This is a genomic window from Bacillus sp. SIMBA_074, assembly GCF_046534555.1.
In the GTDB taxonomy this organism is placed as follows: Bacteria; Bacillota; Bacilli; order Bacillales; family Bacillaceae_G; genus Bacillus_A; species Bacillus_A mycoides.
Map to the genome: position 1 here is coordinate 57,672 of NZ_JAWRYM010000004.1, position 230,686 is coordinate 288,357.

Annotated in this window: 239 protein-coding genes, 15 pseudogenes and 2 riboswitches (2 of these 256 only partly in view); of the genes and pseudogenes, 170 read left to right on the plus strand and 84 right to left on the minus strand. The window is 35.3% G+C overall.

What is annotated here, in order from left to right:
• Positions 1 to 903, minus strand: the 5' portion of a protein-coding gene (gene blaIII, locus SB773_RS06890; RefSeq protein ID WP_002016516.1) for a class A beta-lactamase BlaIII. The gene continues 45 nt to the left of window position 1, outside the view; the window shows 903 of its 948 coding nt (coding positions 1-903); its start codon is at positions 901 to 903; its stop codon lies off the left edge, out of view.
• A gap of 539 nt (positions 904 to 1,442) precedes the next feature.
• On the opposite strand from blaIII, the pseudogene SB773_RS06895 reads away from it, so the two are divergent.
• The 4 genes and pseudogenes from SB773_RS06895 to SB773_RS06910 form a co-directional block, all read left to right on the plus strand.
• Positions 1,443 to 1,670 (plus strand): annotated as a pseudogene (locus SB773_RS06895) (hypothetical protein); the annotation flags it as partial.
• 199 nt (positions 1,671 to 1,869) lie between these two features.
• Positions 1,870 to 2,064: a hypothetical protein gene (locus tag SB773_RS06900; RefSeq protein WP_002125620.1), complete on the plus strand. Its 195-nt coding sequence runs from the start codon at positions 1,870 to 1,872 to the stop codon at positions 2,062 to 2,064.
• 28 nt (positions 2,065 to 2,092) lie between these two features.
• Positions 2,093 to 2,377, plus strand: coding sequence for a DUF4176 domain-containing protein (locus SB773_RS06905; protein WP_002125622.1), 285 nt, complete (start codon positions 2,093 to 2,095; stop codon positions 2,375 to 2,377).
• Between the two features lie 21 nt (positions 2,378 to 2,398).
• Complete coding sequence (locus SB773_RS06910) at positions 2,399 to 2,680, plus strand: hypothetical protein (RefSeq protein ID WP_002125625.1); 282 nt, start codon at positions 2,399 to 2,401, stop codon at positions 2,678 to 2,680.
• Positions 2,681 to 2,782: 102 nt separating this feature from the next.
• Here the strand turns inward: SB773_RS06910 and SB773_RS06915 are convergent.
• Positions 2,783 to 3,046 (minus strand): annotated as a pseudogene (locus SB773_RS06915) (tyrosine-type recombinase/integrase); the annotation flags it as partial.
• A gap of 127 nt (positions 3,047 to 3,173) precedes the next feature.
• Here SB773_RS06915 and SB773_RS06920 point away from each other — a divergent pair.
• The 8 genes and pseudogenes from SB773_RS06920 to SB773_RS06955 all read left to right on the plus strand — a co-directional run bounded on the left by SB773_RS06920 (position 3,174) and on the right by SB773_RS06955 (position 8,107).
• Entirely contained in the window at positions 3,174 to 3,842 is a 669-nt protein-coding gene (locus tag SB773_RS06920; protein ID WP_410589161.1) for a hypothetical protein, read from the plus strand.
• Positions 3,843 to 3,855: 13 nt separating this feature from the next.
• Positions 3,856 to 3,948: pseudogene (locus SB773_RS06925) on the plus strand (DUF4176 domain-containing protein); the annotation flags it as partial.
• 11 nt (positions 3,949 to 3,959) lie between these two features.
• Positions 3,960 to 4,151 carry a hypothetical protein gene (locus tag SB773_RS06930; RefSeq protein ID WP_002125631.1) on the plus strand — a complete coding sequence of 64 codons (192 nt, stop codon included), beginning with the start codon at positions 3,960 to 3,962 and terminating at the stop codon, positions 4,149 to 4,151.
• A 109-nt stretch (positions 4,152 to 4,260) separates the two neighbouring features.
• Positions 4,261 to 4,401 (plus strand): annotated as a pseudogene (locus SB773_RS06935) (hypothetical protein); the annotation flags it as partial.
• A gap of 29 nt (positions 4,402 to 4,430) precedes the next feature.
• On the plus strand, positions 4,431 to 4,952 hold the full coding sequence (locus SB773_RS06940) for a SecY-interacting protein Syd (protein WP_410589163.1): 522 nt from the start codon (positions 4,431 to 4,433) through the stop codon (positions 4,950 to 4,952).
• A 537-nt stretch (positions 4,953 to 5,489) separates the two neighbouring features.
• On the plus strand, positions 5,490 to 6,161 hold the full coding sequence (locus SB773_RS06945; protein ID WP_063226589.1) for a hypothetical protein: 672 nt from the start codon (positions 5,490 to 5,492) through the stop codon (positions 6,159 to 6,161).
• A 412-nt stretch (positions 6,162 to 6,573) separates the two neighbouring features.
• Positions 6,574 to 7,224, plus strand: coding sequence for a Yip1 family protein (locus tag SB773_RS06950; protein WP_002010942.1), 651 nt, complete (start codon positions 6,574 to 6,576; stop codon positions 7,222 to 7,224).
• 406 nt (positions 7,225 to 7,630) lie between these two features.
• Positions 7,631 to 8,107 (plus strand): DUF6985 domain-containing protein, encoded by a 477-nt coding sequence (locus tag SB773_RS06955; RefSeq protein ID WP_002125637.1) that lies wholly within the window; start codon positions 7,631 to 7,633, stop codon positions 8,105 to 8,107.
• A gap of 193 nt (positions 8,108 to 8,300) precedes the next feature.
• Here SB773_RS06955 and SB773_RS06960 read toward each other — a convergent pair whose 3' ends face one another.
• Positions 8,301 to 9,623 carry an MFS transporter gene (locus tag SB773_RS06960; protein ID WP_410589166.1) on the minus strand — a complete coding sequence of 441 codons (1,323 nt, stop codon included), beginning with the start codon at positions 9,621 to 9,623 and terminating at the stop codon, positions 8,301 to 8,303.
• A gap of 225 nt (positions 9,624 to 9,848) precedes the next feature.
• On the opposite strand from SB773_RS06960, the gene SB773_RS06965 reads away from it, so the two are divergent.
• From SB773_RS06965 to SB773_RS06975, 3 genes are read left to right on the plus strand one after another with little or no spacing between them, the layout of a single operon-like run.
• A complete protein-coding gene (locus tag SB773_RS06965; protein WP_410589168.1) occupies positions 9,849 to 11,438 on the plus strand; it encodes an ATP-binding protein in 1,590 nt (529 codons plus the stop codon).
• A 19-nt stretch (positions 11,439 to 11,457) separates the two neighbouring features.
• A complete protein-coding gene (locus tag SB773_RS06970; RefSeq protein WP_410589170.1) occupies positions 11,458 to 12,135 on the plus strand; it encodes a response regulator in 678 nt (225 codons plus the stop codon).
• Positions 12,132 to 13,112, plus strand: coding sequence for a tripartite tricarboxylate transporter substrate binding protein (locus SB773_RS06975; RefSeq protein WP_410589172.1), 981 nt, complete (start codon positions 12,132 to 12,134; stop codon positions 13,110 to 13,112). The genes SB773_RS06970 and SB773_RS06975 overlap by 4 nt, the downstream gene beginning before the upstream one ends.
• A gap of 256 nt (positions 13,113 to 13,368) precedes the next feature.
• Here the strand turns inward: SB773_RS06975 and dcm are convergent, their stop codons facing one another.
• Both dcm and SB773_RS06985 read right to left on the minus strand, forming a co-directional pair.
• Positions 13,369 to 14,763 (minus strand): DNA (cytosine-5-)-methyltransferase, encoded by a 1,395-nt coding sequence (gene dcm / locus SB773_RS06980; RefSeq protein ID WP_262449598.1) that lies wholly within the window; start codon positions 14,761 to 14,763, stop codon positions 13,369 to 13,371.
• Positions 14,756 to 14,974 (minus strand): helix-turn-helix domain-containing protein, encoded by a 219-nt coding sequence (locus tag SB773_RS06985; protein ID WP_101642052.1) that lies wholly within the window; start codon positions 14,972 to 14,974, stop codon positions 14,756 to 14,758. The genes dcm and SB773_RS06985 overlap by 8 nt, the downstream gene beginning before the upstream one ends.
• Positions 14,975 to 15,104: 130 nt before the next feature.
• On the opposite strand from SB773_RS06985, the gene SB773_RS06990 reads away from it, so the two are divergent.
• Positions 15,105 to 16,724, plus strand: a complete 1,620-nt coding sequence (locus SB773_RS06990) for a MutH/Sau3AI family endonuclease (RefSeq protein WP_410589175.1) — start codon at positions 15,105 to 15,107, stop codon at positions 16,722 to 16,724.
• A 456-nt stretch (positions 16,725 to 17,180) separates the two neighbouring features.
• Here SB773_RS06990 and SB773_RS06995 read toward each other — a convergent pair whose 3' ends face one another.
• Both SB773_RS06995 and SB773_RS07000 read right to left on the minus strand, forming a co-directional pair.
• Complete coding sequence (locus tag SB773_RS06995; RefSeq protein WP_392388000.1) at positions 17,181 to 17,522, minus strand: IS3 family transposase; 342 nt, start codon at positions 17,520 to 17,522, stop codon at positions 17,181 to 17,183.
• Complete coding sequence (locus SB773_RS07000; protein ID WP_262449594.1) at positions 17,497 to 17,838, minus strand: hypothetical protein; 342 nt, start codon at positions 17,836 to 17,838, stop codon at positions 17,497 to 17,499. Before SB773_RS07000 ends, SB773_RS06995 begins: the two co-directional genes overlap by 26 nt.
• 522 nt (positions 17,839 to 18,360) lie before the next feature.
• Between SB773_RS07000 and SB773_RS07005 the strand changes: the two genes are divergently transcribed.
• The 7 genes from SB773_RS07005 (at position 18,361) to SB773_RS07035 (ending at position 25,281) form a co-directional block, all read left to right on the plus strand.
• Positions 18,361 to 18,594: a hypothetical protein gene (locus tag SB773_RS07005; RefSeq protein WP_215587358.1), complete on the plus strand. Its 234-nt coding sequence runs from the start codon at positions 18,361 to 18,363 to the stop codon at positions 18,592 to 18,594.
• 35 nt (positions 18,595 to 18,629) lie between these two features.
• Positions 18,630 to 20,588, plus strand: a complete 1,959-nt coding sequence (locus tag SB773_RS07010) for a hypothetical protein (protein WP_262449593.1) — start codon at positions 18,630 to 18,632, stop codon at positions 20,586 to 20,588.
• Entirely contained in the window at positions 20,572 to 21,435 is an 864-nt protein-coding gene (locus SB773_RS07015) for a hypothetical protein (protein ID WP_410589178.1), read from the plus strand. Before SB773_RS07010 ends, SB773_RS07015 begins: the two co-directional genes overlap by 17 nt.
• On the plus strand, positions 21,428 to 22,201 hold the full coding sequence (locus tag SB773_RS07020; RefSeq protein ID WP_262449591.1) for a DUF6339 family protein: 774 nt from the start codon (positions 21,428 to 21,430) through the stop codon (positions 22,199 to 22,201). The genes SB773_RS07015 and SB773_RS07020 overlap by 8 nt, the downstream gene beginning before the upstream one ends.
• A gap of 712 nt (positions 22,202 to 22,913) precedes the next feature.
• Entirely contained in the window at positions 22,914 to 23,786 is an 873-nt protein-coding gene (locus SB773_RS07025) for a DnaD domain-containing protein (RefSeq protein ID WP_410589180.1), read from the plus strand.
• A complete protein-coding gene (gene dnaB / locus SB773_RS07030) occupies positions 23,783 to 25,069 on the plus strand; it encodes a replicative DNA helicase (protein ID WP_410589182.1) in 1,287 nt (428 codons plus the stop codon). Before SB773_RS07025 ends, dnaB begins: the two co-directional genes overlap by 4 nt.
• A 44-nt stretch (positions 25,070 to 25,113) precedes the next feature.
• Positions 25,114 to 25,281 carry a hypothetical protein gene (locus SB773_RS07035; protein ID WP_000169779.1) on the plus strand — a complete coding sequence of 56 codons (168 nt, stop codon included), beginning with the start codon at positions 25,114 to 25,116 and terminating at the stop codon, positions 25,279 to 25,281.
• A gap of 163 nt (positions 25,282 to 25,444) precedes the next feature.
• On the opposite strand, the gene SB773_RS07040 is transcribed toward SB773_RS07035, so the two are convergent.
• The gene (locus tag SB773_RS07040; protein ID WP_410589185.1) at positions 25,445 to 26,230 is read right to left on the minus strand and encodes a TrmB family transcriptional regulator; all 786 of its coding nucleotides are present in this window, start codon (positions 26,228 to 26,230) and stop codon (positions 25,445 to 25,447) included.
• A 110-nt stretch (positions 26,231 to 26,340) separates the two neighbouring features.
• Here SB773_RS07040 and SB773_RS07045 point away from each other — a divergent pair, with 110 nt between their 5' ends.
• Positions 26,341 to 27,108 carry a TSUP family transporter gene (locus SB773_RS07045; RefSeq protein ID WP_328057181.1) on the plus strand — a complete coding sequence of 256 codons (768 nt, stop codon included), beginning with the start codon at positions 26,341 to 26,343 and terminating at the stop codon, positions 27,106 to 27,108.
• A gap of 231 nt (positions 27,109 to 27,339) precedes the next feature.
• On the opposite strand, the gene SB773_RS07050 is transcribed toward SB773_RS07045, so the two are convergent.
• On the minus strand, positions 27,340 to 28,227 hold the full coding sequence (locus SB773_RS07050) for a DMT family transporter (protein ID WP_410589187.1): 888 nt from the start codon (positions 28,225 to 28,227) through the stop codon (positions 27,340 to 27,342).
• A 169-nt stretch (positions 28,228 to 28,396) separates the two neighbouring features.
• Between SB773_RS07050 and SB773_RS07055 the strand changes: the two genes are divergently transcribed.
• Positions 28,397 to 28,741, plus strand: a complete 345-nt coding sequence (locus SB773_RS07055) for a Rossmann-fold NAD(P)-binding domain-containing protein (protein WP_410589189.1) — start codon at positions 28,397 to 28,399, stop codon at positions 28,739 to 28,741.
• A gap of 49 nt (positions 28,742 to 28,790) precedes the next feature.
• Here the strand turns inward: SB773_RS07055 and SB773_RS07060 are convergent, their stop codons facing one another.
• Positions 28,791 to 29,366: a TetR/AcrR family transcriptional regulator gene (locus SB773_RS07060; protein WP_256491779.1), complete on the minus strand. Its 576-nt coding sequence runs from the start codon at positions 29,364 to 29,366 to the stop codon at positions 28,791 to 28,793.
• A gap of 141 nt (positions 29,367 to 29,507) precedes the next feature.
• Between SB773_RS07060 and SB773_RS07065 the strand changes: the two genes are divergently transcribed.
• Positions 29,508 to 30,983, plus strand: a complete 1,476-nt coding sequence (locus SB773_RS07065; RefSeq protein ID WP_410589192.1) for an MDR family MFS transporter — start codon at positions 29,508 to 29,510, stop codon at positions 30,981 to 30,983.
• A gap of 42 nt (positions 30,984 to 31,025) precedes the next feature.
• On the opposite strand, the gene SB773_RS07070 is transcribed toward SB773_RS07065, so the two are convergent.
• The 4 genes from SB773_RS07070 to SB773_RS07085 form a co-directional block, all read right to left on the minus strand.
• The gene (locus SB773_RS07070; RefSeq protein ID WP_410589194.1) at positions 31,026 to 31,553 is read right to left on the minus strand and encodes a permease; all 528 of its coding nucleotides are present in this window, start codon (positions 31,551 to 31,553) and stop codon (positions 31,026 to 31,028) included.
• Positions 31,550 to 32,032, minus strand: a complete 483-nt coding sequence (locus tag SB773_RS07075; protein ID WP_410589196.1) for a hypothetical protein — start codon at positions 32,030 to 32,032, stop codon at positions 31,550 to 31,552. Before SB773_RS07075 ends, SB773_RS07070 begins: the two co-directional genes overlap by 4 nt.
• Positions 32,025 to 32,366 (minus strand): PadR family transcriptional regulator, encoded by a 342-nt coding sequence (locus SB773_RS07080; protein ID WP_201032578.1) that lies wholly within the window; start codon positions 32,364 to 32,366, stop codon positions 32,025 to 32,027. Before SB773_RS07080 ends, SB773_RS07075 begins: the two co-directional genes overlap by 8 nt.
• A gap of 288 nt (positions 32,367 to 32,654) precedes the next feature.
• Positions 32,655 to 32,780, minus strand: a complete 126-nt coding sequence (locus tag SB773_RS07085; protein WP_000540377.1) for a YjcZ family sporulation protein — start codon at positions 32,778 to 32,780, stop codon at positions 32,655 to 32,657.
• Between the two features lie 200 nt (positions 32,781 to 32,980).
• On the opposite strand from SB773_RS07085, the gene SB773_RS07090 reads away from it, so the two are divergent.
• The gene (locus SB773_RS07090) at positions 32,981 to 33,217 is read left to right on the plus strand and encodes a hypothetical protein (RefSeq protein ID WP_002140614.1); all 237 of its coding nucleotides are present in this window, start codon (positions 32,981 to 32,983) and stop codon (positions 33,215 to 33,217) included.
• A 127-nt stretch (positions 33,218 to 33,344) separates the two neighbouring features.
• Here SB773_RS07090 and SB773_RS07095 read toward each other — a convergent pair whose 3' ends face one another.
• Both SB773_RS07095 and SB773_RS07100 read right to left on the minus strand, forming a co-directional pair.
• Positions 33,345 to 33,893 (minus strand): DUF4352 domain-containing protein, encoded by a 549-nt coding sequence (locus SB773_RS07095; protein WP_410589199.1) that lies wholly within the window; start codon positions 33,891 to 33,893, stop codon positions 33,345 to 33,347.
• A gap of 549 nt (positions 33,894 to 34,442) precedes the next feature.
• The gene (locus SB773_RS07100; protein ID WP_000505688.1) at positions 34,443 to 34,544 is read right to left on the minus strand and encodes a YjcZ family sporulation protein; all 102 of its coding nucleotides are present in this window, start codon (positions 34,542 to 34,544) and stop codon (positions 34,443 to 34,445) included.
• Between the two features lie 286 nt (positions 34,545 to 34,830).
• On the opposite strand from SB773_RS07100, the gene SB773_RS07105 reads away from it, so the two are divergent.
• Positions 34,831 to 35,031 carry a hypothetical protein gene (locus SB773_RS07105; protein WP_410589202.1) on the plus strand — a complete coding sequence of 67 codons (201 nt, stop codon included), beginning with the start codon at positions 34,831 to 34,833 and terminating at the stop codon, positions 35,029 to 35,031.
• 261 nt (positions 35,032 to 35,292) lie between these two features.
• Positions 35,293 to 35,751 (plus strand): putative iron-sulfur cluster-binding metallochaperone, encoded by a 459-nt coding sequence (locus SB773_RS07110; RefSeq protein WP_410589204.1) that lies wholly within the window; start codon positions 35,293 to 35,295, stop codon positions 35,749 to 35,751.
• A gap of 119 nt (positions 35,752 to 35,870) precedes the next feature.
• Here SB773_RS07110 and SB773_RS07115 read toward each other — a convergent pair whose 3' ends face one another.
• Positions 35,871 to 36,194: a hypothetical protein gene (locus SB773_RS07115; protein WP_002064068.1), complete on the minus strand. Its 324-nt coding sequence runs from the start codon at positions 36,192 to 36,194 to the stop codon at positions 35,871 to 35,873.
• A gap of 998 nt (positions 36,195 to 37,192) precedes the next feature.
• On the opposite strand from SB773_RS07115, the gene SB773_RS07120 reads away from it, so the two are divergent.
• Positions 37,193 to 37,498 (plus strand): hypothetical protein, encoded by a 306-nt coding sequence (locus tag SB773_RS07120; RefSeq protein ID WP_012260458.1) that lies wholly within the window; start codon positions 37,193 to 37,195, stop codon positions 37,496 to 37,498.
• A gap of 61 nt (positions 37,499 to 37,559) precedes the next feature.
• Here the strand turns inward: SB773_RS07120 and SB773_RS07125 are convergent, their stop codons facing one another.
• Positions 37,560 to 37,781, minus strand: coding sequence for a hypothetical protein (locus SB773_RS07125; protein WP_002125677.1), 222 nt, complete (start codon positions 37,779 to 37,781; stop codon positions 37,560 to 37,562).
• Between the two features lie 12 nt (positions 37,782 to 37,793).
• Positions 37,794 to 37,997: a hypothetical protein gene (locus tag SB773_RS07130; RefSeq protein WP_078176431.1), complete on the minus strand. Its 204-nt coding sequence runs from the start codon at positions 37,995 to 37,997 to the stop codon at positions 37,794 to 37,796.
• Between the two features lie 98 nt (positions 37,998 to 38,095).
• On the opposite strand from SB773_RS07130, the pseudogene SB773_RS07135 reads away from it, so the two are divergent.
• Positions 38,096 to 38,340 (plus strand): annotated as a pseudogene (locus tag SB773_RS07135) (N-acetylmuramoyl-L-alanine amidase C-terminal domain-containing protein); the annotation flags it as partial.
• 294 nt (positions 38,341 to 38,634) lie between these two features.
• On the opposite strand, the gene SB773_RS07140 reads toward SB773_RS07135, so the two are convergent.
• Positions 38,635 to 38,976, minus strand: a complete 342-nt coding sequence (locus tag SB773_RS07140) for a YolD-like family protein (protein ID WP_002035052.1) — start codon at positions 38,974 to 38,976, stop codon at positions 38,635 to 38,637.
• A gap of 157 nt (positions 38,977 to 39,133) precedes the next feature.
• Here SB773_RS07140 and SB773_RS07145 point away from each other — a divergent pair, with 157 nt between their 5' ends.
• Positions 39,134 to 39,415 carry a barstar family protein gene (locus SB773_RS07145; RefSeq protein ID WP_061690015.1) on the plus strand — a complete coding sequence of 94 codons (282 nt, stop codon included), beginning with the start codon at positions 39,134 to 39,136 and terminating at the stop codon, positions 39,413 to 39,415.
• Positions 39,416 to 40,032: 617 nt separating this feature from the next.
• Here SB773_RS07145 and SB773_RS07150 read toward each other — a convergent pair.
• Both SB773_RS07150 and SB773_RS07155 read right to left on the minus strand, forming a co-directional pair.
• The gene (locus tag SB773_RS07150) at positions 40,033 to 41,208 is read right to left on the minus strand and encodes an MFS transporter (RefSeq protein ID WP_002140622.1); all 1,176 of its coding nucleotides are present in this window, start codon (positions 41,206 to 41,208) and stop codon (positions 40,033 to 40,035) included.
• 288 nt (positions 41,209 to 41,496) lie between these two features.
• Entirely contained in the window at positions 41,497 to 41,808 is a 312-nt protein-coding gene (locus tag SB773_RS07155) for an ArsR/SmtB family transcription factor (RefSeq protein WP_061676001.1), read from the minus strand.
• 194 nt (positions 41,809 to 42,002) lie between these two features.
• On the opposite strand from SB773_RS07155, the gene SB773_RS07160 reads away from it, so the two are divergent.
• The 10 genes from SB773_RS07160 to SB773_RS07205 all read left to right on the plus strand — a co-directional run bounded on the left by SB773_RS07160 (position 42,003) and on the right by SB773_RS07205 (position 51,701).
• A complete protein-coding gene (locus tag SB773_RS07160) occupies positions 42,003 to 42,578 on the plus strand; it encodes a CGNR zinc finger domain-containing protein (protein ID WP_002140624.1) in 576 nt (191 codons plus the stop codon).
• A gap of 166 nt (positions 42,579 to 42,744) precedes the next feature.
• Entirely contained in the window at positions 42,745 to 43,299 is a 555-nt protein-coding gene (locus tag SB773_RS07165; protein WP_033709658.1) for an HPP family protein, read from the plus strand.
• A gap of 514 nt (positions 43,300 to 43,813) precedes the next feature.
• Positions 43,814 to 44,662 carry a BglG family transcription antiterminator LicT gene (gene licT / locus SB773_RS07170; RefSeq protein ID WP_088031145.1) on the plus strand — a complete coding sequence of 283 codons (849 nt, stop codon included), beginning with the start codon at positions 43,814 to 43,816 and terminating at the stop codon, positions 44,660 to 44,662.
• 145 nt (positions 44,663 to 44,807) lie between these two features.
• Complete coding sequence (locus tag SB773_RS07175) at positions 44,808 to 46,700, plus strand: beta-glucoside-specific PTS transporter subunit IIABC (protein WP_088031146.1); 1,893 nt, start codon at positions 44,808 to 44,810, stop codon at positions 46,698 to 46,700.
• Positions 46,701 to 46,795: 95 nt separating this feature from the next.
• A complete protein-coding gene (locus SB773_RS07180) occupies positions 46,796 to 48,235 on the plus strand; it encodes a 6-phospho-beta-glucosidase (RefSeq protein WP_410589210.1) in 1,440 nt (479 codons plus the stop codon).
• Between the two features lie 164 nt (positions 48,236 to 48,399).
• Positions 48,400 to 48,858 carry a MarR family winged helix-turn-helix transcriptional regulator gene (locus SB773_RS07185; RefSeq protein WP_060750941.1) on the plus strand — a complete coding sequence of 153 codons (459 nt, stop codon included), beginning with the start codon at positions 48,400 to 48,402 and terminating at the stop codon, positions 48,856 to 48,858.
• Positions 48,851 to 49,435: a CDP-diacylglycerol--serine O-phosphatidyltransferase gene (pssA, locus tag SB773_RS07190; protein ID WP_060750942.1), complete on the plus strand. Its 585-nt coding sequence runs from the start codon at positions 48,851 to 48,853 to the stop codon at positions 49,433 to 49,435. The genes SB773_RS07185 and pssA overlap by 8 nt, the downstream gene beginning before the upstream one ends.
• 38 nt (positions 49,436 to 49,473) lie before the next feature.
• Positions 49,474 to 49,845, plus strand: a complete 372-nt coding sequence (locus tag SB773_RS07195; RefSeq protein WP_033708849.1) for an ATP synthase subunit I — start codon at positions 49,474 to 49,476, stop codon at positions 49,843 to 49,845.
• Positions 49,846 to 50,294: 449 nt separating this feature from the next.
• On the plus strand, positions 50,295 to 50,933 hold the full coding sequence (locus SB773_RS07200) for a VanZ family protein (RefSeq protein WP_410589213.1): 639 nt from the start codon (positions 50,295 to 50,297) through the stop codon (positions 50,931 to 50,933).
• A gap of 132 nt (positions 50,934 to 51,065) precedes the next feature.
• A complete protein-coding gene (locus SB773_RS07205; RefSeq protein WP_410589215.1) occupies positions 51,066 to 51,701 on the plus strand; it encodes a hypothetical protein in 636 nt (211 codons plus the stop codon).
• 244 nt (positions 51,702 to 51,945) lie between these two features.
• On the opposite strand, the gene SB773_RS07210 is transcribed toward SB773_RS07205, so the two are convergent.
• The 3 genes from SB773_RS07210 to dhaS form a co-directional block, all read right to left on the minus strand.
• Positions 51,946 to 52,053 (minus strand): YjcZ family sporulation protein, encoded by a 108-nt coding sequence (locus tag SB773_RS07210; RefSeq protein ID WP_000505673.1) that lies wholly within the window; start codon positions 52,051 to 52,053, stop codon positions 51,946 to 51,948.
• Between the two features lie 294 nt (positions 52,054 to 52,347).
• On the minus strand, positions 52,348 to 53,346 hold the full coding sequence (gene dhaQ / locus SB773_RS07215) for a DhaKLM operon coactivator DhaQ (RefSeq protein ID WP_410589217.1): 999 nt from the start codon (positions 53,344 to 53,346) through the stop codon (positions 52,348 to 52,350).
• A gap of 19 nt (positions 53,347 to 53,365) precedes the next feature.
• Entirely contained in the window at positions 53,366 to 53,932 is a 567-nt protein-coding gene (gene dhaS / locus SB773_RS07220) for a dihydroxyacetone kinase transcriptional activator DhaS (RefSeq protein ID WP_000204220.1), read from the minus strand.
• 178 nt (positions 53,933 to 54,110) lie between these two features.
• Between dhaS and dhaK the strand changes: the two genes are divergently transcribed.
• Both dhaK and SB773_RS07230 read left to right on the plus strand, forming a co-directional pair.
• Complete coding sequence (dhaK, locus tag SB773_RS07225) at positions 54,111 to 55,862, plus strand: dihydroxyacetone kinase subunit DhaK (protein WP_410589219.1); 1,752 nt, start codon at positions 54,111 to 54,113, stop codon at positions 55,860 to 55,862.
• A 665-nt stretch (positions 55,863 to 56,527) separates the two neighbouring features.
• Entirely contained in the window at positions 56,528 to 56,842 is a 315-nt protein-coding gene (locus SB773_RS07230) for a hypothetical protein (protein WP_410589221.1), read from the plus strand.
• Between the two features lie 88 nt (positions 56,843 to 56,930).
• On the opposite strand, the gene SB773_RS07235 is transcribed toward SB773_RS07230, so the two are convergent.
• A complete protein-coding gene (locus tag SB773_RS07235) occupies positions 56,931 to 57,527 on the minus strand; it encodes a hypothetical protein (RefSeq protein WP_410589223.1) in 597 nt (198 codons plus the stop codon).
• Positions 57,528 to 57,724: 197 nt separating this feature from the next.
• Between SB773_RS07235 and SB773_RS07240 the strand changes: the two are divergent.
• A pseudogene (locus SB773_RS07240) lies at positions 57,725 to 57,865 on the plus strand (DAK2 domain-containing protein); the annotation flags it as partial.
• 98 nt (positions 57,866 to 57,963) lie between these two features.
• Here SB773_RS07240 and SB773_RS07245 read toward each other — a convergent pair.
• Positions 57,964 to 58,515 (minus strand): DUF4352 domain-containing protein, encoded by a 552-nt coding sequence (locus tag SB773_RS07245; RefSeq protein WP_410589225.1) that lies wholly within the window; start codon positions 58,513 to 58,515, stop codon positions 57,964 to 57,966.
• 309 nt (positions 58,516 to 58,824) lie between these two features.
• On the opposite strand from SB773_RS07245, the gene SB773_RS07250 reads away from it, so the two are divergent.
• Positions 58,825 to 59,214 (plus strand): hypothetical protein, encoded by a 390-nt coding sequence (locus SB773_RS07250; RefSeq protein ID WP_289403218.1) that lies wholly within the window; start codon positions 58,825 to 58,827, stop codon positions 59,212 to 59,214.
• 137 nt (positions 59,215 to 59,351) lie between these two features.
• Here the strand turns inward: SB773_RS07250 and SB773_RS07255 are convergent.
• Both SB773_RS07255 and SB773_RS07260 read right to left on the minus strand, forming a co-directional pair.
• Positions 59,352 to 59,582: pseudogene (locus tag SB773_RS07255) on the minus strand (hypothetical protein); the annotation flags it as partial.
• Between the two features lie 35 nt (positions 59,583 to 59,617).
• The gene (locus SB773_RS07260; RefSeq protein ID WP_088031155.1) at positions 59,618 to 59,824 is read right to left on the minus strand and encodes a hypothetical protein; all 207 of its coding nucleotides are present in this window, start codon (positions 59,822 to 59,824) and stop codon (positions 59,618 to 59,620) included.
• Between the two features lie 251 nt (positions 59,825 to 60,075).
• Positions 60,076 to 60,183, plus strand: a riboswitch (SAM riboswitch).
• 82 nt (positions 60,184 to 60,265) lie between these two features.
• Here SB773_RS07260 and SB773_RS07265 point away from each other — a divergent pair.
• Both SB773_RS07265 and SB773_RS07270 read left to right on the plus strand, forming a co-directional pair.
• On the plus strand, positions 60,266 to 61,324 hold the full coding sequence (locus tag SB773_RS07265) for an LLM class flavin-dependent oxidoreductase (RefSeq protein ID WP_088031156.1): 1,059 nt from the start codon (positions 60,266 to 60,268) through the stop codon (positions 61,322 to 61,324).
• Positions 61,317 to 62,273 (plus strand): ATP-grasp domain-containing protein, encoded by a 957-nt coding sequence (locus SB773_RS07270; RefSeq protein ID WP_410589228.1) that lies wholly within the window; start codon positions 61,317 to 61,319, stop codon positions 62,271 to 62,273. Before SB773_RS07265 ends, SB773_RS07270 begins: the two co-directional genes overlap by 8 nt.
• A 381-nt stretch (positions 62,274 to 62,654) precedes the next feature.
• Here the strand turns inward: SB773_RS07270 and SB773_RS07275 are convergent, their stop codons facing one another.
• Together SB773_RS07275 and SB773_RS07280 are read right to left on the minus strand one after the other, a co-directional pair.
• Positions 62,655 to 62,813: a hypothetical protein gene (locus SB773_RS07275; protein WP_002087237.1), complete on the minus strand. Its 159-nt coding sequence runs from the start codon at positions 62,811 to 62,813 to the stop codon at positions 62,655 to 62,657.
• Positions 62,813 to 63,907, minus strand: a complete 1,095-nt coding sequence (locus SB773_RS07280) for a response regulator aspartate phosphatase (protein ID WP_410589230.1) — start codon at positions 63,905 to 63,907, stop codon at positions 62,813 to 62,815. Before SB773_RS07280 ends, SB773_RS07275 begins: the two co-directional genes overlap by 1 nt.
• Positions 63,908 to 64,519: 612 nt before the next feature.
• On the opposite strand from SB773_RS07280, the gene SB773_RS07285 reads away from it, so the two are divergent.
• On the plus strand, positions 64,520 to 66,904 hold the full coding sequence (locus SB773_RS07285) for an immune inhibitor A domain-containing protein (RefSeq protein WP_410589232.1): 2,385 nt from the start codon (positions 64,520 to 64,522) through the stop codon (positions 66,902 to 66,904).
• A gap of 589 nt (positions 66,905 to 67,493) precedes the next feature.
• Here the strand turns inward: SB773_RS07285 and SB773_RS07290 are convergent.
• Entirely contained in the window at positions 67,494 to 68,324 is an 831-nt protein-coding gene (locus tag SB773_RS07290) for a VanW family protein (RefSeq protein WP_410589234.1), read from the minus strand.
• 1 nt (position 68,325) lies between these two features.
• A complete protein-coding gene (locus SB773_RS07295) occupies positions 68,326 to 68,532 on the minus strand; it encodes a hypothetical protein (RefSeq protein ID WP_254904995.1) in 207 nt (68 codons plus the stop codon).
• Positions 68,533 to 69,306: 774 nt separating this feature from the next.
• Between SB773_RS07295 and SB773_RS07300 the strand changes: the two genes are divergently transcribed.
• The 4 genes from SB773_RS07300 (at position 69,307) to SB773_RS07315 (ending at position 72,935) form a co-directional block, all read left to right on the plus strand.
• Complete coding sequence (locus tag SB773_RS07300) at positions 69,307 to 71,046, plus strand: S-layer homology domain-containing protein (RefSeq protein ID WP_410589236.1); 1,740 nt, start codon at positions 69,307 to 69,309, stop codon at positions 71,044 to 71,046.
• A gap of 123 nt (positions 71,047 to 71,169) precedes the next feature.
• Positions 71,170 to 71,820: a hypothetical protein gene (locus tag SB773_RS07305; protein ID WP_410589237.1), complete on the plus strand. Its 651-nt coding sequence runs from the start codon at positions 71,170 to 71,172 to the stop codon at positions 71,818 to 71,820.
• A 171-nt stretch (positions 71,821 to 71,991) separates the two neighbouring features.
• A complete protein-coding gene (locus tag SB773_RS07310) occupies positions 71,992 to 72,306 on the plus strand; it encodes a PadR family transcriptional regulator (RefSeq protein WP_060750959.1) in 315 nt (104 codons plus the stop codon).
• A gap of 17 nt (positions 72,307 to 72,323) precedes the next feature.
• A complete protein-coding gene (locus SB773_RS07315) occupies positions 72,324 to 72,935 on the plus strand; it encodes a DUF2812 domain-containing protein (protein ID WP_410589239.1) in 612 nt (203 codons plus the stop codon).
• Positions 72,936 to 73,323: 388 nt separating this feature from the next.
• Here the strand turns inward: SB773_RS07315 and SB773_RS07320 are convergent, their stop codons facing one another.
• Positions 73,324 to 73,440, minus strand: a complete 117-nt coding sequence (locus SB773_RS07320) for a YjcZ family sporulation protein (RefSeq protein ID WP_002069235.1) — start codon at positions 73,438 to 73,440, stop codon at positions 73,324 to 73,326.
• Between the two features lie 547 nt (positions 73,441 to 73,987).
• A pseudogene (locus tag SB773_RS07325) lies at positions 73,988 to 74,302 on the minus strand (Tn3 family transposase); the annotation flags it as partial.
• Positions 74,303 to 74,407: 105 nt separating this feature from the next.
• Between SB773_RS07325 and gad the strand changes: the two are divergent.
• Entirely contained in the window at positions 74,408 to 75,877 is a 1,470-nt protein-coding gene (gad, locus tag SB773_RS07330; RefSeq protein WP_410589241.1) for a glutamate decarboxylase, read from the plus strand.
• Positions 75,878 to 75,941: 64 nt separating this feature from the next.
• Here the strand turns inward: gad and SB773_RS07335 are convergent.
• The 5 genes and pseudogenes from SB773_RS07335 to SB773_RS07355 form a co-directional block, all read right to left on the minus strand.
• Positions 75,942 to 76,217 (minus strand): annotated as a pseudogene (locus SB773_RS07335) (DUF2306 domain-containing protein); the annotation flags it as partial.
• A 390-nt stretch (positions 76,218 to 76,607) separates the two neighbouring features.
• Positions 76,608 to 76,790 (minus strand): hypothetical protein, encoded by a 183-nt coding sequence (locus SB773_RS07340; RefSeq protein WP_033714597.1) that lies wholly within the window; start codon positions 76,788 to 76,790, stop codon positions 76,608 to 76,610.
• A 100-nt stretch (positions 76,791 to 76,890) separates the two neighbouring features.
• Positions 76,891 to 77,091, minus strand: a complete 201-nt coding sequence (locus SB773_RS07345) for a cold-shock protein (protein ID WP_131246843.1) — start codon at positions 77,089 to 77,091, stop codon at positions 76,891 to 76,893.
• 410 nt (positions 77,092 to 77,501) lie between these two features.
• Positions 77,502 to 77,609, minus strand: coding sequence for a YjcZ family sporulation protein (locus SB773_RS07350; protein WP_000505671.1), 108 nt, complete (start codon positions 77,607 to 77,609; stop codon positions 77,502 to 77,504).
• Positions 77,610 to 77,874: 265 nt separating this feature from the next.
• Positions 77,875 to 78,345, minus strand: a complete 471-nt coding sequence (locus SB773_RS07355) for a hypothetical protein (protein ID WP_410589244.1) — start codon at positions 78,343 to 78,345, stop codon at positions 77,875 to 77,877.
• Between the two features lie 273 nt (positions 78,346 to 78,618).
• Between SB773_RS07355 and SB773_RS07360 the strand changes: the two genes are divergently transcribed.
• From SB773_RS07360 to SB773_RS07370, 3 genes are all read left to right on the plus strand, one after another.
• A complete protein-coding gene (locus SB773_RS07360; RefSeq protein WP_000448809.1) occupies positions 78,619 to 79,008 on the plus strand; it encodes a YflT domain-containing protein in 390 nt (129 codons plus the stop codon).
• 50 nt (positions 79,009 to 79,058) lie between these two features.
• Positions 79,059 to 79,259, plus strand: coding sequence for a CsbD family protein (locus tag SB773_RS07365; protein ID WP_000004264.1), 201 nt, complete (start codon positions 79,059 to 79,061; stop codon positions 79,257 to 79,259).
• Positions 79,260 to 79,333: 74 nt separating this feature from the next.
• Entirely contained in the window at positions 79,334 to 79,585 is a 252-nt protein-coding gene (locus SB773_RS07370; RefSeq protein ID WP_410589247.1) for a GlsB/YeaQ/YmgE family stress response membrane protein, read from the plus strand.
• Positions 79,586 to 79,748: 163 nt separating this feature from the next.
• Here the strand turns inward: SB773_RS07370 and SB773_RS07375 are convergent, their stop codons facing one another.
• Entirely contained in the window at positions 79,749 to 79,949 is a 201-nt protein-coding gene (locus SB773_RS07375; protein WP_410589249.1) for a methyltransferase, read from the minus strand.
• A gap of 197 nt (positions 79,950 to 80,146) precedes the next feature.
• Between SB773_RS07375 and rsbV the strand changes: the two genes are divergently transcribed.
• From rsbV to SB773_RS07400, 5 genes are all read left to right on the plus strand, one after another.
• A complete protein-coding gene (gene rsbV / locus SB773_RS07380; protein WP_044444094.1) occupies positions 80,147 to 80,485 on the plus strand; it encodes an anti sigma b factor antagonist RsbV in 339 nt (112 codons plus the stop codon).
• A gap of 6 nt (positions 80,486 to 80,491) precedes the next feature.
• Positions 80,492 to 80,974, plus strand: coding sequence for an anti-sigma B factor RsbW (gene rsbW / locus SB773_RS07385; protein ID WP_044444093.1), 483 nt, complete (start codon positions 80,492 to 80,494; stop codon positions 80,972 to 80,974).
• On the plus strand, positions 80,937 to 81,713 hold the full coding sequence (gene sigB / locus SB773_RS07390) for an RNA polymerase sigma factor SigB (protein ID WP_410589251.1): 777 nt from the start codon (positions 80,937 to 80,939) through the stop codon (positions 81,711 to 81,713). The genes rsbW and sigB overlap by 38 nt, the downstream gene beginning before the upstream one ends.
• A 70-nt stretch (positions 81,714 to 81,783) precedes the next feature.
• The gene (locus SB773_RS07395; protein ID WP_060750199.1) at positions 81,784 to 82,224 is read left to right on the plus strand and encodes a ferritin-like domain-containing protein; all 441 of its coding nucleotides are present in this window, start codon (positions 81,784 to 81,786) and stop codon (positions 82,222 to 82,224) included.
• Positions 82,225 to 82,549: 325 nt separating this feature from the next.
• Positions 82,550 to 83,692 (plus strand): SpoIIE family protein phosphatase, encoded by a 1,143-nt coding sequence (locus SB773_RS07400; protein ID WP_410589253.1) that lies wholly within the window; start codon positions 82,550 to 82,552, stop codon positions 83,690 to 83,692.
• A 39-nt stretch (positions 83,693 to 83,731) separates the two neighbouring features.
• Here SB773_RS07400 and SB773_RS07405 read toward each other — a convergent pair whose 3' ends face one another.
• The 3 genes from SB773_RS07405 to SB773_RS07415 form a co-directional block, all read right to left on the minus strand.
• Positions 83,732 to 84,589, minus strand: coding sequence for a CheR family methyltransferase (locus SB773_RS07405; protein WP_241875470.1), 858 nt, complete (start codon positions 84,587 to 84,589; stop codon positions 83,732 to 83,734).
• Positions 84,590 to 84,605: 16 nt separating this feature from the next.
• Positions 84,606 to 87,296 carry a response regulator gene (locus tag SB773_RS07410; RefSeq protein WP_410589256.1) on the minus strand — a complete coding sequence of 897 codons (2,691 nt, stop codon included), beginning with the start codon at positions 87,294 to 87,296 and terminating at the stop codon, positions 84,606 to 84,608.
• A 206-nt stretch (positions 87,297 to 87,502) separates the two neighbouring features.
• Entirely contained in the window at positions 87,503 to 87,754 is a 252-nt protein-coding gene (locus SB773_RS07415; RefSeq protein WP_002168986.1) for a hypothetical protein, read from the minus strand.
• A gap of 222 nt (positions 87,755 to 87,976) precedes the next feature.
• Between SB773_RS07415 and SB773_RS07420 the strand changes: the two genes are divergently transcribed.
• The 4 genes from SB773_RS07420 (at position 87,977) to SB773_RS07435 (ending at position 89,483) form a co-directional block, all read left to right on the plus strand.
• The gene (locus SB773_RS07420) at positions 87,977 to 88,117 is read left to right on the plus strand and encodes a hypothetical protein (RefSeq protein WP_201025615.1); all 141 of its coding nucleotides are present in this window, start codon (positions 87,977 to 87,979) and stop codon (positions 88,115 to 88,117) included.
• 36 nt (positions 88,118 to 88,153) lie between these two features.
• Complete coding sequence (locus tag SB773_RS07425) at positions 88,154 to 88,684, plus strand: general stress protein (RefSeq protein WP_410589258.1); 531 nt, start codon at positions 88,154 to 88,156, stop codon at positions 88,682 to 88,684.
• 166 nt (positions 88,685 to 88,850) lie between these two features.
• Positions 88,851 to 89,078: a DUF4028 family protein gene (locus tag SB773_RS07430; RefSeq protein ID WP_410589260.1), complete on the plus strand. Its 228-nt coding sequence runs from the start codon at positions 88,851 to 88,853 to the stop codon at positions 89,076 to 89,078.
• 93 nt (positions 89,079 to 89,171) lie between these two features.
• Entirely contained in the window at positions 89,172 to 89,483 is a 312-nt protein-coding gene (locus SB773_RS07435) for a YbjQ family protein (RefSeq protein WP_000637510.1), read from the plus strand.
• 560 nt (positions 89,484 to 90,043) lie between these two features.
• Here the strand turns inward: SB773_RS07435 and SB773_RS07440 are convergent.
• From SB773_RS07440 to SB773_RS07455, 4 genes are all read right to left on the minus strand, one after another.
• The gene (locus SB773_RS07440; protein ID WP_002188590.1) at positions 90,044 to 90,349 is read right to left on the minus strand and encodes a hypothetical protein; all 306 of its coding nucleotides are present in this window, start codon (positions 90,347 to 90,349) and stop codon (positions 90,044 to 90,046) included.
• Positions 90,350 to 90,404: 55 nt separating this feature from the next.
• A complete protein-coding gene (locus tag SB773_RS07445; RefSeq protein ID WP_410589263.1) occupies positions 90,405 to 91,589 on the minus strand; it encodes an MFS transporter in 1,185 nt (394 codons plus the stop codon).
• Positions 91,590 to 91,665: 76 nt separating this feature from the next.
• The gene (locus SB773_RS07450; protein ID WP_016093163.1) at positions 91,666 to 92,346 is read right to left on the minus strand and encodes a FadR/GntR family transcriptional regulator; all 681 of its coding nucleotides are present in this window, start codon (positions 92,344 to 92,346) and stop codon (positions 91,666 to 91,668) included.
• 164 nt (positions 92,347 to 92,510) lie between these two features.
• Positions 92,511 to 93,500, minus strand: a complete 990-nt coding sequence (locus SB773_RS07455; RefSeq protein WP_410589266.1) for a zinc-dependent alcohol dehydrogenase family protein — start codon at positions 93,498 to 93,500, stop codon at positions 92,511 to 92,513.
• A gap of 366 nt (positions 93,501 to 93,866) precedes the next feature.
• Here SB773_RS07455 and SB773_RS07460 point away from each other — a divergent pair.
• From SB773_RS07460 to SB773_RS07475, 4 genes and pseudogenes are all read left to right on the plus strand, one after another.
• Positions 93,867 to 95,084, plus strand: a pseudogene (locus SB773_RS07460) (sensor histidine kinase).
• Positions 95,074 to 95,718 carry a response regulator gene (locus SB773_RS07465; protein WP_060750209.1) on the plus strand — a complete coding sequence of 215 codons (645 nt, stop codon included), beginning with the start codon at positions 95,074 to 95,076 and terminating at the stop codon, positions 95,716 to 95,718. The pseudogene SB773_RS07460 and the gene SB773_RS07465 overlap by 11 nt, the downstream one beginning before the upstream one ends.
• 152 nt (positions 95,719 to 95,870) lie before the next feature.
• Positions 95,871 to 96,305: a hypothetical protein gene (locus tag SB773_RS07470; protein ID WP_060750210.1), complete on the plus strand. Its 435-nt coding sequence runs from the start codon at positions 95,871 to 95,873 to the stop codon at positions 96,303 to 96,305.
• 100 nt (positions 96,306 to 96,405) lie between these two features.
• Complete coding sequence (locus SB773_RS07475; RefSeq protein ID WP_060750211.1) at positions 96,406 to 96,804, plus strand: Ig-like domain-containing protein; 399 nt, start codon at positions 96,406 to 96,408, stop codon at positions 96,802 to 96,804.
• A 66-nt stretch (positions 96,805 to 96,870) separates the two neighbouring features.
• Here SB773_RS07475 and SB773_RS07480 read toward each other — a convergent pair whose 3' ends face one another.
• Positions 96,871 to 97,011 carry a YflJ family protein gene (locus tag SB773_RS07480; protein ID WP_000273535.1) on the minus strand — a complete coding sequence of 47 codons (141 nt, stop codon included), beginning with the start codon at positions 97,009 to 97,011 and terminating at the stop codon, positions 96,871 to 96,873.
• A gap of 152 nt (positions 97,012 to 97,163) precedes the next feature.
• Here SB773_RS07480 and SB773_RS07485 point away from each other — a divergent pair, with 152 nt between their 5' ends.
• Positions 97,164 to 97,526: a hypothetical protein gene (locus SB773_RS07485; protein ID WP_002064091.1), complete on the plus strand. Its 363-nt coding sequence runs from the start codon at positions 97,164 to 97,166 to the stop codon at positions 97,524 to 97,526.
• 26 nt (positions 97,527 to 97,552) lie between these two features.
• Here the strand turns inward: SB773_RS07485 and SB773_RS07490 are convergent, their stop codons facing one another.
• Positions 97,553 to 97,738: a YhzD family protein gene (locus SB773_RS07490; protein ID WP_000539551.1), complete on the minus strand. Its 186-nt coding sequence runs from the start codon at positions 97,736 to 97,738 to the stop codon at positions 97,553 to 97,555.
• A gap of 168 nt (positions 97,739 to 97,906) precedes the next feature.
• On the opposite strand from SB773_RS07490, the gene SB773_RS07495 reads away from it, so the two are divergent.
• Genes SB773_RS07495 through yhaM form a run of 3 tightly spaced genes read left to right on the plus strand, consistent with a single transcriptional unit; the run spans position 97,907 to position 103,055 of the window.
• Complete coding sequence (locus SB773_RS07495; protein WP_410589407.1) at positions 97,907 to 99,148, plus strand: metallophosphoesterase family protein; 1,242 nt, start codon at positions 97,907 to 97,909, stop codon at positions 99,146 to 99,148.
• Complete coding sequence (locus SB773_RS07500) at positions 99,145 to 102,069, plus strand: ATP-binding protein (protein WP_410589270.1); 2,925 nt, start codon at positions 99,145 to 99,147, stop codon at positions 102,067 to 102,069. The genes SB773_RS07495 and SB773_RS07500 overlap by 4 nt, the downstream gene beginning before the upstream one ends.
• 41 nt (positions 102,070 to 102,110) lie before the next feature.
• Positions 102,111 to 103,055 carry a 3'-5' exoribonuclease YhaM gene (gene yhaM, locus SB773_RS07505; protein ID WP_002150118.1) on the plus strand — a complete coding sequence of 315 codons (945 nt, stop codon included), beginning with the start codon at positions 102,111 to 102,113 and terminating at the stop codon, positions 103,053 to 103,055.
• Between the two features lie 353 nt (positions 103,056 to 103,408).
• Here the strand turns inward: yhaM and SB773_RS07510 are convergent, their stop codons facing one another.
• Positions 103,409 to 103,588 (minus strand): DUF4177 domain-containing protein, encoded by a 180-nt coding sequence (locus tag SB773_RS07510; RefSeq protein WP_000272495.1) that lies wholly within the window; start codon positions 103,586 to 103,588, stop codon positions 103,409 to 103,411.
• Between the two features lie 643 nt (positions 103,589 to 104,231).
• Here SB773_RS07510 and SB773_RS07515 point away from each other — a divergent pair.
• From SB773_RS07515 to SB773_RS07595, 17 genes are all read left to right on the plus strand, one after another.
• On the plus strand, positions 104,232 to 105,176 hold the full coding sequence (locus SB773_RS07515) for a ring-cleaving dioxygenase (protein WP_002064094.1): 945 nt from the start codon (positions 104,232 to 104,234) through the stop codon (positions 105,174 to 105,176).
• 44 nt (positions 105,177 to 105,220) lie between these two features.
• Positions 105,221 to 106,198 carry a ring-cleaving dioxygenase gene (locus tag SB773_RS07520; RefSeq protein ID WP_060750217.1) on the plus strand — a complete coding sequence of 326 codons (978 nt, stop codon included), beginning with the start codon at positions 105,221 to 105,223 and terminating at the stop codon, positions 106,196 to 106,198.
• Between the two features lie 256 nt (positions 106,199 to 106,454).
• Positions 106,455 to 107,549, plus strand: a complete 1,095-nt coding sequence (locus tag SB773_RS07525) for a response regulator aspartate phosphatase (protein WP_241875478.1) — start codon at positions 106,455 to 106,457, stop codon at positions 107,547 to 107,549.
• Positions 107,549 to 107,755: a Phr family secreted Rap phosphatase inhibitor gene (locus SB773_RS07530; protein WP_241875479.1), complete on the plus strand. Its 207-nt coding sequence runs from the start codon at positions 107,549 to 107,551 to the stop codon at positions 107,753 to 107,755. Before SB773_RS07525 ends, SB773_RS07530 begins: the two co-directional genes overlap by 1 nt.
• 240 nt (positions 107,756 to 107,995) lie before the next feature.
• Positions 107,996 to 108,868 carry an alpha/beta fold hydrolase gene (locus SB773_RS07535; RefSeq protein WP_131246040.1) on the plus strand — a complete coding sequence of 291 codons (873 nt, stop codon included), beginning with the start codon at positions 107,996 to 107,998 and terminating at the stop codon, positions 108,866 to 108,868.
• Positions 108,869 to 108,945: 77 nt separating this feature from the next.
• Positions 108,946 to 109,146, plus strand: coding sequence for a sporulation YhaL family protein (locus tag SB773_RS07540; protein WP_044444077.1), 201 nt, complete (start codon positions 108,946 to 108,948; stop codon positions 109,144 to 109,146).
• A gap of 194 nt (positions 109,147 to 109,340) precedes the next feature.
• Positions 109,341 to 110,192: a DUF2935 domain-containing protein gene (locus SB773_RS07545; protein ID WP_044444076.1), complete on the plus strand. Its 852-nt coding sequence runs from the start codon at positions 109,341 to 109,343 to the stop codon at positions 110,190 to 110,192.
• 292 nt (positions 110,193 to 110,484) lie between these two features.
• Positions 110,485 to 111,111, plus strand: coding sequence for a DUF7018 domain-containing (lipo)protein (locus SB773_RS07550; RefSeq protein ID WP_410589276.1), 627 nt, complete (start codon positions 110,485 to 110,487; stop codon positions 111,109 to 111,111).
• Positions 111,112 to 111,139: 28 nt separating this feature from the next.
• Positions 111,140 to 112,213 carry a DUF3994 domain-containing protein gene (locus tag SB773_RS07555; protein ID WP_289403257.1) on the plus strand — a complete coding sequence of 358 codons (1,074 nt, stop codon included), beginning with the start codon at positions 111,140 to 111,142 and terminating at the stop codon, positions 112,211 to 112,213.
• A 400-nt stretch (positions 112,214 to 112,613) separates the two neighbouring features.
• Entirely contained in the window at positions 112,614 to 113,063 is a 450-nt protein-coding gene (locus SB773_RS07560; RefSeq protein ID WP_410589278.1) for a helix-turn-helix domain-containing protein, read from the plus strand.
• 90 nt (positions 113,064 to 113,153) lie between these two features.
• Positions 113,154 to 113,714 carry a glycerol uptake operon antiterminator GlpP gene (gene glpP, locus SB773_RS07565; protein ID WP_000394293.1) on the plus strand — a complete coding sequence of 187 codons (561 nt, stop codon included), beginning with the start codon at positions 113,154 to 113,156 and terminating at the stop codon, positions 113,712 to 113,714.
• Positions 113,715 to 113,942: 228 nt separating this feature from the next.
• Positions 113,943 to 114,764 (plus strand): glycerol uptake facilitator protein GlpF, encoded by an 822-nt coding sequence (gene glpF / locus SB773_RS07570; RefSeq protein WP_002030197.1) that lies wholly within the window; start codon positions 113,943 to 113,945, stop codon positions 114,762 to 114,764.
• A 12-nt stretch (positions 114,765 to 114,776) separates the two neighbouring features.
• Positions 114,777 to 116,267 carry a glycerol kinase GlpK gene (gene glpK / locus SB773_RS07575; RefSeq protein WP_410589281.1) on the plus strand — a complete coding sequence of 497 codons (1,491 nt, stop codon included), beginning with the start codon at positions 114,777 to 114,779 and terminating at the stop codon, positions 116,265 to 116,267.
• 133 nt (positions 116,268 to 116,400) lie between these two features.
• The gene (gene glpD / locus SB773_RS07580; protein WP_002030199.1) at positions 116,401 to 118,083 is read left to right on the plus strand and encodes an aerobic glycerol-3-phosphate dehydrogenase; all 1,683 of its coding nucleotides are present in this window, start codon (positions 116,401 to 116,403) and stop codon (positions 118,081 to 118,083) included.
• A 235-nt stretch (positions 118,084 to 118,318) separates the two neighbouring features.
• The gene (locus tag SB773_RS07585) at positions 118,319 to 118,852 is read left to right on the plus strand and encodes a sigma-70 family RNA polymerase sigma factor (RefSeq protein ID WP_002011110.1); all 534 of its coding nucleotides are present in this window, start codon (positions 118,319 to 118,321) and stop codon (positions 118,850 to 118,852) included.
• A gap of 4 nt (positions 118,853 to 118,856) precedes the next feature.
• The gene (locus SB773_RS07590) at positions 118,857 to 119,264 is read left to right on the plus strand and encodes a PadR family transcriptional regulator (protein ID WP_002011111.1); all 408 of its coding nucleotides are present in this window, start codon (positions 118,857 to 118,859) and stop codon (positions 119,262 to 119,264) included.
• Positions 119,265 to 119,271: 7 nt separating this feature from the next.
• Entirely contained in the window at positions 119,272 to 120,543 is a 1,272-nt protein-coding gene (locus SB773_RS07595; protein ID WP_410589284.1) for an FtsW/RodA/SpoVE family cell cycle protein, read from the plus strand.
• A 6-nt stretch (positions 120,544 to 120,549) separates the two neighbouring features.
• Here SB773_RS07595 and helD read toward each other — a convergent pair whose 3' ends face one another.
• The 3 genes from helD to SB773_RS07610 form a co-directional block, all read right to left on the minus strand.
• Entirely contained in the window at positions 120,550 to 122,886 is a 2,337-nt protein-coding gene (gene helD / locus SB773_RS07600; protein ID WP_410589286.1) for an RNA polymerase recycling motor HelD, read from the minus strand.
• Between the two features lie 293 nt (positions 122,887 to 123,179).
• Positions 123,180 to 124,043, minus strand: a complete 864-nt coding sequence (gene prsA / locus SB773_RS07605; RefSeq protein ID WP_193663914.1) for a peptidylprolyl isomerase PrsA — start codon at positions 124,041 to 124,043, stop codon at positions 123,180 to 123,182.
• 570 nt (positions 124,044 to 124,613) lie between these two features.
• Complete coding sequence (locus tag SB773_RS07610) at positions 124,614 to 124,808, minus strand: hypothetical protein (protein ID WP_000172693.1); 195 nt, start codon at positions 124,806 to 124,808, stop codon at positions 124,614 to 124,616.
• 118 nt (positions 124,809 to 124,926) lie between these two features.
• On the opposite strand from SB773_RS07610, the gene SB773_RS07615 reads away from it, so the two are divergent.
• Positions 124,927 to 125,262 (plus strand): DUF1878 family protein, encoded by a 336-nt coding sequence (locus SB773_RS07615; protein WP_410589289.1) that lies wholly within the window; start codon positions 124,927 to 124,929, stop codon positions 125,260 to 125,262.
• A gap of 5 nt (positions 125,263 to 125,267) precedes the next feature.
• On the opposite strand, the gene SB773_RS07620 is transcribed toward SB773_RS07615, so the two are convergent.
• From SB773_RS07620 to SB773_RS07630, 3 genes are all read right to left on the minus strand, one after another.
• Positions 125,268 to 125,825, minus strand: a complete 558-nt coding sequence (locus tag SB773_RS07620; protein ID WP_002134805.1) for an HTH-type transcriptional regulator Hpr — start codon at positions 125,823 to 125,825, stop codon at positions 125,268 to 125,270.
• Between the two features lie 299 nt (positions 125,826 to 126,124).
• A complete protein-coding gene (locus tag SB773_RS07625; RefSeq protein WP_002011120.1) occupies positions 126,125 to 126,487 on the minus strand; it encodes a YtxH domain-containing protein in 363 nt (120 codons plus the stop codon).
• 208 nt (positions 126,488 to 126,695) lie between these two features.
• Entirely contained in the window at positions 126,696 to 127,130 is a 435-nt protein-coding gene (locus SB773_RS07630; protein WP_001016832.1) for an HIT family protein, read from the minus strand.
• Positions 127,131 to 127,692: 562 nt separating this feature from the next.
• Between SB773_RS07630 and ecsA the strand changes: the two genes are divergently transcribed.
• From ecsA to SB773_RS07660, 6 genes are all read left to right on the plus strand, one after another.
• On the plus strand, positions 127,693 to 128,436 hold the full coding sequence (ecsA, locus tag SB773_RS07635; protein ID WP_001292616.1) for an ABC transporter ATP-binding protein EcsA: 744 nt from the start codon (positions 127,693 to 127,695) through the stop codon (positions 128,434 to 128,436).
• A complete protein-coding gene (locus SB773_RS07640; protein WP_410589292.1) occupies positions 128,429 to 129,640 on the plus strand; it encodes an ABC transporter permease in 1,212 nt (403 codons plus the stop codon). Before ecsA ends, SB773_RS07640 begins: the two co-directional genes overlap by 8 nt.
• Before the next feature lie 13 nt (positions 129,641 to 129,653).
• Positions 129,654 to 130,361, plus strand: a complete 708-nt coding sequence (ecsC, locus tag SB773_RS07645) for an ecs operon protein EcsC (protein ID WP_002011122.1) — start codon at positions 129,654 to 129,656, stop codon at positions 130,359 to 130,361.
• A gap of 137 nt (positions 130,362 to 130,498) precedes the next feature.
• A complete protein-coding gene (locus SB773_RS07650; RefSeq protein ID WP_410589294.1) occupies positions 130,499 to 131,236 on the plus strand; it encodes a (Fe-S)-binding protein in 738 nt (245 codons plus the stop codon).
• 2 nt (positions 131,237 to 131,238) lie between these two features.
• Positions 131,239 to 132,669, plus strand: coding sequence for a LutB/LldF family L-lactate oxidation iron-sulfur protein (locus tag SB773_RS07655; protein ID WP_410589296.1), 1,431 nt, complete (start codon positions 131,239 to 131,241; stop codon positions 132,667 to 132,669).
• Positions 132,650 to 133,351, plus strand: a complete 702-nt coding sequence (locus tag SB773_RS07660; RefSeq protein WP_410589298.1) for a LutC/YkgG family protein — start codon at positions 132,650 to 132,652, stop codon at positions 133,349 to 133,351. The genes SB773_RS07655 and SB773_RS07660 overlap by 20 nt, the downstream gene beginning before the upstream one ends.
• Before the next feature lie 197 nt (positions 133,352 to 133,548).
• Here the strand turns inward: SB773_RS07660 and SB773_RS07665 are convergent, their stop codons facing one another.
• Positions 133,549 to 133,692, minus strand: coding sequence for a sporulation protein YjcZ (locus tag SB773_RS07665; protein ID WP_100248471.1), 144 nt, complete (start codon positions 133,690 to 133,692; stop codon positions 133,549 to 133,551).
• Between the two features lie 156 nt (positions 133,693 to 133,848).
• Between SB773_RS07665 and SB773_RS07670 the strand changes: the two genes are divergently transcribed.
• The 11 genes from SB773_RS07670 (at position 133,849) to SB773_RS07725 (ending at position 148,355) form a co-directional block, all read left to right on the plus strand.
• The gene (locus tag SB773_RS07670; RefSeq protein ID WP_002140728.1) at positions 133,849 to 134,433 is read left to right on the plus strand and encodes a TetR/AcrR family transcriptional regulator; all 585 of its coding nucleotides are present in this window, start codon (positions 133,849 to 133,851) and stop codon (positions 134,431 to 134,433) included.
• Between the two features lie 2 nt (positions 134,434 to 134,435).
• On the plus strand, positions 134,436 to 134,606 hold the full coding sequence (locus SB773_RS07675; RefSeq protein ID WP_002011131.1) for a hypothetical protein: 171 nt from the start codon (positions 134,436 to 134,438) through the stop codon (positions 134,604 to 134,606).
• Positions 134,607 to 134,689: 83 nt separating this feature from the next.
• The gene (locus tag SB773_RS07680; protein ID WP_002087158.1) at positions 134,690 to 135,166 is read left to right on the plus strand and encodes a PH domain-containing protein; all 477 of its coding nucleotides are present in this window, start codon (positions 134,690 to 134,692) and stop codon (positions 135,164 to 135,166) included.
• Entirely contained in the window at positions 135,159 to 136,598 is a 1,440-nt protein-coding gene (locus SB773_RS07685) for a PH domain-containing protein (RefSeq protein WP_410589302.1), read from the plus strand. The genes SB773_RS07680 and SB773_RS07685 overlap by 8 nt, the downstream gene beginning before the upstream one ends.
• A gap of 205 nt (positions 136,599 to 136,803) precedes the next feature.
• Positions 136,804 to 137,457, plus strand: coding sequence for a DUF975 family protein (locus SB773_RS07690; protein ID WP_215576848.1), 654 nt, complete (start codon positions 136,804 to 136,806; stop codon positions 137,455 to 137,457).
• A 504-nt stretch (positions 137,458 to 137,961) separates the two neighbouring features.
• A complete protein-coding gene (locus SB773_RS07695; protein ID WP_131246049.1) occupies positions 137,962 to 138,498 on the plus strand; it encodes a TetR/AcrR family transcriptional regulator in 537 nt (178 codons plus the stop codon).
• Positions 138,499 to 138,669: 171 nt separating this feature from the next.
• A riboswitch (cyclic di-GMP riboswitch) is annotated at positions 138,670 to 138,762 on the plus strand.
• A 57-nt stretch (positions 138,763 to 138,819) separates the two neighbouring features.
• Positions 138,820 to 144,045 (plus strand): SpaA isopeptide-forming pilin-related protein, encoded by a 5,226-nt coding sequence (locus SB773_RS07700; protein ID WP_486304292.1) that lies wholly within the window; start codon positions 138,820 to 138,822, stop codon positions 144,043 to 144,045.
• Positions 144,046 to 144,842: 797 nt separating this feature from the next.
• The gene (locus tag SB773_RS07710) at positions 144,843 to 145,838 is read left to right on the plus strand and encodes a hypothetical protein (RefSeq protein WP_410589305.1); all 996 of its coding nucleotides are present in this window, start codon (positions 144,843 to 144,845) and stop codon (positions 145,836 to 145,838) included.
• 248 nt (positions 145,839 to 146,086) lie between these two features.
• Positions 146,087 to 146,383 (plus strand): protoporphyrinogen oxidase, encoded by a 297-nt coding sequence (locus SB773_RS07715; RefSeq protein WP_131246052.1) that lies wholly within the window; start codon positions 146,087 to 146,089, stop codon positions 146,381 to 146,383.
• A gap of 84 nt (positions 146,384 to 146,467) precedes the next feature.
• Positions 146,468 to 146,944 (plus strand): PH domain-containing protein, encoded by a 477-nt coding sequence (locus tag SB773_RS07720; protein ID WP_044444056.1) that lies wholly within the window; start codon positions 146,468 to 146,470, stop codon positions 146,942 to 146,944.
• Positions 146,937 to 148,355 (plus strand): PH domain-containing protein, encoded by a 1,419-nt coding sequence (locus tag SB773_RS07725; protein WP_410589308.1) that lies wholly within the window; start codon positions 146,937 to 146,939, stop codon positions 148,353 to 148,355. Before SB773_RS07720 ends, SB773_RS07725 begins: the two co-directional genes overlap by 8 nt.
• 169 nt (positions 148,356 to 148,524) lie before the next feature.
• On the opposite strand, the gene hmoB is transcribed toward SB773_RS07725, so the two are convergent.
• Positions 148,525 to 149,028, minus strand: coding sequence for a heme-degrading monooxygenase HmoB (gene hmoB / locus SB773_RS07730; RefSeq protein ID WP_088292324.1), 504 nt, complete (start codon positions 149,026 to 149,028; stop codon positions 148,525 to 148,527).
• A gap of 127 nt (positions 149,029 to 149,155) precedes the next feature.
• Between hmoB and SB773_RS07735 the strand changes: the two genes are divergently transcribed.
• The 6 genes from SB773_RS07735 (at position 149,156) to SB773_RS07760 (ending at position 157,902) form a co-directional block, all read left to right on the plus strand.
• Positions 149,156 to 151,273, plus strand: a complete 2,118-nt coding sequence (locus tag SB773_RS07735; protein WP_410589310.1) for a transglycosylase domain-containing protein — start codon at positions 149,156 to 149,158, stop codon at positions 151,271 to 151,273.
• 189 nt (positions 151,274 to 151,462) lie between these two features.
• Positions 151,463 to 152,509 carry a uroporphyrinogen decarboxylase gene (gene hemE, locus SB773_RS07740; RefSeq protein ID WP_078202947.1) on the plus strand — a complete coding sequence of 349 codons (1,047 nt, stop codon included), beginning with the start codon at positions 151,463 to 151,465 and terminating at the stop codon, positions 152,507 to 152,509.
• Positions 152,510 to 152,523: 14 nt separating this feature from the next.
• Positions 152,524 to 153,459 carry a ferrochelatase gene (hemH, locus tag SB773_RS07745; protein ID WP_410589313.1) on the plus strand — a complete coding sequence of 312 codons (936 nt, stop codon included), beginning with the start codon at positions 152,524 to 152,526 and terminating at the stop codon, positions 153,457 to 153,459.
• Positions 153,460 to 153,484: 25 nt separating this feature from the next.
• A complete protein-coding gene (gene hemY / locus SB773_RS07750; protein WP_131246058.1) occupies positions 153,485 to 154,906 on the plus strand; it encodes a protoporphyrinogen oxidase in 1,422 nt (473 codons plus the stop codon).
• A 217-nt stretch (positions 154,907 to 155,123) separates the two neighbouring features.
• A complete protein-coding gene (locus tag SB773_RS07755) occupies positions 155,124 to 157,490 on the plus strand; it encodes a DUF6359 domain-containing protein (RefSeq protein ID WP_410589315.1) in 2,367 nt (788 codons plus the stop codon).
• Between the two features lie 112 nt (positions 157,491 to 157,602).
• Positions 157,603 to 157,902 carry a hypothetical protein gene (locus SB773_RS07760; protein ID WP_002087130.1) on the plus strand — a complete coding sequence of 100 codons (300 nt, stop codon included), beginning with the start codon at positions 157,603 to 157,605 and terminating at the stop codon, positions 157,900 to 157,902.
• A gap of 113 nt (positions 157,903 to 158,015) precedes the next feature.
• On the opposite strand, the gene SB773_RS07765 is transcribed toward SB773_RS07760, so the two are convergent.
• Complete coding sequence (locus SB773_RS07765; protein WP_410589317.1) at positions 158,016 to 158,870, minus strand: hypothetical protein; 855 nt, start codon at positions 158,868 to 158,870, stop codon at positions 158,016 to 158,018.
• 229 nt (positions 158,871 to 159,099) lie between these two features.
• Between SB773_RS07765 and SB773_RS07770 the strand changes: the two genes are divergently transcribed.
• The 4 genes from SB773_RS07770 (at position 159,100) to SB773_RS07785 (ending at position 164,873) form a co-directional block, all read left to right on the plus strand.
• A complete protein-coding gene (locus SB773_RS07770; protein ID WP_088031246.1) occupies positions 159,100 to 159,501 on the plus strand; it encodes a BlaI/MecI/CopY family transcriptional regulator in 402 nt (133 codons plus the stop codon).
• Positions 159,502 to 159,503: 2 nt separating this feature from the next.
• On the plus strand, positions 159,504 to 161,402 hold the full coding sequence (locus SB773_RS07775) for a M56 family metallopeptidase (RefSeq protein ID WP_410589320.1): 1,899 nt from the start codon (positions 159,504 to 159,506) through the stop codon (positions 161,400 to 161,402).
• 214 nt (positions 161,403 to 161,616) lie between these two features.
• Entirely contained in the window at positions 161,617 to 162,189 is a 573-nt protein-coding gene (locus SB773_RS07780) for a TetR/AcrR family transcriptional regulator (protein ID WP_000963368.1), read from the plus strand.
• Between the two features lie 206 nt (positions 162,190 to 162,395).
• Positions 162,396 to 164,873 carry a YhgE/Pip family protein gene (locus tag SB773_RS07785; protein WP_410589322.1) on the plus strand — a complete coding sequence of 826 codons (2,478 nt, stop codon included), beginning with the start codon at positions 162,396 to 162,398 and terminating at the stop codon, positions 164,871 to 164,873.
• 40 nt (positions 164,874 to 164,913) lie between these two features.
• On the opposite strand, the gene SB773_RS07790 is transcribed toward SB773_RS07785, so the two are convergent.
• Positions 164,914 to 165,636, minus strand: coding sequence for a hypothetical protein (locus tag SB773_RS07790; protein WP_410589324.1), 723 nt, complete (start codon positions 165,634 to 165,636; stop codon positions 164,914 to 164,916).
• Positions 165,637 to 165,821: 185 nt separating this feature from the next.
• Between SB773_RS07790 and SB773_RS07795 the strand changes: the two genes are divergently transcribed.
• Genes SB773_RS07795 through yknW form a run of 3 tightly spaced genes read left to right on the plus strand, consistent with a single transcriptional unit; the run spans position 165,822 to position 167,075 of the window.
• On the plus strand, positions 165,822 to 166,034 hold the full coding sequence (locus tag SB773_RS07795; RefSeq protein ID WP_410589326.1) for a hypothetical protein: 213 nt from the start codon (positions 165,822 to 165,824) through the stop codon (positions 166,032 to 166,034).
• Between the two features lie 36 nt (positions 166,035 to 166,070).
• Positions 166,071 to 166,373, plus strand: coding sequence for a DUF2087 domain-containing protein (locus SB773_RS07800; RefSeq protein WP_140152299.1), 303 nt, complete (start codon positions 166,071 to 166,073; stop codon positions 166,371 to 166,373).
• A 24-nt stretch (positions 166,374 to 166,397) separates the two neighbouring features.
• Positions 166,398 to 167,075 (plus strand): YknW family membrane protein, encoded by a 678-nt coding sequence (gene yknW, locus SB773_RS07805; protein ID WP_410589328.1) that lies wholly within the window; start codon positions 166,398 to 166,400, stop codon positions 167,073 to 167,075.
• Positions 167,076 to 167,289: 214 nt separating this feature from the next.
• On the opposite strand, the gene SB773_RS07810 is transcribed toward yknW, so the two are convergent.
• The gene (locus SB773_RS07810) at positions 167,290 to 167,811 is read right to left on the minus strand and encodes a DinB family protein (RefSeq protein WP_410589330.1); all 522 of its coding nucleotides are present in this window, start codon (positions 167,809 to 167,811) and stop codon (positions 167,290 to 167,292) included.
• A 92-nt stretch (positions 167,812 to 167,903) separates the two neighbouring features.
• Positions 167,904 to 168,845, minus strand: a complete 942-nt coding sequence (locus tag SB773_RS07815; protein ID WP_410589332.1) for a helix-turn-helix transcriptional regulator — start codon at positions 168,843 to 168,845, stop codon at positions 167,904 to 167,906.
• Between the two features lie 194 nt (positions 168,846 to 169,039).
• On the opposite strand from SB773_RS07815, the gene SB773_RS07820 reads away from it, so the two are divergent.
• A complete protein-coding gene (locus SB773_RS07820; RefSeq protein WP_002087115.1) occupies positions 169,040 to 170,053 on the plus strand; it encodes a LacI family DNA-binding transcriptional regulator in 1,014 nt (337 codons plus the stop codon).
• 39 nt (positions 170,054 to 170,092) lie between these two features.
• Here SB773_RS07820 and yhfH read toward each other — a convergent pair whose 3' ends face one another.
• Entirely contained in the window at positions 170,093 to 170,221 is a 129-nt protein-coding gene (gene yhfH / locus SB773_RS07825; RefSeq protein ID WP_000567010.1) for a protein YhfH, read from the minus strand.
• A gap of 203 nt (positions 170,222 to 170,424) precedes the next feature.
• Between yhfH and SB773_RS07830 the strand changes: the two genes are divergently transcribed.
• The 15 genes and pseudogenes from SB773_RS07830 to SB773_RS07900 all read left to right on the plus strand — a co-directional run bounded on the left by SB773_RS07830 (position 170,425) and on the right by SB773_RS07900 (position 183,303).
• Positions 170,425 to 171,159: an MBL fold metallo-hydrolase gene (locus SB773_RS07830; protein WP_002125830.1), complete on the plus strand. Its 735-nt coding sequence runs from the start codon at positions 170,425 to 170,427 to the stop codon at positions 171,157 to 171,159.
• A 9-nt stretch (positions 171,160 to 171,168) separates the two neighbouring features.
• Positions 171,169 to 172,158: a lipoate--protein ligase gene (lplA, locus tag SB773_RS07835; RefSeq protein ID WP_002030357.1), complete on the plus strand. Its 990-nt coding sequence runs from the start codon at positions 171,169 to 171,171 to the stop codon at positions 172,156 to 172,158.
• A 170-nt stretch (positions 172,159 to 172,328) separates the two neighbouring features.
• Positions 172,329 to 172,772 carry a hypothetical protein gene (locus tag SB773_RS07840; protein ID WP_016101568.1) on the plus strand — a complete coding sequence of 148 codons (444 nt, stop codon included), beginning with the start codon at positions 172,329 to 172,331 and terminating at the stop codon, positions 172,770 to 172,772.
• Between the two features lie 146 nt (positions 172,773 to 172,918).
• Positions 172,919 to 174,451, plus strand: coding sequence for a fatty acid--CoA ligase family protein (locus SB773_RS07845; protein ID WP_410589336.1), 1,533 nt, complete (start codon positions 172,919 to 172,921; stop codon positions 174,449 to 174,451).
• 185 nt (positions 174,452 to 174,636) lie between these two features.
• Positions 174,637 to 174,888 (plus strand): hypothetical protein, encoded by a 252-nt coding sequence (locus SB773_RS07850; RefSeq protein ID WP_410589338.1) that lies wholly within the window; start codon positions 174,637 to 174,639, stop codon positions 174,886 to 174,888.
• A gap of 347 nt (positions 174,889 to 175,235) precedes the next feature.
• Positions 175,236 to 176,291 (plus strand): sulfate ABC transporter substrate-binding protein, encoded by a 1,056-nt coding sequence (locus tag SB773_RS07855; RefSeq protein ID WP_410589340.1) that lies wholly within the window; start codon positions 175,236 to 175,238, stop codon positions 176,289 to 176,291.
• Positions 176,292 to 176,312: 21 nt separating this feature from the next.
• Complete coding sequence (cysT, locus tag SB773_RS07860) at positions 176,313 to 177,140, plus strand: sulfate ABC transporter permease subunit CysT (protein WP_002168928.1); 828 nt, start codon at positions 176,313 to 176,315, stop codon at positions 177,138 to 177,140.
• Between the two features lie 11 nt (positions 177,141 to 177,151).
• Positions 177,152 to 178,009 (plus strand): sulfate ABC transporter permease subunit CysW, encoded by an 858-nt coding sequence (gene cysW / locus SB773_RS07865; RefSeq protein ID WP_087995495.1) that lies wholly within the window; start codon positions 177,152 to 177,154, stop codon positions 178,007 to 178,009.
• Between the two features lie 12 nt (positions 178,010 to 178,021).
• A complete protein-coding gene (locus SB773_RS07870) occupies positions 178,022 to 179,095 on the plus strand; it encodes a sulfate/molybdate ABC transporter ATP-binding protein (protein ID WP_410589343.1) in 1,074 nt (357 codons plus the stop codon).
• Positions 179,096 to 179,596: 501 nt separating this feature from the next.
• Positions 179,597 to 180,499: pseudogene (locus tag SB773_RS07875) on the plus strand (hypothetical protein).
• Positions 180,500 to 180,719: 220 nt separating this feature from the next.
• Positions 180,720 to 181,586 (plus strand): hypothetical protein, encoded by an 867-nt coding sequence (locus tag SB773_RS07880; protein WP_410589345.1) that lies wholly within the window; start codon positions 180,720 to 180,722, stop codon positions 181,584 to 181,586.
• A complete protein-coding gene (locus SB773_RS07885; RefSeq protein WP_165497890.1) occupies positions 181,579 to 181,740 on the plus strand; it encodes a hypothetical protein in 162 nt (53 codons plus the stop codon). The genes SB773_RS07880 and SB773_RS07885 overlap by 8 nt, the downstream gene beginning before the upstream one ends.
• Positions 181,730 to 182,188, plus strand: coding sequence for a DUF6882 domain-containing protein (locus SB773_RS07890; protein WP_320617434.1), 459 nt, complete (start codon positions 181,730 to 181,732; stop codon positions 182,186 to 182,188). The genes SB773_RS07885 and SB773_RS07890 overlap by 11 nt, the downstream gene beginning before the upstream one ends.
• 108 nt (positions 182,189 to 182,296) lie before the next feature.
• Entirely contained in the window at positions 182,297 to 182,971 is a 675-nt protein-coding gene (locus tag SB773_RS07895; RefSeq protein WP_131246079.1) for a hypothetical protein, read from the plus strand.
• Between the two features lie 188 nt (positions 182,972 to 183,159).
• A complete protein-coding gene (locus tag SB773_RS07900) occupies positions 183,160 to 183,303 on the plus strand; it encodes a hypothetical protein (protein WP_410589347.1) in 144 nt (47 codons plus the stop codon).
• A 720-nt stretch (positions 183,304 to 184,023) separates the two neighbouring features.
• Here SB773_RS07900 and SB773_RS07905 read toward each other — a convergent pair.
• Positions 184,024 to 184,215, minus strand: a complete 192-nt coding sequence (locus tag SB773_RS07905) for a TetR family transcriptional regulator (protein WP_131246081.1) — start codon at positions 184,213 to 184,215, stop codon at positions 184,024 to 184,026.
• Between the two features lie 34 nt (positions 184,216 to 184,249).
• Between SB773_RS07905 and SB773_RS07910 the strand changes: the two genes are divergently transcribed.
• Positions 184,250 to 185,356, plus strand: a complete 1,107-nt coding sequence (locus SB773_RS07910) for a metallophosphoesterase (protein ID WP_410589349.1) — start codon at positions 184,250 to 184,252, stop codon at positions 185,354 to 185,356.
• A gap of 133 nt (positions 185,357 to 185,489) precedes the next feature.
• The gene (locus tag SB773_RS07915; protein ID WP_410589351.1) at positions 185,490 to 186,467 is read left to right on the plus strand and encodes an HD domain-containing protein; all 978 of its coding nucleotides are present in this window, start codon (positions 185,490 to 185,492) and stop codon (positions 186,465 to 186,467) included.
• A gap of 358 nt (positions 186,468 to 186,825) precedes the next feature.
• Here the strand turns inward: SB773_RS07915 and SB773_RS07920 are convergent, their stop codons facing one another.
• Genes SB773_RS07920 through SB773_RS07930 form a run of 3 tightly spaced genes read right to left on the minus strand, consistent with a single transcriptional unit; the run spans position 186,826 to position 189,599 of the window.
• Positions 186,826 to 188,292, minus strand: coding sequence for an ABC transporter ATP-binding protein (locus SB773_RS07920; protein ID WP_410589353.1), 1,467 nt, complete (start codon positions 188,290 to 188,292; stop codon positions 186,826 to 186,828).
• A gap of 11 nt (positions 188,293 to 188,303) precedes the next feature.
• Entirely contained in the window at positions 188,304 to 188,975 is a 672-nt protein-coding gene (locus SB773_RS07925; protein ID WP_410589355.1) for an energy-coupling factor transporter transmembrane component T, read from the minus strand.
• A gap of 15 nt (positions 188,976 to 188,990) precedes the next feature.
• Positions 188,991 to 189,599: an MptD family putative ECF transporter S component gene (locus SB773_RS07930; protein ID WP_410589357.1), complete on the minus strand. Its 609-nt coding sequence runs from the start codon at positions 189,597 to 189,599 to the stop codon at positions 188,991 to 188,993.
• A 106-nt stretch (positions 189,600 to 189,705) separates the two neighbouring features.
• Between SB773_RS07930 and SB773_RS07935 the strand changes: the two genes are divergently transcribed.
• Complete coding sequence (locus SB773_RS07935) at positions 189,706 to 190,641, plus strand: helix-turn-helix domain-containing protein (RefSeq protein WP_410589359.1); 936 nt, start codon at positions 189,706 to 189,708, stop codon at positions 190,639 to 190,641.
• Positions 190,642 to 190,716: 75 nt separating this feature from the next.
• Here SB773_RS07935 and SB773_RS07940 read toward each other — a convergent pair whose 3' ends face one another.
• Positions 190,717 to 191,841, minus strand: coding sequence for an anti-sigma factor (locus tag SB773_RS07940; protein WP_410589361.1), 1,125 nt, complete (start codon positions 191,839 to 191,841; stop codon positions 190,717 to 190,719).
• Between the two features lie 5 nt (positions 191,842 to 191,846).
• Positions 191,847 to 192,332, minus strand: coding sequence for an RNA polymerase sigma factor (locus SB773_RS07945; protein ID WP_131246087.1), 486 nt, complete (start codon positions 192,330 to 192,332; stop codon positions 191,847 to 191,849).
• A gap of 137 nt (positions 192,333 to 192,469) precedes the next feature.
• Between SB773_RS07945 and SB773_RS07950 the strand changes: the two genes are divergently transcribed.
• The gene (locus SB773_RS07950; RefSeq protein ID WP_131246088.1) at positions 192,470 to 193,372 is read left to right on the plus strand and encodes an AraC family transcriptional regulator; all 903 of its coding nucleotides are present in this window, start codon (positions 192,470 to 192,472) and stop codon (positions 193,370 to 193,372) included.
• Between the two features lie 149 nt (positions 193,373 to 193,521).
• On the opposite strand, the gene SB773_RS07955 is transcribed toward SB773_RS07950, so the two are convergent.
• Complete coding sequence (locus tag SB773_RS07955) at positions 193,522 to 195,264, minus strand: ATP-binding response regulator (RefSeq protein ID WP_410589364.1); 1,743 nt, start codon at positions 195,262 to 195,264, stop codon at positions 193,522 to 193,524.
• Between the two features lie 9 nt (positions 195,265 to 195,273).
• Positions 195,274 to 195,978, minus strand: a complete 705-nt coding sequence (locus SB773_RS07960; RefSeq protein ID WP_410589366.1) for a response regulator transcription factor — start codon at positions 195,976 to 195,978, stop codon at positions 195,274 to 195,276.
• A gap of 140 nt (positions 195,979 to 196,118) precedes the next feature.
• Here SB773_RS07960 and SB773_RS07965 point away from each other — a divergent pair, with 140 nt between their 5' ends.
• From SB773_RS07965 to aceA, 11 genes are all read left to right on the plus strand, one after another.
• Positions 196,119 to 196,967: a CPBP family intramembrane glutamic endopeptidase gene (locus SB773_RS07965; protein WP_078179683.1), complete on the plus strand. Its 849-nt coding sequence runs from the start codon at positions 196,119 to 196,121 to the stop codon at positions 196,965 to 196,967.
• A 1-nt stretch (position 196,968) separates the two neighbouring features.
• On the plus strand, positions 196,969 to 197,325 hold the full coding sequence (locus SB773_RS07970) for a hypothetical protein (protein ID WP_410589369.1): 357 nt from the start codon (positions 196,969 to 196,971) through the stop codon (positions 197,323 to 197,325).
• Positions 197,326 to 197,356: 31 nt separating this feature from the next.
• Positions 197,357 to 197,656 carry a hypothetical protein gene (locus SB773_RS07975; RefSeq protein ID WP_131246093.1) on the plus strand — a complete coding sequence of 100 codons (300 nt, stop codon included), beginning with the start codon at positions 197,357 to 197,359 and terminating at the stop codon, positions 197,654 to 197,656.
• Positions 197,657 to 197,878: 222 nt separating this feature from the next.
• On the plus strand, positions 197,879 to 199,144 hold the full coding sequence (locus tag SB773_RS07980; protein WP_131246094.1) for a M48 family metallopeptidase: 1,266 nt from the start codon (positions 197,879 to 197,881) through the stop codon (positions 199,142 to 199,144).
• Between the two features lie 96 nt (positions 199,145 to 199,240).
• Positions 199,241 to 200,149, plus strand: a complete 909-nt coding sequence (locus tag SB773_RS07985) for a DMT family transporter (RefSeq protein ID WP_131246095.1) — start codon at positions 199,241 to 199,243, stop codon at positions 200,147 to 200,149.
• 77 nt (positions 200,150 to 200,226) lie between these two features.
• Positions 200,227 to 200,904 (plus strand): S-layer homology domain-containing protein, encoded by a 678-nt coding sequence (locus SB773_RS07990; protein WP_410589372.1) that lies wholly within the window; start codon positions 200,227 to 200,229, stop codon positions 200,902 to 200,904.
• Positions 200,905 to 200,979: 75 nt separating this feature from the next.
• Entirely contained in the window at positions 200,980 to 201,144 is a 165-nt protein-coding gene (locus tag SB773_RS07995) for an S-layer homology domain-containing protein (protein WP_080784638.1), read from the plus strand.
• Between the two features lie 388 nt (positions 201,145 to 201,532).
• Entirely contained in the window at positions 201,533 to 202,183 is a 651-nt protein-coding gene (locus tag SB773_RS08000; RefSeq protein ID WP_131246097.1) for an S-layer homology domain-containing protein, read from the plus strand.
• A 363-nt stretch (positions 202,184 to 202,546) separates the two neighbouring features.
• Positions 202,547 to 203,221, plus strand: a complete 675-nt coding sequence (locus SB773_RS08005) for an S-layer homology domain-containing protein (protein WP_410589375.1) — start codon at positions 202,547 to 202,549, stop codon at positions 203,219 to 203,221.
• Positions 203,222 to 203,562: 341 nt separating this feature from the next.
• A complete protein-coding gene (aceB, locus tag SB773_RS08010; RefSeq protein WP_131246098.1) occupies positions 203,563 to 205,152 on the plus strand; it encodes a malate synthase A in 1,590 nt (529 codons plus the stop codon).
• Positions 205,153 to 205,177: 25 nt separating this feature from the next.
• Positions 205,178 to 206,455, plus strand: coding sequence for an isocitrate lyase (aceA, locus tag SB773_RS08015; protein WP_002125874.1), 1,278 nt, complete (start codon positions 205,178 to 205,180; stop codon positions 206,453 to 206,455).
• A 39-nt stretch (positions 206,456 to 206,494) separates the two neighbouring features.
• Here aceA and SB773_RS08020 read toward each other — a convergent pair whose 3' ends face one another.
• Entirely contained in the window at positions 206,495 to 206,989 is a 495-nt protein-coding gene (locus SB773_RS08020) for a DUF6584 family protein (protein ID WP_410589377.1), read from the minus strand.
• Between the two features lie 276 nt (positions 206,990 to 207,265).
• On the opposite strand from SB773_RS08020, the gene cspA reads away from it, so the two are divergent.
• The gene (cspA, locus tag SB773_RS08025; RefSeq protein ID WP_002011282.1) at positions 207,266 to 207,469 is read left to right on the plus strand and encodes an RNA chaperone/antiterminator CspA; all 204 of its coding nucleotides are present in this window, start codon (positions 207,266 to 207,268) and stop codon (positions 207,467 to 207,469) included.
• Positions 207,470 to 207,495: 26 nt separating this feature from the next.
• Positions 207,496 to 207,757 (plus strand): annotated as a pseudogene (locus SB773_RS08030) (hypothetical protein).
• Between the two features lie 50 nt (positions 207,758 to 207,807).
• On the opposite strand, the gene SB773_RS08035 reads toward SB773_RS08030, so the two are convergent.
• The gene (locus SB773_RS08035; protein WP_002011281.1) at positions 207,808 to 207,993 is read right to left on the minus strand and encodes a hypothetical protein; all 186 of its coding nucleotides are present in this window, start codon (positions 207,991 to 207,993) and stop codon (positions 207,808 to 207,810) included.
• 293 nt (positions 207,994 to 208,286) lie between these two features.
• Between SB773_RS08035 and SB773_RS08040 the strand changes: the two are divergent.
• The 8 genes and pseudogenes from SB773_RS08040 to SB773_RS08075 form a co-directional block, all read left to right on the plus strand.
• Positions 208,287 to 208,373, plus strand: a pseudogene (locus tag SB773_RS08040) (RNA-guided endonuclease InsQ/TnpB family protein); the annotation flags it as partial.
• Positions 208,374 to 208,422: 49 nt separating this feature from the next.
• The gene (locus tag SB773_RS08045; protein ID WP_002011279.1) at positions 208,423 to 209,004 is read left to right on the plus strand and encodes a competence protein ComK; all 582 of its coding nucleotides are present in this window, start codon (positions 208,423 to 208,425) and stop codon (positions 209,002 to 209,004) included.
• Between the two features lie 335 nt (positions 209,005 to 209,339).
• A complete protein-coding gene (locus SB773_RS08050) occupies positions 209,340 to 209,933 on the plus strand; it encodes a TVP38/TMEM64 family protein (RefSeq protein ID WP_002011278.1) in 594 nt (197 codons plus the stop codon).
• Positions 209,934 to 210,143: 210 nt separating this feature from the next.
• Positions 210,144 to 210,707: a signal peptidase I gene (gene lepB / locus SB773_RS08055; protein ID WP_002011277.1), complete on the plus strand. Its 564-nt coding sequence runs from the start codon at positions 210,144 to 210,146 to the stop codon at positions 210,705 to 210,707.
• 117 nt (positions 210,708 to 210,824) lie between these two features.
• A complete protein-coding gene (gene addB / locus SB773_RS08060; protein WP_410589381.1) occupies positions 210,825 to 214,340 on the plus strand; it encodes a helicase-exonuclease AddAB subunit AddB in 3,516 nt (1,171 codons plus the stop codon).
• Positions 214,337 to 218,062: a helicase-exonuclease AddAB subunit AddA gene (gene addA, locus SB773_RS08065; RefSeq protein ID WP_410589383.1), complete on the plus strand. Its 3,726-nt coding sequence runs from the start codon at positions 214,337 to 214,339 to the stop codon at positions 218,060 to 218,062. Before addB ends, addA begins: the two co-directional genes overlap by 4 nt.
• Before the next feature lie 23 nt (positions 218,063 to 218,085).
• The gene (locus SB773_RS08070) at positions 218,086 to 218,364 is read left to right on the plus strand and encodes an RNA polymerase alpha subunit C-terminal domain-containing protein (protein WP_328019664.1); all 279 of its coding nucleotides are present in this window, start codon (positions 218,086 to 218,088) and stop codon (positions 218,362 to 218,364) included.
• A gap of 192 nt (positions 218,365 to 218,556) precedes the next feature.
• Positions 218,557 to 219,264, plus strand: a complete 708-nt coding sequence (locus tag SB773_RS08075) for a DNA alkylation repair protein (RefSeq protein ID WP_410589385.1) — start codon at positions 218,557 to 218,559, stop codon at positions 219,262 to 219,264.
• A 55-nt stretch (positions 219,265 to 219,319) separates the two neighbouring features.
• Here the strand turns inward: SB773_RS08075 and gerPF are convergent, their stop codons facing one another.
• The 7 genes from gerPF to SB773_RS08110 form a co-directional block, all read right to left on the minus strand.
• Positions 219,320 to 219,535 (minus strand): spore germination protein GerPF, encoded by a 216-nt coding sequence (gerPF, locus tag SB773_RS08080; protein ID WP_098385040.1) that lies wholly within the window; start codon positions 219,533 to 219,535, stop codon positions 219,320 to 219,322.
• A gap of 42 nt (positions 219,536 to 219,577) precedes the next feature.
• The gene (locus SB773_RS08085) at positions 219,578 to 219,964 is read right to left on the minus strand and encodes a spore germination protein GerPE (protein WP_193652768.1); all 387 of its coding nucleotides are present in this window, start codon (positions 219,962 to 219,964) and stop codon (positions 219,578 to 219,580) included.
• Positions 219,965 to 219,978: 14 nt separating this feature from the next.
• On the minus strand, positions 219,979 to 220,173 hold the full coding sequence (gerPD, locus tag SB773_RS08090; protein WP_193652769.1) for a spore germination protein GerPD: 195 nt from the start codon (positions 220,171 to 220,173) through the stop codon (positions 219,979 to 219,981).
• 6 nt (positions 220,174 to 220,179) lie between these two features.
• On the minus strand, positions 220,180 to 220,794 hold the full coding sequence (gerPC, locus tag SB773_RS08095; RefSeq protein WP_410589388.1) for a spore germination protein GerPC: 615 nt from the start codon (positions 220,792 to 220,794) through the stop codon (positions 220,180 to 220,182).
• Positions 220,795 to 220,858: 64 nt separating this feature from the next.
• Positions 220,859 to 221,065: a spore germination protein GerPB gene (gene gerPB, locus SB773_RS08100; RefSeq protein WP_002116962.1), complete on the minus strand. Its 207-nt coding sequence runs from the start codon at positions 221,063 to 221,065 to the stop codon at positions 220,859 to 220,861.
• Positions 221,066 to 221,079: 14 nt separating this feature from the next.
• Positions 221,080 to 221,301 carry a spore germination protein GerPA gene (gene gerPA / locus SB773_RS08105; RefSeq protein ID WP_410589390.1) on the minus strand — a complete coding sequence of 74 codons (222 nt, stop codon included), beginning with the start codon at positions 221,299 to 221,301 and terminating at the stop codon, positions 221,080 to 221,082.
• 96 nt (positions 221,302 to 221,397) lie between these two features.
• On the minus strand, positions 221,398 to 221,577 hold the full coding sequence (locus tag SB773_RS08110; RefSeq protein ID WP_088045458.1) for an aspartyl-phosphate phosphatase Spo0E family protein: 180 nt from the start codon (positions 221,575 to 221,577) through the stop codon (positions 221,398 to 221,400).
• A 426-nt stretch (positions 221,578 to 222,003) separates the two neighbouring features.
• Between SB773_RS08110 and SB773_RS08115 the strand changes: the two genes are divergently transcribed.
• Positions 222,004 to 223,134, plus strand: a complete 1,131-nt coding sequence (locus tag SB773_RS08115) for an RNA-guided endonuclease InsQ/TnpB family protein (protein ID WP_410589393.1) — start codon at positions 222,004 to 222,006, stop codon at positions 223,132 to 223,134.
• Positions 223,135 to 223,306: 172 nt separating this feature from the next.
• Complete coding sequence (locus SB773_RS08120) at positions 223,307 to 224,206, plus strand: fumarylacetoacetate hydrolase family protein (RefSeq protein ID WP_410589395.1); 900 nt, start codon at positions 223,307 to 223,309, stop codon at positions 224,204 to 224,206.
• A 34-nt stretch (positions 224,207 to 224,240) separates the two neighbouring features.
• Here the strand turns inward: SB773_RS08120 and SB773_RS08125 are convergent, their stop codons facing one another.
• Together SB773_RS08125 and rocD are read right to left on the minus strand one after the other, a co-directional pair.
• Complete coding sequence (locus SB773_RS08125; RefSeq protein WP_000925332.1) at positions 224,241 to 224,525, minus strand: hypothetical protein; 285 nt, start codon at positions 224,523 to 224,525, stop codon at positions 224,241 to 224,243.
• Between the two features lie 106 nt (positions 224,526 to 224,631).
• Positions 224,632 to 225,822, minus strand: coding sequence for an ornithine aminotransferase (gene rocD / locus SB773_RS08130; RefSeq protein ID WP_000616665.1), 1,191 nt, complete (start codon positions 225,820 to 225,822; stop codon positions 224,632 to 224,634).
• 150 nt (positions 225,823 to 225,972) lie between these two features.
• On the opposite strand from rocD, the gene SB773_RS08135 reads away from it, so the two are divergent.
• Entirely contained in the window at positions 225,973 to 226,338 is a 366-nt protein-coding gene (locus SB773_RS08135; RefSeq protein WP_002087025.1) for a YisL family protein, read from the plus strand.
• Between the two features lie 57 nt (positions 226,339 to 226,395).
• Here SB773_RS08135 and SB773_RS08140 read toward each other — a convergent pair whose 3' ends face one another.
• Positions 226,396 to 226,950: a DUF2777 domain-containing protein gene (locus tag SB773_RS08140; protein WP_002140810.1), complete on the minus strand. Its 555-nt coding sequence runs from the start codon at positions 226,948 to 226,950 to the stop codon at positions 226,396 to 226,398.
• Positions 226,951 to 227,192: 242 nt separating this feature from the next.
• Here SB773_RS08140 and asnB point away from each other — a divergent pair, with 242 nt between their 5' ends.
• The 4 genes and pseudogenes from asnB to katB all read left to right on the plus strand — a co-directional run.
• On the plus strand, positions 227,193 to 229,040 hold the full coding sequence (asnB, locus tag SB773_RS08145) for an asparagine synthase (glutamine-hydrolyzing) (protein ID WP_410589399.1): 1,848 nt from the start codon (positions 227,193 to 227,195) through the stop codon (positions 229,038 to 229,040).
• A gap of 189 nt (positions 229,041 to 229,229) precedes the next feature.
• A pseudogene (locus tag SB773_RS08150) lies at positions 229,230 to 229,505 on the plus strand (ferrochelatase); the annotation flags it as partial.
• 160 nt (positions 229,506 to 229,665) lie between these two features.
• A pseudogene (locus tag SB773_RS08155) lies at positions 229,666 to 229,836 on the plus strand (ferrochelatase); the annotation flags it as partial.
• Positions 229,837 to 229,895: 59 nt separating this feature from the next.
• Positions 229,896 to 230,686 carry the 5' portion of a catalase KatB gene (gene katB, locus SB773_RS08160; RefSeq protein WP_410589401.1) on the plus strand. Its footprint extends 676 nt past the window's final position, so the window shows 791 of its 1,467 coding nt (coding positions 1-791); its start codon is at positions 229,896 to 229,898; its stop codon lies beyond the right edge, outside the window.

Consider the following 230,686-nt stretch of genomic DNA (forward strand, 5'->3'; position numbering starts at 1 on the left):
TGCAATAAGTTTATCATCGTATTTAGCATCTTCTTTATCATGATTAGAAAGTATAGCAAGAACAATCGGCTTTTTATTTGGTGGCCAAATAATTGCGATATCATTTCTTGTTCCGTAAGATCCCGCGCCTGTTTTATCAGCTACTTCCCATCCTTTTGGTACGCCCGCACGAATCAATTTATCTCCAGTTGTATTTCTCTTCATCCAATCTACTAATAGTTCACGTTTTTCTATTGGAAGTGCAGTTCCTAATGTAAATGATTGAAGTGTCTTAGCTATCGCTTCTGGTGTACTGGTATCATGTGTTTCTCCTGGATGCACTTCATTTAATTCAGGTTCAAATCGTTCTGAAGTAGTAACAGTATCTCCCATTTCTCTCAAGATTTTTTCAAATTCAGAGGGCCCCCCTAACTGTTTAAGAATCAAATTATGTGCTGTGCTGTCACTATATCGAACAGAAGCATCTGCAAGTTCTTTTAACGTCATTCCTGTATCAACATGCTTTTCAGTAATTGGATTATAATTAGAAAGATCTTCATGAGTATACGTAATCCTTTGATCAAGAGCTTCTAATGAGTTCTTGCGTAAAAGAGCGCCCACAGCTAATGATTTAGATGTAGATGCAAATGCAAAACGATCATCTGAATGATAAGCAACAGTTTGATTTGTACCTGTGTCCAGTGCATAAATACCAAGCTTAGCATCATATTCTTTTTCAAGTTTAGCGAAAGATTGATTACCTGTATTTTCTTGTTTAATTTGATTAGCTTGATTCGTTTGTTTAGGTGGTTCAGATTGAGTGTTACTATTGGAACAGCCTATAAGTGATACACATGAAAGTAATACTACAGGCACAATCTTTTTGTAATGTAAAATGTTAAAGAACTTGTTTAAAACGAACATAAATTTTCAACCTCTTTCAAGAATATATGGATTTTGTCTAGGTATTCTAAATACCAATGCAATTAAAGATGGCATAGGGTAACAATACTACTGCAGCTAAAATTTCACAGGTTAAAGGACATCCAAAACGTTTATATGATTGATAAATCACGGTTTGGGGTGTTTCTTTTTTGTTGCTACTTGTAATGCTTCACCTGTAAAAGTATTAAACTTGTAATACTTAACCGTAGTATTAAAATACATATTTTTTACTTTTGGGAATAATAAGTCCTTTCTTTTTTTTGTAATACATAAAAATAGATGTCAAACGGGATATGTTGTATCCAATCTGGACAACTAATATTAGAAATACACTTATTAGACACTCTAAGTAATAAATTTGTTCCACTTTAAGATGAGGAAGAATTTGGGGTTTGTAAAATAACAATGGAACTACGTGTTTTTTCGTCATACAAAAACCTCTACATATAAGTAGAGGTTTTTAAATTGTATATTAATGAATTATGCTTTTTTAGATAAAGCAAATCGAGTTCAGGTAAACGAAGAACATAGAAGAAACGTTGTTTGATAAACTTAAAGATACTGTTGAAAATAACGTAGAAGCGATGGATCAGTTGTACGAAAAATTTATTCGCCAGATAGAAAATACTCCTATTATCGGGCAATATCATAACTACAAAAAAGGGCAAAATGAAGCGGTGTTAGATGAACCTAAAGGAATATTAAACACAATTTTACATCCAATAGATAGTGTTGAGGGAGAAGTTAAAATACCGTTACCTTTTATTGATGATTGGAAACTAGTTGTTGGCGGAGATGTAGCTTATGGTAGTATAGGTGGAGAGGCAAAAGTTGGATTGAAAAATGAATTAAGTGTTGGTCTTGGACCTGTTGGTTTAGGAATAAAATTTGGAGTAGAAAAGTAGAAAAGAGTTAGAATGTTATATTTATGAGGGGGAAGTTTTTTTGTTTTCATTGCAAGTGTTTAAAAAGATTTTAATTATTTTTGTTTTTATTGCTGTTCCTTCTAGTTTATTAGCCGTTTGGCTTGGAGCAGATGCTACTTTTAAAGAGAAAATGATATTATCTCTAATTTTTGGCATAGTGATGCCGCTAGCTTTTTTTATTTTTTATAAAATCACATCTTTATTTTTAAAGTAGTAATTAGTTTATTTAGGAGGAGTTTTGTATGGAAAATATAAATATACCAAAATTACCAATAGGAAGCGAATTATTACCAATTGGTTCTGTAGTTCTTGTAGAAGAAATTAATCAACTCCTTATGATTTATGGTAGAAAGCAACAACAAGATGATAATAAATTATGGGATTATGTTTCTTGTCCATATCCTCATGGTAATTTATCAAAAGAATATAATGTATTTTTTAATCATAATCAAATTGCTCATTTATTATTTAAGGGTTTTGAAACAGAGGGTGAATTAGAATTAAGAAGTAAATTATCTGAGTTTTAGTGGAAATGGAGAAAATATAATATGATTTTAGGAATTTCATATTTTGATATTTTTTGTATCATAATTATTGCTTTGTTTTTTTTCACTTTCTGGAGACTGAATGCTCGGTATAATAAGAAACATAATGTTCCTAAGGTTTTTCAATGGTTTCCTAGAAGATGGGGGAAAAGAAAAATTTCAGAGCATTTATCTCAACTAAATAAAAAGTTAGAAGCTGAAGGGAAAGGTATTTGGGTTACAATCTATGCTATAGATTTGTACATCGTAACTATCCCTTGTACAGTAAAAAAATATAAATCTTAATATATATGTTTGTAGAAGAGACCTTTTAATTTAAAATAAAAGGTCTTTCTTTATAAATTTCCACTATTTTTTATGACAGTTGAAATAGTAATTTTAAGTAAATTAAATTTGAAATGTATCAAGAATATTATCTTTTTCTTCTTTATTGATTCCAATATATTTGAGTGTAATCTTTGGTGTGCTGTGGTTTAATATATCTTGCAACATAGCAACATCTTTAGTTTGTTTATAGAACCAATAGCCGAAGGTTTTGCGCATAGTGTGAGTCCCAATAGATTCGATACCAGCAAAATCTTTGGCTTTTTGAAATTTTTGATAAGCCTAGATCTTATTAATGGGTTGATCTTCTTTTCGAGAAGGGAATAATATTTCACAGAAGGTGTAAAATGGGATGTTGATTTAGATGGTGATGGTGAAGATGATAGTATTAAGGATATGGTGAAAACGGTTGCGAAAAAAGCTTGGTCAACAGTAGCGGGGTGGTTTAATTAACATGAAAAAAAATACAGATTTTAATAAGAAAGCTTTTGAATATTATATGGCTCTTTACGCTGTAAATGATATAAGATCGACTATAATTACTCTTGTGATTGGGATAACAGATATATTTGTGCTTTTGCCTGCTTTTGCGAATCCTGTTCAACCGATATATATGTACATAATAGTTCCACCAGTTGCTTTTTTAAATGTATGGGCAATATGGATTGTTATAAATCCTAGGAAGCGGCAATTACAATACACTCTATTTCGTGGGGTATTTGGCATCGTATGTTCAGTAGGATTATTAGTTATAACCCAAAAGTTTGCATATGGAATGTTAGGATTACAAACTTCAATCTATTTTATTTTTTCAGTGGGTTTGTATATTTTTGCTTTGAATTATTATTATAAAAATCATATAAAAAAACTTCAGGAACCAATCAAAAAATCAAAATCATCGAAAAAAAACTCTGGTTTCGGAGTAGTGGCTTTTATAGGATTGGGTCAACTCGTTGCTAATATCAGTCTTGGTTTTGCAACACAAAAGATGGTAGCAATTGTATTAATGTGTGTATATTCAATGCTTTCGTTTATGTTGTTTCATTTCATTATGGAACTCCATAGGTATTATTATTTAAGGAAGCATATAGAAGGTGGAGGTAGAACACATGAAACCTTTTAAAGAGGTTTATTGAATTTTAAGTATTGTGATTTATGGAAGGAAATAAAAACTTATGGTTAAAGAATCTGTGATGTATGACTATATTGGCTGTTTTTATCCAGAAGGAGGAAAGCTGATATGCAAGCATTTAAAGTTGGGAAATTAGTCACATTCGTTGCAATTATAATACTTCTTGTAGTTGCTATTTTATCTCCTTACAACTTATTTAAAAAGATTTATTTTATTATGGGTGTTCTTATTATTGGCGCAATTTCACTTGGTGCAAATAAATTCTTTGAACTGGTGCACAGTAAATTTAATAAGAAATGATATTACTTATGTGATAGGGGAATTCAAAATATGAATAAATCATTAAGGATTTAAAGGGAAATTTCCACAATATAATTTTACAGGATTACGTGGAACTAAATTAGTTCATCACCATATTGGTGGTGGTCAAGCTGTTGGTGTTCCGATGCCACTACATCCTGGTTTTGGAGGGGTTCATAACGTAGAAAAAGTGATTGGAGCATGGGGGGAAAGATGCAGAATATGTAGAAATGCTTCAGAAATTTATTGAACATCATACATTAGGCGGTAAATAAAAAAATGAAAAATGAAATGGAAAATTGTTTTGATAAAATAATTAGAGAGTGGCAAGAGTGTAATAATTCATTGCCAAAATCTTTATGGCTAGTAGAAGCAGATACTTTTATCTATGAAGGAGAACCAGATACAGAGGGATACGTATTCTGGAAACCTTTAGAGAAAAATATAATTCATGATTTTTCTGATATAGAAAAAGATTTGGGAATACAATTATATAATTCAATTAAAGAATATTATAATTCTTATTGGTTTTTAGACTTAGGAGGTAATTATTTAGGTTATGATTTTGATTTAAATCCTGTTATACCAGGAATTGAACTGCATGATTTTTATGTATCTTTACAAGGATACCAAGGCGCACATGATAATCAACTGAATAATATCCCTATTGGTATGGAGTTTAACGGTCTCTTGGTAGTTGTAGATAATCAAAATGGACAAGTAAAGTTAGAAGATTATGAAAGCGAAAGCTTCGAAGTTATTTGTGATAGTTTAGCAGAATTAATTTTAAATCTTTCATAAGATATATTAAAAAATAAAAAGTAAAAGTTGACTCTATGAGTCCGCTTTTATTTTTTTAAATATATAGTTTGGATTTATTTTTAAAAATTAGATAAGGAATGTATAAAGGACATTTGAAACGTTGATAGTATTGCAAACATATGAAGCGGAAATTATTAAAATTAAGATACCTGATTATATACCTGTATTAGGTGATTATGATAGAAGTGTCAAAGGTGAGATTATAATAGGTGGGTATGATTATAGATTCCGCAGGAGTTTCATTTAAGTTTGAGAAGGAAGCGAGATAATAGAATGCGAAAATTTTCAAAAATAGTTATATGTGTTGGTGCGTTAATAATGATTATACTGGGCATGATTGTACATGATACATGGAAGGATAGGATTTATTTTTCTTTAGCTGTACTTTTTGTTACCGTACTTTCTTTACTATGGAATATAGTTGCTCATAATATTATGGATAAATTTAGAAAAAAGGAGAATAAATAGCTATGAAACTTTTACCGATTGGAACAGTAGCGGGGTGGTTTAATTAACATGAAAAAAAGTATAGATTTTAATAAGAAAGCTTTTGCACATTATATGGCCCTTTATCCTGTAAATGAAATAAGAGTCCACGTAATTGGCCTTGTCCTTTTGGGGGCAGACGTGTTTGTTCTTTTGCCTGCGTTCGCGAATCCTTTTCGATTACTCTATGTATATATAGTAACTCCGCCAGTTATTTTTTTAAATTTGTGGGCGATATGGATTGCTATCAATCCTCGGAAACGACAATTACAATACACTCTATTTCGAGGAGTATATGGCACCATATGTTCAGTCGGATTATTGGTTATAGCTCAAAAATATGCCTATGAAGTGTTACAATTACAAACTCCCATCTATTTTATTCTTTCATTTGGTTTGTATGGTTTTGCTTTGTATCATTTTTATAAAAATCATATTGAAAAACTTCAGGAACCAAGAAAAAAATCAAAATCATCGAAAGGAACTGGTGGTGTAAAAGTAGCAGCTATTGCAGCGGGATTGGGGCAGTTAATTGCTAATATAATTCTTAGCATTGCAACACAACAGATGGGGGCAATTGTATTTATGTCTGCATGCACAGTGATTTTGTTTGTTTTGTTTTATATGATTATAGAACTCCATAAGTACTATTATTTACGGAAGCATATAGAAGATGGAGGGAAAATACGTATAGGCTTTTAAAGAGAATTTGTTGCATTTCAAGTATATAAGCGCATTCTTCTTATGGAAGCCATTCACGAGGCTTATAGCAATAAAAGATGTATAAGTGGAAGATTATATTCTGGTAAAACATCTGAAGGAATGGAAATTAGGTTTGTTCTTATTAATGATAAGATTATAACTGTTTATCCAATGTATTAAAGAATGTGAGGTACTCAAAAATGAAAGTAACTACTCAGCCCATAGTTAAAAATGCAAGACAATATAGAGGTAATTGCTAAGAAGCACTCCCCCTAAGTTTCAGATGAAATTAAATGATTGAATATTTATATTTAAATAACCGACTATTTATGCTTTAATATTTCTATGTACATAACTGGGATGATTAGGAAATTATATTTAATATGTTTTAAGAAAGGGGAATGTTTTTTATATGGAAACTCCAGAAAATCAATTTAAACGTGCACTTAATCCTTGGTTCTCCATTTGGACAAAACCACGTGATACAATGAAAGAAATTTTTATATCCAAACCTAAGAATGTGTTTTTACTCATTTTATTAGGCTCATTCGTACAGACTTTAGATCGAGCATCTTCTAAAAATATGGCGGATTCAATAAGTAGTCCATTTTCAATAATCTCAATAGTTATATTCGGTACCTTCGTTGCTTTCTTAATTTATTATTTTTTGCTACCAGCGTTATTCAATTGGGTGGCAAAAAAACTTGGTGGACAAGGTACCTTTGAAAAAACACGTTACTCAGTTGCCTATTCTTATATCCCTTACGTTTACTCTCTTATATTAGTTTGGGTGCCTTCATTTTTCTTGTTTGGGATAGAAAACTTTACGAGTGAGACACCGGAAATGGATAGTAGCATAACTTTAACGATTTTGTTTCTTATTTTTGCCATAATTGATATAGTTATTGGAATTTGGACAATCATTATTTCCTTAAAATGTTTAGGAGAAGCACACCAATTTTCAGCATGGAAAGCATTATTAACAATAATAGTGTCCTTTATGATTATCATTCTTCCTTTGGTAATAATAGTATTTCTTATAGTAGGGGTTACAACCCTTTAATAATTTATTTGCTTCGTATGAACTTAGAAATTTAATTGAGGTTTGGGGACAAGCACAAAAAATGTATAAAAATAATAACTAAAAAATTAACTTTTATAAAAACATTTAAACTAAAATGCTTCTTAAGCGTGGGTCCAATAGCTCACGCTTTTTATTTTGGGTGACTATAACATTTATTTTTAAAATTTATAATCATACTATTTGTTACGAACAAACTTTCAAAGAATCTATTGGTGCTACAGCTAATTGAAGGCGTATTAACAATTTGAGAGTAGTTATTGATAAGAATGGAAATGTAATAACTGTGTTTCTAAAGAATAAGAAAAGTTTAACATGAGTTTATGTTTTTTATTCGGGGAAATATGGCGTAATTGGTTATCAAGAAAAAATTTAGGAGAATAAAATTATGAAAAAAATAAACCATGAATTATTTGGTGAAATTGTTCACGATTTATATTGGAGCGGACAACAAAAGATAACTATTTTTGGGCAGGAAAAAATAGTTTCTTTAACTATTGATGGAGAAGAAGATGATTTAATTCCTAAAGTTCAAGAAGAAGCATATAGGAAGTTCATTACTGATATGAACAAACTTACAAAAGAAGCTGAACAAGCAATATTCGAGTATTATAAAGAAGAATATATGGAATATAGAGATATGGTAGGTGATGAATCTGCTGATAAAATAGCGCCGATTATAACAACTATTCAAGAACTAGGAAAATTGGTGGAACCTGTTGGGTTAAGTATATTACCAGATTTTGAAGATGGAATTAGAAGAGTTGGATTAATATTCAATTGTACCTGGGAAGAGGACGGTGTCGGGGTGAAATTTGAAAATGAGCAAGTTGTAGAAGTTGGTTATCAAGACATCGTTATTTAAACTTCAAATTATGTGCTGTCACTATATCGAACAGAAGCTGTGTTTGTAAAATAACAATAGAACTATGTGTTTTTTCGTCATACAAAAACCTCTACATATAAGTAGAGGTTTTTAAATTGTATATTAATGGATTATGCTTTTTTAAATAAAGCAAATCGAGTTCAGGTAAACGAAGAACATAGAATACGTAATTTTAACTAGATTTATTATTAGCTAGTTTATCTCCACCACCAAGCTCCGCCTCAATCTGCGAAGTCTTCGATGACTCATCCATACGCCAATACGTAATAAAGCTTATCGCGATACATCCAGCTACGTAGAAGTAGAATAGTGATTCCATTCCGATACTCTTTAGCCATAATGCGATGAACTCTGCTGTTCCGCCGAATATCGCAACGGTTAGTGCATATGGTAAACCTACGCCTAGTGCGCGAATTTCAGTTGGGAATAGTTCTGCTTTTACAATTGCGTTAATGGAAGTGTAGCCAGTAACGATAATGAGGCCGACCATCATGAGTAAGAATGCTACGATTGGTTCTGTCGTTTTTTCCATAAAGAAGAAGATCGGTGCTGTTAGTAACGTTCCGAGAATACCGAAAGCCATTAAGAGTGGGCGGCGTCCGATTTTATCGGATAATAGTCCAGCAATTGGTTGAAGTACGACGAAAATAAGTAGTGCGACAAAGTTAATCCAGCTTACAATTTCTTTTGGGAGACCGACTGTGTTTACCATGAACTTTTGTAAATATGTTGTGTACGTATAGAATGCGACAGTGCCTCCTAGTGTTAGGCCGACTACTGTTAATACTGCTTTCGGGTGTTTCATAAGAGCGCGAACGGTTCCTGCGCTTTCGCGATTTTTCGATTCCATATTTGAGAACTGCTCTGATTCATCCATTGTACGTCGAAGCCATAATACAGCTACTGCTCCCATTGCTCCAATAATGAATGGAATACGCCATCCCCAAGCTTTCATATCTGGTTCGCTTAGTAATTGCTGAAGAACAATTTGAACGCCTAACGCAACCATCTGTCCAGCAACGAGCGTTACATATTGAAAACTTGAATAAAAACCACGGCGTCCACTACTAGCCATCTCAGATAAATATGTTGCGGAAGTTCCATACTCTCCGCCAAGTGATAACCCTTGAAGTAAACGAGCAAGAACTAAAATAATTGGCGCCATAATACCGATGCTTTCGTAACTAGGTGTACAGGCGATAATTAAAGAACCACCGGCCATAACCGTAATAGAAAGAGTTAATGCTGCCCGGCGTCCGTGCCGATCTGCATAACGTCCCATTAGCAAACTTCCGATAGGGCGCATTAAAAATCCAACTGCGAAAATAGCGGCTGTGTTCAGTAATTGGCTTGTTGGATCTCCTTTAGGAAAGAACTCTGCTGAGAAGTAAACAGCGAAAGCAGAGTAAACGTACCAGTCGTACCATTCAATTAAATTGCCGACGGAACCTTTAAAGATATTGCCGGCGACTCGGTTAGATTTTGCTTGAGCCATAATAATTCCTCCTCTTGCTTATAAATAAAATGATAATTATGAAAGCGTGTTCAATGTAGTTGAATTGTACTGTTCTTTAATTGAAATCTCAATATTATGACAATTTTATTCTTTTTGTACTTTATGTACATGGATAGTTTTAATAGTTGCTTCATTATTAGTTTTGTCATAATAATAGAAAAAGGAGATTGATAGTTTTGAATATTTTATTAAAGGATATGGAGTATGAAGAAATCACGCAAGGTGTCATTACAAACGAAAATAGTAAGCTTAATTATTACGTTAATTTTATTTGTTGTTCTTCTATTAGCGGGAATATTTGTTTACATTCAGTCCGTTGATACGAAGCGCCAAGTAGAGCAGCTAGCACTGCAAACAGCTAAATCTCTTTCTTTTATGCCAGCTATAAAAGATGCTTTTCAATATAACGAGCATAAAAGTACTATTCAATCCATTGCGGAACAAGTTCGTGAGCAAGCTGGTGCAGATTATGTCATTATAGAAGATCGTTATGGGGTTATGTATTCACATTCTAATTCTGAGTTGATTGGAACAAAGAGTAACAATTTATATAACTATGAAGCACTTACTTTTGGTGGCTATTATACACTCGAAGGAAATGGTGAAAGTGGTCCAGCTTTAATGGCGAAAGCACCCATTATTGTTCATAACGGAGACTACGATCAAGTTGTAGGCGTTGTGACAGTAGAGTTTTTAATAAAGGGTATTGAATCTAACATACTGAGCAGAACGAAAGAAATTATACTCTTTTCTTTAGCGGTGTTACTAGTTGGAATTGTTGGCGGCATTCTTTTAGCACGTAGTATCAGGAAAGATACACTCGGTTTAGAACCGAATGAAATTGCAGCGTTATACCGGGAACGAAGTGCGATACTACTATCCATAAAAGAAGGGATTATCGCTATTGATCAAAATGGTTTTATTACAATGATGAACACGTCGGCAGAAGAAATGTTGCATGTAAGTGATGACTATATGCAGCAGCACATTTCAAAAGTTTTACCGGAATTTAATATGAAAAGAGTGTTAGAAAACGATCAAGAAATCGGGTTTCAAGATAAAGTGTTTATTTTAAACATGACACCAATACTCGAAAATAACAGTACGGTAGGCGTTGTATGTAGTTTTAGAGATAAAACAGAACTGCAAAATCTAGTGAATACAATATCTGAAGTAAGAAAGTATTCCGAGGATTTACGCGCTCAAACGCATGAATTTACAAATAAGCTGTTCGTCTTATCAGGATTACTTCAGTTAGGACATTACAAAGAAGCAATTGAATTTATACAGCAAGAATCCAATATTCATCAAAGCCAAAACCATATTTTATTCCATCAAATTCATGATGCAAAAGTACAAGCTATTTTATTAGGGAAAATTGGAACAGCGTCTGAGAAGAAAATTGATTTTCATATTGAAGGAGATAGTGCGCTTCAACCGTTACCAGACCATATAAAAGTTTCGCATCTTATTACGATCCTTGGAAACATAATCGACAATGCATTTGATGCGGTGAGTGTGCAAGAGGAAAAGAATGTTTCCTTCTTCGTTACGGATATTGGACATGACATTGTGTTTGAAGTGATAGATAGTGGTGCAGGGATACCGGTAGAAAAAATCACGACCATTTTTCAAAAAGGGTTTTCAACGAAAGGAAATGATCGTGGTTACGGACTAGCAAACGTGAAAGAAATGGTAGATCTACTAGGGGGAACAATTGAAATTCAAAACGAGAAAAATGGGGGAGCTATTTTTACAATTTACCTTCCAAAAACATTGAGAGAAAGTACATGACAAACAGGGGGATGGGCATATGTTGAAGGTTGCAATTGCAGAAGATGATTTCCGCGTAGCGCAAATTCAAGAGGAGTTTTTATCAAAAATAAAGGACGTAAAAGTGATCGGAAAAGCATTGAACGCAAAAGAAACGATGGAACTACTACAAAAGGAAGAAATCGATTTACTTCTATTAGATAACTATTTACCAGACGGAATCGGAACAGACTTATTGCCGAAAATTCATGCTGACTTTCCAGACGTTGACATCATTATGGTTACTGCGGCAAATGAAAACCATATGTTAGAAAAAGCAATTCGAAACGGCGTAAGCAACTATCTTATAAAACCGGTCACGTTAGAAAAATTCGTTCGCACAATTGAAGACTATAAAAGAAAGAAGCAACTATTACATAGTAACAATGAAGTAAATCAAGCACTAATCGATAATTTTTTCGGCACTTCGCAAATACAAGACATGAAAAACTTACCGACAGGTGTTGATCCACTAACACTTCAAAAGGTGAAAGGGATTATAAAAGGATTCGAAGAGGGAATTACAATAGAAGAAATGGGAGAACAAATGGGTGCCTCCAGAACAACCGCAAGAAGATATTTAGAATACTTAGTAGCGACAAACGAATGTACAGTAGAGTACACATACGGCATTATCGGACGACCAGAACGAAAATATCGAATAGGGCGAGGACTATGAAAAAACGATTATTACTATGTATATGGATCATGACAGGAGTAATAGCTGGTTGTTCTTCAGAAAAATCTCAAACGAATACAGTAAACATAGACAAAGTAGAAATCGTTGCGCCAAACGTTCAAGGAGCGGGATGGGACTTAACAGCACGGGCGATGCAAAAAACACTGACAGAAGAAAAAATCTTCACAAAACCAATCACTGTCACCAACAAAGTAGGTGGCAGCGGTGATGTCGGATGGAAATATACGAAACAAAAAGGTGGTCACGTACTGGCGATTAACTCAAGCTTACTGATAACGAACAACCTACTAGGCCACAGTAAACTAACATATAAAGACTTCACACCGCTCGCACTACTTGCATCTGACTGGGAAGTCGTTGTCGTATCAAAAGACTCAAATATAGATAACGCAAACGAACTAATGGAACAACTAAAACAAGACCAGAAAAACTTCAAAATCGGCGTTGCCCCCGGCCTAGGAAACGACGATCACCTATCCTTCGTACAAGTAAGCAAAGAGTTCGGCATAAATCCTGCCGAACTACAATTTTTCGTCTACGAAAACAAAGAAAAAATCATAAACGCCCTAACGAACAAACAAATAGGCGCCGCAACCATGACCCTATCTGAAGCCGAAAAACAATACAAAGCCGGCAAAATAAAAATACTAGCCGTATCAGCACCAAAACGGCTAGACCGACTACCAGAAATCCCAACGTGGAAAGAACAAGGAATCGACGTTGTCTTCCAGCACTGGAAAGGGATTATGGGACCTAAAGATATGACTGAGGAAGAGGTGGCTTATTGGGATGGTGTGATTAAGAGGATGGTTGAGAGTGATAGTTGGAAGGCGATTTTGAGGGAGAGGGGTTGGGAGAGTTTTTATAAGGGTAGTGGGGAGAGTAGGGGGTTTTTGGAGGAGAGTTATGGGTGGTATGGGGGATGGTGGGGAAGAAGTAAAGAAGTAAAGAAGTAAAGAAGTAAAGAAGTAAAGAAGTAAAGAAGTAAGTATTTAGGTGATAAAGAAAAGATTTAACGTTTCATGTATAATATGAAGAGTAAGCCACCAACAACTATTGAGTTGGAATAATATTGTTACACAACTTAAATTGTAAATGCTTATTTATTAACATTTTTATAAGTAAAATTTTTTAATAACAAAAAGGACTCGATTATGAGTCCTTTTGCTTGTTGTATTTGTGTATTGATTACTTAAAAAAAATAGTATTGACTTAAACTTCTACTGTATTGTACTCACGTACGATTTCTCCTAACTCAATTCCTATACGTTCAACGATTCCTGTAACTAAGGCATTCCCCATGAAGAATAAACGCATACGGTCTGAAACCTCACGGACATTTTCAAGATTATCTTTTTTGAATTTGGTCCAGTCTGGAGGGAAATCTTGTAATAATTCGGCTTCAATCGGTGTAAGCAGTCGGTATTTCCCATCGATTTTAAGCAAATGTGTTGAACGGTTTACAGAACCTTCACTTGTAAGCATTGTGCGTCCCGGCATATCGAGAGAATCATACGGACTCATTCCACCTTCACTAAAGGTATATTTATGACCGTTATCAGCTACTCGCTCAATTTTTTTAGGACCACGTAAGTATTCAAATTTTTTAAGCTTTGGATTGTCATCGTCTAACTGATAATTTAAGATATATTGGTTATACTCTTCTTCACCATGTTTACGCACATAATATTCTTTCGCTTCTCGAACAATTTCACCCAAAGTCTTTGGTTCTTCCTTAACCGGTAATGTATCAATCGTGAAGTATTGACCATAACGCATAATACCAGTATTCCAAATAGTACCTGTGAAATTGTCAGAAATGTCTACGATATACTCTTCGTTGAGGATGTCTTTATCGGATAATGTATCTGAGTAGTGACGTTTTTTGTATGCTTCTTGTTCAATTGGAAATTGACGAGCGAACAATCCATCTTGAAAGATGTAGTTATCGAAAGTACCTTCATCACATGTCATAATATTTTTCTCTTTCTTAGGCTTTCCATATTTTTCATCCATCGCCAAGGCAAATGGTGTGTCATTTCGATATACATAAAAGAACACACGGCGACGACGTTGAGCGCGCCCATATTCTGCAGCGTTAATTACACGCCATTCAACAGAGTAGCCAAGTTGAGCAAATGCACCAAGCATAATCGCGAAGTCTCGTCCACGTTGTGAAGATGGTGATTTTAATAAACGATCAACATTTTCTAGAATCAAATATTCGGGTTTGATATGGTTAACCGCACGAATGATTTCCCAAAAGAGAACACCTTTCTTCCCTTCGATACCCAATTCATGTTTTTTAGAACGGGCAACAGAATAATCTTGGCAAGGGAACCCACCAACTATCATGTTTACACCATGAGCTTTCATTTCCTCGAGGTATTTATTTGAGACCTGCATGATATCTTCATTACTGTGTTGAATATGTGGATAATTATAGACACCTACTTCAAATGCATCTTGTGATTTACGAGATGGTTCAAATTGATTAGTGTTTGTTGTTTCAAAGAATGGTTCTTTGAGTGTTAAGTTGGCGTTATCAAGACCTACTACAAAGCCTCCGACCCCGTCAAACATTGAAAATACTTTATACTTAGACATTCACTTTTTCCTCAACTTTCTCAAAGATTTCGTTGTAATCGGTAATTTCCAAGCAGTCCATCACCTTTTCGAGTTGTTCTAAGTTCACCGTAGAACGGATGCCTCGAACCATATCACTAATAGAACTTTCACGAAGCCCACTAGCTTTTGCTAAGTCCTTTTGGCGCATTTCTCTCTCCTTGAGAATTTCATTCAAGCGTAGCTTAATCATACCTTTTGCTCCCCTCAAAAAATACGGGATATTGTATATTGAATTATTATAACCTATGCAGACAAAAAGTTGAAGGTAATTTATAATAAAATTGCACTGAAGATTAAGATTTTCTATTAAGGAGATGGCGATGGATAGAGAATATAAAACAATTCGAGAAATAAAAGAACGTGGTGAAGCTGCTGTTGGAAAAATGATAAAGGAGCTTGTCACACAGGAGAATATCGATAAGTGGTACGCTAGCCCAAGAAATAAAGGTTGGCTTGGGAATGCAGTTGAAAAAGATTGGTTCGGGCTAGCGAATAACAGTCGACCTGAAGCTGATTTCAATAATCTAGGGGTAGAACTCAAATGTGCTGGGCTTAAATTTTTCAAAAAAGAAAATTCCTGGGGTGCCAAAGAAAGACTAGTTCTTAACATTTTTGATTTTAATGAAGAATATAAGAGAGATTTTCAAAATTCTTCTTTTTTAAAAAAGTCAAAGCTTGTAGAACTCATGTTGTATAAATATAATCCAGATGATGTTTTTCAATTCGAAGAAAAGGAATACCCAATCTATCCAGATTTCTTAATGTCCCATTCTATTCTTTTTAATTTGAACGATTTATTAGACGATGATTGGGCAATCATTGAAAATGATTGGAACATTATAATGGATATGATTCGTCAGGGAAGGGCTGAGGACATTTCCGAAGGTATGACACAATACCTTGGAGCAGTGACAAAAGGAAGTAAAACTGCAGAGAACCAAACAACACAACCATTCAGTGATAAGAAAGCACATAGACGAGCTTTTTCTTTAAGACCAACGTACATGAAGGAAATTACGAAGCGAATTGTACAGGGCGAATTAAAGAGTTCAATTACTTACGATTCTTATCAAAGTGACTATCCTGAATTACATAAAAAAATCGATGTTCAACAGGTTGGTACTCAAGAGCATATCATAAAAGATTTATCTGAATTAAAACATAAAACGTTTGAACAAATCATTATCGATCAGTTTAAACCGTTCTGCAATAGGGATAAAAAAGTCTTAGCAGAAAAATTTGGTGTTAGAATCCAAGAAAAGAATGACAAAGCAAGTTCACGGCTAATTGCGCAGAAGATGTTTAATCTAGAAGGTGATTTAGAAGAAACAGATGAGTTTAAGAAGGCTGGAATTGCTGTAAAAACAGTTACCGTAAAATCTAATCAGAGAAAAAAAGCATCTGAAAAAAGAATCACAACTGAAGGATTTAAACTTGAATCGGATGTTAGCTTCATTAAAGATATTAGTAACCTTGATTGGGAAGATACTCGAGTATATGACTATCTTTCCACAACAAAATTCTTATTAGTCGTTTACGAGGAAACACCAGAAGGTGATATATTTAAGGGTGCAAAATTTTGGTATATGCCAGAAGACGAACTCATGGGTACAGTCAAAAAAACATGGGAAACAATTAAACAAACCCTCATTAATGGTGTTGAGTTAACGTTTAAACGTGTTTCTAATAAGAAGGGTTATAAAATAGAAAACAATCTGCCGAGCCAAGTGAGTGGTCCTCAAATTCTTCACATTCGCCCTTCAGCTGCCCAGTCAGATTATTATGAAAGTAAAAATTCAGATTGGCTCCCCCGTTCTGCAATTTGGAAGAATAGACCTGAGGATATGAAAGATATTTTGACAGATAATTATATGGTTAAGCAAGCCCTGTGGTTAAATAAAGATTATATGTACCAACAAGTAAAAGAATTTTTTGAATGAGATTACTTGATCTGTACTAATATACTGATTTCAGAAACCAATAAAGAATCAAAAAGGTGCTTTGGAACAGACTAAGGGTTGGAGTGCCAAAAAGTACATAGTAGAGAAACGGTGTGGCGATAAATACATTAAGTGGTTGTTAGCTAATAGTTGACAACTTAAACTTATGAAACTTGCAAAAGGTATAAAAGATGTGATACTTAAAAAGGTTAGTAGATATGCCGAAATATCTTAAAAGATAAGCTGGGATTGCAGCCCAGCTTATCTTTTTTTCGTGAAAAGAAATATAAGAAGATTTTAATTGATTAAAATCTTTAAGAGTCTAACATATGACTGAGGTGATTTAGAGGGGAAATTATTTTTAACATTTAGTGATGAAGGAAATTTTTTTTAGCTACTAAAAGTCATATCGTTTCTCTATCTATAAATACTAGAAGCTGGTATGTCAACACAAAACTAGACAGTTTTTTTAAGGTGTTCCTGTCTGTACTGAACAGAGCTCAAATTGCCTAGTGTGCCATGGATTTTAATCTTGTTAAACCAGTTTACGTAGTCGTTTAATTCTAAGGTCAATTCTTCTAAACTTGCGAAGTGACGATAGTGAACGAACTCTGTTTTAAAGATTTTGTAGGTTGCTTCTGCTACCGTATTATCGTAGGGGCAGCCTTTCGTATTTAATGAAAGCTTGTTTTTGAAGGTCTCTAACGTGTCCTGAATTAGCTTGTTTTTGAACTCGTTTCCTCGATTTGTATGAAATAAGGTAAGTTTGTTTTCACCGTTGCGAAACAAAATCGGCATCTTTCTTTTGACCCGCACTATGCCCTATAATTTCTCGATTAAAGAAATCAACTAATAAACATACGTAATTCCACTTTTTATTCACGCGGACGTATGTAAAATCACTTATGACTACAGCTAGCTCTTCTTGGTGGTTGAACTCACGATTGAGTTCGTTTAAAATATTTTCTTCATTACAGCTAACTCTCTTCGGTTTACATTGTGCAATCGTATAGTTTGATACTAAAACTTGGTTCTTCATCATTCGTCCAAGACGGCGACGTGAAACCACATACCCTAACTTTTTTAGTTCTACTTTTATATTTCGTCCTAGCATCAGCGCTGCTTACTTTAAAATATCATTTTCCATACGATACTATTTCATCCATGTCTTAATTTGAGAAACATTTTTGATTCCAAGCTTCTCCATAATAATCCGATTTGAATACCCATCCTTTTTCATTTCAATGACTTTCTACTTTGTTTCTTCTGAGTAATGAGCTCTTGTTTTTTCATCTACCACTATTTGGGTTCACTTCACAAATTCAGGTGGCTTTTTATATGGAGGTATTTAAGGACTAATTTTGCAACTCGAAAGTTAGAATTATTAGCAGTTGTGTTTGATTTTATTGATTTGATGCAAAATGAAGTTCGGATTATCATAATTTTTTTGAATAAATGGTGCTATGTTCATTTCATTTTTATAAAAATAACAGTTTATAAATCACTAAATAAATAAAATGTAGTTAATATATATAAAATGTATTCCGTGAAATAAGATTTTTATGTTATTATATTTTTAAATTAATAACATTATATTTTATATTATATGTGAATTGAAAAGGAGATCGATATATTCGTGGGATATAATAGTAAAAAAGCTGAGAAATTTAAAGAATTAGCAGAGAAACGTGTTTCAGATACGCTTAAAAAGTTACAGTTGATTGGTAATTTAGCGAATAAAAATAACTATGAGTATACAGATGAACAAGTAAAGCAGATTATTGACACGCTAGATTCAGAGATTAAAAGTTTGAAAAATAAATTTATAGAAGAAAGTAAACAACGTTCTACGGAGTTTAAATTCAAATAGACAAACAACTATTTAAAGATACAGGAGGGGAAGATATGCCTAAGTGGAAATTTCCTAATGGACAAGGGTTAACTCCAAAGGGGGTAAATAATCCATCAATTGAAATATTCTTAGATAATGTTGCGGAGTCTTTGACGCGTGAGGTACTGCAAAACTCATTGGATGCAAAAGATAAAAGCAAGGAGGAAGCAGTTGAAATTAGGTTTGACTTTTTTGAAATGCCAACAGAAAACATCTCCAATATTAAATCTATTAGAGATGAGGCATTGCCGAAAGCACTTGAATTATGGACGGAAAAAAATAATAAAGACACTCTCGATTTTTTAAAGCGTTTTAGTGATGTGCTTCATGCACCTAAAGTACCTGTCTTAAAAATTAGTGACTACAATACAACAGGGTTAAATAAAAAGAAATATGAGTCATTAGTTTTGGGAGACGGTTATTCAGAAAAGGATGATACTGATTCAGCGGGAAGTAAAGGAATTGGTAAAGCAGCACCGTTTGCAGCCTCAGATCTACGGATGGTGTTTTATAATACACTAGCAAATGAAGGAACTGAAAAGTCAGTAGGTGTAATGAATTTTGTTTCATTCAAAATCAAAGAAGAAAACTTCATTACCCAAGAGCGTGCGACGTGTGTGGACGCTGAAACAGACTATATTGCTGAACAGCAAACATTTGGTTACCCTGAAAGAGAAAATGACGAATTTGGGACAGATATTTTTATAATCGGTCTGAAAAATTACGATGAGTGGACGCAAAATATTGTTCTTTCAACGTTAAATAATTTTTTACTTGCGATTATTCAAGGAAAGCTTGTTGTAAAAGTTGGTAAAACAGAAATTATTAACGATGTAACTGTACATTCTTTAATGAAGCGTATATATGAAGAAAATACACTTAGTGGGGATACAAAAGCGCAGTTTTTAAAAACGTATCGTTTTTATGAAGTACTAACAAGCAAGCAAACGCTATATTTTGATTTGGATGAACGTTTTATAAAATATCCATTTGTTAAAGATGTAGCGGATGCTAAACTATATTTGTTGCAGCATGAGCCAGCTAATCGTACAGTATTGCAAACCCGTGCAGCTGGTATGAAAATTTATGAGCGTAATCGTGTTAGTGGTAATATCAATTTCTCAGGCGTATTTCAAGCGTTAGGGAAAGGATTGAATGAGTATTTAAAAGATTTAGAGAATGCTAATCATGATACATGGAGTATTGATCGTAAGCAGGGGGTAGCACATCAAGAAGCAGCAGATTTTTTAAAGGATTTATTACAATGGTATAAGGCTAAAGTACAAGAGGCATTTGCAGATATCAGTACGGATGTTATTGATGCATTCGGAGTGAATGATTTATTGCCTTTAAATGAGCAACAAACGGAAGGGGAGAAAAAACAGAAAGACTCGGGTATAAAAAATAATTTCGAGGATTTTAAGTTATCGCGAAAAAATAATACGAATCAAACGTTAGATGGCAATAAAGAAGAAGATTTGTTAAAAAATGTACTAGAAGCTGTTGGAATCGGAGATGGTGATACTTCTGGTAGCGGCGGTAAACGTGAGGGCCGTGGTGATGGAGATTCACCTCACACAAACTATGGGGCAGGTAAAGAACCTGGCGATAAAGGTCCAAATAGTGAAGATGAGGAAGTTATCGCGAATAAGGAAAAACGAGTAGGTCCGTCTACTTCTATTAAGCTGAAAATTATTGAGCTTAATGCAGCTGAAGGGAAGTACCGAATTGTCGGGAAAGTATTGAAGAAATCAAAAGCAATTGAAGTTGAATTGAAGTCAATAGGTGCAAATGGTGTGACATATCCATTGAAAGTAGTGGATGTTGCAAGTCAATCGAATGAAATTTCGATTAAACGAAACGCAGTTCGATTAGAGAGTCTATCGAAAAACGTTGTATTCAGTGCAGATATTTCAATTGATAGTAAATTACGGTTAAAAATGGAGGGCACGGTATATGAAATTAAAAGCTGATTTATTTCCGTATCCGGTTTTAAGTAGTGAAATGAATGACTATGAAAATAGCGAATTTAGTAGCGACATTCATTTTGAAAAAGTATCACCATCTAAAATGAATGTTATGGTGAAATTTAAATTAAACGATGCGATGTTAGAGCGATTCATTGCTGAGGGAAAGGCTGTGTATGCCGTTCATTTAGAAGGGGTTTCTTCAAGTTATCGTAAGTTATTTACAGCGTCCAAGTTACAAAATGAGCTTACGGTTTCGTTAAATGCTAACGAGATCAGTGGCAAAATTGAAGTGAATACGATGATTTTAGCTAATGAAGTGATTGAAAATTATAGTAATCCCAATTTCAATAATGAATACTACGGTGATAACTTTAATGTACTTAAGCTAATCAAAGGGGATATTTTAGCGTTTGATACGATGGCGGAGCTAAATATTAAATTTGCTAATAAAGAAAATCCAAATGCTAAGTCGATGATTCGTGTTGCAGCGATTAATGATGTGTTTATGGATGTTAATATTGATGGCGATATTATTTTAGTCAACTTACCAAAAAATGCGCACGAAGCTTATCAAGTTATGAGTCGCTCGGATCAAGTTAAACAAAGCATGTTGTTAGTAACGATTGTTGTGCCCGCATTAACATATGTAATTGAGCGCGTGAAAAATGGTGATTTCAACAGAGATAGTTTATGGGTGCCGGCGTTATTTGATTTACTAAACAAAGAGGGCTATGACGAACAAACGATTTTAACTGCTGATGCCATGAAAGTTGCACAGCAGCTATTAGATGCACCTGTAGAAGATGCATTATATAACTTCTATAAAGGAGCGGAGCTTACGCATGACTAACGTTATTACATATGTAACAGATGAATTTCTAGAAAATTTTAAAGTTAATTTTAAAACGGATTATTTACCGTTGTATAAAACAAATAATACAGTAGAAATTACGAAACTCTTTTCGAATCCTGGAAATGTTCATGAAAGCTCGACAGTGTTCGATTATGTACCATTGAAGTTAGAAATAGTTGATGGTGAAGCTGCAAAAGAAAATATTCGAACGCTATGGAGTAGTTTGAAGCATATTTCAATTTCAGAAGCTGAAAGTGAGAAAATGTGGGTAGCTTTAGCCAACACGTACTACATAGATTATCATTTAAATCAGTTGAATTTAATTTCATCTCAAGATAAGGACCGTAGTATTGAAAGTAGGACAATTTTTAACCAAGGCCATAAGCGCTCGCTGATGATTAATAATTTATCGTTACTATGGTGGATAGCTTATTACACTGTAGATGTGGAACATCCAAGTAACCCATTCCACTTAACAGACTTTTTTGTAGACGGTGCATTCCGTGGTAACGCAGTTGCTTGGTTCTCGAGTAATATTATTTCTAACAAAGCTATTTCATTAGGGATTTTAGAGGCCATTAAAGAGCTAGCTGAGCAAGATAAGATGATTGTGAATCGCTATTCTTACTCAAATGCAAATAAAATCTTAAATCAAATTGGTGGTGTTAGAATATTAGACATGCTAACACGCGAGGAAGTAAAAGAAATTATTTGTGCGAATCTTTTAGATACAGAAAAGATAAGAGTGCCGCAAATGCAATAATTAAACATCACCCTATTTTATAAAACAGGATGAATAAACGCGGTTTAAAAGATAGGGTGATGAACTTATCTATTCGAGTTAGACAAAATAAAAAAACATCCTCAATTGAAATAAGGATTGGACTAACATAATTTCATAGGATAACGTAAAACACCTCTGAGATGTAAAAATGATACCAAGCTTATTGGATTTTAGTTTTGTTTAATAAAGTAATTATATATAAAGATCTTATTTAAAAGTAATTCTTGTTATAATAGAATTAAACTTTTATTGAGTCGGAATAATTAAAAGAAGCTTAGAATCCTTGATTTATAAGGGTTCTAAGCTCTTTTTTGTATATTACAAACAATAACTTCATTCTGCTATTCTAATTTCATAAAAATCTTTACTTGAAAGCTTCTTTTCCAATAAAGCACCTTCAAATTGTACTTTGATAAAATAGTTTTGAAGATCAAAGTCACCTTCGAAAACAAAACATCCCTAATCAAAGTACCCAACAACTAGCCCCTACCATGCCCCTACCATACCCCTACAAAGCCCCTCCCAAGTAATAAATCACTAAGAAAAAACACAACAAAACAAAAACAACAACAAACACCGTAGTAGTAGTCAAAAAAAAATTTGAAATAACACGCCAAAAACCCACCCCTCCTTCCTATATATAGTACAAAGAAGAATTTTTTACTTTTGAATCGGGACAGGAGGAATTGGGATGGCGGTGTATCGTAATGTGCAGGTGAATTTTTGGCAGGATGATTTTGTTTTGGATTTGACGCCGGAGGAGCGGTATTTTTATGTGTATTTGTTAACTTGTTCGAAGACGACGCAGTGTGGGATTTTTCCGTTTCCGAAGCGGTTAGCTGAGATGGAGACGGGTTATAACAGGGGGACTGTTGATAAGTTAGTGCAGCGCTTCATCGATTATGGAAAGATTCTGTATGATGCGGAGACGAGGGAGTTATTTATTTTAAATTGGCTTCGTTATAATCCTGTGACGAATACGAATGTGGAGAAGTGTGTGCTTCGTGAGCTGAAGGGTGTGAAAAATAAGGAGTTTGTACATATGTTTCTTCAGAAGTGCGTAGAGGAGGAGCTGAATGTTCCGATGCTTTTAGCACATTTCGGTATGCCGAGTGATTTGGCTGTTGATGTGGATGTGGATGTGGATCCAGATCCGGTTTGTGAAGAGGCGGAAGAAGAGGTTATAGAGGAAGAGACGGGAAGTCGCGTGTTTTCTTTTTATGAACAAAATTTCGGTAGTTTGTCTCCGTTTACGGTAGAGGAACTGAGTGCGTGGATGGTTGATTTATCAGAGGAGCTTGTGCTGAAGGCTCTTCAAATTGCGTGTGAGAATAATAAGCGGACGGTTGCTTATGTGAAGGGGATTTTGAGAGGTTGGCACGGGAAAGGATTTACGAAAGTGTCTGAGGTTGAGGCAGATACGGCTCAGTTTAGGAAGAAAGAGTCGTCTGTTAGTAGCGGGGAGACGGAGGAGTTTTTGACGAGGTGCGAGGAGTGGGAGAAGAATGCGCTGTCAGAGGAAGAGTTGCAGCGATTCTTAACTGAACGTGGGTGGCGTCCATGAGTATTCAAAATGTGGAGGCAGAAAAGACGGTGTTAGGTTCTCTTTTAATTGATGGAGAGCTTATTAAGGAGTGCCGTTTGACGGAGCATTATTTTTCTATGCCAGTGCATAAGTCTATATTTCGGTTAATGCGGAAAATTGAAGAAGAGGGGCAACCAATTGATCTTGTGACGCTCGTTTCTAGGATGAATCCAAATTTTTTGGAGAATATCGGGGGGATGGAGTATTTTATAGCGTTAATAGAGGGTGTGCCTACAACTGCCAACTTCTCTTATTATGAGGGGCTTGTTCGAGGTGCATGGAAAATGTATCAGGCCGGTGTTCTCGGGCACAAGATGGGAGAGCGTCTTATTGCGGAGAAGAATGAGAAAATTATTGGTGAGACGATTACGGAGCTTTGTGAGTTAGAGGAAAAGGACTGTGTATGTGAGTTTGATTTGAAGGATGCGTTAGTTGGTTTGTATGAGGAGCTTCATCAAGATACGAAAGAGAATACTGGTATTGAGACTGGTTATACATCGTTAAATAAGATGACGTGCGGATTGCAGGAAGGTGATTTTGTCGTTCTTGGAGCGCGTCCTTCTATGGGAAAAACGGCATTTGCGTTAAATATTGCACTGCATGCGGCGAAGTCTGGAGCGGCGGTTGGGTTGTTTTCGTTAGAGATGAGTAGTAAACAATTGTTAAAAAGGCTGGCGTCTTGCGCGGGTGAAGTGTCAGGAGGTAGGCTGAAAAATCCGAAGCATCGTTTTACGATAGAGGACTGGGAAAAGGTGAGTAAGGCGTTTGCGGAGATTGGTGAGTTGCCACTTGAGATTTACGATAATGCAGGCGTTACGGTGCAAGATATTTGGATGCAAACTCGTAAGTTAAAGAGGAAGCGCAGTGATAAAAAGCTTTTAGTCATTGTGGATTATTTGCAGCTTATTACGGGCGATCCGAAGCATAAGGGCAATCGATTTCAGGAGATTAGTGAGATTTCTCGTAAGCTTAAGTTATTAGCGCGTGATTTAAATGTTTGTATAGTAGCGTTGTCGCAATTGTCTCGTTCCGTAGAGTCACGGCAAGATAAGCGTCCTCTTTTATCTGATTTAAGAGAGACAGGACAAATTGAGCAAGATGCGGATGTCATTATGCTTATGTACCGAGAGGATTATTATGATAAGGAAACGATGCAGAAAGAGATGACGGAGATCCATGTGGCGAAGCATCGGAATGGGCCTGTAGGTAGTTTTAAGCTGAGATTTTTGAAGGAGTTTGGGCGGTTTGTGGAGATTGGATGATAAAATAGAAGAAGGCATATAAAAAGGTAAAGGAGTGGTTACGGTTGACAAAAGTAGGTCGTTTATATGAGCAAGAGAAGCAAGAAGAAATAGATAAAGCTCTTTCTGCAGCTGGAATGCTCTTTAAGGGAATGAGTATAGAAGAAGTAGCTAAGAAATTAGATGTAACAATTGAAAAGGTGAAAGAGTGGGAGAAGCGTTTATCTCATTAATCGCTGGGTTAATGGGAATATTCTGCAAAGGGAAAATGGCAGCGTCTGTATAAATTCATATAAAAATAGCCGACTATTTACTATATAATAGTCGGCTATTTTTGTACGGAGAAGTTGTTAGGTTTAATACGAAAATTTTTTGATTTTCTCTTGAATATATTTCTTATTTTTCCATAAAGAAGGATTTTCTCTCTGTAGTAATCCATTGCTCCAAATCATCTTGGCTACGTTGTACAAGTCGATTCACTAAAACATCATGCCATACATAATCCTCTAATAGGTATATATGAACGGGGTCATCTGTATAAAAAGCAATATTACGCTCTTCAAGTGATGGTCCATAAATCAACTCTTTAGAATCTATCGATAAAATAAACCAATGTTCTGTAGACAAGGTTTCTGTATAAGGTGTTATACGATGGGCTTCTAGATTTTTAATGGGATTTTCAACATGCAGGGTAATACCTTGTACTGTAACTTTATCAGCTACTTCAGATAGATCTTCTTTTAACGCTTCATACATCTCATCCCACATCGAAATGACAATACGTTGTTCTGCTTTTTTTATTAATGCCTGACAGTAGCTAATTATTGTTTTATTGTCTTTTAAAGTAATCACTCGATTATCTGTTTTTTCCTCGAAAGTTTCTAGTTTTTTTAATGAATCACTGATTACTTCATAAGTAGACTGCCATTCTGATTGCGCCTTTTGTAAAAAGATTTCAACAGGTAGAGGTGAATAGCGAGTGGTGTCATTTATTTCTTCCTTCATGACAATTCCTTTTTCTACAAGGTTACCCAAAATCTCATAAATTCGCGCTCTTGGGATACCCGAATTCTTACTCACTTGGTAGGCAGTGACAGGTCCCTGTTTAACAAGAGATACATAAGATTTAGCTTCATATTCATTAAAACCAATTTTTTTAAGCTGTTGCACTATGTAGTCCACTTTTTTCGTCCTCCGATGTTTGCTTTTATATTTCAACGTTACAATAACTGTTTACATTTAGCAAATTATTAGTTACTATTCTGATAGTGACTAAAGGGGAGGTTAATAGTATGGATTTTTATTTAGACCCATCAGTATTAATTATTTTGATTGCTTTTGGATTTTTAGCTGCATTTATTGATTCAGTTGTAGGTGGTGGAGGACTCATTGCCTTACCCGCTTTATTATTTACAGGACTGAATCCAGCAAGTGCAGTAGCAACGAATAAACTAGCATCGACAATGGGAAGTGCAACTAGTAATATTGTGTTTTATCGTTCTGGTAACCTTGATTTGAAATCAGCGTTTAAATTATTTCCACTCACGTTCATAGGTTCCATAATAGGTGCATGGACCGTTCATTTAATGAACCCAGAAGTATTGAAGCCATTGATGCTAATAATGCTCGGTGTGGTTGCTATTTATACGATTTTCAAAAAGGATTGGGGTAGTGTTTCCACTCATAAGAAATTGTCCGGTCGACACTTCATTATTTTTACTTTTTTTATTTTTATTATTGGTTTTTATGATGGGTTTTTAGGCCCTGGCACAGGTTCATTTTTAATGTTTTCTCTTTTATTTATTGGGTATGATTTTTTAAAAGCAGCAGGTAATGCGAAGCTTCTTAATTTAGGAAGTAATGTTGGTGCATTGTTGATGTTTATGTATGTAGGGCAAGTAAACTATGTGTATGGTTTTATAATGGGGATTGCTCAAATTGCTGGAGGGATTGTTGGCTCCAAATTTGCTATAAAAAAAGGAAGCGGGTATGTTCGTGCTCTTTTCATTACAGTAACTTGTTTATTGTTAGCGAAAAATCTGTATGACTATATTCGGTAAGTAATTTTGAACATCTTCACTTCAAAGAACGTAGAAAAGGTCAAATATGAAGGCTACATAAAATATAAGAAGATACTAGGGGCAAATTTCTTTTAACATTTTTTAGATGCTACCTTATTCGAAGATAGCATCTAAAAAAATCTCATTTAAAAGAAAATCTAAGTGAAGAGAATGAAAATAATATAAACTCATATTTTTTCTGGGGTATGTTTATTGATCATAGTGAAATGTTTACTCTATATTCTTCTTATAATTAACCCGCAACAATCCCTTAAAATCTACCTCAGCAATCAACACACTTAACAATATAAGCGTCGCCCCTAAGTAGCCTTTCCCTGTGAGCGTTTCGCCTGTGAAAACAAAGGCAAAGCCTGCTGAAAAGACAGGTTCTAATGAAAAGATAAGACCTGTATGTGTGGGCGTAGTGTATTGCTGGGCGATAACTTGCACGATGAAAGCGACTGCGGTACAAAATATGCTTAAGGCTAATATGATTAGCCATGAGTTGATCGTGCTAGGAAGTTTTGGGGTTTCCATCACTAATGAAAAAATAAGACTAAATAGGCCGACGAAACCGAGTTGTATGACCCCGAGCGCAATCGAGTTCACATGTTTTGTTACGTTTCCAGTAATGATGACATGAATGGCATAAAATAAAGCAGATAATATGCAAAATATATCGCCATTACCGATCTTGAATTCACTAGTTAATGTTAATAAGCCAATTCCTATTATCGTTAATACAATTCCTAATATAACTTTCTTTTCAGGAATGTGTTTTAAAAATATAGCTGATAATATTGGAATGAAAATGACTGTGAGACATAGTAAGAAACCAGCATTAGAGACACTAGTATACTTTGTACCGAATGTCGCAAAAATGTAAACGATAAATAAAACGGAAGCTAGTATAAAGGCATATTTTACAGTTTTAAAATCGACTTTGAATAAGTGTTTGTAAAATATTAAACCTGATAAAAGAAGGGCAATAATAAATCGTAATGCGATTAAATTATATTCTTCTATGCCATCAAGTCCAAGCTTTGTAAGTAGGATGGATGCACCCCAAAAAAATGTAACTAGTAGTAGCATTAAATCAGCTTTTAATTGAATTTTCATTTCTATTCCCTCGTTATGTATAATTTATGATTCCATACCCCTATCCCTATCGCTTATTTTAATATCAATTCTGAATATTTGGAACAAAATTTTATCGACGTTTTATTCTATAGTTACGTACGACTTAACGTTATCTACCGCAAAAACATTAGCTAAGTTAAATCCAGACATGACATTCATTTACGTATCCGGTAGCGGAACAGATAGTACAGAATCAGGACGTACGATGTGGGCGAGAGTGAAGGGGAGAACGGAAAGTGAGTTATTACGTTTACCTTTCAAATCTGCGTATATGTTTAGACCAGGATTAATCATTCCGGCAAATGGTGTGAAATCCAAAACGAAATTGTACCAATTAATGTATGATGTGATGAAGCCCTTTAATCCTCTGTTGAAGCGATTCGGCAGTGTGATAACTTCTGAGCAGTTGGGAAGAGCTATGGTGCGAGTTGGGAAAGATGGATATTCTCGTTCAATTATAGAAAGTTCGGATTTGAAGAAAATCGGTAAGTAATAGTATGTAAAAAACGCCTATTTCATATAGGCGTTTTTTTGATGGGGAATTATTTCTTTTCAAACTGAAAAATATCCCGGTTAATAAGTTGATGGAGATACCTATCCATTTCAGCAGCAGAAACGCTTCTTTCATTTTTAAACCACCATGTGCTTAATGAGGTGATTGCCCCTGAATAAAATTCAATGATTAAATCATTGGACATCGTATGATTTTTACACAGTTGATTTAACGCTTCTATTTCTTGTTTTCTCGTTTCATGACTTAAATACTGTGTCCGGTTAATAAATTGTTCATCAGACATTTGCGTTTCTAATATTTTACCGATTTCTTCATGATGTAGAAATTGTTCCATTACTTGAAATGGTTTACTTAATCGATCTGAAACCGGTATTCCCGCAATCATCTTGCTGTATCGTTTAAATCCAAATGCTAATAAAGCATCTTTATCTTCGAAGTGTTTATAAAAGGTTGTTCGGTGTACCATCGCACGGTCACATATTTGGTTAATCGTGATAGTACTATATTTCTGTTTTGATTGCGTCATTAATTCAAATAAGGAATCCCATAGTAATTTATGTGTACGTCTAATACGTAAATCAAGTTGTTTTTCATTATCATTCATCTACAATTCTCCTTTTTTGTAGATTAAATATACAATGGCTGAAAATTGATTCTCCCTTTTTAATCTACATATGTATATTATATTACATGTGTTCCGGTGTATTTAAATTTTTTTAGTAAGAAACAGGAGGAGAATCTGTAAATGAATATGACAACAAAGAGCCCTACAAGTGGCAAAGTTGATACTTCTAATATGAAACATACCCCGATTTTAATCGCATTACTTTTAGGGACAATGGTTGCATTATTAAACGAAACGTTACTTGGTAATGCGTTAACTGTATTAATGAAAGAATTTGACGTAACAGCTTCAACAATCCAATGGCTTTCTACAGCATACATGTTAGTAGTTGGTGTTTTAGTCCCGATTACAGCGTTACTTCAGCAATGGATCACAACGAGACAAATGTTTTTGATCGCTATGGTAACATTTTTAGTCGGTACATTAATTGCGGGATTCGCACCGACATTTTCCGTTTTATTAATCGGCCGTATCGTCCAAGCTGTAGCGACGGGGTTAATTTCACCGTTATTAATGAATACGATTTTACTTATTTGTCCACCTGAAAAACGTGGTGCCACAATGGGATTAATCGCACTTGTGATGATGGCAGCTCCAGCAATTGGTCCTACATTATCTGGAGTAATTGTGGATTCATTAAATTGGCGCTGGTTATTCTATATTGTTATTCCTATCGTGATCATTTCAATTATGATTGGGATGAAATACATTCAAAATGTTTCAGAGTTAACAAGGCCAAAAGTAGATTATCCATCTATCCTTTTATCGACATTAGGATTTGGCGGGCTTGTGTATAGCTTTAGTGCATCGGGTGATTTAGGATGGTCTGATGCGAAAGTGTATGGCGCCTTAATTGTTGGGCTTATATCACTATGTATTTTTGTAGTGCGACAATTAAAAATCGAGAATCCAATTTTAGAATTACGTGCATTTAAAGTTCCGATGTTTACAATATCAGTTGGATTAATCGTCATTGTTATGATGTCGTTATTTTCAACGATGACTTTATTACCGATGTTCCTGCAAACAGTTTTACTCGTTACAGCATTTAAATCAGGACTAATAATGCTTCCAGGAAGTATTATTAGCGCCATAATGGGACCAATCGCAGGTAAACTATTTGATAAATTTAGCCCGAAAGTTGTTATCGTTCCCGGTATTGTGTTAGTGGGTATTGCAATGTTCTTATTTAAAGGCATTACTCCTGATACATCAATGGTACAAATTATTGTCATGCATAGCGTATTAATGGTCGGGCTCATGTTTGTCATGACAGCACAAACATATGGATTAAATCAATTAACACCAGATTTATATCCGCACGGAACAGCACTGTTTAATACGTTACAGCAAGTAGCTGGCGCAATTGGTACAGCTATCTTTATTTCGAAAATGTCTTCAGGAACAACTAAGTATATGGAAAGCTCAGCAAATCCAATGGATCCAGTAGAGAAGTTAAACGGTTTAACATCGGGATTCCAAGGTGCATTTACACTAGGTTTAATCTTTATCGTTATTGCTTTTATCGTATCGTTGTTCTTAAAAGAAGAGAAAAAGGAAGTAAAGGCAGCGAGGGTTTTACAGAACGAGAATTAAGATTCATATTAAAAAGACATCTTTACGATTAAAGATGTCTTTTTACATTTCTTTCGTAATGTCATACTGCAGCAACTGCCGTTGATCATAAAACTTCTCAAAAACGATGCCCATTAAGTAGAAGAACAACAGACCGAAGCAAATGTGAATGAGCGTAAAGGTAGCTCCAAATGAAGAAAATTCATAGACCATAATCGGTAATTTCGCAGTTGTCCAAACACCTAAGAAAAATACGATGTACCTAATGCTGGCGCCTTTTTTTAATAGTAGTGCTGCAATCGGAAAGGCAACATAGAGGGGACCAGCTGCAATTCCGCCTAATAATAGAGAGAATAATATTCCATATATGCCGGACTTTTCGCCCATGTATTTCATTAGTGTTTCTTTCTTCACCCACTGATCAAGTAACCCTACAAATATTAGGACAGGGGGGAGTAGAAACAACATATCTAAAATGCTATTCCCCGTTAATTGTAATGCGCTCCATCCTAAAGATTGGTTTATAAAAGTTAGAATGATAAGTCCAATCAGCAAAATGAAAAAGAAGCGATATCTTTTTAGTTCCTTCATACCATCACCACCCAAATGATATATGAGAATAGGAGTGACATGAGTAATGCAGATGCATTACGAGCGTAAGCAAATTTTCGTCCGAATATCTTTTGTTCCATCGGCAAGGTTGTAATTCCTACTGACATTAGTGTAGACATAAGTGCCGCAACTTGAGGAAGGCCTGCGCCGTGCTGTACTAACGTATTACCAAGAGGAAAGACGACAAAGCTTGGGATAAGTGCCACAGATCCGAGTAGTGCTGAATAAATAATACCTAAAAATCCAGACTGTTCTCCAATGATGGAAGAGATGAAGGACGGCGTTAAGATAGAAAGTGATAGTCCAACGAAAAGCATAATGGAGAGCATGGCAGGGAAAAGATTTTGAAATATTTTCCATGATTTTAATAGGGCAGCTTTCGTTTTATTCCGATCCTTCATAAAAGAAATCCCTGTAAGAATAATGGCCAAAGTGTAAAGGATAGCGCCATTAATCATGATTAGATTCCTTTAAGTCTTTATATTTGTCTAAGAAAAATGATAAGTTTTTCATTTTTTCCTCAATATCCATTTGAAAATCCGCTAATTGTTCTTTTCCGGCTGTAGTAATTTTGTACATCTTTCTCGGCTTATCTGGAACTGATGTACTTACATAAGATTCAATAGCACCTTCATTTTCTAATTTCTTCAGCGTGCGGTAAAGGATGGCACTATCAATTGGATTGACCGGAAGTTCTTCCACACATTTCTGAAGTAGCTGCCCGCCATAGTTATCGCCTTCTGCTAAAAATAACAAAAGAAATGCACCTGTATGTCTTCCTGTATGCTTCATGAATATACCTCCTAGAATATATACTGTTAATGACAGTATACTGTTGTTAACAGTATATGGTGCATGAAGTGCTATGTCAATTTGAAAATGGTACTGAGGGGAAATGGCAATTCATGTTTTAATCTTGTTAAATAACAAAATAAAAGCCTACTGTTTTCTTGTGACAGTGGCTTTCATAGTTGGTAAACTACTATATTACGCTTAGGGAATCTCACCTTTTGATAGTAACACATATATGTTAGCCCTATATTGAGAAATAAAAAAAGACACTCTCAAGAGTGCCTCTTATTAGCAGCCGAATCCGCCGCCCCAACAGCTAGCTCCAACGATGATTAATAAGATAAAGAGCACAACAAGTAAGGCGAATCCACCGCCAAAACCACAGCCTCCACCACAACTACCACCATAGCCCATATTAACTCCTCCTTCCATAAAGTCCATATATTAATGGATTTATATCACTTTATGTTTTTACGGATAAACTTGAGCAGGTCCTTTTGAAAAAATAAAAGTACTCGGTATTTTAAAAGAGTTGACGAGCGTATTTTTGTCACGAGTATTCCGCTTATTACATATGGTATTTTATTCTGTGCATTGGGGGAAAGGAGATCGTTATGGCTAATTCTGAGATGATATTACGTTTACTTACGGATTTAAAGATTGAGCAGCAAGCTTTAAAAGAACAGCTGGAGAAAATGCAAACAGCTTTGAGTATTCTTGAAGAAAAACCAACTATTCCTGAAGAGAAATCAACTACTCTTCAAGAGAAACCAGTTGTTACAAAGCAACGTGGACATTCTGGGTTTCCAACATCTTTTCGTGATTGGAGAGCATCTTCTCAAAAGAACTAAGGAATCCTGTTATAGTGAGTTATACAAAATCACAAATGAAAAAGTACAGTCTACTGTAGTTAATACAGAGGCTGTACTTTTTGTTATGTTAGTATAAGTTGTGATAGGTGGTTTGTATTTTCTTTGACTATTCCACCTTTAACTCGATCCCTTCATCCAGCATATCTCCATTAATTTTCAAAGTTAATCCTTGCGTATTTTTCGGAACATCGAATACAATGTTCCCTTCCGAATTTTCATTAGGATTAAGAACACCAAATTTAAATGTAGCAGTATTTGCAGCTTTAAGTACTAATTGAGATTCATTAGAAATGTGATATTCTCTTCCGGCTCCGTCAATTAATTTTAAGTTATTGCTATTTAGTGTAATGGGTTCCTCTTGACGATTATAAACTGCGACGTCTAATACTTTAAATACACCTTGTGCTTTAACTTCTCCATTACCTATAACATCTAATGAATCGGCAGAGCGTATTGATATGTATACATCAGAAGAATCTCCATGGGTGGGAAGTTCTTTTTGAGGATCCTTGTTGCTAAGTTCATCATTTTTTGTTTCTTTAGAAGTCTCCTGTTCGTTTTTCGTGTTACTGCTAGATGTATCATGTGAACTGCAAGCTGATAATCCAAATAAGAATGTGCTACATAATAATGATGTTAATAACTTATTGTTCATAGTTTGTTCCTCCAAAATAAAAGTACTTTCATGGGTGCCATAATGATTTAATAAATCTATATTTTTCTTTATATGTATTAAATGTAGCATTTGATTATATTGGTTTTGGGATAAAAAGGAAACTTGATGCAAATAAACAAGACACTTTGCAGTGTCTTGTTTATTTAAGTTATGCGCATTACTTAATAAGACGTTAGTTTCTCATCCTGAACATGAGTAACTATGTAGGATGGTTTAATTATAACATTTTAACCAGTAATGGGTCTATATGGAATTCTCAATAGTTGTTTTTAATTATTCAGAATGATACATGTGGTGAAAGGTATATATTATCTATAATAATTGTATATATAACTAGCCTTGTAATGAGTTTCTACTATATTTGAAATTGAAATATAAATGAAAAGAAAAGCACAAAGAAGGGGCTGTGGAATATGGGCGCTTGGGGAACTGGATTATTTGTATGTCACACTAAAGACCGAAAGTGATGAAGAGCTTTTTATTACAAAGAAAAGACACCCATATAAGAGTGTCTTTTCCAATAGTTTTTTAGCAGAAGCAAGAAGCTCCAACAATGATCAATAAAATAAACAATACAACTAATAAAGCAAAGCCGCCGCCACAACTACTACAACTACCACCAAATCCCATAATAGTTCCTCCTTTAATAAGAGGGGAAAACAAGGGGTCACTCATGTATTTTAACGGATTCAATTTACTTTATGTTTTTTACGCAATAATTGAGCAGGTCCTTTTGAAAATAAAGAAAAGACACCCTAAGGTGCCTTTCTCCGACTTGAACCATCTTAATTTTAATAATATTGGTCATTGAGAAAAAAGAAAAAGCCCTATATAGGGGTATCACCACACGACTAGCCAGCACTCACACCTAAAAACAGGAGGGAATGATAAAATGCAAGTTTAAGGAGGGGGATGAATGAAAAATGTACATAGATGGTTAAATTATTTTGGTTTTATATGTGTGTGCATGTCTAGCTTCGGTTTTGTTTCTCGTTGGATTTTTCGTGATGTGATTGCACTCGATCAATTACTTGTTTTGAGTATAGGAAATATTATTTTAATAACAGCGTTTTTTGTAAAATGTTGTAGTAAAGAGTTACGAGGTGATAAAGGTTAATCGCCCTAAATGTAGTTTTAGAATTTCGCAATCGGAGTATATTGTTGAAAAAGACTTATTGAATAATGACAGTTTATTTTAAGAAAGTAAATCGATAATATAGTAAATAATACTTTCCTTGACCCTGTACTATGGCACAGGGTTTATACTTTATATGAGGTGAGACAGATGCAATATCTTATTATCGAAACTTTAATAGATTCAGAAAAGAAAGTAGAAGAATATTTATAAAAAATAATAAATTGTAAAGGTGGGAGAATAATGGAAGATTGTTGTAGTAACCTTAAAGGAATAAAAATTGAAAATAATGGTCATTGTCCATCATGTAAAAATAAAGCTAAGAATGTAAAGTTGATTACACTAAAATCATTGCTTAAACCATCGGCATTAGAAACATTAAATGCTAAAGAAAATCACTATTTTTGTTCAAACGAAGATTGTGATGCAGTCTATTTTGATACGAATAATAAAAAATACTTTGTATCTGACATAAAGGTAGCTGTAAATCAAAAAGATGACTCAGCAACTACACCAATTTGCTATTGTTTTGATTGGACAAAAGAAAAAATCAAACAATATGTAGAAAATGGACTTACTCCTAATCCAGTAGAGCATATTCGCGAAAACATAAGAGAAAATCGATGTGGTTGTGAAGTAAACAATCCACAAGGTAGTTGTTGTTTAGGCAATGTTACAACTTATATTAGAAAAATGTCATAAGGAACTTAAATGTTGCTTTTTTTCACCAAAATACTTTGGGGTATTTCAAAATCTCAAGTCGATGGGCATGTGACGTTGCCTCATGCTCACCAAGCTAGTTAGGGTATGTTAAGTAAACCTTATGGATTTGTATATCTCATCCATCCACTTTCAGATTGTTTCGCTTTATACTTCCCATAAGACAGAAGCTTCATTGCCGAGCGATTGGCCGCATGAAAAACCAAGTTTAGCTTCAATTCTTCTTCCATTTCACTGGGATAGGTGGTAGATTCATAAACATAATAACCCGCCATGATACAGGGGATTACTTGCTCCGGTTCAAATCCATAAGCAGTTGCATCATCCACAACCAAATCAATGATGCATCGGTTTCCATCTTTAACTTTTTTCTGGAGTAATTTTTTTACCGATCCTGGTACTAATTCTAATATTTTATCCTTCATGTCAGTCACCTCATCTTTTATCATGTCCAGATAGCCTGGGGATATGTGTCAAACAGAATGAAGTTCCAACCGTAATTACACTGGTTTAACAAGATCTTAAGGACTATATCACCCTAAAAGAAAAAATGGCTTTAAATAAAAGAAACCCCGATTGTCTGCGGGGCTCCTAAGAGTAATCGTCAAGTAATGACGTACTCGACTAATTAACGATATCATGAATTTTTTGGTAAAAATAATGGTAAATGTGTCCGAATTAATGAGGGCATCATTTGGAACAAAACGCTATTTTAATTTCAAACAAAAGAACAGTCAGCAAAAGCTAACTGCTCGGTTCTCCAAGGGGGAACAAGGAGAAAGTAACTTAATCGGTTGTCTTCAGTATTGACGGAATATTGAATTTTATTCAGAGGACTATGTTATATGATTGATAAAAAATTCCTTTATTAGCAGTAAAACTCCGAGGAGAGACAAGACTTCAATTGAGAACCAAAACATGCTTTTTTGAGGTTTTTTAAACTCCATTATTATGGAAGAAAATAAAAAGGTTGCAATCATCATGATAATTAAGAGACGGATTATATCAGACATTAATAGCACTCCGAATATTTAATCAGTTTCATTATATAGTTATTTCCAATGAGATGGAATTTAAGAATTGTTTTATTGAAATTCGAACAAAAAAGGTCCTGTTGTCTCCAACAGAACCTTTTCTAAAATGGCAAAGAGTAACTCTTACCTTACTCTTCTGCTATATAATACACAAAATACGTATAGATGTGTAGAACAAGAAATTCCAATATAATTATTTGAATAAAGTGTTTAAAAGTATCTTGTCGGGGTTTAATATAAGGGATTAAATTACAAACGTTGATTTATCAATGGATATTAATGATGAACTAGAAAATGATAGTTAATAAAGAAATATTACAATAATAAAATATGAAATATTGCATATTCAATTGAAATAGAAGTTTACAAGTAGAAAGCGAGGAATAACAATGGGGCTAGGAAACCATAGAACAGAAAATAGTTTGAGTGTAAATGACAGGTGTTCCGGGTTCTACTATTTATGCGAAGAATGTCATTGGGAATTCCATAGACACTTCGAAACAGTTAAATCACACGAGTATGTTACGGAGACACCTAAATATACAGAATTGATAGGATTATGGGAAGTATTGAATGATCCATTATCTATGAAAGAGTTCAAGGAACTTGTTTATAAAGGATTGTATTTAAAAAGAAATGTACAAAAATCATTTAATGAAGAAGAAATAGAAGCAAACAACAAACAATTAAAGTAGCGAATTCGATGCTTTTTTATTTTACATAGAAAAAAGGAAACCGCAAAGGATCCTTTTTATATTAAGCTGCTTTATAATTTTTATTTTTAATCCTATTTCTAGTATCCATAAATGCGGCGAATGTCGCTATAGCACCACCTAAATCATAAACTTGGAATTTGTGGACAAAAGCAAGTCCTACAATGAAATTGTAGCTGTATATAAAGCATGTAATACCGAACAGCCATAACATGAACTTTAAATCTTTTAAGCTCAATCTATAATTCTTAATTTTTTTCCACATATGTATCAACTCCTATTGTTCTGAGGTTCTATAGTTTTTCTTGCAGATCTCTCGCATGTTTACGATAAAGAATAGAAAGAAGATAACAGCTGCGATGCCATTAACCCAGTAATACGTATGTCCCATCGTGAATCCATCATAGAAGGAATAGGCATTCCAAATTATAAGGATTATTGAGCAGATAGTAGAGATCATTAATGAGCCAAAACTTCTCATGCTTTTCACCTCAATTCAAAGTTTTAGAACTTTTCATACAATTATACATTTAAATAAAAAGATTTACAAAAGGAATTACCATAAGGAGGGGGGTATGACTATACGCTCTAACGGGACAAACTGTTGGGAATTGTGAAGGAAACGGCGGTTCTAATGTGGATATCAATATGTTAAGTCAGGTGGATTCGATACTAACTCCTTAGATGAAGCTATTCAAGCTATGGCAGAACGAGGAATAAAAGGTAGCGTTAATGTTGATTCACTTTCTGGACTGTGTTATATCCAAACCGATGTCCTACCTAATACAGAGTTAGATAAGATTACTTGGTGGGTGGATACTTGATCAGGTGGTAAATGGTGGTATGAATATATCAAAGTTAGATAATAGTTGAAGCCGTCCTTAATCGGGCGTTTTCAACTATTATCTAAATGCTTCTTTAGTTTTCTCTATTGTGTTCTGTTCCTCTTTTGTATTTGTAAATTCGATAACCATAACAGACAGTCCAAAACCTAAACAAACAGCCTTTATCTTGCTAATTCTCACAAGAACTTACACTTTTTCTCTATCTGTATTTAACCTAGAATACAAGATTCTTTCATTTTTATTCCTGGATATATTTGAAAAACTGTATGTTTTTTATCTCAAATCAATTACATCTATAAATTTAAGGAAAACTCTGTTATAAGATGCATCAGTGCAAGTTATTAAATTCTTTATCGGATTTATGTCAGTTACAGTCACATATCTAGTAAGTAAATGACCATCTCTATAATAAGTAATCAATACCTTCTCTTCAGAAAGAAATGAACATAGTAACTTGTTTTCAATAATTTCTTGTTTGTCTTGAGTTAATGTAGGGCGCTCCACTTTTGTTTGTTTTTTAACAATCTTACCAATACCGATGAATTTCTTCGGTATTGAAGCGAATGGAGTCCGCTTAATCATTCCTATTTCTTTTGGCATATGTGTATAGTTCATGCTGTATATCTCCCTGATTGCTATTAATAACTGTATCATTATATCAATTTTTGGAGATGTTAGGATTATTTATATAATTATAAAATAAACATTTAGAGGTTTTTGACTCCTTATAAAATCAACCCAATTTAACTAAGCATGATTTATATATATATAATTGAGTAATGCACATGAATCAATTATTACCATAGATGTAAGCAATATTTATAATGCAAAAGAATTGCATTTACTTCTTAAAGAGAAGCTTGAGTTTCCTAATTTGTACGGGGAAAACTGGGATGCTTTTTGGGATTGTATTACAGGATTTGTGTGTCCTTTGCCAAACAAAATGATCTTCGACGGATGGTCAAAGTTTGAAAAAAGGTTACCGAGAGATACGAAAATAATGAAAGAGTGTCTTCTTGATTATAATGAAGAGGATAGAAAGGATCCTGCATGAGCGTCTTTTTTATTAAAATTTATATTTTAAAGAGTTACCTAGAAGAGAACAAGCTATTAATTAACAAAAAAGAAAAGACACCCTAAGGTGCCTTTCTCCGACTTGAACCATCTTAATTTTAATAATATTGGACTCCCGTCCAAATATTATTTTACCATGTTAAGTTGTTTTTGGAAATATGCCATATCGATAATTACAATACACGTTTTAGTTTTTAAATTATTCATCTTTCTAAAGGTTGAAATTAATAAGAACCCCATAAATGATAAACCATTCCACTAACAAAAAACACTAATCCTAAAAACAAAACAATTAAAGCAAGTACTCCATTTTGATTATGTTCCATAAAATTAGCTCCTTTTAGATTTATTTTTATCCCGCTATTTGTGGGCAGTAAAACTCCCACCTCAAAATTCAGCTGGAGCAAAGAAGTTAGGTGGGAGCCCTGCTGCCCGTAAACACCCGATTGGTGAAGGCTAATACTCAGTGGGGGGATGAACAAAACCCCCACTGAGTAAAGTTTCACTTTATATACAAAAAAGCCTTTAGTCGTAATTATGGCTAAAGGCTTTGATCATTATACTTTTTAGTTTATAAAATTTGAAACTGAAAATGTACTAGCTTGATAATGAAGCTTGGCTATTAGAATTGAAAAATTTTAGTTTTATTATAATTAACAGAAATGAGAGTAGTGTGAAAATGAATCCGCTCCAAATAAGCTGGTGAATACCTAAGTTTGAAATGAACCAGCCTCCAATAGTTGTTCCTAAAGTAATTCCGAGATTTGAGAATGAAACGAATAGGCTATTACCAAATTCAGGCGCTTCTTTTGCTTCGCTTATTAACCATGTTTGACCAACAATTAATCCACCAGCATGTACGATTCCCCAAATGAATACGATAAAAATCATTGGAACAAGGTAGGAACCTAAATAATAAACCAATATGTAAACAATAGAATATAGGATAGGGAATAATATTACTGTATTTACTATACTTTTTTGTAGGAGACTACCAAATAAATGATTGCCTAAAATCATAACTATGCCGAATATGAATAGCATGATACTGATGAGAGATCCATTCATGGAAGTTACTTTGGCAAGGTACTCAGCGAAGTAGCTGTATACGGAAAACATGGCTGCAAAAAGGAATGTGACGGTTAAAATATTCAACCATAATCCTGGTTTGCCGAGTATACGAATTTGTTTGCCGAAAGACATTTTTTCTTTAACAGGCATAGAAGGAAGTAGGATTAGTATTCCAATGAATGCAAGAGTGTTAACAAGCGCTCCGAATAAGAAAGCAATTTCGAGTGAAAATTGGTCTGCAAGGTAAGAGGTTAGTGGTACACCTAAAGCAAAGCCAACAGTAATTCCCATGAAAACTTTTGTAACCGCTTGACCGCTCTTTTCTGGAGGGACAAGTTTAGCAGCTGTTACAAGAGCAATTGAAAAGAAGAGTGGGTGAAGTGCTGCCGGTAAAATACGAAAAATAAGCATGATTTCAAATTGTGTTGTATAAGCGTAGATTATATTTGAAATAACAAATGCAAAAATTGCTGTTAATAAAATTATTTTGCGATTAATACTAGAGACGAGCAGAATTAAAAACGGACCAGAAATAGCAACAACTAGTGCAAATATACTTACTAAAAATCCAGCTTGTGTAGTTGAAATTCCAAATTTTTGAGTGATTTGCGGTAATACGCCGACAATACCCATCTCGGTAGTAATAATTCCGAACACACCTATTGCGAGCGTCAGAATAAGTAAAGGATTTACTTTTTTCATTTATAAAACTCTCCATTCGTATCAGTATTTTGAAAGTGAATTCATTAACAAAGAAGCATTATTACAAGGATGATTGGATGTCAATATTATCTGGATTATGTAATTTGAAATACAATAACAGATATCTAAATAACTAGATATGATATATTAAAAAATTTTCTCCTTTCTATGTTTCTTGCTTTTATAGGTAGTGCAATCTTATAAAAAAGTAATTGGATACCTGTAAAAAAGCAGAATGTGTGAAAGCTAATAATCAATTGATATGTAGATTGATTATTAGCTTTCATTTTATAATTCGTTTTGAACGTATTCAGAAAACTCTCGTATTGTTTTTTCATTTCGGCGATAGTATGTCCATTTTCCAATTCGGTCAGAGTCTAGTAGTCCTGCTTTTTTCATAGTTAATAAATAACTAGAAATAACCGATTGGGCTAAGCCAGTTTTAAGCTGGATATCTCCTACGCACACTCCAACTTGAAAGCTAAGGCCTTGCTCTAAATAAGGTTTTTCATCGAAATAGTTTTCTGGATTTTTCAACCATGATAAAATTTGACATCTTGTTTCATTTGACAATGCTTTATAAATTAATAAAGGTTCCATAAGGATATTATATCTACTTTTATAGATTTGTAAATGGGTTTTGGTGATTTTAAGGGGAGAAGGTATACGTGATCCTTTTAAATGTGAATGGGGTGCTTTAGCCATGGGGCTTTCTTTCTGGATGTGAATTTATAAAAAGTTGCACCGTCATATTGCTTTAGAATATGATTGGTTAAAGAGTAGGTGATGAGTACATGCAGGAAACAAAACAATTCCCGCTTATATCTGGAAATCTCTCATTAGATTTAGTGAATACAGAGTTAGTTAGGCGTGGACAACGTTATGATTTATTAATAACAGATGAAGATGTATTAGAATGGCTACATGTAGTAAAGGAGAATATTCCTTTTGACAATGAAAAGGTGCTCCAAGAGCGCATGAATCAAGTTACATCTAGCATATTAGAAATAAGAGAGGTACTAAGAAAACAGTTCGAAGCAATTGCTGATCAGCACGAAATTTCTAATGATTTTATTGTGTATTTAGAAAAACAAATTGAGAAGGCGCCATTTACATATAAAGTCATTGAACAGCGTCTCGTACCCATCCCAGTTGGAGAAATTGAGGATGTTCTCGTATCGTTAATTGCATTTGATACTTTAACGTTAATAGCAGAGAATAAGCTTATTTCTCTTAAAAGATGTTCAAACCCTGATTGTGTTTTATTATTTATAGATAAAAGTGGAAAACGAAAATGGTGTTCTATGAAAATATGTGGAAACCGGAAAAAGGTGGCAAAATTTCAGGATCGAAAATCTGAAGAGGTTTAGGGAATCAACTTATAACAGTTGATTCTTTTTTTTTTGACTTTTAAACTAACCCCTAAAATTGATATTTACAGGTTAGTTAATTCGGGTTATAATTGTAGGTAAATAAAGTGAAACTTTAATTAGTGGGGTGTCCATCCCCGCGAATAGCGGGATAAAGGAGGAAACGATGGATAATATAACAGCAGCTAAGCAGAAAGAGGCTCAGCCAATAAGTGTACGATATTTTTCAAAAATGAAAGGGAAAGGGAGAAGTCCATTACAAGTAAATATAAAGGATTCTTTAACGGGACTACTGGGGGGATTTTTAACAATTCTCACCTTAACATATTTAACGAGTATAACCTCTACAGAATTGCTAATGGCTCCATTTGGAGCGAGTTGTGTATTAGCGTTTGGAGTTTGGAATGCACCGCTATCTCAGCCGCGTAATATTATTGGAGGACATTTAATTTCAACTTTCATTGGTCTATCAATATATCATTTGTTTGGGAATGAATATTGGACAATTGCTTTAGCAGTGGGGATGGCAATAGCCGTTATGATGTTAACGAGAACAACGCATCCTCCGGCAGGGGCCGATCCAATTATCGTTATTTTAGGGGCAAACAGTTGGAGTTATTTAGTAACACCAGTTTTAGTTGGTTCCGTGGTTATTGTGGTTATTGCTTTATTCATTAATAATATGAGTAGTAAAAGAAGCTATCCAACTTTTTGGATATAATTTGTAAAGTGAAAGACAATTTAAGTGAGTATTCTATTTTTACTATGTTTTATTTTTTATATAGAAAAAGCCTTAGTTGTAATTATGGCTAAAGGCTTGGGTTCGCATCCTTTTTAATTGATAAAGAAAAGACACCCATATAAGAGTGTCTTTTTTATTTGAGTTATGCGCATTGCTTAATAAGACGCTAGTTTCTCAGTCTGACTATGAGTAACTATGTAGGGTAATTTAATTACAACATTTTAACTAATAATGGGTCTATATGAAATTTGAAAAAACTGAAAGATTATTATGCCTTTGTTTTTCCTTGTAAAAAAATGTTCAATAATTCGTTGTTGCAAACGCTTACTGCTTGTGTATAATAAAGGTAAGTTAATAATTAAAAGGATTGTTACTGTTCGACAGGCAAAACCTAAATTGATCTAGAGGCTACGGGTGTAGTGTGGCTTTTGGAATCAGTTTAGGTTTTTTTATTACCCTTTGTGACTTTAGTAGAAAAAGAAGGCGGAACAATATGAGAATCCATAAAATCTTAAATAATAATGTTGTTTGTACGATGAAGGATAATGAGACAGAAGTTGTACTTATGGGCAGAGGTTTAGGATTTCAGAAAAAAGTAGGCGATACTATTGATGAATCTAAGATAGAAAAGACCTTTGTGCTAGAAACAAAAGAATTATCAGAGAAACTTGCTAGATTGTTAACTGAAATTCCTGTGCAGAATTTAGAAATTACAGAGAGAATTATTCGATTCGCTAAGACAGTTTTGCCGGGGGAGTTAAGTGATTATATTTATCTTACATTAACAGATCACTTAAGTTTCGCCTTAACTAGGCATAAAGAAGGAATGGATCTCAAAAATACTTTGCTTTGGGAAGTTAAGAGATTCTATCAGAAAGAGTTTGAAATCGGTCTACAAGCTTTACATATTATTGAAGAAGAGACTGGGTTTAGACTTTCTGAAGATGAAGCAGGGTCAATTGCACTACATTTCGTTAATGCGCAGCAAGGAGAGCCGGCGATGCAGCAAACGGTGGCGATGACGAAAATCGTCCAAGATATTTTAAATGTTGTTAAGTACCACTATAAGATGAACTTAGATGAAAATTCATTTAATTATAGTCGGTTTGTAACGCATTTACGATATTTTGCTCAACGTTTAATGCAGAAGGAATTAAATTCGGCAGATGATGATTTTTTATATGAGCAAGTGAAAAGTAAGTATCATGAAGCATATTGTTGTACAGAAAAAATTGAAGCATACTTACGAAAAGCGCATAATAGTCATCTTTCAAAAGATGAAAAAGTGTATGTAACGTTGCACATTCATCGTGTAACGAAGCGTAATGAGTTATCTAATTGAATAAATCGGGATTGTTACTGGCTGGCAGGCAAAACCTAAATTGACTTTTAATGGAGTGATTCGTATGTATCACGTCATTAGAGTTAGTTTAGGTTTTTTCTTTTATAAATGATAAATGGGATGATTATAAGGAGGGGAACCTATTATGAAATATGAAAAATTAGCAAAGGATATTTTGAAAAACGTAGGTGGAAAAGAAAATGTACATAGTGTTGTTCACTGTGTGACTCGCTTAAGATTTCAATTAAAGGATGAGGGGAAAGCAAATACGGAAATACTGAAAAGTATGGAAGATATTGTGACTGTTATGAAAAGCGGTGGACAGTATCAAGTTGTTATTGGTAACCATGTATCCGACGTGTATAAAGCGGTTATTGTTGCCGGAGGATTTCAAGAAACAGAAGAGGAAGCTACGAGTGAGAAGAAAAAGAGTAGTCTTATAGATATTCTTTCTAGCATTTTTACTCCTATTTTAGGGGTGTTAGCTGCAACAGGGATGATTAAAGGATTTAATGCACTATTTGTAGCGTTAGGTTGGTTAAGTACTCAGTCAGGGACGTATCAAATATTAAACGCGGTTGGGGATTCGTTATTTTATTTCTTCCCAATCTTCCTAGGATATACAGCAAGTAAGAAATTTGGAGGATCACCATTCATTGGTATGGCAATTGGGGGAGCTTTAGTTTATCCGGCTTTATCAGGTTTAAAAGCAAGCGAGCCATTATATACGCTATTTGCGGGAACGATGTTTGAATCACCAATTCATATTACGTTTTTAGGAATACCAGTTATTTTAATGAATTATGCGTCATCAGTTATTCCAATTATTCTCGCTACTTATTTTGGATCGAAAGTAGAAAGAAATTTAAAGAAAGTAATTCCAGATGTTGTTAAAACATTTGTAGTACCATTTTTCACATTACTTATCGTTGTACCAGTTACATTTCTTGTGATTGGCCCGATTGCGACGTGGGCAGGTCAATTTTTAGGACAGGCTACACTTTGGGTTTATAATTTAAGTCCATTAGTAGCAGGGATAGTACTTGGTGCTTTCTGGCAAGTGCTCGTTATTTTCGGACTTCATTGGGGAATTGTCCCGATTGGCTATAATAATTTAGCAGTGCACGGTATTGATCCTATATTAGCGCTCATATTCGCTACTTCATTTGCTCAAATTGGGGCTGTTCTTGGAGTTTGGATGAAAACGAAAGACCAGAAATTAAAAACACTTAGTATTCCAGCTTTTATTTCGGGTATTTTCGGGGTTACAGAACCAGCGATTTATGGTATTACACTTCCTCTTAAAAAGCCGTTTATTATGAGCTGTATTGCGGGAGGAATTGGCGGCGGAATACTTGGCGTATTCGGTACGCAAGCTTATATGACAGGTGGTCTTGGGATATTTGCGATTCCAACATTTATTAGTCCGAAAGAAGGCATCACGGCTGGATTTTGGGGCGCAATTATTGCGATGGTTGTCTCCTTAATATTAGGTTTTGTTCTTACTTACTTATTTGGTTTTACTAAAAAGAAAGCTTCTACAGAAACAGTTGAAACAATTAATAAAATTGCTGCATCAAACGATGATGAAGTAATCTTTAGTCCTTTTCATGGTGTAGTTAAGCCTCTCGAACATATTGATGATGCTGCATTTGCATCAGGTGCGTTAGGTGAAGGAGTTGCGATTGAGCCTTCAGAAGGAAAGTTGTTTTCACCAGTATCAGGTACGATTTCTGCGCTTTTCCCGACGAATCATGCAGTAGGAATTACGGCGGATTCAGGCGCTGAAATTTTAATCCATATTGGGATGGATACTGTGAAACTAAATGGCGAATTTTTCTCTTCTCATATTGAACAAGGAGCGAGAGTAGAAAAAGGGCAATTACTTATTGAGTTTAATATATTTGAAATTCAAAAGGCGGGTTATATTGTGACAACACCAGTTGTTGTTACAAATTATGATAAATATAGCATTAAAAAAACGGAAGTAGAAAAGATTCAAGCAGGAGATTCATTACTAGAGTTAGCAGTTAAATAGTAGTTACATTTCATACAGGTTCAAACGAAGAAAGGTATTCTTTAAAAATTGTAATGCCTTTCCTCGTTAATTCTTATATAAAGGAGTTTTTCTATATGTCTAAAGTTATTTTTCCTAAAGGATTTTTATGGGGCGGCGCGATTGCTGCCAATCAAGCTGAAGGAGCATATTTAGAAGATGGAAAAGGATTGACGATAGTTGATCTATTGCCAACTGGTGAAAAGCGTTGGGATATTATGAAGGGGAATATTCATTCCTTTACACCGGTAGAAGGGGAGTTTTATCCATCACACGAAGCAATTGATTTTTACCATAGTTATAAAGAGGATATTGCTCTTTTTGCAGAAATGGGATTTAAAGCGTTACGCGTATCTATTGCTTGGACACGTATTTTCCCAAATGGTGATGATGAAAAGGCGAATGAAGCAGGGTTACAGTTTTATGATAATTTATTTGATGAACTGTTGAAGCATGGCATTGAACCGGTAGTTACGATGGCTCATTTTGATGTTCCTGTTCATTTAGTTGAAAAGTACGGAAGCTGGAGAAGTAGAAAGCTTGTCAATTTCTTTGAGACGTATGCAAAAACGATTTTTAATAGATATAAAGATAAAGTGAAATATTGGATGACATTTAATGAAATTAATATGCTTTTACATTTATCTTTCATGGGTGCAGGGTTAGCATTTAAAGAAGGTGAGAATAAAAAACAAATTCAGTATCAAGCAGCGCATCACCAGCTTGTCGCAAGTGCGTTAGCTGTGAAAGCGTGTCATGAAATTATTCCAGATGCAAAAATCGGTTGTATGCTTGCTGCTGGTGCAACGTATCCATATACATGCAATCCGGATGATGTTTTACGCGCGATGGAACAAGACCGTGAATCATTCTTCTTCATTGATGTGCAAGCAAGAGGAGCATATCCTGGGTATGCGAAACGTTTCTTTAAAGACAACAATTTGACGATTGAAATGGAAAAAGACGATGAGTCAATCTTGAGAGATAATACAGTTGATTATATCGGATTTAGCTACTATTCAAGCCGAGCAACAAGTACAGATTCGGAAGTATTAAAAAGCATAACGAGCGGGAATGTATTCGGTTCTGTTGAAAATCCATATCTGGAAAAATCAGAGTGGGGATGGACGATTGATCCGAAAGGCTTCCGTATTACAGCGAACCAACTTTACGATCGTTACCAAAAACCTTTATTTGTTGTTGAAAATGGTCTCGGTGCAATCGATCAATTAAATGGTGAAGACGAAGTGAATGATGAATACCGTATTGATTATTTGCAAAAGCATATGATTGAAATGTCCGAAGCAATCCAAGATGGAGTAGATATTATCGGATATACAAGCTGGGGCCCAATTGACCTTGTAAGTGCCTCTACTGGAGAAATGAAAAAACGCTACGGATATATATACGTTGATAAAGATAATGAAGGAAAAGGCTCATTAAAAAGATCGAAGAAGAACAGTTTCAATTGGTATAAAGAAGTAATTGAGACGAATGGTGAGAGTTTGAAATCTTAAGTAAAAAAAGAAGACATCAATTAAGATGTCTTCTTTTTTTCATTGTGAATAAAGTATGGAGCTATATTTTCCTTTACACGAACATAACAGTATAATATAGTTAAGTTAAGTAAACTTAACTATTTAACGAAACGAAATAACAGCATAACTGGAGGAAGAATACTATGACTAGATCATATAAAGAAGTAATTAATGAAATGAACCGAGCCTATAATGAATTCTACATTTTACTATTTCAGGAGTTGAAAGATGAGTACGGCCTTACAGGACAGCAAGAGAGCATGCTATTTCATATTAATTTAAATGAAAATACGACAGCAAATCACATTGCGACTACTTTTAATATATCGAAAAGTGCTGTGAGCCAAGTTTTATCGAAATTGGAAAAACAGAAGATGATTTCGAAACAAGTAAACCCTAATAATAAACGGGAGTATTTCCTTACACTTGGTCCAAACGGTAGTAAGTATATAGAGCGGTTGTCTGAGTTAGATGATGTATTAATTGAGAAATACTTTTCTAAAATCGACATAAATGCTTTAGAGCAAATGACCGATACGCTAACGAAAATAAATAAAGTGATATTGGAAGAAAAACAGAAGGATCTTGATTGTAATGAGTAAGAACCTTGATGAAGCAATTAGTAGAAAGGAGGAGAAGCCTGTTATGAGTTACATACCAAATATGATTACGATAGCAAATTTTGTATGTGGGCTTTTGGCTATTTACGCTGTCCTCGTTCACGATATGTATTTGGGGGCAGTTTTTATTATTACAGGTATGTTATTTGATTTTTTTGATGGCATGGTCGCTCGGAAACTTGATTCTGTTTCGGAAATGGGTGGAGAGCTAGATTCATTTGCGGATTTAGTTACCTTTGGTGTGGCACCTTCTATTCTTGCATATAGTATCGTGTTAAAAGATTTGCAGTCTATCGGGATGATATGTGCGCTTGCTTACAGTGTTTGTGGAATGCTGCGGCTTGCGAGATTTAACACGCAGCAAAGCAAACTCCCGACATTTATAGGCATGCCAATTCCATTCGCGGCAATGTGCCTCCTCATTTTATGCCTCATGAATAATCCAGTTTCCGTGGCGTTTGGCACATGCGTACTTGCTTATTTAATGGTGAGCAAAATCAAATTCCCCCATTTTAAAAAAGATATATCGGAAAGTTTGAAGTCCGAAAGATGGGATTGATGATACGGAAATATATCGAGAAAGATAAGGAGCATAACATGATTCGTATGGCATTAAGATCATTTAACATACAAATATATTGTTTGCTAGGCGTGATGTTATTAGGGTGGTTGCTGACACCTTTTTCAGCCCAGTTTGTAGGGATAAGCATTGGCCTTTTAGTGAGTATGTACTGCGCCTGGATTTTAGGAAGGCGTATTGAAAAGTTTGGAGATAGCATTGTAAAAAAAGAAAAAGCACCGATGCTTGGAATGATGAATCGGTTTGCAGCTGCAATACTCGGCGCGATTATTATGTATGAAATTGAACACCATGAATTCATGTGGACATTTGCTGCTGGAATTATGGGTGGGTATTTCTTGATTATTATTAATTTAGGGTATTACAGTATGAGAGATGGGAAGGAATAAAGTGAAACTTTAATCAGCGCACATCAATCGGCGTTTTTAAAAGCGAGGAAAGTAGCTATTTTGATAGCTTTTGTGTTGTATGAAAAAAATTAAGGGATTGCCATATGGCAATCCCTTAATTAATATAATTCATTAATCGTTTCTTTCGCGATTTTATTAGAAGCATCTAATTTCATCAAGTACCTTTTCATTCATGCTTACTGCTTTCCTCTGGTCAGAATAAGTATATCTGATTGAGTCAGACTTTAACTGAACAAACGATTCACATGATTATATATACTGTATTGATGAAAATACTACAAGAGTTGCATGTGAAGATTTAAGAAAAATTTAATGTTTACCCCGCTCTTTATTTTAAAAGTTTTTCCTATCCTATAAATGAGTTACATCAAGAAGAAGACTAAAAACGAAAAAGTCATAGATGAAAATGTAAAGTTAGGGGATTCTACATGCATACAGGAGTTTGGATTAGTTATTTGTATACTTATTTTTTTACTATTATTTTTTGTATTGTGTTTCAAATTGGATTTTATTTTAAAGCGAAAAGAACTATATCTATTCGGCATTTTCTATGGGTATATGTTTTTCTGTTCTACCTTTCGCTAGTGTATAAGGTGACGCAAATCGCGACTGTATGGGATATAAGTAGATATGAAACGTGGATTCGTGTAAGTCAAATCAACTTGACTCTATTTGATACTGCAGGTAGTACTACGTATCTTTTGAACATTTTACTGTTTATGCCGTTAGGTTTTTTATTACCGACTATTTGGCCGCATTTTAGAAAACTGAAAAACACCGTATGTGCGGGATTCTTTTTTTCATTGGCAATTGAGTTAAATCAATTACTAAATAATAGAATTACAGATATTGATGATTTATTTACGAACACCCTCGGGGCGATTGTTGGGTATTTATTATATAGAGCTTTATTTAAAATGATATTTAAAAGAGAGGAAGAAAAGCTTGATAACAATTCTTCTCTAGTCATAAAATACGAGGCTATTTTTTGTTTAGTGTGTTCATTTGTAGGTGCGATGTTAATTTATTATCCAGCTTTATTTGGAAGACCTGTAATCCTTCAGTGAGGTGATTATGTCCTTGTATGATAAAATGATTCTAGTTCTCCAAGCTCAAACACGGTAAAATGTGAATGGCGCATCCTCCTTTTCTAACTTAATAGAAACAGTTTATGTATTAAATGATAGGTAGGTGTAAATGTGTTAAGTGTTCAATTATCTCAATACTTACTAAAAGAGTCTCAACCTGCTCTTCATATAGATGGAAAGCGAGTGTATATGTTAAATGATGAAGGATTATCACCTTATCCTATCTATTTAAATCACCGTATTATGATGGGTGTGGGAACGAATTGGAATCAACATAAAGGATTTGAAAAAATCATTAAAGGATTTATAGGTGCAATTAACAAACTTCCTATGTATATGGTATTTGAAACTTATTTGTGTAGGGACTTTATTGAAGGGTTTTTAGAAGAGAGTAAATTCCATTTTGAGCTGGTTTTTACTAATAAGAAAAGGGATACGAACTTTTTTAACGTGTTAATTACTAATAGTGCTGATATAACTACACTTATGAAGTATTTCTTCCAATCAGCACAAGATTCTCTCTATACGTTATTAAGCTATTCAGCAGACTGTAAGATTATCAGTAATAGTACTTGTGAGATTGAAATAAAGGCTGACAGTTTCTATCCAAGCTTTTCATTTATGTATGATGCGCAAGAATTATTTATTATTAGTGGGGAAGAAAAATGGTCAGATATCCATTATATAAAAAGATTTTTCCATCTTGAGCAGATTACAGATGAGCTAACTATTGATGTAAGAAAATGAATTTAATGATGATGAGTGTTTTAATTATATAAGTTTTGGATCTAAGGAATTAAAGTTAGTTGAGCAACTTTGTGTAGGGGAAGGATTATTTGTATGTCACACTAAAGACCGAAAGTGATAAGGTGCTGTATAAATAACTAATTTGGATGACTTGAATGTATAAACCTAAAAACTTTCCTTTATGGAGAGTTTTTTATTACAAAGAAAAGACACCCATATAAGAGTGTCTTTTCCGATAGTTTGTTTAGCAGAAGCAAGAAGCTCCAACTATGATTAATAAAATAAACAATACTACTAATAAAGCAAAGCCGCCAGAAAATCCACAGCCGCCACAACTACCACCAAATCCCATAATAGTTCCTCCTTTAATAAGAGGGGAAAACAAGGGGTCACTCATGTATTTTAACGGATTCAATTTACTTTATGTTTTTTACGCAATAATTGAGCAGGTCCTTTTGAAAATAAAAAAAAGACACATTAAGGTGCCTTTCTCCGACTGGATAACCGCATTTCGAAACTGGTGGATAACTTGCAAATAGTATGTATGCTTCTATTTATTTACAGATACCTAAGATTTATACATTCTTCATATAAGTCAGTACTTTTGATTACTAAACGTTCAATCATCATAATGTTTAGTTTATTGTTACCAACCACTCGCTCTAACATCCGCCTTCAACCACTTCACCCAATCCGAATCTTCTATTTTAAGCAAACTGAGCGAAACACCTTTCATATCTAAAGAAGTGAGAAGGGTACCAACCTTTACGAACTTCACATGTAAGCCTTCCAGCTCACATAAACGGCGAATATCGTTTGCGAAAATGTATTGTTCCATTAATGGTGTCGCACCGAGTCCGTTAATGAGGATGGCGAAGTTGTCACCTTTTCTCCAGCGATAAATGCTTTTTAGTTTGTTCATAAGTTCGATCGCTAATATTTCAGAAGAGGATAGTGCTTCTTTGCGGTAACCTTTTTCGCCATGGATACCAACGCCGTAAAAGACTTCATCGTCGTTTAATGTGAAGGAAGCTTTTCCTTGTACTGGATCATTTGCAGGTGAAAGGGCGACTCCTAATGTGTGTAAGTTTTGGATGACAGAATGGCCGAGTGTTGTTAGTTCTTCTAAAGAATGGCCTTCAAGAGCGGCCGCGCCTACTATTTTTTGAATGAAAACAGTACCAGCGACGCCGCGTCTTCTTTTATTAAACGAAGCATCATCTTCAATTGAAACGTCGTCATTTACGATGATGTGGTCAATTTGTCTTCCTTCTTCTTTGGCGATTTGCTCTGCAGCTAGAAAGTTTTCTACGTCATCTTTAAAGTTTTTAATGATGAATAAAATACTTTTATCTTTTGGCATTAAGCGAGTTGCCGCCACAATTTGTTCCACTGTAGGCGGAGTGAAGATACTGCCGTTTACTGCCGCCGTAAGCATTCCGTTTCCTACATAGCCAATATCAGCTGGTTCGTGTCCGCTACCACCGCCGCTTATAATGACAACGTTTTGTTCCATTTCTGCGATATCTTTTACATAAATGATGTTATTTGTTTCGTCGTAATTTACTTTGTCGTTATGTTCAAAATAAAAGCCATGCATCATATCTTGAACAATATTTTCTACATCATTCATAATCTTTTTCATTGCTTTTGCCACCCTTTAATTACTTTGCTGATTGCTCCAGTAATAGTAGTAATTGATTGTTTATCATATTTTTCATGAGAGAAGACATAATGGACGGATCTACTTCGCATTTGCTTTCAATCCAATCTTTTATCGTTCCAACGAAGCCGTGACTATAAAAGGAGGCAATCGTATTTTTTGTCTCATCAGAAAGGCTGAATCCACAGCTCACAGATAGTTCATCAATAATTTTCATATATAAGTTTTTCGTATGCTCAAATAAATAGTGATTAAACGAGTTTTGTTCAATGACTTTAAAAGCATTTCGGTAAAATTTTTGATTTTCGTAAAAGTAATCAAATAATAAATCAAAAATATTTTCCCATGTTTCATAGTCGAGAAAGTCGATAATGTTTTCTTTCGTTTCTTCTCTATAAATCCAGCTTAATAGTTCAAATTTATCTTTAAAATGATAATAAAAAGTTTGCCTACGCATTTGACAGTGTAACATGATATCGCTCACTGATATTTTATGAAACGACTCTGTTTCCATTAAATACTTCAATGAATTCGCGATTATCTTTTTAGAAATTATAGAAGAGGTCATCTGAATCATCCCTAGAATGTTAGTAATATGAAAATCCTACCTACAAATGAGAGCGGTGTCTTTAGACAGATTGTCCATTTTGTCCGTTTACTATAAAACGCTTTCATTTTAACATGAGTAGTAAGAAGAAGATTTCAAATATATCACAATATATTAAAGGAATTGAGGGAGAAGCACAATGAAAAAGATTATAAATAAACCAGAAACATTAGTAATGGAAATGTGCAACGGAATGGTTATGGCTCATCCAGAGCTGGAGCTTTTGAAAAAATATAAAGTCATTAAGAAGAAAGAAATGAATGAAAATAAAGTAACGTTAATTAGTGGCGGCGGTAGTGGTCACGAGCCAGCACATGCAGGTCTAGTCGGAAAAGGAATGTTAGATGCGGCAGTATGCGGAGATGTGTTTGCTTCGCCTTCACAAATTCAGGTATACCAAGCGATTAAAGAGACAGCTAGTAAAAAAGGTACGTTGTTAATTATTAAAAATTATAGCGGCGATATTATGAATTTCAAAAACGGTGCGCATTTAGCGACGGAAGATGGAATTGAAGTTGACTACGTAAAAGTGGACGATGATATTGCGGTAGAGGATAGTCTATATACAGTAGGACGCCGCGGCGTTGCGGGCGTTATTCTCGTTCATAAAATTGCCGGCGCAGCAGCGGAAGCAGGAATGGATTTAGGAGCGGTGAAAGCTGTAGCGGAAAAAGCAGCGGCTAACGTGCGTACAATCGGTTTAGCATTAACTTCTTGTACAGTTCCAGCGAGCGGATCACCTACTTTTACACTTGCGGAAGATGAAATGGAATACGGCGTAGGTATTCACGGTGAACCAGGTATTAAACGTGAAAAAACGATGTCAGCAGATGAATTAGCTAACCGTATGACAAATGATTTAATAAAAGATTTAGGAGTAAAAGATGGTGAGGAAATCGCGCTTCTAGTAAATGGTTTTGGCGGAACACCACTGCAAGAACTATATCTATTTAATAATGCAGTTACGAGAGAATTAGCTGCTAGAAATATTAAGATTAATAGAGTATTCGTCGGTAACTATATGACGAGTATTGATATGGCAGGTATGTCTTTAACAGTGATGAAGTTAGATGACGAGTTAAAAACGTTGTTATCGAAAGAGTGTAATACACCAGCGTTTAAAGTAGATGGACCAGTTGAAAGTGTAGAGTACGTGAATGTGCTTGAAGATGTAGAAGAGAAGGAAGTTTCCTTTGAAATAGAAACAGCGGAAGAGCACGCTGTTATTAAAGATAATGTCATTACATTAAATAACATGATTTATCTCGTTGATAAAATGAGTGACATTATTATTAAAAATGAAGTACCGTTCTGTGAGTTAGATACACATGCAGGTGACGGAGACTTCGGAATGAGTGTTGCAAAAGGATTTAAGCAATTAAAGCGTGAGTGGCATTCTATTGTAGATCAAGAGAATGTAACGATCGGATCATTCCTTGACGGTTGTTCAATGATTATTATGGAACATTGCGGCGGCGCTTCTGGTCCAATTTGGGGCGGTGCATTCCGCGCAGCTAGTAAAGCAGCAGGCGAAAAACGTGAGTTAACAGCCAAAGAGTTCGCTGAAATATTGCAAGCGGCACTTCAAGGCATACAATCTATCGGTGAAAGATCGTTCGGTAGAGGAGCGGTAGTTGGTGATAAAACACTTGTTGATGCACTTGCTCCATGTGTAGATTCTTGGTTAGCTAGCGCTTCAAACGAAGTAGACGTGAAAACTGCCTTTGAAAAAGGAGCAGAAGCAGCGGTTAAAGGAGCAGAGTATACGAAAGAAATCGTAGCTCGTATGGGCCGCGCTGGTACAGTTGGTGAAAGAAGCTTAGGCTATCCAGATGCAGGTGCACATGCGCTTGGGGTTATCTTTACGGAGATTGCGGGTAGTTTGAAATAGGAATTAGAAGATCCCCTCTACCTTGTGGTGGAGGGTTTTTTTTATAGTTGAATGATATTATATAACTTCTCTAGGTACTCTTTCTATAAAGATATGAATTTTAAAAGAAGCAACGTGAGTTCACATAAGCATGGAATTCAGGTTGTTTAATTGTATTTTAGGAAGAACTAATCTTTAGTTACTTCTTCAGCTGATAACCAGTCTTTTTGTCGCACTGTTCAAATCACGATCCGTCTAAACATCTGAACTAAACAATTCTGTAACTGACAAGGGTTTTCTTGTTTTTTGTTCATATGATTGTTATACATAACTAGTTTAATACTTAAACATCTAAGCAGTCCGCTTTTTCTATATTTAGTTACGTTAAGTTCGTGGCATTTAGCACCCACATCCAAAATACTAGGGGAATTCTTTATACAACTGCCTATACATTTGTTTATTTTAATAAGATATACAGAAAGTATTGTATTTTGATAGGAGATGATTTTATGTCAAGTTATAGGTCAAGTAGCAGTTCAAGCGACAGCTCAAAATGTCATCATAAAAAGTATACGATTACTACGTGACCGTTTCTCGTTCCTCTTAATGCTGCCGTTGGACAACCGAATAATCGACTTGTAATTATTATCAAGAATGCTACAAACAAACCACTAGAGGCTGATGTTGTGATTGAATATTGTAATGCACTTGGACTCTCAACGGAGGGTATCACACTCCCGTTTATAATCACTGAGGTTGAACACCCATTCCTTGAAGGTCTTGGTCTAACTGTTATACCTCAAATGAGTTGTACTCGGTTAGAATTTGATATTAGTTCTGTTGTAAATGGAATCCTTCATGTTAAATCTGCAGGCGATTATGTAGTAGGGGAACGCCCGTTACGTGGAATTGGTGGATCTGGTTTTTCTAATCCTATGAATCCTGGCCTTTTTGTTGCAGATCCCTCCATGGTATTTCATTATGGTGATTTTGTAGTTTAAAAAAGGAAAATGAGAAATAAAAATATAGATTTAGAACGATAAAAGGAAACGAGAAAGACATTTTCTTTTAAGAAAATGTCTTTCTTAATTAATAAAACAACTTTGGATCTGTATCTTTATTTTGAACTGCGTTTTCACTAATTTCAGTACTTGTAGTACAACTTGTCGAAAATAAAATTGGTATAACACATATAGTATCATTCATTACATCACGAAAAACTTTTGCAGCGACTTCTGTGAAAGTTTGACATAGGTTGGAAATATCATCATTAAAAAACTGAATTACTTTTGCAGAAAAAACTGGAAAAATAACATTTTCTCCACCTGGTAAACGTGGTTGTACAACAACTCGCTCAAAATACAAGTTGTTTTCTAACGCTACTTGAAACAAATGTGCAATTTCAAAAGCGTCTAAAGGACAAGGAATTGGATTTACAATTCCACCTCCACTAACACTAACAACAATAGTTACATTTACATTACCAAATTGTACTGTAGGTTTAAGAAGTGTAGCTAACGCAATCGCTTTTTCAACATCCGCAGTTTGTACTAAAATAATAAAATTTCCATCAGTCGGTATTAGCGGACCTACTGTTACAGTTGGATCAGCTCCTATTGAATTTCTGAGTTCATTAAAATATGTGATCCATGGCGGCGAAAGTTGAGGTTGTACATGCTCGTCCATTCTTTTTCCACCCCCTTATGAAATTCTTAATACTATAATATGAAAAAAAACGAATAAAGTATTAGACATATTTATTATTTTTTATAATGGGGTACCGCCACATCGCTATCAACCTAAGAAAAGCAATCACCCCATGCCCATCAAGCTAATGTTTTTAATTCCTCCTATAACAAAAACTATCACCTCTCAGAAATAAAAGAGGAGCAGAGTATACGAAAGAAATCGTAGCTCGTATGGGCCGCGCTGGTACAGTTGGTGAAAGAAGCTTAGGCTATCCAGATGCAGGTGCGCATGCGCTTGGGGTTATCTTTACGGAGATTTCGGGTAGTTTGAAATAGGAATTAGAAAGTCCCTCTGCCTTAAGGCGGAGGGACTTTTATATATTCTTCATTTGTATCTATATCAAATTTTTCATTGCTTTTTGCTTATTTGAGACTTAGTTTTTTTGTGATTGCAGCTTATCAATTTTCCAGTGTGCTCCTAGAGGATCTAAAGAGCTTTCAATATAAAACATATATTCATCTGCGGTACTTGTTACTTCAAAAGCTATTTTTAATTCTACCGTTTCATTTGGTTTAACTTGTATATCAGAAAGGTTTTGATCAAGCACCTTTCCTTCATATGCCTTTCCGTCTTTTTCATCTTTTAAGTTATATTTTAATTCTGATAGTCCAATCGTTTGACCTCGTACATTTTTTACAGAGACATTAACAACGACGGAATCGTTGTTAGCATTTAAATATGCACTTTGAACGGTGGCCAAGTAATAGCCTCCCTTAACACTCTCACCAACTAATAAAATACCTTGTTCCAAGCGGCTCATATCTTCTTTTTCTTCAAAATTTATTAATTCTTCATTTTCATTTTTTGCGGTTGGTTCTTCTATTGGACCATTTTCAACGGCACTATCTTTTTTATCTTGTGTGCAAGCAGCCGTAACACTGACTAATACTAGAATTAAAGTAAGTAATATGAATGATTTTCTCATAAAATTGATCTGTCTCCTTAAGTTTCTCAATTTTGTGCAACTATACATATTATAAAGCGATTCTATTAAGATTAACATAATGTCTCATTATTGGCTCAAAATAGGAAATCTTTTAGACACCTTATTCTTTTTCCTTTTAATATACATTCGATTGGTTCTCACGATATTTTTTAATCTTTTAAATCATTGTCTTAGTAATACCAAGGGTTATTATAGATATATTAATCATATAATTTGTCCATATCAAAATGAACGTTTCTTGCATCTAATATATTGTAAATATATTTTATTTTGAAAGGATGTGATTATATGGCTCATAAATCTACTGGAGTGTTTCGAGTTCCAGTTTCTGAAAATGGGATTATTCCAACTGCTCTCAACATTATGTTAAACAATGATTCACGCTGCCATACTAGTAATGTAACGGTAACTGTTAAGAGAAGTCGAAACACTTTTTTCCCAACTCAAAATGAATTAGTTGAAATCTCTCGTACGTTTGTTTCTTTAGAACCAAACAGAACAACTAAGATTGTGTTGTTTACGCCAGAATTCGAAATAGAAGATTTTCTTGATGTCATCGTTAGTGGAAATAAAGATGATGTTAAGGATGTTCTTGTATATTCTTTCTTAGCAGATTCAGCAGGTCACAATCTGCCATCTACTGTTTTCAGAAATGCAGAATACACTTTTGCTTGCTGACACCGTGATGATGTATTCTTTACTGTCATATATCTGAAGGGAAATGTTAAATAGGAGTTGATTTAACTTTTATTTGGGTTCTCCAAAGAAGTCTGCTTTAGCTAAATAAACAAGGAACCAACTAATAGGTTCCTTGTTTATTTGTATTTAACATGAAATTTAGTGTTTATTATTCCGGAAACAACTTTACAGAGGAACGGATTTTTCCTAGTGAAGCAGCACCTATAGATGAAAGTACCCAATATTCCAATTCTAAAGGTAGGCGAAATGCTTGAATGCTACCATCATTGTTTTTTTATTAATATGATTGGTGTATTTACTCTAGTTGTAGTGAAATCGTCCGTTGTTATCATTCCTACTGTATCATTAATAAACATCTGCATAATATGTAATTAGTACTATTTTATTCTTTAAATAGTTCCGGCTTCTCCACTCTAAATGATTGCACCTCACCGCACTCTAAACAAAATGTGGTTAATAGTTTGGAACGCTTCCCTCCTGAAAAGAATCTACTAGATTCATCCTCACAAACATATGCATGATAAGCAGATCCAACTCTGCCTTCTTTAAATGTAGTAGAACCACAATTCTCGCATCGTTTATTTTTCATGCTATTAACACCTCATTTGATTGGTATTTATTTTGCTGTGTTTTTAAGATAGAAGTAAAGTAACTTAGTTATAAATGATGTTTTCGACATGATACAACATACCCCTTTATATATCCGCAAGTAAAACAACACCCTATAAATCTCTATAATAATATGATGTTTCATATATCATTTAATGTTTATCGGAAAAATAAGTATTAAAGTATTGAGTTTTATTATTCTGATGATTATAATAAATGAAAAACAAACAATTCTTATGTTGAGAAGTGGAGGGACGGGCCCTATGAAACTTCGGCAACCTCGTTTTAGACGAAAGGTGCCAAATCCTGCAGGTGAAAAAAACACCTGAAAGATAAGAGCGGTTCACTTAGTCAAGAAGGCTACTCTTATTTCGATAAGAGTAGCTTTTTTTATGGCTAAAAGATAAAGGGGGAATATGTAGTGGAGTATGGTTTTTGGTTACCGATTTTTGGGGGATGGCTTCGAAATGTAGATGATGAATCTATGCCACCTACGTTTGAGTATGCAAAACAAACAGCGCAAGCGGCAGAACAATTAGGTTTTTCAACAACACTTATTGCGGAATTAAACTTAAATGATATAAAAGGTGTTTCAGCACCAAGTTTGGAAGCATGGACAACTGCGGCAGCACTTGCTGCGGTAACGGATAGATTAGAGATTATGACAGCTGTAAGACCTGGTTTTCACAATCCAGCAGTTACAGCGAAAATGGCAGCAAATATAGATCAATTAAGTAATGGTCGTTTTACATTGAATGTAGTTTCAGCATGGTGGGAAGAAGAAGCGAGGCAGTACGGCGGGGTATTTACCGCACATGATGAACGGTATGATCGCACAGAGGAATTTGTAACAGTTTTAAAAGAGCTTTGGAAAGAAGAAGAGTTTTCTTATAAAGGGAACTTTTATGAGCTTCATAATACACATTTAAGTCCAAAACCTGTGCAGAAACAAGGCATTAAGATCTATGCAGGTGGTGAGAGTGAGCGAGGAAAAGAAGTAATTGTAAATCACGCGGATGCATATGTAATGCATGGCGGAACAGTGGAAGAAGTATTTGTGAAAATAGAAGATATGAAGAATCGTAGAAAAAAAGTCACAGAGGAGCCATTGCATTCATTCGGGCTCGCGGCTTACGTCATTTGTCGTGATACAGAAGAAGAGGCATTAGAAGAATGGAGACGCATAACGGATGTGAAAGACGATGCTTTAGGTTACGCGGGTTACCAAGACTTTATTAGTAAATCGCATTTGGAACAGCAAGTGAAGCTCAATGATTATTCCGTATCTAATCGCGGGTTACGTCCTAATTTAATCGGAACACCAGAACAAATTGCAGAAAGGATACTTGCTTTTGAAAAAGTGGGTGTTACGTTATTACTTTTACAATTTTCGCCACAGCTTGAAGAGATGAAACGATTTTCTGAAAAAGTGATGCCATTAGTTGAAGCAAAAAGAAAGGAATTGATTACAAATGAGTAAAATTTACATATTACATGAAAATAAGGAATGGACGGATCATTTGGTGAAAAGGCTGGAAGAGCTGGAGTTATCGTATGAGGAATGGCTTTTAAATGAGGGAACACTTTCATTAGAACAAGAACCTCCCCAAGGTGTTTTTTATAGCCGCATGAGTGCTTCTTCACATACGAGAGGGCATCGATATGCACCTGAGTTGACTGAAGGAGTTCTTGCTTGGTTAGAGGGATACGGGCGAACAGTATTTAATGGATCTCGAGCATTGCATCTTGAAGTAAGTAAATTGAATCAATATGTAGCATTAAGAAAATTTGGGATACAAGTGCCGAAAACAATTGGTGCTGTTGGCCGTGATCATATAGTAAAAGCAGCAAGGGAGTTAGGGGAGGTACCGTTTATTACAAAGCATAACCGTGCAGGTAAAGGCCTTGGTGTTCAACTTTTTCATTCCATTGATGCTTTAGAGCAATATTTGGATGGTCCGACGTTTGAAGAACCTATTGATGGAATTACTTTAATCCAGCAGTATATTGAAGCGCCAGAACCATATATTACACGTTGTGAGTTTGTAGGCGGTCAGTTTGTATATGCAGTTAAAGTAGATACATCAGAAGGATTTGAGCTTTGCCCGGCAGATGCATGCTCGATTCAAGATGCTTTTTGCCCAGTAGGAGAAGAGAGTAAGAAAGAGTCGTCAACAAAATTTGAAATTATATCGGACTTCCAAGAGCCAATTATTGAACAGTACAAAGAGTTTTTGAAAGAAAATAAAATTACCGTTGCTGGTATTGAATTTATTCGTAGTGCGGATGGAACAATTTATACGTATGATATTAATACAAATACAAACTATAATTCTGACGCAGAGTCTGTAGCGAATCAATTTGGTATGCTTGAGCTTGCTAAATTCCTTGGAATAGAATTAGAGAAACAAGTAGAGTCAGTTAAATAATGTTGATTAAAAAATAAGGTTCTGGTGCAAATATAAGAAAAAAGAAGAGATAGCACATTTTATCGGTGAAAGATCGTTCGTTAGAGGAGCTGTAGTTGGTGGGAAAAGTTTAGAATACCCTGATGCAGGTTGGGGTTATCTTTACGGAGATTTCGGGTAGTTTGAGATAGAAATTAGAAGAACCGCTCTACCTTAAGGTGGAGCGGTTTTTAAATTTAGTGAAATGGTATATTAATGTGGCTTAGAAGCAAATGATTTCAGTGCGGAGTTCAAGGTTAAATGAGCTGAAGTTAATAAATAGTCTGCTATATGATGTTTAAGAAAGGGCGCTCCATTGAGGGAGTGCCCTTTTCGTAATTCATGATATAGAATCTCTTTATATTACCAGGAGTCACCGTGGCTGGATTGCATGTACATAATTGTACTAGATTTAGTCGAATTAACCTGTTCTTTAGAATCTGATTGTGAAGGGAATGCTAACCCTATAGATAAAGCAGCTGAAAGTGCTAAGCCTAAAATCGTTCCAAAAAGTTTTTTCATTATTTTAACGCTCCTTTTTCGAAAGTTTTTTCTTTAGCTTGATGACTAATATAAAAGTATTTACTAGCTTTTACAGTGTCGTTTTCTTCGTAAAACTTGATTGCTAATTTTTCAGTGTATTCTTGTGTGTAATTAAATAGTTGTTGCTTATCAAAAAATGAGATAGCTTCCCAAGATAATTCTTCGAGAATAGCAGCTGGAACACCTTTATTCATACAATCTAAAATTTTGAAATGATATAGGTATTCTTTATTGTCTAATTGCTCACAAATCGCCAACCCTCGTTCGATCAACTCGGCCGATTGATTAACTTCACCGAGTTTGAAATGTTCTCTAGCTTGAAGGAAAAGGGCTTTAAAATGCTCCGGAGTTTTAGTTGTTACTTCTGATAAGTGTCGAATTGCTAAAGTGGATAAGTTTTGGTTACTATATAAAAAACCTAAATTATTGCGGACTCTTAATATTAGGGAATCCTCATTATTTTTACGTAAAATATCTATTGCAGAATTAAATTTTTCTTCTGCTACAGGGAATTGTTTTACATCAATACATGCTAAACCGTATAAGTTCTCACAAGCGGCAACATTATTTTCATAACCATTATGTTTGGAGAAAATCTCTTTAGCTTTAGTCACATGTTGAATTGCTAATAGAGGTTGATAGGTATGAAGATAGAAGTTAGCAAAACGATAGCTAAACTCGCCTATTTCAAGATCGTCATGAACATGTTGTAATAGCGTTTCGGCTTTTTCGTAGTATTCCCAGGCTTCATTGTTGTTTGAAATTAGTGTGGCGTGAATCCCTTTGAAAAAGTGATAATAATAAGACAACGATTCATTTTTTGGTATATTCAGTGAATCAATTGTCTGGAAGCTTGTTGGTGTAATGCTTAAATGATCAAGCAGAACTTTAAAGCGAAAAGTAAGAAGTGAGTAATGGAATAGTAAATTTGAATCTTCATTAATGCTATTTATGTATTTATCAATTTCGTCTTTTAAGTGTGTTGCTTCTTTTAGGTGCTGGGCACGTATCTCTTGATACCAATTATTTAAAAGTTGTGTGATCATATCTTTTGTTTTTAGGTGACTTACCATAATTCTCCCCGCTTTCTACTATATTTATTTGTATATTGGTATGTATATACTAGCAAGAAATTAAGTATGATAGAGTGATATATTGAAAGAAAAAAACTTTTTCAATAATTTTCTGATAATTCAAAAGGTAATTAGAATATAAATAGAAAAAGAATTCAATCGGATTCCTTAGGTGGTGATCATTTACTTATTGCAAAAAATAAGTGAATCGAGCGAATATGACTATTGTACTTGAAATAAATAACAGCCTTTTTGTAAAGTGAATCTACATAAACTGATTCGAAATTTTATAAGAATCCATATGGAAAGTATTCATTCAAATAACAAACAGTCCAAGTTGCAATGAGAAACTTGGACTGTTTGTTATTTCCTTTTCTAGCGCTACTCCATCGCATCAAAACAAAAGAACGAGTGATCCCACTTTATGGTTATGTACAAAACATAAACTAGTAGAAGTTTTGTATTTTTTTTATCCTACGTATCCCACCCTGCACAAAAAATATTTCTCAACATTTTATTTGTTGAAAAAGATTGAATATTCTCTATAAAGAGAATATTATGTTTCTATCGGCAAAAAAAACGATAATTCGCAGACACTGGGGAGGAAATGCATTGAAAAAGAATAAGAAGTTAAAACCATTATCAGTTTTAGCAACAGCGGCAGTACTAAGTAGTAGTTTTGCTTTTGGAAGTCATGCGGCGTATGCTGATTCGCCATCATCTCTACCAATAGATGAGCATTTAATACCGGAGGAGCGTTTGGCAGAAGCGCTAAAACAACGGGGCGTAATTGATCAATCTGCATCACAAGCTGAGACGTCAAAGGCTGTCGAGAAATATGTTGAGAAAAAGAAAGGGGAAAACCCTGGTAAAGAAATCTTGACAGGAGATAGTCTTACGCAAGAAGCTTCTGATTTTATGAAAAAAGTAAAAGATGCAAAAATGAAGGAAAATGAACAGGCGCAGCAGCCAACAGCAGGGCCAGTAGCTGGACAAGGTGCAGGATTGAATTCTAGTAAATTAAATGGAAAAGTACCTACTGCACCAGCGAAGCAAGAAGAGTACAACGGTGCTGTTCGAAAAGATAAAGTACTTGTTTTACTTGTAGAATTTAGCGATTTTAAGCATAACAATATTGATCAAGAGCCAGGATACATGTATTCTAAGGATTTCAATCGTGAACATTATCAAAAAATGTTATTTGGTAATGAACCATTTACGTTATTTGATGGATCGAAGATTAATACATTTAAACAATATTATGAAGAACAATCTGGCGGCAGCTACACAGTTGATGGAACTGTAACGGAATGGCTTACTGTTCCAGGGAAAGCTTCGGATTATGGTGCGGATGCGGGTACTGGCCATGATAACAAAGGTCCTTTAGGGCCGCGTGATCTTGTGAAAGAAGCATTAAAAGCAGCGGTAGCAAAAGGAATTAACTTAGCTGATTATGACCAATTTGATCAATACGATCAAAATGGTGATGGAAATAAAAACGAGCCAGATGGCATTATTGATCATTTAATGGTTGTACATGCTGGCGTTGGTCAAGAAGCTGGCGGGGGTAAATTGAAAGATGATGCGATTTGGTCTCATCGTTCAAAACTTGGATCAAAACCATATGCGATTGATGGCACAAAATCTTCTGTTTCGAATTGGGGCGGAAAGATGGCTGCATACGATTATACAATCGAGCCTGAAGATGGAGCAGTTGGTGTGTTTGCGCATGAGTATGGTCATGATTTAGGATTACCAGATGAATACGATACGAAGTACTCAGGACAAGGTGAACCTGTTGAGTCATGGTCTATTATGAGTGGCGGCAGCTGGGCTGGAAAAATTGCAGGAACAGAGCCAACAAGTTTCTCACCACAAAATAAAGAGTTTTTCCAAAAGAATATGAATGGCAACTGGGCGAATATCGTTGAGGTAGATTATGATAAACTTCGCACAGGAGTCGGTGTTGCAACATATTTAGATCAAAGTGTTACAAAATCAAAACGACCAGGAATCGTTCGTGTTAACTTGCCAGACAAAGATATTAAAAATATCGAGTCAGCATTTGGTAAGAAGTTTTATTACAGCACAAAAGGAAATGATATTCATACAACACTTGAGACACCAGTATTTGACTTAACAAATGCCAAGGATGCTAAGTTTGATTATAAGGCATTCTACGAACTGGAAGCGAAGTATGATTTCCTTGACGTATATGCGATTGCAGAAGATGGAACGAAGACACGCATTGATAGAATGGGCGAAAAAGATGTAAAAGGCGGCGCGGATACAACTGATGGTAAGTGGGTTGATAAATCATACGATTTAAGCCAATTCAAAGGGAAAAAAGTAAAACTGCAATTTGAGTATTTAACAGATATTGCAGTAGCTTATAAAGGATTTGCATTAGATAATGCAGCATTAACTGTAGATGGAAAAGTTGTTTTCTCAGATGATGCAGAAGGCCAGCCAGCAATGACATTAAAAGGATTTACTGTATCTAACGGATTGGAACAGAAAAAACATAACTACTATGTAGAGTGGAGAAATTACGCTGGTTCTGACACGGCGTTGCAACATGCGCGTGGCCCAGTGTTTAATACAGGAATGGTTGTATGGTATGCGGATCAAAGCTTTACAGATAACTGGGTAGGCGTTCATCCAGGTGAAGGATTCTTAGGAGTAGTAGATTCTCATCCAGAGGCAATTGTAGGTACATTAAACGGACAACCGACTGTGAAGAGCAGTACGCGTTATCAAATTGCCGATGCGGCATTCTCATTTGATCAAACGCCAGCATGGAGAGTAGATTCGCCAACTCGCGGTATCTTTGACTATAAAGGATTACCAGGCGTTGCAAAATTTGATGATTCTAAGCAGTACATCAACAGCGCTATTCCAGATGCAGGACGTAAGTTGCCGAAACTAGGATTGAAGTTTGAAGTAGTAGGTCAAGCTGAAGACAAGTCTGCAGGTGCAGTTTGGATTCATCGATAGAATAAGGTGAAACTATGAGAGCTGTCCATAAGTTGGTGAAACTGACTTATGGACAGCTCTTTTCTTATTCTAGAAACGTGGCAGTTTAGTTTAGGAACCAGTTCATTGGAAAGGAAGATATAAAATTTATTTTCAATAAAAACGAGAAATGATATCTCTAGAAAATTTCCTTTTCCTTCCACATGTGAGGTATAAAACAAAGGGAGAAAGTCAGTAGCGGTCCTGTTATATTCTGCATAGCAGCGATTTATATGTCGAGAAATCAAAATAGATTTATGTAGCATGTCGCTTTAGTTTTAAAAGTAGAAATAAATCAGTAAATTACAATGTAGCATGATTCAAATTAATTGAAATGCATGAGCAAAAATACATTCTCATACGAAATTTTTATTAAATTACAAAATACTTATCAGATTTGATTGTAAGAAATGATAAGTATAATTGATTTTTTATGATGTACAGAAAAAATTAATTATCACATCCCTTTATTTTCACACTAGAACCTAAAAAGAGTTGTGCCTATTAATTATATGAAGAGAGGCATGTAGTGTGTTACTAGGCAAAAATACTTGATACACCAATGTTACCTTCACTCACCCTCCTCATTATTATAAGCTAATAGTGGTTCGTACATCATTATAGCGTGATTCTCCGTTACATATTGGTCTTCTATAAACTGTTTCTGTTGAGTATATACTTTACGTTGAATAACATTATGTCGTATATAACCACCCCAGTATACAGATTGGATTGAGTGTTCTTTTTCATATACTTCATATTGATAAAGCTGCGGATGGGCAATTCTCCACTCACCGACTAAATGCTTATCTGTAATATAAAGGTGAAGTTGATACGATTGGTCCGTTTCATTTTTGATTTGTAAATCCAAATAATTATAAGAACAAGTCGCTCCACTTCCAAATGGTTGGGTCCGCTTGGAATCAGGAAAGACATCAAAACTATGACGATATCGCTCTGTTACTGTCAATGGTGTATGTAAGGTCATCCAATATATTAAATTTGAAAGCTGACAAAGCCCTCCTCCAATGCCTGCTTGAAAAGATCCATAGTGTAGTATCATGCCCTCTACATACCCTTTTCTCCTCGTAGGCTTACCTATTAAACGCCAGTAAGAGAATGTTTCTCCCGGTCTAATGACGATACCATTTAGTTGTTTAATAGCAATCTTCAAATTAACAACTTTATTCTGTTGATACCACATATCTACATCTTTGAGCTTACGAAGTAGTATCGTTCGGTGCTGAATCGCTGTATAGGGTAACTTTTCTTGTTGAAACGTTTTTGCATATGTTTTTCCATCTGCTAACCACTGAATGTACCTCTTTGTAGAGTAATACCATGTCCCTAGTAGAATGCGATACTTAGACCGCTGTTTAGGACGTAAGTTCACTAAATTCATTTTATTTCCTCTCTCCATCGTTTTCATATGTTACCATTTCCGTAATTACGATCCCAATCAATTGTCGTATTAATGCCTTTGAATTTACCCAAGTTTTCCCGTACAGAACTGTAATATTAATTGTCGCATTCTCTCGTTTTTTAACTACATTCTTATATGTATATCCATCAATAAAATGTACTTTTCTTAGCTGCATAGTAATTAACATAAATAGATAAAAGACGCAAAAAAAAAGTATAATTAATCGAATGGATACCTTGTTTTTTCCATTTTTCGAATTGCTTATAGTCATGTGAAACTCTGCCTCAATATGATAAATTCAAATAAACACATTATAAATATAAAGGATAACCTTAAACAAAGAATAATGAAAATTAAAGGAATTCTAAATAATTAATATATTTTTACTAAATATTGATTGATAATAAGTTGTTTTTTGAGACTTTACTAGGTTCTGTTGCAAAGTTTCTTAGCAAATAAAAAGTTAAGTTAATTACAATGAATCATGTTAAAAGGTATGTTCTCAGGATTATATTGTGATTTTAATGGAGATAGCATTGTTTTTTAGGCTACATTTTAGCGAAATAAAAGCTCAAAAAGCGATATGTATATTTACAATGTTACATTAGTGTTTTTCTTTTTATTTATCCCGCATTAACGGGCAGTAAAACTCCCACCTTAAAATGCGGCTGGAGCAAAGAAGTTAGGTGGGAGATCAACTGCCCGTAAACGCCCGATTGGTTCAACTAATAATCAGTGGGGGATGAACAAAACCCCCACTGATTAAAGTTTCACTTTATATATTCGCAAGTAAAATAGCATAATATCAGTATGAATCCCTATAGTGATATGAATTTTTGCATATTTTGAAATTCAGTATATCCTCCGAAAAGTTTTGATTGTATAATGTGTTTTGTCATATTATTTTAGATTTTTCAACAAAAAACAACAAAAAATAGAAGACGTATTGGGAGAAGGCATTATGTACACAAAACTATTAAAATCAATTACATCATTATCACTTATTGGTGGTGCGTTATTATATACAAATGGCAGTGATGTGAAAGCTGCGGAAGCGGGCGTTTTTTCTGATGTACCAACATCGCACTGGTCATATCCTGCGATTAAAGACTTAGCGAGTAAAAATATTATTTCAGGTTATGGAAATGGGATGTTTGGTTTTGGTGATGTTGCGACGAGGGAGCAAGTTGCAGCTTTAATTTATCGTGTGTTAGTACCGAATAAGCAAGGCGGTACGTTTAGTAATGATGGTGCTCGTTATGTATTACAAGATGGGTCTACTTTAAATAATCCGTATGGAGATATTCGCTCAGGTTCTACAATGTTTCCGGAAGAGGTTTTAACGTTAACGAAATTGGGGATTTTTAAAGGTGATGGAAATGGCGGTTTTAGACCGAAAGATTCTGTTAGCCGCGCAGAAATGGCGCAAATTATTAAAAATGCGTTCCAAGTTTCAGCTAAACAAAAACATACATTTAATGATGTTCCAAATGGATTTTGGGCAGAAAATGCGATTAGTGCGGTGCAGTCAAACGGGATTGCATCTGGTACAGGAGACGGGAAATTTGAACCAGCTAAAACGGTAACGCGTGAACAGTATGCACAGTTTTTATATAATGCATTGAAATATAAAAAGCCTGAGGTTGCGGTGCAAGATACAGGAGATGCGGCATTATTAGCAGCATTTAAAGATGAAGTGCAAAAGCGTATTAATGCGTACGAAACGAATATTACACTTCCATATAAAACGAAAAATAGTAATCAGGAAGAAGTGATGAAGACACTTTTTAACGCCTATAAAGAAGTTGCAAGTAAAAATGAGTATACAAATTATAATAGATCGAATGTTTCATATGGAATTTCTGGATCATCTGGAAATTATACATTTACGTTAAAGATTACATATCGCGAAACGAAAGAACAAACAGAGTATGTGATGAAACAAGCGAAAGCGATTGTTTCTTCTATTATTCAAGTCGGGATGGATGATCATGAAAAAGTGAAGGCGATTCATGATTATGTTGTAAAACATGTTTCTTACGATACGTCTTATAAAGCGTATACAGCATATGAGGCACTCGCGAATCGTTCTGCCGTTTGCCAAGGTTACACACTATTAACCTATCAATTATTAAAAGAAGCTGGAATTGAGAATCATTTTGTAGTAGGAACTGGAGACGGTCAGCCTCATGCTTGGAATTTAGTTAAAATCGATAGCAAGTGGTACCATCTTGATACAACATTCGATGATCCAATACCTGATGAACAAGGCCGAGTAACGTATTCATATTTCAATTTATCAGATGAGCAAATTGCAAGAAATCATGAGTGGAACCGCGGGGAATATCCACAGGCTACAACAAATTATTATGATACACTTACAAATAAAATTGCAGCAGGCGGTTCTAAAGCACCTGCATACGGGCAAATATTAAAAGATACAAAACTAAATTATTTAGCAAGTGAGTATGTTGCGAATAACTATAACGAATTGAAAAATAAAATGCAGCAACGTTATAGCACAAATTCAGCAAAGATTGAAATCCTTTATAAACAATCAATGGATGGCGCACTGCAAGATGTGAAAAAAGCAATTGGAGAAATCGGTTTTCCAAAAGGGGCGAACCGTGTTTCTTATAAAGCGGAGCCGTATAATGCAAAAGAAGGATATTCTTTGGTGACGATTACGTTTATGTATTGATAATGAAAAAAGCATCTGTTTCAGGTGCTTTTTTTATTATTTCGGTTCGACATAATGTGACAAAGGAACATAACAGCATCTGGTATGATAACTTTGGAAATTTTACATTTTGGAGGATTAGTAATGAACAAAAAGAAGATCTTTGCTGCGTTAATAGGGATCGCAGTTTTAATTGTAATTATTAATGTAGTTGTTACGAAAGGGAAGACGGCATCAACTAGTGAAAGAATGTACACTGAGAAAGAATATAATAAATTAGTAGATGAGCATTTTGAAGAAACGCAAAAGTTAAAAGGTGATAAGAGTGCATTAGAAACTGAAAATAAATCTCTTGATGCACAAGTTAAGAAGTTAAAAGATGAATTAGCGAAAAAAGAGCAACAAGTAGCGCAGCAGCCAGTTCAACAAGAACAGCCGAAACAACAACCGCAACAACCAACACCAGCACCAACTCCACAGCCGGAAACGAAAGAAGAGCCTAAAACAGAACAGCCTACGGGTGCATTCGCAAATCCTGTAAAAAGTATAAATAAAACAGAGGCAATGAATAAAGTGAAAGAAAAGGCGAAGCAAGACTTCCAAGATGACTATATGACGCAAAACTTTGTTGCTGAAGAGCAATCGAAAGCATTTGACTTCTTAAATGGGATTGAAATTAAATCACAAGAAGAATTGAATGTTATGAAGAAAGCGCTCGGAGATTTCTCTAACGACTTTATGACAGTGAAATTTGTTTATGAAGAGCAAATGAAAGCGAAGAATAAGCAGGGATAAATAACAGAATGAATAAAAACGCTATCTTTTAGAAAGATAGCGTTTTTTGATTTGTTATGGATAATAAAAGATTTCCTGCATTTGACATATACAGTCTAGCTGTATAAAATAAAACTATATAGTTGAACTGTATAGTTTGACTATATACTTATCGTTACATTGGAGGTCTTTATGAATAGGGATAAAAATTTACCATTAACGGAAACAACGTATTACGTTCTTCTAGCTTTATTAGAGCCAGCGCATGGGTATTTAATTATGCAAAAGGTGGAGGAACTTAGTAATCATCAAGTGAAAATCGCGGCGGGTACATTGTATGGTGCGGTTGAAAATTTATTAAAGCAACAATTAATAGAATCGGTAAAAAGTGAAGATAAACGAAGAAAAGTGTATGTAATTACTGAACGCGGGAAAGAAGTATTACATTTAGACTTTATGAGGATGCAGCACATTGTTGGAGTTACAAAAAGCTTATTACATGTATAGTGAGGGGGGAAGCGAAGATGTGGAGATTGAAATTCTTTTTGGACTTTGAGAAAGAGGAGAAATGGTTAGAAGAGATGGCTTGGAAAGGCTATCAACTAAAAAGTAATACATTCGGTTATAAATTTAGAATCGCAGAACCTGAGGATGCGACAATTAAAATAGATTATAGAATATTTTATAGACGAAGTGATTTTATTAATTACTGTACGTTATTTGAAGATAGCGGCTGGAAGCATATAGCCGGTAAGTGGTGGGCAGGTACGCAATATTTTAAAAAGGTAAATGAGGAAAGCGAAGATGACATTTTTTCAGATCAAATGTCACGAGCAGGGAAGTATAAACGATTATCTAAGACATGTTTAGAATTAGCAATATGTTATTTACCGCTATTAATCCTATTTATGTTTAATAACATGGTTAATTTAGGAGCGTTTGTAAATCCGAAAGACCTATACTATACGCCAGGATTATGGGATATGCACGGCGCAGCATTTGTAGGATCATTATTATTTGAAACACCATTTGCATTAATGAGGGGCATTTCATGGTTGTTTATCCCAGCTGTGATTGGTATGTTTTTCTTTTTCTCATATAAAGCAAATCGCTTGTATGAAGAGAGAAAATACTAAGAGGACCTCCTTAAAGCTGATGCTTTGAGGGGGATTCTTTTGAATTGGTAAATGTATCTTCTTAAAATAGATTAATGAAAAGGATGCGGATTGGAAACAAATTATCAGGATGTTAAAGGCATTTAATTAAGTAGGAGTCTCGACACATTTCCTATAATGATTGATATGTTACGTCTTTCAAAAGAATCTACTTTATAGAGCATGTCTACAATTTATATTTTACTATTTGTATTTTCATGAATATGTATAATTACATAAAATTTAAGGGGAAAAGAGAGTATACTTTGGTATTGTGTAATAAAGATAGGGCCCGCCTACGGAAATAGGTGGGCTTTTTTAACGTATAAAGAAAAGACACTCATATAAGAGTGCCTTTTCCGATAGTTTTTTAGCAGAAGCAGCTAGCTCCAACTATGATTAATAAAATAAATAATACAACTAATAAAGCAAATCCTCCAGCGAAGCCGCCGCCGCCGCAACTACCACAACTACCACCAAATCCCATAATAGTTCCTCCTTTAGATAAGAGGAGAAAACAAGGGGTCACTCATGTATTTTAACGGGTTCACTTTACTTTATGTTTTTAAGCATGAATTGAGCAAGTCCTTTTGAAAATAAAGAAAAGACACCCTAAGGTGCCTTCCTCCGACTTGAACCACTTTACTTTTAATAATATGTATTGGACATTAAGTAAACACGTCCTATAAAACAGAATCATTTATTTTCACCAGATTGTTAGTGTACAAATACAAGAGAATCGAGATCGTTTGTTTGGCTAGATTAAAGCAACGCCACATCTATATGGTTGAGATGTGTTACGCCTTCTAATCGGAGAATCTGCTTTATAGAACGTGTCCACAAGTTATATTTTACTACATGTAATATTTATTTGGTGTAATTTTAACGAATATGTATAATTGCATTAAGTTTACGAGAAAAAGAGAGTATACTTTGGTATTGTGTAATAAAGATAAAGCCCACCTACGGAAATAGGTGGGCTTTTCTGATAGTTTTTTAGCAGAAGCAAGCAACTCCAACTATTTTTAACAGCGCTAAGAAAATTTCAATGGTCTTAGAGAATCTAATGAGACCACTTTCTCTGAATTAAAATGGTATTCTCCTAGTAAATTGATATGTTCCCAACCTAAAGGTGACATATGATGCAATAAGTTCTCATTAAAACTACCTATCCGTTTTTGATATTTAACTGCTTTTGTTAGATGTAAAGTATTCCAGATACTGATGGCATTGATAATTATGTTTAAGGCACTGGCCCTTTGCAATTGGTACTGTATGGTTCGTTCCCTAAGCTCACCTTGTTTTCCGAAGAACATAGCTCTTGCAAGTCCATTCATGGCTTCTCCTTTAATTCGAATGGTAGCAGCACCTTTTAATAGAATTGTCCCCTTGGTTTAACAAATGCTTTTTTGTAAATAATATGTTTGTTAAATAATTAATTAAGGGGGACTTGTATGCCACAGGATCGAAAAGCAGAAGTTCAAAACGATGCATACGAAGGAAAAGAGATCATGCCAGATAATCCACAATATCTACCGCGTCACGTGCAAATGGAGCTGCCTCACGAATTTTCTGTAAATCCTCTGTTTGCCCGCGAAGGAGAATCAGTCGTTCCGCGCTTTCACATGCCTGATGAAGGCATGTTACCAGAAACAGCGTATCAAATCGTCCATGATGAAATTGCTCTTGATGGCAATGCCCGCTTGAATCTTGCAACATTCGTTAGCACATGGATGGAGCCTGCCGCAGAGCACTTATATGCCAAATCATTCGACAAGAACATGATTGACAAGGATGAATATCCACAGACAGCCGAAATTGAGGAGCGGTGTGTCCGCATTTTAGCCAACCTCTGGCATTCGCCCACCCCCCTTACGACTATGGGCGTTTCAACAACTGGATCGTCGGAAGCATGTATGCTCGGGGGGCTTGCGTTAAAGAGACGCTGGCAAAATGCACGCAAAAGCGAAGGGAAGTCGGTGGATCGGCCCAATATTGTGTTTAGTTCTGCTGTTCAAGTCGTTTGGGAAAAATTCGCGAACTATTGGGAGGTTGAACCACGCTATGTGAAGGTTAGCCCAGAGCATCCCCGATTGGATCCTCAGGGAGTCCTCGCTGCCGTGGATGAAAATACGATTGGTGTGGTACCGATTCTCGGTGAGACTTATACCGGGCTTTACGAACCGGTTGCCGCCATTGCGAAAGCGTTGGACGATTTACAGGAGAGGACGGGCCTCGATATTCCCATGCATGTGGATGCGGCTTCGGGGGGATTTATAGCACCGTTTCTTCAACCAGATTTAGTCTGGGATTTTCAATTACCGAGGGTGAAGTCCATCAATGTATCCGGACATAAATATGGATTAGTCTACCCTGGGTTGGGTTGGATAATTTGGCGGGAAGCTGAAGATCTCCCTGAGGATCTAATCTTCCGCGTCTCCTATTTGGGCGGGAACATGCCGACTTTTGCCCTGAATTTCTCTCGTCCTGGCGCACAAGTGCTCCTGCAATATTACAATTACCTGCGTTTGGGGAAAAGTGGGTACTATGATGTCCAAAGGGCTTCTCAGAAAGTCGCTCTTTTTCTTAGCAAGGCGATTCAGAAGATGGAACCGTTCGAACTTTTGTCCGATGGTTCGGATATTCCGGTTTTCGCTTGGCGACTGAAAGATGGTTACACATTAAACTGGAATCTTTATGATTTATCTCGACAATTGCGTGTGTTCGGCTGGCAAGTACCCGCCTATCCATTGCCTCCAGATATGGAAGCGGTGACGATTATGCGCGTTGTGGTTCGAAATGGATTTTCCATGGATCTCGCGCATTTATTTTTGAGGAACCTCAAACAGACCGTTGCCTTTCTGGATTCCCTGGACGGGCCTATGCCACATGATACGAAATGTGATAATGGGTTTCATCACTAAATGAAAAAAGCCTAATTTCTTCATATTTAATTGAGAAATTAGGCTTTTTAATATTGAAATTTCCTTAACGTTGTAAATCAGCATTTTTCTGTTGTTGTCCTTTATTAAGACTTTGTCTTATAAATAATTCTGCAATGATTAAATTTGGCACCCACGCTAACCAAGCAATAACAGCATAACTAAGTTCGAAATGCTTCAGTCCAAATAGCAATACAAATAAAGGTAGCCAAATTCTTAATGTAACTGCCGCAAAGGTTAAGGAATAATTTCTGATCATCCAATTCCGATGGTCTTGAATTTTTTTATTCTTAACTCTGTTTAATGCTTGATATGCCGATGTGGTACTACCCCATGGCTATCAACCTAAAATTTTATAGTATCCCCAAAACGAGAAAATTGGCATCTCCAGGTGAAAATATACATTTTTTGTTTTGGGGCAACTAGTTTCATTAGCTTGATGGGCATAGGGTGACTTGTTTTCTTAACTTGATGGCGATGTGGCGGTACCCCGCTAAGAGCATGCAAGATTTTATACAGTTTTTCGGCTAATCCAATAACAAACGAGAACCCTAAAACCGTGCTAGGATAGGAATGTATAAAAAAATGCATAGAATTATAGAAAAAGAAAAAGGCGAATTCCTTGTGAGAATAAGATTTCGCCTTTTTCCTTGCTACCAATAATAGGACGTTATGTTAACTAGATGTGTATGAGATATACAATCAAACAAAGTTATTTTCCATTTTCATTCTTATTTTGAAATAGATGCACAATCAAAAGTCCACCAACAAATAAGATTGGAAATCCTACGACTATATATAATCCGTTTTTTGGTATTCCTAATATAATTGCAAGATAACTAAAAGAAAAAGCCCATAATGCTAAAATTATGATTTCTAACATCTTCTTTTTCATTAAAAGTTAAGCACCCCAAATCCCCTTAAAAAAGTTGTATTCGGAATATTGTAACAAAATAAAAAAAAGACCCTACAAGAGGGTCTTTCATCAGCTAATATTAAGCTTTTTGAACATTAGTAGCTTGTGGGCCACGTTGTCCTTTTTCTACTTCAAACGTTACACTTTGTCCTTCGTCTAAAGATTTGTAACCGTCGATTTGGATAGCTGAGAAATGTACGAATACGTCTTCTCCACCTTGACGCTCGATGAATCCAAAACCTTTGTCTGCATTAAACCATTTTACTTTACCTTGTTCCATAATTGTTGCCTCCTAGTGTGGATACCCACACATATGTTACTACCCTTGCTCAAATACCTTAGACGAAAAACAAAATTTATTCTTAATCTCAAACCGAACAAAAATAGGTCTTTATTAAATTAACATATTTTCTAAAAAATAGCAAGTTTCAAAAACAAGTCCTTATGGTAATTAGCCACTAATAGTGGTTACTGGAGAAAAAGTCACTATGATAGTCATCACAGCAAGAAGTTGCCAAAGGATCTCGACAATATCATTGATTTGATTTTTTTCAGACATTCAACAACTGATAAAATTAGCTATTTTCGAGTTAAATTTTACTTCTGATAACGATAATTATATAAATAAGCTGTCCATATGGGCAGCTTATTGTATTTTTTGTTTAGCACGGGGATTTTTCCAATAGTTTTTTAGCAGAAGCAGCTAGCTCCAACTATGATTAATAAAATAAATAATACAACTAATAAAGCAAATCCTCCAGCGAAGCCACAGCCGCCACAACTACCACCAAATCCCATAACAGTTCCTCCTTTAGATAGGAGGGGGAAAACAAAGGTTCACTCATGTGTTTTAACGGATTCAATTTACTTTATGCATTTATGAATGGAGCAGGTCCTTTTGAAAATAAAGAAAAGACACCTTATAAGGTGTCTTCCTTCGATTTGAAACATTTTAAGTTTAATAATATACGGTCTCGCCACTGACCCATTAGGCTGGAATTTTATAGTGTTTCTGAACAAAATTTTGTGCTAATTTTGAATCCTTAAGTTGATGGGGATTCTTTTACCTTTTGTCATTTTTAAAGAAATCCTTCATCATTTTAGCGCCTTCAATGTTCAATGTCACACCTTCTACTTTATCTTTCTTCTCATCTTTAGCAATCGTAATTTGTTCCTTAGTATCAACCCACATAAGAAACTCTTCTTTTGCGTCATCTTTATATGTAACGGTTATCGTAGAATGCGCAGATTGTTTCTTTTTTTGATCTAGTGTGATTGTTTTCGGTATTCCGTTTTGGACTGCTGAAGCGATTGATTGTATCATTTCCTCGTTATCTGTTTGAGATTTGGAACTAGTATTACTTGTTGTTCTAAGCATCTCAATGTTGGTAATGTCTGCAGAGTTTAATTGAATGGCATTTTTCGTATTTTCTTGCTTAGTTGTTGGAGTATTATTTGTAGTAGAAGTGCTTGTACAACCTATTAAAGTGAAAGATAGAGCGGTTAGAGCGCATATAGATATGATTTTTTTCATAGTATCCCTCCTTATGTTTAATTATAACAATTTTCTGTTATTTTAGGTAGTTATTGTAAGGAGATAATTTTGTAAATCATAGGGAGACATGTTTACTAGTTTTAATGATGTTCGTATGAATAATATGAAGCGTATATATGAAAAATATGCGGTTCATTCTCTATCAAAATCAAAATTCACATAATTTTTTTCATATTTTATGTTTAACATTTCGAAAATGGGTGTATTACATATAATATAACAAATAATTCATTCTAGAGGAGGAAGTTAAAGATGGAAACGAAGTATAGTAAACCTTTTGTATATGAATTTATTACGGAGAAAGAGGTCATGAATGCGGCGAATGATCTAGTGAAGAAAGGAATCGACCAAAAAGATATTTACGTATTAACACATGAGAAAGAAAGGACAGATAGAATCGCAGACAATGCAGACGTGAATACAATTGGAATAAAAGAAGAGGGACTTGGGACAAGTATTATTAATGTCTTTCAAAAAACGGGAGATCAGTTAAGAAATAAGATGCAAGAGTTAGGACTTAATGAGGAAGAAGCTAACTTTTATGAAGAAAAACTGGATGAAGGGAAAATCTTGTTATTCGTTAAGGATTTAGAAAGAGTCGGTGAATGGTTACAAGAAAGAAGATGCACGTATTCTATTTAAATTCATACTCTTTAAATCTACAAATCTATTACGAAAAGGAGATTGGAAATATGAGTGAGAGCGGGCTAAAAGAACAAATTACTGGTAAAGTTGAAAAGAAAAAGGGACAAGTAAAAGAAGGAATTGGTGAAGTTACAGAAGATAGAGAGTTGAAAAATGAAGGGAAGTGGGAGAAGACGAAGGGAACTGTAAAAGAAAAAGTCGGAAAAGTGAAACAAAAGATAAGTGATGGATTGGATAACAAAGAATAATACATGTTTATCAAGCTTTGGTTAAACACCAAAGCTTGATAAATCCATTATAAAAATATATAGGAGGTCTAATTGTGGAACTTATTATTACGTGTATTGTAGGTGGACTTATTGGTATGTTAGCTGGAATGATTACAGAAAAAGACTTTCCTTTAGGTATAGTTGGTAATGGTATTGCGGGATTAATCGGATCTTGGGTAGGTAGTGCCTTATTTGGTCACTGGGGTCCTGAATGGGGAGGCATTTTTATTCTTCCAGCGTTATTAGGTGCAATCGTCTTTATTTTAATCGTTACATTCTTTTCTAAAATGCTGCGGAAAGCGTAAGTATTATAATGAATAGTAATCTTAAGTTTATTATATGTAGCTATAAAGTTAATAAACTGATAAAAATACATAAAAAAGCATCCAATTAAAATAATTTGGATGCTTTTTTAATGTATTTTACATAGGAATCAGTGAGGATGGCCCCACTGATTGAGATTACATATTAAGCCATCGTTACCTTTTTACAATTATTTATTCTTACGACCTGCCTTGGTTCTATATGAGATAAGTCCTCGCTATTACCTATATCAACTACAATTGTATTCGTTAGTATGTTAATAATGGAACCAATTAATTTTGTAGCATGATCGTGTCGATAAGAAAATTGAACAAAATCTCCCTTTTTAAAATTGTGCTCTTCCATAGATAGATCCCCCTAAAAATAATGTTTATACATTATACATACACAAATTTATAAAGTTTAAACATTTGGTAGTATTTTTTTTAGTGTTAAGCTGAGAAAGGTGTAGAAAATTTATTTATAATTAAAATGAAAAAATATGTTTAAAACTAATTTTTATGGGTAATTAAATAGTAGTAGTTTGAGATAAGGGGGCGGAAATGATGAATTTGGCAATAAATATTTTGCAAAATGATTTAGGTTATACAGTACAACTTAATGGTGAGATTGATGCGTATACGGCATCAGATTTGAAAAATAAGATCATGCCTATTGCAAGTGAGAAAGAGGTTTATATAGTAGTAGATTTTAATAAGGTAGATTATATGGATAGTACAGGTTTAGGCGTGTTTATAGCCCTATTAAAAGCAATTAAGAAAAATGATGGAAAACTAGAGTTTATTGGTGTATCTAAAAGACTAAAAAGATTATTCGATATTACAGGATTAACGGAAATATTGAATTTGAATTCCGATTTTGAAAAAGTAGAAAGAAGGTGACTAGGGATGATGGAGAAATTTGAAAAGATAGAAATGAAAATTCCTGCAAAAGCAGAATATGTGGCTATTATTCGTTTAACAATGGCTGGTGTTGCGAATCGATTGGGCTTTGCTTATGACGATATAGAAGATATGAAAATTGCTATTAGTGAAGCATGTACAAACATTGTACAACATGCATATAAAGAAGACGTTGGAGAAATTACAATTGTCTTTGGTCTATATGAAGATCGATTAGAAATTATGGTTGCGGATAATGGAGTTAGCTTTAATTTTAGTACCTTAAAAAGTAAAGTTGGTCCGTATGATATTAATAAACCAGTAGAACATTTGCCGGAAAATGGTTTAGGTTTATATTTAATAAATACGTTAATGGATGATATACAAATTATGCATGATGAGGGCATGACAGTTTTAATGACAAAATATATACAAAGAGAGCAGGTGGAGAATGATGGAAATCCAATCTCAACCTACAAATCTTACTAAAGAAGATGTTATTAAACTAATTGCAGAATTCCAACAAAACCAATGTGATGAAGCGCAGGAAAGGTTGGTTAATCACTATAAAAATCTCGTATATTCCATTGCATACCGCTATTCAAAAGGTGGGCCGATGCATGAGGATATTATACAAGTAGGGATGTTAGGGCTCTTAGGCGCAATAAGAAGGTATGATTATTCGATAGGGAATGCTTTTGAACCGTTTGCAATACCTACGATAGTAGGGGAAATAAAGAAGTATTTACGTGATAAAACTTGGGGCGTTCATGTTCCAAGGCGAATTAAAGATTTAGGCGGGAAAATTAAGCTTGCGATAGAGGAGCTAACAGATCATTTGCAACGTTCACCGAAGATTATAGAGATAGCAGATCATTTAGGACTATCCGAAGAGGAAGTTCTAGAAATTATGGATGCTAAAAATAATTATCAAGTATCTTCCTTAGATGATGTAGTTGAAAATTCATCTGATGGAAGTTCGGTAGCGAGAATTGAATCTGTAGGTGAAGTAGAGCAAGGATATGAACAGACAGAAAGACGTCTCGTTTTAGATGATATTTTTAACGTATTAAATGATACGGAAAAGAGTGTTATTCATTATATATTTGTAGAAAATTTAAATCAAAAGGATACAGGAGAGCGGTTAGGTATTTCACAAATGCACGTTTCTCGTATTAAAAGACAAGCGATAAGTAAATTGAAGCAAGCGGCGTTTTTAGATACATAAAAAATTTAAAATAATTATGTTTAAAACATGAGAAAAGGGGTAGTTATTAAGTATAGGAGGAGATATTAAAATGTCACACGATGTGAAAGAACTAATCGAAGGATTGAATGAAGATTTAGCAGGAGAATACTCGGCAATTATTATGTATAACCATAATGCAGCTACGGTTTCTGGTATATATAGACAAGTGTTAAAACCTTTCTTTGAATCTGAAATTAGTGATGAACAAGGACATGCCCTATATTTAGCGGAGAAAATTAAGACGCTAGGTGGTACACCTACTACGATCCCTTTACCAGTGAAACAAGTAGAAGATGTTAGAGAAATGTTAGAATACGCTAGACAATCAGAATATGCAACAATTAAGCGTTATGAAACGAGAAAAGAACAGGCAGCGAAATTAAATATGACAGAGTTAGTTGTAAAGTTAGAAGATATGATTGCAGATGAAACAAATCATATGGAAGAATTAGATCGCCTTTTAAATGACAAAGCAATGGTGTTAAATTAAAAGTGGAAATTTACCCCACTTTAATGGGCAGTAAGACCCCCACCTCAAAATGCAGCGAAAGCAAAGAAGTTAGGTGGGGGATCAACTGCCCATAAAAGTCCGATTGGTTCAACTAATAATCAGTGGGGGATGAAGAAAACCCCCACTGATTAAAGTTTCACTTTATAGAGTGAAAGAACAAACTCTCATTTCTAGGGGGTTTGTTCTTTTGCTGTATAAATACGTATGAGTAGGAAATTTTTATTTTATAACTGAGTATGCAATACTAGAAAAATAGAAAATGATAATAGATTTACATTTTAAATAAGAAAAGGGGAAATAACTTGTGTCCATTTTAATTGTCGATGATAATCCGGTTAACATCTTTGTAATTGAAAAAATTTTAAAACAAGCCGGATATCAGGATCTTGTATCGCTTAATTCTGCACAAGAGCTTTTCGAATACATCCATTTTGGAAAAGATTCTTCCAGGCATAATGAAATTGATTTAATACTATTAGATATTATGATGCCTGAGATTGATGGACTTGAAGTTTGTAGGCGATTACAAAACGAGGAGAAGTTTAAAGATATTCCTATTATTTTTGTAACAGCTTTAGAAGATGCGAATAAATTAGCTGAAGCGCTTGATATAGGCGCAATGGATTATATTACGAAACCTATAAATAAAGTTGAATTGTTAGCTCGTATGCGTGTGGCATTACGCTTGAAATCGGAATTAAATTGGCATAAAGAACAAGAGGAAAATCTTCGTAATGAATTAGATTTAGCTACACAAGTACAAAGAAACTTATTAAGTAGCCCATTAAGAGAAGATCATATAAAAATTGAAGCAAGTTACTTACCTTCATTCAAACTAGCTGGAGATATGTATTATTGGTATAAAATCGATGAAAACCGCTACGGTATTATATTATTAGATGTGATGGGACATGGTATATCTGCTTCATTAGTTTGTATGTTTATTTCTTCTGTATTACGTGAAACAATTAAATGTTTAATTGATCCAGAATTGGTCATTAAAGACTTAAATAAATATATGACTCTTTTACATAATGACAATGATAATATTCCATATTATTTTACAGCAATATACTTAGTAGTGAATACAAAAAATAGAACAATTGAATATGTAAATGCAGGACATCCTTCTGGATACGTTTTAGTTGATGAAGAGAATGTAGTGGAACTAAATCGCGGGAGTTGTGCGGTAGGATTTTTTGATGAAATAAAAGTTGAGAAGACAGTCATACCTTTTGAGAAAAACGCTCAAATATTATTGTTTACAGATGGTGTTCTTGAATCAATTGCAAATGATGAATTTGAGTCTGAAGAAAAGTTGCGTACTTTTACAGAAAGAAAATGGGGAAATTTAGAAGGGGAAATGGAAGGGTTTTATACGGAAGAACAGAAAAAAACACAATCAGATGATATGTGTGTAATCATGATACAAACTACTGCGAAATAAAAAGGGTATGAAATCCAAACATAGGATTTCATACCCTTTTTAATGTATTTTTTGATAGATTTGTTCGTTAGGATTAAATTGGATATAATGCGGCATTATATCTGAGAAACGGAGAGTTTCCTTATTACCTAAAGATAGGAATCCGTTGTTACTTAAACTTTCATAAAATAGTTGTTGTACTTGGTTTTGAAGTTTACTTGTAAAGTAAATTAAAACGTTACGACAAAGTATAATATGAAATTCGTTAAAAGATTGATCGGTTACTAAATTATGCTGTGCAAAAATAATGTTTTGTAAAAGTGATGGATTAAAATAAGCAAAACGATTATCCGTTGAATAATAGTTAGAAAATGCTTGTGTACCGCCAGCTTGTAAATAGTTTTTCGTATAAGTTTGCATTTTATTTAACGGAAGGATGCCTTGTTTTGCTTTTTCTAAAACATTTGTATTCATATCTGTTGCGTAAATAACAGCTTTTTCACTTAATCCTTCTTCGTGAAGTAAGATGGACATTGATAATACTTCTTCACCGGTTGCGCATCCAGCATGCCAAATTCTAATTTCAGGATACTTTTTTAATTCAGGAATAACATGCTCTCTTAACGCTTTAAAAAAAGTAGGGTTACGGAACATTTCAGTTACATTAATGGAGAAATCATTTAATAACTGTTCTAAAAACCCTTCCTCATGAATTACTTTTTCAATTACTTTTGAAATGGTTGGGATATTAGAGAGCTGCATTCGATTACAAATTCTTCTATAAATAGATGTGCGAGCATATTGGCGAAAATCGAAGCCAGATAGTTTAAATACCGCTTCCAATAGTAATTCAATTTCTAAGTTCGTGCGCTTATCCATATCTACGGATGGATCAAAATTATAATACTTATTTTCCACTTAAATTAAACCTCACTTATTTTATTAACCATACACTCATTACCGAATAGAGTTGATGTAAATTTAATGGTTTACTTATATAATCTGAAGCGCCAGCAGATAAACATTTTTCCTTATCATTTGGCATTGCTTTAGCAGTTAATGCGATAATAGGTATTTCATGTAACCCTAAATTCATTCGGATATGTTCCATCGTTTCATAACCGTCCATATTCGGCATCATAATATCCATTAAGATAAGGTCAATATTTGTATTGCTTTTTAGTATTTCTAAACACTCTATGCCGTTTTGTGCAGTAATAATGTTGGCATGTTGTTTTTCTAATGCATTTTGTAATGCAAATATATTTCGATGATCATCATCGACAATTAAAATAGTTTTCTCTTGGAAGACGTTATTTGTTTCTGGAGTAACTATAGTTTCCTCCATAACTTGAGCAGGAATAATGTCATCTATCGTTGCTGCGACTTCTAAATTGGATAACTGTATATCATTTAACCCATTTGGAAGGTTAGGGATATATACGGTGAAAGTACTGCCTTCTCCTACATTACTCTCTAACGTAATCCAACCACCTAATAATCTAGCAAACTCTTTACAAATAGATAATCCTAAGCCTGTACCACCATATTTCCGAATCGTTGCTCCATCTGCCTGTTGAAAAGCTTCGAAAATAAGTTGATGCTGTTCTGTAGCGATACCAATACCAGTATCTTTTACTGAAATTGTCATCCAATCATTACTTATAGACTGCATTTCATTACTCAAATTGGTTGTTTCTATCGGATTGAAATGTAAAGAGACGGATCCTTTTTCCGTGAATTTAAATGCATTGGATAATAAATTTTTAATAATTTGCTCAATCCGCTTTGCATCTGTATAAAATAAATCAGGAATAATATCACTGTCTTCAATAGTAAATTCGACATTTTTTTGTGCAGCTATATGTAAAAAGTTTTGATGCATATTTGCTGCCATGTCACTTATGTTCGTTGCTTCAAAAATAACATCTAGTTTCCCAGCTTCTACTTTAGATAAATCTAGTATGTCATTAATTAGAGCCAGTAAATCTTTCCCCGATGAATGAATTACGGTTGCTAGTTCAATTTCATCGTCCGATAAATGGTTATCATGATTTTCTCTTAACATTTCAGATAATAGTAAAATACTATTTAATGGTGTGCGTAATTCATGTGACATATTTGCTAGGAATTCTGATTTGTATTTTGAGCTACGTAATATTTCACTTGCTTTTTCTTCTAATTCTGATTTAGTAATTTGTAAGTCAGCTGTCTTTTGCTCGGCCTCTTCAGTTCTAGACTCTAGTCGTTCATTCGTTGTTCTTAATTCTTCGGCTTGCATTTGTAGTTCTTCAGCTTGCGTTTGCAATTCTTCTGATTGAACTTGCAACTCTTCTGTCATTGCTTGTGATTCATGTAAAAGAGTTTGAATTCGCATACGTCCCATAATACTATGGATGGTTAGACCTAGGTTATCAACGGTTTGTTGAATTAAATCTTGATGTAAGTCTGAAATCTCAGTTACACTTACTAACTCCATTACTGCAATCACTTCATCTTCAAATAAGATTGGGACGACTAGTAGGTTTTGAGGGCGTATTTCTAATAAGCCGCTAGTGACATAACGAAATTCTTCTGGTATTTCTCGAAGAATAAAGCTTTGTTTTTCTAAAGCACATTGCCCAATTAAACCTTCACCAACTTCAATGGATTGTTTTCCAATATTAGCACCTTGATCGGCGAAAGAAGCTTTCTTCACATAGTAGACAGTTTCTTCAATTTCTTCACGTACATAGAATGCACCGCAAGAGGTTTGCGTTTTTTGTATAACTCCACTAAGAATTTTTTTACCTAACATCTCAATAGAAGGTATACCTTGATACATTAAAATTAATTCTGCAAGCTCGGTTTGTAACCACTCTCTGTTAGATATTTCGTCTAGTAGGTGGTTCGTTGTATGAGCAAGCTCTTTTATTTCATCCCGCGTGTTTACATGAATTCTTTCAGTAATTTTTTCTTTAGAAGAAATGGATTTAATAGCTTGAATTACGTTTTTAATCGTTTTTGTAATGGAATTCGAAATATAGAGTGAAATGATAATAGAAATACAAGAAAGTAAGAACAATAAACTGTATAACCAAATCTCTAATTTATTATTTTCAGTATCTAATTGTGCAGCTCTTTTTTTCGTTAGTTGCTCCTCTACACCACGGAAGTTAGTTAGCTGCGATTGTAATGACTGAATTTGAGTCGTGTCGATTGCTTGTATGTTATTACTATTATGATTTGTAATTAATGGATGAATCTCTTTATTAATCCAACGATTAATATTTTCGTTAATCTGTTTTAATTTTTCTTGCTGAGAGGGGTTATCCTCTAATAGAGCCAAAAGATCTTGATAATGTTTTTCGTAATCCTTTTCCGCAGTGTTCAGGGATTGCACGTAATTTGCGTTATTAGAAGTAATAAATCCTTTCGCTTTATTTTCAATTGTTAGCAATTCTTTCTCCACTTGATTCGTTAAATTAAGAACTTTAAAATCGTGATCAATAATAAAATTACGAGATTTTTGTAAATTGGAAATCTCATTGTTTAACATAATGAAAGAAATAAGTAAGAACAAAATCATAACTAAATAACCAGCCATAATTTTGTAGCGAATACTAAATTTTGCTTTCGATTTCATTAAAAATTCCTACCTTCAAGGTTATTCAAAGTTTTCAATTGTAAAGAATGAAAAACGTAATATATATTATATCAGTTTTCATAAGGCCAAACTAGAAATCCCCCTATTGTATTAGGGGGTCTCGTTTTGAATAGAGGAAATCATTTTGAAATATAAAAACATATATGAAAAGTAACGATCGAGGGAATAGGGGGATAATAAAACTTTTAAGAAGGAAAGAGTGTTCTTAAAGCTTTTTTTGCATCTATTCCTTCAAAGATAAATAATACAAGCTCTCTCTTTTTTACAGTAAGGAAAAAGGATATTAATGTGCTTAAGCTTTTAATAGAAGTAAGTGTTCCGTGTTTACTTATAAATAAATTAGTTTGAAATGTTGTCATTAAAGCATAAAAATGATGAATCTGCTTTATTGTAGGTGTTTCATTATAAAGAATAGTAGTAGATTGGATTGCATTCATCGAAATATTCCTTTCTGTATAGTAAGCATAACAATATAAACATACCCGTTTTAAAAAATGTTAAACATATAAATAAGAAAAAATATAATTATAGTTTTTTACGTTTAGAAAGGGTTACGAAGGGTATACATATACTACAAAGAGATTGACTGAAGATGAATTGTAAGATTTCTAGTCTATAAAAATATACTTTTACTTTAAATAAAAAGGAGTCTGGTATACATGAATGAAATGATGATTGATATGACATTTGATTTAATTTACTTGTTAAGTAGTTCGCTTGTAATGCTTTTACTATTCGCTTTTTTCGTAAATGGTTATGTTAATAAGAAGATTAGTGTATACAGAAATGAAGAAAGATAAAGATACATTATATAAAACTTTAGGAGGTTAATAGTTATGAATATAGATAGAAAAATAGTAGGTATTTTTAGAACAATTGATGATGCGGCATTCGTTATTAATGAATTAAAAGATAAAGGATACTCGGCGGGTAACATTTCAGCTATTGCGAAGGATCAAAAGGAAATTGAACATCTGGAAGAAAAATCGGGTGAAAAAGTGAATAGTGAAACGGCACATAAAGCGGATATCTTTTCAGCGACAGGGCTTGTGGCAGGAGGAGTAGCAGGCGGACTCGGTGGTTTATTAACAGGTCTTGGTATACTTGCCGTTTCTGGAATGGGTCCAATCGTAGCAGCGGGACCTATCGCAGCAGCTATTGGAGGAGCCGGTATTGGCGGAGGAGCTGGAAGTTTAATAGGAGCATTTATCGGATTAGGAATTCCTGAAGAACATGCTAAGAAATATGAAGAATACATTTACGATGGAAATATATTAATTTTAGTAGATGCAAAATTAGATGATAAGTTAGAAATCTATAAAATATTTGATAAGTATAATGCCTATAACTCTGATTTCTTTAAATAATATGTACTTCACATATCAATTATGCAAAATGTAAACATAGTGAATATCGTTTTTTGATCTTACAACTTTGGCGCGGCCGAGGAGTCGTATGACTATAAGAGAGGAAGGGCTTATAGTAAAAGATCAAGTTCTATTCTGTTATTTAAAAGGGAAGAGGTGTCTTTTCGTGATTGTAAAAATATTAAAGGATAGTAGTAATAGTTTCCTTTGTACAGTTCAAAATCAAAATGGAGAGAAGTATGTGAAGAAATGGTTTAGTAAACATGAAAACAAGGAAGAGTTAGGGCGACCAACTTTTAAAGAAGTAGAAAAGGATTGGAGAGAAAATAGAGAATCATTTGTGTATCCCGAGATTAAAGCGCTTCATTCTTACAAAACTGTCACATTCATGTAAGGTAATTGAATAGATTCGTTACTTTTTTCATGTCATAATAAAGACATAAGAAAGTTAATCAAAAAACTATAAGTTATTAGGAGAGTGTCAGTCATGATTGTAACAACAACGTCTGGAATCCAAGGTAAAGAAATTATTGAGTATATTGATATTGTAAATGGTGAAGCTATTATGGGTGCAAATATTGTTCGTGATTTATTTGCTTCAGTTCGTGATGTTGTCGGTGGCCGTGCTGGTTCTTATGAAAGCAAGCTAAAAGAAGCTCGTGATATCGCGATGGATGAAATGAAAGAACTTGCAAAACAAAAAGGTGCGAACGCTATCGTTGGTATTGACGTAGATTATGAAGTTGTTCGTGATGGAATGTTAATGGTTGCTGTAAGTGGTACAGCTGTACGTATATAAGTAAGTAAAAATACAGGCTCACCCCTTGAAGCTTATGCTTTGAGGGGATTTTTTTGTTTCGTGATTAAAGTTAAAATGAAGAAGAGTGGACGGATTTTTATAAGTGGAAAAAATAAGATGAGGGCGGATGTACTAGCTCACTCAAATGATATAACGGTTTAAGTGATAAAGTTGAAAAGAAACTATGATTTACATATGTTTAAAGTGCCAAAACTTTTTCGTCAAACGTTATTGTAAAAAATGCTAGGATTGCTCCTAGCATTTCGTGAGGGGGTATTGCACGGGAATTTAGATAATGAGCAGACGTACCCGCTTATTTCAAATGTAGTATATATTGTTTTCAAGGAGAAAAGTAAGAAATACAACAATCTTTATATATGTTTAACGAGAGTGTTAACTTTATGATAAATAATAAAATTGTTATTTGAGATAAGGAGAGGGAAATCAATACAAAAGGTGTATAGGATATGAAAGGGAAGGTGATAGTGTTGATGCAAAAATAAAGGACAGTACATATTGTATATGGCTACTATGTACTGTCCTCACTTATTTCTTTTGGATTATGAAAACTCATTACCTGTCTTGCTATAAATTTCATAGGCGAAATAACCAAATAAATAGCCTATTCCAGATCCTAAACTAATGGAAAGTAGTGAGGAATCCGGAAAAAACATACCGAAAATCAAACCAATCATACAGCCAACAAGCATTCCCATAGGTATGAAACTATCTAATAACAGTTGAGCTTTTTGAGATTTTTTCTTACCTAATTTTCCGTTCTTATATTTATGTTCCAATCTTTTAATTACAAATACTACAATTCCACCAACTATTACAACAGGCGCGATTGCCGAAATGAACCACATGTTAGAAGCTCCTTTCGTTTTTAATTAAATTACACCATATATTAACATTTTAAATTTAAGCGGAGACAAGATCTTCTGCATTTCTTTTCCTTTTATTCATGACTAAAGTTAATAGGAATAAAATGAAGCTTAAAAGTGCCATTATAATAAAAACTTGCGTATAGCTATTAAAATAATCACGAGCGATTCCTGCTAGGACAGGAATGAATCCGCCCATAATATATCCTCCTGACTGCATCATAGCAGTCCATGCACTCGCATCTTCTGAAGTTTTTGTTTCATATAGCGGTAGCATGAGAGCGAGTGGGAATACGCCGCCGAGCCCGATACCTAGTAAAATAGAAGGAATCCATGGTGTAGTTAGTGGGTAAATCATAAGCGATAAACCTACGAGTACGAAGCATATACTCCCTAATAACCAAAGTGCTCGGTTTTTATAAACATCCGCTAATGTTGGAATTAAAAAGCTGCATATCATTTGAACAACTGTAAAAACAGTTATGAGAGTACCAGCTTGTTCGCTACTGACACCCATACTTTGATTTGTTGGCGCAAGCCAAGTAGTAATAGAATAAAAGATTCCTGATTGTAGTCCGAAAAAGATTGTAAACAACCATGCTTTTTTATTTCTTAAAGGTAAACTATTATTCTTTTTATCTTGTGTGCTCGTATTCTTTTTTCGTTTCATAACCGGATACCAAAATATAATAGCGATAATAGTAAGTACACCCCAAAAAGCGAGTGCCATATTCCAATCTTCTTTTAATACATGTTGTAAAGGAATCGTTAATCCTGCACTTAAAGAAGCGCCAGTTCCCATGCCTACTGAATATATTCCAATCATTAAGCCGATTTTCGTAGGGAATTTTTCTTTAATAAAACCTGATAGTAACGGACCTGCAAGTGCAATTCCAATGCCGATAAATAAAGAGCTCGCGAATAATGTGGAAATGGAAGAGGTAAAAGCCCTCATACATGTAGCAAAGCCAATTAAAATAAGACAAGCCATAATTGCTTTTTCTGCCCCATATTTTTTAATTACCTTCCCAGTCAGTAAGGCGAATGTCCCCATACAAAAAACAGGAATAGCTGTTAAAAAACTAACGGAAAAATTGCTTATATTTAAGTCTTGTCGGATGGTTTCTAATAAAGGTGAAATAGATGTAATTCCGATACGTAAATTAATGGAAACAAAAAATAGTGCTAGTATATACAAATAAGTTCGTCCTTGATGTTTCAATTTGATTTTCTCCTCTCTTAAACATCAGATGTTATTGAGTATATCATCTGATGTTTAAGTGTAATATATAAGGAGCTTATTTCAGCTCCAAATTTTGAACGGCGTATGTTCGTGCCTCTTCGGCATTTTGTTTTAAAATAGCTTGGAATAATTTTTCATGAATTTCAGAGTTATCTTCATAGTTCACTGTATTTAATATTAATTGGCTTAAAATGTGGCGAAGGGCAGGTACGAAAGATTGATACAAATCAAGTAGAACTTCGTTTTTGCTCGCCTTTGCAATTGCTAGATGAAACTGAATGTCTGCATCTATGTATGCTACATAATTTCCTTCTTGAAGGGCATGTTTTCTTTTATTCAAATGTCCTTTTAAGTATAAAAGATCTTCTTCACTTCGGCGCTGTGCCGCTAACATCGCTACTTCTTTATCTAACATATTTCTTGCTTCATACACATGATTAATATTAGCTGCTTGCAGTCGTTTTTCAAATGAATCTTGCGTTGTATTGAGTGAGACAATACGAGTACCTTGTCCTTGTCGAACCTCTAATATGCCAGCATGTACTAATATCTTTATGCTTTCTCGCAGTGTTGAACGTCCTACTCCTAACTCTTCCATTAATTGCGGCTCTGTAGGGAGGCGATCGCCAACTTCATACTCGCCAGAAAAGATTTTCTCTTGTAGACGTTCCAACACTTCATCGACTAATTTCCGCCGAGAAACTTTTGAAAAAGATTTCTTTTCGTTTATATTCATCTGCTCATCTCCTGTTATATTCGCTTTTATGATAACCAATTTAAGTTCTGTTGACAATGTTATTTTTTAGGTAGTTGAAGCCGGGATACTAAAATAGGGTTTATAAGACATAAAAAAATCTATTTTGAAAAAATCAATCAAAATAGATCTTTCAATAGCATTTACTAACTCGTCAAAAAAACTTTCCCCTTCGTTTTCTCAGCAGACTGCACGACATCAACCGCTGTTTTCACATCCGCTAAGTCATATGTAGAATGTACCGTCATAAAACGTAATTGCTTGTTTTCCACTAAGCGAATTAAGTGACGAAACGTTTCTTGCCATTTATATGGTGATACTTCTTTATTCCAATGTCGTAAATGAAATATGTTCGCGTGCACTTTTGCTTTCGTGACAATCTCTGACCAGTTTACTTGTATACCTGATAGAAGGCCGATAGTTAAAAAGCGCCCATTTGGACGTAAGGAGAAAGCTAATTCATTTCCATCTAGTCCCCCAATAGAATCAATCGCAGCATCTGCACCGATCCCGTTTGTTAATTCCATAACTGTTTCATAAAGCGGGGCAGTGGAAGTATCTATTACATATTCAGCACCGAGCTGAAGTAATTCCTCTGTATGTTTATTATTTCTCGTAACAGCAATTAATCGGAAGTTTAAAATTTGTGATAACTGTGCAAAAAGATGCCCAATAGCGGATCCACAAGCATTCACTAATAAAACATCATTTTGTTTTAAGTTTAGCGTTTCTGTGCATGTGACCCACGCCGTAAGGGGATTAATATACATTTGTGCCGCTGTGAAATCATCGATGGAATCAGGAATAGGAACTACAAAATCAGCTGATGTTGTAACGAACTCTTGCCAAGTACCTTCTCCGCGTAAAGGTAAAACACGTTTACCGATAAGATCTCTAGTAACGCCCGCGCCTACATCTTCTACAATACCAACACCTTCATAACCAGGGATGTTAGGTAAAGGGATTCTATGTGCATACGCTCCGGTTACGGGAATTAAGTCAGATGGATTAATCGGTCTAACTAACATACGAACTAAAACTTCATTATCTTTTAATGGTTCTATATTTTTATATTCAACTTGTAATACATCTTTTGGGTTACCAAACTCATGAAATTGAATGTATTTTCCGTGCAAGATAAACGTTCCCCCTTAGTTTGATTGGGTTAATTATAGCATTTTTGGTTTAAATGATTATTTCATTAGCACTAAATAAAAGGGAACAGAAAGTCGTCGTTTATACTTTGAGGAGATTTTGATTGTGCAAACTTTTAAAATATACATTAATTATGTAGCATTGTATGGATTGCTGAATAATAATCTTACATAAACATCAATGCATTTCGATATACAATATTTCATATTTGTATTTGGTAATGAGGATGAAGAGGAATCAGTGACTTATCCCGCTATTTGTGGGAGTCGGGCTGTATGTAAAAGCCTTCACTTTATCAAAATGTAAGCTGCATCTTGTATAGTATAATGTAGTGGTGGAGGTCAGATATGAAAAAAATAAGTTCAAATATAGATTTGGATACAAATGTATTGGAAGTGGTATTTATTCCAAGAAGGTTTATTATTTTATGAATTACACTCGTATATATAGCTTCAATACTTTTAGAATTTCGTAATAATATTTTCTCTATGGATAGTTTTTTCTTTACAATAGTCATTGTTATTCATACTATTTTTCATTGGTATGCGAGTTCATTAAAGAATAGGCAATTGTTGTACTTCTTTTTTGTACAACTTTTCATTGTTTTTTTGGCTGCATTTATTGCATCAAATGCTTCGATAACGATTTTTGTTGGATTAACTCCTATTTTAATCGCCCAAAGTTTATATGTTTATAACAATATATTTAAAGTAATGGCAGTTTTTACTCTCATGTATGCAATATTTTGTGCTGCAATTAGTATCAATTATGGTGTGAATAAATTAGCTATTCTTATCTCTATGTTTCTTTTAGTGTTAGCAATTATTATTCCTTTTTCCTATATTAATAAGCAGCAATTTGATGCACGTAATCGTATACAGAGCTACATCCGGGAGTTAGAGTCTGCATATATAAGAGTGGAAGAATTGACGTTGGCTAATGAAAGGCAGCGTATGGCAAGAGATTTACATGATACGTTAGCGCAAGGTGTAGCGAGCTTAATTATGCAATTGGAAGCAATAGATGCCCATATGCAAAAAGGGAATATAGGAAGATCTCAAGAGATTATGAAACAAACTATGATAAGGGCGAGACAAACTTTACATGATGCAAGGTTGGTTATTGATGATTTGCGTCATACTACCAATTCATTTAATGAAGCAGTAGTGGAAGAAGTTCAACGTTTTTCTGAGGCTACGTCTATACATGTGAGATTTACTATTCAAAGCCCCCCGCATATTTCAAGCGTAGTAAAGGAGCACTGTTTATATGTAATTAGTGAATGTTTAACGAATATCGCAAAACATTCACAGGCAACAGATGTTAATCTAAAAGTTGAATATACCGATGATCTTGAAAAACTTATTATTGAAGTTGAAGATAATGGAATTGGGTTTGACACTGGGTATATCGGTAAGAATCCTGGACATTATGGTTTAATTGGCTTAAATGAGCGTGTTCGATTGATTAAGGGAGAAATACAGATATTGAGTGAAAAGATGAAGGGTACGAAAGTTTATATTCAAGTACCTATAAATAAAGAAGGAGATAGCCATGAAGCATAACGTATTAATTGTAGATGATCATTTCGTTGTAAGAGAAGGTCTGAAATTAATAATAGAAACGAGTGATTCATTTCAAATTATAGGTGAGGCTGCAAACGGAGAAGAAGCCCTTTCTTTCATAGAAAAAAAGAAACCTGATGTCATTTTAATGGATTTGAATATGCCTAAAATGAGTGGTTTAGAAACAATTGAGGCTTTAAAGAAAAAACAAAATCATACGCCGATTATTATATTAACTACTTATAACGAAGATGAATTAATGTTAAAGGGAATTGAGTTAGGAGCAAAAGGATATTTGCTAAAAGATACGGATCGTGAAAATTTGTTCCGAACATTGGAAGCAGCTATTCGAGGTGAGATTTTACTACAACCAAATATTATGGAAAAGATAGTGAATTATAAGAGAAAAGAAATACATGCTGATAAGGTTGAAGGGAACAACTTAACAGAAAAAGAATTGTTTGTGTTGAAAGCTATTGCGCGCGGATATAAGAATAAAGAAATTGCATTCGATATGGGGATAGCTGAGCGAACGGTAAAAGCGTATTTAACAAATATATACAATAAATTAGGTGTTAATTCACGGTCAGAAGCAGTAGCTGTATCTATTGAAAGGAAGTTAATTCATTTTTAAAATATTATATATGCCCAATCGTACATTATAGGCCTGCCCTTTTGTACGATTTTTTTATTTCTTTCTCATGTTATGCTTCAGAAAGTATGAGAGATTTAAGAACAGTACAATTACAGACGTTTCTAATGTAGGAAAGGAAGAAGAATAATTAAATGGCAACTTTGTTTTTAATTTCGGTAGTAATTTTCTTTATTTGGATGCAAAGCAAACAAGTAAAAATAAACTGGATAGATATTATAACTTTTCTAATGATGATAGGTATTATTACTTATATGGCGCCGCAACCAATGACTAGGGATTTACAAGCAGAGTTACTGGCAGTTACGCTTTTTTCTTTTGCTATTGGTGTTTGGCAAGCTGGGGGAATTACAGTCTGTTATGAGGATGGAATTTTATATATTACAAATGGAAAACAGTATTCCATTTCATGGATTCTCTTAATAATTGGCAACATAATTATTATTAATACATTTGAAGGCGGATTTATATTTAATGGAGTGTGGTTCCTTTTGTGTAGTGTTGTCATTGCATCTGGGCTAAAAAACTGTATTATATGTGTTCTGTACAAATTAACAGTGCGAAATTGACTGGAAAATCAAAGCTGTTTTCTTTTATCCCAACATAGAACGTTTTGCTGTAAATTCATTTAAAGATTGCAGTTGATAAAAAATGGGGGAGTTAACACAGATGGTTCTACCTATTACTATATTTTATAGGTTTAGTTGGCTGGGGAGTTTTGCTTTTTCTTCAGAAAAGGTTAGCAGCAATCGAGCGTTTTCGAGGGCCGAAGAACTAGATGCTAATTTGTATGAAAGGAAATGTATAGATTCAGTTAGTAATATTCATGAGGAAATAACGATAGATTTTGTGGAATATGGTGATAATTATGTATCGGGCCGTGCAGAACCTCATTCAACAATTGTCATAACAAGTAGTGATATGTATGTTGGAAGTGGACGGGTTAATAAGTATGGAGAATTTAAAATATATACGAATGATTATCTGGAAGGGGATTTGGTAATAGAGATTCAGTTGATAATGGGTGGTTCCTATCAAGGAAGTATAGCGGTAAAGATAAAAAGTTAAGGTATGATGATTTTCTTTTTATTTATTAAATAAAAAGGAAGCAACCGTAGTCGCTTCCTACATCTATTAAGCCGAAGCTTTCTTCATTCTCTCAAGTAAACTAGATAAAATATGTGTACGATAAGATTCTAGTTTTTTACCTTCATAAGTACGAATCCCTAATTTTTTAAGTTCTTTTACATACCAACCTTTGCTTCCGAAATACATGTGATCGCTCCCCTTCAACTTTGTTTATTTGTCCTGATTGTACTTGGAGGTACGGGTAATATAATGAAGGAAATGAATTTCGCGCGAAAATGGTTAACTTTGTTGCAAAAGACATATATACTAAGGATAGTATACAACGAGGTGGGCAAGACGTGATTATAGAGAAGCACGAAATTCAAATTGACCAAATTACGAGCGGTAAAGTGAATATCTTTACTTTCTATAGAAATAGAAAGCAAGTTGATGATCATTTTTTACGATTACAAGAACCATCGCTTACAGCAAACTACTTCTTCCATTTTCATTTTGATGCAGAGAGCTTGCATCTTCTGCAGGAAGAGTTTCCAGGCGTATATCCGTACGACCGTAGTGACACGATTCACGACTGGACGGAAAAGATGAAAGCGGAATTGCAACATCAGATCCAAACAGGTAAATGGAATAAACGCGTACGTATCGGTAATCGCATTCTAGATGTGGTGTTTACGTGGTGTGACGAAGATATAGTAGAGTGAAAAAGAAGCGGATGACGCTTCTTTTTTTAGCGCTGGAATAAAACGAGCTTACCTGCAGAAGATGTGCAGCGATGTGTTTTTTCGTACAATCCTTTTTCTTGTAAAATAGATTCACCTTTTGCTTTCGCTTCTTTTTCAGTTGCTGCCTCGAATGATTCGTCTAATGCTTTTGAACCATCTTTTTCAAAGACTGTTAGAACGTATACTCCCATGAAAATTCCCTCCAATAATTAAAATCAGAATCTTATAACTATTTTGGCATAAATCAATAGAATATGCAAAGAAATATATGACATTGCGTGGTAAAATAAAAGGAAAGTTTTATGAGCACTAGATTTACTATTCGTAGTAAAGTACGGAAAAAGAAAGGATCGTTATTTGTGAAACAAGTGAAGTTTATACATGCGGCTGATTTGCATTTGGATAGTCCGTTTAAAGGGATGGAAATGAATGTATCACAGTCTGTTTGGGAGAGAATGAAGCAGAGTACGTTTGAGTCGTTCGAGCGTATTGTTGATAAAGCGATTCAAGAGCGCGTTGATTTCGTATTACTAGCTGGGGATTTGTATGATGCGGAGACGAGAAGTTTGAGAGCGCAAGTGTTTGTGCGTGAGCAAATGAAGCGACTTTCGCAGTACGATATTCCCGTTTTTATTATTCACGGTAACCACGATCATTTAGGAGGAAGCTGGGCGGCAATTGAGTTTCCGGAAAATGTTCATGTGTTTACGGAGCCTTATGTAGAAGAGAAGTCGTTTTATAAAAATGGTGAGCTGTTAGCTTCTATTTACGGTTTTAGTTATTTGCAGCAAGCGGTAACGGATAATATGACAGCGCAGTATACGAAAATGAGTGATGCGCCTTTTCATATTGGAATGCTTCACGGGAGTGTGGAAGGGGATGCAGAGCATAATCGCTATGCACCGTTTCAAATTCGTGAGCTGAAGGAAAAGCAGTTTGATTATTGGGCTCTTGGCCATATACATAAACGTGAAGTTTTATCAGAAGAGCCGTACATTATTTATCCAGGTAATATACAAGGTCGTCATCGTAAGGAAATGGGCGAGAAGGGCGCATACCTTATCGAGTTAACGAAACAAGGATCGCATTGTTCGTTTTTCCATACGGCGGATGTTGTGTGGGATGAGATTGAAGTTAGTATCGATGGACTTGAAACTGTTGATGATCTTATGACGAGCGCGTCAACTGCGATGAATGAATGCAGAAGAGAAGAGGAAGGCACGCTTTTAACTGTCGTATTTACAGGACAGGGGCCACTTTCTCCTTATTTGCGTGAAGACAAGCGCGTGGAAGAGATTTTTCATATTTTAGCAGCTGAAGAAGAGCGAAAAGACTTTGTGTATGCGATGAAGTGGAAAAATAAGACGGTTTCTTTTGCGGAAATTGAACGTTTGAAAGAAGAAAATCATTTCGTCGGTAGTGTGCTGAAAGAGTTAGAAGCTTTCACAAATATGGACGGAGTATTGCGCACCATTTGGACATCTCCTGTAGCACGTAATAGCATTGAAGCTTTTACGGAAGAAGAGAAGAAAGAGATTCAAAAGGAAGCGGAAAATATTATTTTAGAGCAATTATTCCAGCAAGAGAGGGATAAAAAATGAGAATTGAAAAACTCCATATTTATGGCTATGGAAAACTAGAAAATGTGGAAATGGATCTGTCAATGCTGACGGTGTTGTACGGTGAAAATGAAGCGGGAAAATCGACAATTCGCTCGTTTATGAAAAGTATTTTATTCGGTTTTCCGACGAGAGGACAGCGCCGTTATGAACCGAAAGAAGGCGGGAAGTATGGCGGAGCGGTCACTGTTCAAACAGAAAAGTACGGCCGTTTGAAAATTGAACGATTGCCAAAGACGGCAGTAGGCGCGGTGACCGTTTATTTTGAAGGCGGGAAAACTGGCGGCGAAGATATTTTAAACGATATATTAAGCGGTGTGAATGAAAGCTTATTTGATTCTGTTTTTTCATTTGATATGCATGGTTTGCAAAATATTCATCAGCTCGGCGAAGAGGATATCGGCAATTATTTATTTTCGGCCAGCGCAGTCGGAAGTGATGCGTTATTGCAGTTAGATAAAAAGTTAGAAAAAGAAATGAATCAGCGCTTTAAGCCGAGTGGTCGTAATCCTGAAATTAACGTGTCACTGCAAGAGATGAAGAAAATTGAGGAAAAGATGAAAGAGTGGCAAGGGAAGATTGGCACGTATGAAAAACAGGTCGAGCAGTTAAAAGAAAGTGAAGAGAAACTTGCTTCTGTTCGTGCGGAAAAAGAGTCAGCCGAAAGACGAAAGCAAGACTATGAAATATTAGCGGCGCTTGAGCCTCTCGTTATTGAAAAGAGTGCGCACGAGAAAGTGTTGAAAAGCGAGAACGGGCAGTTTCCTGTAAATGGGATGGCGCGCTATGAGGCGGTAAAGGCAAAGATAGAACCGCTGCAAGTACAAGTAGATTCGCTTCAAAAAAAGATAGAAACAGTGCAATCAGAAATTGATTCCACAGAAATAGATGAAGTATTTTTACAAAAAGAAAGTTACGTAGAAGAACTTCGTATGCAGCATATGTCTTATGAAAATGCACGCCAAGAAATGCGTGATATGACGGGAAGTATTGCGAATATAAAAGAAGAAATCGCAGAACTACAGCAACAAATTGGCGCTACTTTTGAACAAGAGACTGTTCTTTCATTTGATATAAGTTTAGCGACGAAAGAATTAATTACACAAACGGTGCAAAAAGCGAGAGAGTTAGAAACGCAAAAAACGCAGCTTGATGAACGTTTCAAAACGGCTCAGGAGCAATTAGAAGAGCAAGAAGAAAATATAAGACAAATAAGTCAGCAAATGTTAGCTGATGAAGAACGAAATACGTTAGTTGAGAGAGAAAAATCATTTCAGGATGCGGCATTTTTAGGTATGGGTGCAGAGAGAATGAAGCGCAAGTATGAGGAAAAAGCAGGAGCGGCTATGCAAAAGAAAAAACAGTGGCAAAGAATTTGTCTTCTGTTACTTCTTATTAACACGTTTGTTTTATTCACGAGTCTATTTATAGATAACCGCGCGCTATTATTTATTAGTGTCATTGTTTTTGTAGGGATTGTCCTTGCACTCGTTTTATATAAAGATCCTTCGGGTGGATTACAAGAAGAGCTTCTTACTCTTCAGCAAAGTGCTGGCGGTCGTCAAAGTGAAGAAGCGATGTCGGTTCGCTATCAGTTAGAAAAAGATGAAGAGATTCGAAAGTTATTTGAGCGAGAGTCGTATAAATTACAGCAAATGGAACGTGCTTATGATAAAGTCGTTTCATCTTATGAAGAATGGGAGAGAGAAACTTTCCGTACGGGAGAACAAGTAGATGCGTATAAAACGCGCTATATGTTCCCTGAATTTTATACGTATGCGCACATGTTGCCAGCGTTTGAGCGTATTGAAAAAATGCAGCAATTATATCGTGATTTAGAGAAGCAAAGTAAGCGGAAATCTTCATTGTATGAAATGATTTCGCACTTTGAGCATAAACTAGAAACTGTTATCGGTAGTAAAGAGTATAGGAATTTGCATGAGGCGCAAAGTCGTATGCAAAATGAAAAAGAGAAGCGCCAAAATTGTAAGCAGCTGAAAGAGAAGCTGGCGGAATGGCAAGAAGAATATGAGTTCATGCAAGAGCAATTAAAACAACTACTAGTAGATCGAGATGGGTTATGGCATATCGCAGAATCTACAGACGAAGAGATGTTTTTAGAAGCAGGTAAGCGGGCAGAGAAACGTGAAGACGCGGATAAGCAAGTGGGGCGTTTATTACCTCAAATTGATCTGTTAGAACAGCGCTTAACGAGTTTGTCATTAGCTGAACATTATGAGGCTGACGGTTACGAAGAAAAATTAAAGCAAGAAATTATAACCGCGCAAAACTGTCTGGCACAAGAGAAAGAATTGACAGAGCGTATTGCGAAGCATCGAATAGAAATTGCGAATTTAGAAGAAGGCAGTACGTATGGTGATTTACTACATGAGTGGGAAATGAAAAAATCACAAGTGCGTGAACAAGTGAAGAAATGGGCCGCCTATGCGGCTGCGAAGACAGTGTTAACGAAAACGAAGCAATATTATCATGAAGTGCATCTGCCTCGTATTTTACAAAAATCAGAAGAGTATTTCGTTTATTTAACGGGCGGGAGATATAGTAAAATATTCTCACCGTCAGAAGCGGAACCTTTCATTGTTGAACGTAACGATGGTGTGCGTTTTTACAGTCATGAACTGAGCCAAGCGACAGCGGAGCAGTTATATTTATCGTTACGATTTGCACTAGCGAAAACGTTTGAGCATGATTATCCATTTATTATTGATGATAGCTTCGTACATTTTGACGCGGTAAGGACGAATCGAACGATTGAACTTATAAAGGAAATTGCGAAAGATAGACAAGTTATCTTCTTTACATGTCATGCGCATCTACTCACGTATTTTACAGAAAATGAGATTATAAAATTAAAACGTAAGCGTAAAGAAAATGAGTTGTAGTATGCTATACTAAAAGTAACTGATTTGGTGGAGGAATTCGAATGAAAAAGAAAATTGCAGAATATGAAGTTGGTGAACAAGTCGATGTTTTCTTGTTAATTAAAACAGCGACAAAAGGTCTCGCAAGTAATGGGAAGCCATTTTTAACAGTAATCTTACAAGACCCAAGTGGAGATATTGAAGCGAAGCTATGGGATGTATCACCAGAAGTTGAGAAACAATATGTAGCGGAAACAATCGTTAAAGTAGCTGGTGATATTCTAAACTACAAAGGACGTATTCAATTACGTGTGAAACAAATTCGTGTTGCGAATGAGAATGAAGTAACGGACATCTCGGACTTTGTAGAAAAAGCTCCAATAAAAAAAGAAGATATGGTTGAGAAAATTACGCAATACATATTTGAAATGAGAAACCCAAACATTCAGCGTCTAACAAGACATTTGTTAAATAAGCATCAAAATGAATTTTTAGAATATCCAGCAGCGACGAAAAATCATCACGAGTTCGTATCTGGACTAGCTTACCATGTCGTATCGATGCTAGATTTAGCGAAAGCTATCTCGGCTCTATATCCATCGTTAGATAAAGATTTACTTTATGCAGGCGTTATTTTACACGACCTTGGTAAAGTATTCGAACTATCTGGCCCAATTTCTACAACGTATACGTTAGAAGGAAATTTACTAGGCCACATTTCTATCATGGTGAACGAAATTGGTAAAGCAGCAGATGAACTACAAATCGATGCAGAAGAAGTATTAATCCTTCAGCACATCGTCCTTTCTCACCATGGAAAAGCAGAATGGGGTAGTCCAAAACCACCATTAGTAAAAGAAGCAGAAATTCTGCATTACATCGATAACTTAGATGCAAAAATGAACATGATGGACCGTGCATTAGGACGCACAAAACCAGGCGAATACACAGAGCGTGTCTTTGCGCTTGATAACCGTTCGTTCTATAAACCGACGTTCCATAATTAATAGTGTGAATAGAATGGCCTCATTAAGTGTTAAAAGCTTAGTGGGGCTGTTTTTTATTGAAAATGAAATAAAATAGTTAAGAAGTACGCATGGGTGTAACGAAGAACTAATAAAACATATCTTGCCACTAGAATGGGAGCATATCAACTTTTTAGTTGAGTAACGCCAGCATTTCAGAAAAAATACAATAAGCTGTCCATATGGGCAGCTTATTTACATAATTCTCGTTATTGGAAGTTGATTAATATTAGCTTATTTGTCTTATAAGTTAAATTGAGAACAATTAGATTCCCAAATATTTCAGTTCTTTTTGTATGTTATTCAAAGCAAATCCCTCTCGTTCTCGAAAGGGGTTATTTGATTCGTTCGAAGATAATCTCAAAATATTGCGCGTATCCTGCGATTGATGGTGCAAAGATTTGAACAAATTTCCAACCGTCTTCAGCATGTTCGGCAATAATACGCTTATAATCTTCTTTAGGTTCCCCTTTCCAGTTATTAACTTCGACTTTCACGAATTTGTAATCGTACATATCCTTTCCCCCTTTTCCTAATTGTACCATTTCGGAGAATCGATTTGTTATGATTTTTGGATGTATATGGTATTCGCATTCAGTTAATATAACGTAACATTATCGGTAGCAAGGACAAGGAGGAACCCTGCTCTCACAAGGGAACCTCCTTTTTACGTTCTATGGATCTATACATTTTTTTATACATTCCTATCCTGAAGGGGATTTTAAGATTTCTGTTTGTTACTGAATTAGCTGAAAAACTGTATAAAACCTTGCATACTTCTTAGCGTGTTTTTTAATGCTGGCGATATCCTACATCCATCAACTTATGAATTTTATAATGTCTCCAAACCGAGAATTTCTTGTGTTTTTAGTCCGAAATTTTATGCAATAAAAAAACATCTCGAATTTGAGATAAATTACTTGCTTTTTAATCACTTGAAGTGTAAAGTGATAGTAACGAAAGCGATTGAGTCATATGAAAAACATACACTCACTTGCTTTCGATTTACAAAACAAAGTAACTTATTCAGTAAAAACTAAGATGAATTTACAAAAATATAATGAGAATAAATTGAAAAGCTAAAAACCATATTAGTGGTGGGAAATGTTATTTTTTTAGTTATCACTTGACTAGTAAAATGAAACGGAGGAATTATCAATGTATGAAATTAAAGGGCATCATCACATTTCAATGGTTACAAAAAACGGAAGTGAGAATAACCATTTTTATAAAAACGTGCTTGGTTTACGCCGTGTGAAAATGACGGTAAACCAAGATGATCCATCCATGTATCATTTATTTTACGGAGATAAAACAGGAAGTCCAGGTACTGAACTATCATTTTTTGAAATGCCTTTAGTAGGAAAAACGTACCGTGGTACGAATGCAATTACGCGAATCGGATTACTCGTTCCTTCAGAGGAAAGCTTACATTACTGGAAAGAACGATTTGAGAAATTTGATGTGAAACATAGTGAAATGACAACATATGCAAATCGTCCTGCTTTGCAATTTGAGGATGCGGAAGGTCTTCGTCTCGTGCTACTCGTTTCAAACGGAGAAAAAGTGGAGCACTGGGAAACGTGGGAGAAATCTGAAGTTCCAGCTGAACATCAAATTCAAGGAATGGGTTCAGTGGAAATGACAGTGCGTAGACTTGATAAACTAGCGAATACATTAACAGATATATTTGGTTATAAAGAAGTTAGCCGAAGCGACGAAGAAGCGATTTTCCAGTCTATTAAAGGAGAAGCCTTCGGAGAAATCGTTGTGAAATATTTAGATGGTCCTACTGAAAAGCCAGGCCGCGGTAGCATTCACCATTTAGCGATTCGCGTGAAAAACAGTGAAGAGCTAGCTTATTGGGAAGAACAGGTGATACAAAAAGGTTTCCATTCTTCAGGCATTATCGACCGTTTCTACTTTAAAAGCTTATACTTCCGTGAATCAAACGGAATCCTATTTGAAATTGCGACAGATGGACCAGGATTTACAGTTGATGGAGATGTAGAGCATTTAGGAGAAAAACTTGATTTACCGCCGTTCTTAGAAGAACAGCGAGCAGAAATTGAAGCGAAATTAGCACCTATTGAAGAGAAATAATAGAAGAGAAAATATAAAATTTAAAACCATTGGAGGAATATAAAATGAACCAATTAAAAGGAATTCACCACGTTACAGCAATTACAAGTAGTGCAGAAAAGAACTATGAATTTTTCACTCACGTTTTAGGAATGCGTTTAGTTAAAAAAACAGTAAACCAAGATGATATTCAAACGTATCATTTATTCTTTGCAGATGATAAAGGTAGTGCAGGAACAGATATGACATTCTTTGACTTCCCAGGTGTTCCAAAAGGAGTACACGGTACAAATGAAATTTCAAAAACTTCATTCCGCGTGCCAACTGACGCAGCACTAGAGTATTGGGTGAAACGTTTTGAACGTCTTGAAGTAGAACATACAGGAATTAAAGAGCAATTTGGTAAGAAAACTCTTTCGTTCGTTGACTTTGATGATCAACACTATCAATTGATCTCAGATGAATTTGATAAAGGCGTGGAATCAGGTACACCTTGGCAAGACGGGCCAGTCCCATTAGAATATGCAATTACTGGCTTAGGACCTGTATTTATCCGTATCGCGAACTTTAGTTATTTCAAAGAGGTGCTAGAAAAAGTTCTATTATTTAAAGAGATTGCTCAAGAAGGAGAATTCTATTTATTTGAAGTGGGTGAAGGTGGAAACGGTGCCTCTGTCATTGTAGAACATAATACGGTTCTTCCTGAAGCACAACAAGGTTTTGGTACAGTGCATCATGCTGCATTCCGCGTAGAAGATCGTGCGGTATTAGAAGAATGGATTGAGAGAATAGGTAGCGTTGGACTTCCTTCATCAGGTTATGTAAATCGTCACTTCTTTGAGTCATTATACGCAAGAGTTGCACCGCAAATTTTATTTGAATTTGCAACAGACGGCCCTGGCTTTATGGGAGATGAGCCATACGAAACACTTGGAGAAAAATTATCTTTACCTCCATTCCTAGAGCCAAAACGTGAAGAAATTGAAAAATTAGTTCGTCCAATTGATACAGTGAGAAGTACGAAGGAATTTATTAAAGAGTAAAAATAGAGATAGTAAGTAGAAGAGCAAGTAGTTTTAGCGAATCGCTGAAATTGCTTGCTTTTTTATTTGGTCTACAAAGTTTTCTGACAAATGTTTCTCAAGTTTTCGAAATAGAAATATTTGGTATAATGCTTTTAAATTATAAATTTTCTGACAATTATTTTTCAATACATAGAAAAGAGGTGATAATATACAATTTAGATAATTGTATAAATATCCTAATTTTGTAAGTTTGGAGAAAAGGGGATGCGAAGCTATGGGAGCAGATGTAGTAACGAAGGAGCAAATGAAACATTCTTTAGATGATTGGTATCGTGTAATGTTGCAGCAACATATAGAGAAAGCTACGGAAATGAAAGAGGAGATTGATAGTAAGATTAGTGGTTTGGAAGTCGATCAGGATGTATTGCTTTATCATGCGTTATTGAACTTTAGATATCAAGTTTTGAATGATTGGGTTTCCGTTAAAGATGATAGTTTTAATCAAGTAGAATCTTTTGAAGCTCCGCAAGAAGGTATGCTAGCTTATTGTTATCATTTGTTTAAAGCACTTTATTTTAGAATGATTGAAAATTATGAGGCAGCTAGTAAAGAATTTGAACAGGCAAAAATATTATTAAAATATATTCAAAATCCTTGTGAAAAAGCAGAATTTAATTATCGTTTAGGTGAATTTTACTATCATACATACCAGGAAGTAAAAGCTATTCACCATATTCAAAAAGCAAAAGAAGAATTTGTAAATCATCCTGGTTATCAAATTAATATTGCACTATGTGAAAATATATATGGTTTATGTTGCGTGGAATTAAAGCAATTTGAATTAGCAGAAGAAAGTTTTAATATTGCTTTAGATGTGTTCCAAAGAGTAAATCATAGAAAGTACGTTCTGATGATTAGAAATAATTTAGGTTGGTTATATGGTACTCAAAATCTATCTGATTTAGCAATTCGTCATGCCTCTGAAGTTGCCGAGAAATTACCTAAACATTATAAAGCGATTTTCACAGTGGCTGAAGAGTATTGTAAATTGGGTAAAACTGAGTTGGCAGAAAAATACATTGCAATGGGAATTGAAATATGTAATGAATTAAAAAATAAAGAATTTCAATATCGTTTTATGATACTGGAAGAATTGAATAAGGGCTCTAATGCGAATGAAATGGAGGGAATTATATTAGAAGGAATTTCGTACTTTGAAAGTAAAAATATGTTAGAGTGCGTAAAAGAATACAGTGAAAAATTAGCAATGCAATTTTATGAAGAAGATAATCATATCAAAGCAAGTAAATATTTTTATATAAATAATAAAGCGAATAAAAAATATTTAGAAAAAGGAGCTTTGAAATAATGAAAAAACTTAGTAGAGTAATAACTGGACTAGCACTTTTGGGGACTTTAGCGATAGGTTTAAACAGTTCTACTGAATCCAATCAATACGCTACTCGAGGGGATACTGGAGGAGCGCCAGCAAGACCAGACTACGTTAACATTGGAGATACAGGCGGAGCACCAGCAGATAATAAAGGCGACGGCGGCGGAGTAAGCCAACTATAATAAAAATAAAGAAAGGACTTCACATGGAAGTCCTTTCTTTATTTTTTGGCCATGTAGAGAAAAGAATTGACTTACTTTAAATATGTAACTATAATAGTTACAAAATAACCATCATTAATAGAAATGAGTTATATTTTTTTAATATAATTGTAACTAAAGTGGTTACAATTAAAAAAGAACATAAAACAACCAAATAATGTAAAACCTTTAAATAGCAACATGAGAAAGGAGACGGGGATTTTGAAACGGTTTAAGTTTTATATGATTAGCGGTATTGTTCTTGTTTTATTAATAGTATGTAACTTCGTTGATAAGCCGATTGCGAAGGTTGAAGAAGTGAAAGATACTGTGATGATGAGGCTGAATACGAAAGAGAGTATGGCGCAGATTGATGGGCAGACGATTTATTTTAAGCAAATTGGTGAGGGGAAACCGCCTTTACTTATGCTTCACGGATTTGGTGGTTCTTCAGATGGGTTTGGTGATATTTATCCGGAACTTGTAAAGGATCATACGATTATTGCGGTTGATATTTTAGGGTTTGGGCGTTCTTCTAAGCCGGTTGATTTTCAGTATTCGTTTCCTGCGCAAGTAAATTTATATTATAAGTTAATGAAGAAACTCGGATATGATCAATTCGCAGTACTTGGTCATTCGATGGGCGGAGAGATGTCTCTAAATTTAGCGTATTTATATCCGGATGCAGTAACGCATCTCGTTTTAGCGGATTCTACAGGGATAGAGTCTTTCCAGCAAAAAGAAAGTTATGAAGTGCCGCCACTATCGACAGACTTACAAACTGTAACAGAGATTACGGATTATAATAAAAATGAAGTGAAAAATAGTCGCGATGATAAAGAGCATTATGATCAGCTTACGAAAATGAGAGAGCGCCGCATTGCGATGGAAGCAGATAAAATTAAGGTACCGACTTTAATTATATGGGGACGACACGATAAGAGTGTTTCTTGGAAAAATGGTGAACTGTATCATGAACTATTTGCAAATAGTACGTTCCATATCATTGAAAAAGGATACCACGCACCGTTTCGCCAGGAACCAATAGAGTTTATGGAATATGTACAAGCGTTCTTCGCGAAGAATCCACAATAAAATTTTAAGCATAAATCCACTTCTTTCCTCATAAAGTGAAACTAATAAGGCTTGTCTAAGGAAAGGGATGAACGAAAGTGGAAACTTTACCATGGTGGATTTATCTTGTAATCATTGGGATCGTATTGAGTGGCTACATGGTTTTATATACTTCGAAAAAAGAGCAAGAGATGGATAATGATTTTATCGAAAAAGAAGGCGAAGTATATATGAAGCGCTTAGAAGAAGAACGAGAGAAACGGAATCAGGATACTGATAAGGATTCGGTATTGCTTTAATAGAAATTTTGAAAGGCTATCACCTAGTAGAATTTTATATATAGGTGATAGCCTTTTTCTTCTGGGGGAGCAGGTTATATAAGTTTAACTTTACATGTATACAATATTCATCATGAACTTTTATTGATGGTATTTATATATTTTTTTACTCATAAGAATGGAACTAGCGCAGTATTTACTGGGGGGGATTAACAATGCATAGGGATGAAACATCATTACATCCTGATACAGGTGTTACATCTGTAATGTTTGTTGAGCGTTCATTAAATGAAATTCGTTTTTGGTCTAGAATCATGAAGGAGCATTCTTTTTTTCTTCGCTTAGGGTTTAGATGTGAGGATACTCAACTAATCGAAGAGGCTAATCAATTTTATCGATTGTTTGAACATATCGAACAAATAGCGCATTCCTATACAAATGAAACAGATCCTGAGCAAATAAAAAGATTTAATTCAGAAGTACAACAAGCCGCAACTAATATTTGGGGATTTAAACGAAAAATTTTAGGATTAATTCTCACATGTAAATTGCCAGGACAAAATAACTTTCCATTGTTAGTTGACCATACGAGTAGGGAAGCTGATTATTTTAGAAAACGTTTAATACAATTAAACGAAGGTAAATTAGATGCTCTTCCTGATGCTATTATTAAAGAAAATGTTTTCTTTTTAAGGATTATGGCAGACCATGCTAAATTTATTGGTCATCTTCTTGATCCATCGGAAAGAAAGCTTGTAGACACAGCGCGGAATTTTAGCAATGATTTTGATGAATTGATGTATCAAGCAATTGACTTAGAATCTATGAAACCACAATCTCAAACAGTCCCACTTTTAGATCAATTTTTAGATCAAAATCGTGTGTCGGTTGCATCTCTTCGGGATTTTAAGAAAACAGCACGTGATTTAATTGAGCAATGTAAAATAAAGAGTATCATTCATCCATTATTAGCAGACCATGTTTTCCGTGAAGCTGATAGATTTCTTGAAATAATTGATATGTTTGATACTCATCTTACAAATATTCAATCACAACCTAGATATTAGAAGATAAGGAAAGATAATATTTTACTTTCAGCTGAGAAGTTAACAATTTATTGTTAGCTTCTTTTCTTTGTGAATAAAATTTCTTTTTGTTTAGTAAATTCCCCTGTGAAGACTTCATAAATCCCTTTGACCAAATATGTAATTCTCTGTAAAATGATATATATGGAAAGATTATGAATATACAGGAAATCTATGGATAGTAGATTCTAATAAATTATTCGGGGGGAATTTATTAGTTAAGTATATTAACTTGTTTGCACTGAATTTTACAAATAAAGGGGTATTAGTAATCATGAAAGCAAAGAAATTAGTAAGTTTAGCGTTACCAGTTATGTTATTGAGTGGTTGTATTACAATTGAAACTGATGGTAAGAAAGCTGAACCAAAGAAAGAAGAAACGCAAAAGGTAGAGAAAGAGAGTAAGTCAACTGATAGCAAGAAAGAGGATAGCTTATCTGTAGCGAAAGGTGAAGATACAAACAGTAGTTCATCAAGTAGTCAACAAAGTTCTTCTTCTAATTCTTCAACTGGTAAGGTAACTGGTTCAGATGTTGAAAGATACAAGGCAGATATTATAAACAGTGCCACTCAAATTGAAGATACAATGAAATTAATTGAAGGAATAGCAGATTCAGACGTAAAATCATACAAACAGAAGAAAAGTGAAGTACAACTGAGTTTAGGTGGAGCAAAGGCAACTGCAACGAAACTGAAGAATCTACAAGCGCCTCCTGAATTACAGGGAGAACAGGCGAAGATAAAGCAATCGATGGAACTGTATGCGGATTGTTTTCAACTTCTCTTTGATGCATTGGATCAAGAAGACGAGAGTAAAATGCATCAAGCAGTAAGTAAAGCACAAGAAGGTTCAAAACTGTTTGAAGAAGCAGCGAAGAGTATCGGTAGTAAAACCAACTAAGAATAAATGACTTAAAGGGGTATGAGGTATGAAAGTGAAGAAATTAATAGCGGCTGCAGTTCCAGTTGCTTTGTTATTAAGTGGTTGTGTTACAGTAAAAGATTCGGTAAATAAAGAAGAAAAGACAGAAGAAACGAGTAAATCTAAGGCTTCTGAAACGAAAGAAACATCAATTAATTCGAAAGAAGAAAGTAAAGAAGTTCAAAAGGTTCGAGTTTTAGATGAAGATTATGCACAATATTTATTAGACATTGAACAGGATATGTTAAGACGATTTGATTACTATGATGCTTCTGTAAGGGATTTGAGAAATGGAAGTAAATCAAAAGCTGAGGTATTAGATAGTATTAAAGACATCTATAAAGTATTTGATAAGATAGAGAAGATTTCCGCACCGCCAAAACATAAAGAAGACCAAAAAGAGATTGAAAGAGCGACAGGTAAACTAAGAGAGACATTCGGTGAAATAGAGAAGTTATTCAACGATAAAGGCTTCAGCTTAGAGACTGATAAGGAAATCTTAAATAAAGCAAATATAAAACTAGAGGAAGCAAAACGTATTTGGAAACCTACATTCGATAAGTTAAGATCCGAAATAAAAGGTGATACAGCCACAGAAAAATCTACTAGTACAACAAGTAGTTCTACATCGACAAAACCAACTACTGATAGTCAGGCTCAAACAGATAAAAGTCAAGCTAAAACGGGGGTATTTGTAGGTACAGTTGGTACAAGTGAAGAGTTAGGAATTAGTTATGGAAACATGGAGAAGAACATCAAAGATGGGACTGAGATTATTGGTAACTGGGGTATTGATTACGGTAGTGGCATAAAAACTACGTTAGTACTAAAAGGTGATAAAACATTTGAGTCCTATGCGAATGGTTCTTATCCGAATAAAGATAACTATTTAACAGGAACATATGCGGTAGATGTTCCGTCATTCCAGTTATCCTTAAAAGTAACAAAAGCAGTTAAAGACGGTCAAGAAGTAAAGCTAACAAATGATAGTATGATGTATAAATTACAAAACTATGATGGAAACACATTACAAATTTATCATATGGACGATAACGTTCGTATTCGTTATGCAAAACAATAAAGAATTGGCACAAAAAACTCTGTAATAAATTTTACAGGGTTTTTTGTTCATTCTAATTGTATTTCTTCATTAATTTCCCTGGCGCTATCCATATTAGTATAAGTTGAGAAATCAACAAAACGATTTTCTTTCTGGAGAATGATAAGGAGGGTAATCAGGATAGTGATAAGGATTCGGTGCTGCTTTAATAGAAAAAGTTTGAAGAAGAGAAAAGGATTTTGTTTCTCTTCTTTTTATTGTTCGGGAAATTATTATAGAAGAAAAATATATGAAATCGACATGATACATAGCGTCATTTTTAGATGTAACGCACAAGTTGCACAGGTTACGCAACGATAACTAGCTTTACTCTTCATCATTTATTTGACCATACTAGACATAGAGAGGTGATAAACACAGTATGATTTTTAGTGAACGTTTAAAAGAAGAAAGGGAAAAAAGAAATTGGTCGCAAAATGATTTGGCTGAAAAAATTCATGTAAGTAGGCAGTCTGTTTCGAAATGGGAGACGGGAAAGAACTATCCGAGCATTGAAATTATTATTCATTTAAGTGATCTGTTCGGTATTACAATTGATGAGTTATTGAGGAGTGATGAAGAGTTGACGCAGAAAGTAATTGAAGATAGTAAACAATTAGCGTATCCAAAATGGAAGGTGTTTTTTGATAGTCTATTTATGTTGGGGGTATTTTTGTTTGTTACAAAAATCGGTATATGGATGTTAAATAAGTTTGCAGGAACAAGCATTACAATTGTTGCAGACGCACCATATGTAATGAATTTTTTACCGCTCCTATTAATGATTATAGGTGGTACGGTTTCTGATAAATTGAAGAAAATATATAGATAAGAGAAAGATTTGTAAGAAATCCCCTACACTAGCTGTTCTTTTCACCCAAATTGTGTACTATAAAGGATAGATAGGAAGGGGACGTTTAGAATGGAATTTCATGAGCAAAAGATTTTGCCGGCAGTGAGGCAAATTAAAGATTTGGAGAAGCTATTACATAGTTCGTATGAGTATATTGTTATTTTAGATATTCATGTCGGTCAATTGAAGAGTGTTGTATCGCTCGCGAAGCAGCATAATAAAAAAGTATTTTTACATGTGGATTTGATCCATGGATTACAAAGTGATGGGCATGCGACGGAGTTTTTATGCCAAGAATATAAACCGTACGGGTTATTATCGACAAAGGCGAGCGTAATTATGAAGGCGAAGCAAAAAGGTGTCGTCTCCATTCAACGCATCTTTTTAATTGATTCTAGCGCAATGGAAAAGAGCTGTAATTTGCTAGAAAAGACGAAGCCGGATTATATAGAGGTGCTTCCTGGTGCGTTAACGGGTGTCATTGCTGAGGTGAAAGAGCGTACAGGTGTACCAATTTTAGCAGGTGGTTTTATTCGAACGGTAGAAGACGTTGAAAGAGCGTTAAATGCTGGTGCGACAGCAATTACGACATCGAAAAAAGAATTATGGAAACATTACCAAAAAAAGTGACGAAAATGTGAAAAAATTCTGTTGACACCGCTTTCATTAAGGGTTAACATTATAGACAAGTTAATAAACGTGACGGAGAAAAGAAGAGATCCACATTTTATTGTTTCTATATATATTATATAGAAGCATGTAAGCTGTGGATCTTTTTCTTTTGAAAAAAAACGAATGGCCATTCATTTTACCTCTATCACTTTTCGAAAGCATTTAAATTGATTGTGGAGGGATTTTATGTCAGCATTTTTAGGGGAATTAATAGGGACTGCATTGTTAATCTTACTTGGTGGCGGCGTTTGCGCTGGTGTAAGTTTAAAGAAATCGTTTGCGAAAGATTCTGGTTGGATTGTAATTACAATGGGTTGGGGTCTAGCGGTTGCTATGGCAGCGTATGCAGTTGGATCAATTAGTGGGGCACATTTGAATCCAGCTTTAACGATAGGACTTGCTTTTAAGGGAGCGTTCCCATGGAGTGATGTACCTATGTATATCGCAGCACAAATGATTGGGGCAATTATCGGGGCTGTTCTTGTATATTTACACTACTTACCACACTGGAAAGAAACAGAAGATCCAGGAACAAAGTTAGGTGTATTTGCAACAGGTCCAGCAATTCCGAACACATTTACAAACCTTTTAAGTGAAATGATTGGAACATTCGTTTTAGTATTTGGTATATTAGCAATTGGAGCAAATAAATTTGCAGATGGTTTAAATCCATTTATCGTAGGTTTCTTAATTGTAAGTATTGGTTTATCATTAGGTGGAACAACAGGATACGCAATCAACCCGGCTCGTGATTTAGGTCCGCGTATTGCACACTTCTTCCTTCCGATTGCAGGAAAGGGCGGTTCAAACTGGAAGTATGCATGGATCCCAGTAGTTGGTCCAATTCTAGGTGGATCACTTGCAGGATTATTCCATCAAGTTGTATTTGAAGGAAAACAAAATTCAGCACTTATTTATGTGATTATTACAACTGTGATTGTACTAGCAATCTCTTATATGACAAGTAAAAAAAGTGGAGCTACTACAAATAGTAGAAAAGTAGCATAGGGGGAAACTGATATGAAAAAATATATTCTTTCATTAGACCAAGGAACAACAAGCTCACGCGCAATTCTTTTCAATAAAGAAGGAAAAATCGTTCATTCAGCTCAAAAAGAGTTTACACAACATTTTCCAAAGCCAGGCTGGGTTGAGCATAATGCACAAGAAATTTGGGGATCTATTTTAGCAGTTATCGCAACTTGCTTAAGTGAAGCAGATGTGAAGCCAGAACAAATCGCTGGTATCGGTATTACGAACCAACGTGAAACAGCGGTTGTATGGGATAAAACGACTGGAAAACCAATTTATAACGCAATCGTATGGCAATCTCGTCAAACAGTTGAAATTTGTGATGAGTTAAAAGAACAAGGTTATAGCGAGATGGTTCGCGAAAAAACAGGTCTTTTAATTGATGCATACTTCTCTGGTACGAAAGTAAAATGGATTTTAGATAACGTTGAAGGTGCAAGAGAAAAAGCAGAAAACGGCGAGTTATTATTCGGAACAATTGATACATGGCTTGTATGGAAATTGTCTGGCGGTAAAGCGCACATAACAGACTACTCAAATGCATCACGCACATTAATGTTTAACATTCACGACTTACAGTGGGATGATGAGCTTCTAGACATGTTAACAGTACCAAAGAGCATGCTTCCAGAAGTACGTCAATCATCTGAAATATATGGAGAAACAATTGATTATCACTTCTTCGGTCAAAATGTACCGATCGCAGGTGTAGCTGGTGACCAGCAAGCAGCATTATTTGGACAAGCTTGTTTCGGTGAAGGTATGGCGAAGAACACTTACGGAACTGGTTGTTTCATGTTAATGAACACAGGCGAAAAAGCAGTAGCTTCTGAGCATGGCCTATTAACAACAATTGCATGGGGTTTAGATGGTAAAGTGAATTACGCATTAGAAGGAAGTATTTTCGTAGCTGGTTCTGCAATTCAGTGGTTACGTGACGGACTGCGTATGTTTAAAGATGCGAGCGAGAGCGAAGTGTACGCTAGCCGTGTTGAATCAACTGAAGGTGTATACATAGTACCGGCATTCGTAGGACTAGGTACACCGTATTGGGATAGTGAAGTACGCGGCGCTATGTTTGGTGTAACACGCGGTACGACGAAAGAGCATTTCATTCGTGCAACGCTAGAATCTTTAGCATACCAAACGAAAGATGTACTATGCGCAATGGAAGCAGATTCAGGTATTGAACTAAATACATTACGCGTTGATGGCGGAGCAGTTAAAAATAACTTCTTAATGAAGTTCCAAAGTGATATTTTAGACGTTCCTGTAGAGCGTCCAGTGATCAATGAAACGACAGCTTTAGGTGCAGCATACTTAGCTGGTCTTGCGGTTGGATACTGGAAAAACCAAGATGAAATTAAAGCACAGTGGCATATGGACAAACGCTTTGAACCAACGATGGAAGCGGAAACAAGCGAAGAGCTATATGCTGGATGGAAAAAAGCAATTGAAGCAACTAAAGCTTTCAAATAATCATAAACAGTGTTATAATGATGACAAGTTAATAATTCGGTAGGAGATTTGGAGAGACCACAACACGCTATAGAGGCGAAATCTATAGCGGAGCTTGTGGTCTCTTTTTTCGTTATCAAAGGGAGGAATTACCATGAAATTTTCAAGTAAACAACGTAAAGACGTATTAAATGGAGTAAATAAACAAGAGTTAGATGTGATCGTAATTGGTGGAGGTATTACTGGTTCTGGTATTGCATTAGATGGGGCAACACGCGGTTTATCAACGATTGTGTTTGAAATGCAGGACTTTGCAGCAGGTACATCAAGTCGTTCAACGAAACTTGTACACGGCGGTTTACGTTATTTAAAACAACTTGAAGTGAAAATGGTAGCAGAGGTGGGGAAAGAGCGTGCGATCGTATATGAGAACGGTCCCCATGTAACAACACCGGAGTGGATGTTACTTCCGTTCCATACAGGCGGCACGTTCGGGTCATTCAGTACATCAATTGGTCTTCGTGTATACGACTTCTTAGCAGGTGTAAAACGAAGCGAGCGCAGAAAGATGTTTAACCGTGAAGAAACGCTAAATAAAGAGCCTCTTGTAAAACAAGAAGGATTAAAAGGCGGCGGTTACTACGTAGAATATCGTACAGACGATGCGCGTCTTACAATTGAAGTAATGAAAGAAGCGATTGAACATGGTGCGAAAGCTGTTAACTACGCAAAAGTAGACAGTTTCTTATATAAAGATGGAAAAGTATGCGGTGTACGTGTAATCGATTTACTAGACGGAGAAGTGTATGAAGTTTACGGTAAGAAAATTGTAAACGCAGCTGGTCCTTGGGTAGATACACTTCGTGAAAAGGATAACTCTAAAAAAGGGAAAGTACTTCAGTTATCAAAAGGTGTGCATTTAGTAATTGACCAAAAACGTTTCCCATTAGGGCAAGCAATTTACTTTGATACACCAGATAAACGTATGGTGTTCGCGATTCCTCGCGAAGGAAAAACGTACGTAGGTACAACAGATACGTTCTATGATAAAGACGCAGCTGTACCACACATGACAACAGAAGATCGCACATATATTATTAATGCGATTAATTACATGTTCCCAAGCGTGAAAATTACAGAAAAAGATGTGGAATCAAGCTGGGCTGGTGTACGTCCGCTAATTTATGAAGAAGGTAAGAATGCATCTGAAATTTCTCGTAAAGATGAAATTTGGACTTCTGAATCTGGTTTAATTACAATCGCGGGCGGTAAATTAACAGGATACCGCAAAATGGCTGAAATGGTAGTAGACTACGTAACGAATCTATTACAAAAAGAAGGCCATAGCGCATATAAGAAGAGCGATACGAAACATATGCCAATCTCTGGTGGTCATGTAAGTGGTTCACACGGATTCCCGGCATTTGTTGCGAAAAAAGCAGGCGAAGGTACGAAATATGGTTTAACGACAGCACAAGCGGAAAAATTCGCGAAATTCTACGGCTCTAACGTTGACGTACTGTTTGACTTAGCGAAAAAACATAAAGACGAAGCGAAAGAATACAACATGCCGCTAGACGTTCTAATCCCGCTTGTATACGCAATGGATTACGAAATGACAGCGAAACCAGTTGACTTCTTCGTACGCCGCAGAGGCGCTGTATTCTTCAACATCCACTGGGTATACGAGTGGAAAGAAGCAGTAATCAACTACATGGCTGCGAAACTAGGTTGGAGCAAAGAAGAGCAAATGAAATACACAGCTGAATTAGAAAAAGCGTTAAGAGATGCTGTAATTCCTGTAGATCAACAAGAGCAGGCAGCTGCTTTAGCGTAAAATAGAGAACCACCTGAAGGGGAGCCTTTAGGTGGTTTTTTGTTTTATTATGAATGCGCTAAAATCTCAACTAAAGTGTTGTATTATAATAAAAGATTTACTCTTCGTAAAGAGAATTAAGTTTGAAATAAAGGTTTAACGAAACGGTATGGACATTGCCAGCCGTATTTTTTTATGAATTTATAAAACTTTTCCATGACGTGCGTCGTCTAATAAATGGGAAGGAGGAAATGATGTGGATGAATTAACGGTAGAAGCGTTTGAAATAGAAGATAAGGAACTCCTTATCGATGAAATCATGAACAAATATGGACAAGAAGTCTTACAGCTTGTGTATTCATATGTGAACAATAAAGAAGTCGCTGAGGATTTAACGCAAGATATATTTGTGAAATGTTATAAATCTCTTCATACATACAAAGGGAAATCGAATGTGAAAACGTGGTTGTGGAGAATTGCGATTAATCAATGTAAGGACTACATAAAAAGTTGGTATAACAAAAAGGTGATCGTGACAGAGGATGAAGCTGCTTATATTGGGGTTCAAAATGATAGTGTCGAACAAACTGTTATTCAAAATGCGAAGGACCGTGAACTGGCTTCTGCAGTAATGAATTTACCGATAAAATATCGAGAAGTCATTTATCTATTTTATTATGAAGAACTATCAATTAAAGAGATTGCTATTGTAATAGAAGTGAAAGAAAACACGATAAAAACGAGACTGAAAAAAGCGAAGGAGCTTTTGAAGAAAGGATTGGAGGAATAATCAAATGGAAGATCGATTAAAAGGCCTGCGAAAATCAATGGAGAATACAACGTTTAAACATTTGAGTTTTTCTGATCAACACCGAAAGCGGGTGCGCGAAAAAATCAATGCATCACACGAAAAGGAAGAAGACATCTCGTTAGCGATTTTACAACTCCTCAGTAATGAAAAAACAGGATACGAATTGTCACAGCTACTACGAGGGAGAGGGATTCGAAAATTCGAAGGGAATGAAGGGTTTTTATATACCGTATTACATCGTCTAGAACAGAATCGTTTTATCCAATCAAGTTGGGATCATTCAGGAGCTAAATATTATCAATTAAATGATAAAGGAAACAAGATGCTGCGAAAGGCAGAAAAAGATTCTACGAAGGCACGGTTTATATTAAAAGGATTAGTACAGGAGTGAGATAAAATTGAACAAAAAAGGGGAGCGTTTTTTAAGCGAAGTTACCAATCATATTAAATCAAAAGAAGCAAAGAGCTTTGTGGCAACTGAACTAGATTTTCACATGAAACAGGCGAAGAATATGTGGATAGAAAAAGGGTTAAGTGAGGAAGTTGCTGAAGACAAAGCTGTTGAACAAATGGGAAGTCCGATCAAGCTTGGCAGAGAACTTAACAAACTTCATAAGCCAAAGGTTGATTGGTTCTTAATTGTTTTATTAGTGGCTGCTATGGGGTTAGGGTTTTTGCCAGTTTTAGCTTTTGGATATACGAATGATGTAATAATGAATAAGTTGATATTTGTTATTCTCGGTGTTGTAGCAGCTCTTGGGATGATGCTGATTGATTATCGGAAGTTAGAAAGACTCGGATGGCTGTTTTATACAATCGGAGTACTTATCCTGTTAATGCTATACTGTTTTCCAAACGCTTCGATGGCTGGCGAACCGTTAATAAAAATTGGTCCCATTGCAATTGACTGCTTAATGGCAGTGCCGTTCTTTTTTCTAGCTTGGGCTTCTTTTTTCAATAACGGTAGGTTAAAGGTTATACATCTCGTGTTTTTGTATTTATTTTCTTTGTATTTATTCTTCATTGTATCAACCCTTTCAACAATTTTTATTTATATCACGATGATATTTGTTATGTTTTGGTGGAGTAAGTTAGGAAAGAAAAAAGCATTGATTATTACAATTGTACCAATTTGTTTATTGATTATAAGGGTATCCTTTTCCTGGTCCTCAGTAACAGGATATCATTTGGATAGATTTTTAGGGTATTTAAACCCAGAGCGTGATGCAGGGGGCGCAGGCTTTATGTATGTGCGTTTAAAAGAGGTAATGTCGTCAGCAGGTTGGTTTGGTACATCTGGAGATACAAAGTTCCTCCCTGCTCCAGATACTGATTTTGTGTTTGCAAGTTTGACTTACTATTACGGGTATTTCCTTGCCTTGGTCCTTGTTTTAATTCTTTCTCTTTTTGTAGCAAGGTTAGTAATCATATCTTATAAAATAAATGATCGGTATGGTAAATTGCTTCTCGTTGGAGGAATGACTCTTTTTGTAGTTCAGTTCATTTATAACGTGGGCATGATCCTAGGCTTATTACCGATTGCTGCTATATCATTGCCTTTTATTAGTTATGGATTAACACCAACTGTATTTCATGCGCTTTTAATGGGGATCGTGCTAAGTGTATATCGACGTAAAGATATGTCATTTAGAATGAAAAAAACACCTTGATAAAAATCAAGGTGTTTTCGTTATACATTTAAAACTCTCCGAAGCAGCCCCTGTTACAAAAGGACTAACCTCACCAACGCTATAAAGCTGCAATTCATGCATTGCGCGTGTACAAGCAGTGTAGAACAATCTACGTAGGCTTTCATCACTGTACACATCTTTAGAAGCATCGTAAATAATGACAGCATCAAATTCGATACCCTTCGCTAAATAAGCAGGGATAATGACAATGCCTTGCTCGTACTCGGCTGAGTTACTTTTCACAAGTTTAATATTCTCGATATGACTGAGTGCTTCGTATGCAGCGGCACTTTCAGCTGCGGATTTACATATAATTGCGATCGTATTGTGCTGTTGTTTTTGTAGTTCAGCAACTTTAGAAGTGATACGATCATGCAGTTCGCTGTAATCAGAAACTTTAGTCACTGTAGGTTTCTCGCCGTCACGTTCAAAGGCGTTAATATTCTTTCCTTCCGGTACGAGATAGCGTGTGAATTCAATAATCGGTTTTGTTGAGCGATAGCTACGAGTTAAGTTGATGCCGTTCGTTTCATCTGGTCCGTATAAGCTAGTAAGTGTATTGAAATTCACTGCTTCACTCGCATGGGCAAATATTGCTTGGTTAAAGTCTCCGAGCACTGTCATTTTTGCGGCAGGGAAGAGACGTTTTAAAAACTCGAACTGAAACGGAGAATAATCTTGTGCTTCGTCTACAAGTACGTGTTTAATTGATCTGTTCGTTTGGAAGCCTTCAATTAATTCTTTTAAAAGTAAAAATGGAGTCGCATCCTCGTAATGTAGCTTTCCTTCATCAAGCATGTTCACAGTTAATGAGCAAATTTCGTCCCATTCTTTAGGCTTTTCTCCAGTAACCCATGATGCATCTGTGAAGAGTTGTTTATATATGCCTGTAAAATTGATAAAACGTAGCGTTTGAACGCCTTTACGTAACGGTTTTAATTTTTTACGGACAATCATCCGTCCAAGTACTTTCGTTTCTTTCTCATAATCATTAAAGGAGTTGTCGTCAAACTCGCCTTTTTTCTGTAAGTATTTATAAGCTTTTTGATATTCATCTTTACTAAGTAATTCAATTTCTTCTTCTACCCACGGCTTTTTCAGTTCTGTTTTTTCGATTGCGTCTATTTGTTTATTTAGCCAATCCGTTAACTTCTCGATTCTATTATGGAAGCGGAGGGAGGAATCAGTATTATAAAATTGCTCTGTAATTTCTTTAGCAGAGGCAATCAGTTTTCCTCTAAATTTCATTCCTCTAAATAGCATGCCTGAAGATTCAAGAGATTGTCTGTATGCTCTAATCATCTCGAAAAATTGAGTAGATGCTTTAAATCGAATGCTCGCATTTCGAGTTTTATAATTTGCGCTATTCGTTTCAGTTAGCATATATTCTAATTGCTCGTAAGGATCCTCAACATCAAATGACTTACTTAGTCTATGGTTTAAATATTCTTGGAATGTAACTTGCTGCATATTCTCTTCACCGAGTTCTGGCAGTACGTTAGATACGTAGCTGTTGAACATGGAGTTAGGGGAGAAGAGAATGATTTGATCTGCTTTTAGCCATTCGCGATATTTATATAGTAAGTAGGCAATTCGCTGCAGGGCAGCTGACGTTTTACCGCTACCAGCAGCTCCTTGAACGATAAGTAGTCGCCCTTCATCGTGACGGATAATTTCATTTTGCTCGCGCTGAATAGTAGCGACGATACTTTGCATATGTTTGTTTGTTCCTTTTCCGAGCGCTTGTTGCAGGATTTCATCGCCAATTGTAAGGCTCGTATCGAACATAGAATCAATCTCGCCATTTTGAATAATGTATTGCAATTTCTTCTCCACATTACCGTGGATTACGCCTCCTGGTGTACTGTACTCAGCCGGTCCTGGCGGATAATCGTAGTAGACACTCGAAATGGGTGCGCGCCAATCGTATATAAGAAAATTTTCTCCGCTTGCATCGGTAAGTGTAGCAACTCCTATATAAATTTGTTCTGCGCCAGATTCTCCTTCTTCTTTGAAATCAATTCGTCCAAAGTAAGGTGCTTTATGCATACGGCGTAATGCAGCAAGTCGATTAAAGGTGTGCTTATGGGTAATTTGTGTTACGGCTAGTGACTGAGCTTGTTGTCTTAAGTTGATAACCGTTTCAAGATAATCGTCAAAAGTATCAGTGTTAACTTTTACATCATCCCAAAAGTGTTTACGAATGTTGAGTACTTCTGCCCGGCGTCTGCCAGTTTCGCTTTCCAGTTTATCAATTTGCTGCGTAATCGTTTCGATTACGGTATCTAATCGTTTTTGTTCTTGATCAAGTTTTTTGTTCATGCGGTAAGCACTCCTTTAAAAGTGAAAAATAGAGGTTGACTGAAGATGTGTTTTGGTGTACAATTAAGATACGGATAAATACATTCTACTATTTTGACGAATGTGTTTCTGTACTAATTTACCATAGTTTTTTAATTTAATCAATGATAATAAGATAAACCTTGGTTTCGTGCTGTACGAAATCAAGGTTTTTTTGTGTTGAATGGAGTAAGATGGGGGAGTATATCGATTTATCGATAAAAAACTACTACAAAATAAAAAAGCTTGGGGCTACCCAAGCTTTTTTCACTTCATTATTTCTTTTCGTCTTTTTTAGCGTCAGCTTTTGGCTCTTCGAAAAGATCTTTCAAATCTTTGTCGTCAACTTTTACGTCAGCTTTTTTGATTTCTTTCATCATAAGATCGTTCATAAATTGAGCATCTTGTGTTTTCTTTTGAACAAGGTCTTTTTTGATGTCGCCTTTTACTTCATCAAATGGTTTTTGTTCTTTAATATCTGTTACTTTAATGATGTGGTAACCGAATTGTGATTTTACAGGTTCGCTTACTTCATCTTTTTTCATTTTATAAGCTGCGTCTTCGAATTCTTTAACCATTTTACCAGCAGTAAAGTAGCCAAGGTCTCCGCCTTTTTCTTTTGAACCAGTATCTTCAGAGTATTGTTTCGCTAAATCTTCGAAAGATTTACCTTGTCCAAGCTCTTCTTTAACCTTTTTCGCAGTAGCTTCATCTTTTACAAGAATGTGGCTTGCTTTAATTTCAGGCTTGTAGTTTTCTTTTAGCTCTTTATCAGTGATTGTTTTTTCAATAGCTTTTTCTTGAGCTAATGAAGCGCGAACGCCATTTTTAACTGTTTCTTCTTTAAGGCCTTGTTGTTTCATTAGTGTATCGAATTGGTCACCGACTTGCTTTTTCATTTCATCGAACTTTTTGTCTACTTCTTTTTCATCGACTTTGTAGTTTTTAATAAGTACTTTTTCCATAACCATGTTATTTAGTACTTGTTTACCAGCTTGTGTCTTCATTTGATTGTAGAACTCTTCTTTAGTGATGTCACCAGCTTTAGATGTAACAATTTTGTCTGATGATGATGATGTTCCACATGCTGATAATGCGATTACACTTGTTGCGGCTAAGGCAAGCATAGCTTTCTTCATTCAATAAACACTCCTACTATTATGTATTTTTAATTTATCCCATACGAATGAAGAAACTCCTTATGATAGGTTATTTTCGTTCATAAGAACCTGATTAAGTCTCACTGATGTCTTTGCTTTTTTTATATGTAAAAGCACGCTTAACAGGGCTTACCGAGGCTTTAGGATAAAGTTTAGATGCGTGTCGTTTATTTCATAGTATAAGCAATATGTACAAAATTTAATATATCATATTTCGACGGGTTTTCCTATTGATAAAGTGAAACTTTAATCCTTTGGGTGAAGTGTCCCAAAGGATTATTAGTTGAACGAATCGGGCATTTACGGGCAGTTTCATTAGGTTTTACTTCATTTTGCCTACTGCCCGTTAATGCGGGATAAAGAAATTTTAACCAGTTTGTGTCAGATTTTGAAAGGGTACCATATTGGGCGGATGTCGCATATACAGAAAAGAGGAGGGGATGGGGGATGAATTCAAAACTTATTTTATTACTTGTACTGTTTATTTTATTAGTTATAGTAGGTATAATTTGCTTATAGAGGAAAAAAATGAGGAAGGGGCTTCCTTCCTCACTTTCCATGAAATATAATTTCTACATAACTAGAAATTAATAGAATGGTAATACATACATTAATAACTCGAAAGACACCGGGCTGGCGGCTCGCAGATATTTGTTTTCGCTCACACAGTGTATGTGTCATGAAATTCGTGTAAAATATAACAAGAAGTGCGAATGCAACAAAAACAACGGTTATAAGAGTCATGAGGCGAGACCTCCTTTTGGCTAAAATACATATACTTTATATATTGTATCATACGATATTTTGTTCGTGTTACAAAATTCAGAAATAGAAGACTTTGTGTTAGGAAGCGAGGGAGAAAATGGACGTTGTAAGAAGACTAGAACAAGCTGAATACTACGTAGACCTACTATTTAAAATGATTGATGAAGAAAAGTGTCCATTTTATTCTTTAATCATAAAGAAAAAAGCTCGTAAAAAAGACATTGAACGTATACTAAAACTTTGTGAAAGACTGAACGAACAGTGTGTAGTGGAGAAAGCAGAAGGCCTTCTATTGTTTGATGCGCTATTAGATCAATTTGAAAAAGCGCTTCCACATCAGCTCGAAGTACACGAAACTGCGGAAGCGCTAGCAAAACAGGGCTTATTTGTGCCACTTATGAATGAATTCTTACGCATGATTGCGAAAGGATAAATAGATTATTTCTTAACTAACTTTTGATCGGATTCCGTAAAGTTCTCCTCGATATCTTCTAATGATTTCTCAAAAATATCGATGAAGTCTTGTCCGTAAATATTACGCAGGATTGCAATCAGTTCGATATTTTCTGGGAACTTACCGTAAAAATTACGAAGTTCAAGTGCCCCATTAAAAACAGAATTATTTTCAGGATCATACTCCTCCATTAAGCGAAGTAGTAATTCTTCCCCTTTGTCTGTAATTTCAATGTACGTATTTCGTTTATCATCTTCTTTTTTTGAGAATATAAGATAGCCACGTTCTTCAAGCTTTTTAGAGAAGTTAAACGCCGTTGATACGTGCATAACTCCAAACTTAGCAATCTCAGAAATAGAAGCCCCTTTTAAATGATAAGCGATGGTTAAAATGTGATGCTCATTAATGTTTAAATCGTAAGGTTTAATCCACTGTTGCCAATCTTTCTCTACGCATTTCCATAACGCTTTCGATAATTGAGCAATACGTTGGCTGAAAATCATCGCTTCTTTTACCGAGTAATTTTTTTCTCCACTTTTCATTTACTCACCCACTTTAACATTCTTTTTTCATTATTATCTATTATGCCAGTAAAATAAAAATTAATAAAGTCTTTTTGTGAGAATTGTGAAAATTTTTCGGAAAAATAACATTCTATACAAATCATGCATAACTATGGAAGCGTTTTATGAGTCAAGAATACATGTGTTGTCTTTACATGTTAAGGGATAACATATATTGTAAATGCATAAAAACACGGCATATCTATGTGATATGCCGTGTTAAGGTCAATTCGTATGAAAAATATTTGTTATATGCAAAAAACTAAGCAGGAATATGTTTAAGCTTTTTCTGGAACGGCTTCTTGTAGTTTCTCAATTGACTTTTGAATGTCTAAAATTTCTTTTTCAATATGTCGTTTGTTTTGAGAAATATCTTGTTTCCAGTTAGAAAGCGTGTCATGCATATCGTCTTTTAGTTCTTGGAATACTTCTTTACCTTCTGAAGCAGTTTCAACGATTTGACGCTTTAATAACTTCGTATCAGCTGTAATATCAGCTAATGTTTTTTTAATATCAGTTCCTTTTTCTTTCAGCTTACCGCGCATAGCTTTACCAGAAGAAGGAGTTGAGAAAAGAACGGCTAGTCCAGCAACTGCTCCGCCGCAAAGTACACCTGTAATAAAGGATTTAGCTTTTGACATAAAAGGAAACCTCCTTATTTTTCGTTCGTATTCATGATGTATAAAAGTGTGCATATCTTTAAGACAAGGGGAAGAAAAGTGAGCTTTTCTCTCTTGTACATGCTATGCACAAAAAATCATACCCCCGGCATTTTTTGTGAAGAAAGAAGCCATACAATAAATGCCAGAGGAATAGGCTTATTATGTATTACTTCTTATTATAGTGGCACTATTTCACACTATTTGCAATTGTACTTGCGATGTTTTGTAAATTTTCCATTGTGTATTCATTTTGATGTGATTTCCAAACAGCACCGAAACCATCGTTTTCACCGTAGCGTGGAATTAAATGAAGGTGGAAGTGGAATACAGTTTGTCCAGCTTTCTCGCCGTTATTGTTAAGTAGGTTGAAACCAACTGGATTAAATTCTGCTTTCATTGCATTTGCGATTTTTGGAACGACAGCAAAAATATGTGATGCGATTTCTGGCGTTAACGCAAAAATGTCTTGTTTGTGTACTTTCGGAATAACAAGAGTATGTCCTTTTGTTACTTGACTAATATCTAAAAATGCAAGTACATGTTCATCTTCGTATACTTTTGAGCAAGGGATTTGCCCGTCAATGATTTTACAAAAAATACAATTGTCCGCTGTATGATTCATCGATCTCATCCTTTCAAATAGTCTTAGCCGTATTTTACCATAATTACATAGGAGAACAAACACGAAAAACAGGAAGCTGACTCAGCTTCCTGTTTTCTGAAGAGGGATTGAAAAAGCATTTTTTATAATTTACGGTTCGCAGACACCTCATTTATATAAGAAATGCACGGTAAATCGGCTAAAGTTTCTGCCGTAGACACCCCATTTTCAAGTGAAATGAATTGCAATCTTTTTTTAAAATGAAATTGTTTATTTTTTAAAACAGTATATGCTCTTTCGGAGACACCCCGTTTCGAAAATGAAACAAATTATCTGGTTATGTGTAAATTTCATTGTCCAACTTGGACACCCCATTTCATGATGACTTCACTATGTTGTTGTACTCATCAATTGGTGGTTGCTTTTTCAATGTGTTCCTTCTTCACTAATTATGATGTCCGCTTTTGTAAAAATATATGCCAAGAAATTTAAATTTTTTTTTAAGACATCGATACTATGTAGTACAGCGCCATTTTTGGTAAGATGAATGTAGAATGAATACTAATGAAGAAAGTGGTGTCGTATGAGCGAGTTATTGCGTGTAGAAAATGTTACAGGGGGATATACGAAACGACCTGTACTGCAAAATGTTTCGTTCTCTGTTAATAAAGGCGAACTTGTCGGCTTAATCGGTTTAAATGGAGCCGGAAAGAGTACGACAATTAAACATATCATCGGTTTAATGGAACCGAAAAAAGGAACTGTCACAATTAATGGGAAAACAATTCGTGATGATATGACAGCGTACCGTTCTAGTTTCTCCTTCATTCCAGAAACGCCAGTATTATATGATGAGTTAACGTTAGAAGAGCATTTGAAATTAACAGCGATGGCGTACGGTGTAGATGAAAAACAATATGAAGAACGTGTAGGACAACTATTACAAGAGTTCCGCATGAAAAATCGCTTGAAATGGTTTCCGTCTCATTTCTCAAAAGGGATGAAACAAAAAGTAATGATTATGAGTGCATTTTTAGTTGAACCATCACTTTACATTGTGGACGAACCTTTCGTTGGGCTTGATCCTTTAGCGATTCAATCACTTCTTCAAATGATGGATCAAATGAAAAAGAGTGGTGCGGGCATCTTAATGAGTACACATATTTTAGCGACAGCAGAGCGCTATTGTGATTCATTCATTATTTTGCATCAAGGTGAAGTGAGAGCGATGGGAACATTATCAGAACTTCAATCCGGGTTTAATATGCCTGGTGCAACGCTTGATGATATTTATATTGCGTTAACGAAGGAAGAAGATTATGAATAGCACAGCGTTATGGAAAGAACGATTTCGGCACTTTCTAAAAGAAGTTCGTACATATAGTAAATACGTATTTAATGATCATTTGAAATTTATTTTCGTATTTATCATCGGCGCAGGAGCGTATTATTACCAGCAATGGTTACAAACGTTAACACCTTCGTTTCCGACAGCGTTTGTTATGGCAGTCTTACTTGGCCTCGTATTAACAGCTGGGTCCATCCAAACGTTATTAAAAGAAGCGGATCTCGTGTATTTGCTTCCAGTTGAAGAAAAGTTAAAGCCTTACTTTACGAAGGCATTTCTCTTTACGTTTATGATTCAGTTATACATAATCGCAATGGTAGCAGCTGCGCTTGCCCCGTTATATTTCCAGCAAATGAAACAAACAGGTGCCAATTACATATGGATTGTAATCGCGTTTGTCATTGTAAAAGCGTGGAATTTATTCGTAGCGTGGGAAAAATCATTTTTAACAGATCAAAGCGTTCAAAAAGCAGATTGGTTCATTCGCTTTATCTTAAACGGCTTATTTGTGTACGTCCTTGTAGAACGTACTTCATTCATTTTTACCGGTGTAATTGTCTTTCTTATGGCGCTATACCTTGCTGTTATGCATCAAAAGGTGAAGGGAAAGCCGCTAAACTGGGAGTATTTAATTTCTGAAGAAGGTAAAAAAATGATGCTGCTGTACCGCATTGCGAATATGTTCGTTGATGTACCAGCGTTAAAAGAGAGAGTATCACGTAGGAAATGGCTTGATTTCATTCTTTCGATGATTGGTGAGAAACGTACATATTTATACTTATATACGAGAACATTTTTAAGATCGGGTAACTATTTCGGATTATATATGCGTTTACTCGTTCTTGGGGGAATTATTCTTTACTTTATCCCATTTTTATATGGACGTTTTATCGTAAGCCTTGTTTTCTTATACTTAATCGGCTACCAGCTCTTAACCCTTTGGAAACATCACCGTATGAAAGTTTGGCTTGATTTATATCCGGTAGGGGGAGACGAGAAGAAGAGAGATTTCCTTACTTTATTAAATGCGATTCTTATCATTGGTAGCGTTGTATTTACAATTATATTTGCACTTGCGACGAAAGATTTCATAATGACCGGCATTTTATTTGTAGTAAGCATATTATTTAGTATTGGTTTCGTTTATCAATACGGTGCAAAGCGCATTGAGCGTTTAAACTGAAAGGAATGAACCTATGATTACATATGAAGAGAAGGTTATAAAAGAATTGGAGCAGTGGAAAGCTACATTCATGAAAGATTCTTCTATGATGACACGGTTCTCTAAAAAAGTGCAGGTGAAAGTGCAACAACTAGTGCCCGCGAAAGTGCAAAAGGTACTAACAGAAACGATTCGGATGATGGTGCAAACAATTAGCGCTGGATCAAACTTCATAAAACCGAAGCTAAAAGAAACGAACTGGTCACTGCAAAGAAGAGATGATGAAGTACGTAAAAAAATGGATGAGTACAAAAAAGTTGCAGCGGCAGAAGGGGCAGGAACAGGAGCAGGTGGTATTCTCCTTGGCCTTGCCGATTTCCCGTTATTACTTACTATTAAAATAAAGTTTTTATTTGATGCAGCAACATTGTACGGATTTGATACGAGTAAAAAAGAAGAGCGCCTTTTTATTCTTCACGTTTTCCAGCTTGCTTTTTCAAGTGACGATTACCGAAAAGAAGTATGGAAAGCGATTGAAACGTGGGATACAGAAGAAGAAAATCATATGGACTGGGAAAAGTTCCAAACAGAATACCGAGACTATATCGATTTAGCAAAAATGCTTCAACTCGTTCCAATCATCGGTGCCCCGGTTGGCGCATATGCGAATTATCAATTGTTGCAAAGGCTTGGGGAAGTGACGATGAATTGTTATCGTATGCGATTGCTTAATAGAAATTAATTTGTTTTACAAAAAGCATCCTAAATTACACATTTAGGATGCTTTTTTTTATTTTTATTCATATTTTTAATTTTTTTACCAATAATATACAGATAAAGTTGCTTGAGCTTACTTTACTGTATTTAGGGGTGCAAAATATGAAAGTATCAATATTTATCACTTGTGTTGCAGATATTTTTTATCCAGAAGTAGGGAAAGATGTTGTGGAAATTCTTGAAGATTTAGGGTGTGAAGTTGATTTTCCAAAAACTCAAACTTGCTGCGGACAACCTGCTTATAATAGCGGGTATGTTAAAGAAACAAAAACAGCTGCAAAACATATGATTGAAGCCTTTTCCAGTTCAGAATATGTTGTGGCACCATCGGGCTCTTGCGCTATGATGGTTCATGAGTTTTCTAGCTTATTTTCTGAAAGTGAAGCGGAGTGGAAGAAAAAGGCTACGGAACTTGCAAATAAAACATATGAATTCACACAATTTCTAGTTGAAGTATTAGGGAAAGAAGACTTAGGTGCGGAGTTTCATAAAAAAGCAACGGTTCATACATCTTGTCATATGAGCCGATTAATGGGGATTAAGGAACCGCCGCAAAAATTATTGAAATGTGTAAAGGGACTGGAAGTTGTTTCATTGCCGCATAATTATGATTGCTGCGGATTTGGAGGGACATTCTCGGTGAAAATGCCAGAAATCTCTGAGCAAATGGTTGAGGAAAAAGTAAAGCATATTATGGAAACCGGTGCGGAATTGTTAATTGGGATGGATTGTAGCTGCTTAATGAATATAAAAGGACGTTTAACACGTAATGGTTATCCAATTGATGTAAAACATATTGCTCAAGTATTAAATGAAGATCGAAAACAAGGGGGGATATAGAGATGGGAATGAAAATTGGGAACGATCCCTTTCATAAGCGTACTGCAACCGGTATTGGGGATCAATTTATGCGACAGGCTGTTAGGAAAGCGCAAGATGGTCTTAGAATCAAGAAATTAAAAGCTACTGAGAGTCTTGGGAATTGGGAGGAATGGCGAGCTTTAGGAGAAGAAATTCGAAAGCATACATTAGAAAACCTTGATTATTATTTACATCAGCTAAGTGAAAATATTGAGAAAAACGGTGGTTTTGTTTATTTCGCAAAGACTGCAGAAGACGCAAGGGAATATGTAAAAGGGATTGTAAAAAAGAAAAATGCGAAAAAAATTGTGAAATCAAAATCGATGGTAACAGAAGAGATTAGTTTAAATGAAGCGATTGAAGAAGCAGGAGCGGAAGTGTTAGAAACAGATCTTGCTGAATTTATTCTACAAGTGAACGACCATGATCCTCCCTCGCATATTGTTGTTCCGTGTCTTCACAAAGATAAAGAACACATTTGTGAAATATTTAAAACAAAGTTAGATTACACTGGAACATCTGATCCTACGGAAATGGCGAGGTTTGTAAGAGATTATTTACGTGATGATTTTTTTGCAGCGGATATAGGGGTGACTGGATGTAACTTTGCTGTTGCAGAGTCTGGGTCAATTTCTATCGTAGCAAACGAAGGAAATGCAAGACTTACTACGACACTTCCAAAAACGTTGATTACAGTTATGGGGATGGAACGTATTGTTCCGACATGGGAAGAGCTTGATGTTTTAGTAACACTTCTATGCCGAAGTTCTGTAGGACAAAAGTTAACAAGTTATATTACAGGATTAACTGAACCTGGTGGGGAAGATGGACCTGAGGAATTTCATTTAGTCATTGTTGATAATGGTCGTTCCGATATTGTAGGAACAGAATTCCAAAGTGTTCTTCAGTGTATTCGTTGCGCGGCATGTATTAATGTGTGTCCTGTATACAGGCATATTGGTGGGCATGCATATGGCTCTATTTATCCAGGGCCAATTGGAGCTGTGTTGACACCGCTTTTAGGGGGATATGATGAATATAAGGATTTACCTTATGCATCTAGCCTTTGTGGTGCTTGTACAGAAGCGTGTCCAGTGAAAATCCCGTTACACGACTTATTAATTAAACATCGCAGCCGCATTGTAGAAGAAAAACAATCACCCGTAGCTTGGAACGTGGCTATGAAAGGTTTTGAAAAAGCGGTGAAGAGTCCTAGACTATTTTCTTTTGCAGCGAAGAGCGCTCCGTATGCATTAAAACCTCTTGCAAAAGGGGATAAGATCGAGCGTGGAATTGGGCCGTTAAAAGCTTGGACGGATGCGAGAGATTTTCCAGTTCCGAAAAAACAACCGTTTCGAGAGTGGTTTGAAAAACACGAAAAGGAGAACAATGATGGCCATCCAAAATCGTGAGGAATTTTTACTACAGTTATCAGAAAAGCTTGGTAGGAAACGTCCAGAAGCAGTGAAAAAACCGAACTGGTCTTTTTCCCCGCAGTGGGATGTTTTTGACGGACTGGCGCAAGATGAACTTGTATTAAAGTTAATAGAGCACTGTGAAGTGATTCATACAGAAGTAAAGCGAACAACAAAGGAAAATCTTGTTGAAACATTGGGGTCTTTTATAAAAGGTTGGAATATCAAATCTGTTATATGTTCGAATGATGAGCGCTTTAATGAGTATGGTCTTACGCCATGTTTCAGCAATGAAGGAACAACACATTTTCGTACATGGGGATTAGATCATAAAGAAGAGGACAGAAAATTTGCGAAAGCTGCTGACCTTGGCATTACGTTCAGTGATATGACTCTAGCGGAATCAGGAACCGTTGTACTATTTAATGACGGGTTAAAAGGAAGGCATGTTAGTTTGCTTCCAGAGTCATATATTGCAATCGTTCCTAAAAGTACGATTGTACCAAGATTAACCCAAGCTACAAAACTGATCCATAATCAAAATAAAGCGGGAGAAAACTTGCCGGCTTGTGTGAACTTTGTTTCTGGTCCATCAAATAGCGCGGATATTGAAATGAACCTTGTCGTAGGTGTACATGGGCCAATCCGAACAGCGTATATCATTGTGGATGATCAATAATGATTTACGTGTGCGGCAGAGCGCGAAATATAGCTGAAACATTATAAGAGTACTGAAAATAGAAAGTGCTGGCTGTTAAATATAACCGGGTCTTTCTATTTTGTGTGCCCTTACTGGTGAAGAAACCTTAAGAAGGAAAATTTTAATCTCTGTTTCAGTTTTCTACGCTACTATAACTAACTGAATTGTGTCTTTTCTTAGAAGCTAAACACACTATAACTAGCTCCAATTATAATGAATACGATAAAGAGCAGAATGAGTAATAAAAGCCCACTACTACCGCTCTTACCATCTTTGCCATCTTCACCGCCGCCGCTACCACCTTTACCGCCAGATCCCATATGAAAACCCTCCTTATCGTTATACATTGTTTTTACTTTATATTTTTCTAGGTTCATCAAGAAGTTCCTCTTAAAACTCTAATTAACTTGCAAATCATTCATTTTCATTTTACAATTTACTTACCGACCGGTAAGTAAAAATAGAAGAGGTACAGTATGACAAAAAATTTACAAACATCGCAGCACATTGTAGATGCATCATTTAAACTAATGGCAGAGCACGGCATTGAGAAGATGAGTCTTTCAATGATTGCGAAAGAAGTAGGTATATCAAAGCCAGCTATTTATTATCATTTTCCGTCTAAAGAAGCGCTAGTTGATTTTTTATTTGAAGAGATTTTTTCTGGATATTATTTCGTGGGTTACTTCGATAAAGAACAATATACGAAAGAAAACTTTGCAGAAAAGTTAATCGCAGATGGTTTACATATGTTGTCTGAGTATAGAGGTCAAGAAGGCATATTACGCGTTATAAATGAATTCATCGTAACTGCGACGCGAAATGAAAAGTACCAGAAACGCTTATTTGAAATACAAGAAGATTTCTTAAATGGATTCCACGATTTATTAAAGAAAGGTGTGGAACTTGGTGTTGTGTCACAACATGCAACTGAAGAAAACGCGCATACGTTAGCGCTCGTTATTGATAATATGAGTAATTACATATTAATAGGATTCGATTTAAAGTATAAAGAAATTTGGATTCGAAATGTGAAAAACGTAATGAAGGAGGGGGAATAAAAATGAAAATGCAGAAAAACTGGTGGCTCGGTTTCCTTGGATTTGTGGGAGTGTATAAAATTCCAGGTATGATTGAAGCTTTCCAAGCGGATAAAGGTTGGCTCGCATTAATTAGTTTAGTTTGGCTCCTTTGGTTCGGATATTTTATTCCTGAGAAAAAAACGGATAAATAATAAATTTTCAATTTTATGTAAAGTTATGTAAAATATAGATTGAGACAATTCATATATTAGATTAATAGATTTGGAGTGGTTACATGGATCCATTGAAAAATGAAATTCATCCTGACATGGTCAAGGTGTGGAAAGTTCGTGCTGTAATTGAAGAAGGGATAGGTATTCTCGTCATTTTAGCTTACCTGTTCCTTATGATAAAGTTTGATTGGTGGGCGTGGATTTTGTATGTGATGGTTGGGTTAACAGTTGCGCTAGCACCATTTTCGTACTTTGTATTCCCGAAACTACGTCAGCGTTATTATAGCTACCAACTAAATGAAGAAGAACTTGAAATTCAGCACGGTCTTTTCGTCGTAAAGCGCGTATTAGTACCAATGATTCGTGTACAGCACGTTACAATTGAACAAGGACCAATTATGAGAAAACATGGATTAGCAGAATTACATATTTCAACAGCGGCAACTTCTCACAGCATTCCAGGCTTAACGATGTATGAAGCAGAAATGTTAAAAACGAGAATCGCAGAATTAGCGAAAGTGAGTGATGAGGATGTATAAGAGGCAGCATCCAATCACGATGTTATTAGAATTGAGATTGACAGACTTTTTACCATTACTTATTTTCATGTTTAGTTTAAATGGAAAGTTTCCATTTTGGTATTTAATTCCCGCTGGATTCGGTTTACTCACCGTCTTTTCAGCGTTTGAGAAATGGTATTACACAACATACTGGGTTGAAAATAACGTATTACATGTTAAACAAGGGCTCTTTGTGAAGAAGGAGAGCTACTTAAATAAAGAACGTGTTCAAACGATTAATACAAGTTCAAACGTGTTATATCAAATGCTCGGTTTAAAGAAAATTCAAATCGAAACAGCTGGCGGAGGCGATGATGCCGAAGTAAGCCTAGCTGGTATTACAGAAGATGAGGCGAAGGAGCTTATTTCCTTACTAAATGAGCCAACTCCAGAAGTAAAAGCAGAAGAAACATCAGAAGAAGTAGTAGAAAAAGAAGTTATGACAGAGGAAAAGCAAGCGACAGAGTACAAATTAACTTTGAAAGAAATTTTATTAGCATCTGTTACATCTGGTCAGTTTGGACTATTATTCTCATTAATCTTTTTCGTGTATCACCAAGTAGATGAGTACATTCCGAAATGGATAAAAAATAGCGTAGAGTCGTATGTAATGGATCATGATATATACGGCTGGATTTACATGGTAGCTATTTTACTCGTCCTTTCGTGGATTATATCTACAATTGGTTACGCGTTAAAACATGGTAATTTCACAGTAAATCGAAAAAACGATGAAGTGCGTATTTCTCAAGGATTACTTGAAAGGAAAGAACTTGTACTAAAGTTACACCGCATTCAAGGGATTACGATAAAAGAAGGTATTTTCCGTCAGATGTTCGGTTATTGTGCTGTGCAAGTCGAAGTCATTCAAAGTAAGGGATTGGGAGAAGAGAAAGACAAAGTTACGCTGCATCCGATTATTCGAAAAGATCGTGTGCAAGAGTTACTCGCTCATTTACAATTGCCATATGAACTGAATACAAATATTACTGCATTACCAAAAGCAGCCTTGCGCCGTTATTTAATTGATAGTTTCATTTTCTTCGCAATGCTAGCAGTCCCGCTTACTGGGATAAGCATATACTTTGAAAAGTATTTCATCATGTGGGCGTTGTTACCGCTAGCTATCCTCATCTTTACACTTGGATACGCAACATTTAAAACAAATGGTTACGGTGTAAACGGAGAACAAATTACGATTATACATCGTAGTATTGGGAAACATACAGGACTTGTAAGAAGAAGACACGTCCAATCAATTGAAAAAACACAATCATATTTCCAGCGCCGAGCGGATTTATGTACGTATACGTTTTCTAGTGCATCATCGAATTATAAACTAGAGCATACGAGAGTAGAAGATGCGGAGAGAATGCAGGATTGGTATAAGAAGAGAATAAGTGAGAATTAATTTAAAAAAGCTTGCCTATTATATGAAAGGCAGGCTTTTTTGTTATGGAGAAATGAGTAGTTTGATTCATATATGGGTGCAAATACAGCTCACATTTCTCAATACGTATCAGAAAAAAAGGTAGTACCTTTCTATTTCAGGGAAATTCGTGAAATTTTTGATATAAATGGTATACTAATATAGAAATAATATTAGGAGGTTATATATGATAAGTCAGTTGAAAAGAGAAGCACTTGATGCATTAAAAGGAAAATGGGGATTAGCGGTAGGGGCAACCTTATTACTTGGAATCCTTATTGGAGCTGTTGAACTTCTAATTACAGGTGTTTTCTCGATATTTTGGGGTTGGGAAGAAGCAAGTGATTCGCTTACAGTAAGTATTATTGCAATGCTTGTTATCGGTCCGTTAACAATAGGCGCATACTATCTTGTTTTAAATGTAATCCGTGAGACTAGTGCTCGCATTGGTGATTTATTTAGATGGTTTAGCGATGGAAGTAAGATTATGAAGTCGTTTTTAACATATTTACTAATGTATGTATACTTGATGCTATGGACATTACTTCTTATTATTCCGGGTATTATTAAATCATTTTCTTATTCTATGACGTATTTTATTTTGAATGATCGTCCAGAATACACAGCGAATCAAGCAATTACCGAAAGTCGCCGTATGATGAATGGGCATAAAATGGATTACTTTTTACTATGCTTAAGTTTCCTTGGCTGGTTCATTTTAAGTATTCTTACTTTAGGAATCGGTTTCTTATGGTCTGCACCTTATTTCTACGCGACATCGGCAGCATTTTATGAAGAGATTTCAAAAGAATATTATAAAAAAGAAGGTACTACTTTCTAATAAAACATCTAACCCATCTGTTCCCTATATTCTTTAGGGGATAGGTGGTTTGATTTTTCTTGAATTTGCACACAATTGTAGCAATAGAAGACTTTGATAAATTCGTTCTTTGTGAAGTGAATTTGTTAAGTAGTTTATAAATAAAAAAATGTTATTACTCAATTCAACGGGAGTAATAACATTTTTTTATTTAGTGCTGAAAGAATTAACGCCGCCTTATAAGGTAAAACAATCAAGATGATAAAGTAATAGGAAGATCTAAACTAGTAAATCCTATTCATGGATATATTAGGAATGAATATAAAAGTATAGATGTATAGTCAACTCTGTGTATTTGATGTTATCATATTGAATGATATGGAAATTTTTAATAGAAGAAGCAACTAACAATTTAAAGGTAGTGAAGCCTTTGTTGTATAAAGAAAATACTTAGTACTCCTCAACAAAGTTAAAAATAAGATACGTATTTATATAATTTTAGTAGAAAGGGGGTTTTAAAAAGGAATGAGTACAAGCATAACACGGCAAAAAATTTTATCTGCCGCTTCTCAAATTGTGCAATATAAAGGGGTTGCTAAATTAACCTTAGAAGCAGTAGCAAAAGAGGCGGGTGTAAGTAAAGGTGGATTGTTGTATCACTTTTCAAATAAAGAAGCTTTAATAGAGGGTATGATACTCAAAGGGGTAGAGGATTATCAGGGGGCTATTCACAATAAAGTAGCAGAAGACTCAAAGAGGAAAGGAAGGTGGGTTCGTTCTTTTGTAGAGGAAAGATTAAGTAATGAGAGAAGAACAGAAGAGTTGTCTAGTAGTATGATGGCAGCATTAATGCTAAAACCTGAATTACTTGAGCCATTACAAAAATCATTTCAGCAACTACAAAATAAAATAGAAAATGATGAGATGGATTCGGTTTGTGCCACAATTATTAGATTAGCAGCAGATGGGTTATGGTATTCGGAATGTTTAGGGGTTGGAAGAATAAGTCCCGAATTAAGAGAAAAAGTGATTCGAGCTCTTATCTCAGCTTCTTGTAAATAGAATATATAAACTATATAATATAAAACAATTCACCGTTGGTTATTTAATCCAGTGTTGAATTGTTTTTTTTATTAGAATAATAGAATAATTGTATAGAGTGTTGAATTAAAACCGTCCAGACGGTATAGTAATATTTGGTTCAAAAGGAAAATGAAACAAAAAAAGAATAAAAAATATTTTTAGCACACTATTCGAAAGGATAGGCCGCAAAGCTTAGAGTCTACGGTAATATATATGGTTTACTAAGATCGTCTGGTTGCACATTTGATGCAACCAGACGATCTTTTTTGTTATATAAATATAATAATCAAGGAGGAAAATATGCAAACGAAGAGTACTAAAAGATACGTTTCAATGATTTCATTAGTTTTTCTAGTATTATTTTCGGTGCTGAATGTATGGGCTCCAGTGATTCAAGCTGCTGTGATGAAAAGTCCAGTAGATGAGATTAACATTTCCCGTACTGATGGCACGACATCTGAACCATATCAGGCTTCAGATGGTATGAAAGTAGAAGTGAAGTGGTCTGCTAAAGAACAGATAAAGAGTGGAGATCAATTCACAATTGATATGCCAAAAGAATTTCGAAAAGATCTTATGAATCTGAGCTTTCCTTTAAAAGATGCTGAAGGAAAAATAGTTGGTACATGTGATATGAAAAATGGTCTATTGACGTGTACTATGGGTGATTATGTAGATGGAAAGAATAACATTAAAGGTTCTTTATTCGTAGAATTCTATTTTGCTCTAGAAGCATATGATGGTGTCGAAAAAATTCCATTAGAATTTAACGTTGATGGTCAAATCGTAAATAAAGAAGTAAGTGTAAGTAATACGACGGAGAGACCGAAGCCACAGCCCAATACAGATAATCTATTGAAGTGGGGTTCTTATAATCAAGAAGACCCTTCAATTGCAGAATGGCTTGTATATGTAAATGCAACTGGAACAGAAATGCAAGATCTTAAATTAACAGATACATTAGGACCTGGGCATGAGTTAATTACGGACAGCGTAGTATTAGAAGAGGCTGTATTTGAAGATGGTTATGCACCAACAAATGTTAAGCCAGCAGATTTATCTAAAATTAAAATCAATGCAACGAAGACTGGATTTACAATTGAATTTCCAGACAGTTCAAAAGGTTATATTTTAAGATATAAAACAAAGATTACAAATCCTGCTGCAAAGCCTCATAAAAATACAGTGAAATTAGAAGGCAAAAATATTGAAACTGAAGAAAAAGTAGGACAAGTATTCGTAAGTGGTGGGGGAGGAACCGGTTCAGGTGACGATAATCCACCTAGTATTGAAAAGAATATAGTTGATGAGAATGGTAAGCTTGTAGAGAATCAGCAGTTAACACAAATGGATCAACCTATTCAATATCAAGTTGGTACACATATACCAAACGATCCTCCTAAATACACATCTATGGTAATTAGTGATGATTTAGAAGATGTTTTAGAAGTATTAGAGGCAAAAGTATATGATCAAAATGGCCAAGATATTACTTCTAAAGGAACACTAACGATAGATAAACAAAAAAGTGAAGTAACGTTTACGTTCGGTGAGAGCTTTGACTATAAGTCATATGAAGACCAGATAATTAACTTGAATATTAAGGCGAAAATTAAAGCTGATGCAGACTTATCTTCTTACGTAGATAAGAAGATTCCTAATAAAGCAGAATTAAACTTTGATGATAAAAAATTAACATCGAAAGAAGTAACTGTTACACCGCCTGAACCTCCAAAAGACGGTACAGTATCTATTCATAAAATAGATGCTGAGAATCCGAATAAAGGGTTAACAGGTGCCGAATTTGAAGTTCGAAATAGTGCGGATAAGGTTGTTGCAGTACTGAAAACGGACGAAAACGGTTTTTCAGTACCTCAAACTTTAGCTCCTGGGACGTATAAAGTTTATGAAAAAGTAGCACCTGAGGGATATCAAAAATTAACAAGTCCGGTAGAGGTTACGCTTCAAGCTGGAGAAACAAAAACAATTGAAATTAAAAATACCATGCAAAAGGGTCAAATTGAATTAAAGAAAATTGATTCGGAAAATGGTGGTAAAGCATTAGCAAATGCAGAGTTTGATATAGTAAAAGACGGTGTAGTAGTTGAACATATTATTACAGATAAAGACGGTAAGGCAATTTCTAAACCGTTAGCACCAGGAAAATATATTTTAAAAGAAACGAAAGCGCCCGAAGGATACCAGTTAAAAGAAACAGAGTTCGAAGTAAATGTAACAGGGGACGGCATATTCCCAATAAAAGTAGAAAATGCAATGGTAGACAAGGGTAATGTAGAAATTACAAAAGTGGACAAAGAAAACGGTGCAGTATTAGCGGGTGTCGAATTTGAAGTCCAAAATGAGAAAAGTGAAGTAGTAAGAAAAGTAACAACAGATAAAGATGGAAAAGCAAACGTTTCAGATCTATCAGTAGGAAAGTACAAATTAGTAGAGACGAAAAGCTTACCAGGTTATAAGAAACTAACAGAACCAGTATCATTTGAGATTACAAAAGGTATGACGACAGTCCTATCATTGAAAGTAGAGAATGAGCAGTTAGACAAAGGTTCAGTAGAAATTACAAAAGTAGATAAAGAAAGTCAAAAAGTATTAGAAGGCGTAGTCTTCGAAGTGCAAGATGAAAAAGGTAAAGTAGTAACGAAAGTAACAACAAATAAAGATGGAAAAGCAACAATTTCAGATTTATCAGTAGGGAAATATAAGCTAGTAGAGAAAGAAAGCTTACCAGGCTATAAAAAACTAACAGAACCAGTATCATTCGAAATTAAAAAAGGTATGACAGAAGTCTTATCAATAAAAGTAGAGAATGAACAGTTAGACAAAGGCTCAGTAGAAATTACAAAAGTAGATAAAGAAAGCCAAAAAGCATTAAAAGGCGTAGTCTTTGAAGTGCAAGATGAAGCTGGAACAGTAGTAAAGGAATTAACAACAGATAAAAATGGAAAAGCAAACGTTTCAGACTTATCAGTAGGAAAGTACAAATTAGTAGAAAAAGCAGGCTTACCAGGTTATAAGAAACTAACAGAGCCATTATCGTTTGAAATTACAAAAGGTATGACGAAGTCTTTAACATTTACTGTAGAAAATGAAATGGTAGATACAGGGAATGTAGAAATCACAAAGATAGACAAAGATAGTAAAGCACCATTAGAAGGTGTTGTGTTTGAAGTACGTGATTCAAAAGGGAAAGTAGTTACTAAAGTAACAACGGATAAAGATGGAAAAGCAAATGCTTCAGATTTATCTATTGGAAAGTATGAGTTGGTGGAGGTAGAAACACCAGCCGGATACAAACCACTAGAAAAACCAATTTTATTCGAAATTGAAAAAGGTAGAGTTACAGCATTACAATTAACTGTCGAAAATGAATTAGTGGATACAGGAAATGTAGAAATTACAAAAGTAGACAAAGAAAATAAAGATGCTTTAGCTGATGCCGTATTTGAGATTCAAGACGAAGCAGGACAAGTAGTCGCTAAAATAACGACAGATAAAAAAGGGCACGCACAGGTTACTAATTTATCAGTTGGAACATACAAGTTGGTAGAGGTAAATGCACCAAAAGGATATAAGCAATTAGTAGATCCTATTACTTTCCAAATTGAAAAAGGTATGACAAAATCTCTTGCTTTAACAGTAGAAAACGAAATGTTAGACAAGGGTAATGTAGAAATTACAAAAGTAGATAAAGAAGGCCAAAAAGCATTAGCAGGCGTAGTCTTTGAAGTACAAGATGAGCAAGGTAAAGTAGTAACTGAAGTAACGACAGATAAAGATGGAAAAGCAAAAGTCTCAGACTTATCTGTAGGCAAGTACAAATTAGTAGAAAAAGCAGGCTTACCGGGATACAAAAAACTAACAGAACCAGTATCATTCGAAATTAAAAAAGGTATGACGGAAGTTTTATCATTGAAAGTAGAGAATGAATTATTAGACAAAGGTTCAGTAGAAATTACAAAAGTGGACAAAGAAAGTGGCGCAATATTAGCGGGCGTAACTTTCGAAGTGCAAGATGAAAAAGGAAAAGTAGTAACAAAAGTAACAACAGATCAAGATGGAAAAGCAAAAATCTCAGATTTATCAGTAGGAAAGTATAAATTAGTAGAGAAAGAAAGTTTACCAGGATACAAAAAACTAACAGAAGCAGTATCATTCGAAATTAAAAAAGGTATGACGAAAGTTTTATCATTGAAAGTAGAGAATGAACTGTTAGATAAAGGTTCAGTAGAAATTACAAAAGTGGACAAAGAAAGTGGCGCAGTATTAGCGGGCGTAACCTTCGAAGTGCAAGATGAAAAAGATAAAGTAGTAACAAAAGTAACAACAGATAAAGATGGAAAAGCAAATATTTCAGATTTATCAGTAGGAAAGTATAAATTAGTAGAGAAAGAAAGTTTACCAGGCTACAAAAAACTAACAGAACCAGTATCATTCGAAATTAAAAAAGGTATGACGGAAGTCTTATCACTAAAAATAGAGAACGAACTATTAGACAAAGGTTCAGTAGAAATTAAAAAAGTAGATAAAGACAGTCAAAAAGTATTAGAAGGCGTAGTCTTCGAAGTACAAGATGAGCAAGGCAAAGTAGTAACAGAAGTAAAAACAGATAAAGAAGGAAAAGCAAAAATCTCAGACTTATCTGTAGGAAAGTACAAATTAGTAGAGAAAGAAAGTTTACCAGGCTATAAAAAGCTAACAGAACCAGTATCATTCGAAATTAAAAAAGGTATGACAGAAGTCTTATCATTGAAAGTAGAGAATGAACAGCTAGACAAAGGTTCAGTGGAAATTACAAAAATGGCTGCTGAAAGCAAGAATATATTAGCAGGAGCTGTGTTTGAAGTTCATGATGAAAAAGGTAAAATAGTCGCGAGAGTAACAACAGATAAAGATGGAAAAGCAAAAGTCTCAGATCTATCTGTAGGTAACTACACACTAGTAGAAGTAGAAGCACCAAAAGGATATGAAAAATTAACTAATCCAATTCCATTTGAAATTACAAAAGGAATGATAAGTTCAGTTCAATTAGAAGTATTAAACAAATTGAGTCATTTAGCACCACCAAATCCAGAAAAACCGGAAACAACAGATCCAGAAAAACCGGAAAAACCAGATCCAGAGAAACCGGAAAAACCAGATCCAGAAAAACCGGAAAAACCAGATCCAGAGAAGCCTGGAACAACAGATCCAGAAAAACCGGAAACAACAGATCCAGAGAAACCTGGAACAACGAATCCAGAGAAGCCTGGAACAACAGATCCAGAGAAGCCTGGAACAACAGATCCAGAGAAACCTGGAACAATGAATCCAGAGAAGCCTGGAACAACAGACCCAGAGAAACCTGGAACAACGAATCCAGAGAAGCCTGGAACAACGAATCCAGAGAAACCTGAAAAAGAATTACCGAAGACAGGGCAGAAAATGCCTGTGGAACCATATATGGGAGCACTTCTTGTAATGATGAGTTTTGGATTACTCGTATTAGGTAGAAAACAGCAAAGATAATAAAAGTGAAAAGGTATCCTCAAAGTATTTGAGGATACCTTTTTTATATTATTTGGCATAAAAAAAAGCATCTAGCAAAAGAATTAGCTGCAAATAAAAAACACAAGGGAAGATAAATGTCTTCCCGCTTCACGAATGTGCTTATTTCAAAAAAAGTATAAAAACTAGCTTTATTATATATATTTGATGTGTAAAGGTATGGAAGGAAAAGTTTATACGTTTTCGTAGTGTTTTGTTGAAAAAAGAGCAATCTATGTAATTGATTTTAACGATTTAGGAAATAAGTCCGGTTCTTAAAGCGTTTGAAGAGCGATAGTCCAATAGTAGGTGGGAGATGAAATTAGGGTTGGAATCTTATTGGATCTTAAAATGTGGAAGGGGAAAATAATGTAAAAAAAACTATTGTATGTTTAAAACCTTCATGTTACATTTAAGTTACAGAATGATTACAAAACGTAACTTTTGTTACGTTTTGTTTTCTAATGTTTTCTATTTATTACGGATTATGGTTTGTATTCCAATAAACTAAGAATATGTAAAGTCAAGGAAATAGCAAACTATAAACTGAAAATGATGTTTCTATGTGTATAAGAGTGTGTGTAGTAAAGATTCTGAGTAAGGGCTTTATTAAAATTCCTTTCTGTCTTAAAAGAAGAAAACCAACTACCAACTATTTAGGAGTTTTAAGTAATGATAGTAAATGAAATGTACAGTACATATTTACTTTCAGTCTAATTACTACACAGACTTTTATACATATGATGTTATTGTTTTAGGTATATATAGGGGGAGAGAAAATGAGAAAGTTATTAACGGTAATTGGACTTACGTTTTTAATGCTAGCTGGATGTAGTAATGGGGATTTTGACAAAGCAATGGATGAGGGGAAGACTGCGTTAACGAATAAAGAATATAAAAATGCTTTATCATCATTTGAACGAGCATTAGATGAGAAAAAAGATGATTCAGATGCAAAAGTGCTTGTAGAACAAACGAAAGTAATGATTGAAGCAGCGAAGTTAAAAGAAGAAACAAAGGTAGAAGAATCAATCAAGTCATTTGAAAAAGTAGAGAACATGAAGAATGGAAATAATACGCTTATAAAACAAGCCAAGGAAGAACGAACAGCATTAGTAGCGATCTTAGAACAAAAAAAGAATTATAGCGAGCAACTGGCAAAAAGTGAAGAGTTAATAAGTAAGAAAAATTATACAGAAGCGAAAGAGATATTAAATAAGCTAGTTTCAGAAACAAAAGATAACAAGAACCTTGAAGAATATAATAAAAAGGCTTTAGGATTAATCACTAAAATTGATGAAGAGGAAAAAACTGCAAAGAGTGTAACGACAGCAGCGAAGGCACAAAAAAATGATGCAGTAACGAGTCAAAAGGTAGCGACAGAAAAGAACCAAAAAGCAGAGACAGAAAAAAATCAAAAGGTAGCGACAGAAAAGAACCAAAAAGCAGAGACAGAAAAAAATCAAAAGGTAGTAACAGAAAAGAATCAAAAAGCAGAGACAGAAAAGAACCAAAAAGTAGAGACAGAAAAGAATCAAAAGGTAGAGACAGGAAAGAATCAAGATGCATTTACTTTTGAGAAAGCTAAAGAATATATCAAAAAAGAATATAAAGAAGAATATAATTACACGCTAGAGGATACGCAAGTAGAAAATGGAAAGAAATATTATCAAATTAGAGTGCGTACGACATATAAAATAGAAGGCGCAGCTGGAGCAGGATTTACTGGAGTATTCAAGGTGTTCGAAGATGGTACAATTGTTGAAATGCACTAAATTGATGAAAAAGGTATCCTCAAAGTATTTGAGGGTACCTTTTTAGCATAAAAAAAGCATCTAGCAAAAGTACTAGATGCAAATAAAAACACAAGGGAAGACAAAATTCTTCCCGTTTCCCGTATGTAATTATATCAAAAAAATTATAAAAAACTAGCTTTATTTTTTATATACTAGATGTATGAAGCCATGAAAGTATAAGATTACACTATTTTCGTAGTGTTTTATTAAGAAAAGGAGTTGTGTTTATGATTAATTTCAAACCAGAAAATTTAAACCAACTATTAAAAGTGACGCTCATAAGTGCAAATAAATCGTATGACGCGATTCAAGGTTATGAGTGTACAGGTGAGGCTGTTGTCTTTCGTATAGATTTCGAGCATATAGATGTTGTTCTTATGGTTACGGATATGTTAGGGAGATCTGCCTCTAAATTTAACATTTTGCCATATGCTCGTCCTAATACGAATGAGATAGATTACATTCAGTTTCAAGTGTATTCCATTAATGAAGGGAATTTCAAAGAAGTACTTGATACGATGTGATAACTATAATTTTACAAAACTGTATATGAAACCTTATTTTCTGCTAATATATAATTAATAAATTCATATAATTGGAGTGATGAGATGCAGCCGTTAGAAAAGGAGATTCATTCTAATATGCTAAAAGTGTGGAGAATTCATGCTTTAATTGGGGCGGCAGTTATACTAGCAGTCGTAATTGCGTATTTCTTTTTTATGATTAACTTTAACTGGTGGGGCTGGTTGTTTGGATTGTTAGTGACAGGAGCAGTTCTATACATACCACTCGACTATTTTGTATTTCCAAATTTACGTCAACGTTATTATAGTTACAGATTAAATGAAGAAGAGATTGAGATTCAAAAGGGAATGTTCGTTGTAAAACGCGTACTTATTCCGATGATTCGCGTGCAGCACGTAACGATTGAGCAAGGGCCAATTATGAGAAAGTATAATTTAGCAGAATTACATATTTCAACAGCGGCAACTTCTCATAGTATTCCAGGTTTAACGAAAGAAGAAGCAGAGCAGTTGAAAAGACAAATTGGAGAGCTTGCGAAAGTGAGTGATGAGGGTGTATAAGAGGCAACATCCGATCACGATATTGTTAGGTATTCGAATTGCGACTTTGTTGCCTTTTATTTTTCTTGTTTTATTTCGTTCAGATGGTGAAGTAAAACCTTGGTATTTCTTACATCTTGTTCTTTTGTTTGTATTATTTATTATGGCAATTTTCTCAGCTATAAAATGGTATTTCAAAGTGTACTGGGTTGAAAATAATATTTTACATATAAAACACGGTGTTTTTGTAAAGAAGGAAAGTTATTTAAATAAAGACCGTGTGCAAAACATTAGTACATCTTCTAATGTCATTTATCAAATGCTTGGGCTTACGAAATTAAATATAGAAGTAGCGGGCGGCGGTAGTGAGCCGGAAGTGATGTTAGCTGGTATTAAAGAAGATGAAGCGAAGGAACTAATTGCCTTATTAAATAAAAAAAGAAGCGCTGCGAGTGAAGAAGTACCCATGGCAGAAGAAAGTAAGACGATTTATCAGTTAACGATGAAAGAGATTTTAGTAGCTTCCATTACGTCTGGTAGATTCGGATTAGTGTTTTCTGGATTACTTCTTATTTACACAGAGTTTAATCAATTTCTTCCAGAATGGCTCATTAATAAAGTAGAAGCGTATGTGATGGATAATGGTGTATATGAATTAATCGTTATGGCCGCGATTTTAATGGCGGTTTCGTGGGTCGTTTCGACAGCTGGTTATGCACTAAAATATGCGAACTTTAAAATAGAGCGAAACGGAAATGAAATTCGTATTGTGCAAGGGTTATTTGATAAGAAAGAGTTTGTCTTAAAGCTCCACCGCATTCAAGCAATTACTGTGAAAGAAGGAATTCTCCGCCAGCCTTTCGGTTATTGCTCTGTCGAAGTGGAAGTCATTCAAAGTATAGAAGCGGCAGGGAATGAAGTGATGTTACATCCTTTTATGAAGAAAAAAGATGTACAGCAGCTACTTGCCTATTTACAGTTGCCATATGAAATAGAAGAGGAAATCGTTCATTTACCGAAGGCTGCATTACGCCGTTACGTCGTAATGGGCTGGATTACAAATGCTGTGCTCGCTGTGCCAATCGCTGGTGCGAGTATATATTTTAAACAACATACTGCGTTGTTCGTTCTTATACCGCTATTTATTGTATTTACAATACTTGCATACGCTAGATATAAAAGTGGTGGTTATATGATACGAGACAATCAATTAGTCATGGTATACCGAGGCCTTGCGAAATATACGGGGATCATGCGAAGAAGGCATGTTCAAGCGGTAGGATACAATCAATCGTATTTTCAAAAGAAAGACGAGTTATGTACAGCTGCCGTATCAGTAGCGGGGCAGAGGTATAAAGTGAAGCATATGCGAAAAGAAGACGCGCTTCGCATATATAATTGGTATAAAGAAAAAGGAAACACCGGTGTGTAATGGTGTTTCCTTTTTTGTCGTTAAATCGATATCTTTAGTTGAATCGTTGATATATTTCAAGATGTGATAGATATATTGAAAAAATCGTTGATATATTCAAAGATATGATAGATATATTCGGTAAATCGCTCATATAATTTCACGCACCACGGGCTCTAAACTCAGAAACCTAAACTAACACATCAAAAGTAGTCACGAACGACGGGCGAGAGAAAATACTTTTTTGCTGTTCTGCATGTGGATGCGCTTGTGCCTGAGCTTGTCCCTCTGCTTGTGCAGGGCGTTTTTTATGAGCGTTTTCGAATGAACGTGATTCTGTCCAGTCTTTAAAGTTTTGCTCAGTTTCCCACATCGTTAAGATGACATATGTATCATTACTTAATGGGCGAAGAACACGGATTGCTTGGAAACCAGGCTCATTTTCGATTAGACCAGCACGGTTTTTAAAACGGTTTTCAAATACAGGGCGACCTTCGTCTGTTACAGAAATGTTGTTACAAACGATGTAGCCAGATTGTCCTTTAAATTCTCCAACAGCGTCTAATACGTCATACTGAAGCGAGCCTTCTACAGATTCTTCAGTATTTTCTTTATAAAACATATCTTTTTCGTTATTCTTTGCAGTGAAATGTGCTTGTTCTAGAGGTGTTTCGTATGAAATAATAGCCTTCATTTTAATGCCCCCTTTATGATTTGTCTCTATTATATCAACTCTTGTGAAAAACTTCGAAGATTATATACATAAAGATACTTCTTTTTCAAATAATAAATGTACCATCATTTGGAAAGAAGGACGATGTATGAAGAAAGCAAAGTGGACTTTATTAGGCGGGGTAGCAACGTTCGTAGTAGCGATTGTACTCTATAAACTTATTGTATTAACTGGTGGCTATATGATGGATGAAAAGCAGCTTGTTTTCCACTCTTCATCACGTATCGTTGACCAGAAAGGAAAAGAAATTACGAAGTTATATGTAGAAAATAGAGAGATCGTGCCGATTGAAGAAATTCCAAAGTACGTGCAGCAAGCATTTATTGCTGTGGAAGATTCTCGTTTTTATGAGCATCAAGGAATTGATTACCCTTCTATATTTCGGGCGCTTTATAAAGACGCGTTAGCTGGAGAGAAGGTAGAAGGCGGTAGTACGATTACGCAGCAACTGGCTAAAAACGTCTTTTTAACTCGCGAAAAAACATTTACGCGCAAATTGAAAGAGGTCGCAATTTCTCTTCAATTAGAGCAAAAATATACGAAGCAGCAAATTCTTGAAATGTATATGAACCATATTTATTTCGGTCATGGGGCATATGGTATTCAAGCGGCAGCAAAGTTGTATTTTAATAAAAATGTAGAAGATTTAACAGTGGAAGAGGGAGCTATGCTTGCAGGGCTTCCGAAAGCGCCAAATGGCTATTCACCGTACTTATCCCTAGAAAAGAGTAAGGCACGCCGTGATCTTGTTTTGTCACTTATGCATAAACAAGGCTATTTAACAGCGGAAGATAGTGTTCGTTACCAAGGGAAAACAATCGCTCTTTATAAAAATTCAGATGAACGTGAACTCGCATATATGCCGTATATCGATATGGTTATAGATGAAGCGGCGCGTTTATATGGTTTATCGCATCAAGAAGTACTGCGCGGAGGATATACGTTTGTCGTACCGATGGATGAAAAAGTTCAAAAGGTAGCATATAACCAGTTTCAAGATGCGAGAAATTTCCCTGGTAAAGAAAACGGGGCGCAAGGTGCATTTTTATTAATGGATAATCAGACTGGCGGAATTAAAGCCGCGATTGGCGGAAGAGAGTATGTTCCGAGAGGGCTTAATCGCGTTTTTGCAAAGCGGCAGCCTGGTTCTGTTTTAAAGCCACTTATCGTATATGGACCTGCACTTGAGACGAAGAAATATAATCCATATTCTTTATTAACGAATGAAAAAAGTTCGTTTGAAGGCTATGAACCTCGAAATTATAATCATGAGTATAAGAAAGAGATGACGATGTACGATGCGGTATTAGAATCAGCAAATGTGCCAGCTGTATCTTTATTAAATGAATTAGGGGTAGATGAGGGAAAGCAATATTTAGAGAAAGGGAATGTTCATATTGCGGACTCAGGTTTAAGCACAGCACTTGGCGGGCTAAAAAATGGTGTTTCTCCATTTGATCTTGTCAAAATGTACCGATCTTTTTTAGCAAACGGGAATATTATCGAACCGCACGTTATCGATAAAGTGTTAAATAGACACGGGGCGGTCATTGGAGAATCATCAAAAGCTGAAACGAAAGTCTTTTCGAAGCAAACGGCATGGTATATGACAAAGATGCTTGAAGGAGTTGTGAAAGAAGGTACGGCGAAAGCTGGCGTATATAATGGAGCTTTAGCTGGAAAAACAGGCACAACTTCATTGCCGAATGATGACAATGGTGCGCGTGATATGTGGTTCGTTGGATATACACCGAATTTAGTAGGTGCAGTTTGGATTGGCTATGACCGCACCGATAAAGAGCATCAATTACAAGATGGAAATGCATCTGCAACGATGTTATTTAAAAAGATTTTAACGAAAGCAAATATACAAGATAAAGCGAGTTTTCATAGGCCAAAAGGTGTTGAAACAATTGGACTGCCAATTCGTTTAGATAAGATTCAAAACGTGGAAGCAAAACTAGCATTTAGTCCTTTCGGTTTATTTGCAATGAAACTAAGCTGGACGCCGCTTCCTGATGAGCGAATTATGTACCGGATTTATAAAGTTGAAAAAGGAATTCATACTCACGTTGGAACGGCAAAAGGAACAGGGAAATATGAGGGAAAGTTTATTAATATATTCTCAAAACCAAGTTTTTACGTTGTACCATATAACACACAAACGAACCGTGAAGGAGAAAAGTCAAAAGTAGCTAAACCGTAGTTTTTCTCTGTGCTATAATAAGAATGTTGTGAAAATAGTAAGCGGTTTTACGAACATTTGTGTCAATTTCATGAACAACGTACATAATGTTATGCATTTTGTTTTTACAAGCTGTATAGTAAAAAAAGATAAATATCGGAATAGAGCATATTTAAAGAAAAAGCATTGGTAAGGAAGGGAGCTAGGGTCTTGGTAAGAACTATAAATGAGACATTTTTAAAAGCATGTAGGGGGGAACGTACAGAGTATGTACCAGCATGGTATATGCGTCAAGCAGGTCGTTCACAGCCGGAATATAGAAAAATAAAAGAGAAATATTCTTTATTTGAAATTACACATAATCCAGAGTTGTGCGCTTACGTTACAAAGTTGCCAGTTGATCAATATAACGTAGACGCAGCAATTCTTTATAAAGATATTATGTCACCACTACCTGCAATTGGTGTTGATGTGGAAATTAAATCTGGCATTGGTCCAGTTATCGATAATCCAATCCGTTCTTTACAAGATGTAGAAAAATTAGGGGAAATCAATCCAGAAGATGACGTACCTTACATACTAGATACAATTCGTTTATTAACGACAGAAATGTTAGATGTACCGTTAATCGGTTTTTCAGGAGCTCCATTTACGTTAGCGAGCTATATGATTGAAGGCGGTCCTTCTCGTAACTATCATAATACGAAAGCGTTTATGTATGCAGAGCCGAAAGCTTGGTTCGCTTTAATGGATAAGCTTGCAGATATGGTTATTACATATTTAAAAGCGCAAATTAATGCAGGAGCAAAAGCGGTTCAAATTTTCGATTCTTGGGTTGGAGCAGTAAATGTAGCGGATTACCGTATATTTATTAAACCAGCGATGGAGCGTATTTTTGCAGAAGTTCGCCCGATGGGTGTTCCAATGATTATGCACGGCGTAGGTGCTGCACATTTAGTGAATGAATGGCACGACTTACCGCTTGATGTAGTAGGTTTAGATTGGCGCTTACCGATTGAAGAAGCACGCGCACGTGGTGTTCACAAGGCGGTACAAGGAAATATGGATCCTTCATTCTTATTAGCACCTTGGCCTGTTATTGAAGAACATGTAAAAGGTATTTTAGATCAAGGGATGAAGCAGCCAGGTTATATCTTTAACTTAGGTCACGGCGTATTCCCAGAAGTAAATCCAGATACATTAAAACGCTTAACTACATTTATTCATGAGTACTCTAAAGAACAGTTAGCGAAGTAAAGGAGATTGTCTGTATGAAAAAGAAAATTGGTTTGCTTGTAATGGCATACGGAACGCCATATAAAGAAGAAGATATTGAACGTTACTATACACATATTCGCAGAGGAAGAAAGCCAAGTCCTGAAATGCTAGAAGATTTAACAGAGCGTTACCGTGCAATTGGTGGTATTTCTCCTTTAGCTACTATTACATTAGAGCAAGCTAAAAAGTTAGAAACGCGTTTAAATGAAATGCAAGATGAAGTAGAGTACCACATGTATCTTGGTTTAAAACATATTGAACCGTTCATTGAAGAGGCAGTACAAGCTATGCATAAAGATGGAATAGAAGATGCAATTGCACTCGTTCTTGCCCCTCACTATTCTACTTTTAGCGTGAAGTCTTATGTAGGACGAGCGCAAGAAGAAGCAGAAAAACTTGGAAACTTAACAATTCATGGCATCGATAGCTGGTATAAAGAACCGAAATTTATTCAGTATTGGGTCGATGCAGTGAAAGGTATATATAACGGTATGTCAGAAGCAGAACGTGAAAAAGCAGTGTTAATCGTATCTGCACATAGCTTACCAGAAAAAATTATCGCACTCGGCGATCCATACCCGGATCAATTAAACGAAACAGCTGACTATATTGCACGTGGTGCTGAAGTAGCAAATTATGCAGTTGGCTGGCAAAGTGCCGGAAATACACCAGATCCTTGGATTGGTCCAGATGTACAAGATTTAACGAGAGAATTAAATGAAAAATACGGCTACAGTTCATTCGTATATGCACCAGTTGGATTTGTTGCGGAACATTTAGAAGTTTTATATGACAATGACTTTGAGTGTAAAGTTGTAACGGATGAAATTGGCGCGAAATATTATCGTCCCGAAATGCCAAATGCATCAGAGGCATTTATTGATTGCCTAGCAGATGTTGTATTAAAGAAAAAAGAAGCAGTATTGTAATACTAAGAGGAAAGGGGAAACTATTTTGAGGAAAAAAGTTGTGATCATCGGCGGTGGCATTACAGGTTTAACGTCAGCGTATTACTTACAAAAAGAAATTCGCGAAAAAAACTTGCCGATTGATACATTGCTTATAGAAGCATCGGGTAAACTTGGCGGGAAAATTCAAACCGTTCAAAAAGATGGATTTACAATTGAACGTGGCCCTGATTCTTTCTTAGCAAGAAAAGAGAGCGCAGCTAAATTAGTGAAAGAATTAGGACTTGATGCTGAACTTGTAAATAATAAGGCCGGTCAATCGTTCGTTCTCGTAAACAATCGGTTACATAAAATGCCGAGCGGTTCAATGATGGGAATTCCAACGCAAATTACGCCGTTTCTATTTTCCGGATTGTTCTCCCCAATTGGTAAACTAAGAGCTGGTTTTGACTTATTAATGCCTAGATCAAAACCAGTTTCTGATCAATCACTCGGGCAGTTTTTCAGGCATCGCCTTGGAAATGAAGTCGTTGAAAATTTAATTGAGCCATTATTATCTGGTATTTATGCAGGGGATATTGATGAAATGAGTTTAATGTCAACATTCCCTCAAATTTATCAAATTGAACAGGAGCACCGTAGTATTTCACTCGGTATGCGTACGCTCGCTCCAAAGCAAGAGAAGGCTGAATTGAAAAAAGGAATATTTAAAACTGTGAAAACCGGTTTAGAATCTATAGTAGAATCTCTTGAAACGAAGATTCCTAATGATATGGTAATGAAGGGAACTCGTATCGAAAAGGTTGCAAAACTTGGTGATAGTTATACGATTACGCTTAGTAACGGAAAAGAAATGGAAGCAGACGCGATTGTAGTTGCGACGCCGCATAAAGTATTGCCATCTATGTTTGCGCAGTATAAGCAGTTTCGTTTCTTCCGTAACATTCCGTCTACATCAGTTGCAAACGTGGCACTTGCTTTCCCAAAGTCTGCAATTCAGCGTGATATTGATGGTACCGGATTTGTCGTATCAAGAAATAGTGATTATACAATTACAGCGTGTACGTGGACACACAAAAAATGGCCACATACAACGCCAGAAGGAAAAACGCTTCTTCGCTGTTACGTCGGACGCCCAGGTGATGAAGCGATTGTCGAACAAACTGACGAAGAAATTGTGCAGCTCGTACTCGAAGACTTACAAAAGACAATGGATATTACAGAGGATCCAGAGTTTACAATTGTAAGCCGCTGGAAAGAAGCGATGCCTCAATATACAGTAGGCCATAAAGAGCGAATGAAAAAGCTCACAACATTTATGGAGGAAGAATTGCCAGGTGTGTATTTGGCAGGTAGTTCTTACGCTGGTTCTGGTCTTCCGGCTTGTATTGAGCAAGGTGAGTTAGCGGCGAAACGTGTGTTATTTCATTTAGAGAAAGTAATGGAGACTAAATTAGTCGCACATTAAAATATTTCAAACAAAACGCCTTCAATTATATTGAAGGCGTTTTGTTTATTGGATAAAATACCTTTAGTCAATAAACCTATATAAGTTATTTTGTATTATAGTTTGAAAACTTGTAAATTAAATAAATTTTGTGTAAAACTTGTCGAAATATAGTTCTATATAACGAATCATTTGATATGATAGAAATGTTGAGAAAATATGAAATAGGGAGAGGGAAATGGCTGTGAAGAAATTATTAAGTGTCTTTTTATCATTGATGTTATTGCTTTCATTTACTGGAACTTTAGCGCAGGCGGAAGAAACTACTTCTATGTCAGTAGAAAAAGCAATTCAAGTATTTAAGCAGCAAGGGAAAACGAAGGGGATAGTGGAAGGATATATCGTTGGGTATACGCAAAGTCCTTCTAAATACACGAAAGATCCGGCTAAGTTTGACGACACAAACGTGGCAATTGCCGATTCGCCAAACGAAACGAATCCAGACAAAATCATGCCTGTTCAATTGCCAAAAGGCGATGTGAGATTGGCAGTAAATGTGAAAGACCATCCTGAAAATATCGGGAAGAAAGTTAGGTTGACAGGGACGCTTGAGTTATATTTCGGTAGCCCAGGTTTAAAATCAGTAACAGCTCATAAGTTTCAAGGAGAAGAACAAAACCGCGTTAGCGATGTAGTGGCATCACCAAATGGTGGGGAAGTTGCAAAAGGAACAGCAGTAACATTAACAACGAATACAGAAGGAGCAACAATCTACTATACGTTAGATGGCTCTAATCCTACAAACAAAAATGTTCGTTATAACGGACAAATTGTAGTGAATGAAAATAGTGTAGTGAAAGCAATCGCTGAAAAAGAAGGGCTTACTTCTTCAGCAGTTTCGACATTTTCATTTATAATCGTAACAAATGAACCAGTTCGTATTCATGATATTCAAGGGAAATCACATATTTCTCCTTACAATGGGAAGAAAGTAAACAATGTGGAAGGCGTTGTCACAGCGCTTGATAAAAATGGTTTTTATGTAGAAGATAATCAGCCGGATAATGATCCAGCTACTTCTGAAGGTATTTACGTATACAAAAAAGATGCGAATGTAGCAGTAGGAGATCTTGTCCAAGTTGATGGAGAAGTAGAAGAATATGTTGGGCCTGGATATGCAGAGCGATTTGAAACAGACTTAACGACGACGGAAATTAAGGCGAGTCGCGTTGCTGTAATCGCAAAAGATCAACCTTTACCAGCGCCGATTGTATTAGGAGAAAACGGTGTAAAAATCCCTGATCAAATTATCGATAATGATGCATTCGGTCTATTTGATCCAAATGAAGATGCAATCGACTTTTATGAAAGTGTAGAAGGTATGCGCGTTACGATGCCAACACCAAAAATTATCGCTCCGCAGAAAAACGGTAATTTATATGTAACAGTAAAAAATGGCGGAGATAAAGTAGTAACGAAGTATGGTACACCTTTATTAGATAAAGAGCAATTAAATCCAGAGCGCCTTTCTGTAAAAGTACCTCGTGATTATGTCGCGAAAGTAGGCGATACGTTCACTGGAGATATAACAGGCGTAGTAGGATATGACTACGGTTCGTTCCGCATTTCGCCAGTAACGGAATTACCATCTGTAGTGGACGGCGGATTTAAGCAAGTAGGGGCAAATATTCAGCCGCGTCTTGATAAGTTAACAGTTGCTACATATAACATTGAAAACTTCTCAGCGAACAAAAAAGAAACAACAGATGAAAAAGTGAAAGCGTTAGCCTATTCTATTAAATATAATTTAAAAATGCCTGATATTATCGGTGTACAAGAGATGCAAGATAATAATGGAGCAATCAATGACGGTACGACTGATGCATCTTTAAGCGCAAAACGTATCATTGATGCTGTATTAGAAATTCGTGGACCGAAGTATGAGTATGTAGAAATTGCGCCGAACAACAATCAAGACGGCGGGGCACCTGGAGCGAATATTCGCGTCGGTTTCTTCTATAACCCATCTCGTGTGAAATTAGCGACAGTACCGAAGTTACTAGATAAAAATGTAGTTCGTATTGGAGACGAAAATCCTTTATTTGAAAGTACACGTAAACCGTTAGCTGCAGAATTTACATTCCAAGGACAAAACGTTGTTGTCATTTCAAATCACTTAAACTCAAAACTAGGAGATGCAACGCCATTTGGAAAAGTGCAGCCGCTCGTATTAAAGAGTGAAGAAAAACGAGTTCAATTAGCACAAGAAGTGAATCATTTCGTACAAGGTATTCAAGAAAAGAATACAAATGCACCAGTTGTTGTATTAGGTGATATGAATGACTTTGAATTCTCTAAACCTTTAGAAGCACTAGAGGGAACGATATTAAAAGATATGTTAAACACAGTACCGAAAGAGAACCGCTACACGTACATTCATGAAGGTAACGCACAAGTGCTAGATCATATTTTAGTAACGAATAACATCGCACCGCACACAATTGTAGACCCTGTACACTTAAACTCAAACATTATGAAAGAACATGGACGTGTAAGTGACCACGATCCAGTACTTGTTCAAATTGATTTGAAGAAAGCTTCTTAAATAGTCGAGAAAGAACGCTTAGAAATATACTAAGCGTTCTTTTACATTATTAGGGATTTTTATGATAAAATAGATTGAATATTCATTCTTCAATACAGGGAGGTGTAGACATATGGTAGCCCGAATAAACGGGAAATTGATGAATCAGCTTGCAATTTTTTTTAGCATGATCGTCATGCTTCAGTTTGTAGCCGATATAACAGGGCTTACACAGAATCTAGATAGTATGTATTACTTAATAAATACCGCAACTTCCTATATAACGTTTAGTTTGGCGGTTATTTTTACTTTAATCGGTGCAAGAAGAGAATTAAGTAAATACGCAATTATTGCATTATGTTTAGTGGTAGCTATTAAAGCAATTTATTTTGCGGCGATCGTTATTTTATGGGGATTGGCTGGTACGCCGTAAAGGGGAGAGGATTATATGAGTATTGAAAATATAAGATTGATAAATGTAAATGATAATAAGAGCGTAATTCTCTAAGCTAACTTAGGGAATTACGCTCTTATTCGTTCAATTATTTAGTCCGAAATTACTTGAAACGCTTTTCTACACCGATCTCTTTTTTGCAGTCTTCTTCTATATTTTTTTCTATCCCGCTTTACTCCTTGTATATACATAAATAAGCTAACGAGAAGGAAGAAAGCACATTGCATCGTTAAAATGTACGGTGACATGCCTTGCAATGGTTGTTTCGGATCATATAAATGAATAGGTGCTCCGCCTATTGAAGGAAATATTGTATTTAGCAGGACGTAAGGAATGGAGGCAACTGCAAATGGAAAGAGAATTGCCATATAGTCCTTTTGTGACCATACAGATGCAGCAAGTCCTAAAAGAGCCATTAAACCTGCAAATAAAAAATTAATTCCGATATATACAGTAATGTAAGTGAGAGGCGCATCGAAATATAGGCTTGCGAACATTCCATCAGCATTTATGATGCCTGAACCAATCGTAGGTGTTCCGTCTGGAATGGTTAATTTGCAAAATAATAACGATAAGATGAATGGAAATGTATAAAGAAATCCTCCGCAAAAAAACGTAACGATATATTTCATTAATGAATAAGGAAATAAAGAAATCCCCTTACTCACAAACGGTTTAAAACCATCTGACTTATCCGAATTGTAACTTGTACTAAAGGGGAAACTCGCAATAACTGGCATTAATAATAAATAAACATCCATTTCATTGTCGCGAAATCCGATCCATTTTATATCTGTTGAAATAGGTCCACTCGCTGCGTCTCCTAAATAACGAATTACATAGTAATAGTGATAAATACAAATAAGAACGAATCCACTAAACATAATAATTAAAGAAATACGACTACAAAAAGCTTGCTTTATATTTAAACGAAGCGCACGCATCATGACTGAAAAAGCCTCCACTATTTTGATAAACTTGTCTATTTTCTATATTACTATTAAATGTAAAGATTTTCTTGTTTTTTTATTTGATTATTTGAAAAAAGGGAAATTTGTTGTCGTTAAGTAAGGTTTAACGGAAATTATATTTTCTAAAATATGGTTGACAATTTAGTATTACATTTGTAATCTTAATTGTAGATTACAAATGTAATACTAAGGAGTGAAATATACTATGACAAATCAATTACCTAAAATATCTGAAGCGGAATTAGAAATTATGAAAGTACTTTGGTCTAACTCTCCACAAACAGCGAATGAAATTATAGAAGTACTAGAAGATGAAATGGACTGGAAACCGAAAACAATCCGTACATTAATTAATCGGTTAGTACAAAAGGAAGCCGTTTCTTATCATCAAGATAAAGGGCGTATGTATGCTTATTATCCGTTAGTATCACAAGATAATTATTTGCAAGTTGAAACAAAATCTTTGCTACAGCGTTTTTGCGGCGCAGCGTTTAAGCCATTACTTGTTAATTTTTTAAAAGAGGAAAAATTGTCTTCAGAAGATATTAATGAACTGAAACGCATTTTAGATGAGAAGACAGAGGAGAACAAGAGGAAGGATAGATAACAATGATAGACACGCTTATAAATGTATACCTTCCTCATTTTTTTGATTGGCTTATAGAAACGTCACTTATGGCTAGCATATTAGTTGGATTTATTTTATGTATAAAAGTACTATTTAGAAATAAATTAACACCCCGGTGGCAATATATGCTGTGGATCGTACTAATGATACGACTTCTTTTACCGTGGTCACCAGATAGCTCTTATAGTATTTATTCATTACTTTCCTATAGTTCTAGTGTATCGGAAGTTATTCCAAAAAATATGCCGTCTACTGAGAGTATAGTGAACATAGAAACCAATCATACAGTGGAATTGGAATCAAATTCTGAAACTGTGACAAAAAATGGTGAACCTGAAGTAAACGCGAGTGCGGAACAACAGACTACATTTTCTTTATACAAACTTGCTCTATATGTTTGGCTAGCTGGGGTAATCGTATTAGCGGTCATCACGTTTATTACAAATAGACGTTTATATTCTTACATAAAGAAACAACCAGATATTACGGATGCACAGGTCGTTACAGTGTTTAATCGCTGTAAGCAGTCTATGGAAATGAAGAAGGCAGTTTCATTACGTCTAGCAGGAAAAATTGCGAGTCCAACAGTTTTTAGTTTCTTTCGCCCGAAAGTATTACTATCAAAAAAACATATGAAAGTATTAAATGAGCAACAATTACAATATGTCTTTTACCATGAGTTAGCTCATATTAAAAGAAACGACGTAGCAGTAAATTGGATTATGTATAGTTTACTCCTATTAAATTGGTTCAATCCGATTCTTTGGTACGCCTATTTCTGTATGCGAGAAGATCAAGAATTAGCCTGTGATGCATATGCGCTTACTTTTATAGATAAAGAGGAGCAAATTGCATACGGTCATACAATTATTACGCTTTTAGAACATTATTCCTATCAAGCACCAAGCCTAGCAAATTTAAGTAGAAATAAACGAACACTGAAAAGGAGAATCGTTATGATTAAAAAATTCCAAAAAAAATCGTATCGTCTGTCTTTACTTGGAGTTATTGTCATAGTTGCTATTGCATCCCTTTCTTTATTCAGCGCACGTGCAACGGAAGGGAAAGAAAAACAAAAGGATCAGGTAGAGGAGTCAAAGGATGCTTTCCAAAATGCTGTAGATATGCTGTATGGTACAGAAGAAAATGCGAAAAAAGAATATCATTATTCAGCAAGAGTGTATGAACAAAAGACAGATTACTTATATTTAGCTGAAAAAGCTTTAACAAAAGATGAGTTCCAGCAGTACATAAAATTATCTAAAGAAATTATTAATATACAGAAAAAAGGTGCTCCGAGAGATTCTGACTACGAGTCAGTATTTTTTAGAGAAGAGCGTTTATCAAAAGCTGATCGTGACAAATTATATGCACTTTATGATCAATCAAAACCATTTGATGACAAAGTGCATGAATCTTTAAATTATACGGTAAAGGAAGCGCAGGAACATGTTGATTTTCAAATTAAGAAGCCGACGTACACAATTGAAGGATACAATCTGAAGGATGAAAATGTAAGTTATTTTATTAAGAGAAGACCTGAATTAATTATTGATTTAGAATATACAAACGGAAAAGGAAATTATGCAATTTCTCAATCACAAGTTTTTGGGGAAAGTAAAGACACATTTAGCCACCAATTTATCTTGCCTGAAAATATAGAACAGTACGAATTAGAAGGTAATCAAATATTTTATGCTACTCATAACTCGGATAGTAATTTACAAGGTATGAAGATGATTGTTCCTGCAAAAGGGAAAAATAGTGCATACCAAGTTGTTATTATTAATCATAGTTTAGAGCGTCAAGGAGAAGCAGTATTTGATAAAAATGTAAATAAGGAAGAGTTAGAGAAAATTATGCTTTCTATGTTGAAATAATAAAAAGGTGTTCTTGAGATGCATATCTTAAGAACACCTTTTCCTTTTCTCTTTTCTTCTGATAAACTATGGACAGTATGACATAACTTGACTGGAATTTTTTAATACTGGAAATAATAAAAAAGAGAACTTGTCTAGAATGTAAGCGTGTGGTAATATCAAAGATGTACTGATTGACTATATTATCCAATTGGTCATTTTTGGAGGTGACGATGTGGCGATAGATCGAAAACGTTCTATTATTGAAGCTGCAACAAAGTCTTTTTCAGCGTTCGGTTATAAAGCAACAACGATGGATCAAGTAGCGAAGTTAGCGAATGTAGGAAAAGGAACAATTTATACTTTTTTCAAAAATAAAGAAGAGCTATTTGGTGAAATTATTTCTAATTTAATTACAGAAATGAAGCAAGTTGCAGAAAATGCAATTCGTTCAGATATTTCATTTTTTGAAAATGTACATAGAGCATTATATAGCATATTAGAATTTAGAAAAGAACATCAGCTCATGATTAAATTAATTCAAGAAGAGCGCGATATGGGAACGAAAGAAGTACAAGAAGTGATGCAACAAGTAGATGTGGAAATCGTTTCTGTTATTCAATCGTATTTAGAAATTGCGATTGAAAAGGGTGAAATTAGCAAATGTGATCCAGAAATTACAGCGTTTATTATGCTTCGCCTATACGTATCGCTTATTTTTGATTGGGAAAAAAATCATGAACCGTTAGAAAAAGAAAAAATATCGGAATTATTCGAACTTTATTTACTAAAAGGATTGTCAAATTAAGATAATCCTTTTAATATTATAAAAAATGACTAATTGAACAAATTGGTCAATCGTATAAGGAGGATGGTTAAATATAATCATGTAGATGAAAATGTGCATAGTATAAATTCGGGGATAAGGCATATGTATGAACAGATATAGCCTTTTTATTTGGGTGAAAATGACTAAATTGATATTTTGGTCATTTTTGAAAAGGGGGATAAATTATGAAATGGCATAAGTTGCTTAGTAAAGAATTTGCAGAGATTATAAAAAGTAAAAAAATATTAATCCCAATCATTGCGGTTTTATTTGTACCAATTTTATATGCTGGTATGTTTTTATGGGCCTTTTGGGATCCGTATGAACAGCTAGATGACTTGCCAGTTGCGGTAGTCAATTTAGATAAAGGTGCAGTATTTGATGGGAAACCGATTGAAGTCGGGAAAGGGCTCGTTGATAATTTAAAAGATAATAATAGTTTTAAATGGGAGTTTGTAAGTGAAAAAGAAGCGAAAAAAGGAATGGAAGGCAGAAAGTATTACATGTTAGTACGTATTCCAGATGACTTCTCAAGTAACGCTACAACGTTATTAAAAGACGATCCGAAACCATTAAACTTAGAATACATTCCAAATGAAAGTTTAAACTTCTTATCTTCACAAATTGGCGGAACAGCAATTGAAAAGATTAAAGGTGAAGTATCAAGTACGTTAACGAAAACATATGCAGAGAAAATGTTTGATTCCATTAAAGACGTCTCAAAAGGGTTAGCAGATGGAGCGGACGGAGCAAATAAGTTACATGACGGAGCTAGTGAGTTGCATGATGGATCAAGTAAAGTGACGGATGGACTCCATACACTTCAAGGGAAATCTGGAGAGATGAAAGATGGAGTTCAGAAATTAGCAGATGGATCTAATAAATTACAAGATGGGTCCGGAAAAGTAACAGATGGTTTAAATACATTAAATAGCAAAACAGGTGAAATACAGAATGGTATAGGGAATTTACAAGATGGGTCTCAGAAAGTAACGGCAGGTTTAAATACATTAGCAAATAAATCAGGTGAATTAAAAACAGGAACGAATGAATTAGCAAATGGTATGGAAAAGCTTGTTGGAGGACAAAGTCAATTAGAAGAAGGTTCTCAAAAAATCGAAAAGGGTTTGCAAGATTTAAACAGTAAAGTGAAAACTTCTGTTGCAGGTTTAGAGGAAATGCAGGCGAAAGTTCCTTCTATATTAAATACTGTAAATGAGAAAATGAACGGAGCTGAAGAAAACGTAAATCAGTTAAATGAATTTACTCAATCAACAGCAGGAGATGCGAAAAATGCAGCGCAAGATGTAGCTAATTTGCAAAAGCAAATCGAGAGTTTACCAAAAGAATATCAAGAGCAGTTACAACCATTTATAACAAATGCAGTAAAAAGTACAGCGATAGTGCAACAGAAAGCCATTGGAGTAGCAGGTGGAACAAATAAATTAAATGAAGAAGTAAAACAATTAAAAGGTAAAATAACTCAAACAACAAGTGATGTGCAAAACAAATTACCGAATACAGCGAAATTGCAATCTTTAACGGGTGGTATTGAAAAATTACTAAATGCGCAAAACGAATTTGTAAGTAAATTTCATGGATTTGGTGAAGGGTTAAGTAATGCCAAAGTGGGTGTAGATAAATTAAATAACGGGTCAGGTCAATTAATTGATGGAGTAACCCAATTAGCAGATGGCTCAAGCCAAGTAACAGGCGGTTTAGGGACATTATCTGTAGGAGCAAGCCAAATGACAGGCGGAATAAAGCAATTAGCAGATGGCTCAAGTCAAGTAACAACAGGCATAGGTACTTTAAATGGTGGTCTAAATAAAATGTCTACTGGCTCAACCCAGCTAATCGACGGAGTAAATAAACTAGCAGACGGATCCGGAAAAGTGACAGATGGACTCATAAAGGTAAATGATGGATCAAGTACACTTGCTGAGAAACTTGGTGAAGGGGCAGAAAAAACAGGAGAAGTAAAAGGAACGGATAAAACATATGATATGTTTGCAAGCCCAGTAAAAGTGAAGACGGAGAAAATGGCGGAAGTTCCAAACTACGGAACAGGATTCACACCGTATTTCTTATCACTCGGTTTATTCGTTGGGGCATTACTATTATCTATCGTATACCCATTACGCGATACAGTCGGCGTTCCGAAATCAGGATTCAGCTGGTTTATTAGTAAGTTTGGTGTTTTACTATCAGTCGGTATTATTCAAGCAATAGTAGCAGATGTCATATTACTATTCTGGTTAGGTGTAGAAGTACAAAGTATTCCATACTTTATACTCTTTAGTATTGTTACGAGCTTAGCGTTTATTTCATTAATTCAATGTTTAGTAACAGCATTCGGTGATGCAGGGCGTTTCATCGCAATCATCACATTAATTATTCAGCTTACAACAAGTGCTGGAACATTCCCGTTAGAATTAATTCCGAAGTTTTTACAACCATTTAATGCTTGGCTACCGATGACATACTCTGTATCAGGATTTAAAGCAGTCGTATCAAGCGGTGATTTTAATTTCATGTGGCAAAATATAGGGATATTAATGATCTTTATCGTTGTATTATCACTTGGAACAATTGCTTCATTAACTTGGATGCACAAACGACAGTTTAAAAATATTGCTGAGAATCAATCGGTTGAAGCTTAAATAAGACCAATAAAAAAAGGCGCCGAAATGGTGCCTTTTTTTATTGGTCTTGTTTTATTGGTTGAGAAAGTTCATTTGTTTTTCTATTTTTACGGAACAAGTATATAACAATACTTATAAGAATAATTGTTGCTACAATCCAAACAAATGGACCATATCTTTCAGCAAAAGTATATAGTTTCATGTTGCTGGAAATGTCCTCTTTTGTTTTTCCTATTAGAATTTCAGAGCCACTATAACCTTCAAGTGTATCTCCTTTTTTTATACCAAAAATAAGAGTGTCTGATTTGTTTTCTATTCCTGTGTATCGGTATCCTTTACCTTTAATTGTTAATTGAGTATCATCTTTTTTTAGTGTGTAGTCTTCGGTGGAAATATCTTTTCCTGACAGTGTAATTGGTTCCATTGAGAAGCGGATTTCTTTTAATGCAGGAAGAGCCTCATTGTTTAGTAAGAGCTGCTTTGCAATATGCTGCTCGGTATCAATGTTTTTCCAATTTGCCTTTCGTCGTTTATATGTATTAATTTCAAGAAGTGCAAATTCTTTATTTTGAAGTTTTTCCTCTGTAATAGGTTGTGTAGTAGTTAATGTTCCTTTTAATAAAATCACACCGTCTTTTGCAGATTGAAATGAAGAGACTTCCTTCGTTTCTTTTAATGTATTGATAGCACCTCTATAATCTTCTTTTCCTAAAAGAACAGCTCCCGTATGTACGGTTAAAATAAGATATAGGATGCTTAATACTATAATAGCTTTTTTCACTATGTACCCTCCAAAGTATGTATAAATGAATTATAACATAATTTGCCATATGTAATTGTTAATTTGAATAATAAGTTGCAAATATAAGGGTGATAAATAAATTAAAAAAGTGTGGATGAGAGGAGTAAAAGTGAAAAGGAATTACAACAATTTGCAGAGAAACATAGAATAGAGGAGTTGATACGATGAAAGGAAATCTTACTTATTATGTTATCTTAAATCCGCTAATCATCTTTCTTGTTTACGCCCTTTCACCTATCTTGTTTCATAAAGAAAAATATATAAATATGAAAGATGCACTAGGAATACTTTTAGTTTACTATGTGCTAATTAGCGGGTATTACCTTATGGATGTTGTAAGTGAAAGCATGAAGAAAAATGGTAAGGACAAACAATAAAGTTTTATTATATAAAAACCGATGGAGGACAACAAAATGACCGAAAGTGAAATGAAATTCAGGGATACGACCATTCATAACTTTTTTGATAAAGAGGACCGTTTAAAATCGATTCCAGGTCAAAAGAAGAAAAAACTAGTATTGTTAGAGCATTTAATTAGCAAGTTAAACGCTGAAAATCAATATACAGAAAAAGAAATTAATGCATTCATAAAACAATATCATGATGATTTTTGTACGATTAGAAGAGAGTTTATTGTGCACGGATTTATGGATCGGGAGGATAATGTGTACCGTATAAATGAGAGAGAAGTATGGAGGAAGTGGGAAGAGTTATAAATGTAATGAGGAAGGGGGATTTTCTTGCAAGCTAGTAGTCTTATGCATGAAGAGATTTCTGGAAAACCATCGATTTTTGGGATATTCACTTCGCCAACATTACAATTCAAAAGGATGAAAAATCAAAGAAATATATTCTTTCCACTAGCCTTTTTAATTGTGCTTATTATAATTTCAAGTGCCTTAATGTCTTGGAATTCTTTAAATAATCCTGCACTCAGTATGTTTCATGATAAAACGGGATTTACTGTTCCGAAATACATAACTTTCTTTACTACATTTGGATTTTCAGCAGTCAGTGGAATCGTAGCTATACTTTTTGCACCTATATTCTATAAGAACATTATGATTTTCTTTGGAGTGGATATTAACTATAAAGAAACATTCCCGATAATCATTTATGCTTCGTTTGTATTAAGGATAGGGATGATTTTAAACGGATTAATTGCATTTTCTCTAAGTGGGTATGAGATATCTTATACAGGTTTAGGTGCAATAGCGACAGATAATATGATCTTGCATACAATCGCTCAAAGAATAGATATATTTAACATTTGGTATTACGTTTTATTAGGAATAGGTTTAAAAACGATAACGAATTTAAATAAAGACAAACTTATCCCTCTTATTATTGTACTTTTCGTTTTCACTAGTTTATTAGCGAGCATGGCTGGGTTTATGCAGGAAATATCTAAACCATAAAAAAAAGCTGTTCCAAAACAATCTTTTGGAACAGTTTTTTTATGTCGAAGTTTGTTGGTAAATCGATATCCCTTGTTGAATCGTTGATATATTTGAAGTTACGATAGATATATTCGAAAAATCGTTAATATAATTTTATTTGCCATGATATTGTTCAGAAAAGGAGATCACCTAGTTAGAAGTTGGACTGAGAGAATACTCCTTTTATAATTCTTTAAACTAAAACTTTTTTATCCAATCTTTCTTTCTGACGAAGATGATGTGCAAAATGCATAGAAATGAGCAGGAACCATTCTGCCGCATTTAAGTAACCAAGTCCAGGGTGCTGTACTTTACAATCATTAGGAATAGAAGTTAGCGTTGGCTCAGCGTTTTTCACGATTGTAATTAATTTCAGAAAACGCTCTTGTATTTCTTCTTTGTTAGTTGGATTTTCAGGTGTGTATCCAGGGTGATTAGGTACCTTTATTTGTATGTCGGGGAAACCTCCCAGTATATATACTTTTTCACCCATATCCGTTTTTTTGTTAGCTACAGATGGTGTTTCAGTTTTACATTTCTCGATTGCATCTAATTGCATATATGTAGCAGCTAGCAGATGGTTATACATTTGACCGAGAGACCATTCTTCAGCAGAAGGTTTTGTCCTAAATTGTTCAAGAGAGTACTTTTCTAATTCCTCTAAGTAATATGTTGCTAAACTTTCAAATTTCTCTAAAGTGGTAGTACTGTTCATATCGTTAGCTCCTTTTTATGAAAATGTATTTGTTGATACTTACTATAAAGGAGGGCTACTGACAACATTATGTCAGTAGTGAAATGAAAAAATTAAAGTTTTAACATTTTTTTTGCTTCATCACGGATTTTCTCAGAAAGAATTTTGGGCTCTAGTACTTGCACTTGGCTCCCCCAGCTTAATACCCATTGAAATACTTCGTCTATGCTTCTTGATTTCAAAAAGACGTGAAAGCCATTGTCTTTATGCTCGTATGAATCTATAAAAAAGTATCGTGACTCAATAACTTTATGTGCAATATGAGATGAGAACAATAAATGAATTGTAACAGTTCGATTGTTTTCAGGTTGATAGTCTTGTAAAGAAAAGTCTTTAGGTTTTGTAAAAAACTCTTGTTCTTGTTGCAATTCATCCATACGATCTAAACGGAAATTACGTATTTGTCTTCGAAGTAAACAATGAGCAACGATGTACCAAATTCCTGAAATATTGACTAAACCGTAAGGGTGAACGGTACGCTTTATTTTTGTAGTTTCTCTTGGTTTACGATAAGAAAAAGAGATAGCTTGTTCTTTTTGAATAGATTCTTGCAACAGGAGAAGTTGGTTTTCAAGTTTTTCTTGTTCAGGTTGTTTTTGTGAAAATATAGGAGAAAGAAAACGAAAAGTTCCTCGTAACTCTCGGGCTTTCTGTTGTTGATCAGTAGGGAGGACTACCTCAAGTTTCTCTTTTGCTGATCGCGCATGTACAGAAAAAGAAGAATTGAAAGTTTTCTCAATATAATCACCGCCTAATAAAAGAGTAACAGCCTCTTCAGACGTAAGTTGAATGGGTGGTAAGAAATAACCATCCATTAATGAATAACCGTGGCCAGGCATTGCGAAAAGCGGGACACCAGATTCACTAAGTGCATCCATATCTCGATAAATAGTGCGTATACTTGTCTCGAATTTTTCAGCTAAGCTTTGTGCTGTAACGGTTTGCTTTCTTTGCAATTCAATCAATATAGCTAATAAACGATCCGTCCGATTCATGAAATATCATCCTTTATTTTATAAATATTCTTATTGTGAAATTCTAAAAGTAGTGTGTAATTCCCTGCCATTAACAGACTTTTCCCTATGTATAATATTAATATAGTAAAATCATAAGAACCTATATTGCAGTTTCCAATAATATACTATATAATCAGGATAAGAAAACGTTTTCATGCAAAGGGGGAAATTTCGTGTCGACTATCGAGGACGTGGCGAAATTAGCGGGGTTATCAAGGACAACGGTTTCTAGGGTGATCAATAATCATCCATATGTTTCAGATGAGAAGAAGAAAAGGGTTCAATTAGCAATGAAGCATTTAGGCTTCGTTCCTAATTCTGCGGCGAGAAGGCTTCGTAAACAAAAAACAGAAACAATTGCGGTGCTTGTTCCAAGGATTACAAATCCTTTTTTTAGTAGATTTATTGAAGCAATCGAGATTGCTGCTTCTGAACATAAATATAAACTGATTATTTGTCAAACAAGATATTTACCGGAAAAAGAGATGGAGTATTTACAATTATTATCTACGAAACAAGTAGATGGGATTATTCTATGTTCACTAGAAAATCCATGGGAGAATGTGGAGCCATACTTGCAACACGGTCCAATCGTGTTATGTAATGAATATATTGAGGAAGCAAATGTTCCAACAGTGAAGTTCGATCATGCACAGGGTGCATACATAGCTGCCAATCATGTATTAGAACAGGGATATCGTAATCTGATTTTTTGCCGTGGCAACGAAACGAAAGTAGTGAGCCAACAGCGAAAAATGGGCTTTTTACGCGCTATTACTGAAAAGAGTAGAGAAGTGGAAGCGATCGATTTTCTTGAAAACGCTTTCTCTTGGGATGATGGAAAACGAATATTCAATGAAGTATTAAAGGACAAAAAAAATCCTACCGCGATTTTGGCAGGAGGCGACGAGGTTGCAGCTGGAATTATCTCAGAGGCGAAACGCCATGGTTGGAGTATTCCAGAAGATCTCGCTGTGATCGGTTTTGATAATCAAATTTTAGCGCAGATTACAGAGCCAGGTATTACGACAATTGAACAACCAATCGACGAGATGGCCCGAAAAGTTGTCGACTTAATGATGGATAAAATCCATACGAAAAATTATCGACAAAAAGAATTGTATGAGTTTGAACTGGAGCTCTTGGTGAAAGGTTCAACGATGAAGGATACGATGTTATTAGCCTAGTAGACTATGTCTGCTAGGTTTTTTTATGTTTACAAACTACTATTCTTCGTGAACGCAATCGTCACATTTGTTATGGTATGCTTCGTGCTGCTCATCAATTTCCTTCCCGCAATGAGCACAAGTTTTCGTCGGTAAATTTCGGAAAAACTCCATTGGTTGATCGATCATGTCAATCCCTCCATTTTCATTTCTTACTATCATTGTATTAGTACAAAAAACAAAAGTCAACAACTGTTTTATAACAAAAGTGAAAATTAATGAAAAAGTTTAGGAAATGGATTATAGTTAACAATGTAGGATGTAAGTAAAAAACTTTCTCAAGTACGGAGAAAAACGGCATTCCTACGCGGTTTTAGAAAGGATGGATACATATGAAGATGACTGTTGTCGGCTTTTGGGGCGGCTTTCCAGAAGCGGGAGAAGCAACGTCGGGGTATTTGTTTGAACACGATGGTTTTCGTTTACTTGTAGACTGTGGTAGTGGTGTACTAGCACAGCTTCAAAAATATATAACACCATCTCATATAGATGCAGTTGTACTGTCGCACTATCATCACGATCACGTTGCAGACATTGGGGTATTGCAATATGCGAGATTAATTACGAGTGCGACAAAAGGACAACTACCGGAATTACCAATATACGGTCATACGTTTGACGAGAATGGATTCCGTTCTTTAACGCATGAACCGCATACGAAAGGAATCGCCTACAATCCAGAAGAAACACTTCAAATTGGACCGTTTTCGATTTCATTCTTAAAAACTGTTCATCCTGTTACATGTTTTGCGATGCGCATTACAGCTGGTAGTGACGCTGTAGTATATAGCGCAGATTCCAGTTATATTCCTGAATTTATTCCATTCACAAAAGATGCTGATCTTTTCATTTGTGAGTGTAATATGTATGCACATCAAGAGGCTGCAAAAGCAGGGCATATGAATAGTACAGAAGTGGCAAGTATTGCGAAAGATGCGAATGTAAAAGAACTTTTATTAACGCACTTACCGCATACAGGAAACCCATCTGATTTAGTAACAGAAGCAAAACAAATTTTCAGTGGCCATATTACGCTAGCGCATAGTGGCTACGTATGGAATTCATGAGGTGATACGATGTTATTTATTGATAATAAAGGGATTACAGATCCTAGAATAAACTTAGCAATTGAAGAATATTGTGTGAAGAATTTAGATATTAACGAAACATATTTACTGTTCTACATTAACAAACCTTCCATTATCATCGGTAAAAACCAAAACACAGTAGAAGAAATTAATGCAGATTACGTAAAAGAACAAGGTATTCATGTCGTTCGTCGTCTATCAGGCGGAGGCGCAGTATATCATGATTTAGGAAACTTAAACTTCAGCTTTATTACGAAAGATGATGGAGATAGTTTCAGCAACTTCAAAAAGTTCACAGAGCCTGTAACGAAAGCGCTTGGTAAATTAGGCGTAAATGCAGAACTAAGTGGTCGTAACGATATTTTAGCTGAAGGTAGAAAAATTTCAGGTAACGCGCAGTTCTCAACGAAAGGTCGTATGTTTAGTCACGGTACGTTACTATTTGACTCTGAAATCGATCACGTTGTATCAGCACTAAAAGTGAAAATGGATAAAATTCAATCAAAAGGAATTAAATCAATCCGTAGCCGCGTTGCGAATATTACAGAGTTCTTAAACGAAAAAATGACGACAGAAGAGTTTAGACAACTTCTTCTAGAAACAATTTTCGAAGGAGAAACAGAAATTCCAACGTATGAATTAACAGAAAATGATTGGAAAGAAATCCATAAACTTTCTGAAGAGCGCTACCAAAATTGGGATTGGAACTACGGAAAATCTCCGAAGTTCAACTTACAACATTCACACCGCTTCCCAGTTGGACAAGTTGACGTTCGTCTTGAAGTGAAAAAAGGGACAGTAACAGAATGTAAAATTTACGGTGACTTCTTCGGCTCACTAGATGTGCATGACATTGAAGAGCGTCTAACAGGTGTACAATTTGATAAAGATGCATTCACTGTAGCTTTAGAAGGCGTAGATATCGTACGCTATTTCGGTAATATTACAACAGAAGATTTCTTGCATTTATTCTTCTAAAAATAAGGGAGGCTGCCGTAACGGGCAGCCTCTTTTTTGCGTAGATTGTCACGTTTTATCGGTAAGTCGATATATTTTAAAAATCGCTTATATAATTTCATTCACCATAAAATCACAGGACATTTGCCCCTCATAAAGGAATATATATATTCAAAAGGAGGCGAATTGAAATGAAAAGGATAATGTACGTTGTATTACTGCTCAGCTTCGTCATCGGAATGACAGCCTGTAACGATGAAACGTCCTCAAGTCGCACACTTTTATCTATTGGAAAGCCAGGGAGGGATAATGTCATATATTTTACGCATACGGATAACAAACGAAAGATAGATGATATACAAACTATGTTTCAAAATAAGAAATGGAAAAGAAATGAAGCTTTTAGTACGATGAATAAAACGCCAGATCTTGTTTTGTCAATAGATGAGGCCAATACCGGGTTACTGACATTATATGTAACATTGTTTTTTCATGAAAACGGAGCGGATGCAATCAACTTGTATGGGGAGCATACGAGCTTGAATAAAGAGGAACTAGAAAAACTTAGTGAAAAGATGAGTGCATATTATCTTGAAATGATTTTAGCCTTTGGTTCATCATTTGCTAACGAATGAAATTTCCGTATCCTTCCAAAGAGAGTCAACAGGAGGTGATCGTTGTATATGCAGTTAATGGAATATCACTTGCTACTTTAATTTTCTTTTAATATAATTAATTTAGAATTTTTAAATATTCTAAATTTTATAAAGGTGGGGTTTGTGTGAATCTCGTTCAATCTTTGGCTGAAACGGCAAAAAAGAAGGGGGATAAACCGGCGTACATATTTATGGATCAGTCGGTCTCTTATGACCAATTAAACAAAGTGGTCACTAGGTTTTCTAGTAATTTAGCAAAAATGGGCGTTGGAAAAGGGGACAATGTCGCATTAGCTGTAGGCAATTCACCACATTTTTTAGTAGGTTTATACGGAACGATGAAAGCCGGAGCAACTGTCATTCCGATTAATCCAATTTATACAGCAGACGAAATACATTACATATTACAAAATGGAGATGTAAAAACAATCATTGTACTCGACGTCCTTCTACCTGTTATACAATCTCTTACAACAAGACTTCCTTCACTTGAAAATATCATCATATGCGAAACCTCATCAGATTTTACTCATACAGAAACTGAAAAAATGAAAACGTTTACTAGTTGTATAGGAACTGGAGATGTAACTTACGAAGGTCCTGAACTAGATGAAGAAGATGTAGCTGTTATTTTATACACTTCAGGTACAACTGGAAAGCCAAAAGGCGCTATGTTAACACATAAAAATTTATATAGTAATGCTAGCGATGTGGCATCGTATTTACAATATACTGCGGACGATCGCGTCGTTGCGGCACTGCCGATGTTCCATGTATTTTGCTTAACAGTGGCGGTCAATGCGCCGATTGTGAACGGGGCGACTATTTTAATGTTACCGAAATTTAGTCCGAAAGAAGTATTCCGTATTTGTCGCACGTACGAACCAACGATTTTTGCTGGTGTACCGACAATGTACAATTATTTATATTTATTCGAAGAAGCGAGCGCAGAAGATGTGAAGACGCTTCGCCTTTGTATTTCAGGTGGTGCGTCAATGCCTGTTGCTCTTCTGCAAAACTTTGAAAAACGTTTTGGTGTAATCGTTTCAGAAGGATACGGTTTATCAGAAGCATCACCAGTTACTTGTTTCAATCCGTTAGATCGTCCTCGTAAACCAGGATCAATTGGAACAAATATTTGGCACGTGGAAAATAAAATTGTGAATGAACTTGGGGAAGAAGTACCTGTCGGTGCAGTCGGTGAATTAATTGTTCGCGGTCCTAACGTTATGAAGGGTTACTATAATGCACCAGAAGATACAGCAGCAACACTAAAAGATGGTTGGCTATATACAGGTGACTTAGCGAAAATGGATGAAGAAGGTTACTTCTATATCGTTGATCGTAAAAAAGATATCGTCCTAGTGGGCGGTTATAATGTATATCCTCGTGAAGTAGAGGAAGTATTATATACTCATGATTCGGTAGCAGAAGTTGTCGTAATCGGTGTTCCTGATGAAAACTTAGGAGAAGCAGTGCGTGCTTTCGTCGTTTTGAAGCAAACGAACGTAACAGAAGAAGAACTGATGCATTACTGCACGCTACATTTAGCGAAATATAAAGTGCCAATGAGCATTGAGTTTTTAACAGAATTGCCGAAGAATACAACTGGTAAGTTACTGCGAAGAGCTTTGAGAGAGAAGGCATTGCAAGTATAAAAATAAAGATATTCATCTCTATGACTACATGTTTAGAGATGGATATCTTTTTGTCCTGTAAAAGCTCGATTCGTGTGGATGGACAAAATCCCTACTGATTAAAGTTTCACTTTATTTTTTAGAATTGGTTAAGCTATAAGCCCATATATTTGAACCATAATATGAATAATAAGGAGGAGATATACGTGGAGCAGAAGGAATTACGCTTACGGAAAGTGCAATATCTTATTTGTGACATTATGGATGAAATGAATATGGAGAGTGAAAAGAAGAACTTAGAAACATTGCAAAAGGTAATTGATCACCTTTCAGGGGCGATTGGGGATTTAGTAGATCCATCGAGTACGTATTCGTTGGACTATTTAGAGAGAAAAGTGCATACGGCTCATTATTTATTTTTTAAAAATGACCGGAAAGCGTATTTATGTAGAAAATAAAAAAGAGGGGCTTTTATTTTTTTGTTCAATTGATAATCATTATCAATATGATAGTTATGATGGATAAATGAATATAAAAGGAAATGTCATATTGATAATGATTAAAAAAGATGTATTCATATATTTGTTGTTGATGGTGAAAGGGAATGGTTAGGGATATTTGTATAAGCCCCTGAAGCGATAAAATTAAATTCCAAGTTGACACATGTGAATTACGGAATTAAAATGGAAAGAAATCAAACAGAATACAATAGAAGCTCATCAGAGAAACTGAAGGCGCACAACGTTCACTTTTGTGAATAGATTGTGTGCCTTTTTCTATTGTACAAACTAAGGGGGCTTTATATATGAAACAGTGGAGTAAGACAGCATTAATGAAAAGTACAGGTGTTGTATTATCAGCATTTGTCCTTTTGTCAGGGTGTGGTTCGGCAACATCCACTAACAATTCTGAAGGAAGTGCAGATAAGAAGACAGTCGAACTTTTAAATGTTTCATATGATCCAACGCGTGAGTTATATCAAGATTTCAATAAAGACTTTGCGAAGTATTGGAAAGAGAAGCATGGTCAAACAGTAAATGTAAAGCAATCACACGGGGGATCTGGAAGTCAGGCACGCTCCGTTATTGACGGCTTAGAAGCAGACGTTGTAACACTAGCGCTCGCTTATGATATTGACGCGATTAGTAAGAAGAAACAACTAGCAGAAGATTGGCAGAAGCGACTTGCGGATAATTCTACTCCGTATACATCAACGATTGTATTTCTTGTGAGAAAAGGAAACCCGAAAGGAATTAAAGATTGGGATGATTTAACGAAAAAAGGTGTGTCTGTCATTACACCAAACCCGAAAACATCTGGGGGAGCACGGTGGAACTATTTAGGGGCGTGGGGATATGCACTGAAAAAATATAACAATAGTGAAGATAAAGCGAAAGAGTTTGTCGGTCAAATTTATAAAAACGTGGAAGTACTAGATTCAGGAGCACGCGGGGCAACGACGACTTTCGTTGAAAAAGGAATTGGTGATGTGTTAATCGCTTGGGAAAATGAAGCGTTATTATCACAAAAAGAACTTGGAAAAGATAAATTCGAAATTGTAACACCTTCGATTAGTATACTTGCCGAGCCGCCAGTAGCAGTTGTAGACAAAGTCGTTGATAAAAAGGGAACGAAAAAAGTAGCAGAAGGATATCTTGAATATTTGTATTCAGAAAAAGGGCAAGAAATTGCGGCGAAAAACTTTTATCGCCCTCGTAATGAAAAAGTAGCAGAGAAGTACGCATCACAATTTCCGAAAGTTCAATTATTTACAGTTGATGAACTATTTGGAGGATGGAAAAAAGCACAAGAAAAGCATTTTAATGATGGCGGCGTATTCGATCAAATGTATAAAAAATAAGGGGGGATGAGGTGACGTTATATGAGGAAGAAGCGTGTCTTACCAGGGTTTGGATTATCTCTTGGATTTACAATGCTGTATATGAGCTTATTCGTACTTATACCACTTTCTATCGTATTTATTCAAACTTCGCAGCTAGGCTGGAAGAAGTTCGCACAAGTTATAACGAGTGAGCGTGTGTTGCATTCCTATCAAGTAAGTTTCACAACTTCACTTGCAGCGGCAATCGTAAATGCCATTTTTGGTTTATTAATTGCTTGGGTACTCGTTCGCTACACATTTCCAGGGAAGCGGTTATTAGACGGACTAATCGATTTACCATTCGCTCTTCCGACTGCTGTAGCTGGTATTACACTTACGACGCTTTATGCGGAAAATGGCTTTATTGGAAAAATATTTAGTGTGTTTCATATAAAAGTAGCTTTTACCCAGCTCGGCATTATTGTGGCGCTTACGTTTATTGGCTTACCATTTGTCGTTCGAATGGTGCAACCAGTGCTGCAAAGTATTGATAAAGAAGTAGAAGAAGCAGCTTCTAGTTTAGGGGCATCACGCTTTCAAATATTTGTGAAAATTATTTTGCCAGAAATATTCCCGGCTCTACTTGCTGGTTTTTCACTCGCCTTTGCTCGGGCGTTAGGGGAATATGGATCTGTCGTGTTCATTGCAGGTAATATGCCGATGAAAACAGAAATCGCACCGCTTATGATTATGACGAAACTAGAACAATATGATTATGCAGGCGCAACAGCTGTAGCGGCTGTGATGCTTATTATTTCTCTCCTTTTCCTACTATTTATTAATATGATTCAAACTTGGAGCAGAAGGCATGAACTGAAAAGTGAATAGGAGGGGAGAAAATGGAACCAACATTATTAGAAAAGAAAATAGTAAAAAGCGTATCAGTTAAAAAAGAATCTAAATTTGTACCAATTCTATTCATTACGATAACAATTTTATTTTTATCTCTCTTTCTATTACTGCCGCTCGTGACAATTTTTATGAAAGCGTTCGAACGAGGAATTGATGTATATATTGCCGCTGTAACAGATCAAGAAGCATTTTTGGCAATCAGGTTAACACTTCTCGTTGCATTAATTGTTGTACCGCTGAATACGATATTCGGAATAGCAGCAGCTTGGCTTATTACGAAGTTTCAGTTTAAAGGAAAGCAAGTATTATTATCTCTTATTGAACTGCCGTTTGCTGTATCACCAGTTATCGCAGGATTAGTATTCGTTTTACTTTTCACACCTCGTGCTGCTCTTGGCGGATGGTTAATGGAACACGGGATAAAGCTCATCTTCTCTGTTCCTGGCATTATCATTGCGACGATATTTGTTACGTTTCCGTTCGTTGCGCGTGAATTAATCCCAGTTATGCAGGCGCAAGGGAAAAGTGAAGAAGAAGCAGCTCTATCACTTGGCGCAAGCGGCTGGAAAATGTTTTGGCGCGTCACATTGCCAAATATAAAATGGGGCCTTTTATACGGCATGATTTTATGTAACGCCCGGGCCATTGGTGAATTCGGAGCAGTTTCCGTTGTGTCTGGTCACGTGCGCGGCATGACAAATACAATGCCGCTTCATATTGAAATTTTGTACAATGAATATCAATTTTCAGCAGCGTTCGCTGTGGCGACTTTAATGTCACTCATCGCAGTTTTTACGCTCGTTATAAAAAACTGGATTGAATGGAGAATGGAAAAACGACAATAAGGAGTGAGTGCGGTGAGTATTCAAATTCAAAATGTATCAAAACAATATGGTACATTTCAAGCGCTGACAGACATTCATTTGGATATTCCAAAAGGAGAACTTGTTGCCTTATTAGGCCCATCAGGTTCTGGGAAAACGACGTTATTACGAATTATTGCAGGCCTAGAAGAAGCGGATGGAGGCTCCATTTCATTTGATGGAGAAGATTTAACTGATATTCACGTGAAAAACCGGCAAGTCGGTTTCGTCTTCCAGCACTATGCACTTTTTAAACATATGAATGTATTTGAAAATGTCGCTTTCGGTTTAAAAGTAAGAAAGAAAAACTTACGACCTTCAGCTGAAGTAATAAAAGAAAAAGTAACAGAACTATTGAAACTAGTAAAAATGGATGGTTTCGCAAAACGTTATCCAGCGCAATTATCTGGCGGACAACGCCAACGTATCGCACTAGCCCGGGCGCTTGCAGTCGAACCGAAAATTTTATTGCTAGATGAACCGTTCGGTGCACTTGATGCGAAAGTACGGAAAGAATTGCGAAGATGGCTCCGGAAACTACATGACGAATTTCAAATTACGAGCGTATTCGTAACGCATGACCAAGAAGAAGCGTTAGACGTTGCGGACCGCATCGTTGTAATGAATGAAGGACGCATTGAACAAATAGGAACGCCGGAAGAAGTATATGAAAAACCAGCAAGTCCGTTCGTATATGACTTTTTAGGAAACGTGAATTTATTTCACGGCCGCGTTCATAAAGGTAAGCTAAATGTAGGATCAGTGGAGCTAGAAGCACCAGAGCATAAGCACGTTTCAAACGTAGAAGGAGTCGGGTACGTAAGACCACATCATCTATCAATCTCTCGTACGAAACAAAGTATAGATGCCATCCCGGCGAAAGTAACATATTCTCATGCAGTTGGACCTGTCGTATATGTAGAATTAAGACGCGATGGAACAGATGAATATTTAGAAGCAGAAATTAGTAAAGAACAGTTCAGACAGCTAGGCATTCAAACGGGTGAGTTTGTATACGTATATCCGAAAGAAGTGAAGGTGTTTATTCCGGAGGATTTTGTGATTTAATAATAAGGTGCAGTCCCTATATGAGTACGTATAGGGGCTACATTTTTTTGTTTTTGGGATAAGGATTTTCAGAAAAAAATTGATGCTACTGATTGGTATATTAAGGGGAATAGGTAAAGAAGGAAAGAGATTTAATGGGTTTAATTTCTTGTATTTCGATTATTTATTCATCGTAAATAAGATAGATAGTACACCTTGTTTAATGGTTATTCGTGTATGGGAATACTTTAATTCGTTTGCCCTAACGTTTTAAACGCGACATTATAAAATGGAAGAAGTAAATCTTGCACATATGATAGTTTTAGAAACCGTATGAGTGTTAAAGTTGTAGAGAGTGGAAAAGAAATAAAGTCTGTAACAGCAACATTCAGTGATGGAATCAGCTTGTATCGATTGTAAAAGTATAAATATAAAGAAGGTTTTCAGGAGTGAGGGGAATTAGATTATTATTGATTCATTGGAGGATTGTTAGTTGTGGAAAAACTTGTATTTAATCAGCGGATGGATTTTTCATGTGTAGAAGGGGAAATTCTCTGTATTACAACGGGAAATAAAGAAGATATTATAATTTTAGTATTGGATAAAAAGGTTACAGACATTTATTATTATAAAATTATCCACTCGTTGAAATCTGGCGTGTTGAAACAATATACTATAGAAAATAATCAATATTTTAACTTTATTCAACCTTTAGGAGAAAATTGGATTTTGGTTAAAAGTTTCGTTGAGAAAAAGGAAGATACAACGGCTACAATTTTTGATGAAAAAGGAACTATCATTGATTCGCATTACTTAGGAAATGGAATAAAGTATTTTCAAGTTGATGAAGAAGAACATGTATTAGTTGGGTATAGTGAAGAAGGTATATTTACTTCGGTAGATGAATTGTTTATTTCGGATGAAGAGTTCGATTCGATAGATTGGGAAAATATATATGATACTAATAAATTGGAAAAGAGCGGACTAGCTATTTTCTCTAAGAATGGCGATTTAATTACTAATGAATTTAATAATTCAATAAAGGGATCTGTCTGTGATTGTACAGCAATAAATATACAGAAGACAGGTGATATTCTAATGTCTTACTATAACGAGCAAGGAACGTATTCATTCACACAGATTAATAAAGAACGATGCGAACAAGTTATTCTTTATGAAACAGCGTTGAATCATACATCACTATATTTAAAAGTGTAAAATAATATTATCTTTGGTGTAGATAACAATCAAATATATGCATATTCACTTGTAAATAAAAAATTAGCAACTCTGTTAACAGTAGATAGCGATGGAAATCCTATTCAATTTGAGTATATTTTTTCAAGGGATCAAACAATATATGCTGTTAAAGAGAACAGCGTATATTGCTGGGAGCAACATGGAATTTTAGAAGATAGAGAATAAATAGGGAAATGATTTGTAGAAAGAAGAGATGATGTCGGATCTTCTTTCTTATACATATATTTTATATAAACAATTAGGTACGATGTGAATGCAAAACGATTAATGAATAATTCTAGAAGGTATATATATAGGGATCCAAGGACGCGTCAAACTTATTAAGATTAAGGAAGCTTGACGCTTATTTTATATGTTCAGAATCAATGAGAGGGTTTTGATGTATATGAAAGATATTGTATGTAAAGAGTTAATAAGTTTTAAGTCTATTGTTGAAGCTTATCAAATTAAAAAAATGAGTTTGGATTACAAACAAAATGTAATTTTACTAGTACAAGACAATCAGAATCGGCCCTGTATTATTTATATGGATAAAAATAATTTAAATATAAGCAATTTCAATTTAAATGTAGATATTGATGTTGAATCTGTGTTATGTATGCAACGAATTGGCGAGAAATGGTTACTTATATTTAATTATGAAGATGATAATGCGGTTATTTATAATGCGGACGGAAGTGAATACGCTAAGTTTTATGCCGGAGAAGGGATTCAAGATTGTCAGGTTGATGTGAATGAAGATATATGGGTTAGTTATTATGATGAAGGAATTTTCGGAGATTGCCCAATTGGAGCAAACGGGATAGTCGCTTTTGATCCTACAGGTAAATTGATTTTTAATAATTATGATCAATATGTAGAAAGGTTTAATGTACCTCCTATAGATGATTGTTATGCAATGAACGTTATAGATGGAGACGTTTGGCTCTATTATTATTCAGAATTTCCTTTAGTTCAAATGAAAGATAAAAAATTTCATATGTCGTGGAATGAAATAAATGTAACTAGGGAAATACGGTCGAAAAATTTTGCGGTTTCTCAAGATAAAGTAGTATTCATTACTCAAGATAAAAAATTGGTTGTTTATGATTTAAACGATAATCATGTGTATGATAGTAATCTTTGTAATGAACTAGGAGAGCCGGTTCAATTTGTTAATTATTATAGCCGCGGATCTGTTATGTATTTTCAGACGGATGATGCGCTGTATTATGTTGAGTTACTTAATATATTAGGTGATAAATGTGAATGAGCGTTTAAAGAAAATTGCAACGTTAAGAGAAAAGGTAGAGGAAAAAGCTACTAGAGAAAAGTTTTTAATGTTATGTCCGTCCATAAAAGAATTTGAGGTTATTAGCGGGGATCTTGAAGTAAGGGAGCGTGTTGTAATTGGCAATGACAAATGAGCAATTTGAGAGTTATCTTGATATGTGTTATGACAAGCTAGAAAGTAAACAACAACACTTCATTTCGCATTATAATATCGATAACTTTGATGAATATTGGTATGATCAAGATCAATGTATATTACAGTTTAAAAATAATGGTCAAGTTCTACTTGAATTTAGTGTTGTTTTTATAGGTTCTTGGTCTGGAAAGAGTAACAGTTGGATGTGGTCTTGGGCTAATGAGCATATGACTGATTGTGCAAGAAGTAAATCTAACTGTTTGAAAGGTTTACAAAAGATTACAGGAAGTGAGGTTTTTATAAATTCACTTTTTGAATGCGACCAAGAAATGGCGCATGAGCTAGCAGCCTTTTCCATTGAATATTTAGATGCAGAAGGAATGTACATAGCACCAGGTGAGAGAAATGATTTGTTTATGGCTGTTATGTTACCGCATGCATTGTGAGTAGAGCATACTAAAAATATAGATAAGGTAGAATGAAAAAAGAGTACAGTTTAATAAAAGGTATCATAGTGACCGGATACTATGGTGGTAAATATAAGGGAGATTATATTGCTTGAAGTGAAGTTTTACGATTGGAAGAAAAGCCGTCCTAAAAAACATTATTTACTTGTACATGAAATTAGGATTTTTGAGTTGATTTTCGCAAAGAAAGTTAGCGAGTTTGAGATGGGATTAAAAGAAATTGAGAAAGTTACTGTTTATTGTTTAGCTAAGGAAAGCACTGATGTTTCATATAAAGTGAATAGGGCATCAGGTGAAATTAGTGTACTGGTTCCTTATGATTTTATGAATTTCTTAACATTGGAATTAGTTGAAGAGAAATGCAAAGAGTTTTGCAAATTAGTACGCCAATATGTTATCCCTGGACTTGAAGAAAACTCTACTCTTTCATCATCTATTGTTAAAGGGTATATAGAGGAATCTTTAGAAGAGATTGTGAAGCAAAACTATGAAGGAATATTTTTAGTTGGGAAGACACCTAAGAAAAGCCCAAGCCGTAAGAAGGTAGCGATATTAAAAGGAATTCATCGTGTTAAAGGTTTTCAACTAAGGTGTGAGGTATATGATGAAAAAGGATTAAGGGTTCTCGATAAATTATTGGTGGAAGAGGTAGGGAATGAAAGGGTGTATGCAAGATTTTTGGGTACATTAAAATGGGAAAGTGAAAATCTAATAGTAGTTCAATCTAAATCCAGTAGTTGGAAAGAAGAAATCTATCTTTAATAACAAGCTTGCATAGTAGAAAGAGAGTTTGACGCTTATTTTTTTATCTAAGACATTAAAATATATGGAGTGATTTATTTTAGATTATAAGTGAGAGGATTAATGTTCACTCCTTTTCTAAAGATTGATTAAAACAACTAAAAAATATCGGTTAATTTCATGAAATAAAGGGTTAAATAGAGAATTAATTGAAATTACGCTTATGTGTAAAAGAGTTTGAACTAATTCAAGTTCTTTTTTTATCATTGAAATACCCTCTTATTATTAATCAAAATATTTCACTATCTGCGATGTTAAATCAAAATAGAGAAGTTGTAGGATGCATGGGGTAACGTATTAAAGAGTGACGCAAAAGGAATCGCGGCAGACAATCCATTTGGTTCGGCAGCATACAAATGGCATAAACAAACATATAAAAACTAGCGTTAAAATAATAAAAAATCCAGAAAGTGATCTTGGTGAATTTGATGATGAGTTTTAATAGTGTAGATAATTTATTTTCGATACTTTTAAAGTATCCAGTACGTATAATTTTAATATGTATTGGAATAGGCTGGATTTTTAAATGTATCAAACAAGGTTTCTTATTTTCAGCCGCACTTATGTTAACGATACTTACACTACTTTTTATTGTTACATTTACAGACATATTAGCGTCTGTTTTAAATGGTATTCCTCTTGCTATACAATATAGTGGTGTAATATTTTGGCTAATACTATCATGTATTATGTTTGATTATGAATCTTCTCGTCAGTGAACTACTCACCACTTACCGTTCTTACGGACTGTTTTTCTATGTATGTATGTTGGTATAGCCAGTGGGATTTTATAAAAGAAAAGTAAAGTCGATTCAGTGTATCTTAAAATCTAAACAGACAGTTTGATTTTGAGATACACTTTTTATTTTAAATAAAACAGCAAACCTTATGCGGACTTCTAATGCTATATGAAAGAGTATTATAGATTAGAATAAAATAAAAGCCACAAAACATGAAGCTTCTAGGTTATGAAAAAATGCACCCAAATTATTGGATGCACTTTTTCATAACCTTTATATATTCCGCCTCATCAATTCCCCAACCAGCGTCGCAACATATTCAACATCATTATCAATTTCGTCTAATACGTAAGATTCTAAAATGCCTATTACAGCAGTTCCTAAAAATTTTAAAACGATGTGCTTATCAATGTTTTTATTGTGAAGATTGATGTGCTTAATATTTACGTTAAACGTGCATAACAAGATATAATAGAAGAAATCAATAAGGAGGCTGGCTGTGAAGAATCTTCGTTATTTCAATATGTTTACTATGTTAATTGTATACACACTACTTATGTTTTACATCGGCTGGAACGGATGGGTTTGGCTTCATACAGTATTCGGCTGGCAATCTTGGGGATATTACGCTTTCGTAGTCGGATTTATTTCATATGCGTACATTCTCGTACAAGTGTTTAAATTCCTTCCTTTCCTGCGAACGGTCGGTTCAATTTGGTTTGCAGTTATACAATACGCGCTTATGTTATTGCCGTTAGCCGATATTGCAGTTTTCCTACTGCAGTTTTCAGTGGAGAAAGAGACGGCAATTATTTGGACAGGAACGGTCGTTTTACTCGTATTCGTCTGTATCTTCGCATATGGGGTATTTAATGCATATAGCCCGGTTGTAAGAAAGTATGATGTACACATACCGAAAAAAGTAGAAGGACGTAAAAGTTTACGTATTGCGATGGCTTCTGATATGCATTTCGGTAAACTGTCTGGTGTTTCTCATTTAAAGAGACTTGTCCATCATGTAAATGAAATGAAACCAGATATTATTTTACTACCTGGTGATATTATAGATGATCATCCAGGTGTATTCATTCAAAAAAATATGGGACCAATCATGAAACAGATGAAAGCTCCATTAGGCGTATATGGTGTGTTAGGAAACCATGAATATTACGGCAGAGCTGTTCCTGAGTTTTTACAAGAGATGGATAAGATTGATATCCGTATTCTTTTAGATGAAGTCATTACAATTGAAGATTATTTTTATCTCGTTGGAAGAAGGGATAAAACAGAGCGTGATCGTCAAAGCTTTGAAAGTTTAATGAGTACGGTAGATAAATCGATTCCTGTTATCGCAATGGATCACCAGCCATTTGAATTAAAGCAGGCAGCGGATGCCGGCGTAGATTTACTATTATCAGGTCACACGCACCGCGGACAAATGGCGCCGAATCATATTGTAACGAGAAGAATGTACGAACTAGACTGGGGATACGTACAAAAAGGTGCATTCCACGCCATTGTTTCTTCTGGATTCGGATTTTGGGGACCACCGCTAAGACTTGGAAGCAGGTCAGAGATTGTGCAGGTGGAAGTTACGTTTGAATAGGTGTATGGAATAGAGAGCTGATGGCTCTCTATTTTTTTCAATAAAAACAAATAACAATAAATATCTCTGTTGGTGCTAATTTCATAAAAGAGGTACAATTATAAGACTCGGCTGAGATAAAGGGGGATTATAAGTGGTTATAACAGATGTAATATACGGAGAATGTGAAGTGGATCCAGTGTTAGAAGAGTTGATTTTAAGTAAGTCTGTGCAAAGACTAAAAGGAATTCATCAAACAGGAGCAAGTTATTTAATGAATGAGAAATGGAATGTAACGCGTTTTGATCATTCAGTTGGTGTTATGTTGTTAATTAAAAAGCTTGGTGGTTCAGTAGAAGAACAAATTGCTGGTTTATTGCATGATGTATCGCACACTGCTTTTTCGCATGTCATTGATTATGTTTTTGATAATAAAGATGAAAGTTATCATGAAGAAATATTTAGCACTGTCGTTAAAAACTCGGAGATTCCAGCAATCCTTTTAAAACATGGTTATAACTATGAAGATATTTTATTAGATGATTCGAAGTGGACATTACTTGAAAGATCCGCGCCAGAATTATGTGCAGACCGAGTGGATTATACATTGAGAGATATGTATACATATGGATATATTTCTTTAGAAGAAGCTCAAGATTTTTCAGATGATTTAATCGCAGTTGATGGAAAGATGGTTCTTCAAAATATCGAAATAGCAGAGTGGTTTACAGAAACGTATTACAAAGAAGTAATCGATTTCTCTATGAAACCAATTAATATTTATGGAAACGATATGTTAGCTAAAACATTAAAATTAGCTCTTCATAAAAAGATAATCGATCCAGATGATTTCCTTCTTGAAGATCATGAGCTTATTTCGAAATTACAGCTATGTAAAGATCCAGAAGTAGATGATTTATTAAGAAAAGTTCATCCAAATATAGAAGTAAAAGAAGATAGAAACGATTATGATTTATATCAGAAAAATAAAGTGCGTCTCATTGACCCACCATTACTCCGTGAAGGGAAAGTTGTTCAATCGTCTGCCATATCAGAAAGAATAAAACAGATGAGTGAGATTGCTTATGAAAAAACGGTGAGAGGGATGTATGTGAAAGTGATTTCTAATTAATTTAATGAAAAAAGGTTGCTCAAAAGTAGTGATGTAGCTATTTTTTGGCAACCTTTTTTGTTTCACCCTACTATTTTTATTTGTTCCCCTAGTTGTTATATGAATTCAATATTTTGGTATATAAATAAATCGCATCGATGCATAACAAAAAGGAATCCACATGCATTTGGTTTCTTTGTTCTTACTTCGCGTGTGATAGAAAAAGGCTTTGACCGCTTCTATGCATGGCTGGATGCTCTCTTCCTTCTAAAAAAGGGATTTTAATTTGTATATTTATAGTAAGGTGCTTCAACGGTTAATTCTATCCCGCATTAACGGGCAGTAAGACCCCCACTGATTAAAGTTTCACTTTATTAAACTACTCAATCTCATACATAAAATCTACAAGTTCTCGATAAGAGAATGTATTGGCCGGAACATCAGTTGTAATCTTTCCGTTTTGTAGTTTTATAATACGCTGGCAAGCACCAGCTACGAGCTCGTAATCATGGGTAATGACAAGTACGTGACAGGAACGTTTCGCAAGTTGATGAATTACTTCGATCACACGTTGTAAGTTCATACCGTCTAAGCCTGAAGTTGGTTCATCTAGTATGAAAATAGAAGCGTCATTCATTAAACCTATTGCAAGAACGAGCCGTTGTTTTTCTCCACCTGAAAGGGTGGCAGGATGATTTTCTTTCAAATGCCATAGATGAAGGTCTTTTAGAACATTTTTAGCCATTTCCTCCCGGTTAGGATTGTTGAGTAACACTTCATTCCATACGCTATCGGTGAATAGTTGATACACTGTATCTTGATCTTGCATAACGAACCAAATTTTTTGCATTCGTTTATTTGCTTTTATCCGTACGTTATCAATGTGAATGTTGCCAATGCTCTCTTTTTTTAATCCTGTTAATGTGCGAGCGAACGTCGTTTTACCTGCGCCATTTTTTCCGATTAACGCTGTTACTTCATTTGCATGAAGCGTGATGTTTAAATCTTGCAGTACCCAATCTTTTGCTCGTTTATGTTTGACGTGCAAGCCTTCAATCTGCATTTTTTCTAATTTTGAAGGAGAAGTACGGTCATTCATTCTTCCTTTTTCAATAAAAGGAGAACGTAATCCTAATGCTTGTATTTCTTCACAAGAGAGAGCGAGCAATTCTTTTGGCGTGTAGATTTTTTTGATTTCGCCATTTTCCATATAAATAATACGGTCTACAAGATCCATTAAGTAATAAAGGCGATGTTCTACAATGACAATCGTTTTATTCTTTTTTCGTAAGGAGACTAATTCTTCTTTGAGAATATTCGTTGCTTGTAAATCTAAATTCGCAGAAGGTTCATCCATTACAAATAGGGATGGATCAATTAGCTGCGACGCGGCAATTGCCACCTTTTGTTTTTGTCCGCTAGAAAGACTCATGACGGGTTCATGTCGTAGTGCTTCTAACTTCATTTGTTGTAAAACGTCTTGTAATCGTTGTTGAATTACAGCTCTTTCAATTCCATGATTTTCAAGTTCGAAAGCAAGTTCATCTTGAACGATAGAGGTGAAAAATTGTGATTTAGGATCTTGAAAGACGCTACCAATTTTTTTACTAAGTTCCCATATTGGGGCATCCTTCGTATGGACACTATCAATGATGATGTCACCTTGTAAGTTTCCTTCATACAAGCTTGGTATTAAACCATTTAATATTCGTCCAAGAGTTGTTTTTCCAGATCCAGAAGGTCCGGTAATGAGGACGCATTCACCTTCATGAATCGTTACATTTATATTTTTTAAAAGGGGTTTTCCAGGTTGATATTCAAATTGAACATTTTTGAGTGTAATCATAGCTATTCTCCTTATGAAATCCAAAGCGTGCCAAACATACACAAACCGAGAAAGAGAGCGATACTATCTTTCGGACGGAAGGCAATCGCGTAGTGACTTGTTTTTTTGCAAGGTGCATCCATTCCACGAGTCGTTGCTGAAGCACTCAAATCATCAGCGAGTCGAATCGTTCTCATCAATAAAGGAATGATCGCATATTCAAACATTTGATTTAAACGAAGCCAATTTTTGGGGCTTTTTAATGAAATACCACGAATGCGCACATTCTCTCCGATGATTTTGGATTCAGCACGTAAAATAGGAAAGAACCGCAGTGCAACGGTAAGTGTTAATAAAATACTTTCGGGAATTTTTAATTTCTGTAAACTTGCTAGTAGCTGCCCTGATGGGACTTTCGATAATCCAGATGCGATAATTAACGTAGGTAAAGTTTTTAAGGCAATGAGTAGCATTAATAAAAACGCATTTAAAATGGAAGCATTCATATAAGTTGAAATGAAATAGTGTGCAAAGAACAAACAACCGTATATAATGAACCATTTGAATCCTAAACGATATTGGTTTTGACAAATGAGTAAAAGAACAGCAAACGCTGCGAGCATAAGTGAACCGGTGCTTGTAGCGGAAATTGCTAAAAATCCACAGATGATTAATAGAGTAAATTGTAAACGAGCATCAAACATAAAAACCTCTCCTAATTATTTCTTCATATATAAATAGCCAGCTTTAACAAAATGTTTTTGTAATAGTTTTGTTGCAAAGTAACAACCAGACAAGGATAGAATGAATCCGCCGATAAGACCGATTGTCATCCATATAGGTGAATAAGCAAAATAAATTAATTCGTCGATTGCTTCTTTTGAGTAACGCATCTTTTCTAACTGACTACTACCGAGTAAATAAATTGTTATATATGAACCAATGCTGAAGAAAGCGCCGTAAATTCCGTATGCAACAGCTTGACGATGACGATTCTTATATTGCGAACCGTTGCCTTTAAGTAATGTAAGTTCAGCGATGAAAGCAATTAGAATGCAATAAGGTAGAATAATAGGTGTTCCCATTAATGCAAAGAAAATCCCTGTTAATGTCCCCATTAATAAAAGTGTGCCTCTTTTACTCACGCGCAAGGCCATTAACATATAGACTATGCCGCCAAAGAACATACCGATAGCGGGAGTAAGTGGTGGTGCAAATGCCATGAGCGGACTCGCGACCACGATGACGATAGACTGTACGATAAATAAGAGAACGGTATATAATCCAATTGTAATTAAATCTTTTGCTGCAAATTTTTTTATATTCATTTCGATTCATCTCCTAATGATTGATAAATTGAATGATAAACATTATCATTGGTTCTAACTACTCCAATCTCGAAAAAATAGCCCGAAATCGTAATTTGAGGCGGAGGTGAAAAAATTGAAAAACATATTAAACGCCTTTTTTACAGAAATAAAAAGAATGAACGATGCAACTTATTACGAAAGCTGGCTAGGAGCGACTTATCATTTTGTAAATGGTAAAGTCAGACGGTTGTATATTGAAGAAGGGGTTGAAATTCAGATTTTTGATAACTGTACATTTCAACGCCCCCAAATGCCTATATTGAAAAAAATATTAGAGATTACAGTTTTCGTGGATGGACAAATTACACAAAAAAGGAATGCGTTATTTTCCGAACAATATGACTCGAGTAGACTGTTATTCTTTAATGAAATTGAAGAACAATTACAATATAATCAGCTCACAGGAATGAGCGTTTTTCTCGATTTAGACTGGTTGGAACGTTATCTTATTCAAGAAAATCAGCTTGATAGCTGGAAGGAAATTGAACAGTTTTTTCTTCATTCACGGAGAATTATTTTTCAAAAAGATAGCGAAACAATTCATCGTTCTATTACTCGTTATTTACAAACCGAATTTAAAGAAAATGCGATGAACCATTTATTAATTAAAGCGAAAGTTTTAGAGTTTTTAGCGCATAGTCTTCAAAAAATTTGGCCAGAAGTTGTAGACCAACGAATTGAGGGGATTCTTGATGTAATTCATCAGCAATTTCACCTACCGATTCAAGTTCAGCATTTGGCCGAAATGGCGAATATTAGTGAATCGAGTATGCAAAGTTATTTTAAAGCGTCGTTTGGGATGTCGGTCTATCAATATATCCAACATAAACGTGTAGAGTACGCAGCGGAATTACTGATTCATACGAATGAATCTATTACTGAAATTTCAATGCAAGTTGGATACGATAACCCGAGTAAATTTGCAAAAATATTCAAGAGAATATACGGAGAAACACCTTTGCATTATCGGAAGAAATATATGGAAAAAAATACCCCTTAATGAGTTTATCTCATTAAGGGGTATTTTTTTCTAGGTATCTAAACTATCGTTTCAGTAGTATCGATAATATTATTATTAATTATCAAACCAATTCCAAACCTCAATATCTCCAAGAGTCGCATAACGTACGTGAGGTGAGTTTTGTAATTTTAATAATTCTTTTGACGGTCCAGTAATGACAATGCCGTATACTTTTACTCCGTTATCTTTTACATATTTATAACGTTTATCTAAGTTTAGTTCGTTTTCAGGAAGCGTGGCAACTGTACTTACAGTTTTTTTATGTGTAGAAAGAATACGCATCATTTCAATTACTTTATCCTCTTGCGTTTTCAAATTTTTTGTTTCATCATCAAGGAATCCGATATGTTCTGGAAATCCTATAAAGTCGCTCCCAGATAGGATGAAATCTTCTTCATTTATTCTTTCTTGTCCTGTGTCTAAAGCGTACCATACAGGGGTTGGCGGCATTTCTTGTGCACCAAATACACTATATAGAAGCGGTTCTAATTCTTTTAAAGTGTAAAGTTTGTCAAAAGATATTGCTACTTCTGCAACGGTTCCCTCATGTACTTTTGTAAGTGTATCCCAAACCTTTTTAGTTGCTTCTTTTAAATGATCGCCTTGTTTTATTTTTGGGTGAACAAAGTGGATGTTCGGTTGATAGTGCATATTCACCCAAGATTGATTTGTGATATTTAAGGAAGATAAGAAGCTGCTCGTTTCAATTGTACCGAGTGGCATTTCTTTTTTACCAATCGTTTTTACTAAATCAAATTGGCTGTTTGTTCGAAAGAAAGCTTCTACACTTGTTCCGCCCCCCATGACGCGGCTATTTGGGATAGTTGCTTCAAGTGCAAGAGAAGGAACATCTCTTATTTCTTTTAGCTTTTTATCATTATTAGCTTGAAAATAAAAGGCAGATAATACCCCGCCGATCATATATATAACGATACAAATTGCTAGTATAAAACCAAGCGTTTGTAAACGATGTTTCCACTTAATCCTCCAAAACGGAACTTTAAGATCTTTTGGTGGTAACCTTTTCTTTACTGGCGCACTCTTCGCAAGCAACTCATCCAAATGCGCTTCACACTCTCCGCAAGTCTCAATATGACTTTCTAACTTTTCTTGTTCGTCATGTGTGAGCGTTCCATTTTCATATTTCTCCCACAGTTTTTTAAACTCTGCACAAACCATCTATATCACTCCTTTATGCTTTTCATTTCTTTTCGTCCACGATGTAATTCAATTTTCACTTTTGCTAAGGAGAGCCCCGTCATTTCTGCTATTTCCTTATAAGAGAATCCGTAGTAATCTCGTAGTAGTAACACATTTCGTCTTTGGAGCGGAAGAGAAGATAAATTTTCTAACCAACTAGCAATCTCATGTTTTACAAAGTATGCATGTTCTGTACTTGGCACGTTTGGTAAATGGAATTCTTCGATTTTAGTTGTTTTATACTTTTTTTCCTTTCGATACCAATCGATAAAGGCGTTGTAGGCAATTGTAAATAACCATGGCCTAATTTCTGCTCCTTTATAATAGTCAATATGGACGAGCATGCGGTAAAAAGTTTCTTGCATGAGATCTTCAGCACAGTGAGAATCTCCGGTTAGGGAGAGAAGATAGCGAAATAAATCATGCATATGCTCTGAATAAATGTCTTCTAATGATTGTTTGCGTTTCACTACATTTCCCTCCCTTCATACATAACAACGAAATACATATAAAAAAGTTACATTTGTTTTTAGAATTATAGTAAAAAACGTCAAGAATTGGATAGAATTATCTTTTATCATAATACATATAAGGCGGGTGAACAGAGATGGAAAGCTATGAAACACAAGTTCAAAGGTCAATTGATTATATTGAAGAAGATGTAATGGAAAAACAGACGCTGCGTAATTTAGCGCGTATTGCAGGTTTTTCTGAATCGCATTTTCATCGTGTATTTCAGGCGTTAGTAGGTGATACAGTAATGGAGTATGTTCGAAAGAGGAGGTTAGCCCGGGCAGCTTATCAACTTTCTCATACGGATGAAAAAGTTATTGATATCGCATTTGAGCATGGCTTTCAATCTCACGAAACGTTCACGAGAGCCTTTAAAAAATTATTTCAAATGACACCAAGTGAATATCGAAAACAAGAAATAGAAACACCGATGTATTATAGAGTGAATGTAAAACAAAGAAAATTAAATCCATATTTAGGGGGCATACAAATGGAATATCGTATTGTAAATAAACCAGAATTTTTAATGGCGGGTTATGAGCTGAAGACGACGAGTAAAGAAGGGAAAAATCATCAAGATATCCCGGCCTTTTGGCAAGAATATTTACAAAAAGATCTTGGAACGACGATTCCAAATCGTAAAGATACGAGCCAATGGGTAGAGCTTGGATTATGTACTGATTTTAATTTGGAAACAGGGGACTTCACTTACATTATCGGAATGGAAGTTACAGATTTTGAAAATGTACCAAATGAAGTTGCGAAGCGTACATTCCCATCCGCAACGTATGCAGTATTTACAACACCAAAAGTTCCTCATGAAGAAATGGTATCGTCTATTCATCAAACGTGGAATGCAGTATTCTCAGAATGGTTCCCGCATTCAGGATATGAACATTGCGGAGTTACAGAGTTTGAACTATACGATGAGCGTTCCCATGCAGATAAAAGTGAATTTGCTCAAATTGAGCTTTGGATACCGGTGAAGAAGAAATAATAGTAAGACCGTCCAAAAGGTATTTTTGGACGGTCTTCTCTTATTAATAAGTTGCTACTATTTTCGTATTTTGTAGTTAAGTCGATATAATTTCATTTACTAGCACGCTGCTCCGAAAAGAGAAAGGTGCTTTATAAAAGCACCTTTTCCTACGAACTAAATGGAAACACAAGTATAATCGTCGTTCCTTTTCCAACTTCACTATCAATGAAAATCGTTCCGTTATGGGCATGAACGAGCTGTTTTGTAATGGCGAGACCAAGTCCAGTTCCGATGTTGCTTTCTTCTGTATTCGTTCCTCTGTAATATCGCTCGAATAGAAGTTCTTTCGTTTTATCATCCATACCTTTTCCATTATCTGAAATAGATAGTGTAAATGAATTTGCATTTTGCGAAAGTTTTACGATTACGTTTGTCGTTTCATTATTATGTTTTACAGCGTTTGCGAGTAGGTTTTCGATAATACGTTGGAACCATTTTTCTTCAATAAAATATTGGATTTTGCTTGAACTTGGCACGAATTCAATGTTTTGATTTTGTAGTGTCGGGTTATTAATAAATTGTAATAGTACTTTTCGGACGAACTGATTAATTTCAACATTTACATGTTGCGCAGGAAGAGTATCATTTTTTAATTGATATGTTAAGCTTAAGTCGTCAATTAATGTAGTCATATATTGAGATTTTTCTTTCATTACATGGCCAAATTGTTGAATGTCTTGATCCGTCCAATTATATTGCTTCGATTCTAGTAATAATGCATAGCCGTATATAGAGCTAAGCGGTGTTTTTAGATCATGCGTCAGGCCGGTAATCCACTCTTCACGTGTTTGTTGCAGTACTTTTCTCATTGCATCGTTCTTTTTCAAAGTAATAGAAAGGTGCTCTAGTGAGTTTGTAACATCTTTAAATATGCGGAACGACCATTTTTCTTTACCGGAGCGCCGAAACCGAACATGTTTGCCTTTTTTACTAACAGGTTCTTCATATTTTCCTCCGGCTATGTTTTTAAGCCAGCGCATCGTGTGTAATAAAGGCTTTCCAAACTTATTTCCATACCAAATTGAAAGAATGACTAAATAAGCAAACACAATAAGGAGGATTAAGCTGCATCCGATTAGAAGTTTCTTGGTAAATATATCATCTAATTCATCATCTGGATAATAATGAGCGTTTGGGGCGGATACAACGACGAGATGACCGCTATTTGAATCGTAAAAACTAGATGTATTTTCTTTATAATTCCACGGTTCTTTTTCATTAAGAGCCGTTTTTATAGCCGAAAATGTTTTTTTCTTCCCAGTTGGATAGGAAAAAACTTCTTCGCCATTGTTATTAAATATTTGCAGTGTTGCTTTTTCTTTAGAAAGTAATTGTTTTTCTTGTTCAGTTAATGCAAATTCATTTAATGATAAAGAAGGGTGTCCTTGTTGTATCGTTTTTAGTAATGCATTACTTTTTAGTTTGGCACCGTAAATAACGATCACTGGTTTCTTTTCTAATTTAATTTCCCAATAGTTAAATTTATAAATATTGTTGTTACTATTCTGTAAATACGTAAGTAAGGATGTCTTTGTGTAAGAGGTCGGAACATCGTTAGGCGTATTAAAGTTGTAAAGGACCTTTCCATCTTCATCTACAATTTGAAGCCAATCACTCTTTTCTGTTATTAAATCTTTTACCTCAGATTTTAAAGTAATGTTATTGTCTTCAGAAGAAATATATTCGGAGATTGTAAAGGTATCATAATCAGAAATATTAGGTTCATATAAAGTACTATTAAGAAGAAAAATTAAATAAGAAAAAGAAGCAATTACTGCGATAAGTAACGTAACTAAGACAAAAACGTGTTGTAAAATAAACTGGATTATAAGTCGTTTATTAAAATTCATATCTTTAACCTACTTTGTAATGAACTTATAGCCAAGTCCACGAACTGTTTTTATGTATTCTGGTTTACTTGGATCTTGTTCAATTTTTTCACGTAGTTTTCGAATGTGAACCATAACAGTATTATCATCTCCATTATAGGCAGGTGCTCCCCAAACTTTTTCATATATTTCTTCTTTCGAAAATACGTAGTTCGGATTCTCGCAAAAGAAGAGTAGTAGTTGAAACAGTTGAGCGGAACATTCGACAACGTTCCCATCTACTGTTAGTTCCGCAGAATGTTGATCAATTTCAAATCTCCCAAATGAAATGGAGTGTGCGTTTTGTTCGTGTGGTACTGTTTGTTTCATATGTCTTCGAAGTTGTGCTTTCATACGAGCGACTACTTCGAGTGGATTAAATGGCTTCGTAATATAATCATCCGCACCGTATGAAAATCCGGAAATTTTATCTACATCAGATGTTTTTGCTGTTAGGAAGAAGATAGGGCAATCCGTTTTTTGGCGAAGGGTTGGACAAATGTCAAAACCGGATTGTCCAGGAAGCATTACATCTAAAATAATTAAATCGTAATTGTTTTGCTCGGTGAGAGATAAGGCTATTTCCGCAGATGTTGCAGTTGTAATATGAGAAAAACCTTCTTTTTCAAGAATGGTAGTTAGTAGTTGTAAAATTGCTGTTTCATCATCGATGAGTAATATATTTGCTTGATACATAAGAATCCCCCTTAATTTCCTCGAATATCATATCATCTTTTTGTAACATATGGAATTTTTAAGGAAAATTTAAGGTTTTCTTTCACAAAAAATTAAGAATCAAATGATATGATAAAAGTAACATAGGGGAGGAGATGAGTGTGAATCCGTTTCAAATGATGCGAGCTAGATATTTTTTAATTGTATTTGCACTATTAATTTTAGTAGCGAGAAGTAGCGGAGAATTGTTAGAAAGTACATTTCATATACAAAATTCTTCTTTTATAAATATACTTATATTTTATATCCTTCCGATTGCATGGATTTTTTATGAGTATAGAAAGCACCGTGTTTCATTTTCATTATTTGTTAATAAAAATGAAACATTTAACTTGGTGCAAGTTTTGTACATCGCGATTATGCTTTGTATGTTTAGTTACGGCTATCTTATTTTGTACATGTACAGCTTTGCATGGATTACACCAGATTTTATTATGAATGCCTTGCATGAACCGATTATAGATAGTACCGGGGGATATGTATATCAATTTATTATGGTTGTATTTATCGCGCCTATTATTGGGGAATTTGTTTTTCGTGGATTTTTACTTCAGCGCTTTGCTGCAAAATGGGGAACGAGTATAGCGATGATTGCAGTGGCACTTTTATTTGCGATATTACATGTCGATTTTCTCGGTGCCGCCGTATTTAGTATCGTATTATCAATCGTATATATTCGTACGAAAAGCTTACTCATGCCAATTGCGATACATATGTTAAACAATACATTTGTACTCTGTGCATCTTTTCTAGTAAGTAGAGAAAAGATCATGAGTTTTGCAGATTTTTCAAACTATACGACGTTCTTTCCAGGACTTATTATTTTTATAACAGGATTAAATTTAGTACTCATCTTTTTATTTGTTAACCGTAAATACTGGAGTAAAGAAGTGCCAGTTATATATGCAGAGCAGGTAAAGAGTTTTGCAGATGTAGTGGGAGATAAATGAGATGAAGAAGACGATTGAAAAAATATTGAAAGACATTATAGAGTCTACGTCACTTACAGATATGTGTGATAAAAGTGTTTGTCATTGGTTACAACCTGTAGTAGATACGATTGTGTTTCCAGAGTATTACTTATTTTCTAGTACTAATTTAAAAGAAAATATTATTTCTCTTCTTATTGTGTTAGGGGTTTTACTAATATTTGGTCTACTTGTAGAAGAAATGATGAAGCGCATCTTCATAAAAAATGAAGAGAAGTATATGTGGGTTCATAAAATATTCGAGAAAGTAATAGTGGCTTTCCTATTGTTTTATAGTATGAAAACAATCATTTACTTTATAGATTTGAAACATCATTAATTCTAAATTTGAAAGGAATGTATAAAAATATATGAATGAAACAATATCATCAAATAAGTTTTTTTATTTGATTTTACTTAGCATAGTGCTAATAACGACAGTAAATGTTATTCTCCGCTGGGAGGAAGCTTACTTTTTTATGTATTTAGCGCTCCATTTATTAGGGATTTTATGCATAACGGGCGGAGTAGTTGCTGAGAAAAAGCATGAAGAAAGTATTAATTATATGTGTGTGATGGGTCTTATTTTACTTCTAACTGTACAAGGTATTATGAAATATAGTTCTTTTTCTTTGCAAGATTTTAGTTTGTTAATAGATGTACTTCCTTAAGAAGGATTTTAAGGACTATGAATATATACGATATGTAAAAGGCACTGGTTTGTAAGTACATTTCTTATACCAGATTATGAGCCGGTGAAACTCTTCTTGTAATAGAAGAGTTTTTTTATGTAAATTGAACGAGCTAGAACAATTATCACGATTAGCTTGTTCTAATTTTGAAAGTACGAACTTACAATAATAATAGACAGGCAGCATAGAGGAGGGAATAACGTGAGGAAGGTTATTGGGTGGTCGCTTTTTCTATACGTTGGTTTTGCGCTATTTATATACTGGTATTTATTTGGATGGAATCATGAACTCATTCCGGACATGTATAAAGGAACGAGTGCAGATCCAGAAACTTTTATGAATGCGAGGGAGCTTACGCTAAGCCAAGATTATTCGCGCGTGAAAAACTTACTGTTCTTTTTAGCGACGCCTCTTGAATGGATTATTTTATTGTTTGTACTTGTGCTCGGTATTTCAAAAAAGTTTGAGAAATGGTCGAAGGAAACGACCAAAATAAATGTCTTACAAGTTGCGATTTATTTCTTTTATTTATCACTACTAACAACAGTTCTTGCATTACCGATGCAATGGATCGGGCGTAAAGTATCCGTTGATTACGGAATATCTACGCAAAGCACACAAAGCTGGATAAAAGATCATGTCATCGATTTTTGGGTGAACTATGCGACTATGTTACTCATTGTTTCGGTTCTGTTATGGCTCATCCGTAAATTTCCGAAGAGATGGTGGCTAGCAGGATGGGCGCTCTCTGTTCCGTTTACGATTTTCTTAACGTTTGTGCAACCTGTTGTAATTGATCCACTTTATAATGATTTTTCAACGCTGAAAAATAAGGAATTAGAAACGAAAATTTTAGCGATCGCAGATAAAGCTGATATTCCATCTGAACATGTATATGAAGTAAATATGTCGGAAAAAACGAATGCGTTAAATGCATATGTAACAGGAATTGGAAAAAACCTTCGTATTGTAATGTGGGATACAACACTTCAGCAATTAAAAGATAAAGAGATTTTATTTATTATGGCCCATGAAATGGGACATTACGTAATGAAACATATATATTGGGGCGTTGCGAGTTATATTTTCATATCGTTTATAGGTATGTATTTAATTAGTCGTATTTTAAATATGTGTATTCGAAAATGGGGAGATACGCTGCAAATTTCCAAAATGGCATGTTTTTCAATTTTACCTTTATTTTTCTTAATTTCCTCTGTATTATCGTTTGCGTCACAACCAGCAACAAATTATGTTTCGCGCATAGAAGAACGGGCGGCAGATCAATACGCTCTAGACATGACGAAAGATGGGGAATCAGGTGTGAAAACATTTCAATATTTATCAAAAACGAGCTTAAGCCAAGTGAATCCGCCTGCGTTAGTGAAGTTTTTCTTATACACACATCCACCAATTTTCGAAAGAATTCATACGTTTGAACAATATGAAAAAGAGAAGAAGCAGTAGTGTACTGCTTCTTTTTATTGTGGATTATTCGAGTTTTGGAAAATTATAGTGTATAATATATGGAATATTCAGTGAAATATTTAGGAGGTTAATATTTTGTTTCATTCAAAATCAATGCCAGCTATAAAAATGATCCTTTCGATGTCTATTTTCGGATCGATTGGATTTTTTTCTGTCCAAACGGGTTTACCATCTTTTGAATTAGTATTTATTCGGTGTATTTGTGCGACTTTATTTTTAACGCTATGTTGGTTTGCAACAGGACAATATAAAAATGAGAAATGGAATAAAAAAGAAATTGTACAAATATTAGCGTGTGGCGTATTTCTCGTTTTTAACTGGGTGTTTTTATTTAAAGCGTTTGAAGTCATGTCGATTACAATTGCGATTTCTGTATATCATCTTGCACCGATCATCGTATTAATGATTGGTAGTATTGTATTTAAAGAGAGGTTAACAGCATTTGCGGTTCTGTCCATTACCATATGTTTCATCGGTACAGTTTTAGTAGCTGGGGTAGATGGAAGTATGTCGCTTGAGAAACTTATGTCGTCTGGAATGGTGTGGGCGCTTCTTGCAGCTTTATTTTATGCATTTACAACGTTGCTCGGAAAAGGAATTAAGCATACGAGTGCATATGCGATGACATTTTTACAAACTTTTTTGGGTATATTTTTATTGCTACCATTCGTAGACTTCGGGAAGTTTCAAGGATTAACAGAGATGAACTGGATGATGATCACAGCGACAGGACTTATACATACGGGATTTGTATATTACTTATTTTTTGACAGTTTAAGAGATTTATCGACGAGATTAATTTCGGTATTAGTGTTTTTAGATCCTGCGGTTGCAATACTATTAGATACAGTCTTTACCGGATTTAGACCGACTAGTATGCAAATTGTAGGGATTGTCCTAATATTTGTAGGGATGGCGTTTACTTTTCGAAAAACGAAGGATGAAAAAGTAGTGGTAAAAGAAAATACGTATTATGAAGTGTGAAAAATTACCTCCTAACGTATTGAGAATTTTCTTATTTTTTGTACAATATAAAAGTAGGAAAATAAAGGAAGAGGCGGATGAGAGAGATGAAAAAGTTATTAAAGATAGCGACATCATTAACTTTAATAGGGGGGATATTTGTTAGCGGTAATATTGTTTCAGCAAATACAGATGGAATTCAACAATCTCCACCTCCACCTGATATTATGCTAGAATTTGATGATTTAGCAAATGAACATTGGGCTTATAATGAAATTATGAATTTAGTATATCACCGGATTATGTATGGCTACGGAAATGGGAAATTTGGTGTAGAAGATAATGTAACCCGTGAACAAGCAGCAGCAGTACTGTATCGCGCACTAGATTTGAAACGAAATGTACATATTGAAAATCCATATGGAGATATTGACGGGAAATCAACAATGTTTCCTTATGAAATTTTACACTTAACAAAGATCGGTATTTTTAAAGGAGACGAAAATCAGAACTTCCGTCCAAAAGATACGTTAACTCGTGCGGAACTAGCGCAAATTTTGGTAAAAGCATATAATCTGAAAGTAAAACGACATCATACATTTACAGACGTATCAGAGGATTATTGGGCAAGAGATGCGATTAGTGCGCTGCAATCTAATAACGTTGTAGCAGGAACAGGCGCTGGGAAATTTGAACCTGAAATGCTTGTAACACGCGGGCAATTTGCGAAATTCTTAAAAAAGGCAATCGATAATTCGCCAGGGAAAATGGAATAAATAAGAGCTACATTATTATGTAGTAAAAGTGCAAATAGATCATATTTGTACCTTTTGTATGAAAAGTGAAATGACATATCAGAAAATCATTGGGCTAAAGATTTGATTAGCGCCTTACAGTCTAATAAAGCTATAGTTGGAACGGGTAATGGTTTATTTGAACCAGAAAAACTTGTAACCCGTGAGCAGTATGCGAAGTTCTTAAATAATGCACTTCATAGATTCTACGCAAACGATTAATCTATGAAGCTCGAAAAAAGCGCAAATATGATATTTGCGCTTTTTTTGTCTATAAAGTGAAATTTTTATAAGTGAAGGACTTGATTAGTAGATAGTAGAATATTGTATATATAACATCTTTGCAAAAGCTTTTGTTTATCCTTTTTGAAAATCAAACAGAGAAACTAGAGCGCAAAGATAAGAATATTTCTTCAAATGATTTGCATGCAATTCAGAATACCAATTGGAATTGAGAGCGAATTGGCTCACCTAGTAATCTTCAAAATAATAGATGTTAAAAATGAAATATATTACATACGGTTTGCAAATGCAGCATATGTAATATGGGAAAAGAATTTAGTCTATTATTTTCCACTTTTAATAAAGAGGAAATGAAGGAGAGAGGACAATGAAGAAAAAAATGTTCCGTATAATGGCGGCAGCGACTATTATGGGTGGAGTATTGGTAAGCGCAAATGTTCCTAATATAAAAGCAGAAGAATATCCAGAAATGATTGTATTTGATGATGTTCCAGTAGACCATTGGGCATATGAATATATTATAGAAGTGGCGTATCATAAAGTTATGCTAGGTTATGGAAATGGAAAGTTTGGTGTAGGTGATAATGTAACCCGTGAACAAGTGGCGGCAATACTGTATCGCTCACTTAATATAAAACATGAAGGCCCATTAAAAAATCCTTATAAGGATATTTCTGAAAGATCAACAATGTTTCCAAATGAAATTTTAGCATTAACAGAGCGCGGTATTTTTAAAGGTGATGAGAAGGGGAACTTTAGACCTAGAGAAACAATAACACGTGCAGAAGTAGCGCAAGTTCTTACACAGACATATTCCTTTGAAGCGAAGCAACAGCATACATTTAAAGATGTACCAAATAATTACTGGGCAAAAAATGCAATTAGTGCTCTGCAAGCTAATAATGTCATAGTAGGAACAGGGAATGGAAAGTTTGAACCAAATAAAGTTGTAACACGTGAGCAATATGCAACATTTTTAAATAAAGCTATTATTAATTTTCATTTGAAAGATGAATAACATGAAACGGAAGTTTTTAAAAATATAGTACAAGAAAAATAAAATTATATTAATATATCATATTTCTTTTAAAAAAAGCGCGGGAATTACGCGCTTTTTTCTTATTTTAAATTGTTTATCTGTATATTTATTCTGCTGTTCATAGTTCGGTGGTTAGTAATTATGGAAAAAAAAGGTTAATTATAGTTACTTTTTATGGGAAAAAAGTACGATTTAGTAACTTTATTGTTAATTAAGTATAAAGATAAGTATATGAAGTACAGTTCACAAATTAGACAAACATTATATGGATAAGTGTATTGTTACTTTTCCATAAATTCTTTATATTAGAAAAAAATATGTTTTTTTTAGGGAGAGAATACAGTGAAGAAAAAGATTTTAAAAGTAGCAACAGCTTTAACAATTATGGGTGGAATTGGATTAAGCGGACAAGGTACTACAGCAAATGCTGAAGTAGCAGTGAAACAACAACAAGCTGCTCCTGTTACATTTAAAGATGTACCGAAAGGGCATTGGTCTTATGGAGCGATCCAAAATCTAGCAGATTGGGGAATTATTGCTGGTTACGGAGATGGAAGATTCGGTTTTGGTGATAATGTAACCCGTGAGCAAGTAGTGGCGTTAATTTACCGTACAATTGACGGGGATCAATACTTTGATGAAGATCATGAGTTTGTAAGTACATATAAAGATATCGTTGATGATAACTCAACAATGTTCCCAATTGAAATTTTAGCATTAACAGAATTAGAAATCTTTAAAGGTGATGGTAGTGGAAACTTCAGACCAAAAGATACGTTAACACGTGCAGAAATGGCACAAATTTTAACGGAAACATTTGAGTTACAAGTGAAAAGTACACCAGGATTTAAAGATGTACCAGCAGGATATTGGGCAGCTAAAGCAATTAATGCAGTAGGTTCAAATGGCATTTCAGCAGGTGATGGTTCAGGTAACTTTGCACCAGGTATGAAAGTAACACGTGAACAATATGCACAGTTCCTATACAAAGCAATTTTAAATGATCAGCAACAATAATTTATCCCGCTATTTGAGGGCAGTAAGACTCCCACCTCAAAATTCGGCGAATGCGAGGGAGTTAGGTGGGAGATCAACGGCCCGTAAAAGCCCGATTGGTGAGAGCCAATAATCAGTGGGGGATGAACAAACCCCCCACTGATTATAGTTTCACTTTATAAAAAAGAGCCAGTGTTATATAACACTGGCTCTTTTTTTGCTTGGAATCATAATGGATAAACACAGTTTTGCAAAAAAATCATTAAATTTTCAAAAAAAACTTCCTTTTCTGAAGATTTGTTATATAATATAAAACATAAAATCAAATCTGTTATAAGACAGTTTAAGAAGGGGATGCTAATATGTCGACGCAAACTTCACGGGTTACACTGGCCGGAGAAATGTTACCAGCGTACAACGAAATATTGACACCTGAGGCGCTTAGTTTTTTAAAGGAACTGCATGAAAATTTCAATGGGCGCCGCATAGAACTTTTACAGAAGCGTGTGGAGAAACAAAAACGAATTGATGCGGGAGAGTTTCCGAAGTTTTTAGAGGAAACAAAAAGCATACGTGAAGGTGATTGGACAATTGCCCAGCTTCCGAAAGATTTAGAGGATCGCCGAGTGGAGATTACTGGGCCGGTGGATAGAAAGATGGTCATTAACGCTTTAAATTCAGGAGCACATCTTTTTATGGCAGACTTTGAAGATTCGAATGCACCAACTTGGAGAAATGCTGTCGAAGGTCAAATTAACTTACGAGATGCGAATAAGGGAACGATTTCACATAAAAATGAAAACGGAAAAGAATATCGTTTAAATAGTAAAACAGCTGTATTAATTGTGCGTCCGAGAGGGTGGCATTTAGAAGAAAAACATACGCAAGTTGATGGCAAGAACATGTCTGGCAGTTTAGTAGATTTTGGTTTGTACTTTTTCCATAATGCGAAGACGCTTTTAGCAAAAGGAAGTGGTCCATACTTTTACTTACCGAAAATGGAAAGTTACTTAGAGGCAAGATTATGGAATGACGTTTTCGTATTTGCTCAAAAGTATATCGGTATTCCGAACGGAACGATTAAAGCGACTGTGTTAATAGAAACGATTCACGCTTCATTTGAAATGGATGAAATTTTGTATGAACTAAGAGATCATTCTGCTGGTTTAAACTGCGGGCGATGGGATTATATATTTAGTTTCTTAAAGAGCTTCCGTAATCATAATAAATTTTTACTTCCAGATAGAGCGCAAGTCACGATGACAGCGCCGTTTATGCGCGCGTATTCTTTGAAAGTTATTCAAACGTGTCATCGCCGTAATGCGCCAGCAATCGGAGGGATGGCAGCGCAAATCCCAATTAAAAATGATCCAGAAGCAAATGAGGCGGCTTTTGAGAAAGTGCGTGCTGATAAGGAGCGCGAAGCTTTAGACGGTCATGACGGGACTTGGGTTGCCCACCCGGGACTTGTACCGGTTGCAATGGAAGTATTTAATCACATAATGAAAACGCCAAATCAAATTTTTAGAAAGCGTGAAGAAATACGTGTAACAGAAAAGGATTTATTAGAAGTACCGATGGGAACGATTACAGAAGGTGGTCTTCGCACGAATATTAACGTCGGTATTCAATATATTGCATCTTGGTTAAGCGGGAGAGGAGCAGCTCCAATTTATAACTTAATGGAAGATGCGGCAACAGCGGAAATATCAAGAGCACAAGTATGGCAGTGGATTCGTCATGAGGGTGGAAAGTTAAGTGATGGCCGTAATATCACTTTTAAATTGATGGAAGAATTGAAAGAAGAAGAACTAGCAAAAATAGAAAGAGAGATTGGTAAGGAAGCATTTAATAAGGGGAGATTTGAAGAAGCAACAAAACTGTTTACAAACCTTGTTCGTAATAACGAGTTCATGCCGTTTTTAACATTACCGGGTTATGAAATTTTATAAGAAACAAGAAAAGGGGATGGAACATATGAAAAACGAAAGAATTGATAAATTGCAGGAAAGCTGGGAACTAGATACGCGCTGGAAAGGGATCACACGTCCATATACAGCTGAAGATGTAATTCGTCTGCGCGGATCGATTGATATTGAACATACGTTAGCGCGCTGCGGTGCAGAGAAGCTTTGGAAATCACTTCATACAGAAGATTATATTAATGCACTTGGGGCATTAACAGGAAACCAAGCGATGCAACAAGTGAAGGCTGGATTAAAAGCAATTTATTTAAGCGGTTGGCAAGTAGCGGCAGATGCGAACCTTTCTGGACATATGTATCCTGACCAAAGCTTATACCCGGCGAACAGTGTGCCAGCTGTTGTAAAACGAATTAACCAAACACTTCAACGTGCTGATCAAATTCAGCATATGGAAGGTAGCGGTGATACGGATTATTTCGTTCCAATTGTGGCGGATGCTGAAGCTGGGTTTGGTGGACAGTTAAACGTATTTGAATTAATGAAAGGGATGATTGAAGCGGGTGCATCTGGCGTGCACTTTGAAGACCAATTATCTTCAGAGAAAAAATGCGGGCATTTAGGCGGAAAAGTATTATTACCGACGCAAACAGCGGTGCGTAATTTAATTTCGGCACGTCTTGCTGCGGATGTAATGGGTGTACCAACAATTATCGTCGCAAGAACAGATGCAGATGCGGCAGATTTAATTACGAGCGATATCGATCCAGTTGATCAAGAGTTTATTACAGGTGAAAGAACGCCAGAAGGGTTTTATCATACGAAAGCAGGTCTTGATCAAGCAATTGCACGTGGTTTAGCGTATGCGCCGTATGCAGATCTCGTTTGGTGTGAAACGTCGGAGCCAAATTTAGAAGATGCAAAACGCTTTGCGGACGCAATTCATAAGAAATATCCAGGGAAGCTACTTGCTTACAACTGTTCCCCTTCTTTTAACTGGAAACAAAAATTAGATGAAAAAACGATTGCAAGCTTCCAAAAAGAAATTGCATCGTACGGTTATAAATTCCAGTTCGTAACGCTTGCTGGATTCCATTCATTAAATTACGGCATGTTTGAATTAGCGCGTGGTTATAAAGAGCGCGGCATGGCAGCGTACTCTGAATTACAACAAGCAGAGTTCGCAGCAGAGAAATACGGTTACTCTGCAACGCGCCATCAACGCGAAGTAGGAACAGGATACTTTGATGAAGTAGCACAAGTGATTACAGGCGGTACTTCATCAACGACTGCTCTAAAAGGATCCACAGAAGAAGAACAGTTTACGAAATAATGATAGAAGTAGGTGCCTGTTATAGGCATCTACTTCTATTTAAAATATCCAATTAAATATAGTGAATATACCAACGATAGCAGTAAAAAGAAGGAATGCGAATAATGATAGACAGCCCCATGTAAATAGTTTGTCTTTCCATGTTTCTTCATAATCATCAATTAGTTCCTCTATCACTTTTTTCTGCAATGGCTGTAAGGGACGTTCGGTGTGTAGTCCTGTAATAATGTTACGATCTCCTTTGAATTTTAAAGCACGTACAATATGATAAGAGTCGTTTCCCATCGATTTTTCAAATTGTAGACATGCCGCGTGCATAACACCTGTTTTCTCTTTTTCAAGATACCAATACCGTCCAGCCATTTCTGGGTATTGTAATGTAAAGTAAATGTCACCGAGTTTTTTCCTAAGTGCTAATTCATTCGGATAAGTAGTGATTAATCCGTGTAATCTATCTCTTGCTTTTCCAAGGTTGTTATTTTCAATATCTTTTTCAATTCTCTTTAATGTTTTTTTAGGGATTATTTCTGTCATACACGCCTCCTTATTAGAATAGGTGTGGTTATATTTTATAAGAAATAATAAAATTTAGAAATTTTATTTTTAAAAAGGATTGTACATTCTATTTTAAGTATGTTATGATAATACCAGTTGAATAATTAAATTAAGCAATCCATATATTATCAAATGCCGAAAACAAACGGGAAAAAGTATGTGAGAACTAGTTTATGTTTCGAATTTGATAATGTGTGGATTCTTTTTTTATACATGAAGACTAAATAAAATGTATTTTCGTAGGAGGAAATAATTATGACAGTTACAGGACAAGTAAAATGGTTTAACAACGAAAAAGGCTTCGGTTTCATCGAAGTTCCAGGCGAAAACGATGTATTCGTACATTTCTCTGCAATCGAAACTGATGGTTTCAAATCTTTAGAAGAAGGCCAAAAAGTTAGCTTCGAAATCGAAGATGGCAACCGTGGACCTCAAGCTAAAAACGTAATCAAACTATAATTTTATAGTTTATTATAGAAAAAAGGATGGCTTATGCCATCCTTTTTTTTGTTGTTGAGATATACGATATTTATATTAGTAATAAAGACAGCCTAAAAAGTACGATTGAAGAAATAAAGGCGTACTCGAAAACTTATGAAAATGATAAAGTGACGGTAATTGATTTGAGGAAGTCTCATTCTCGGTATTTAGATCAAGAACCATATATAATCATAGTACAGGTTGAAAGAGATACAGAGAATATTGGAAGAAAAAATAGTAGGTTTTTTTGAGGATGAAGAAGAATGAAGGAAATGGCAATCAGTATGTAAAAAGGGCTTTCCGTAAAGGAAGGCCTTTTAGTGTTCTTTCACAGCTTTTTTCTTTTCACGTTTCTTGCATTCTGGACATTTAGATTTACGAAAAGGCTTCGCGAAGAACAGTAAAATAAAAAATAAACCGAATATAATACTCGCTGAATTTTTTACGATAACAATGCTACTATTTTTCATTTGAATTGTTGGATGATCTTGCTTTTCTTCCATGAGAGACCTCCGTATATTTGATTTATATTTTAATTATAGCAAAATTAATTGCTGTAATTATATGAAAAGGGGAATGTGTTAAACATATTACAAATGATATAAATTCTTTTTTCGTATATAGAATCCTCTTTTTATACAGATTATTCTTTTGATATCCATATATTATTATTAACAGATTTGTATTATATTTGATTTATTATAAGTATTTGTAAAGAATCGCAGAATGTAAGCCATTTCCTTTTCGTAGGTGCTACTATAAAAGGGAAATGAAGAAGGGAAATTAAATAGCAATTGAAAATTTAAAAAAGAGAGGTGAAAAATCTGTTACTAACAAAAGAGCGAGTATAGATAAAAGTATTCTTAGCGTGCAAAAACTACATACTCTAAGGATATACATTTGCCTATATTTGTAGTAGCAGACAGTAGACTATGGAAAGTAAAGTAGAACGTTATGTCGAAAACTATGTTGTAAGCAAAAATACAATGGCCTTACTTCCTGTTGTTCTAGGAGAAAAGAAAGTTGTTACGCGAATTGTAGAAATGGAAGATTCTTTTTTCGTATTTCAAAAGCCTCTTGATATTATAGAGAGAAGTTGCCGGAAGCATGGTTCTAGTTTCTTTGGAAGAAAAGAAGGAACGAAGGAGTTAACTCGTATTACACATAAAGCTCCTATCGCAATTAGCCCGACAGATCAACTTTATTTTTTCCCTACGTATTCTTATTCTCGAAAAGAGTGTGCGTGGTTGTCTCATTTTCATATTGAAGATAATAAAGAATTAAAAGATGGAAATCTTATTATTAGATTTATAAATGGTTTCGCTGTGAAACTAGAAATGTCAAAAAGTAGCTTTGAAAATCAGCAAAATCGTACAGCGAAATTACGGACAGAGTATGAAGATCGTAAGAAAAAACAAGGAAATCCTTGCTTTAAAGAGATTGATAAAAATGAAGAATCTAAATTAACACCAGCATATGAGAAAGTGTATTTTGTGAAGGAAGGCGAAGTGTGAGAGGGAAAGGATGGGGAGACTCATCCTTTTTATTTGTCTGTTTTTGTCGGAAAGTCGATAAAAATCAAATTGTGGTCGATGTATTCAGAAAATCACCGCTGTAATTTCATTTACCGAAAAAAATCATCAAAAAATATTGTTCCTCAAACAACCAAACGTACAACAAACCTTGTCGAATATTGAAAGATTATCATAGCATAATAATGAAGGAATTCTAGCGAATGATATGGAAACTTTAATAAATACATCTCCATATGTCGTATCTACCATTTCCTCTTTCATTTAAGCAATGATACAGTAGAGGTAGTAATTAGAGTAAAGGGGTAAAGTGTAGAATGGATTTTCAAACGATCAAAGAGTATTTTTCACCAGAAAATATGGATCATATTGTTGAAAGTTATCGTGCGTTCGGACCACTTCTCGGTATTGGCTTACCGATGATAGAGGCGCTTATTCCGGCATTGCCACTCATTGTGTTTGTGTTGGCGAATGCTGTTGCATTTGGTTTTTGGTTCGGTTTTCTTTATTCATGGATTGGGTCAGTAATTGGTGCAATGCTTGTATTTTTCATTATTCGTAGCTTTGGAAGAAGTCGTTTCTTTTCTTTTGTAAATAAGCATGAGAGAGTGCGAAAAGCGATGGGATGGATTGAAAGAAAAGGGTTCGCGCCAATCTTTGTTATATTTTGTTTTCCGTTCACACCATCTGCGCTTATAAACGTTGTAGCTGGTTTATCTCGCATTAGCGTAAAACAGTTTGGACTAGCATTAGCATTTGGAAAGCTTGTTATGATCTTTATTTTAACGTATATCGGTCATGATTTAGTGTCATTTATTCATAAGCCGGTGAAATCGGTTATTGTGGGCGTTGTTATTTTTATTTTATGGTATGTCGGTAAAAAAATTGAAGTAAAGTTAGAACTACATTAGGAAAAGTCTTCTTTGTCCCGCTATTTGAGGGCAGTAAAACTCCCACCAAAAAATTCGACTGAAGCAAAGAAGTTAGGTGGGAGATCAAACTGCCCGTAAATGCCCGATTGGTGCGGGCTCATAATCGGTGGGGGATGAACAAAACCCCCACCGATTAAGTTTCACTTTATAAATGCAAGCTTCATCATTAAAGGGCGAGGGGAGAAGCGAATGAAGAAAACTTTGAAAAAAGAAGGGCTAGAGTGGGTAAGAACAATTTTAATTGGTGTACTATTAGCTGTATTTTTTCGAACGTTTTTCTTTTCAACGTACGTTGTAGAGGGGAAGTCAATGATGCCGACATTGCAAGATGGAAATATGCTCGTTGTGAATAAGGTGAGTTATCAAGTAGGGGACTTGAATCGATTTGATGTCGTCGTTTTTCATGCGAATAAAAAAGAGGACTATGTAAAGCGAATTATCGGTTTACCTGGGGATCATATCGAATATAAGCATGATAAATTATATATAAACGGACAATTCGTGGATGAACCTTATTTAGAGACGTATAAGAAAGAGACAAATGGACGGCAATTAACAGGCGATTTTAAACTAGAAGAGTTAACGAAAGAAAAGTTTGTACCACCCGGTTCTATTTTTGTAGTTGGTGACAACCGCCTTGGTAGCTGGGATAGTAGGCACTTCGGTTTTGTGAAAGCTGATACAGTTGTCGGTAAAGTTGATTTACGATATTGGCCGATTCAAGAGGTACAAACGAATTTTTCAAAAGGCTGATATAATAAAATGAAGTATAAGGAAAAGACAAACGAGTATGTTTGTCTTTTTTATCGTCCTATAATACAATTGTGATAGCAAACTAACGTTCGTTATGTAAGTGAAAGGTGGGGTTTCATGTCACTTCGATTTGTGATTGGTAGAGCTGGAAGTGGAAAAAGTACACTTTGTTTACACGAAGTGCAAGAAGAGTTAAAACAGCGCCCAAGAGGGAAAACAATATTATATCTTGTGCCAGAACAGATGACATTCCAAACGCAGCAGGCGTTAATTGGGAGTGAAGATGTAAGAGGTTCTATTCGGGCACAAGTTTTTAGTTTTTCGCGATTAGCGTGGAAGGTGCTGCAAGAAGTTGGCGGAGCGAGTCGTCTTCATATTGATGAAGCGGGTGTACATATGTTGCTTCGTAAAATTGTAGAATCTCGTAAAGATGGACTATCTGTGTTTCAAAAAGCAGCGGAGCAAAACGGTTTCTTTGAACACCTTGGTAGTATGATTGCTGAGTTTAAACGTTACAATGTGACGCCGTCTAACGTATATGAAATGTGGCAACAATTAGACACGCATAGCAGTAGTGCAGAGCAAAAGCTACTAGCGAATAAAGTGTATGATTTACAGTTACTATATGATGATTTTGAACGTGCTTTAATCGGAAAGTATTTAGATTCAGAAGACTACTTACAATTATTAATTGAGAAGCTTTCAGACTCTGAGTATGTAAAAGGCGCGGAAATTTATATAGATGGATTCCATTCATTTTCTCCTCAAGAGCTAGAAATCGTTAGAGGGCTAATGAGATTAGGAACAAGAGTAACAATAACATTAACGATAGATGAAAAAACGTTAGCGCAGCCAGTGAATGAACTAGATTTATTTTATGAAACGACATTAACGTATGAAAAAATAAAACAAGTAGCGCGTGAAGAGAAAATAGAAATTGAAAAAACAATTCTACTTATGGAACAACCGCGTTTTCATTCTCCAGCATTAGCTCATTTAGAAACGCATTATGAAGCGCGTCCGAATGAAAAGTATCATGGTGAAGCGAGTGTAACAATTAGTACAGCAGCTAATTTACGAGCTGAAGTAGAAGGTGTAGCTCGTGAAATTAGAAGACTTGTGGCGGATGAAGACTATCGTTACCGAGATATCGCAGTCCTTCTTCGTAACGGAGAAAGTTATTACGACGTAATGCGAACGTTATTTACGGATTATAATATCCCGCATTTCATCGATGAAAAACGCCCAATGTCACATCATCCGCTAGTAGAATGTATTCGTTCTGCACTCGAGATTATTAGCGGGAATTGGCGTTATGATGCAGTATTCCGCTGCGTGAAAACAGAGCTTTTATATCCATTAGATGTAAGAAAAGAAGCGATGCGCGAAGAGATGGATGAGTTTGAAAACTACTGTTTAGCGTATGGTGTACAAGGGAAGAGATGGACTTCTGAAGATCCGTGGATGTATCGTCGTTATCGTTCTCTTGATGGTGCGAGCGAAATGATAACAGACAGTGAGCGTGAAATGGAAGAGAAAATAAATCGACTTCGCGACGTTGTAAGAACGCCAGTTATTCGTATGCAAAAAAGACTGAAGCGTGCTGGAACAGTTATGCAAATGTGCGAAGCGGTATATTTATTTTTAGAGGAGCTTGACGTTCCGAAAAAACTAGAAGAATTACGTGTTCGTGCAGAAGAAAATGGAGATTTCTTATTTGCGACAGACCATGAGCAAGTATGGGAAGAAGTGATGAATCTTCTTGATACGTTCGTTGAGATGCTTGGCGAAGAGAAGATGTCCCTTTCAATGTTTACGGAGGTTATGTCGACAGGACTTGAGGCACTTCAATTTGCGAACATTCCGCCGTCACTAGATCAAGTGTTAGTTGCTAATATTGATCATTCTAGATTATCAGATATTAAAGCGACGTTCATTATTGGAGTAAATGAAGGAGTGATTCCAGCAGCGCCTATGGATGAAGGTATGCTTTCTGATGAGGAAAGAAATGTTCTCACCGCTGCAGGTGTCGAATTAGCACCAACGACGAGACAAACTTTATTAGAAGAACAGTTCGTTATGTATCAAATGGTGACGAGAGCATCTGAGAAGTTATACATTTCCTGTCCGCTTGCGGATGAAGAAGGAAAGACGTTACTTGCTTCTAGTTTTATTAAAAAAATAAAAAGAATGTTCCCTGATGTGAAAGAATCGTTTATTACGAATGATGTAAATGACTTATCGCGTTCGGAACAAATCTCATATGTAGCAACGCCAGAAGTAACGTTGTCTTATGTCATGCAGCAACTGCAAACGTGGAAGCGATACGGATTTGAAGGCAATTTAGACTTTTGGTGGGACGTATATAACTTCTACGTTACTTCAGATGAATGGAAGCAAAAAAGTAGCCGTGTGTTATCAAGTTTATTCTACCGAAATCGTGCACAGAAACTAAGTACAGATGTAAGTAGGGATTTATATGGAGATACAATTAAGGGAAGCGTTTCTCGTATGGAACTATTTAATCGCTGTGCGTACGCTCATTTTGCCCAGCACGGTTTATCGCTAAGAGAGCGTGATATTTTCAAACTTGATGCGCCAGATATCGGTGAATTATTCCATGCAGCGCTGAAGAGAATTGCAGACAAGCTATTACGTGAAAATCGGACTTGGGCGGATTTATCAATAAAAGAGTGTGAACACCTTTCTGCTTTAGTAATAGAAGAAATTGCACCGTTATTACAAAGACAAATTTTATTAAGTTCGAACCGTCATTTCTATTTAAAGCAAAAACTACAACAAATCATTTTCCGTACGTCACTTATTCTTCGTGAACATGCGAAGTCGAGTGGATTTGTACCAGTTGATTTAGAAGTACCGTTCGGTATGGGCGGGACTGGATCTCTTCCGCCAATGGAATTTGCGTTGCCAAATGGTGTGAAGATGGAAGTAGTTGGCCGTATTGACCGTGTTGATAAGGCGGAAGATGAGAGTGGTACGTTCCTTCGTATTATTGATTATAAATCAAGTTCGAAAGCGTTAGATTTAACGGAAGTGTATTACGGACTCGCACTTCAAATGTTAACGTATTTAGATGTTGTTACTTCAAATGCACATACGTGGATGAAAAAGGGCAGTACTGCATCACCGGCGGGTGTATTGTATTTCCATATTCATAACCCAATTGTTGAGATGAAAGGCGATGCATCTGAAGAAGAAATTGAGAAAGAAATTTTAAAGAAATTTAAAATGAAAGGTCTCGTACTAGGAGATGCTGACGTTGTGCGTTTAATGGATAATAAACTTTCAACAGGAAGCTCTGATATTATTTCTGCTGGTCTGAAAAAAGATGGTAGTTTTAGTGCGCGTTCTAGCATTGCAAGTGAACAAGAGTTTAACGTACTTCAAAAATATGTACACCACTCGTTTGAAAATATCGGAAAAGACATTACAGAAGGTGTTATCGATATTGCTCCTTACAAAAAGGGGAATAAAGCGGCATGTACGTTCTGTAACTTCAAATCTGTTTGTCAATTTGATGAATCACTTGAAGATAACCAATTCCGTACGTTAAAAGATATGAAAGATAGCGAAGCGATGGAGAAAATTAGAGAGGAGGTTGGCGGAGAATGATAGAAAATTGGCCTCAGAAACCAGAAGGTAGTCAATGGACAGATGACCAGTGGAAAGCGGTTGTAGCGAACGGACGTGATATTTTAGTCGCAGCGGCAGCTGGATCAGGGAAAACAGCGGTATTAGTTGAACGTATTATTAAAAAGATTATAAGTGAGGAAAATCCAGTCGATGTCGACCGCCTGCTCGTTGTAACATTTACGAATGCAGCGGCGCAAGAAATGAAAAATCGAATTGGGGAAGCGTTAGAAAAAGTATTAATTGATGGGCCAGGTTCACAGCATATAAGAAAGCAGCTTAGCTTATTAAATAAAGCTTCCATTTCTACAATTCATTCATTTTGTTTACAAGTTATTAGAGGATATTATTACATGCTTGATGTCGATCCTCGTTTTCGTATTGCGAACCAAACAGAAAATGAGTTATTAAAAGAAGAAGTGCTAGATGACATATTAGAAGAAGAATATGGAATCGAAGATAATAGTATTTTCTTTGAACTAGTTGATCGTTATACGAGTGACCGTAGTGACGATGACTTACAACGAATGATTTTAGCGCTTCATACAGAATCAAGAGCGCATCCAAACCCGGAGAAGTGGCTTGATAAATTAGTAGAAGCATACGACGTTGAAGGAAAGACGATTGAAGATTTAGTGTACGCTTCTTACTTATTAGAAGATGTAAAATTCCAGCTTGAAACAGCGGAAAAGCATATTCGTAAGGCGACTGAACTCGCAATGCTTCCTGATGGTCCAGCGCCTCGCGTTGAAACTTTACAAGCGGATTTAGCTTTACTTGGAACGTTATCCTCAGCAGCGCGTGGATCGTGGACAAGCGTTTATGAAGCGATGCAAAATGTATCGTGGCAAACGTTAAAGCGTATTAAAAAAAGTGATTACAACGAAGATGTTGTAAAACAAGTAGATTCTCTTCGTAATAAAGCGAAAGATGAAGTGAAGAAATTACAAGAAGAGCTATTTAGCCGCAGACCCGAAAGTTTCTTACGAGATTTTCAAAATATGCATCCTGTATTAGAAAAACTCGTGAAGCTTGTAAAAGTATTTACAGAGCGTTTCCAAGCGATTAAGCGAGATAAAGGAATGGTCGATTTCACAGATTTAGAGCATTTCTGTTTGCAAATTTTAAGCGAGCAAAGTGAAGGCGGTGAAATGAAGCCATCAGCAGTAGCGCTTCAATATCGTAATAAATTTGCTGAAGTACTAGTTGATGAATATCAAGATACGAACTTCGTACAGGAATCAATTATTAAATTCGTAACGAAAGATTCTGAGAGTGAAGGAAACTTGTTCATGGTTGGTGACGTAAAACAGTCAATCTATCGTTTCCGACTAGCAGAGCCTGGTTTATTTTTAGGAAAATATAAACGTTTCACACAAGAAGGATCGGGCGGCGGAATGAAGATTGACTTAGCGAAAAACTTCCGTAGCCGTCATGAAGTGCTAGCAGGTACGAACTTTATTTTCAAACAAATTATGGGCGAAGAAGTCGGCGAAATCGATTATGATGCTGACGCTGAATTAAAGCTAGGTGCTAGCTATCCAGAAGGTGAAGATGTAGCGGCAGAGCTATTATGTATTCAGCAAACTGAGGAAGAAGTGCAAGACGGTGAAGAAGGTGCCGAAGTAGAAAAAGCGCAGCTTGAAGCTCGTCTTATGGCGCAGCGTATTAAAGCAATGGTCGATTCAGGCTATGAAGTGTATGATCGTAAAACTGATAGTATGCGCCCAGTGCAATATCGTGATTTCGTTATTTTACTTCGCTCCATGCCATGGGCGCCGCAAATTATGGAAGAGTTAAAACTACAAGGCATTCCGGTATATGCTGACCTTGCGACTGGTTACTTTGAAGCGACAGAAGTAAATATTATGATGAACGTATTCCGTGTTATTGATAATCCGATACAAGATATTCCGCTTGCAGCTGTACTTCGTTCACCGATCGTTGGACTAAATGACGAAGAACTTGCGACGCTTCGTGCTCATGGAAAGAAAGGCTCGTTTTATGAAGTGATGAGCTCATTCTTAAAGGGAGCGCCGCTTGAAGAAGAACAAGAATTGCATGATAAATTAGAGTGGTTTTATAACTTACTGCAAGGGTGGCGTGAATTTGCGCGTCAACAATCTCTTTCTGATTTAATTTGGAAAGTGTACGGTGAGACAGGCTATTACGACTTTGTCGGCGGTTTACCAGCCGGAAAGCAAAGGCAGGCAAACTTACGCGTACTATATGACCGCGCAAGACAATATGAAGCAACATCGTTTAGAGGATTATTCCGCTTCTTGCGCTTTATTGAGCGGATTTTAGAACGCGGAGATGATATGGGAACAGCGAGAGCTCTTGGAGAACAAGAAGATGTTGTTCGCATTATGACGATTCATAAAAGTAAAGGGCTAGAGTTCCCAGTCGTATTTGTAGCTGGACTTGGTCGCCGTTTTAATACACAAGATTTAATGAAGCGTTTCTTACTTCATAAAGATTTCGGTTTCGGTTCACAATTTATCGATCCTCGTAAACGAATTAAATATACGACATTATCGCAACTAGCGATTAAGCGTAAAATGAAGATGGAATTAATTGCGGAAGAAATGCGCGTACTATACGTAGCGTTAACACGTGCAAAAGAGAAGTTAATTTTAATTGGAACAGTTAAAGATGCAAATAAAGAAATGGAAAAATGGCTCGATGCAAGAGAGCATAGTGAATGGTTATTACCAGACCATATTCGTGCCGGAGCGTCTTGCTACTTAGACTGGATTGCACCTTCCTTATATAGACACCGTGATAGTGAAATGCTTCTTGAATTAGGACAAGGAAATATTCCAGGCGAAATTTATGAATATAGTGCTAGCTGGAAAGTAGAAGTTGTTGAAGGAAAAGATTTACTTGCACCAGAACCAGTTCAAGAAGAGAAACAAGAGTTATTAGAAGCGCTTCGTGATAAAAAAGCTGTTCCGTTAGAAAGTGAACGGAAAGAAGAAGTGTACGACAGATTGATGTGGGAATACGGTTATGCGGACGCGACATCTCACCGTGCGAAGCAGTCTGTTACAGAAATAAAGAGAAATTATCAATCTGAAGAAGGTAGCGATAACGCCTTTATTAAAAAACTTCGTGCACCAATTAAAACACGTCCGCGCTTTATGGAGAAAAAAGGGCTAACATACGCAGAGCGAGGGACAGCAGTCCATGCCGTTATGCAGCATGTAGATTTGAAGAAACCAATTACGATTGAAGTTCTTCAAGAACAAATTGCAAGAATGGTAAATAAAGAACTATTAACATTTGAACAAGCTGAAGAAATAGCGATTGAAAAGGTAATTTCATTCTTTGACAGTGACTTAGGTAAAAGGGTATTAGCAGCAAAAAGTGTTGAACGTGAAGTACCATTTACGATGATGCTTTCAGCAGAAGAAGCGTATCAAGATTGGCAAGGGAAGAAAGGCGAATCAATACTTGTCCAAGGGGTTATCGACTGCATGATCGAAGAGGAAGACGGAATTACTTTAATCGACTTTAAAACAGATACGATTGAAGGAAAGTTCCCAGGCGGATTTGATCAAGCGAAACCAATTTTAGAAGACCGATACAAAGTACAGCTTTCACTATATGCAAAAGCACTCGAGAAAAGCTTAAAACATCCTGTGAAAGAGAAATGTTTATATTTCTTTGATGGAAATCATGTTGTAAATATTGACGAATAGAGCTTAGAAAGGGGTTATGGATTATGGCGACGTTAAGAACTTGTGATCAAGGACACGAGTACTACAAAAGTAGCGATTGTCCAACTTGCCCAACCTGTGAGAAAGAGAGAAAGCCAAAAGAAGGCTTTCTTTCTCTTCTTTCAGCACCAGCAAGGCGAGCGTTAGAGCGCCATGGAATAACGACTGAAGCAGAACTTTCAAAGTATAGTGAAAAAGAAATTTTGAAACTGCATGGTATAGGGCCAGCATCTTTACCTAAATTGAGAGCGGCTTTAGAAGATAAGGGATTATCATTTAAATAAAAAAACTAATCATTAGCGGGGAGTAGCATCTTCATTAATGATTAGTTTTTATAATCGGTATTAATTAGCTAGATAAACGAGTATAACGAAATCCCATTTTGAAAATCGTAAATCGATGGACAAAACGATTTAAAAGATGGATCAAGAATATAAGCGGATTGATTATAATATTAAGGAAGGAAGTGCAACACGATGGATTTTGAAACAGTAATGCAAGAGCTTGAAACTCTCGGTAAGGAACGAACTAAAAAAATATACATATCCAATGGTGCAAAGGAGCCACTTTTTGGCGTAGCTACAGGTGCTATGAAACCAATCGCGAAGAAAATAAAAATCAATCAAAGTTTAGCTGAAGAGCTTTATGCTACAGGTAACTATGATGCGATGTACTTTGCAGGCATTATTGCAGATCCAAAAACTATGAAAGAATCGGATTTTGATCGTTGGATGGATGGGGTGTACTTTTATATGCTGTCCGATTATGTGGTAGCAGTAACTTTATCAGAATCAGATTTTGCACAAGACGTTGCTGATAAATGGATTGCAAGTGGTGACGAACTAAGAATGTCAGCGGGATGGAGTTGCTACTGCTGGCTTTTAGGGAATCGAAAAGACCATGAATTTTCCGAAAGTAAGATTACCAATATGCTAGAAGTTGTGAAAAATACAATTCACGATGCGCCAGAACGAACGAAATCCGCTATGAATAATTTTCTAAACACCGTGGGGATTTCATATGTGCCGCTACATGAAAAGGCAGTTGAAACTGCAAAGGAAGTAGGCATAGTGGAGCTAAAACGGGACAACAAAAAAAGCAGTTTTCTAAATGCTTACGAAAGTATTCATAAAGAACTTGATAGAGGAAGACTCGGATTCAAACGTAAATATGTAAGATGTTAAAATTAAAAGAAACAGCCCTAGCTCTACACAAAATAGAGCTAAAGCTGTTTCTTTTTTACGCTGTTCCAATTTGATCTTGGTCTGCAACGTCCGAATCAAATGTATTTGTTGCGCTAACGCCGCTAAAAGTGTTGACGACAAATCCGACATTGGAAGCCCCAGAACCGTTATAAGCTTTCGTATTTTCTTTCGGAGACACGTTATAAAAATCTCCTAAGTTGAAAGAGCCGTTACTGTTTTGAACGACGAGATTTCCTACAATCGAAGGCATACCATCCACCTACTTTACTAAGCTTTTTAATTACTATATGAATTATTTAGAGGAAGGTTCATCAGTAATAAATTGGCGGATTTGTAGCGTGCGAGAATTATTAAAAACATAGTCAACATTGCCGATTTGGAAGCACGCGGAATTTAAAAGTGTTCGCAAGTGAACATCATTTACTTCAATAAAAGGGCACTCATTTACAATATTCATTTTTACATCTGTTGTTCGCTTTGGAATTGTAATGTGTTCATCTGTAAAGATTTCAAACGCATCAAAACGACCTTCACCTTTTATATAACAAGGGATTTCTCGATGAACGATAAGCGCTCTATTTTTTAATTCTATTTGATTAGCATCCCCGGCCTGGAAGACAGCTGCAATCCCCATAGAAATGATAGAAACATTTTGTACAATTGAAATATGACGAAGCATAATTTTTCCTCTCCTCAACCTGGAGTCGAAGGGACATCTGTTACTAATGGTACAAATGGTCCCTCTGTAACGGATTCGAATGGTGTATCAAGAATAGAAGAAAGGATGAGGAAGTTTGCATCTCCAATTAAAAATAATGCGGAAGAAGAAACCCCGTTCATTTTAATCTGCCCTACTTTTAACTCGCGGTTCACAACATTTAAATTCATACATACTTACTCCTTTCGGAAATTGCCTGGTATGTGTTGAATAAAGGAAAGAAAGGCTTTGTCAATATCTTGTTTCATCGCTTGAATAATGACGTCTCGTAAATAATCGGGATCTGTGGAAATACCCTCATACGATTGAACTTGTGATAAATAATATGGAAGTCTATGTTCCATCTGTTTTTTTATGTCATCCACCATCATTTGTCGATACATCTCATCAAGCGGCGTTCTCTCTTCTTGTTCAAAATGGAGAATTCGACTATATGCTTCTTCATCTAAATAGCGATGCATTTCTTGAAGGATACCTTGATAAAAGTCTGGATTTATTTCTGTTTCAGGATTTACTTTTAATGTTTCTGTATCTACTTGAAAATCTTCAATTTGTTGTCCTTTTGTTGAAAATGGATTCAAGCCAATATTTAAAGTACCGTTTAAATTTTCTACTTTTAATTGATCGAATTTATATTCCACTTTTCCTATAGAAGAGGAGGGGCGACTTTTTAACTCATTAAGCTCTTCTTGTAGTAGGCGAACTTGCTCTTCGAGATTTAGAATAGTTTGCTGCTGTATTTGGAGAGCTTGCTGAAGTTGGTGTAGGTAAGTGTATATATCTTGATTCATTTTGTGAAACCTCCTTTTCAATAGGGAGGGGATAGTACTGTTATATATTTATGATAAGGATGGTTTAAGAAGAACTAGTTGAAGGTTTAATAGAAATAATTTGTCCTTTCGCACTTAAAGGGCGAAGAGGTTCTGTAAATCCGCCAGTATTTGAGAATTTAGAAAGAGCCTTAATACTACCTGCAGTTCCAATTTGAAAAACGGAAGAGGTCGTAATGCTATCGATTTTAATGCTGTTAATGATGATACTTTGGTTCACATAAAAATTCAATGCAATCGCCTCCTTTAGTTCGAACCGATTATTGCCTGATCAATTCCATCTGAATCATTGACAGTCGTTGAGCTTTGATAATTGTAGACAGAGATGTTATCCCCAACATTAAATGAACCGGCTCCGGCAAAAGCGCGTGAATAACTAATAGGCCTAATCGCAAATACATCTCCAATATGAAAAATACCACTTGATCCAATATTAACGATACGAATATGTCCGACCATAGCTGGCATACAAAACACCTTTCGTTTTTAAAATTTTCTTTTCTATTATTGTATGGGCGTTTTCAATAAAATGTGTATTTTTTTGAAATAAAAGAAACACATACGTTATTGCGTATGTGTTTCGAACATTTGAGTGTGTGTGCAATCTGTGTGTATAGGCCAAACAACATTTAAGAGCCTGTCCAATTCCTGGCTACAATTCACTGTTTTTTGAGAAGTCATTCCGTATCGTTCAGCAAAATAGATCATTTTTTCGCGTTTTTTTTCGATAGCTTGCTCAAACATTGAAATCGGCTCCATCTCTCAATAAATTTTATGTATATATGTAGTACATATTATACAAAAATCCAATAAAAAAGAAACATCTTCGCTAAAAAAAGTATAATTTCTACATTTTATGTCAAATAACGGATGAGGAACAAATGTAAGAATGGTTGAATATTGTAAAAATTAGCGTGTATAAGAAGGTTTTTTTCTTAAGGATGCGAATACAATTAAAGGGTAACTAACTGTTACGATTTATTTAAACAATTATAACCAAAGTTAATTAAATATATCAGTAAGCCCTGCTAGTCAAGTAATTGGCTAGTAGTGAGGGTTAACTGCGGGCAATCCCTAAAGCTGATTGAACTACAACATGGCTAGAAATGGTGAGCGTGAATGTTGCGAAAGCAGAAAAAATCAATCAAATGATTAAGGAGTTGCCTTCTGATGATATTGGCGAAGAAAGTCAGACTGATTCCAACGCCTGAACAAGAAAAAGTGCTTAGAAATCATGCTGGAGCTTCAAGATTCGCTTATAACTATTGTAAAAGAATGAGTGATAGATACTATAAGCTATTTGGAAAATCTGTATCACAGTTAGATTTACAGAAACGATTTACAAAGATCAAGAAGCGAAAGAGATATGAGTGGTTAAATGACATCAACGCACAAGTTCCAAAACAGGCTTCAAAAGATTTTGATAAGGCGAGAAAAAATTCGTTCAAAAAGTACAAAAATGGTTATCACACTTCTTATAAATCCAAAAAAGATTTAATTCAAGGATTTTATGCCAATTATGAAAGACTGATTATAGGAAAGAAAGTAGTTGATATTCAGTCTATTGGAGAAGTGAAAACAAGCCAACAACTACCAAGAAACAAAAAACCATCAAATCCAAGAGTTACATTTGATGGTCGTCACTGGTGGATTAGTGTAGGGTTCCAAGAAGACTTTGAATCACAAGAACTAACCAATGAGTCGATTGGTGTGGATGTTGGTTTAAAAGAGCTGTTTGTAGCTTCTAATGGTACGAAAGAACGAAATATAAACAAAGATGCTAAGGTTAAAAAAATTTTGAAAAGGAAAAAGTCAGCACAAAGAGATATGTCTAGGAGATTTAAAAAAGGTGTAAAATTTCAATCTGCCGGATATGAAAAAGCTAAAATTGAGCACCTTCGGTTATCTAGGAAAATTACTAATATCCGAAATAACCATATCCATCAAGCGACAGCTAACTTGGTGAAAACCAAACCAATGAGGATTGTTGTGGAAGACTTAAATATCTCAAACCTGTTAAAAAACAAAAAATTATCGAAAGCATTTTCATTTCAAAAATTAAACTTCTTCTTTCAATGTTTGTCATACAAGTGCGAGAAGTACGGCATTGAATATGTAAAAGCTGATAAATGGTTCGCTTCAAGCAAGATTTGCGCATGTTGTGGCGTTAAATACGACCATTCAGTTCAACCAGAAGGACAGTGGAGTTTAAAAATACGTGAGTGGCGTTGTGTTGGGTGCAATAGCCATCACGATAGAGATTTAAATGCTTCGATAAATTTATCAAGATGGGTAAAATAAATGCTTGATAATATGAGGTAACGATACTGCCTCGTGTGGAGTGTTATACCCCTCGTCCCTTCGGGGTTGCGAGAACACTTTGAAGCACTAACTTGTGTAAATTTGATTGAATTGTATAGATTTAGTTAAGTTTATCGTATCGGTATGAGTTTTAGGATGGAGAGTGGAAATATTGCGTTTTGTAACGGCGAAGAAAGAAGAGAAGGTATTTGTTGGTATTGTTGATGAAGAGGAAGAAAAGGTACTACATTTAAGAGAAGCGCAAAGACAAAAAGGTGAAAAGGTTACAATCCCAATTACAATGTTAGAGTGTATTGAAAGAGGAAGTGAATGCCTCGCGAAAGTATGTGAAATTGTAAATTGGGCGAAGGAAAACGGAGAAGCGGCGTATTATCCGTTAACAGAGGTGAAAATATTAGCACCGATTCCAAGGCCGAGAAAGAATATTTTGTGCGTTGGAAAAAACTATCGTGAGCATGCAGTGGAAATGGGCGGAGTAGAGTCTATTCCTGAAAATATAATGATCTTTACGAAAGCACCAACAACAGTTATTGGTATAAATGAGAAAATTAATGGGCATCCTCATGCAACGGATGAACTTGATTACGAAGGTGAACTAGCAATCGTTATCGGTAAGCGAGGGAAACAAATAAAAATAGAAAAAGCGCTTGAGCATGTTTTTGGATATACAGTTATAAATGATGTAACTGCTCGGGATATTCAAAGGAAGCATAAACAGTTTTTCCTAGGGAAAAGCTTTGATACGTTTTGTCCGATGGGACCGTATTTAATTCATAAATCGATGGTTAGAACGCCGAATGCATTACACATTGAAACAGTGGTAAATGGAGAAGTAAGGCAAACTTCAAATACGAGAGAAATGATTTTTTCAGTAGAAGAAATTATTTCAACTATAAGTAAAGGCATGACATTAGAGCCAGGAGATATCATTGCAACAGGGACACCAGCTGGTGTTGGTAAAGGTTTTACACCACCGAAGTTTTTACATGCTGGTGATGAAGTTGTTATTACAGTAGAGGGAATTGGTACGTTAAGAAATATAGTGAAATGAAAAAAGAGCTATCTTGTGAAAAGATAGCTCTTTTCTATGGGCGTGGATTAACGGAGTAATCTATGATGGCGAAAATATACAATCCGATTAATGCTAAAGTACAAATTCCAATTAGCATAACTGCAAGTGCGCTTCTCTCACGGCCAAAACCGATAATTGTAAGGAAAACAGCAGCCCAAAATGATGTTTTGAGTAGTGTGAATGTATTAGGAGTTGAATAATGACTGAGTAAAGTTGTAGATAATATGAAGCCGATGAATGTCATAGAAATAAAAATTGTAGCTAAATTGTTAATGTGTTTACCGTATTTCAATAGCATACAGTTACCCCCTTTTAAACGAAAAACAGAATATTCAATTTTATTTTACGATAAACTACTAAAAAAAGAAAGAGGTTGTCCTATATTTAGGACAACCTCACTATGATTAAGATAGTACAGCTTTAATTTTTTGGAACGCCCACTCTAAATCTTCTTCAGAGATTACTAGAGGTGGTGCAATACGAATTACGTTTTCGTGTGTTTCTTTACATAATAGACCAGCTGCTTTTAGTTGTTCACAGTAAGGACGAGCTGGCTCGTTTAATTCGATACCGATGAATAAACCTTTACCGCGAATGTCAGTAATCATTGGATTATCAATTTCTTTTAATTGCCCAACTAGTTTTTCTCCTAATTGAAGAGAACGCTCTGTTAATTTTTCTTCTTCTAATACTTCAAGAGCTGCAATAGAAACAGCACATGCAAGTGGGTTACCACCGAATGTAGAACCGTGAGAACCTGGCTCGAATACACCTAAAATGTCGCTGTTTGCTGCAACACAAGAGATTGGGAATACGCCGCCGCCAAGTGCTTTACCAAGTATGTACATGTCAGGAGTTACATTGTCCCAGTCGCAAGCAAATACTTTACCCGTACGGCCTAAGCCTGTTTGGATTTCATCTGCTACGAATAAAACGTTTTCTTTTTTACATACTTCAAAAGCTTCTTGTAAGAAACCAGCTGGTGGAATGTTAATTCCTGCTTCACCTTGGATTGGCTCTAAAATGAATGCAGCTGTATTTGGTGTAATCGCAGCTTTTAACGCTTCTAAATCACCATAAGGAATTACAATAATGCCAGGAAGCATTGGACCGAAGCCGCGCTTGTACTCTTCGTTTGATGACATAGAAACAGCACCCATTGTACGTCCGTGGAAGTTATCTTCACAAACGATGATTTCTGCACGGTTTGCTTCTACCTTTTTCACATCATAAGCCCAGCGACGAGCTGTTTTAATTGCAGTTTCAACAGCCTCTGCGCCTGTATTCATAGGAAGTACCATATTTTTATTTGTTAGTTTCGCAACTTTTTCGTACCAAGGACCTAATTGATCGCTATGGAAAGCACGAGAAGTTAACGTAACTCGATTAGCTTGGTCAATTAAAGCGTTAATGATTTTTGGATGACGATGACCTTGGTTTACTGCAGAATATGCACTTAATAAGTCCATATAGCGGTTTCCTTCAGGATCTTCTACCCAAACGCCTTCTGCTTTAGAAATAACGATTGGAAGTGGATGGTAGTTATTTGCCCCGTATGTGTCTGTAAGTTCGATAATATCCTTAGTTTGAATCATGATTGTTCCCCCTTTTGTTATTACAAGAAGTTTGTAAATACTCTAAATATTATAGCATTTAAATATAAAAAAGCGAAACATTTCCTGAAAATATATGAACATGTTATCATATAGAGTGAAAAAGTGTGAAAAAGAGGAGGCAGGGATACGATGGTACATATGCATATTACAGCATGGGCGTTAGGATTAATTTTATTCTTCGTTGCGTATTCACTTTATTCAGCAGGAAGAAAAGGTAAAGGTGTACATATGGGGCTTCGCCTTATGTATATCATCATTATTGTGACAGGTTTCATGTTGTACATGAGTATTGTGAAGACGGCAACAGGTAGCATGCACATGTGGTACGGCATGAAAATGCTAGCTGGTATATTAGTAATCGCTGGAATGGAAATGGTTCTTGTGAAAATGAGCAAGAACAAAGCAACAGGGGCATTTTGGGGATTATTTATTGTTGCACTAGTAGCGGTATTTTACCTTGGACTGAAATTACCGATTGGTTGGAAAGTATTCTAATAAAAAATAAAACCACCTTATGATCTCAAATATTTGGGAGATAAGGTGGTTTTTATTTTATGTCGCATCAATATGCAACTCTTCTCCGTTTACTTTCGTAAATCGCAAAATATTTTTATTAGAGGAAGAGTGGCGTACAAAATGATGCTGCAATGTACAAATCATTTCGTCGTTATCGAATAAAAGAATATTTACTCCTTCGCATGCTTCCTCTTTTGGCAAGAAGGATAAATAATTATGACAATACATGCAATCATATAAAGAGTAATTAAGTGATTGCAATGATTCGGTTAATAATGTAAAGACAGAGTCAGGTAATTCCTCAAGCCATTCATTATAGCTAAGAAGTAATTTTTTTCGAATTCGTATCATTTCCCCGTTTTGGAGAGAATGTTGTTCATTTGCAATTTGTAATATATCTTGTTCATAAAAACGAGCTGGTAGCCAATTGTTGTTATATAAAATTTCAAAACCATCTTCAGCAATATCTTCTAATAGAAAAGCCTCATCATTTTCATCATCAAAGAATACCCATTCTTTGTTTATATATTCTACATTACCGACTGTATGAGCGCGCGGTTGGTTATACAAAATGTGTTTGCGTTGTATCATAGTTCATTTCTCCTTTTATAGAAATAGTTATTCTTGTTATGGACAGTTCGTACGTTCTTTATAACTAGACACACCTAAAGATAGATGGGCATACAATAAAACACGCTTTACACTGTGAAACTGCTATTCCATATGTGGATAGTTAGTTATCGTCAAGTTTGTTGTTTTTATGTATCCGCACTCATAGGGTGGGGATTACTGCACGTTCAGAAACAGATATTAGATTAGGAAGGATGATTCTTATGTGCGGGATTACAGGATGGGTGGATTATAAACGCTCATTAGAAGGGGAAAGGGACATCGTGACGAAGATGGCGGAAACGCTAGCGAAACGCGGTCCAGATGATAATAAAGTTTGGATTAAAGGGAACGTCGCATTTGGGCATAAACGGTTAATCGTTGTAGATCCTGAAGGTGGTAAACAACCCATGACTTGTTTAAAAGACGAAACGAGTTATGCGATTTGCTATAACGGAGAGCTCTACAATACAGAAGATATTCGCAAAGAGTTATTAAGAAGAGGTTATACATTTAAAGGGCATTCCGATACAGAAGTACTATTGGCATCTTATATTGAATGGAAAGAAGAATGTGTCGATCATTTAAACGGTATATATGCGTTTGCAGTATGGGATGAGAAAAATGAACGAGTCTTTATTGCCAGAGATCGATTAGGTGTAAAACCGCTTTTTTATAAATATGATAGCGGACGATTATTATTTGGTTCAGAGTTAAAAGCGATACTAGCGCATCCAGATGTGAAGGCGGAAGTAACGTTAGAAGGGTTGTCAGAAATATTTGGCCTCGGACCATCTAGAACGCCTGGTCACGGTGTATATGCTGGTATTCAAGAACTGCGTCCGGGTCATGCAATGACGTTCTCAAAAGACGGTTTATGCATATGGAGATATTGGAATGTAGAAAGTAAAAAACATGAAGATTCATTTGAAGAAACAGTAGAGAAAACTCGTTTTTTATTACAAGATGCGATTACGAGACAATTAGTTTCTGACGTACCACTATGCACTTTTTTATCAGGAGGTGTAGATTCAAGTGCTATCACAGCAATTGCCGCGAAAGAGTATGAAAGATCAGGGAAAGGTCAATTACACACGTATTCTGTTGACTATGAAGATAACGAAAAATACTTTAAAGCGAATGCGTTTCAGCCGAATTCAGATGCGCCATTTATTAATTTAATGACAGAGACATTTCAAACAATCCATCATCGCTGCGTCATTTCTAATGAACAACTAGCACAGTATTTAACAGAAGCAGTACTCGTTCGCGATTTGCCTGGTATGGCAGATATTGATTCTTCATTATTATGGTTTTGCCGTGAAATAAAACAAGATTTTGTCGTCGGTTTATCTGGAGAATGTGCAGATGAAATATTCGGCGGTTATCCGTGGTTTTATAGAGAAGATGATTTACAATCAAGTGCATTTCCGTGGATGCGTTCTACAGAAGCGCGTGAACAACTTCTGAAGAAAGAATGGAGAAATAAATTAAATTTACAACAATATGTACAACGACGCTATGAAGAATCCATTCAAGAAGTTCCTATTTTAGAGGGAGAAAGCCCATTAGAAGCGAAGAGACGACAATTATTTTATTTAAACATGGTATGGTTTATGACAACATTATTAGACAGAAAAGACCGTATGAGTATGGGGGCAAGCTTAGAAGTACGCGTTCCATTTGCGGACCACCGACTTGTCGAATATGCGTGGAATATTCCTTGGGAAATGAAAATGTATAAAAACCGCGAAAAAGGTCTATTGCGTAAGGCGTTAGAAGGATTACTTCCAAATGATATATTGTATAGAAAGAAAAGTCCGTATCCGAAAACGCATAACCCGCACTATACAAAAGCAGTAACAGTATGGCTCCAAGATTTATTAACGGATAAAGGCTCAATTTTGCATGAATTGTTCGATAAGGAGCAATTGAGCGGATTGATCGAGTCTGGCGGCAGTGCATTTCAAAAACCATGGTTTGGTCAATTAATGACTGGGCCGCAGCTTTTAGCTCATTTAGCGCAAATTCATGTTTGGTTTAAAGAGTATGGGGTAAATATTAAGGAATAGGGAAAGAGCGGCTTATATTTATGTGAGCCGCTCTTTTTCTTAAATAAATTGTCATATAAAATTCGAAATCATATTAGAAATAATACTTATTTAGAATTATTATTTTGACGTACTTATTATTGCTTGTTATAATTGGAAACAAATGTTCTTGAAAAAGATTCTCATTTCCAAAATTGAGGTGCTATATAGATGACGAAGAAGAAAATAGGTTTGCTTGTAATGGCATATGGAACACCGGAGTCATTAGATGATGTAGAAGCTTATTATACTCACATTCGTCATGGCCGTAAGCCATCTGAAGAAGCGCTCCAAAATTTAATCGGATGGTATAAAGCAATTGGTGGAATTTCACCGCTTGGGAAAATAATGAAAGAGCAGGCGCATAAATTAACAGATTCAATGAATAAAATGTTTACAGAGTATGAATTTGTTTGTTACTTAGGTTTAAAACACATTGCTCGATTTAGGAGTTTTATCCCGCTATTTGTGGGCAGTAAAACTGCCACCTCAAAATTCAGCTGGAGCAAAGAAGTTAGGTGGGAGATCAACTGCCCGTAAATGCCCGATTGGTTCAACTAATAATCAGTGTGGGATGAACAACCCCCCCACTGATTAAAGTTTCACTTTATATGACACCGATTATGAATGTAAAGTTGTAACTGATGAATTAAATGCCGCATATTTTAGACTAAATATGCCCAATTCACAATCTGTATTTATTGATTGTTTAGCTGAAATTGTTTCCAAAAAAATGAAGGAAATAGTTGACAAGGATTTAATTTTGAATAATAATTAGTTTATAATAATTTTAAATAAATAATAATTACTATGAAGGAAAGAGGAGGATCACCCTTGATGAATCCAAATAAGCGCTTAACAACAAACCAAGGTGCTCCAGTTGGAGATAACCAAAACTCTCGTACAGCTGGTCGCCGTGGACCGGTATTGTTAGAAGACTATCATTTAGTAGAAAAACTTGCTCACTTTGATCGTGAACGTATTCCTGAGCGTGTTGTGCATGCACGTGGTGCAGGTGCTCACGGTGTATTCGTAACGAAAAACAGCATGCAGCAATATACGAAAGCAGCGTTTTTACAAAATGAAGGAACTGAAACACCTGTATTCGTTCGTTTCTCAACGGTTATTCATGGTCAAGGTTCTCCAGAGACAGCTCGTGATCCGCGTGGGTTCGCTGTTAAATTTTATACAGAAGAAGGAAACTATGATATCGTAGGTAACCATTTACCGGTTTTCTTCATTCGTGACGCAATTAAATTCCCTGACATGGTGCATTCTTTAAAGCCAGCACCTGATACAAATGTTCAAACACCAGATCGTTACTGGGATTTCATGACGTTAACTCCAGAATCTACACATATGATGACGTGGGTATTTTCTGATTATGGTACACCGGCAAACTACCGTGAAATGGAAGGATTCGGCGTACATTCATTTAAATGGATTAATGCAGAAGGTAAAATTGTTTACATTAAATATCATTGGAAGCCACAGCAAGGTGTACGTAATTTAAGTGCGAAAGAAGTGCAAGAAGTGCAAGGGAAAGACTTCAATCATGCAACTCGTGATTTATTCGATGCAATCGAAAAAGGAAACTATCCGAAATGGGATTTACACGTACAAGTAAT

Bases quoted from the DNA above. Each gene is read 5' to 3' on its own strand.
- SB773_RS08110 (WP_088045458.1), bottom strand. From the start codon at position 221,577: ATGTTTGAGCAAGCTATCGAAAAAAAACGCGAAAAAATGATCTATTTT.
- SB773_RS07115 (WP_002064068.1), bottom strand. From the start codon at position 36,194: ATGAAGGATAAAATATTAGAATTAGTACCAGGATCGGTAAAAAAATTA.
- SB773_RS08075 (WP_410589385.1), top strand. From the start codon at position 218,557: ATGGATTTTGAAACAGTAATGCAAGAGCTTGAAACTCTCGGTAAGGAA.
- dhaK (WP_410589219.1), top strand. From the start codon at position 54,111: ATGAAAAAGATTATAAATAAACCAGAAACATTAGTAATGGAAATGTGC.
- hemH (WP_410589313.1), top strand. From the start codon at position 152,524: ATGAAAAAGAAAATTGGTTTGCTTGTAATGGCATACGGAACGCCATAT.
- SB773_RS07640 (WP_410589292.1), top strand. From the start codon at position 128,429: ATGAATAGCACAGCGTTATGGAAAGAACGATTTCGGCACTTTCTAAAA.
- SB773_RS07060 (WP_256491779.1), bottom strand. From the start codon at position 29,366: ATGAATGATAATGAAAAACAACTTGATTTACGTATTAGACGTACACAT.
- hmoB (WP_088292324.1), bottom strand. From the start codon at position 149,028: ATGAAGGCTATTATTTCATACGAAACACCTCTAGAACAAGCACATTTC.
- SB773_RS07920 (WP_410589353.1), bottom strand. From the start codon at position 188,292: ATGATTACACTCAAAAATGTTCAATTTGAATATCAACCTGGAAAACCC.
- SB773_RS07950 (WP_131246088.1), top strand. From the start codon at position 192,470: ATGGAAAGCTATGAAACACAAGTTCAAAGGTCAATTGATTATATTGAA.
- SB773_RS07415 (WP_002168986.1), bottom strand. From the start codon at position 87,754: ATGAATGCAATCCAATCTACTACTATTCTTTATAATGAAACACCTACA.
- SB773_RS06960 (WP_410589166.1), bottom strand. From the start codon at position 9,623: ATGGCTCAAGCAAAATCTAACCGAGTCGCCGGCAATATCTTTAAAGGT.
- SB773_RS07465 (WP_060750209.1), top strand. From the start codon at position 95,074: ATGAAGCATAACGTATTAATTGTAGATGATCATTTCGTTGTAAGAGAA.
- SB773_RS06940 (WP_410589163.1), top strand. From the start codon at position 4,431: ATGAAAAATGAAATGGAAAATTGTTTTGATAAAATAATTAGAGAGTGG.
- SB773_RS07025 (WP_410589180.1), top strand. From the start codon at position 22,914: ATGGCGGTGTATCGTAATGTGCAGGTGAATTTTTGGCAGGATGATTTT.
- SB773_RS06955 (WP_002125637.1), top strand. From the start codon at position 7,631: ATGAAAAAAATAAACCATGAATTATTTGGTGAAATTGTTCACGATTTA.
- SB773_RS06995 (WP_392388000.1), bottom strand. From the start codon at position 17,522: ATGCCGATTTTGTTTCGCAACGGTGAAAACAAACTTACCTTATTTCAT.
- pssA (WP_060750942.1), top strand. From the start codon at position 48,851: ATGAGTAAGAACCTTGATGAAGCAATTAGTAGAAAGGAGGAGAAGCCT.
- glpP (WP_000394293.1), top strand. From the start codon at position 113,154: ATGGAATTTCATGAGCAAAAGATTTTGCCGGCAGTGAGGCAAATTAAA.
- SB773_RS06990 (WP_410589175.1), top strand. From the start codon at position 15,105: ATGGATAGAGAATATAAAACAATTCGAGAAATAAAAGAACGTGGTGAA.
- glpK (WP_410589281.1), top strand. From the start codon at position 114,777: ATGAAAAAATATATTCTTTCATTAGACCAAGGAACAACAAGCTCACGC.
- SB773_RS07655 (WP_410589296.1), top strand. From the start codon at position 131,239: ATGGGAATGAAAATTGGGAACGATCCCTTTCATAAGCGTACTGCAACC.
- cspA (WP_002011282.1), top strand. From the start codon at position 207,266: ATGACAGTTACAGGACAAGTAAAATGGTTTAACAACGAAAAAGGCTTC.
- SB773_RS06975 (WP_410589172.1), top strand. From the start codon at position 12,132: ATGAAAAAACGATTATTACTATGTATATGGATCATGACAGGAGTAATA.
- SB773_RS06920 (WP_410589161.1), top strand. From the start codon at position 3,174: ATGAAAAAAAATACAGATTTTAATAAGAAAGCTTTTGAATATTATATG.
- SB773_RS07525 (WP_241875478.1), top strand. From the start codon at position 106,455: ATGGGAGCAGATGTAGTAACGAAGGAGCAAATGAAACATTCTTTAGAT.
- SB773_RS07210 (WP_000505673.1), bottom strand. From the start codon at position 52,053: ATGGGATTTGGTGGTAGTTGTGGCGGCTGTGGATTTTCTGGCGGCTTT.
- rocD (WP_000616665.1), bottom strand. From the start codon at position 225,822: ATGATTCAAACTAAGGATATTATCGAACTTACAGACACATACGGGGCA.
- SB773_RS06970 (WP_410589170.1), top strand. From the start codon at position 11,458: ATGTTGAAGGTTGCAATTGCAGAAGATGATTTCCGCGTAGCGCAAATT.
- SB773_RS07160 (WP_002140624.1), top strand. From the start codon at position 42,003: ATGCAGGAAACAAAACAATTCCCGCTTATATCTGGAAATCTCTCATTA.
- SB773_RS07940 (WP_410589361.1), bottom strand. From the start codon at position 191,841: ATGGTTTGTGCAGAGTTTAAAAAACTGTGGGAGAAATATGAAAATGGA.
- SB773_RS07235 (WP_410589223.1), bottom strand. From the start codon at position 57,527: ATGGACGAGCATGTACAACCTCAACTTTCGCCGCCATGGATCACATAT.
- SB773_RS07200 (WP_410589213.1), top strand. From the start codon at position 50,295: ATGCATACAGGAGTTTGGATTAGTTATTTGTATACTTATTTTTTTACT.
- SB773_RS06945 (WP_063226589.1), top strand. From the start codon at position 5,490: ATGAAAAAAAGTATAGATTTTAATAAGAAAGCTTTTGCACATTATATG.
- SB773_RS07275 (WP_002087237.1), bottom strand. From the start codon at position 62,813: ATGAAAAAACTTTTTGGAACGATTTTAGGCTTAGCACTTTCAGCTGCT.
- SB773_RS08050 (WP_002011278.1), top strand. From the start codon at position 209,340: ATGGATTTTCAAACGATCAAAGAGTATTTTTCACCAGAAAATATGGAT.
- SB773_RS07375 (WP_410589249.1), bottom strand. From the start codon at position 79,949: ATGGAAGAGCACAATTTTAAAAAGGGAGATTTTGTTCAATTTTCTTAT.
- SB773_RS07360 (WP_000448809.1), top strand. From the start codon at position 78,619: ATGGAAACGAAGTATAGTAAACCTTTTGTATATGAATTTATTACGGAG.
- SB773_RS07020 (WP_262449591.1), top strand. From the start codon at position 21,428: ATGACTAACGTTATTACATATGTAACAGATGAATTTCTAGAAAATTTT.
- SB773_RS07925 (WP_410589355.1), bottom strand. From the start codon at position 188,975: ATGTTTGATGCTCGTTTACAATTTACTCTATTAATCATCTGTGGATTT.
- SB773_RS08135 (WP_002087025.1), top strand. From the start codon at position 225,973: ATGGTACATATGCATATTACAGCATGGGCGTTAGGATTAATTTTATTC.
- asnB (WP_410589399.1), top strand. From the start codon at position 227,193: ATGTGCGGGATTACAGGATGGGTGGATTATAAACGCTCATTAGAAGGG.
- SB773_RS07735 (WP_410589310.1), top strand. From the start codon at position 149,156: ATGAAGAAAGCAAAGTGGACTTTATTAGGCGGGGTAGCAACGTTCGTA.
- gad (WP_410589241.1), top strand. From the start codon at position 74,408: ATGCCACAGGATCGAAAAGCAGAAGTTCAAAACGATGCATACGAAGGA.
- SB773_RS06905 (WP_002125622.1), top strand. From the start codon at position 2,093: ATGGAAAATATAAATATACCAAAATTACCAATAGGAAGCGAATTATTA.
- SB773_RS07715 (WP_131246052.1), top strand. From the start codon at position 146,087: ATGATTAATTTCAAACCAGAAAATTTAAACCAACTATTAAAAGTGACG.
- SB773_RS07520 (WP_060750217.1), top strand. From the start codon at position 105,221: ATGAACCAATTAAAAGGAATTCACCACGTTACAGCAATTACAAGTAGT.
- SB773_RS07620 (WP_002134805.1), bottom strand. From the start codon at position 125,825: ATGAAAAGTGGAGAAAAAAATTACTCGGTAAAAGAAGCGATGATTTTC.
- sigB (WP_410589251.1), top strand. From the start codon at position 80,937: ATGATGGAAATCCAATCTCAACCTACAAATCTTACTAAAGAAGATGTT.
- licT (WP_088031145.1), top strand. From the start codon at position 43,814: ATGAGAATCCATAAAATCTTAAATAATAATGTTGTTTGTACGATGAAG.
- SB773_RS07045 (WP_328057181.1), top strand. From the start codon at position 26,341: ATGGATTTTTATTTAGACCCATCAGTATTAATTATTTTGATTGCTTTT.
- SB773_RS07440 (WP_002188590.1), bottom strand. From the start codon at position 90,349: ATGTGGTTCATTTCGGCAATCGCGCCTGTTGTAATAGTTGGTGGAATT.
- SB773_RS08085 (WP_193652768.1), bottom strand. From the start codon at position 219,964: ATGCTTCGTCATATTTCAATTGTACAAAATGTTTCTATCATTTCTATG.
- SB773_RS07545 (WP_044444076.1), top strand. From the start codon at position 109,341: ATGCATAGGGATGAAACATCATTACATCCTGATACAGGTGTTACATCT.
- SB773_RS07560 (WP_410589278.1), top strand. From the start codon at position 112,614: ATGATTTTTAGTGAACGTTTAAAAGAAGAAAGGGAAAAAAGAAATTGG.
- SB773_RS08045 (WP_002011279.1), top strand. From the start codon at position 208,423: ATGGAAAGTAAAGTAGAACGTTATGTCGAAAACTATGTTGTAAGCAAA.
- SB773_RS07435 (WP_000637510.1), top strand. From the start codon at position 89,172: ATGATTGTAACAACAACGTCTGGAATCCAAGGTAAAGAAATTATTGAG.
- SB773_RS07350 (WP_000505671.1), bottom strand. From the start codon at position 77,609: ATGGGATTTGGTGGTAGTTGTGGCGGCTGTGGCTTCGCTGGAGGATTT.
- SB773_RS07425 (WP_410589258.1), top strand. From the start codon at position 88,154: ATGAATATAGATAGAAAAATAGTAGGTATTTTTAGAACAATTGATGAT.
- SB773_RS07720 (WP_044444056.1), top strand. From the start codon at position 146,468: ATGCAGCCGTTAGAAAAGGAGATTCATTCTAATATGCTAAAAGTGTGG.
- SB773_RS07185 (WP_060750941.1), top strand. From the start codon at position 48,400: ATGACTAGATCATATAAAGAAGTAATTAATGAAATGAACCGAGCCTAT.
- rsbW (WP_044444093.1), top strand. From the start codon at position 80,492: ATGATGGAGAAATTTGAAAAGATAGAAATGAAAATTCCTGCAAAAGCA.
- dhaS (WP_000204220.1), bottom strand. From the start codon at position 53,932: ATGACCTCTTCTATAATTTCTAAAAAGATAATCGCGAATTCATTGAAG.
- SB773_RS07080 (WP_201032578.1), bottom strand. From the start codon at position 32,366: ATGAAGCATACAGGAAGACATACAGGTGCATTTCTTTTGTTATTTTTA.
- gerPD (WP_193652769.1), bottom strand. From the start codon at position 220,173: ATGAATTTAAATGTTGTGAACCGCGAGTTAAAAGTAGGGCAGATTAAA.
- SB773_RS07250 (WP_289403218.1), top strand. From the start codon at position 58,825: ATGGCTCATAAATCTACTGGAGTGTTTCGAGTTCCAGTTTCTGAAAAT.
- rsbV (WP_044444094.1), top strand. From the start codon at position 80,147: ATGATGAATTTGGCAATAAATATTTTGCAAAATGATTTAGGTTATACA.
- SB773_RS07470 (WP_060750210.1), top strand. From the start codon at position 95,871: ATGGCAACTTTGTTTTTAATTTCGGTAGTAATTTTCTTTATTTGGATG.
- SB773_RS07530 (WP_241875479.1), top strand. From the start codon at position 107,549: ATGAAAAAACTTAGTAGAGTAATAACTGGACTAGCACTTTTGGGGACT.
- SB773_RS07195 (WP_033708849.1), top strand. From the start codon at position 49,474: ATGATTCGTATGGCATTAAGATCATTTAACATACAAATATATTGTTTG.
- SB773_RS08140 (WP_002140810.1), bottom strand. From the start codon at position 226,950: ATGATACAACGCAAACACATTTTGTATAACCAACCGCGCGCTCATACA.
- SB773_RS07245 (WP_410589225.1), bottom strand. From the start codon at position 58,515: ATGAGAAAATCATTCATATTACTTACTTTAATTCTAGTATTAGTCAGT.
- SB773_RS07365 (WP_000004264.1), top strand. From the start codon at position 79,059: ATGAGTGAGAGCGGGCTAAAAGAACAAATTACTGGTAAAGTTGAAAAG.
- SB773_RS07765 (WP_410589317.1), bottom strand. From the start codon at position 158,870: ATGATGCGTGCGCTTCGTTTAAATATAAAGCAAGCTTTTTGTAGTCGT.
- SB773_RS07855 (WP_410589340.1), top strand. From the start codon at position 175,236: ATGAAACAGTGGAGTAAGACAGCATTAATGAAAAGTACAGGTGTTGTA.
- SB773_RS07625 (WP_002011120.1), bottom strand. From the start codon at position 126,487: ATGTCAAAAGCTAAATCCTTTATTACAGGTGTACTTTGCGGCGGAGCA.
- SB773_RS07990 (WP_410589372.1), top strand. From the start codon at position 200,227: ATGAGAGAGATGAAAAAGTTATTAAAGATAGCGACATCATTAACTTTA.
- SB773_RS07680 (WP_002087158.1), top strand. From the start codon at position 134,690: ATGGATCCATTGAAAAATGAAATTCATCCTGACATGGTCAAGGTGTGG.
- SB773_RS07315 (WP_410589239.1), top strand. From the start codon at position 72,324: ATGTGGAGATTGAAATTCTTTTTGGACTTTGAGAAAGAGGAGAAATGG.
- SB773_RS07800 (WP_140152299.1), top strand. From the start codon at position 166,071: ATGACCGAAAGTGAAATGAAATTCAGGGATACGACCATTCATAACTTT.
- SB773_RS07710 (WP_410589305.1), top strand. From the start codon at position 144,843: ATGAGAAAGTTATTAACGGTAATTGGACTTACGTTTTTAATGCTAGCT.
- SB773_RS07180 (WP_410589210.1), top strand. From the start codon at position 46,796: ATGTCTAAAGTTATTTTTCCTAAAGGATTTTTATGGGGCGGCGCGATT.
- SB773_RS07775 (WP_410589320.1), top strand. From the start codon at position 159,504: ATGATAGACACGCTTATAAATGTATACCTTCCTCATTTTTTTGATTGG.
- SB773_RS07975 (WP_131246093.1), top strand. From the start codon at position 197,357: ATGAATGAAACAATATCATCAAATAAGTTTTTTTATTTGATTTTACTT.
- dnaB (WP_410589182.1), top strand. From the start codon at position 23,783: ATGAGTATTCAAAATGTGGAGGCAGAAAAGACGGTGTTAGGTTCTCTT.
- aceA (WP_002125874.1), top strand. From the start codon at position 205,178: ATGAAAAACGAAAGAATTGATAAATTGCAGGAAAGCTGGGAACTAGAT.
- SB773_RS07970 (WP_410589369.1), top strand. From the start codon at position 196,969: ATGAAGAAGACGATTGAAAAAATATTGAAAGACATTATAGAGTCTACG.
- SB773_RS07340 (WP_033714597.1), bottom strand. From the start codon at position 76,790: ATGAAAAAGAAGATGTTAGAAATCATAATTTTAGCATTATGGGCTTTT.
- SB773_RS07355 (WP_410589244.1), bottom strand. From the start codon at position 78,345: ATGAAAAAAATCATATCTATATGCGCTCTAACCGCTCTATCTTTCACT.
- SB773_RS07270 (WP_410589228.1), top strand. From the start codon at position 61,317: ATGAGTAAAATTTACATATTACATGAAAATAAGGAATGGACGGATCAT.
- cysW (WP_087995495.1), top strand. From the start codon at position 177,152: ATGGAACCAACATTATTAGAAAAGAAAATAGTAAAAAGCGTATCAGTT.
- glpF (WP_002030197.1), top strand. From the start codon at position 113,943: ATGTCAGCATTTTTAGGGGAATTAATAGGGACTGCATTGTTAATCTTA.
- yhfH (WP_000567010.1), bottom strand. From the start codon at position 170,221: ATGATCGATCAACCAATGGAGTTTTTCCGAAATTTACCGACGAAAACT.
- SB773_RS07890 (WP_320617434.1), top strand. From the start codon at position 181,730: ATGACAAATGAGCAATTTGAGAGTTATCTTGATATGTGTTATGACAAG.
- SB773_RS08000 (WP_131246097.1), top strand. From the start codon at position 201,533: ATGAAGAAAAAAATGTTCCGTATAATGGCGGCAGCGACTATTATGGGT.
- SB773_RS07155 (WP_061676001.1), bottom strand. From the start codon at position 41,808: ATGGAACCTTTATTAATTTATAAAGCATTGTCAAATGAAACAAGATGT.
- ecsC (WP_002011122.1), top strand. From the start codon at position 129,654: ATGATTACATATGAAGAGAAGGTTATAAAAGAATTGGAGCAGTGGAAA.
- SB773_RS06910 (WP_002125625.1), top strand. From the start codon at position 2,399: ATGATTTTAGGAATTTCATATTTTGATATTTTTTGTATCATAATTATT.
- SB773_RS07960 (WP_410589366.1), bottom strand. From the start codon at position 195,978: ATGTATCAAGCAAATATATTACTCATCGATGATGAAACAGCAATTTTA.
- SB773_RS07310 (WP_060750959.1), top strand. From the start codon at position 71,992: ATGAATAGGGATAAAAATTTACCATTAACGGAAACAACGTATTACGTT.
- SB773_RS07100 (WP_000505688.1), bottom strand. From the start codon at position 34,544: ATGGGATTTGGTGGTAGTTGTAGTAGTTGTGGCGGCGGCTTTGCTTTA.
- SB773_RS07500 (WP_410589270.1), top strand. From the start codon at position 99,145: ATGAGAATTGAAAAACTCCATATTTATGGCTATGGAAAACTAGAAAAT.
- aceB (WP_131246098.1), top strand. From the start codon at position 203,563: ATGTCGACGCAAACTTCACGGGTTACACTGGCCGGAGAAATGTTACCA.
- SB773_RS07000 (WP_262449594.1), bottom strand. From the start codon at position 17,838: ATGCTAGGACGAAATATAAAAGTAGAACTAAAAAAGTTAGGGTATGTG.
- SB773_RS07610 (WP_000172693.1), bottom strand. From the start codon at position 124,808: ATGACTCTTATAACCGTTGTTTTTGTTGCATTCGCACTTCTTGTTATA.
- SB773_RS07165 (WP_033709658.1), top strand. From the start codon at position 42,745: ATGGATAATATAACAGCAGCTAAGCAGAAAGAGGCTCAGCCAATAAGT.
- prsA (WP_193663914.1), bottom strand. From the start codon at position 124,043: ATGAAGAAAGCTATGCTTGCCTTAGCCGCAACAAGTGTAATCGCATTA.
- SB773_RS07150 (WP_002140622.1), bottom strand. From the start codon at position 41,208: ATGAAAAAAGTAAATCCTTTACTTATTCTGACGCTCGCAATAGGTGTG.
- SB773_RS07660 (WP_410589298.1), top strand. From the start codon at position 132,650: ATGGCCATCCAAAATCGTGAGGAATTTTTACTACAGTTATCAGAAAAG.
- SB773_RS07770 (WP_088031246.1), top strand. From the start codon at position 159,100: ATGACAAATCAATTACCTAAAATATCTGAAGCGGAATTAGAAATTATG.
- gerPF (WP_098385040.1), bottom strand. From the start codon at position 219,535: ATGCCTTCGATTGTAGGAAATCTCGTCGTTCAAAACAGTAACGGCTCT.
- SB773_RS07175 (WP_088031146.1), top strand. From the start codon at position 44,808: ATGAAATATGAAAAATTAGCAAAGGATATTTTGAAAAACGTAGGTGGA.
- SB773_RS07685 (WP_410589302.1), top strand. From the start codon at position 135,159: ATGTATAAGAGGCAGCATCCAATCACGATGTTATTAGAATTGAGATTG.
- SB773_RS07615 (WP_410589289.1), top strand. From the start codon at position 124,927: ATGGACGTTGTAAGAAGACTAGAACAAGCTGAATACTACGTAGACCTA.
- SB773_RS07280 (WP_410589230.1), bottom strand. From the start codon at position 63,907: ATGGTAAGTCACCTAAAAACAAAAGATATGATCACACAACTTTTAAAT.
- SB773_RS07755 (WP_410589315.1), top strand. From the start codon at position 155,124: ATGGCTGTGAAGAAATTATTAAGTGTCTTTTTATCATTGATGTTATTG.
- gerPC (WP_410589388.1), bottom strand. From the start codon at position 220,794: ATGAATCAAGATATATACACTTACCTACACCAACTTCAGCAAGCTCTC.
- SB773_RS07450 (WP_016093163.1), bottom strand. From the start codon at position 92,346: ATGAATATAAACGAAAAGAAATCTTTTTCAAAAGTTTCTCGGCGGAAA.
- dcm (WP_262449598.1), bottom strand. From the start codon at position 14,763: ATGTCTAAGTATAAAGTATTTTCAATGTTTGACGGGGTCGGAGGCTTT.
- SB773_RS07690 (WP_215576848.1), top strand. From the start codon at position 136,804: ATGATAAGTCAGTTGAAAAGAGAAGCACTTGATGCATTAAAAGGAAAA.
- SB773_RS08020 (WP_410589377.1), bottom strand. From the start codon at position 206,989: ATGACAGAAATAATCCCTAAAAAAACATTAAAGAGAATTGAAAAAGAT.
- SB773_RS07320 (WP_002069235.1), bottom strand. From the start codon at position 73,440: ATGGGATTTGGTGGTAGTTGTGGTAGTTGCGGCGGCGGCGGCTTCGCT.
- SB773_RS07700 (WP_486304292.1), top strand. From the start codon at position 138,820: ATGCAAACGAAGAGTACTAAAAGATACGTTTCAATGATTTCATTAGTT.
- SB773_RS07140 (WP_002035052.1), bottom strand. From the start codon at position 38,976: ATGAACTATACACATATGCCAAAAGAAATAGGAATGATTAAGCGGACT.
- cysT (WP_002168928.1), top strand. From the start codon at position 176,313: ATGAGGAAGAAGCGTGTCTTACCAGGGTTTGGATTATCTCTTGGATTT.
- lepB (WP_002011277.1), top strand. From the start codon at position 210,144: ATGAAGAAAACTTTGAAAAAAGAAGGGCTAGAGTGGGTAAGAACAATT.
- SB773_RS07065 (WP_410589192.1), top strand. From the start codon at position 29,508: ATGAATATGACAACAAAGAGCCCTACAAGTGGCAAAGTTGATACTTCT.
- SB773_RS06965 (WP_410589168.1), top strand. From the start codon at position 9,849: ATGAAGAAATCACGCAAGGTGTCATTACAAACGAAAATAGTAAGCTTA.
- SB773_RS07125 (WP_002125677.1), bottom strand. From the start codon at position 37,781: ATGTGGAAAAAAATTAAGAATTATAGATTGAGCTTAAAAGATTTAAAG.
- SB773_RS07630 (WP_001016832.1), bottom strand. From the start codon at position 127,130: ATGAATCATACAGCGGACAATTGTATTTTTTGTAAAATCATTGACGGG.
- SB773_RS07510 (WP_000272495.1), bottom strand. From the start codon at position 103,588: ATGTACGATTACAAATTCGTGAAAGTCGAAGTTAATAACTGGAAAGGG.
- SB773_RS07665 (WP_100248471.1), bottom strand. From the start codon at position 133,692: ATGGGATCTGGCGGTAAAGGTGGTAGCGGCGGCGGTGAAGATGGCAAA.
- SB773_RS07490 (WP_000539551.1), bottom strand. From the start codon at position 97,738: ATGGGAGTATACGTTCTAACAGTCTTTGAAAAAGATGGTTCAAAAGCA.
- SB773_RS07840 (WP_016101568.1), top strand. From the start codon at position 172,329: ATGAAAAGGATAATGTACGTTGTATTACTGCTCAGCTTCGTCATCGGA.
- ecsA (WP_001292616.1), top strand. From the start codon at position 127,693: ATGAGCGAGTTATTGCGTGTAGAAAATGTTACAGGGGGATATACGAAA.
- SB773_RS07085 (WP_000540377.1), bottom strand. From the start codon at position 32,780: ATGGGCTATGGTGGTAGTTGTGGTGGAGGCTGTGGTTTTGGCGGTGGA.
- SB773_RS07475 (WP_060750211.1), top strand. From the start codon at position 96,406: ATGGTTCTACCTATTACTATATTTTATAGGTTTAGTTGGCTGGGGAGT.
- SB773_RS07675 (WP_002011131.1), top strand. From the start codon at position 134,436: ATGAAAATGCAGAAAAACTGGTGGCTCGGTTTCCTTGGATTTGTGGGA.
- SB773_RS07830 (WP_002125830.1), top strand. From the start codon at position 170,425: ATGAAGATGACTGTTGTCGGCTTTTGGGGCGGCTTTCCAGAAGCGGGA.
- addA (WP_410589383.1), top strand. From the start codon at position 214,337: ATGATAGAAAATTGGCCTCAGAAACCAGAAGGTAGTCAATGGACAGAT.
- SB773_RS07075 (WP_410589196.1), bottom strand. From the start codon at position 32,032: ATGATTAATGGCGCTATCCTTTACACTTTGGCCATTATTCTTACAGGG.
- SB773_RS07760 (WP_002087130.1), top strand. From the start codon at position 157,603: ATGGTAGCCCGAATAAACGGGAAATTGATGAATCAGCTTGCAATTTTT.
- helD (WP_410589286.1), bottom strand. From the start codon at position 122,886: ATGAACAAAAAACTTGATCAAGAACAAAAACGATTAGATACCGTAATC.
- SB773_RS07785 (WP_410589322.1), top strand. From the start codon at position 162,396: ATGAAATGGCATAAGTTGCTTAGTAAAGAATTTGCAGAGATTATAAAA.
- SB773_RS07105 (WP_410589202.1), top strand. From the start codon at position 34,831: ATGAAAAATGTACATAGATGGTTAAATTATTTTGGTTTTATATGTGTG.
- SB773_RS07650 (WP_410589294.1), top strand. From the start codon at position 130,499: ATGAAAGTATCAATATTTATCACTTGTGTTGCAGATATTTTTTATCCA.
- SB773_RS07050 (WP_410589187.1), bottom strand. From the start codon at position 28,227: ATGAAAATTCAATTAAAAGCTGATTTAATGCTACTACTAGTTACATTT.
- SB773_RS07880 (WP_410589345.1), top strand. From the start codon at position 180,720: ATGAAAGATATTGTATGTAAAGAGTTAATAAGTTTTAAGTCTATTGTT.
- SB773_RS07295 (WP_254904995.1), bottom strand. From the start codon at position 68,532: ATGTTAATTACTATGCAGCTAAGAAAAGTACATTTTATTGATGGATAT.
- SB773_RS07480 (WP_000273535.1), bottom strand. From the start codon at position 97,011: ATGTATTTCGGAAGCAAAGGTTGGTATGTAAAAGAACTTAAAAAATTA.
- SB773_RS07055 (WP_410589189.1), top strand. From the start codon at position 28,397: ATGACATTCATTTACGTATCCGGTAGCGGAACAGATAGTACAGAATCA.
- SB773_RS07345 (WP_131246843.1), bottom strand. From the start codon at position 77,091: ATGGAACAAGGTAAAGTAAAATGGTTTAATGCAGACAAAGGTTTTGGA.
- SB773_RS07290 (WP_410589234.1), bottom strand. From the start codon at position 68,324: ATGAATTTAGTGAACTTACGTCCTAAACAGCGGTCTAAGTATCGCATT.
- addB (WP_410589381.1), top strand. From the start codon at position 210,825: ATGTCACTTCGATTTGTGATTGGTAGAGCTGGAAGTGGAAAAAGTACA.
- yhaM (WP_002150118.1), top strand. From the start codon at position 102,111: ATGAAAAAGAAAATTGCAGAATATGAAGTTGGTGAACAAGTCGATGTT.
- SB773_RS07815 (WP_410589332.1), bottom strand. From the start codon at position 168,845: ATGAATCGGACGGATCGTTTATTAGCTATATTGATTGAATTGCAAAGA.
- SB773_RS07695 (WP_131246049.1), top strand. From the start codon at position 137,962: ATGAGTACAAGCATAACACGGCAAAAAATTTTATCTGCCGCTTCTCAA.
- SB773_RS07010 (WP_262449593.1), top strand. From the start codon at position 18,630: ATGCCTAAGTGGAAATTTCCTAATGGACAAGGGTTAACTCCAAAGGGG.
- SB773_RS07930 (WP_410589357.1), bottom strand. From the start codon at position 189,599: ATGAATATAAAAAAATTTGCAGCAAAAGATTTAATTACAATTGGATTA.
- SB773_RS08125 (WP_000925332.1), bottom strand. From the start codon at position 224,525: ATGCTATTGAAATACGGTAAACACATTAACAATTTAGCTACAATTTTT.
- dhaQ (WP_410589217.1), bottom strand. From the start codon at position 53,346: ATGAAAAAGATTATGAATGATGTAGAAAATATTGTTCAAGATATGATG.
- SB773_RS08070 (WP_328019664.1), top strand. From the start codon at position 218,086: ATGGCGACGTTAAGAACTTGTGATCAAGGACACGAGTACTACAAAAGT.
- SB773_RS06985 (WP_101642052.1), bottom strand. From the start codon at position 14,974: ATGATTAAGCTACGCTTGAATGAAATTCTCAAGGAGAGAGAAATGCGC.
- SB773_RS07305 (WP_410589237.1), top strand. From the start codon at position 71,170: ATGAACAAAAAGAAGATCTTTGCTGCGTTAATAGGGATCGCAGTTTTA.
- SB773_RS07955 (WP_410589364.1), bottom strand. From the start codon at position 195,264: ATGAATTTTAATAAACGACTTATAATCCAGTTTATTTTACAACACGTT.
- SB773_RS07070 (WP_410589194.1), bottom strand. From the start codon at position 31,553: ATGAAGGAACTAAAAAGATATCGCTTCTTTTTCATTTTGCTGATTGGA.
- SB773_RS07120 (WP_012260458.1), top strand. From the start codon at position 37,193: ATGGGGCTAGGAAACCATAGAACAGAAAATAGTTTGAGTGTAAATGAC.
- SB773_RS08035 (WP_002011281.1), bottom strand. From the start codon at position 207,993: ATGGAAGAAAAGCAAGATCATCCAACAATTCAAATGAAAAATAGTAGC.
- SB773_RS07810 (WP_410589330.1), bottom strand. From the start codon at position 167,811: ATGAACAGTACTACCACTTTAGAGAAATTTGAAAGTTTAGCAACATAT.
- SB773_RS07410 (WP_410589256.1), bottom strand. From the start codon at position 87,296: ATGAAATCGAAAGCAAAATTTAGTATTCGCTACAAAATTATGGCTGGT.
- SB773_RS07130 (WP_078176431.1), bottom strand. From the start codon at position 37,997: ATGAGAAGTTTTGGCTCATTAATGATCTCTACTATCTGCTCAATAATC.
- SB773_RS07090 (WP_002140614.1), top strand. From the start codon at position 32,981: ATGGCTAATTCTGAGATGATATTACGTTTACTTACGGATTTAAAGATT.
- SB773_RS07555 (WP_289403257.1), top strand. From the start codon at position 111,140: ATGAAAGTGAAGAAATTAATAGCGGCTGCAGTTCCAGTTGCTTTGTTA.
- SB773_RS07095 (WP_410589199.1), bottom strand. From the start codon at position 33,893: ATGAACAATAAGTTATTAACATCATTATTATGTAGCACATTCTTATTT.
- SB773_RS07590 (WP_002011111.1), top strand. From the start codon at position 118,857: ATGGAAGATCGATTAAAAGGCCTGCGAAAATCAATGGAGAATACAACG.
- SB773_RS07015 (WP_410589178.1), top strand. From the start codon at position 20,572: ATGAAATTAAAAGCTGATTTATTTCCGTATCCGGTTTTAAGTAGTGAA.
- SB773_RS06930 (WP_002125631.1), top strand. From the start codon at position 3,960: ATGCAAGCATTTAAAGTTGGGAAATTAGTCACATTCGTTGCAATTATA.
- SB773_RS07395 (WP_060750199.1), top strand. From the start codon at position 81,784: ATGTCACACGATGTGAAAGAACTAATCGAAGGATTGAATGAAGATTTA.
- SB773_RS07670 (WP_002140728.1), top strand. From the start codon at position 133,849: ATGACAAAAAATTTACAAACATCGCAGCACATTGTAGATGCATCATTT.
- glpD (WP_002030199.1), top strand. From the start codon at position 116,401: ATGAAATTTTCAAGTAAACAACGTAAAGACGTATTAAATGGAGTAAAT.
- gerPA (WP_410589390.1), bottom strand. From the start codon at position 221,301: ATGCCAGCTATGGTCGGACATATTCGTATCGTTAATATTGGATCAAGT.
- SB773_RS06950 (WP_002010942.1), top strand. From the start codon at position 6,574: ATGGAAACTCCAGAAAATCAATTTAAACGTGCACTTAATCCTTGGTTC.
- SB773_RS07515 (WP_002064094.1), top strand. From the start codon at position 104,232: ATGTATGAAATTAAAGGGCATCATCACATTTCAATGGTTACAAAAAAC.
- SB773_RS07260 (WP_088031155.1), bottom strand. From the start codon at position 59,824: ATGAAAAATAAACGATGCGAGAATTGTGGTTCTACTACATTTAAAGAA.
- SB773_RS07795 (WP_410589326.1), top strand. From the start codon at position 165,822: ATGAAAGGAAATCTTACTTATTATGTTATCTTAAATCCGCTAATCATC.
- lplA (WP_002030357.1), top strand. From the start codon at position 171,169: ATGTTATTTATTGATAATAAAGGGATTACAGATCCTAGAATAAACTTA.
- SB773_RS07550 (WP_410589276.1), top strand. From the start codon at position 110,485: ATGAAAGCAAAGAAATTAGTAAGTTTAGCGTTACCAGTTATGTTATTG.
- SB773_RS07110 (WP_410589204.1), top strand. From the start codon at position 35,293: ATGGAAGATTGTTGTAGTAACCTTAAAGGAATAAAAATTGAAAATAAT.
- SB773_RS07420 (WP_201025615.1), top strand. From the start codon at position 87,977: ATGAATGAAATGATGATTGATATGACATTTGATTTAATTTACTTGTTA.
- SB773_RS07300 (WP_410589236.1), top strand. From the start codon at position 69,307: ATGTACACAAAACTATTAAAATCAATTACATCATTATCACTTATTGGT.
- SB773_RS08115 (WP_410589393.1), top strand. From the start codon at position 222,004: ATGATATTGGCGAAGAAAGTCAGACTGATTCCAACGCCTGAACAAGAA.